Here is a 230,686-nt window from a genome sequence, read left to right as displayed (position 1 = left end):
CATCCAGTGATGCACGTCGACCACCTGCCGCTGCATCTCCGGAAGAATCGTATTGCCGCCGCCGAACGCGAGCAGCGACAGCTGACTGAAAATGGACGCGAGAGAAATGAGCGTGTCGTTCATCGCGCGCTCCATGCAGCAAGATAGATGCTGATCGGCGTGAGCACGAGCATCGTCGGCAGCAGCGGCAATCGCAGCACCGCGATCGCGACGAAGCCGAGCGCGGCGATCAGCGCGGCGAGCGGCTTGTTGCGCAACGGCAGTACGATCTTGACCGCCATCGAGATCAGCAGGCCCGAGGCTGCTGCGGCGAGTCCCGCGAACAGATGTCGCACGTGCGGATCGTTCTGCGTGTGCTCGTACAGCACGCCGAGCCCGATCACCACCAGCGAAGGCCCGGCAATCAAGCCGAGCAAACCGGCAAGTGCGCCGGGCAGGCCGCGAAAGCGCATGCCCATCGCGACTGAAAGATTGATCACATTGCCGCCCGGCAGGAATTGACAAAGGCCGAGCAGGTCGGTGAATTCGTCGCTGGTCAGCCAGCGGCGTTGTTCGACGAGGGCGCGACGTGCGAGCGGCAACGCGCCGCCGAATGAAATGAGGCCGAGGCCGAGAAAGCCGCCGAAGATTTCGCGCAACGTTGGCGCGGGCGCGAGCGCGGATTCGGGAGAGGTGAGTTCGTTGTTCATTTTGCGAGCTTCGAGTCCAGGCTGAGCAGGTTAGCGCCGAACGGCAAGCGTTCGAAACGTTTTTTTGCCAATGCGGTTGACCGTAAGCGCGCTGCAAACTGGCCTGCAAAACGAAAGCGGGCAGCCCGAAGGCTGCCCGCCATATGCGCGATGCCAGGCGCGCAGCGTCAGGCCATCACAGATAGAACATGCGGTCTTCGTCCGACTTGACCGGATGTGCTTCGCCTTCCTCGCGGTCTTCGTAGAACTTGAGCACCGCTTCGAGCACCTGGTCCGGATTGTCGATCACCTGCATCAGGTCGATGTCGGTCGGATTGATCAGACCCATCGGGATCAGCGAGCTCTTGAACCACGCGAGCAGACCCTCCCAGAACTCGGCGCCCACCAGGATGATCGGTACGTGACGCGACTTCTTGGTTTGGATCAGCGTGAGGACCTCGGCGAGTTCGTCGAGTGTGCCGAAGCCTCCGGGCATCACGATCACCGCGTCCGAATTCTTCACGAACGTGACCTTGCGCGTGAAGAAATGGCGGAAGCGCAGCGAGATGTCCTGCCACTGGTTGCCCGATTGCTCGTGCGGCAACTCGATGTTCAGACCGACCGACGGTGCCTTGCCCGCATGCGCGCCCTTGTTGGCCGCTTCCATGATGCCCGGGCCGCCGCCGGAGATCACCGCGAAGCCCGCATCCGACAATTTGCGCGCGATCTGCGTGGCGAGTTTGTAGTACGGCGAGTTCGGTTTCAGGCGCGCCGAACCGTAGATGCTGACCGCCGGGCGAATCTCCGACAGGTACTCGGTCGCCTCGATAAACTCTGCCATAATCGTGAACATCTGCCACGATGCGCGAGCTTTTTTGGCCGTCGCGCGCTCTTGATCTGCGAGTGATCGCAGACTCGGAATCACTTTTCTCTTAGTCATAATGCCTGAAGAACGAAGCCTTGAAGGTAAGACCCTGCTGTTGGTCGACGGTTCGAGTTATCTGTACCGGGCCTACCATGCGATGCCCGATCTGCGCGGTCCCGAGGGTGGCCCGACGGGTGCGCTCTACGGGATGATCAACATGCTGCGACGCATGCGCAAGGAAGTTACAGCAGAGTATAGCGCGTGCGTGTTCGACGCCAAGGGCAAAACATTTCGCGACGACTGGTATCCGGAATACAAGGCGAACCGTCCGTCGATGCCGGAAGATCTTGCCCGTCAGATCGAGCCGATTCACGTCGCGGTGCGTGCGCTCGGCTGGCCCCTGGTAATGATCGAGCGCGTCGAGGCTGATGACGTGATCGGCACGCTGTGCACCGAGGCGGAAAAGCTCGGCATGAACGTGGTCGTGTCGACCGGTGACAAGGACCTCGCGCAACTCGTATCGGACCGCGTGACGCTCGTCAATACGATGACCAACGAAACGCTCGACCGCGACGGCGTAGTCGCGAAGTTCGGCGTGCCGCCGGAGCGCATCATCGATTATCTGTCGCTGATCGGCGATACCGTCGACAACGTGCCGGGCGTCGAGAAATGCGGCCCGAAAACCGCCGTCAAGTGGCTGACGCAATACGATTCGCTTGATGGCATCGTCGCACATGCGGACGAAATCAAAGGTGCGGTAGGAGACAATCTGCGCCGCGCGCTGGACTTTTTGCCGATGGCGCGCAAGCTCGTGACCGTCGAGCGTCATTGCGATCTGAACGGTCATATCGTGTCGATCGAGGAAAGTTTGTCGAGCCGGCCCGAGTCTCGTGAAGAGTTGCGCGATGTGTTCACGCGCCACGGCTTCAAGACGTGGCTGCGCGAAGTCGAAATTGCCGATGTGGTCGAAGGTCCGCAAACCGACGTGCCGCCCGCGTTGTCGGTCGATCACGAACGCCACTACGAGACCGTGCAGACATGGGAGCAGCTCGACGCGTGGCTCGAGCGGATCAACGCGGCCGAGCTGACTTCGTTCGATACCGAGACCACATCGCTCGATCCGATGATCGCGCAGATCGTCGGCTTGTCGCTCTCGGTCGAAGCGGGCCATGCCGCGTATGTGCCGCTCGCGCACCGCGGCCCCGACGCGCCGGTGCAGCTCCCTCGCGACGAAGTGCTCGCGAAGCTCAAGCCCTGGCTTGAAAGCGCGGACCACAAGAAGGTCGGCCAGCATCTGAAGTACGACGAACAGGTGCTCGCGAATTACGGCATCGAAATGCGCGGAGTCGAGCATGACACGCTGCTGGAATCGTATGTGCTCGAATCGCATCGCACCCACGACATGGACAGCCTCGCGCTGCGCCATCTCGGCGTGAAGACGATCAAGTACGAAGAGGTCGCGGGCAAGGGCGCGCAGCAGATCGGTTTCGACGAAGTCGCGCTCGACAAGGCCGCCGAATACGCGGCCGAAGATGCCGATATCACGTTGCAATTGCATCAGGCCTTGTATCCGCAGATCGCCGCGGAGAAGACGCTCGACCACGTCTATCGCGAGATCGAAGTGCCGACTTCGCGCGTGCTGCGCAAGATGGAGCGCACCGGTGTGCTGATCGACGCGGAGAAGCTGCGTCAGCAGAGCAGCGAGATCGCCACGCGTCTGATCGAGCTCGAAGGCAAGGCCTACGAACTGGCCGGCGGCGAATTCAACCTCGGCTCGCCGAAGCAGATCGGTCAGATCTTCTTCGAGAAGCTCGAGCTGCCGGTCATCAAGAAGACGCCGAGCGGCGCGCCGTCCACCGACGAAGAAGTGTTGCAGAAGCTCGCCGAAGACTATCCGCTGCCGAAGATCCTGCTCGAGCATCGCGGCCTGTCGAAGCTGAAGTCCACCTATACCGACAAGCTGCCGCGCATGGTCAATCCGCAAACCGGCCGCGTGCATACCAACTACGCACAGGCCGTCGCCGTGACGGGGCGGCTCGCGTCGAACGATCCGAACCTGCAGAACATTCCGGTGCGTACCGGCGAAGGCCGCCGCATTCGCGAGGCGTTCATCGCGCCGCCGGGTCACAAGCTCGTGTCCGCCGATTATTCGCAGATCGAATTGCGCATCATGGCGCATATCTCCGGCGATGAATCGCTGATGCGCGCGTTCTCGCAGGGCGAGGACATTCACCGCGCGACCGCGTCGGAAATCTTCAACGTGACGCCGCTCGAAGTGTCGAGCGATCAGCGGCGCGTCGCGAAGGTCATCAACTTCGGGCTTATCTACGGCATGAGCGCGTTCGGTCTTGCATCGAACCTCGGCATTACGCGCGATGCGGCGAAGATGTATATCGACCGCTACTTCGCGCGTTATCCGGGTGTCGCGCGCTATATGGACGAGACGCGTTTGAGCGCGAAGGCGAAGGGCTATGTCGAAACCGTGTTCGGCCGCCGTCTGTGGCTGCCCGAGATCAACGGCGGCAACGGACCGCGCCGCCAGGCCGCCGAGCGTGCCGCGATCAACGCGCCGATGCAGGGCACCGCGGCCGACCTGATCAAGATGTCGATGATCGCCGTGCAGAACTGGATCGAAGACTCGAAGATCGGCACGCGCATGATCATGCAGGTGCACGACGAACTGATTCTCGAAGTACCCGACGCTGAGTTGTCCGAAGTCCGCAAGCGCCTGCCCGAACTGATGTGCGGCGTCGCCGCGCTGAAGGTGCCGCTCGTCGCCGAGGTCGGCGCGGGCCTGAACTGGGAGGAGGCGCATTGACATGCCTGTGACATGAGCACGATCGGCGCACGATAACGTCGTGCGCATGTCACACATGAGTTTTGACGACTTGTGACTTCCCGTGCGGGTCGAGGACAATCGGTGCAGGACGGCGCGTTCATGCGCAGCGTCGCGACAGATAATTCATCGGCTACACGGAGAAGTGCAATGCATCGATTTATCGTCGTTGGCGGAGGTGCGGGAGGACTGGAACTGGCGACTCGCCTTGGCGATCGCTACGGCGCCGGCAAGAAGGGGCGCAGCGCGCAGGCTCAGATCACGCTGGTCGACCGCTATCCGACGCATATCTGGAAGCCGCTGCTGCATGAGGTGGCGGCGGGCAGCATGGACCCGTTCACCCAGGAGCTCGCATATGCGGCGCAGGCGCGCTGGCACGGCTTCGAATTCCAGCAGGGCGAGCTGACCGCGCTCGATCGCGCGAACCGGCGCATTACGCTTGGCATCGTGCTCGACGACGACGGCGCCGAACTACTGCCCGAACGCGAGCTTCAGTACGACACGCTGGTCATTGCGATCGGCAGTACCACGGCCTTCTTCGGCGTCAAGGGAGCGGCCGAATTCTCCATTGCACTCGATACCGTCGGCCAGGCCGAGCGTTTCCGCAAGCGCCTGATCGCGGCGTGCATACGTGCCGAGCATCAGGTGCACGAGCCGGTCGAGTCGAGACCGGGACCGGGCACGTGGTCATCCAGCGAGCCACGCATTCAGGTGGCGATTGTCGGCGGCGGCGCGACGGGGGTCGAGTTGTCGGCGGAGTTGCGCAACACTGCGCAAGTGTTGTCCGCGTATGGCTTGCACAAGCTCGATCCGAAGCACGACGTCGGCATTGTGTTGATCGAGGCGGGGCCGCGCATTCTCCCCGCGTTGCAGGAGCGCGTCTCCACGGCCACCGCTGAACTGCTGACCAAGCTCGGAGTGAAGCTGATGATCGGCGAGACCGTGGCCGAGGTCGCGCCCGGCTACATCCGCACCGCGAGCGGTCACACCGTGCGCGCCGATCTGACCGTGTGGGCGGCCGGCATCAAGGCGCCGGCGGTGCTGTCTCAGCTCGACGGACTGCCGGTCAACCGGCTTGGCCAGCTCGTCGTGCGCCGCACGCTGCAAACCGAAATCGACGACAACATCTTCGCGCTCGGCGACTGCGCCGCCTGCGAGTGGCCGGGCAACGAGCGCAACGTGCCGCCGCGCGCGCAGGCCGCGCACCAGCAGGCGAGCTTTCTGTTGAAGGCACTGGCGGCGCGCCTCGACAACAGGCCGCTTCCGGAGTTCACCTATCGCGACTTCGGCTCGCTCGTCTCGCTCGGGCACTTCAGCGCGGTCGGCAATCTGATGGGCGGGGTGATCGGCGGCAATATGTTGATCGAAGGGCTCTTTGCACGCTTCATGTACATGTCGCTGTACAGGCTGCATATCGCGGCGCTGCATGGCTATCCGCGCATGGTGCTTGATACCTTCGCGCATTGGTTGCACCGTACAACCCTGCCGCGCGTCAAGCTCCACTGACGCGCGCCTGCGCGCGTGTCAGTTGAATTCGCAACGGGATTTGCGTATGGCGTATCCTGTTGCCTCTAATAATTCTTCGAGGAGCGCCGCATGCTGAAACCTGAAGTCGACAGCCTGGTCCCACACGTTCCCTTCAATCGGCGCACCTTCATCAAGGCCGCGCTGGGTACCGGCTTCGCGGCGGCAGTGCTGCCCGTCTCGGCGCAAACCATTCATACCGACAGCGACGGCCTCGATGCAGGAGAAGTGGCGTTTCATTCGGAAGGTACGCTGATACCGGCCTATCGTGCGCAGCCGAAGGGCAAGACGCATCTGCCGGTGATCCTCGTCGTGCATGAGGCCTTCGGTGTCCACGAGCATATCGCCGACGTCTGCCGGCGCTTCGCGAAGCTCGGCTATCTGGCTATCGCGCCGAACCTGTACGAGCGCGAGGGCGATCCGACCGTCTATCCGAGCATCCAGCAACTCAGCGAGCAGCTGATCAGCAAGGTGCCCGACGAGCAGGCGCTGGCTGACCTCGACGCGGCCGCCGCGTGGGCCGGCGAAAACGGCGGTGACCTGAACCGGCTCGGCGTGAACGGCTTTTGTTGGGGCGGGCGCATTGCATGGCTGTATGCCGAGCACAATCCGCGCGTGAAGACGGCCGTTGCCTGGTACGGTCGCGTGACTGGCGCGAAGAATGCGATGACACCGGCCAATCCGATCGATCTCGTGGCTGACCTTCATGCGCCGGTGCTCGGCCTGTATGGGCGCCAGGATCAAAGCATTCCGCAGGACACGCTCGAGCAGATGAAGCAGGCGATCGCGCAAGGGCCGCAAGCAGGACGGGGCTCACAGTTCGTCGTGTATGACGACGCTGGTCATGCGTTTTTCGCCGATTACCGTCCGAGCTACAGGAAGGCCGATGCCGAGGATGGTTGGCGTCGCACGCTCGTGTGGTTCAAGCAACACGGTGTGGCTTGAAGCGCGCCCAACGATAAATCCGAAAAAAAAGCCGTTGCCGCTTCGAGGCGGCAACGGCCTTTTTGTCTGGTTAGGACTTGGCGCGACTCGCGCTCAAGGTTTTGCCCCCGTCGCCACTGGCCGTTTCGGATCAGAACTCCATTCGCTCCACGACCCTGCGTACAACGCCGAGCCGTGCAGGCCGGCAACCTCCATCGCGAGCGAATTCACGCAGGCGGTCACGCCCGAACCGCATTGCAGCACCACATGTTCCGGCGGCGTGTCGCCGAGCAGCGCGTGAAATTCCTCGCGTAGTGTGTGCGCCGGCTTGAAGCGGCCGTCGGCTGTCAGGTTGTCCTTGAAGAAGCGGTTCAGCGCGCCCGGGATATGGCCGCCGACGCGATCGAGCGTCTCGTTTTCGCCGCGATAGCGATCGGCCGCGCGTGCGTCGACGACGACCCTCTCCTTCGAGCCGAGGTTGCGCTCGACCGTCTGGACATCGACAGTCACGGCGAGCGGCGCGGCTGCCTTGAAGTCGCCGGTGTTCTGCGCGGGCACGTCCTGCGTGAGCGGTTGGCCGGCCGCTTCCCACGCCTGCAAGCCGCCGTCGAGCAGCGCGACCGCGTCGTGTCCGAGCCAGCGCAACAGCCACCAGACGCGCGCCGCGTACATACCGCCTTGCGCGTCGTACGCGACGACCTGTTGGCCTTGCTTCAGCCCACGCGACTCGAGCGTTTCGACGAGCCGCGCGCGATCGGGCAGCGGATGCCGGCCGTTCGAGCCGTTCTTCGGCCCGGACAGGTCGCGATCGAGATGCAGATAGTGCGCGCCCGGCAGATGGCCGGCCAGCCAGGCTTTTTCACCCGCTTCGGTATCGGCGAGGTCGAACCGGCAGTCGATCACGAACACGCTGCCCGGCGCGGCCGTGAGCCGCTCGGCGAGATTGGTCGCGGAGATCAGGGTGGTGTAATGAGTGTGGGGCATGAGCGTCTCCTCGATACGGGCGATGGCGGCTGCGGGCCGCGCCATTCACGCGGCTGGCGCAAGGCCGGTCTATGTCGGTAGTCTAAACAAAAAAAGACGGGTCGAAGCCCGTCTTTCCTTGAGTCGATCGAGGAGGCGCCAGGCGGCGCGGATCAGATCGTGCCGAGTTCGCGCCGCAGAAACTCGTGGAAGTGCTGCATGCCGTCTTCCATCGGGCTCTGGTACGGACCGACCTGCGATTCGCCGCGCTCCATCAGCGCGAGGCGGCCGGCGTCCATGCGCTCGGCGATCTCGTCGTCTTCGCGTGCCGTCTCCATATAGGCGGCGCGCTCGGCTTCGACGAACTCACGTTCGAACAGCGCGATTTCCTCGGGGTAATAGAACTCCACCACGTTGGTGGTCTTCTGCGGACCGCGCGGAATCAACCACGACACGACCAGCACGTGCGGGTACCACTCGATCATGATGCCCGGGTAGTACACCATCCAGATCGCGCCGAACTCGGGCGGGTTGCCGTCGCGAAAGCGCAGCACTTCGTCGTGCCACTTGCGGTACGTCGGGCTGCCCGGTTGCTCGAGCGCTTTGTGCACGCCGACCGTTTGCACGCTGTACCAGTCGCCGAACTCCCACGTCAGATCGTCGCAATTGACGAAGCTGCCGAGCCCCGGATGGAACGGCGCGACGTGATAGTCCTCCAGATAGACCTCGATGAAGGTCTTCCAGTTGTAGTTGCACTCGTGGACTTCGACGTGATCGAACATAAAGCCCGAGAAGTCGAAGTGGTGCTTGGTGCCTAGGCGTGCGAGATCTTTCGCGACGTTGCGTCCCTGCGCCTCGAACAGCAGCCCTTGCCAGTTCTGCAGCGGCGTGGCGCCGAGATTCAGGCACGGGTTGTCGGCGAAATGGGGCGCGCCGAGCAGCTCGCCCTTCAGGTTGTACGTCCAGCGATGCAGCGGGCAGACGATATTCTGCGTCTGGCCGCGGCCGTTGAGCATGATGGCTTGCCGGTGGCGGCACACGTTCGACAGCAGCTCGACTTGCGACTGCTGGTTACGGACGAGCACCCGCCCCTCGCGTTCGCTGGGCAAGGCAAAATAATCCCCCGCTTCGGGCACCATCAGATCGTGGCCGATGTAGCGAGGACCTTTCTTGAAAAGGGTGTCGATTTCGCGCGTAAGAAGCGCTTCGTCAAAGTAAGCCGTGACTGGCAGCTGGCTGTGGACAGACCGCAACTGCAATGCATTGCTCAGATTGGACATTCCCACTCCCGATGAAGACGTGAAAGCAGTGAACAACCCAACCATCGAAGATTCGATTTAGGGAGCCCGCGATTATACCCGTTTCCCCGTGACAGGGGCAGTTAAGTCCCTGATTTGGGTTAAAAATGTCAAGAAAGTTCGGCATTTTCGCCGCAGACCGCGAGCTTTTTTTCTGCGAGACTTCAGGGTCGAAGCGGGGCAAAGGCGGGCATGAGACAGGCTCGAAGCGAGGCGGCAAGGCAGGGCGCAGGCGGCCGAGCGGATCGAAGATGTCGCTTTTGCCGTAGAATGTCCGACTTGTTTTAATTTTGCGACTATTCATGGCGAAGACCGCATCGAAAGATTCAGCCGCCGCGTCAGCCGAAAGCGGCGATCGAGCGCCGCTGCCGGAGAACTACGAGGCAGCGCAGGCGGAGCTGGAAGAGCTCGTTGCGCGCATGGAAGGCGGTAGCCTGAGCCTCGAGGAATCGCTGGCAGCGTACCGCCGCGGGGCGGCGCTTGTCGCGTTCTGTCAACAGCAGCTCGAAAAGGTCGAGCAACAGGTGCGGGTGCTGGACGGCGAGACACTCAAGCCGCTGCCCGTGAATAGCGCAGGCACAGCCGCGACTGAGAGCGGGGACGACCTATGACCTTCGAACAATGGACGCGCTCGGTGCTCGAACGCGTCGAAATGGCTCTGGAACACTATCTACCGGCCGAGACAACCGAACCCGCCGGACTGCACGAGGCGATGCGCTATGCGGTGCTCGGTGGCGGCAAGCGGGTGCGACCGCTCCTGTGCCACGCGGCTGGCGAGCTGACCGGCGCGCGCGCCGAATGCCTCGATGCGGCGGCGGCGGCGCTGGAAATGATCCACGTGTACTCGCTCGTGCACGACGACATGCCGTGCATGGACGACGACGCGCTGCGCCGCGGCAAGCCGACGGTCCACGTCAAGTATGACGAAGCGACTGCGCTTCTGGTGGGCGACGCGCTGCAGTCGCAGGCATTCGTGGTGCTCACGTCCGACGTGCTGGGCGTGCCGCAGCAGGCCTCGCTAGTGCGTGAACTCGCGCTCGCGAGCGGCTCGATCGGCATGTGCGGGGGCCAGGCCATCGATCTGTCGAGCGTCGGCCACACGCTGACGCGCCCGCAACTCGAGACCATGCATCGCATGAAGACCGGTGCGCTGCTGCGCGCGGCCGTGCGCATGGGTGCACTGGCCGGCGAGGCTCCGGACGCGCAGGCTCTGGCTTCGCTCGACGCCTACGCCGCCGCGGTTGGTCTCGCGTTTCAGGTCGTCGACGACATTCTCGACGTCACGACCGACTCGGCAACGCTCGGCAAGACCGCCGGCAAGGACGCGAAGGACGGCAAGCCGACCTACGTGTCGATTATCGGGCTCGACGCGTCGCGCGCGCTCGCGGCGCAACTGCGCGGCGACGCGCACGCCGCGCTTGCGCCGTTCGGCGCGCGCGCGCAGCGCCTTGCCGAACTGGCCGATCTGGTGGTGAACCGGGTCAGCTGAACGCGAAAGCCCGCCGCCGCGTACCCTCCGTCCTCAGGGTGCATGAATGAAGTGCGGGCGCGTAAGTTTTCCTACAATGGAACGACGATGTACGACTTGCTGAAAACCATCGACGACCCGGCAGCCTTGCGCCGCCTCGATCGCCGCCAATTGCAACCGCTTGCCGACGAGTTGCGCGCCTTTGTGCTCGACAGCGTATCGCAGACGGGCGGCCATCTCTCGTCCAACCTCGGCACGGTCGAGTTGACCATCGCGCTGCATTACGTGTTCGATACGCCGCACGACCGGATCGTCTGGGACGTCGGCCATCAGACCTATCCGCACAAGATCCTGACCGGTCGTCGCGACCAGATGCACACGCTGCGTCAGTTGGGCGGCATCTCCGGCTTCCCGAAACGCGACGAATCGGAATACGACACCTTCGGCACCGCGCACTCGAGCACGTCGATTTCGGCCGCGCTCGGCATGGCGGTCGCGAGCAAGCTACAGGGCGACAACCGCATGGGTATCGCCGTGATCGGCGATGGCGCGATGACGGCCGGCATGGCCTTCGAGGCAATGAACAACGCCGGCGTCGAAGACGACGTGCCGCTGCTCGTGATCCTCAACGACAACGACATGTCGATCTCGCCGCCGGTCGGCGCGCTGAATCGCCATCTCGCGCGTCTGATGTCGGGGCGCTTCTATGCGGCCGCGCGCGCGGGCGTCGAACGCGTGTTGCGCGTTGCGCCGCCGGTGCTCGATCTCGCGCGCAAGCTCGAAGAGCACGCGAAGGGCATGATCGTGCCGGCCACGCTGTTCGAGGAGTTCGGCTTCAACTACATCGGGCCAATCGACGGTCACGATCTCGATTCGCTGATCCCGACGCTGCAAAACATCAAGGAACTGCGTGGTCCGCAATTCCTGCACGTCGTCACGAAGAAAGGCCAGGGCTACAAGCTGGCCGAGGCCGATCCGGTCCTGTACCACGGCCCGGGCAAGTTCAACCCGGCCGAGGGCATCAAGCCGGCCGCGACGCCGTCGAAGAAGACCTACACGCAGGTGTTCGGCGAATGGCTGTGCGATGCGGCCGAACTCGACTCGCGCGTGGTCGGCATTACGCCGGCGATGCGCGAAGGCTCGGGCATGGTCGAGTTCGAAAAGCGCTTCCCGGATCGTTACTTCGACGTCGGCATCGCCGAGCAGCACGCGGTGACGTTCGCGGGCGGTCTCGCCGCGGACGGCATGAAGCCGGTCGTCGCGATCTATTCGACCTTCCTGCAACGCGCGTACGACCAGCTGATTCACGACGTCGCGCTGCAAAACCTGCCGGTGGTGTTCGCAATCGATCGCGCGGGTCTCGTCGGCGCGGACGGTGCGACGCACGCGGGCGCATACGACCTCGCGTTCATGCGTTGTATCCCGAACATGACCGTGATGGCGCCGTCGGATGAAAACGAGTGCCGGCAAATGCTGTACACCGCGTTGCAGCAGTCGCATCCGACCGCGGTGCGCTATCCGCGCGGCGCGGGTACCGGTGTCGCCACCGTCAAGCAGATGAGCGCGTTGCCGCTCGGCAAGGGCGAAGTGCGTCGCGAGACCTCGGCGCCGGCCGGCAAGCGTATCGCGATTCTCGCGTTCGGCACGATGGTCGCGCCGTCGCTCGCAGCGGCCGAGCAACTCGATGCCACCGTCGCGAACATGCGCTTCGTGAAGCCGCTCGACACCGAGCTCGTGCGCAAGCTGGCCGAGACGCACGATGCAATCGTCACCGTCGAGGAAGGCAGCATCATGGGCGGCGCGGGTTCGGCCTGCGTCGAAGCCCTGCTCGCGAGTGGGGTTATGCGCCCCGTACTACAATTGGGCCTCCCCGACCGGTTCATCGATCACGGGGACCCGGCCAAGCTGCTCGCCGCGTGCGGTCTCGACGCCGCAGGCATCGCCCGGTCGATCCGCGAACGCTTCCTCACGAGCGGCGCGGTCGGCGGTCAGTCGTCGGTGAAGCGCGTCGCGTAAGGCGCTGTCGCCTGTCTCGCCGCCGTCATGCGACGGCGGTTTCTGCAATCTCCAGTTTGAACCGACGGGCGTTGCTGCCCGTCACCCAACGCCGGCGGGAGCCGGCGTTCGCCGTTGCGCGTGCTGATCCGCACGGCCGCCGGGCGTTCCGAAGTCGCTGCGCGACAGTCTCCCGACGCAACGAAACCTCGGCGCGGCCCGGCGCTTTCCTGAAAGGACAAAAGAATGAATCAGATGAATCCCGCCTTCGTGATGCCCGACGTGCAAAGCACACCCGACACGCGCCAGATTCCGATCCAGCGGGTCGGCGTGAAGGGCGTGCGTCATCCGTTGACGGTTCGCACGCAGGGTGGCGAGGTGCAGCCGACGGTCGGCACGTGGAATCTCGACGTGCATCTGCCGGCCGAGCAGAAGGGCACGCATATGTCGCGTTTCGTCGCGCTGCTCGAAGAGAACAAGGCGCCGCTCGAGCCGGCCACGTTCCGCACGATGCTCGCGGCGATGCTCGAAAAGCTCGAGGCCGAGGCGGGCCGCATCGAAGTGTCGTTCCCGTACTTCGTGAACAAGACCGCGCCGGTGTCAGGCGTGCAGAGCCTGCTCGACTATGAAGTCACGCTCACGGGCGAGACCCGCAATGGCGCGACGCGGCTGTTCCTGAAGGTGCTGGTGCCGGTCACGAGCCTGTGCCCGTGCTCGAAGAAGATTTCGCAGTACGGCGCGCACAACCAGCGCTCGCACGTGACGATCAACGCCGAGCTGAACGGCGACGTCGCTGTCGAAGAGTTGATCCTTATCGCCGAGGAAGAAGCGTCGTGCGAACTGTGGGGTCTGCTCAAGCGTCCGGACGAGAAGTTCGTCACCGAGCGCGCGTATGAAAATCCGAAGTTCGTCGAAGACCTTGTGCGCGATGTCGCCCAGCGTCTGAATGCCGACGAGCGCATCGTCGCGTATGCGCTCGAAGCCGAGAACTTCGAGTCGATTCACAATCACAGCGCCTATGCGGTGATCGAGCGGGACAAGCGCCTTGCCTGATACGTTCTTCGCCTGTCCGCACGGTTTCGTTGCGGGAGAATCGAAGCAAAAAAGCCGCTCTTAAAGCGGCTTTTTTATCGTTTTGCGAAAGTGGCTCAGTGCGCGAGCGACGTCAGATCCCAGCGTGGCTTCACCGTGAACGCGTAGTCGTTGCCGGCCTGTTCGGGCCAGCGTTGCAGGCGCAGCGCGCCGGCCAGCGCGATCATCGCGCCGTTGTCCGTGCACAGCGACAGGTCCGGGTAGTGCACGTAGAAATTGCGCTTCTGCGCGGCGGCCGATAGCGCTTCGCGCAGCTGCCGGTTCGCGCCGACGCCGCCCGCCACCACCAGCCGGTTCAGCTTGGTGCGCTTGAGCGCCGCAAGCGATTTCGCAGCCAGCACTTCGACGGCCGCATCCACGAAACCGCGCGCGAGGTCGGCCTTCGCCTGCTCGCAGATGTTCGCGCCGCCGAGCCGGTTCGCGTGCGTGAGCACGGCGGTCTTCAGGCCGCTGAAGCTGAAATCGAGGTCGCCGGAATGCAGCATCGGACGCGGCAGTACGACCGCGCCGGGCGTGCCGAACTCCGCGAGGCGCGAGACTTCCGGGCCGCCCGGATAGCCGAGGCCGAGCAGCTTGGCGGTTTTGTCGAAGGCTTCGCCGGCGGCGTCGTCGAGTGTTTCGCCGAGCGTCTCGTAGACGCCGACGTCCGTCACACGCATCAGCTGCGTATGCCCGCCCGAAACCAGCAGCGCGACGAACGGAAACGGCGGCGGCTCATCGACGAGCAGCGGCGACAGCAGATGCCCTTCGAGGTGATGAATGCCGACGGTCGGCTTGTTCCACGCCATCGCCAGCGAATTGGCAACGCTCGCGCCGACCAGCAGCGCACCCGCGAGTCCGGGCCCTTGCGTGTAAGCGATCGCGTCGATGTCGCCGCGCGCGACGCCAGCACGCTCCATCACTTCTTCGAGCAGCGGCAACGCTCGGCGGATATGGTCGCGCGACGCAAGCTCCGGCACGACGCCGCCGTACTCCCGATGCATCGCGATCTGCGAATGCAGCGCGTGCGCGAGCAGGCCGCGCTCCGTGTCGTAGAGCGCGAGACCGGTTTCGTCGCAGGAGCTTTCGATGCCGAGAACGAGCATGATGAATCGCTTGAGACGGACGTACGCGAGGCGCGCCCGAAAGTAAAAGGTAAGCCTGAAAGTATACCAGCGCGCACTGGCAGCCGCAGGCGGCCAGCAGACTGCCCGCGCGGACGCGCCAGTCCGGCAGGTACAATGCGGCCCCATGGAATCCTTCGATATCGCGGTGATCGGCGCAGGCGCGGCCGGCATGATGTGCGCGGCCGTGGCCGGGCAACTCGGCCGGCGCGTGGCGCTAATCGACCACTCGCAGCGCCTCGCGGAGAAAATCCGCATTTCCGGCGGTGGGCGCTGCAACTTCACGAATCTGTATGCGGGGCCCGCCAATTATCTGTCTGCGAATCCGCATTTTTGCCGTTCGGCGCTCGCGCGCTATACGCCGCGCGACTTTATGGCGTTGTTGAAGCAGCATCGCGTGACGTGGCACGAGAAGCACAAGGGCCAGCTGTTCTGCGACCAGTCGAGCGATGCGGTCATCAACGTGCTGAAGAGCGAGTGCGACGCAGGTGCGGTTGCATGGCGCACGCCGCTATCCGTCGAAGAGGTGCGCCAGGACGGCGAGGGACAGTTCCTGCTCGGCACGACGGCGGGCACGATGGCCACCAAGGCGCTCGTGATCGCGACCGGCGGCCTGTCGATCCCGAAGATCGGCGCGACCGATTTTGCATACCGGATCGCCAAGCAGTTCGGCCACAAGTTGATCGACATGCGCCCCGCGTTGGTGCCGCTGACCTTCGCGCCCGCCGACTGGGAGCCGTTCGCCGCGCTGTCGGGCGTCTCGCTCGAAGTGCAACTGTCGACGGGCAATAAAAAGGCCGGTGCCGAGTTCACTGAAGATCTGCTGCTCACGCATCGCGGCCTGTCGGGCCCAGGCGTGCTGCAGATCTCGAGTTACTGGCAACCCGGCGAGCCGATCCACATCAATCTGCTGCCAGAGCGCGACGCCGCGGCCGCGCTCATCGACGCGAAAAACGGTACGAAGCGGCAGATCGCCAATCTGTTGTCGGAATGGGTGCCGCAGCGGCTGGCGCATGTCTGGCTCGACACCCATCAGGTGCCCGCCGAGGCCCGCGTGGCCGATCTGCCGGACAAGGCGCTGCGCCGCATCGGCGAGGCGCTGTCGCGATGGACGATCACCCCGAACGGCACCGAGGGCTATCGCAAGGCCGAAGTGACGCGCGGCGGCGTCGATACGCGCGGCTTGTCGTCGACGACGATGATGAGCTCGCGGGTGCCCGGCCTCTACTTCATTGGCGAGGCGGTCGACGTGACCGGCTGGCTCGGCGGCTACAACTTTCAGTGGGCATGGGCGTCAGGTGTAGCGGCGGGCGAGTCGGCCGCCGAATACGCGCGGGGGCTTGACGGCGCCATGGCTTTGTGAGAAAGCTCTGCTATACTCCTGAACCTTTACAAAGTTCCGTTATTGAAAAATGACGACTATCCGCGTAAAAGACAACGAGCCGTTCGAAGTCGCCATGCGCCGTTTCAAGCGCACCATGGAGAAAAACGGCTTGCTGACGGAACTTCGCGCTCGCGAGTTTTACGAAAAGCCCACGGCCGAACGCAAGCGCAAGAAAGCGGCGGCGGTGAAGCGTCATTTCAAGCGTCTGCGTGGCCAGATGCTGCCGAAGAAGCTCTACTGATTCTGGCGTTGCCGTGCTCCGCTTCGCACAAAGCGCGGCAGCATTCAAGCCGATGGCGACACGACAGGTGTCATCACGGAAAACCCGGCCCATCGGGCCAGCCGGCAGGGTCGCATCCACTACGCATATTGCGCCAACCCGCTTGAGGAAGAAGTCCCAAGCGGGTATTCGTGCTGATGCGGCGGTATTGCCGCCGTCGACCGGCCGGTTTTTCAACTTTTCAACGCAATTCAGGTGAGTGATGAGTCTCAAGGACCGGATCAACGACGATATGAAAGCTGCCATGCGGGCGCGCGAGACTGAGCGTCTCGGCACGATCCGTCTGCTGCTCGCCGCGATCAAGCAGCGGGAAGTCGATGAGCGGGTCACGCTCGACGACACCGGCATAACCGCGGTCATCGACAAGATGATCAAGCAGCGCAAGGATTCGATCAGCCAGTTCGAGGCCGCGGGACGTACGGACCTCGCAGACAAGGAAAAAGCCGAGCTGGCCATCCTTTCCGCCTACATGCCTGAGCAGATGTCCGAAGCGGAAATCGTCGCCGAGGTGCAGGCAGCGGTCGCACAAACCGGCGCGGCCGGCCCTCAGGACATGGGCAAGGTGATGGGCGTACTGAAGCCGAAGCTGGCTGGCCGAGCCGATATGACTGCCGTATCGGCGCAGGTCAAGGCCGCGCTCGCGAAGTAACTCCGTTGGTTTGTCCGGATCCCGCGTGCCTCGTGGAAGGCGAGTCGCGGTGCCCGGTCGCGGTGTCGAGCCCGGACTCCGGGTTTGGATTTTGAAGCTTTCCTGGCAGCGACATTTACTGTGATTCCACCGTCATTCCTGCAGGACCTGCTCAACCGCGTCGATATCGTCGACGTGGTCGGCCGGTATGTGCAGCTGAAAAAGGGCGGCGCGAACTTCATGGGGCTGTGCCCGTTTCACAACGAGAAGAGCCCCTCGTTTACGGTTAGTCCGACTAAACAGTTTTATCACTGCTTCGGCTGCGGTGCGCATGGCACGGCCATCGGTTTTCTGATGGAGCACGTGGGCGCGTCGTTTCCCGAAGCGGTCAACGAGCTCGCGCAATCGGTGGGCCTCACCGTGCCGCACGAACCTTCGCCCGGATATGGTGGTGGGGGTGGGAGCGCCAGCGGCTACGCGCCGGCGGCATCCAGGGCCGTCACCACCGCGCTGTCCGACCTCATGCAGACCGCCTGCGACTACTACCGCAAGCAGCTGCGCGGCGCGCCGGATGCGATTCAGTATCTGAAAAAACGCGGCCTGACCGGTGAAATCGCCGCGCGCTTCGGCCTCGGCTACGCACCGGAGGGCTGGCAGAACCTCGAGGCGGCGTTCCCGAACTATCGCGACGACGGGCTCGTCGAAGCGGGTCTCGTGATCGTCAGCGAAAAGTCCGACGCGCAGGGTCAGAACCGCCGCTACGACCGCTTCCGCGAGCGGATCATGTTCCCGATCCGCAATGTGAAAGGGCAGGTGATCGGCTTCGGCGGCCGCGTGCTCGACGGCGGCGAGCCAAAGTATTTGAATTCGCCCGAAACGCCGTTATTTAACAAGGGCAGCGAGTTATACGGCCTGTTCGAGGCGCGTCTCGCGATTCGGGAGCAGCACTATGTGCTGGTCGTCGAAGGTTATATGGACGTGGTCGCGCTGGCCCAGTTGGGGTTCCAGAACGCCGTCGCCACCCTCGGCACGGCTTGCACGCCGATTCATGTCCAGAAACTGATGCGCCAGACCGATACGGTCATCTTCAGTTTCGACGGCGACGCGGCAGGCCGGCGCGCCGCGCGTCGCGCGCTCGATGCCTGTCTGCCGCATGCAGCCGACAACCGGACGATCCGCTTCCTGTTCCTGCCGTCCGAGCACGACCCCGACAGCTACGTGCGCGAGTTCGGGACCGAGGCGTTCGCCGAGCAGGTCGAACGGGCAATGCCGCTATCGCAATTCATGCTTAACGAGGTGCTGACCGGCAAGGAGCTCGATCAGCCAGAAGGCAAGGCCCGCGCGCTGTTCGACGCGAAACCGCTGCTGCAGGCATTGCCGGCCAATGCGCTGCGCGCGCAGATCATGCATATGTTCGCGGACCGGCTCGATGTGCCGTTCAGCGAAGTTGCGGCGCTTTGCGAGGTCGACGCCCGGATCGCGGCCGCGGCGCGCGAGGCGCCGGCTCGCAAGGACCGCCGCAGCGTGACCGGCATCGAGGAAAAGACGCTGCGTAATCTGGTGATGTACCCGCGCACGGTCGCGATGCTCGACGAAGAGGCCGAAGAGGCGCTGCTCACCGTGACCCGGCACGCGGAACTGTTCGCGGAAGTGGCGACGCACGCGCGCGCGCTCGGCGATTCGGCGGCGTTCCAGTTGTTGTCCGATCTCTTGCGAAATGGTGCGAACGCCCCAACTTTCGAGGAAATCTTTCGCAAAATTCTAGACTATGATGAAAACGTCCGGGATTTGCTGCTGAAAGACCCGCAGGACCCGGCCGTCATTGAGGAACGGCGCGAGCAGGAACGGATTGTGGGCGAGGAGTTGAAGGCCGCGATTCTGAAAATGCGATACGACGCTTATTGCGATCGTCTCGAGCAGCTTTCACGACAGTCCCGGCATACGCCGGAAGAATTCGCGGAGTTCTCGGAGCTCAACCGGAAGCGGGCCGACATGAAGCGTCAACTCGGGCTGTAACGGAGCGGCCGAAACCTCGGGTGGTACAATAAAAAGTTTCTAGCGGTTTGTTTTTTCAAGGGTTTTCCTAGCAAAGGCGAAAGGCGATGCGATGGCAAAGACGACAGGCGGAAATCAGACAACAGGCTCACGCGCTAAAGAGCGCACCGGAAAAGTTGCCGAAGCCAAGCTGACTGCGTCCACCAGAAGAACGTCCTCTGCTGTCAGCCTTGCACCCGCTGCCGGGAAGAAGTCGTCGACCACTGCGGCCGCGCAGGCGGCACAGGTTCGGGCGGCGAAAGCTGTAGCACCGCCGGCTGCCAAGCGGTCGGGTGTCAGTAGCGCAAGGGAAGCGGCTGCCGTTGAGGGCGATGCGGTAGCGCGCGTGACTCCAGTATCCACGGTTCAACCGGCTGTTGTTCAACAGCCGGGGGTCGAGACTACAGCCGGTACGGCGAACTCCATGACGAAAAAGCTGAATGAAGTACCCGTCGAAGACGATGCAACCCAGACCGAAGAAACCGCTGCCGCCGTACCGGGCAAGCCGGAGAAGGTCAAGGCTCGCGACCGTCGTGCAAAGGAAAAAGCGCTGCTGAAAGACGCGTTCGCGTCGTCGCAGCCGGGCACGGTGGAGGAACTCGAAGAGCGTCGCTCCAAGCTGCGCGCGCTGATCAAGCTCGGCAAGGAGCGCGGCTTCCTCACGTACGCCGAAATCAACGATCACCTGCCGGACAACTTCACCGAGACCGAGGCGATCGAAGGCATCATCAGCACGTTCAACGACATGGGCGTCGCGGTCTACGAACAGGCCCCGGACGCCGAAACGCTGCTGCTCAACGACAACGCGCCCGCGGCTTCGTCGGATGACGAAGTCGAAGAGGAAGCCGAAGTCGCGCTGTCCACCGTCGACTCCGAATTCGGCCGCACCACCGATCCCGTGCGCATGTACATGCGCGAAATGGGCACGGTCGAGCTGCTCACGCGCGAAGGCGAAATCGAAATCGCAAAGCGTATCGAAGACGGCCTGAAGCACATGGTGATGGCCATCTCCGCGTGTCCGACCACGATCGCCGACATCCTTGCGATGGCCGAGCGCGTCGCCAATGACGAAGTGCGCATCGACGAACTCGTCGACGGTCTGATCGACGCCGACGCGGAAGACGCCGACGGCTTTTCCGCGCAGGAAGCGGAAGCGATCGAGAACGAAGACGAGGAAGCCGAGGAAGAGGACGAAGAGGACGAGGAAGAAGACGATGGCGCGGCGCAAGCCACGGCCAACGCCGCGCAGCTCGAAGCGCTACGGCGCGCGTCGCTCGAAAAATTCGCGCTGATCAGCGAGTGGTTCGACAAGATGCGCCGCGCGTTCGAGAAGGAAGGCTACAAGTCCAAGTCGTATCTGAAGGCGCAGGAAACGATCCAGAACGAGCTGATGACCATCCGCTTCACCGCGCGTACCGTCGAGCGTCTGTGCGACACGCTGCGTGCGCAGGTGGATGAGGTGCGCCAGGTCGAGCGTCAGATTCTGCATACGGTCGTCGACAAGTGCGGCATGCCGCGCGCGGAATTCATCGCACGTTTCCCCGGCAGCGAGACGGACCTTGAATGGGCCGACAAGATCGTCGCCGAGGGGCATGCGTATAGCGCGATCCTCACGCGCAACATTCCGGCGATCCGCGAACAGCAGCAGCGTCTGCTCGATCTGCAGGCGCGCGTGGTGCTGCCGCTGAAGGACCTGAAGGAAACCAACCGTCAGATGGCGGCGGGTGAGCTGAAGGCGCGCCAGGCGAAACGCGAGATGACCGAGGCGAACCTGCGTCTCGTGATCTCGATTGCGAAGAAGTACACGAACCGCGGTTTGCAGTTCCTCGACCTGATTCAGGAAGGCAACATCGGCCTGATGAAGGCGGTGGACAAGTTCGAATACCGTCGCGGCTACAAGTTCTCCACGTATGCGACGTGGTGGATTCGCCAGGCCATTACGCGTTCGATCGCCGACCAGGCGCGCACCATCCGGATTCCGGTTCACATGATCGAAACGATCAACAAGATGAACCGCATCTCGCGTCAGATCCTGCAGGAAACCGGTCTCGAGCCGGATCCGGCAACGCTGGCCGAGAAGATGGAAATGCCGGAAGACAAGATCCGCAAGATCATGAAGATCGCGAAGGAGCCGATCTCGATGGAAACGCCGATCGGCGACGACGACGATTCTCATCTGGGCGATTTCATTGAAGATACCAACACGGTCGCCCCGGCGGATGCCGCGTTGCACGCGAGCATGCGCGACGTCGTGAAGGACGTGCTCGACTCGCTGACGCCGCGTGAAGCGAAGGTGCTGCGCATGCGTTTCGGTATCGAAATGAGCACGGATCACACGCTTGAAGAGGTCGGCAAGCAGTTCGACGTGACGCGCGAGCGGATTCGTCAGATCGAGGCGAAAGCGCTGCGCAAGCTGCGTCATCCGAGCCGCTCGGACAAGCTGAAGTCGTTCCTCGAAGGGAGTTGATCGCGGCGGCCACGGCTGGCTGCAAATAATGCGACCAAAGGGGCCTCCCGGTCGTTTCGCCGTAGCGAAGCGGTTGCGGAGGCCCCTTTTTCGTGTAGTATGTCGGCCAATCGATGAAATGGGCCCGGCCTTACGACCGGGTCTTTTTTCTTGGGCTGGACGCCGTGTTGGTTGCAGGCAGTGGACTCATAATCCACCTCCGAAAGGACATCGTGGGTTCGAACCCCACCCGGCCCACCAAAGTATCAAGAGAAGGGTTCCGAATTCCGGAACCCTTTTTGTTTTGGCGCGAAGCATAGACTCAAGCCCTGCCGGGAGCGTCGCTCTACGACGCCCAAGGCCGTAGCGGTCCAAACCATAAGCAGTGATCGCGCGTAATCAGGGAAACTCCGTGTGAAAGAGGGCGCGGCTTCGCCACTAATTGAATACGGAAGGCTTGCCGATGCATGCCATCCGCTTTCAGCCCAAGTTTTGTCATGCGGCGGCCGGCGCCGCAATTCACCTCCGGGCAACGCCTGCGCTGAAGGCTTCTTCGAGTCGCGTGCGCATCTTATAAAAATGCGAGTGCGGGTTCTCGCTAAAGCGAAAAATCAGAAGGCCGCCGCAAAGGCGGTCTTTTTAATTGTGATGCTGATTCGACGCGGCGAGCTCTGGCCGGTGTGCCACTAAGGGGCGGCCGCCATTGCAGACGTCGGCCAATAGGAATGACGTGAATAAGCCGTCGTAATTGTTTGGCAGATTAATCGCCGCACAGGAAACCGGTTAATTACCGGTCGCGCCACAAAGACAGCATTAACCTCATTAAGTTCCGGCGATCACAAAATAAAGTTCGGACAAGACGCAGAAAACTGTCACTTCAACCGGGTGGTTACAAATAATCACAACGGCCTTTTCATCAATTTGCTCCGACCCGATTACGTCACGCGTATTAAAGGACTGTTGCAAACGCACAACTCAGGTTATTGAGGTATTGCGTATTCATTTTGGCTGGAGCATCTGATCCGGCACCTTGATATTGCAATAAACGTCGGAAAAACAAGAAGTTATCCCCATCGGCTCCAACATTGTTGCGAATTTCGAAAAATCCTGTTGCGTGAATTGCCGGCGCCGCTACCAGGGTGTCCCCCTACACTCACGCTTCGCTTCAAGGGTGCCCGGTCGATCCCACTGGTTCGGCCAACCGGGCGGCGGCAGATGCGATGCATCGGCTGCTGAGGCAGATTCTGCTCCCCGTATAAATTTTTCGAATTGGAGTTTCCATGAAAAAGAGTCTCATCGTCGTTGCGGCTGCCGCATCGTTCGCTTCGGTCGCTCACGCACAAAGCAGCGTGACCCTGTACGGTCTGCTGGACGCAGGTCTGACGTACACCAGCAACGTTGCTCACAACTCCAAGTGGGCAGCAGGTAGCGGCGGTATCAACCAGAGCATGTTCGGCCTGCGCGGTTCGGAAGATCTGGGCGGCGGTCTGAAGGCAATCTTCACGTTGGAAAGCGGCTTCAACATCAACAACGGCAAGTTTGCCAACAACAACACCAACAACAACGGCATGTTCACCCGTCAGGCCTTCGTCGGTCTGTCGAGCTCGCAATTCGGTACGGTCACGCTGGGTCGCCAGTTCGACGCAGCGCAGGACTACCTCGCACCGCTGACCGCAACGGGCAGCTGGGGCGGCACGTACTTCGCGCACCCGTTCAACAACGACAACCTGAACACCAACGGCGGTCTGGCAGTCAACAACTCGGTCAAGTACTCGAGCGCTAACTACGCTGGCTTCACGTTCGGCGGCACGTACGGCTTCTCGAACCAGGCTGGCGGCTTCGCAAACAACCGTCAGTACAGCTTGGGCGCCGCATACCAGTGGCAAGGCCTGCACCTCGGTGCTGCCTACGCTCAGCAAAACAACCCGGCTGCTAACACGAGCGGCGCATCGGACGGCGTGGTGGCGAACACCGCAGGCGTGCTGACCGGCGACTTCCGTCAGCGTCAGTTCGGCGCAGGCGCTTCGTACGGCTTCGGCCCGGCGCTGGTCGGCGTGGCCTGGACGCAATCGCGCATTGACAACCTCGTTGGCGCAGCAGCTGGTCAGCGTCAAGGCCACTCCAACAACTACGAAATCAACGGCAAGTACAACGTGACCCCGGCTCTGGGCCTCGGCATTGCGTACACGTTCACCGACGCACGCGGCTACGGCATCAACGCCGACGGTAACGACATGAAGACCCGTTACCACCAGATCGGCCTGCAGGCTGACTACTCGCTGTCGCGTCGCACCGACGTCTACGCTCAGGCTGTGTACCAGCACGCAATGGGCGACGGCGGCGTGGCTTCGATCTACAGCGGCGACAACACGGTTCCGACCTCGTCGTCGAAGAACCAGACGGCTGCTACGGTCGGTCTGCGTCACCGCTTCTAAGCTTCAGCAGAAGCTGCCTGTTGTACGAAAAGGTGCCGTTCGCGGCACCTTTTTTTATGCGCGCGGCTGACCGGTGAGTCGGCTGCCGTATGCGAGGCAAAAAAAAACGGCGTCCCAGGGGACGCCGCTTTGCCGTAACGATTCAGCGATTTAGAAGATCGTCCGCAGACCGAGCGCAACGCCGGTCTGGTTGTTGCGGCCCGGCAGTTCGACCGAGGCCGCGCCCGACACCTTGTCGAAATCGACGGTGCCGTACACCTCGGTGCGCTTCGACAACGCGTACTCGGCCAGTGCGACGAACGTGTAGCGATAGCCGCTGCCGAGCTGACCGTCGCCGATGGCCGCATTCGACATGTGGTCGTAGTACGCGGCGCCCGTCAGTGTCAGCGCGCGCGTGGCCTGCCACGTGACGCCGGCGAACGGGCCGTTGTCGATGCGGCCCGAGCCCTTGACGATATCGACGCCCGGCACGAGCGTCTGCTGCGCGAGCGCGCTGTCGACGAAGCCGGTGTCGTCCTTCGAATGCAGATAGCCGACGTACAGCTTCGTCGAGCTGAACGCATAGACCGCGTTCGCGTTGTAGATGGTCTGCTTGTGATTGCTGTTGTCGCTGTTCTGCTGCACACCGGCCGCGACCGACAGCGGACCCGCCACGTACGACAGCGTGAAGCCGTACATGTTGCCTGCGCCGAGATGGCCCGGCACCTGGCCCGAGAAGCCGCCCTCGCCGGTCGATTCCGAGTTCGTGCCGAACGAGTACATCGCGGCCACCGTCAGGCCCTTGAACGTGCCGGTGTACTTGACCGCGTTATCCGCGTACAGCCCCGCGCCGAGCGCGCCCGGCAGCCACGAGTTCTCGAAGTAGTTACCGACCGTGAGCGGGTCGTAGGTGTCGCCGAGCAGGTCGAACAGCGGTGTCTTCTGGCGACCGAGTGTCAGCGTGCCGTACGGGCTGCTGACGCCGACATAGGCGTTGCGGTTGAAGAGGCGCTGCTTGTCCGACGCCGAGCCGTCCTGCAGGTTGATACCGCTTTCCAGATCGAAAATCGCCTTGAGACCGCCGCCGAGGTCTTCCGAGCCGCGCAAACCCCAGCGGCTATTGGTGATCGCGCCGTTCGTCATGTACAGACGGTTGTCGTTTTTTGCGTTCGTGTTCGTCAGGTAGCGCACGCTGACGTCGGCAACGCCATACAGCGTGACCGAGCTTTGCGCCGAAGCTTGTTCGGACGTCACGGCAAGGGCGGCGGCGCCGACGAGCGCGGCGGTCTTGATAGAGCGGATGGGTCTCAATGGATGTCCTGCGTGTGGAGAGAGATTTTCTAGTTCATACGCGGCGCGCGCCAAGGGGGGCGGCGCCGGGCGCGCCGATGATAGACGACGGTCCGCGCCGCGCCATCAGCGCTTTGGCGCAATAACTTATTGCCATTTTTGACTATTGCGCTTTTCCAGGGCGCGACACCAGGTGCGCCACTCTGTCATTTGAATGACAGACATTTCATGACGACAATGGTTAGGCTAGGTTCCGATTCACCCATAAGAACACGATCACAACAATCGGTGGCGCGGCTGGCGCCTTAGGAGACGATGCAATGACACAGCACATGTTTGAAGAAGGTCTCGGGCGGCGCGAGGCCAATTACGTCCCGTTGACGCCGATCGACTTCCTCGTGCGAGCAGCACAAGTGTATGGCGAGCGGCCCGCGATCATTCACGGGGAGATTCGCCGCAACTGGCGCGAGACTTACAAGCGCGCGCGGCGGCTCGCGAGCGCGCTGCAAGAGGCCGGCATCGGCCGCGGCGATACGGTCGCCGCGTTGCTGCCGAACATCCCGCCGATGGTCGAAGCGCACTTCGGCGTGCCGATGGCAGGTGCCGTGCTCAACACGCTGAACACGCGGCTCGACGTCGCGACGGTGCTGTTCATGCTGCGTCACGGCGAGGCGAAGGCGCTGATCGTCGACACCGAATACGGCGAGTTCGCGCACCGCGCGGCGCTCGAATTCCCGGACCTGCGCATCATCAGCGTGGCCGATGTGCAACCCGCCGACGCCGCGCAATTCATCCGTGCGACCGATTACGAAGCGTTCCTGCAAACCGGCGACCCTTCGTTCGAGTGGGTCCCGCCCGCCGACGAATGGGATGCGATCACGCTGAACTACACGTCGGGCACGACCGGTGATCCGAAGGGCGTCGTCTACCATCACCGCGGCGCGTATCTGAACGCGCTGAGCAACATTCTTGAGTGGGACATGCCGAAGCACGCGGTCTATCTATGGACGCTGCCGTTGTTTCACTGCAACGGCTGGTGCTTCCCGTGGACCGTGGCCGCGCGCGCCGGCGTCAACGTCTGCCTGCGCAAGTTCGACGCGAAGACCGTGTTCGAACTGATTCGCCGCGAACGCATCACCCATTATTGCGGCGCGCCGATCGTGCAGAGTTCGCTCGCGAATGCGCCGGCCGAATGGCGTGAGGGCATCACGCATCGCGTGTCGACGATGGTCGCGGGCGCCGCGCCGCCGCCCGCGGTGATCGCGAAGATGAAGCAGATCGGCTTTGACCTGACCCATGTGTACGGGCTCACTGAAACGTACGGACCGGCGGCCGTCTGCGCAAAGCAGGACGAATGGGACGCGCTCGACGATCAAAGCCGTGCCGATCTGACCGCGCGCCAGGGTGTGCGCTATCACCTCCAGGCAGCGGTCGCGGTGCTCGATCCTGACACGCTCGCGCCGGTGCCGGACGATGGCGAAACGATCGGCGAGATCATGTTCCGCGGCAACATCTGCATGAAGGGCTATCTGAAGAACGAACGCGCGACCGAAGCGGCTTTCAACGGCGGCTGGTTCCATACCGGCGATCTCGGCGTGCGCACGGCCGACGGCTATATCCGCATCCGTGACCGCAGCAAGGACATCATCATTTCGGGTGGCGAGAACATTTCGAGCATCGAGGTGGAGGACACGTTGTACCGGCATCCGGCGGTATCGGTGGCGGCGGTGGTCGCGATGGCCGATCCGAAGTGGGGCGAGGTGCCGTGCGCGTTCATCGAGCTGAAGGAAGGCGCGCAGGTGACCGAGGAGGAGATCATCGCGCACTGCCGGCTGTTTCTCGCCGGCTACAAGTTGCCGAAGGCGGTGCGCTTTGGTGAGTTGCCGAAGACGTCGACGGGGAAGATCCAGAAGTTCGAGTTGCGAGCGCGGATCAAGGCGGAAGGAAAGGGGTAACGCGCCGCCTGGCGCTGTCGTCAGATCCCGACCTTGTGCGCGGTCAGAATCAGCCGCAAGCCCAGCGCGGTCACCGCGCCCGCCGCCATGCGATCGATCCACGCCTTCCAGCGCAGATATATTTCGCGCGGCCGTTTGCTCGAAAAGCACAGTGCGACGATCGTATACCAGCCCGCTTCGATCGCGAAGATCGCCGGCGGCAGCGCGAAATAGCACCACACCGGCGGATGCTGCGGCAGCAGCGCAGCGAAGATACTGCCGTAATAGACCGCCGTTTTCGGATTGCTCAGCTGCGTGCTCAAGCCGATCCAGAACGATTTGCGCGGATTGCCGCCGCTGCCGGTTTGCGTCTCGCTGAAAGCGAGCGGCTTCGCGGCGCCGCGCCAGATTTTCGACGCGAGATAGACCAGGTAGACCCCGCCGGCCACTTTCAGCCCGACATAGAGCCATTCGACCGTCGCGAGCAGCGTATAGAGCCCGAGCAGCGCGATGCCGCTAAAGAACACACCGCCGATGCCCATGCCGAGCGCCGTCGCGAGACCGTCGCCACGCGACAGGCCGATCGCGTTGCGCGCGACGATGACGAAGCTCGGCCCTGGGCTCATCGCGCCTAACAGCAGCGCGGCCAGGATCGTGAGGATGGCGGTTGAGGCGGGCATTGTCGTGTCTCCTGGTGGCGGACCGATATCGGACCTTCTGGCGAGAATCGAGTCTCGCATTCTGCGCCAATCGCGCGACGGAAGCCACGAATACCGAAAAGCCGGAAGTCCTGCAATAAACGCAATTGGAAAAACTCCTTTGCTGCGGCCAAAATACATCGAATGCTAGAATGACTTTCCATACGCCGAAGCTCCCCCGCAACAACGAGGCGACCCATCAGGCGAAACACGGGCGCAATTCGAGCCACGCCGATTCTTCGGGTAGCTGATTCGCTTGATCTCAGCGCTTCAACTCAGGCGATTAAATTCAGGATTTGACAGGGCATCAGTTGCGAACGCGGGTTTCCACGCATTTGCAAGGATCGCGTGAATTCGTCGAATTGCTTCCGCTCAAATTGAATTACGCACAGGCTTCGCGTTCTATTGCGAAATGCCTGTTTGTCTAATGCCATCAAGAGCTACGACACCGATAACTTATGAAAGAACTGGAACGACAACAACGACTGTTCCAACGCGATGAGAACCTGCGCGAGCGCATGATCGCGTGGATCCGCCGCCGCATGGATGATTACAACATCACAATGGAAGCGCTGGCCGAATCGCTCGAAGCCGATGCGAATGCGGTGGCCGCGGTGCTGTATCGCGACGCGTTCGGCAACACGTGGGACGGTCATGGCGACAAACCGGCGTGGCTCGCGCGCGCGATTCACGCCGGACAAAGCATCGATCATTTCCGCTGCGAAGCGTAAGCCAGCGCGCCGCGAAGCGTTCGCGCGAAAAAAAGCCCGCGCAAGGCGGGCTCATTTTTTACTGCTCGGAGTTTCGCGACAGATCGCGCATTACAGGTCGAAAAACACGGTTTCCTTGTCGCCCTGCATGTGGATGTCGAAGCGATACACGTTGGCCGCCTTCGGGTCGCGACGTGCGATCAGCGTGCCGCGGCGCTCGGCCGGCACCGACGCGAGCACGGCGTCCTGTTCGTTCGCCTGCGCTTCGTCCTCGAAGTAGATGCGCGTGAACGTGTGCAGCAGCATGCCGCGCATCGTCAGGATTACGTTGATGTGCGGCGCTTCGCCGGAGTTCGCGCGGCCCGGCTTCACCGTTTGGACGATGAAGCGCTTGTGCGGATCCGTACCGGTGCCGACGCGCGCAAAGCCGTGAAAGCCGGTCTTCAGGACTTCCTCGCGCGATTCCGGATAGTGGCCGTTCGAGTCGACTTGCGACATCTCGATCATCGCGTCGCCGACCACCTTGCCGTCGCCGTCGAACACCTGACCGACGATCGTGATGTGCTCGCCAGCCGCTTCCATGTCGGCCAGAACGTGCGTGAACAGGCTCTTGTAGTCGAAGTCGTATTGCTGCGGGCAAAGACCGTAGGCGAAGTACGGACCAACGGTTTGCGAAGGCGTTTGCTTGAGGGTCGTCATGGCTTAGCGCTCCATCGGGGTTTCGTTCGGGCCGCGCAGCACGATGTCGAAATCGTAGCCGAGCGCATAGGCCTCTTGCGTGGTGTCGAGCGAGAACTTCGAGATCATGCGCTCACGGGCTTGCTCCGGCGTGCCCTGGTAGATCGGGTCGAACGCGAGCAGCGGGTCGCCAGGGAAGTACATCTGCGTGATGAGACGCGAGCCGAAGTGGTTGCCGAACAGCGAAAAGTGGATGTGCTGCGGACGCCATGCGTTCGGATGGTTGCCCCACGGATACGCGCCCGGCTTGATGGTCAGGAAGCGGTAACGGCCTTCGTTATCGGTGATGCAGCGGCCCGCGCCGAGGAAGTTCGGGTCGAGCGGCGCGTCGTGCTGGTCGGCCTTATGAACATAGCGGCCGGCGGCGTTGGCTTGCCAGATTTCCACGAGCGTGTTGCGCACCGGGCGGCCGCCTTCGTCGAGCACGCGGCCCGTCACGATGATGCGCTCGCCGAGCGGCTCGCCGTTGCGTACCGCGTTACGGGTCAGGTCGTTGTCGAGCGCGCCGAGGTCGTCGGTGCCGTAGACCGGCACGCGCTGGTCGCGCAGCCGCTCTTTCAGCGGAATCAGCGGACGCGTCGGACCGCGTTTGACCGACGAACCGTATGGCGGATAGATGTACTCGGGATGCGACGCAAAATCGCGCGGGGAGAGAATTGAATCTTCCATGAGGTGTCTCCGTTGGAGGAATCGGGGGATGCGACGTTATGGCACGCACTTTATACAAAGCGAGCGGTTATGAAAAATGACGTTTTTGCCCGTTTCGTATAACCTTCTGTTATGCAACGCAGTCTCGCGGATAGCCGCGTCAAATTTCGTCATCTCCAGTGCTTTCTGGCCGTCGCACAGTTCGGCAGCGTCCAGCGGGCGGCGGACAGTCTTTCCATCACGCAGCCGGCGGTGTCCAAGACGGTGGCCGAGCTGGAGTCCATTCTCGGCGTGAAGCTGTTCGAGCGCGGCCGTCACGGCGCGGTGCCGACGCGCGAGGGACAGCTTTTCATGCCGCACGCGAGCGCTTGCGTGAGCGCGCTGCGTCAGGGCGTCGATCTGCTTGCGCGCGCCGAGGGCGCGGCCGCCGCGACGCTCGAAGTCGGCGTGCTGCCGACCGTCGCCGCGGTACTGGTACCGCCTGTGCTCAGGCAGTTCTCGGCGCAGTGGCCGCGCGTGATCGTGCGTCTCGCGACCGGCGCGAATCCGGAATTGCTCGAACACCTGAAAGCGGGCTCGATCGAAGTTGCGATCGGCCGGCTCGCGGACCCCGAACGGATGGTCGGACTGAGCTTCGAGCAGCTCTTCACTGAGCCGCTGATCGCGGTCGTGCGTGCCGGGCATCCGCTCGCCCAAGGGACGGCCTTGCCGGCCACGTCGCTGGAGGAATTTCCGATCGTGCTGCCGCCGTTCGGCACGCTGATCCGCCAGTCGACCGAGAGCCTGCTCAGCGCGTGGGGCGTGCCGCCGTTGTCGGCGTTCGTCGAGGTGTTGTCGGTATCGACGGGGCGCGCGCTGGCACTCGAAAACGGCGCGGTGTGGTTCACACCGCAAAGCGCGGTCGAATACGAGCTCGCGCACGGCATGCTGGTGCGTTTGCCGCTGCCGTTCGCGGGCACCGGCGAGCCGGTCGGGCTGATTCGTCGCTCGGATACGCAGCCGTCGGCGGTGGGACGCGCGTTCATCGAGGCGGTGCGAGAGGTCGCGCGGGGCAGAATGGCGGCGGTGTCGGGGAAAGAGGCGGGCAAAACCGCAGGTAAATCCGCCGGCAAAACGGCGCACAAAGGCAGCCGAGGCGATACGCCGCTCGAGTGATACGGCGGCCCACCGCGTGCATGCCGCCGGGCACCGGCCGGTGTGCCGTTCGATCGATGAACCAAATAGTACAAAATGACGGTTGCGAATGCCCCGCGACCCGGTGTAAAAACACGGTGCGAACGCCGCGGCAGCCCGTTTTTGCTGCGGCACACCGAAAGACCGTACAAGGAGATTGCCATGCCCAGCGACCTGCCCACTCCAGAGGCCGCGCAGCGCGCCGTGCTGGCGCCTGAGCACAATCCGCTCGGCACGGCCGGCCTCGAGTTCGTCGAGTTCGCCGCGCGTGACCCGAGGGCGCTTGGCGAGACCTTCACGCGGCTCGGCTTCAAGGCGATCGCACGTCATATCAGCAAGGATGTGACGTTGTACCGTCAGGGCGAGATGAATTTCCTGATCAACGCGGAACCTGACTCGTTCGCGTCGCGCTACGCGGAGGAATATGGGGTCGGCATCTGCGCGATCGGGATTCGCGTTGCCGACGCGCAGCGAGCGTTCGAACGCGCGGTGGAGCTCGGTGCGTGGGAGTTCGAGGGCGAGCGCCTCGGCGCGGGCGAGTTGCTGATCCCGGCGATTCAGGGCATCGGCGATTCGCACATTTATTTCGTCGATCGTTGGCGCGGGCGCGGCGGTCAGCGCGGCGGCCTCGGCGATATCTCGATCTTCGACATCGACTTCCGGCCCATCGAAATCGACACGGCCGAAGCCGATCTGAATCACACAGGCAGCGGCCTGATCGCGGTCGACCATCTGACGCAAACCGTTGGCGAAGGCCGCATGCAGGAGTGGATCGACTTCTATCGCGACCTGCTGAATTTCCGCGAGATCCATGAGCTGCACGCGAACTGGCACGTGTCGGCGGAATCGCGCGTGATGGTGTCACCGTGCGGAGCGATCCGCGTGCCGCTCTACGAGGAGGGCACGCGCCGGACCAACCTGATGCACGAGTATTTGCCCGATCATCCGGGTGAAGGCGTGCAGCACATCGCGCTCGCCACTGACGACATCTTCGCGTGCGTCGAGCGTCTGCTCGCGAACGGTGTCGAATTCGTCGAGCCGCCGCCGCGCTACTACGACCAGCTCGATGCGCGTTTGCCGGGCCACGGACTCGATGTCGAGCGACTGCGGCGCACGCATGTGCTCGTGGATGGCGAGATCGGCGCGGACGGCGTGCCGCTGCTGTTTTTCCAGACCTTCGTGCGCCGCCGCGCCGGCGAGATCTTCTTCGAGATCGTGCAACGCCAGGGGCATCATGGCTTCGGCGAAGGCAATCTCGCCGCCTTGGCAAAGGCGCGCGCGGGCAGCTGACTCACGCCCTCTCGGGCTGCTGCGCCAACTCCGGATAAATCGCGCCGTACGAGGCCGCCTCGCGCAGCAGCCACTCGCGGAAACTCGCGAGCGGTTTGCCGTGACTCAACTCGGTCGGATACACGAGGTAGTACGCGGCGTCGGCGACGGCGGGTGTGTCGAACGGAATCACGAGACCGAACTGCTTCAACTGCGTGTCAACGAAAAAACGCGGCACTAGCGCAATGCCGAGTCCGGCCGCAGCCGCGCTGATCAGCATCGTGTGCAGTTCGTAGCGCACGCCCTGCATCGTGCGGTTGTCGTCGACGCCGAGACTCGCGAACCAGGTCGCCCAGCCATCGGGGCGCGTCGTCGAATGCAGCAGCGGATAGTTGAGCAGTTCGGCGGTGTTGCGGATCGGACGCTTGAGCAGACTTGCCGCGCACACCGGCACCACGTCCTCGCAGAACAGAAAATCCGACGATGTACCCGGCCACGTCGGCTTGCCGTAGTGAATCGCCGCTTCGAAATGCGTGTCGGCGAACGGGAACGTCGCGGTGCGCACGCCCATGTTCACGCGCACGTCCGGGTATTGCTCGTTGAATGCAGCCATGCGCGGAATCAGCCATTGCGATGCGAAAGTCGGCAACACCGCCAGCTCCAGATAACCGCCGCCACTGCCGTGCGCGATGATCGACAGCGTGTCGCGATCGAGCTGTTCGAGCGAGCGTCGCACCTGTGCGCTGTAGACCTTGCCCGCGCGCGTCAGCATCACGCGTTGCTTGACCCGCACGAACAGCCGCACGCCGAGATTGCCTTCGAGCGTATTGATCTGTCGCGACACCGCGCTTTCGGTCAGGAACAGCTCGCGCGCCGCATGCGTGAAGCTCTCGTGCCGCGCGGCGGCTTCGAAAGCGAGCAACGCGCCCATGTTGGGAATCTTGAACTTTCGCACGTTAATTCCAAAAACGCATCAAGTGGCAAGTTTATCTCGCTTTACGATGAGCAAGCGCATTTTGAATAATCTCGCCCGTTATGAGGCGCCCGCGCGGGCGCTCAACGGATAGCGTGGAGAGCCGGATGCGAAACCTGAAGAATGCGAACGTCGAACAACTACTGCAAAAGCTGCTGGGCGTGGAGAAGACCGCGCGGCTCTTTGCAACGCTCAATCATCCGCATGTGCTTCACGAGTGGGAGAGCGGCAGCGTCACGCGCGCCGAACTCGCGCAGGCGATGAACATGGCGCTGTTCGACGATCTGATCGCGCGCTCGGAGAACGGCCGCCGCTACACGGAGGAAACGGTCGCGGCCGGCGGCAGCGTTTACTTCGATCACGGCGCGCTGCGCACCGTGCGCTGGACGCACAGCGGCGCGCTGCCGCCCGGCGAGGCGGCGTTCGCACGCATCCTGCGGCCGCTCGGCTTTCGCATCAACGGCCGCTATCCGCTCGATCGTCTCGGCATGACCGGCCGCGCATGGGCGGCGGACTAAACCGCTCGCGCGGTAGGGGCTACGGTCAGACGCCGGTGGTCAGGGAGAGGCCGGCATCGCGGTTCCGTATGTTGGCGAATGAGGCAATCCGCCTCGTTCTCCAGCAGGAGCCGAATCATGACCTCCTCACAGTCAAACGTCAGTCCGCTGCGCCAGCGCATGATCGACGACATGCGCATGCGCCAGCTTGCCCCCAAGACGCAGGACATCTATCTGCACATTGTGCGTGAGTTCGCCCGGTTTCTCGGGCGCTCACCTGACACGGCCACCGTCGAGGACCTGCGGCGCTACCAGCTCTATCTGGTCGACCACGGCACCTCGGCCGTGTCCCTGAACCATGCGATCACCGGCCTGAAGTTCTTCTTCACAGTCACGCTCGACCGGCCCGAGCTGATGGTCAGGATGCAACCCGTGCGCGTGCCCCGCGTATTACCCGTCGTGCTCAGCCCCGATGAAGTGCGGCGGCTCATCGAGGCCGCCGGCAACCTGAAGCACCAGACCGCGCTGTCGGTCGCGTACGGCGCGGGGCTACGTGCCAGCGAAGTGGTCGCGCTGAAGGTCACCGACGTTGACAGCGAACGCATGACACTGCGTATCGAGCAGGGCAAGGGCCGCCGTGACCGCTACGCCATGCTCTCGCCGGTGCTGCTTGAGCGTCTGCGTGTGTGGTGGCGCGTGGCCCGTACGCAGGGCAGGATGCTCGATGGTGGGTGGCTGTTTCCCGGGCTCGACCCGCTCGATCCATTAAGCACGCGACAGCTGAACCGTGCCATTCATGCCGCCGCCGAGGCTGCGAACATCGACAAGCGCGTGTCCATGCACACGCTGCGCCATAGCTTCGCGACACACCTGCTCGAACAGAAGGTGGACATCCGCGTGATCCAGGTGCTGCTCGGCCATGCGAAGCTCGAGAACACCGCGCTCTACGTCCAGGTGGCCACCGACCTGCTGCACGAGGTCACCAGTCCGCTGGACCGTCTGCCCTCCGAGTAGGCCCGCGCGCTGTCACGCCTCATGCTGGAGGTTGCGGACATCTTCCGCAGCCACGGGCCAGCGTGGCGAGCCACGGCACACCTGAGCCTGGGGCAGCTGAAGGTCATGTCGGCCATCGAACGGTGCCGCACGGCGGCACTGGGCGGACATGTGCTGCGCTGTTCAGGCTGCGCAAGGTCAGAGGTGTCCTTCAACTCCTGTCGCAACCGGCATTGCCCGAAGTGCCAGGCCAGCGCCGCACACCGCTGGCTGGAGGCACGCCAGGCCGACCTGCTACCCGTCGAATACTTCCACGTCGTCTTCACGCTGCCCGCGCCCGTCAGTGCGATCGCCTGGTACAACAAACGGATCATCTACGGCCTGCTGCTCGACATCGCCGCCGACACGCTGCGCACGATCGCCGCCGATCCCAGGCATCTCGGCGCCCAGATTGGCGCCACCCTCGTACTGCACACCTGGGGCTCGGCGCTCACGCATCACCCGCATGTGCACGGCATCGTCCCCGGTGGCGGGCTGTCGCCTGACGGTGAGCGCTGGATTGCGTGCCGGCCCGGCTTCTTCCTGCCCGTGCGCGTGCTCTCACGCCTGTTCCGCCGGCGCTTCCTCGAAGCGCTCGAAGTGGCCCACCGGCATGGCCAGCTGCAGTTCTTCGGCGAGTACACCAGGCTCGCTGATCCCGCTTCCTTTGCCCGGTGGCTTGCGCCGCTGCGTAGCTGCGAATGGGTGGTCTACGCCAAGCGCCCGTTCGCCGGACCGAAGGCGGTGCTCGAGTACCTCTCCCGCTACACGCACCGCGTCGCCATCTCCAACCAGCGCCTGATCGCCTTCGATGAGCGTGGCGTGACGTTCCGCTGGAAGGATTACCGTACGAAGGGACGCACCCGCTACAAGACCATGACGCTGGAGGCCGGCGAATTCATGCGCCGCTTCCTGCTCCATGTGCTGCCCGGTGGTTTCCATCGGATCCGTCACTACGGGCTGCTCGCCAACCCGGTGCGCCGCGCCAGTCTCGCGAAGGTGCGCGATCTGCTGCACGTCGCACCCGGGGTCAGCCCGTCACCGCACGACACCGTCATCGCAGTCCGGACCGTGTTCATCTGCCGGCGCTGCGGCGCACCGATGATCGTCGTCGATATCCTCGCGCGCAGCGCCCCGATCCGCGCACCACCGATGTGCCGGGGTCAGACATGAGCGCAACGGTTCCCCGATATCTGAACCGACCGTCGGCTTTGCGGCAACGCGGCCCACGAGCGGACGTTTGCGCCTGGCGCTTCGCAAAGCGCCTCCCTCGTCTGCTTCACCATCGTGATTGCCCGACAGCGCCGCTTCGCTACGGCTTCCGCGCCTGTCCAGCATCCCGCCTGGCCGCACCGCATCCGACATCGCTGAGCATCCTGACCTATCAATCGCCATAGCGGCGAGTTCCGACCACATCGGAGCACTCCGCGGTTTCCTCCATCGGGTTTATTCGACGCCTGCCGGCACGCGCGGAAGCATTCACATTCCTGCGGCCGATGGCAGGCATCGAATAAACCTTAACGCATGACGACGCGCCCGACGAGATCGCGCAGTTCTTCGTCAGCGAACTGCATCCGGAGCGTTTCTCCGCGGCATTCCAGCAGGCGGTGACGAACGTGATCGGTGCGTCGCGCGATCCGTTGACGCCGCGCGCCAATGGCCTCTTGTGGGAACTCGAACGCGACGGCGTGCTGCCGCTCGATGCAGCGCATGAGTTGCTACCGGTGATCGTGGGCGCGTTCGCGCGTCAGCACGAGATGCCACGCGAAGCCGACTACGAAGTATTGTTGAAGGAATCGGCGGAAATGGCGTGGATCGCGACCGAAGGTAACGCGTTCAATCATGCGACCGATCGCGTCGCGGACGTCTTCAAACTGTCGGACGACGAAAAAGCGAAGGGTCGTCCGATGAAGCCCGAAGTCGAGCATTCGCGTTCCGGGCGCGTGTTCCAGACCGCGTATCGCGCGGATATCGTGCGGCGCGAATTTCGCGCGGCCGATGGCAGCGTCGTCACGCGCGATGTGCCCGGCTCGTTCTACGAATTCATCACGCGCAAGCGCAGTTTCGATCAGGACGCGCGCCGCTGGGAAACGGACCTGCGGTTCGACGCGGGCAACGCACAGGGCATCTTCCGTATGACCGCAAGCGAGGCGGCCTGAATGCATACGGCGGCGCGCTGAGCGCGCGCTATTTCTTCGTCGAATCGTTCGCGGCCGACGGCGTGTGCGAAAGGTCCGCATTGGTCGCCATCCACAACACTTCGGCGTCTTCCTCGCTGGTCGACACGGCCGCGTGACCCGTGCGGCTGTCGAAGTAGAGGCTGTCGCCCGCGTTCAGATGTGTCGGCGCGTACAGCTCCGAATAGAGGCAGACGCTGCCGCTGATCACATAGAGAAACTCCTCGCCCTCGTGGCGGCCCCAGTCGTCGAATGCGTCGAGCGTGTGCGCCGAGATGCGGATGCGAAACGGCAGCATCGCCTTGTGCGCGAGGTCGGTGGCGAGCAGCTCCATCTGATAGCCGCGATACGCGTGGCGTTGGCCTTCGTTCTTGCGCGTCAACGCGCGCCGGCCGCTGGCGCTGACCTTCGGCGTCGAGCCGAACAGTTCGCCGATTTCGATCTTCAGGCCCAGCACGATTTTTTGCAGCACGTCGAAAGTGGGGGACATCAGGCCGTTTTCGACTTTCGACAGCGTCGAACGAGAGACACCGCAAAGGCGGCTCGCGGTTTCGAGCGTCAGATCCTGCGCCTGACGGGCGGCGCGCACGCGCCGGCCGAGATCGGTGGAGGACGTGTCGGCGGATTTGGTGAGATGGGTGTCCATGAGGCTTGCCGCTGTTCGGGTGCGCGCTTGATCGGAGCGAATGATGTTTCCGATCATAACATTTGACGCGACGGAAGCCTTTGTGCGCCAGTTCAGACGTTCACGTGCTTTTCTCATCGGAAACGCTGGGCATTCCGGCGATTTCGACTCGGCCTGCGAACGCCTGGGTGCGCAGTCTGCCGGCAGCCTATCTGACGGCCGCGACGCAATCGATCTCGATGTCGAAATGCCCCGGCCATGCGGGCACGTTGACGAAAATGCGCGCCGGCGGATCGACCGGAAAATAGCGCGTGTAGATCGCGTTGACCGCGGCGAATTTCTCGACCGATGTGCAATAGATGTTGCACTTGAGCACGTGATCGAGCGACGAGCCGGCTGTTTCCAGACACAGCTTCATCTGCTCGAGCACGAGTTCGGTCTGCCGTTCGATTGGCGCGTCGACCGGTACTCCGGTCTCGGGATCGAACGGCGGAAGGCCCGACACGTAGACCGTGTCAGCGTGACGCGTGACGGCGCAGGCCGGCGCTTTCAATTTTTCGAGGTACGTGGACAACGGTTCGACGCGAATGATTTCGCGAGCCATGGCGATCTCCTGCTTTAGAGGTGTCCGCTTGCGCAGCGGGGGGAGGGAACCTGCGCGGTTCGGGGCGTTCGGGTGCTTCACGCATCGCGAGTGAAAAGCGCGTTGAGTTGCGTGCCCGCCGCCGCGCCGGAAAAGTCGAAACGGCCATCGTCCAGCGCCTGAGCGGCCTGCATGAAACCACCCCACGCCGCGCGCGCGAGCCCGCCGCCGACGCTGATTCGCCGTACACCGAGCGCGGCCACATCCTGCAAGGTCAGATTCGATGTCGAGCCGATCAGCAGATTGACAGGCTTCGGCGCGACGGCCGCGACCACCGCTTCGATCTGCTCGCGCGTCTGGATGCCGGGCGCGTACAGGCAATCGGCGCCCGCCGCCGCATAGGCCTTCAGACGCGCGATCGCGTCGTCGAGATCGGGCTTGCCGGCGACGAAATTTTCCGCGCGGCCGATCAGCAGCGTGTCGCCGCCGTTCTGATCGATCGCACGGCGCGCCGCGCTGAGCCGCTCAACGGCGACGTCGACCGGAAAGAGCGGCGCGGCGGGGTTGCCGGTCGAGTCCTCGATCGACAGACCCGCGACGCCCGTTGCCACCGCGAGCGTCACGCTTTCGGCGACTTCTTCCGGATCGCGGCCGAAGCCGCTTTCGAAGTCGGCATTGACCGGCAGATCGGTCGCATCGACGATCGTCCGCAGGTGCGCGAGAATCACCTCGCGCGGCAGCGTGTTGTCCGCATGCCCGGTCGACCACGCAAAGCCGGAACTCGTGGTCGCGAGCGCCTTGAAGCCGAGCGTGCGCAAAAAGCGGGCGCTGCCTGCGTCCCACGGATTGGGCAGCACGAAACAGCCAGACGAGTGCAGCGCGCGGAAAGCGGCGCGTTTTTCAGCGGCGGTGCGGGGCATCGCATTTCTCCTTGGTCTGTATCGACTACATGGTTGATGAAATGAGTGGCGACTTTCGCCGGCGTTTCGAATAATTCAAGGGTTGCCTGACCGCAAGGAGACACGAAATGAACATCGCAACGCAGATGCGGTCGATTCTTGCCGCGTTGGTGCTTACGCTCGTTGGCTGTGCCACGGACGGCGGGAACGGAGGCGCCCAAACACATCTCAGCGCAACGCAATGCCGCGACCTGACCGACCTCAGGAACAAGGCACCCGCCACTCACGAGCGAAGCATGAGCGAACTGGCGGCGTTGCAGCAAGCGGGCTACCACCCTGAGCGACGCTTTGATCCTGATTATCCGGCGAGTCTCGAGCGCGCGCAGCGCAAGGTGGAGATCTGGTATCAGTCAGAATGCCCGCAGGCGCGGTCTGGCTGAGTTGGCAGTAGCGGCACGTTCCCGATCGCCGTATAAACGCAAAAAGCGAGCGCATGCTTTGAAAGCATGGCTCGCTTCATCTCAGGTCGAAACGGCGAAAATCACACAGGCAAAAGAGGTTATTAACTCACCGATCTTTCCTCGCCAGCGTCGCTTGCAATACGTTCGCCGGTCTTCACTGACCGTCCGGATTGACCCACAGCGGATGCTGGCCGGGGCCGGATTGCGACGATCCGCCCATCGGCGACCCATATCCCGAAGTGTCGCCCTGGCCCTTCGCGTTCATCGCGGAGACGCGCGCCTCGGCCGCCTGAATGTCCGCGGGATACTGGGCATCGAATGCGGTGGCCGGGTTATAACCCGCCCGTTCGAGTTGCTGCACTTCTGCCTTGACTTCGGCGCGCGTGATCGGCTGTTCCGATTGTGCGAACGCCGCGACTGGAGCGGCGATCACGGCAGCGAGCGCAACTGCCTGGATAAGCGATTTCATGATGTTTCCCTCCGTAGTTGTCTGTCCAGCACCGCGGCATTGCGGGTGCCATGGACGCAGTCTAGGAGCGAGCGCATTCGGGGAAAACCACTAGTCGACTAATTCAGTATTGCGGAGAACAGGCAGTCGGCGAGCTGTAATCTCGTTTTCGCCGTTTTCGTAAAACAGTGGAAAAGCGCGTGTCAATATAGTCACACACCTTTGCGCACATCGACGCGGTAAGTCGTGATTTGCCGGTAAGTATCACCGGGTCGCACGATCACTTCGTCCTGTCCGGTCATATTGACCTCGTTCGGAAAACCGCCCGCCTCGAGGCACAAACCGGCGTACCGTTGATAGCGAACGCCGCCGCGTCCCGGGTTGCCGTTCAGTGCGTTGCCAGAGTAAAACTGCAGGCCCCGTTGATCGGTCGCCACGGTCAACTCGCGTCCGCTGCCCGGATCGTATGCGCAGGCGACTTCGCGCAGTGGCGGCGTAGCGTCGTTGGTGCCAGCATCAGGCGCCGCACGCAGTACGTAGCAATGATCGAAGCCACCGGCTCGCGCGAGTTGCGCATGCGGCCAGTCGAGCCGGCCGCCGATCGGCGCGCTCTGCCGGAAGTCGAATGCGTTGCCCGCGACGTCGGCGAGATTGCATGGAATCAGCGTCGCGTCGACTTCGAAAAAGCGCTCGGCGTCGATCGACAGCACGTGGCCGCGAATGTCGGTGCCCGCGCGCCCGGTCAGATTGAAGTATGGATGGCTCGTCAGATTGAGTGGCGTCGGCGCGTCCGTGATCGCTTCATATCCGATCGTCAGCGTCCCGTCATCGTCGAGCGAATAGCGCACCTGCACGGTCACGTTGCCAGGAAAACCAGCATCGCCTTCAGGCGACTCGAGCCGCATCAGCAACGCGCCGTCGTCCTCGCTGACGTCCCACAACGCGCGATGAAATCCGATCGTGCCGCCATGCAGCAGGTTCGGACCTTCGTTGCGATCGAGCGTGTACTCGATGCCGTCGAGCGAAAAGCGCGCGCCCGCAATGCGATTCGCCCAGCGGCCGATCAGTCCGCCCATGTAGGTCGTGGCCGCCACGTATTCGGCGGGCGTGTCGTGGCCGAGCAGAATATCGCCGAGACGTCCCGCGCGATCCGGCGCATGCCACGAAACCAAGGTCGCGCCGAGGTCGCTGATGGCGACTTTCATGCCGTGCGCGTTGCGTAACGTGTAGAGCCGCACGCGATCGCCGCCCGGTAGCGTGCCCCACGGTTCGGAAGAGAGTTGTGCAATGCTGATCATGTGGTCAGTGCGAAGAAAAAATAGAAAAGCACGCTCAGCCAGTGGTCTTCGTCTTCGGGCCCACGCGCTCCTGGTATTCGCGCGGCGTGCAGCCGAGTTCGCGGCGAAATACCGCGTACATGTATTGCAGTGACGTGAAGCCGCAGCGAATCGCGACTTCCGCGCTCGACGCGTCGCGTTTCGCAAGCAACGTCTTGGCGACGTCGAGCTTGTGGCGCAGGATTTCCTGATGCACCGTGCATTGAAGCTCGCGCCGGAAATACTCTTCGAGCGACGAGCGCGACACGCCCACATAGTCGGCCACCTGCTCGGTGCGGATGCCCTGGCACGCATACTGACGAATGAAATGCCGTGCGCGCATCACGTAGGGACTCGCGAGCGGTTGATGCCGGGTCGATTCGAGCACGTTGATGCCGACCGGCGGCACCAGGATGCGACGCCCCGGAAAGCGCGCGCCGTGCAGCATCTGATGCAGGATGTGCGCGGCCGTGCGGCCCATTTCCTCGGTGCCCTGAATCACCGACGACAGCGGAATGCGCGTCAGCGTACGCGTGAGCGGATCGTTGTCGATGCCGATGATGGCGACTTCCTCGGGCACCGGAATGCCCGCGATCAGACACGCCTGCAACAGGTGCCGCGCCCGCGCGTCGGTCACCGCGATGATGCCGACCGGCTTCGGCAGTTGCCGCAGCCATGCGGTGAGCTGTTCGATCGCCTGGTTCCAGGACGGCGCGCTCGTCGACAGACCGCGATAGATCTCGCTATCGATCTGCGCGGCGCTGCGCCCCTCCGCACTGCGCAGATGCGCGAATGCGAGTTCGCGCTGTTGCGCCCAACGGTTTTCCTGTGCCTGCGGCAGGCTGTACAGCGCGAAGTTTTCGAGACCCGCGCCGATCAGATGCGTGTACGCGAGCGACACGAGCTTGCTGTTGTCGGTCGCGATATAGGGTAAATCCGAAGGGTACTGCGTCGGATCCTCGTACGACGAACCGACGGCGACCACCGGCAGCGGACAGTCGCGCAGGGCTTCGTCGACGGCGGGGTCGTCGAAGTCTGCAATGATGCCGTCGCCGTCGAAGCGCTCGATACCCGCGAGCCGGCAGCGAAAGTCCTCTTCGAGGAAAAGGTCCCACGCGACGCGCGTCGACAGCAGGTAGTTGCCGATGCCGGTGATGATCTCGCGGTCGTAGACCTTGTTCGCGTTGAACAGCAGCGCGATCCGATGGGTTGTCTGAGGTGCTTGTGGACGGGTCATGGCGGTAAGCGGCGTGCGGGTCAATGGACCACGCGCCTTTGTCTCCATCGTGTCGGGGGCTGGGAGCAACACCGTTTTTAAGCGTCCGGTTATTCTAGGCGCCGAATCGCGGGACGGCAGTATACAAACGCGCGGGCGGTAAGAAACATCAAGCGTGCTGCGCAATTTCGCAATTGCCGACACATCATGCAAGCGGCAGCATGGCGTCACTTTGTCGGCCGGCGCGGCATGATCGCGCGGGTTGCAATGCAGCATACATGGGAGACGCCGATGTCCTACTTCGAACACATTCCCGAGATTCGTTATGAAGGCCCGCAATCGGACAACCCGCTTGCATACCGTCACTACGACAAGAGCAGGAAGGTCCTCGGCAAGACGCTCGAGGAACATCTGCGTATCGCCGTGTGCTACTGGCATACGTTCGTGTGGCCCGGCGTGGATATCTTCGGTCAGGGCGCCTTCCGGCGGCCGTGGCAGCAACCCGGCGACGCAATGGAGCGGGCGCTGCAAAAGGCCGACGCCGCGTTCGAATTCTTCTCGAAGCTCGGCACACCCTACTACACGTTCCACGATACCGACGTCTCGCCCGAAGGCGCGAGCGTGAAGGAATACAGCGAGAACTTCCTGCGCGTGTCCGACTACCTCGCGCGCAAGCAGCAGGACACCGGCGTCAAATTGCTGTGGGGCACCGCGAATCTGTTTTCGAATCCGCGTTACGCAGCCGGCGCCGCAACCAATCCGAATCCGGAGGTCTTCGCATTCGCCGCGACCCAGGTGCGCCATGCGCTCGACGCGACGCTGCGCCTCGGCGGCGAAAACTACGTGCTGTGGGGTGGCCGCGAAGGCTACGACACGCTGCTCAACACCGACCTCGTGCGCGAACGCGAGCAGTTTGCGCGCTTCCTGCACATGGTGGTCGACCACAAGCACAAGATCGGTTTCAAGGGTGCGCTGCTGATCGAGCCGAAGCCGCAGGAGCCGACCAAGCATCAATACGACTACGACGTCGCGACCGTGCACGGCTTCCTGCTGCAACACGGCCTCGATAAGGAGATTCGCGTGAACATCGAGGCGAATCACGCGACGCTCGCGGGCCACTCGTTCCATCACGAGATTGCGACCGCGTTTGCGCTCGGCATTTTCGGCAGCGTCGATGCGAATCGCGGCGATCCGCAAAATGGCTGGGATACTGATCAATTTCCCAATAGCGTCGAGGAATTGACGCTGGCCTTCTACGAGATTCTGCGCCACGGCGGCTTCACGACCGGCGGCATGAACTTCGATGCGAAAGTGCGGCGCCAGAGCGTCGATGCGGAAGACCTGTTTTATGGCCACATCGGTGCGATCGACAACCTCGCGCTCGGCCTTGACCGCGCGGCGGTACTGGTCGAAAACGAGCGCCTCGATCAGTTCAAGCGGCAACGCTACGCGGGTTGGGATGGCGAGTTCGGCCGCAAGATCCTGTCCGGCGAGTATTCGCTCTCGACGCTCGCGTCGGACACGCTGGCGCGTGATCTGAATCCGCGGCATGTGAGCGGGCAGCAGGAGCAAATGGAAAACATCGTGAATCAGGCTATTTATAGCGGACGTTGAATAAAGATCGCGCGGCCACGTTGACCGCGCGCACCAGCAAGCAGTGGGTTTTCGCTTGTTCGAGTCTGCGGCTCGCAGCGCAGACCGATACACCCGGCATTCCGGATATCACAAACAAGGAGACAAAAATGAAGTTCGCAATGCGTCGTAACGTACTCGGTTCGCTGCTATGCGGCGCGGTACTCGCCAGCCTGTCGCTCGCCGCACCGCTCGCGCACGCCAGCAAGGATCATCCGGAAATCGGCTTCTGTATTGACGATCTGCGCGTCGAGCGCTGGTCGCGCGACCGCGACTATTTCGTCGCCGCGGCGGAAAAACTCGGCGCGAAAGTGTCGGTGCAATCGGCCGATGCGAGCGAGGAGCGTCAGATCTCGCAGATCGAAAACCTGATCTCGCGCGGCGTCGACGTGATCGTGATCGTGCCGTTCAACTCGAAGACACTCGGCAACGTGGTGGCTGAAGCGAGAAAAGCGGGCATCAAGGTCGTGTCGTATGACCGCCTGATTCTCGACGCCGATGTCGACGCCTATATCTCGTTCGACAATGAGAAGGTCGGCGAAATGCAGGCGCAGGGCGTCTACGACGTACGGCCGAAGGGCAACTACTTCCTGCTCGGCGGCGCGCCCACCGACAACAACGCGAAGATGCTGCGCCAGGGCCAACTGAAGGTGCTGCAGCCCGCGATCGACAAGGGTGACATCAAGGTGGTCGGCCAGCAGTGGGTGCCGGAGTGGAGCGCATCGACCGCGCTGCGCATCATGGAAGACGCGCTGACCGCGAACAACAACAAGATCGACGCCGTCGTCGCGTCGAATGACGGCACCGCTGGCGGCGCGATCCAGGCGCTCGCCGCACAGGGCCTCGCAGGCAAGGTACCGATCTCGGGTCAGGATGCCGACCTCGCTGCTGTGAAGCGCGTCGCGGCCGGTACGCAGACGATGACGGTCTACAAGCCGCTGAAGCTGATCGCGGGCGAAGCGGCGAAGCTGTCGGTTGCGCTTGCCAAGGGTGAGAAGCCGGGGTTCAACGCGCAATACGACAACGGCAAGAAGAAGGTCGATACGGTGCTGCTGCAGCCGACCAAGCTGACGAAGGCCAACCTCGACGTCGTCGTGAAGGACGGCTTCTACACGCAGGAACAGCTCGCAAGCAAATAAAACGAAGACGGGCGCGATGTCAACGCCACGCTCCGGGGTCATCGCACCCAGGAGCGTGGTCGAACATCGGCCCACCTTGCAGCGAGGCATAACGAATGACGCAACCTCTTCTGACGATGCGCGGCATCGTCAAAGCTTTTTCCGGCGTGAAGGCGCTAGACGGCATCGATCTGACCGTGTCGCCGGGCGAATGCGTGGGCCTGTGCGGCGAAAATGGCGCGGGCAAATCGACGCTGATGAAGGTGCTGTCCGGCGTTTATCCGCACGGTACGTGGGATGGCGAAATAACCTGGGAAGGCGAGCCGCTAAAGGCCGCGAGCGTGCGCGACACCGAACGCGCGGGCATCATCATCATTCACCAGGAACTGATGCTCGTGCCCGAGCTGTCGGTCGCGGAGAACATCTTTCTCGGCAACGAGATCACGCTGCCTGGCGGGCGCATGAACTACGCGGCGATGTATCAGCGCGCCGACGAACTGCTGCGCGAACTCGGCATCAGTGGCATCAATGCCGCGCAGCCGGTGATGAACTACGGCGGCGGTCATCAGCAACTGATCGAAATCGCGAAGGCGCTCAACAAGCGCGCGAAGCTGCTGATTCTTGACGAACCCTCGTCGTCGCTGACCGCCTCCGAAATCGCGATTCTGCTCGACATCGTGCGCGATCTGAAGCGGCGCGGTATCGCGTGCGTGTACATCTCGCACAAGCTCGATGAAGTCGCCGCCGTTTGCGACACGATCAGCGTGATTCGCGACGGCCGCCACGTCGCGACCGAGCCGATGCACGCTCTGACCACCGACCGCATCATCTCGCTGATGGTCGGCCGCGAGATCAAGAACCTGTTTCCGCGCGAGCCGCATCCGATCGGCGACGTGATCTTCGAGGCGCGCAACGTTACCTGTTTCGACGTGACCAATCCGCGCCGCAAGCGTGTGGACGACGTGTCGTTCTCGTTGCGACGCGGGGAAATTCTCGGCGTCGCGGGGCTCGTCGGCGCAGGCCGCACCGAGCTGATGCAGGCGATCTTCGGCGCGTATCCTGGCATCAGCGAGGCGAACGTCGTGCTCGACGGCAAGCCGTTGAAGATTCGCGCGCCGATCGACGCGATTCGCGCCGGTATCGCGATGGTGCCCGAGGACCGCAAGCGCCACGGCATCGTGCCGGGCCTGAGCGTCGGCCATAACATCACGCTTGCCGTGTTGCAGCGGTTCGCGTCGGGCGGGCGGATCGATTCCGCGGCGGAGCTCGACACGATTCATACGGAAATGAAGCGGCTTTCCGTGCGCGCCGCGAATCCGATGCTATCGATTGCAAGTCTGTCGGGCGGCAATCAGCAGAAGGCCGTGCTCACGCGCATGCTGCTGACCAACCCGACGGTGCTGATCCTCGACGAACCGACGCGCGGCGTCGACGTCGGCGCGAAATACGAAATCTACAAGCTGATCTTTCAGCTGGCGCAGCGCGGCATGTCGATCGTGATGGTGTCGTCCGAATTGCCGGAAGTGCTCGGCATCAGCGACCGTGTGCTCGTGATCGGCGAGGGCGAATTGCGCGGCGACTTCGTCAACGACGGTCTCACGCAGGAAGACATCCTGGGCGCCGCGATCCGGCCTGTGCATCTATCTTCGAACCCAACCGTAGCGAGTGCCGCATGACTCCCGAAGTAACTTCCCAACGGACCGACAACGCCGTGCCGCGAGACGCATTCGGCGGCACGCAACGGATCCAGCAACTGTTCGCGCGCTACAAGATTCTCGCGCTGCTGATTGCCGTCGCCGTGATCTGGATTTTCTTTTCCGCGCTTACTCATGGCGCGTTCGTCACGCCGCGCAATCTGTCGAATCTGCTGCGGCAGATGTCGATTACCGGCATGCTCGCGTGCGGCATGGTGTTCGTGATCATCGCCGGTGAAATCGATCTGTCGGTCGGTTCGCTGCTCGGACTGCTCGGCGGCGTCGCGGCGATTCTCGACGTGAACCGGCACTGGCCGATCGGCGCGACGATACCAGTCGTGTTGCTGCTCGGCATCGCGGTCGGCATGTTCAACGGCTGGTGGTCGACGTATCGGCGCGTGCCTTCGTTTATCGTCGGGCTCGGCGGCATGCTCGCGTATCGCGGCATTCTGCTCGGCATTACAGGAGGATCGACCATCGCGCCGGTGTCGGACAGCTTCGTGTTCGTCGGCCAGGGTTATCTGCCGCGGCTCGCCGGTGACACGCTCGCAGTCGTGCTGTTCCTGCTGCTGGCATTCCTGACGATCCGCCAGCGCGCGAACCGGCAGCGTTATCAGTTGCGCGTCGTGCCACTCTGGCAGGACGTCGCGAAGGTGATCGGCGCGGGTGCGATTCTCGCCGGCTTCGTCGCGATGCTCGACAACTACGGCGGCATTCCCGTGCCGGTGTTGCTGCTGCTCGCGCTGCTCGGCATCTTCACGTGGATCGCGACCCAGACCGTATTTGGACGCCGCATCTACGCGGTCGGTTCGAACCTCGAAGCGACGCGGTTGTCGGGAGTCAACACCGACCGCGTTAAGCTCGCGATCTTCGCGCTGATGGGGCTGATGTGCGCATTCGCCGGCATTGTCAACACCGCGCGGCTCGCGGCCGGTTCGCCGTCGGCGGGCTCGATGGGCGAACTCGATGCGATCGCCGCGTGCTTTATCGGCGGCACGTCGATGCGTGGCGGCTCGGGCACCGTGTACGGCGCGTTGATCGGCGCGCTCGTGATGGCGAGCCTCGACAACGGCATGTCGATGCTCGACGTCGATGCTTACTGGCAGATGATCGTGAAGGGCGGCATTCTCGTGCTGGCCGTCTGGATCGATGTGGTGTCGGGTTCGAACCGCCGTTGATCTGATCGCCCGATCGATTCAAGCGCAAGGTTCGCGATGTGCCGGCGGTGGCTTCCGCCGGTACATTGCTGCCCATGCGCTTCGCAGTTAATGAAGCGCCCCACGACTTTCCCTCGCCGCTTTCGATCCCCGCCTATCCGCGCCGCGCGGCCACTTGAGCTTCGCGCCCGCATTTAAGTCTCACGCTGGCCGACCCGTCTTATTACTATTCGCAAACAAAGACGGGTGCATCGGCGCTGTCGCCGTTTTCCTACCATCGAGCCAGCCGAGCGAGTCATGCCATGTTGACGCGCAGAACCTTCCTGCTTGGCGGCGCTACCGCGCTGGGCGGGCTGCTGGTTGGCTGGGCCGTGGTGCCGCCGCGGCAGCGCCTCACAACGTCGACGCCGCTGCCGACGCAAGGCTCGCAGGTCGCGCTGAACGGCTGGGTCAAGATCGACGCCGACAATCGCGTAACGATCATGATGCCCAAGGCCGAAATGGGCCAGGGCATCCATACGGGACTCGCGATGCTGCTCGCCGAGGAACTCGACGCCGACTGGTCGCAAGTGCAAGTCGAAGAGTCGCCGATCGACCGGATCTACAACTCGGTGCAGGCCATCGTCGACGATCTGCCGTTTCGCCCCGACGACGACAGCTACGTCAGGCAAGGCACCGTGTGGATCACGAGCAAGGCGGTGCGCGAGTTCGGCACGATGATGACGGGCGGCTCGTCGAGCATGAACGATCTGTGGACGCCGATGCGCGAGGCCGGCGCGTCGGCGCGCGTGATGCTGATCAACGCGGCGGCCGAGCGCTGGGATGTGCCGGTCCGCGAATGCAGCGCGGAAAAGGGCTACGTGCTACATCCGTGGGGGCACAAGGCGACGTTCGGCGAGTTGTCGTCGATGGCGGCACGGCAGCCGTTGCCGCGCAGCGTCGTCCTGAAGAAGGCCGCCGACTTCAAGCTGATCGGCCAGCCCGTGCGGCGTATCGAAGCCGCGTCGAAAATCGACGGCGTGGCGCGCTTCGGGATCGACGTGCTGCCCAACGGTCTGCTGTACGCGAGCGTCGTGATGTGCCCGACCCTCGGCGGCACGGTCGCGCATTTCGACGCGACGCCCGCGCAGAAGATGCCGGGCTTCATCAAGGCGTTGGCCGTGCCGCCGTATGCGGGCGGCACTGGCGGCGTGGCCGTGATCGCGGACAACGCGTTTCACGCGATGAACGCGGTCGAGGCGATCGACGTCACGTGGCACGACGGCGCTGCCGCGAAGCTGTCGAGCGTGGAGGTGGACCGCCGGCTCGCCGATGCGCTCGACGATACCGACGGGCACGTGTATTACCACGTCGGCAACGTCGACAAAGCGATGAGTCTCGCGGCACGCACGATCAATGCCGTGTATCACGTGCCATATCTGGCGCATGGCGCGGTCGAGCCGATGAACTGCACGGTGCAGGTCGCGGACGGCGCGGCGACCGTGTGGGTGTCGACGCAAATGCCGGGGCTTGCCCGGCAGCATGCGGCAAAGGCGCTCGGCATCGACGCCGATCTCGTCGATGTCCAGACGCAGCTTGTGGGCGGGGGGTTCGGGCGACGCCTCGAACTTGATTTCGTCGCACAGGCCGCGGCGATCGCGCGCGAGGCCGACGGCCGTCCGGTGCAAACGATCTGGTCGCGCGCGCAGGACTTCACGCACGATTTCTACCGGCCCGCTTGCGTGGCGTCGATGCAAGCCGGCTTCGACGAGCACGGCAAGCTGGTCGCGTGGCACGCGAAGTCGGCGGGGCAGGCGATCGTGCCCGAGGCGCTCGCGCGTTACTACGGCGTGCCGCACATTCCGATCGACAAGACCACCTGCGAAGGCGCGTACGATCAACCGTACGAGTGGCCGGCCGCGCGCGTGTCGCACAAGATCGTCGAGTTGCCGGTGCCGATCGGCTTCTGGCGCTCGGTCGGCCACTCGCATCAGGCGTTCTTCACCGAGAGCTTCACCGATGAAGCCGCGGCGGCGGCCGGCCAGGACCCGATTGCGTTTCGCGCGATGTTGCTCGCAGAGCATCCGCGTCATCTGGCGGTCCTCAAGCGTGTCGAGGCGATGTCGGATTGGGGCCGTCCGCTCAAGCCCGCCGCCGATGGCGCGCGCTGCGCGCGCGGCGTCGCATTGCACGAGGCGTTCGGCAGCGTCGTCGCGCAGGTCGCGGAGGTGTCGATCGGGGCGGACCGGCAGATTCGCGTGCATCGCGTGGTGTGCGTGATCGATTGCGGTTTGCCGGTGAATCCGAATCTGATCCGTCAGCAGATGGAAAGCGGCATCGTGTTTGGGCTGTCGAGCGCTTTGCAGAACGAGATCACGATCGTCAACGGCCAGGTGCAGCAGAAGAACTTCGTGGATTTTCCGGTCGTGCGGATGAACGTGTGCCCGGCGATCGAAGTCGGCATCATGCCGAGCCAGCTGCATCCGCAAGGTGTCGGCGAACCGGGCGTGCCGCCGGTCGCGCCGGCGGTGGGCAATGCGGTGTTCGCGCTGACGGGGCAGCGATTGCGCACGCTGCCCTTGCGGCTTGCGTGACGGATGGCGCGACGATTCAGGAGGCAAGCATGGCAGTACTGAATATCAACGGAGGCAAGGTGCAGGTCAATGCCGATCCGGACATGCCGCTGCTCTGGGTACTGCGCTGCGAACTCGGCATGACCGGCACGAAATTCGGCTGCGGAGTCGGCATCTGCGGCGCGTGCACGATCAATCTCGATGATGTCGCGGTCTTTGCTTGTCAGACGCCGATGTCGAGCCTGCATACGCAAAAGATCACGACGATCGAGGGTCTGCAGGGACGCGAGGCGCAGGCGCTGAAGGCCGCGTGGATCGAACTCGATGTGGTGCAGTGCGGCTATTGCCAGAGCGCGCAATTGATGGCGGCTTGCGCACTGCTGAAGCGCAAGCCTGATCCGACCGATGCCGACATCGACGAGGCGATGACGCCGGTGATGTGCCGTTGCGGCACGTACCCGCGGGTCCGGGCGGCGATCCATCTGGCGGCGGCGAAGGGGCGCAAGAGCTAGGCGACGCCGCCCTGCCGCCCCTGGCCGAACTCAATTCGCCGACAATCAGTGCGCGGTCACGGCGATCCGGACGTCGCGGCTGTCGGCGCTCCCGCCTTCGCTGAGGTCCTGGCCGCGACAGGCGTGGCCTTCAACTGCGGTGGCGTTTCCCCCGGCGTGCTCTGACCACCCACCTCCCACCCGCCGCCAAGCGACAGGAACAGATTGACCTGATCGACCGCCACCTGGCCCTCCGCCGCCGCAAGCTGCGACTTCGCGGCCGTCAGCGTGCGCGTCGCGTCGAGATCGGAGATGAACGACTCGCGCCCGGCGCGATACAGCCGGTGTGTTTCATCCGCCGATTTCGCTGCTGATTTCAGCGCCGCGCGCAGCGCTTCGGCACGCGCGAAGTCGGACGCGTAGGTCGCGAGACTGGTCTCGGTTTCACGCAGCGCGGTCAGCACCACGCCGTCGAAATGCGCGAGCGCCACCTGGCTCGACGCTTCGGCTTCGTGCACCCGTTGGCGCGCGCCGTTGGTCGGGAAGGTCCAGCTGATCAGCGGACCGAAAGCCCAACGCGCCGTCGGCTGCGTGGGAATGTCTTCGAGAACGCCGGTGAAGCCCGCCGACGCGCCGATGCTGACGCTCGGATAGAGCGCCCCGGTCGCGACGCCGATGCGCGCCGTCGACGCCGCGAGCTGACGCTCGGCTTCGTGCACGTCCGGGCGGCGCCGGAGCAGCGCGGCGCCGTCGCCGACCGGAATCGGCTGGCGGATTTGCGGCAACCGATCGCACGCGAGCACGGCCGGCGGCAGTTGGGACGGCGACTGCGCGAGCAGCATCGCGAGGCGGTATTGCGCGATCTTGCGGCGCGCGGTGTAGCGCGGAACGTCGGCCCTCAAATTCTCGATCTGGGTCTGGCCGCTCGTGACGGCGGTCTGGTTGCCGCGGCCCGCGTCGCGCAGACGGCGCGACAGGTCCACGCGCTCAGTCTGCAACGCGAGCGATTGTTCGGCGATGCGCAGTTCCTCGGCCGCCGAGCATTGCTCGACGTACGAGCGCACCACATCCGCCACGACGGTGATGCGCGCAAGGTCGCCCGCGGCTTCCACGGCCTCGGTGTCCGCCGCCGCCGCTTCGACGCCGCGGCGCAGCTTGCCGAACAGATCGATTTCGTAGGAGATGCTGATGCCCATGTCGCCTTCGTTGGCGACGGGCAGTTTCTCGAACAGCAGGAATTGCTCGGCCGATTCCTGCGCGCGCTCGATCGCCACCGAGGCCTCGCCCGAGAAGCCGCCCTGTGCCCGCGCAATGCTGAGCGCCTCGCGCGAGCGCGCGAGATTCGCGGCCGCGACGCGCAGGTCGGTATTCGATTTCAGCGCCTGCTCGACCAGACCATTCAGCACCGGATCGTCGTACAGCTTCCACCAGACGGTCGGCACATTGAGGGTCGACGTCAGTTTGGGATCGGCGCCCTCGATCGGTCCGTTCGCGAGCGGCGCATTGACGAGCGCCTGTTTCGGCAGCGTGTAGTTCGGGCCGACGTTGATGCAGCCGTTCAGCGCGACAGTGAGCGGCAATAACGGCAGCAGTGGCAGCAGCGGCAAGCGCGGCGCCAGCGAGCATATGGTGCGCACGAGCTTCATTGCGACGCGCCCGACGGTGCGGTAGCCGGAGCCACGGACGAACCCGGCGCCACCGGCGCAGCCGAAGCAGGAACCGAGCCCGGCGCCTCGCCCCTGCCCGACACGGCTCGGGTCCTGACCGGCGACAGACCACGCACCGACACCGTCGCGGTACGCCCCGCGATCAGGCGGAAATCAGCGGGCACTTCATCGAGCGCGACGCGCACCGGAATGCGCTGCGCGAGCCGCACCCAGCTGAACGCCGGGTTCACGTTCGGCAGCAGATTCGCGCTTTGCGTACGGTCGCGGTCTTCGATACCGGCGACGATGCTCTGCACGTGCCCTCGCAGCGGCTTCGGCTCTCCCATCACGACGATGTCGACCGGCTGGCCGATGTCGATGCCGCGCAGCTTGGTTTCCTCGAAGTAGCCGTCCACGCGGAATGAATGCATGTCGACCACCGCGACCACCGCGCGGCCCGCCGCGACGTATTCGCCGGTGCGCGGTGCGCGGTCGTTCAGATAGCCGTCGACCGGACTCTTGATCGTCGAGCGTTCGAGGTTCAGCTTCGCGGTGTCGATCGCGACTATGGCATCGGCGAGCGCGGCTTCGCCCGCGTCGACGCGCGAGCGGCTTTCTTCGAGCACTTCGACAGCGACGAGGTTGCCGAGCTGACGGTTGCGCGCATATTCGCGGCGCGCCTGGTCGAGCGTCGCGCGGCGCTGCTGCGCCGTTGCCTCGGCCTGACGCAATGCGAGCGTGTAGCGCGCCTGATCGATCTTGAACAGCACCTGGCCCTGCTGGACCTGCTGGTTGTCCACGACCTCGACCGACGAAATCAGTCCCGACACGTCGGGCGCGACCTGGATCACGTCGGCTCGCACGTGCCCGTCGCGGGTCCACGGTGCGAACATGTAGTAGTTGACGAGTTGCCACAGCACGTATGCCGCGACCACCACGACGACCAGGGTCAGCAGGATCTGACCGACGGAGAACCAGGTTTTTTTCACGTTATTAGCTTGTGCGAAACGACGACGACAAGGCCCAGCACCAGCACATAGATGCCGAGATCGAAGATGGAGCGATGCCAGACGAAGCGGTAAAAACCGACGTAGGCGAACACGGTGCGAATGCCGAGGTTGATCAGATACGCGACAAACATCAGGACCAGCACGGAGGGCACGAACACGCCGAAAATATCGATTTCACCGATCATCGCGGGAACTGGGAAAGGGGTGGAACGGGTTGCGGAAACGGGCGCACAGACAGGTTCATCACGCGGCGGCCTCCGGTTCGGTCGGCGTTGGTTTCGTGAGGGTCGCCGGAAACAGCGAAAGACGCAAGCCGACCAGCGCGTGCAGCGCGTCGCGCAACTGGCGCGCCGAGGCCGGCGAGCTCTCGGTCGGCGCCGCGGCGTTCGCGAGGCCCTGCGCGGTGACGCGCGCGATTGCCGCGTCGATTGACGGCATCAGGGTGTCCGGCATCGGCTCGCGGCGGCGCCGAGCGACGCAGCTCTCGTAGTATGTACGCACTCCATCTAGAGCATGGTCGATCGCGGCGGGCGCTTCGCCGCCGAGCTTGCGCGTGAGGCGACGCAGATCGAGCGCGTTGAACGCGATGCGCAGATCGCGGAAGCTCTCGATCGACGGATGACGGTTGTCGTCAGTGGCGGCAAGGCGCGGGATCAGCTGCATCAGCCGGTCGAGCATGCGCGCGGCAAGATTGCGCGGATCTTCGATCGGCCGCGTCGACGCGGTCAGCGCGACATCGGCCCAGCTCGATCGCAACAGGCGCGCCACGGCGAGCTCGGCGCCGAACGGGCGCGTCACGCGGGTCCACAGGTACGCGTACAGCAGGCCGGAGAGGCCCGCGAGATTGGCGTTCAGGAACGTCAGGAAGTTCGCGTCGTACGCGTCCTGAATGCTGATGAAGGTGGCCGTGTTCACCGCGACCAGCACCGTGACCATGTTGAATTGCGGGCGCGGAATCAGCGTGCCGACCAGAATGAACGGCACCGAGAACAGGATGACCAGCATTGGGAAGTCGTGCACCTTTGGCAGCACGACGAACAGATAGAGACCCGCGGCCACCACGGCAACGGCAGTCGCAACGAAGAAGCGGAACATGAATGGCGCAGGCTCGTCGAGCGCGGCGAAAAAGCAGCAGGCGACCGCCGCGAGCGTGACCGCGCTCGCGCCGTCGTTCCAGCCCGAGCTGATCCACAGCGCGCACGCGAGCACCACGGCCGCGCCCGCCGACACGGTCGCGAACAGCATCAGGCCGCGATCGTAGAAGCGCTCGGTGCCGCCGAGCCGCCAGTGACGAAAATGCGGCCGCCACGAACCTTCTTCGCGCGTGATGATGATGCGCAGCGAGCGGCAGTCCTGCCAGACGTCGATCGCTTGCCCCAGTCGCCACAGCGCGTTCGACAGCAACGCGCCGTCCCAATGCTGGAGGGCGGCGGCGGGCGGGCGCATCGCGGCAATGCGCTCGCGCAGCGCGTTGGCGGTTTCGTCCGCATGGTAGCGCTCGCTCGGCGCGGGCGGCGGCTGATTGAACCACTTGATCACGTCGTCGATCAGCGTCTGCAGTCCTTCGGGCCAGTGTTGCGGGCCGTTGTAATAGAGCGCGAGCAGCGGATCGGCGAGTGACGACATGATCGGCAGCAGCAACTGCATGCGGCCGCGTAGTTCATGCGCGCGCGCGAGCACGTCGGGCCGGGTGTGATCATAGGCGAGCTGGCTCAGCAAAAGCTCGAGACCGTTGATCGTGCTCGCGAGCCGCTGGCGCGCGCCCGAAATCGCCGAACTCGCGATGCGGCCCGACAGCGTTTCGGTCGCGTAGAACGCGGCGTCGAGAAACCATGCGTCAGTGCGCTCGATGATCGTCGGCGCGAGCCGGCTCGGAAACACCGCGCTGCCGACGATACTCGCGCAGACGATGCCCAGTATGATCTCCTCGGTCCGGCTCACGGCGAGATCGAAAATGCCGGTCGGATTCGTCACCGAGGGCAGCGCGATGATCGGCATCGTATAGGCGGCCAGCATGAACACGTAGCTGCGCGCGGTGCGATCCGACACCGCGAGGTAGAGCATCGTGCCGGTCCACATCGCCACGATCACGCTGAACAGGTAAGGCGATTCGACGAACGGCGGCACCAGCAGCACCGCGCCCGACGCGCCGAGCACGGTGCCCAGCGCACGATAGATCGCCTTTGAGCGGGTCGCGCCGACGAACGGGTTCGACACGATGTAGACGGTGGCCATCGCCCAGTACGGCCGCTGCAGGCTGCCCGCCAGGCCGATGTAGAGCGCGATCATGGCCGCGGTGAAAGTCTTGACCGAGAACAGCCAGTCGCGGAGAGTGGGATAGACCATAAACAGTTACGCTGAATCGGCGTTGTGCGGGGCGGTGCCTCGCGCGCCACGTTTGGTGGACTTGCGCGCCTTGACGGTGCCAAGCGATTTGCTGGCCGTTTTAGCCGCGGTTTTGCCGCTGGTCTGTTTGACTTTGCTTGCAAGCACCGTGCGTTTGGCGGGCTTGCGCTTTGCCGGTTGCGCGTGCACCGGCTGTGTGCGTGCGCTCGGCGTATCGCGTTCGCCGCTGGCTGGTTCGGCGCGTGCGGCGGCATCGGTCGTGAATGCGTCGAGCACCCGCAGCGCGGCTTCGAGATCGTCGCGCGATACGCCTTTGAGCGCTTGCGCGCGTAGCGTGACCAGCTCCTCTTCCATCTTCGCGGTGACGGCGCGGCCTTCGTCGGTCAGTGCGACGGTCTTGGCGCGGCGGTCTTCGGGATCTTCGTCGCGGCGCATCAGACCGGCCGCGCACAACTGGTCGAGCAGCCGCACGAGCGACGGCCCTTCGATGCCGATGTGATCGGCGAGCGTAACCTGGCGCACCGCCGAGCCGAGCCGGCTCGCGGTCAGAAGCGGCGTCGCGCACGCTTCCGATACGTTGAAGGCTGCGAGCACGCCATGACTCGTGCGTCGCCACTTTCTGGCGGCGACGACCAGCGTGCCGCTGACAGTGCGGCGCAGGGCATCGAGATTCGACATGGCTGGTATTGTATTTCCAAAAGATTCGTTAGCAAGCTATCGAATTGGAAATTCTTGTTGAACCAGCGGAGTCTGCGGCGCGAATGCGACAGTGGCGTTAAATCGGTGGCCGAGGAGGCAGGCTTACAGGTTCGTCGGGTGCGAGGTGGGTCGCGTTTTCATGAGTGTTTTGATGCATGTGATGCACTTGATTTATCTCGGCGAGAAGGATGGACGCACCGAGATCACCCTGACACCCGACGGCTCCGACAGGTTGCGGCTCGTGGCGTCGGGCGGGTAAAAGGCGTTTGCGTTCAGATGATGGCGGCCGGCCACCAGCTCCAGCCGCGTCGCGAGTGGCGTAATTCGACGACCGACAGCGGCGCGATCTCGATGCGACAGAACACGGCCGGCGATGCGCCGAGGGCATGCACGATTGCCGCTCGCAGAAGCGGCGCGTGGGTGATTGCGACGATGGTTCGACCGTGCGTCGAGGCTGCGAAGCCCGCTTCGTTGACGGCATTGCATGAACGCACGTCCGCCTGCTGCGCGTCGAGCCATTCTCCAAGCCGCCGCACGAGCTGACTGAACGATTCACCTCCGGGGGGCGGCGCGGCGTCCGGCTCGCGTGTCCAGGCGGCGAGTTCGTGGGGCGCTTCGTCGGCAATATCCGCGAGACGCCGGCCGCGCCATTTGCCGTAGTCGATATCCGCCAAGGCGTCGGCAGGCGTTGCGCTGAGACCGAGCGCCGCGGCGGTATCGCGCGCGCTGGCGGCGGGGCTGGTGAACACGGCGGCTTCGGCGGGAAGCGCGAGGCGTGTGCGGGCCGCTTCGGCTTCGGCACGGCCGCGCGCGTCGAGCGGATCGTCGGCGGGGAAGCGGCCTGCGCGCTGCGCGGCCGTTGCCGCATGGCTTACCAGTAATAGTCGTGTATCCATTCCTTGTCTTTACGCCGCGTTCGCGCTTGCCTGCATGGCTCCATCGGCTTGCGGCAGCTCACGCGGTGCGATGCAGCCCTCGCCGTCACGGAAGCTGCAGTTTAGCGCGTAGAATAGTGGCGCTGCGAAGTACGGAAGCCGGTGAGAGCCCGGCGCGGTCGCGCCACTGTAATCGGCATTGCAATCCAAAAGAGCCGAAAGCCAGACCTGAGCTTCGCACCATTCCTCTGCAATTGACTATCGGGGCGCGTTACCCCAGGAGATGTCCATCATGACCGAAGCTGTCTTCGATCCCGCCGCACAACCGGCGGCCCAGCCCACTCCCATTCCCTTGCGCGAACTGCTGCCGTGGGTCGTGTTCGGCGGTTTGCTGCTGTTGCTCGCGATTTACTTCGTTGGTGCGGAACAGGGCGCGACGTCGCTCGTGCCCGGCATGTTCGTGCATGAGTTCGTGCATGACGGCCGCCATCTGCTCGGCTTTCCCTGCCACTAACGGAGTTCGACATGGTAGGTAAGTTGTTGGTGCGCGGGATGCTCGTGGGCATCGTCGCGGGATTGCTCACGTTCGCGTTCGCGCGAATCGCCGGCGAACCGCAGGTCAATCAGGCCATTTCATTCGAAGAAAAAGCGGCCGCCGCACGCGGCGAGGCGCCCGAGCCCGAAATCGTGAGCCGTGAGACGCAAGCGGGCTTCGGCCTGCTGACCGGCGTGCTTGCCTACGGCGCGGCATTCGGCGGCCTGTTCTCACTGGTGTTTGCCTATGCGTATGGGCGCGCGGGAACGTTGAGCGTGCGCGCATTGTCCGCGTGGCTCGCGCTCGGCGCGTTCATCTCGCTCGTGATCGTCCCGAATATCAAGTATCCGGCCAATCCGCCGTCGGTCGGTGATCCGGAGACGATCGGCATGCGTACGGGCCTGTACTTTTTAATGATCGCGATTTCGCTCGTGACGATGGTGTTTTCGCTGAAAGTGCGTCGTCGCGCGGTGGCGAAGCTGGGCGCTTGGAACGGCTCGATCGTCGCGGCACTCGTGTACGTCGTGATCATCGCGGCAGTGCAACTGTCGATGCCGGTCATCAACGAAGTGCCGGCTGCGTTCCCGGCCGTGCTGCTGTGGAAGTTCCGCGTCGCCGCGATCGGCATGCAAGTGATCATGTGGACGACCATCGGGCTGGGGTTCGGCGCGATGGTCGAGCGCAGCGCTTTTATGCGTACGAATGCGCGTGTGGCGATGAAGTCCGTCTGAATATGAGGGTTATGCGCGGCCGCGAAAGCGGCCGCGTTTCGCGCGCAACGCGCGAGAATGGTTTTGCATCAAACACTTGGCGCGATTGTGGGGCGGTTATCCACAGGCTTGCGAACATTTTCTGTGGAAAAGCTGTCGGGCTCTCGATCGGCTCGTCGAGCGGGCGAATTCAATCGGAGGACTAACTAATCGAAGTTTTCTCCCGTCGCTGCTCAATTTTTAAGCTCTTCAACTTTTTAAAATAAATTGCGAGAAGGGTATTGACGGAGTGCGGGTCGCTCTCCATAATCTCGTTTCTCTGCTGCAGACGCAGCGACGCAAACGAAGCGGTGCCGGGTAGTTCAGGTGCGGCGGGTGGTGCGACCGATCTTTAAAAACTAACAGCCGATAAGTGTGGGCGCTTGATGCGGAGTGCGGCGGCGGATTCTGAGGAATCTGCTGCATGGCAAAAGTATCAGAAGCCTCACACAGTAATGAAAGGAAGGTTTGGTCATCGGAAGATGGCTGGACACTTCGTCAGTACGTTGAGTGAGCGACCGGGTTCGAGAGAGCCCGAAAACAGTAACAGGTTTGAACTGAAGAGTTTGATCCTGGCTCAGATTGAACGCTGGCGGCATGCCTTACACATGCAAGTCGAACGGCAGCACGGACTTCGGTCTGGTGGCGAGTGGCGAACGGGTGAGTAATACATCGGAACGTGTCCTGGAGTGGGGGATAGCCCGGCGAAAGCCGGATTAATACCGCATACGCTCTGAGGAGGAAAGCGGGGGATCGCAAGACCTCGCGCTGCAGGGGCGGCCGATGGCAGATTAGGTAGTTGGTGGGGTAAAGGCCTACCAAGCCGACGATCTGTAGCTGGTCTGAGAGGACGACCAGCCACACTGGGACTGAGACACGGCCCAGACTCCTACGGGAGGCAGCAGTGGGGAATTTTGGACAATGGGCGCAAGCCTGATCCAGCAATGCCGCGTGTGTGAAGAAGGCCTTCGGGTTGTAAAGCACTTTTGTCCGGGAAGAAATCCCTGGTCCTAATATGGCCGGGGGATGACGGTACCGGAAGAATAAGCACCGGCTAACTACGTGCCAGCAGCCGCGGTAATACGTAGGGTGCGAGCGTTAATCGGAATTACTGGGCGTAAAGCGTGCGCAGGCGGTGATGTAAGACCGATGTGAAATCCCCGGGCTTAACCTGGGAACTGCATTGGTGACTGCATCGCTGGAGTATGGCAGAGGGGGGTAGAATTCCACGTGTAGCAGTGAAATGCGTAGAGATGTGGAGGAATACCGATGGCGAAGGCAGCCCCCTGGGTCAATACTGACGCTCATGCACGAAAGCGTGGGGAGCAAACAGGATTAGATACCCTGGTAGTCCACGCCCTAAACGATGTCAACTGGTTGTCGGGCCTTCATTGGCTTGGTAACGTAGCTAACGCGTGAAGTTGACCGCCTGGGGAGTACGGTCGCAAGATTAAAACTCAAAGGAATTGACGGGGACCCGCACAAGCGGTGGATGATGTGGATTAATTCGATGCAACGCGAAAAACCTTACCTACCCTTGACATGTATGGAACCCTGCCGAGAGGTGGGGGTGCCCGAAAGGGAGCCATAACACAGGTGCTGCATGGCTGTCGTCAGCTCGTGTCGTGAGATGTTGGGTTAAGTCCCGCAACGAGCGCAACCCTTGTCCCTAGTTGCTACGCAAGAGCACTCCAGGGAGACTGCCGGTGACAAACCGGAGGAAGGTGGGGATGACGTCAAGTCCTCATGGCCCTTATGGGTAGGGCTTCACACGTCATACAATGGTCGGAACAGAGGGTTGCCAAGCCGCGAGGTGGAGCCAATCCCAGAAAACCGATCGTAGTCCGGATCGCACTCTGCAACTCGAGTGCGTGAAGCTGGAATCGCTAGTAATCGCGGATCAGCATGCCGCGGTGAATACGTTCCCGGGTCTTGTACACACCGCCCGTCACACCATGGGAGTGGGTTTTACCAGAAGTGGCTAGTCTAACCGCAAGGAGGACGGTCACCACGGTAGGATTCATGACTGGGGTGAAGTCGTAACAAGGTAGCCGTATCGGAAGGTGCGGCTGGATCACCTCCTTTCCAGAGCTACGCATTGCTGCGCAAGTGCTCACGCTTATCGGCTGTGGTTAGAAGAAGAAACGCAGACAGACTCAGGGGTCTGTAGCTCAGTCGGTTAGAGCACCGTCTTGATAAGGCGGGGGTCGATGGTTCGAATCCATCCAGACCCACCACTGTCTTGTCTGTGGTGCTGACTGGTCCACCCCGGAGTGACAGGTAACTATCTGTGTATGACTGGGGGATTAGCTCAGCTGGGAGAGCACCTGCTTTGCAAGCAGGGGGTCGTCGGTTCGATCCCGTCATCCTCCACCAATCTTCAATGCCAAGGGTTCAGCAGGAAGTGCTGCTGAGTACTTGGCATTGGCGATTGAGCCAGTCAGAGCGGTACGGGGCAACCCGCTATCGGCTGTCGTTCTTTAACAATCAGGAAGAAGTAGTAAAGAGATTCACGAAAGCGTGCTTAGAGATGGGCGCGTGAGTAGGTGAATCAGGGTTGTGATTGTATCGATGTATTTTTAAGTGATCGAGAGATCGCTTTGGAATACGGCGCAACACGAATACTCAACCTGTAACGCAGTGCGTTTCGAGAGAGACTCACCCGTTATAGGGTCAAGCGAACAAGTGCATGTGGTGGATGCCTTGGCGATCACAGGCGATGAAGGACGCGGTAGCCTGCGAAAAGCGACGGGGAGCTGGCAAACGAGCTTTGATCCGTCGATGTCCGAATGGGGAAACCCACTCCTAATGGAGTATCCGTAGCTGAATCCATAGGCTACGCGAAGCGAACGCGGTGAACTGAAACATCTAAGTAACCGCAGGAAAAGAAATCAACCGAGATTCCCAGAGTAGTGGCGAGCGAAATGGGACCAGCCTGTACTCTTTATTTGTAGTGTTAGCCGAACGCTCTGGAAAGTGCGGCCATAGCGGGTGATAGCCCCGTAGGCGAAAACATTATGAAAGAACTGGGTGTACGACAAGTAGGGCGGGACACGTGAAATCCTGTCTGAAGATGGGGGGACCATCCTCCAAGGCTAAATACTCGTGATCGACCGATAGTGAACCAGTACCGTGAGGGAAAGGCGAAAAGAACCCCGGGAGGGGAGTGAAACAGATCCTGAAACCGCATGCATACAAACAGTCGGAGCCTCGCAAGGGGTGACGGCGTACCTTTTGTATAATGGGTCAGCGACTTACATTCAGTGGCGAGCTTAACCGATTAGGGCAGGCGTAGCGAAAGCGAGTCCGAACAGGGCGTCCAGTCGCTGGGTGTAGACCCGAAACCAGGTGATCTATCCATGGCCAGGTTGAAGGCACGGTAACACGTGCTGGAGGACCGAACCCACTAACGTTGAAAAGTTAGGGGATGAGCTGTGGATAGGGGTGAAAGGCTAAACAAACCTGGAAATAGCTGGTTCTCTCCGAAAACTATTTAGGTAGTGCCTCGTGTATCACCTTCGGGGGTAGAGCACTGTCATGGTTGTGGGGTCCATTGCGGATTACTACGCCATAGCAAACTCCGAATACCGAAGAGTGCAATCACGGGAGACAGACATCGGGTGCTAACGTCCGGTGTCAAGAGGGAAACAACCCAGACCGCCAGCTAAGGTCCCCAAATATGGCTAAGTGGGAAACGAAGTGGGAAGGCTAAAACAGTCAGGAGGTTGGCTTAGAAGCAGCCACCCTTTAAAGAAAGCGTAATAGCTCACTGATCGAGTCGTCCTGCGCGGAAGATGTAACGGGGCTAAGCCATATACCGAAGCTGCGGATGCGTGCTTTGCACGCATGGTAGGAGAGCGTTCCGTAAGCCTGCGAAGGTGCACTGGAAAGTGTGCTGGAGGTATCGGAAGTGCGAATGCTGACATGAGTAGCGATAAAGGGGGTGAAAGGCCCCCTCGCCGTAAGCCCAAGGTTTCCTACGCAACGTTCATCGGCGTAGGGTGAGTCGGCCCCTAAGGCGAGGCAGAAATGCGTAGCTGATGGGAAGCAGATTAATATTTCTGCACCATTGTGAAATGCGATGGGGGGACGGATCGCGGAAGGTTGTCCGGGTGTTGGAAGTCCCGGTCGCTGCATTGAAGAGGGTGCTTTGGCAAATCCGGGCACAGGACTCAAGGGTGTGGCGCGAGCTTCTTCGGAAGCGAAGCAACTGGAAGGGGTTCCAGGAAAAGCCTCTAAGCTTCAGTTTCACAGTGACCGTACCGCAAACCGACACAGGTGGGCGAGATGAGTATTCTAAGGCGCTTGAGAGAACTCGGGAGAAGGAACTCGGCAAATTGGTACCGTAACTTCGGGATAAGGTACGCCCTGGTAGCTTGATGCGCCTGCGCGCAGAGGGTGAAGGGGTTGCAATAAACTGGTGGCTGCGACTGTTTAATAAAAACACAGCACTCTGCAAACACGAAAGTGGACGTATAGGGTGTGACGCCTGCCCGGTGCCGGAAGATTAAATGATGGGGTGCAAGCTCCTGATTGAAGTCCCGGTAAACGGCGGCCGTAACTATAACGGTCCTAAGGTAGCGAAATTCCTTGTCGGGTAAGTTCCGACCTGCACGAATGGCGTAACGATGGCCACACTGTCTCCTCCCGAGACTCAGCGAAGTTGAAGTGTTTGTGATGATGCAATCTCCCCGCGGCTAGACGGAAAGACCCCATGAACCTTTACTGTAGCTTTGCATTGGACTTTGAACCGGTCTGTGTAGGATAGGTGGGAGGCTATGAAGCGTGGACGCCAGTCTGCGTGGAGCCGTCCTTGAAATACCACCCTGATCTGTTTGAGGTTCTAACCTTGGCCCGTGATCCGGGTCGGGGACAGTGCATGGTAGGCAGTTTGACTGGGGCGGTCTCCTCCCAAAGTGTAACGGAGGAGTACGAAGGTACGCTAGGTACGGTCGGAAATCGTGCTGATAGTGCAATGGCATAAGCGTGCTTGACTGTGAGACTGACAAGTCGAACAGGTGCGAAAGCAGGTCATAGTGATCCGGTGGTTCTGTATGGAAGGGCCATCGCTCAACGGATAAAAGGTACTCTGGGGATAACAGGCTGATACCGCCCAAGAGTTCATATCGACGGCGGTGTTTGGCACCTCGATGTCGGCTCATCTCATCCTGGGGCTGTAGCCGGTCCCAAGGGTATGGCTGTTCGCCATTTAAAGAGGTACGTGAGCTGGGTTTAAAACGTCGTGAGACAGTTTGGTCCCTATCTGCCGTGGGCGCTGGATATTTGAAGGGGGCTGCTCCTAGTACGAGAGGACCGGAGTGGACGAACCTCTGGTGTACCGGTTGTCACGCCAGTGGCATCGCCGGGTAGCTATGTTCGGAAGAGATAACCGCTGAAAGCATCTAAGCGGGAAACTCGCCTTAAGATGAGATATCCCCGGGGCTTCGAGCCCCTTGAAGGGTCGTTCAAGACCAGGACGTTGATAGGTCAGGTGTGCACGTACAGTAATGTACTGAGCTAACTGATACTAATTGCCCGTAAGGCTTGATCCTATAACCGGTGGGTTTCACCGGTTGAGATCCATGTTGTGCCAGAAACAGCACAACCCCCACACACGAATCCTTTACGCTTCTTCCCGATTGGCTGTGGCGCTCACCCGTAGCGACGCAGCAACCCGTCATGCCTGATGACCATAGCGAGTCGGTCCCACCCCTTCCCATCCCGAACAGGACCGTGAAACGACTCCACGCCGATGATAGTGCGGATTGCCCGTGTGAAAGTAGGTAATCGTCAGGCTCCTTACCCAGTCAGAAACCCCACCCCTCGCGGTGGGGTTTCTGCGTTTACGCGGCCGTCATCGAAGCAGATGAGTTGGTGGTAGCCGGCTTTACGGGGCTGGTGTGCGTTTCGCCGCAGAAGAGAGCGCTAGAACGCGCAGCGGATCTGGCCTGCTCTTTACGAGGCCAAACGCCACCGGCGTGACTGAAGCATGAACATGCCCGTCTTTGAAGACGCGTTGCTGCGATTCAAAGAGGGCAAGTACTCGTCGTTACTCGACCGCGTTATTCGAGCGCGGCAGCCGGGCCGAAGAACTCATAACGGCTCTGCGATTCCGGCACGCCAATCGCCTTCAGGCCTTTCTTGATCGCCTTCATGAACGCGATCGGCCCGAGGAAATACACGTCGACGTCGCGCGTTTCCGGCAGCCACTTCTTCAGACTCGCTTCATCGACGTAGCCGACTGCGTTCACATCGGCGTCACCCGCACGACGCTGCTCGTAGCAATAGAAACGCTTCAATTGCGGATGACGCGTGGCCAATGCATCAATCGTGTCACGGAATGCATGCACGCCACCGTGACGGGCCGCGTGAATGAAATGCACCGGACGATTGGTCTTCAGCGCGGCTTGAAGCATTGCCATCGTCGGTGTGATACCGACGCCGCCGCTGATCAACACCAACGGCTTGTCGCCAGGTTGCAGCGTAAATTCGCCGGCCGGCGCGAACAATTCGAGCGTGTCGTTTTCCTGGATCTGCTCATGCAGATACTTCGACACGGTGCCATTCGGTTCGCGCTTCACGCTGATGCGATATTCACGCCCATCGCTCATTGCGGACAGCGAATAGTTGCGACGCACTTCTTCGCCGTTGATCACCAGACGCACGCCAATGTACTGCCCCGGCTGAAACGCGAGCAATTCGCCGCCGTCATCCGGACGCAGATAGAACGACGTGATCTCGTCGCTTTCCCGCACTTTGCGCGCGACGCGGAACAGCCGCGCGCCGCGCCAGCCGCCGGGCGCCGCTTCGCTTTCCGCGTAGATCTTCTCTTCGAGGCCGATCAGCAGATCGGCCAGTTGTTGATACGCGGCAGCCCATGCTTCGATCACGGCATCGGTCGCGACGTCCGCGCCGAGTACTTCGCGAATCGCGCGCAGCAGGCATTTGCCGACGATCGGATAGTGCTCGGGCTGCACGTTCAACGCCACGTGCTTGTTGATAATCTGCGCGACGAGCCCGCCCAGTTGCTCGAGCTGATCGATATGACGCGCGTACATCAGAACGCCGTTGGCCAGCGCGCGCGGCTGCATACCGCTCGCCTGATTGGCCTGATTGAACATCGGGCGCACTTCCGGATGCTCGCTGAGCATCAGGTTATAGAAGTGCGTGGTGAGCGCCTCTCCGCCGCTTTCGAGGAGCGGTACGGTTGCTTTGATGATGGCGCGGTGTTCGGCGGATAGCATAATTAGAGTCCTGATGAAAGTCAGTTTGAAAGTCTGTCTATCAGCGAGTAGCACAGCCGGTTTCGGCAGACCGGCTCTACTATCCACGATTCGTGCCAGGTATAAAATGCATTTAGATCAACGGTCTGGCAATTAAGATGGTTAATTCGACCCTAGTCGAAACGACTCACTACGCGGTCAATCTGACTACGGAGGCTGTCCTCGATGTATTGACCCCGCTAATTCTCGACCTGTCGTGCGAGCTGTCCGAGCGCGAGCGTTATCGGCGGCTGCTAAGCGCGCTGCGCACGCTGTTTCCGGGCGACGCGGCCGCGCTGCTGCGCCTTGAGGGCGATACGCTCGTCCCGCTCGCGATCGACGGTTTGAGCAGCGATACGCTCGGGCGGCGTTTTCGCGTCGCCGACCATCCGCGCTTTCAGGAGTTGTTGGCCCAGCCAGGGCCGACACGCTTCGCCGCCGACTCCGATCTGCCGGACCCCTACGATGGCCTCGTGCAAGGCATGGCGGCCGGGCAGCTCGAAGTGCACGACTGTCTGGGCTGCCCGCTGTTTATCCGCGGCGAGCCTTGGGGGTTGCTCACGCTCGACGCACTCGACCCGGCGCGCTTCGATACGATCGACATGGCCTCGCTGCAGGCGTTTCTCGGTCTCGCGGCCGCGACCGTCAGCGTGGTCGAACGCATCGATGCGCTGGCGCGCAATGGCGCGGAGGCCCAGCGCCGCGCCGAAGCCTATCGGCTGGCGAGCAGCGAGAGCCGGCGCGAGCTGATCGGCAGCAGCGACGCGCATCGCCGCATGATCAAGGAGATCGAGGTGGTGGCCGGTAGCGACCTGACTGTGCTCGTCACCGGCGAGACCGGCGTCGGCAAGGAGTTGGTCGCGAATGCGATCCACGCGCTGTCACCGCGCGCGAACAAGCCGCTGATCAGCCTGAACTGCGCGGCGTTGCCCGATACGCTCGTCGAAAGCGAACTGTTCGGGCACGTGCGCGGCGCGTTTTCGGGGGCGTCGGCGGATCGGCGCGGCAAATTCGAACTGGCGGACGGCGGCACCATTTTCCTCGACGAAGTCGGCGAATTGCCGCTCGTGGTGCAGGCGAAGCTGTTGCGCGTGCTGCAGAACGGCCAGTTGCAGCGCATCGGCTCGGACCACGAACACAGAGTCGACGTGCGGCTGATCGCCGCAACCAATCGCGATCTCGCCGAAGAAGTGCGCGCGGGCCGCTTTCGCGCCGACCTCTATCATCGCCTCAGCGTCTACCCGCTGCGCGTACCGCCCTTGCGCGAGCGCGGCCGCGACGTGCTGCTGCTCGCGGGATTTTTCCTCGAAGACAATCGCTCGCGGCTCGGCCTGTTGAGTCTGCGTCTCTCGGCCGATGCACAGGCCGCGTTGCTGCATTACTCATGGCCCGGCAACGTGCGCGAACTCGAACATCTGATCGGACGAAGTGCGCTGAAGGCATTGGCGGCCAATCGTGAGCGCCGCCGTATCTTGACGCTGAGCGCCGCGGACTTCGCGTTGTTCGATGCAGAAGATGCCGAAGCAAATCATGCCGTCACGCAGAGCGACGAAATCGAGACGCAGGACTTCCGCAGCGCGGTCACCGAGTTCGAGCGCAACCTCGTTCTCGAAGCGCTGGTCCGTAACAGGCGGAACTGGGCGGCGGTCGCGCGCGAGCTGGGCCTCGACAGGGCGAATCTGAACCGGCTGGCCAAACGGCTCGGGCTCAAATAAGCGGGCAGATGCGGGAGCACCGTCGCGGCTCGGTAAAACAGGTCAGGCCGCATCGAATTCTCGATCGCGCTGAAAAAGGATTGTCGGCGTCCCGCGCTGGGCCTAACGTCTTAAGCAAAACCGAAGCCCCGCTTCGAAAATGCGAACTTCGCGGAACGGAGCGCCTCGGTCATAGTAGGGCCCAACAAGGACCCACACCTGTATCCGGAGACTCCGCCATGTCCGCTGCCTCAGAGAAACTCGACGATTGGCTCGACAAGCAGGTGGTGGTGGAAGACGACATCACCGCGTTTCCGCTGAGGGCGCTCGCCGCCACGCTCGATCGCGAGGAAAGCGGTAACACCGTGCCGCCCCTGTGGCACTGGCTGTACTTTCTGCCGGTCGCGCCGCTATCGGAAGTTGGTCCTGACGGCCATCCGAAGCGTGGCGGCTTCCTGCCGCCGGTGCCGCTGCCGCGCCGCATGTGGGCAGGCGGCCGGCTCACGTTTCATGCGCCGTTGAAGATCGGCGAGCACGCAGAGCGCACGTCGACGATCGCCAACATCGAAGACAAGACCGGCCGCTCGGGCCGCCTCGTGTTCGTCACTGTGCAACATACGATCGAAGTCGATGGCGAACTGAAGCTCGAAGAGGAGCACGACATCGTCTATCGCGATGCGCCGCAGGAAGGCGCGCGGCCGCAGCAGCCGGCGCCCGCGCCCGAAGGCGAAACATGGCGCCGCACGATTGATCCCGATGCCGTGATGCTGTTCCGCTACTCGGCGCTGACTTTCAACGGTCATCGCATTCACTACGACCATCCGTACGTCACGCAGGTCGAAGGTTATCCGGGCCTCGTCGTGCACGGTCCGTTGATTGCGACGCTGCTCGTCGATCTGGTGCGGCGCGAACTACCGCAAGCGACGCTGCAAAGCTTCGCGTTTCGCGCGCTTCGCCCGACGTTTGCGGACCAGCCGTTCACGGTATGCGGCAAGCCCGCCGCCGACGGCAAAACCATCGACCTGTGGGCCAAGGACCACGAAGGCTATCTGACCATGCGCGCGACCGCCGCGCTCGCCTGAATTGCACGAGACTCGATTATGCAAACCACGCAACACGATTCGTTTCAGGACATTCGAGAGGCCGTGCGCGATCTATGTCAGCAGTTTTCTGGCGAGTACTTTCGCAAGATAGACGAAGCGCGCGGCTATCCGGAAGAGTTCGTCGACGCATTGACGAAGGCCGGCTGGCTCGCCGCGCTGATTCCGCAAGACTTCGGCGGCTCGGGGCTCGGGCTCACGGAAGCGTCGGTGATCATGGAAGAGATCAATCGTGCGGGCGGCAACTCGGGCGCCTGCCACGGGCAGATGTACAACATGGGCACGCTGCTGCGGCATGGTTCGGAAGAACAGAAGCGCAAGTATCTGCCGAAGATCGCGAGCGGCGACCTGCGTCTGCAATCGATGGGCGTAACCGAGCCGAGCACCGGCACCGATACGACGAAGATCAAGACCACCGCCGAGCGACGCGGCGACCGTTACGTGATCAACGGTCAGAAGGTGTGGATTTCGCGCGTGCAGCATTCGGACCTGATGATCCTGCTCGCGCGCACCACGCCGCTCGCGGACGTGAAGAAGAAATCGGAGGGCATGTCGATCTTTATCGTCGATCTGCGCGAAGCGATCGGTCATGGCCTGACCGTTCAACCGATTCTGAACATGGTCAATCACGAGACCAACGAACTCTTTTTCGACAACCTCGAAATTCCCGCCGAGAATCTGATCGGCGAAGAAGGGCAGGGATTCAAATACATTCTCGATGGCCTGAACGCGGAGCGCACGCTGATCGCCGCGGAATGCATCGGCGATGGCTACTGGTTCGTCGATAAAGTCACCGAGTACGCGAAGGAGCGCGTCGTGTTCGGCCGGCCGATCGGACAGAACCAGGGCGTGCAGTTTCCGATCGCGCGCTCGTTCATCAACGTTGAGGCCGCGAGCCTGATGCGCTTCGAGGCGGCACGTCGTTTCGATGCGCATCAACCGTGCGGCGCGCAGGCGAACATGGCCAAACTGCTCGCGGCGGATGCATCGTGGGAAGCAGCCAATGCGTGCCTGCAATTTCACGGCGGTTTCGGCTTCGCGTGCGAATACGACGTCGAGCGCAAGTTTCGCGAAACGCGTCTGTATCAGGTCGCACCGATCTCGACCAATCTGATCCTCTCGTATGTGGCCGAGCATATCCTCGGGCTGCCGCGTTCGTTCTGACTCGCTGGCGGACATCATGAGACCACTCGACGGTATCAAGGTCATCACACTCGAACACGCGATTGCCGCGCCGTTTTGCACGCGTCAGCTTGCCGACCTCGGCGCGCGCGTGATCAAGATCGAACGGCCCGGCGTCGGCGATTTCGCGCGCGGCTATGACGAACGCGTGCATGGACTGTCGTCACATTTCGTCTGGACCAACCGCTCGAAAGAAAGTCTTTCGCTCGATCTGAAGCAGCCCGCTGCCGCGGACATTCTCGACGCGTTGGTTGCCGATGCGGACGTGCTCGTGCAGAACCTCGCGCCAGGCGCGGCCGAACGACTAGGCCTCGGTTACGACGCGTTGAGCGAGAAGTATTCGAGGTTGATCGTCTGCGATATTTCCGGCTACGGCGCGGACGGTCCGTATCGCGACAAGAAAGCATACGATCTGCTGATTCAAAGCGAGTCCGGCTTCCTGTCGATCACCGGTTCGCCCGGCGCACCGGCGAAAGCGGGCTGCTCGATTGCGGACATCGCGGCGGGCATGTACGCGTATTCGAATATCCTGAGCGCGCTGTTGCAGCGTGGACGCACGGGGCGTGGTTGCCGGATCGACGTGTCGATGCTCGAGAGCATGGTCGAGTGGATGGGCTATCCGCTCTACTATGCGATCGACGGCCAGCCGCAGCCCGCGCTCGCGGGCGCCGCCCACGCGACGATCTATCCCTACGGACCGTTTCCCGCCGGCGACGGCAAGACAGTCATGCTCGGCCTGCAGAACGAACGCGAATGGAAGCTGTTCTGCGAGCGCGTGCTCGAACAGCCGGAACTCGCGATTGACGAACGCTTCGCATCGAACTCGAAACGCACTGCGGCGCGCGACGCGCTGCGCGAGGTGATCGTTGCGGCGTTCGCGAAGCTGAGCACAGCACAGGTGATCGAGCGACTCGATGAGGCTGGCATCGCGAACGCGCAGATGAATACGCTCGCCGACGTGTGGGCGCATCCGCAACTGAAGGCGCGCGAGTGCTGGCAGGAAGTCGGCACTGCGGCGGGCGCGATACCGGCATTGCGACCACCGGGCTTGCCTTCCGACATCGAGCCGCGCATGGATCCGGTGCCCGCGCTCGGTCAACATACCGAAGCGATTCTGCTTGAGCTTGGCTACGACGAGGCGCGTATCGACGCGCTGCGTGCAGCCGGCACGATCTGATTCCTGGCCCAACACGGCGTACGTCACTCATGAACGACCATCCCAGTCTCACGCTTGCCACTTTCGCCGCGCAACTCGACTTCGAGCGCATCCCGCACGAGGTCGTCGAGCGTACCGTCAACCTGTACGTCGATTGGCTCGGCTCGGCGCTGGCCGGCAAGGGCGCGCGGCCGGTCGAGACGATCGCGCGTTTCGCCTGCGCGGCAGCCGGTGCGAAGAATGACGGCCCTTGCGAAGTGTTCATCGACCGCAGCCGCACCACGCCGTATTTCGCCGCGATGATCAACGGCGCGGCGTCGCATTTCGCCGAACAGGACGACGTGCACAACGGCTCAGTGTTTCATCCGGCGACCGTGGTGTTTCCGGTCGCGCTCGCATTGGCGCAGGCAAAGCGGGCGTCGGGGCGCGACTTCATCGCGGCGGCGGTGGCTGGCTACGAGGTCGGCATTCGCATCGGCGAGTTTCTTGGGCGTTCGCACTACAAGGTATTTCACACCACGGGCACGGTCGGCACGGTCGCGGCCGCTGCAACTGCGGGTCGGTTGCTGGGTTTGTCGCCGTCTCAGATGCTCGACGCGTTCGGCTCGGCGGGCACGCAGGCGAGCGGCCTGTGGGAGTTCCTGCGCGACGCCGCCGACTCGAAGCAACTGCACACCGCGATCGCCGCCGCGAACGGCCTGATGGCCGCGCAACTCGCCGCCGACGGCTTCAAGGGCGCGACACGCATTCTCGAAGGCGCGCAGGGCATGGCGGCGGGCATGTCGAGCGACGCCGATCCGGCGCGCCTCGTCGACCGGCTTGGCAGCCGCTGGGCGACCGCCGAGACGTCGTTCAAGTATCACGCGGCGTGCCGCCATACGCATCCGGCCGCCGATGCGCTGCTTGCCGTCGTGCGGACGCATCGTCTCGCGCCACGCGACATCGCGAAGGTGGTCGCGCACGTGCATCAAGGCGCGATCGATGTGCTTGGTCCCGTGGTCACGCCGCGCACCGTGCATCAGGCGAAGTTCAACATGGGCACGGTGCTCGGGCTCGTCGCGCATCACGGCTATGCCGGTGTGACCGAATTCGAGCAGGGCTTCGACGCGAGCGAGATCGCCTCATTCCGTGACAAGGTCACGATGGCGCTCGACGCCGAGATCGACGCCGCCTATCCGGCGCGCTGGATCGGCAAGGTCACGGTAACGACGACCGACGGCCGCGTGCTCGATGGGCGAGTCGATGAGCCGAAGGGCGATCCGGGGAATACGTTGTCGCGCGAGGAGATTGCGACGAAGCTGCATCGGCTGGCGGCGTTTTCGGGGGCGGCGAGTGAAGAGGAGGCGGCGCAACTGCTTGGCAACGCGTGGCGTGTTGCCGAAGAGACGCGGATTGGTTCGGTATTCGAAACAACATCGCGCACCACGGTGGCGGTATGAGCGGGTTGCCTCGGTCATATCTGTTCGTGCCTGGGAATCGGCCTGAGCGGTTTGACAAGGCCTATGCGGCCGGCGCGGATGCGGTGATTCTCGATCTGGAAGATGCGGTGCAGCCGGACGCGAAGGTGACGGCGCGTGCGGCGGTATTGGCTGCGGTGTCGGCCCATGCATTGCGGGCCGCGTGGGTGCGCATCAATGGTTCGGATACTTCATGGTTTCACGATGATGTTGCGGCGCTCGCGGGACAGGCCGGCGTTGCGGGAATCGTGCTGCCGAAGGCCGAGACGCGGGAGCAAATTTTCGCGGTGCTGGCGAACGCGCATCCGGCGTTGAGCGTACTGCCGATTGTCGAGACCGCGCGCGGGTTTGCGAATCTCGCGGAGTTATGCGGCTCGCCGCGCGTGCTGCGCATTGTGTTCGGCACGCTGGATTTCCAGGTCGATCTCGGTATCGATGGCGATGGCGAGGAATTGCACATGTTTCGCTCGCAGATCGTGCTTGCATCGCGGCTTGCCGGAATTGGTGCGCCGGTGGATGGCGTGTCGACGACGATTCCTGATGCCGATGTGGTCGAGGCCGAGGCGCGGCGCGGACGGCGGTTTGGTTTCGGCGGCAAGCTTTGCATTCATCCGAAGCAGATCGAGGCGGTGCATCGCGCGTATGCGTGGAGTGACGCCGAAGTGGAGTTGGCGAGGCGGGTGCTTGCGGCTGTCGAGGCGAGTCATGGCGCCGCGGTTGCCGTGGATGGGAAGATGGTCGATATGCCGGTGATCTTGAAGGCGCGGAGAGTTTTGGAGGGGCGATGACACGGGAATCGCGGTCTAGGCGTTAGCGCAGTTTCTTTTCGAACCAATGTCAAATTGCATTCGGCGGACGACGCGCTAGCTGGAGGCGGCAAACAAACGAACTGCGTTATCCGACTTCTACCCTGTTCCGCCCCCTGTCTTTGGCGCGATACAACGCCTGGTCAGCGCGCTTGACGATGGCGCCGACGTCATTCTCACCAGGCAGGCGTTCGGTCACGCCGATACTGACCGTAAACGGAATGGGCTTGCCGAGCCGCCAGGAATGCTCGAAGTTCTGTTGCTCGATCGTCACGCGCAAGTCTTCGGCAACGCTCGTTGCCTGTTCGATATCAAGGCCCGGCAGCGCGGCGACGAACTCTTCGCCTCCCCAGCGGGCAAAGACGCCTATGCGCCAATCGGCGTTCATGACGACCTTGGCCATGACACGGAGCACCTCATCACCAATATCGTGTCCGTAACTGTCGTTGATCTTCTTGAAGTAATCGATATCGAGGATAAAGATCGAAAGCTTGCTGTCTGACCCCAGCAGGGTTTCGACCGTGTCGCCAAATTCCCTGCGGTTTGGCAGGCCGGTCAGTTCGTCCGTCACGGCCTGCTTCTGGAGCAGGTCCATCAATCGAACGCGATCGGCGATGTCGCGAATCACGGCGGTGAATTCGATCAGCCCGCCAACGTTGATCTTCGAAATCGCGATTTCGACGGGCAGCAGGGAGCCGTCGCGATGCAGCCCATAGATGCGGTTGCGCTCGTCCATTTGCCGCGAGCGCACGGGCGAGCGGGCGAACTGATGAACGTATTGGGAGTGATTGGCGCGGTAGCGCTCGGGCAGCAGTTCCGTAATAGGATGCCCCAGCATCTCCTCGGCCGAATAACCAAAAAGATCTTCAGCGGCGCGATTGAAGAGCGTGATGCAGTGCTGCTGATCGATCGTAATGATCGCGTCATAGGCGGCATCCACCACGGAGCGGAAACGCGAGGTGCTGACTTCCAGTTCGTGCGTCAACTCCATCTTCGAGGTGATCTCAAGGCCCGTCACCATGATTTCGAGCACGGAGGTTGCGCCTTCGATGTGGCGCAGCGGCTTCAACGACAGGCGCCACCAGTGGGTGCCGTCCCTCAGGTCATAGGCCTGCTCGAGCTCGCGGGCGACCCCCGATTCAAAGCATTCGCTCAGCTTCTGGCGGAATTCGGGGCGCGCGTAATTGGGAATCAGCGTGTCGAATGACGCCGGGAACGACTTGATGGCGTTGCGCTTGCCGCCCGTCATTTGCATGAAATGGTCGTTGCAGGCGGAAACCTGAAGCTGCCCCTTCTCATCGCGCCCGATGATCGCGACGCTTGCGGCGATTTCGTCGACGATCGTCCGCATCCTGCAGGACCAGTCATCAACCATTCTCCCTCCACGGCTTTACCTGAATGCTCCGTATGCTTTCCTGGACAGCGTAGGTCGCAGTCTGATTTTTGGGAAGAATTTATTCCGGCAACGAAGGGCAAATCTATCTGACCCCAAGGGATAACTGCTCGCAAGCACGACAGTGCTTTTATGCATGCAAATTGCATCACTTGCATCCCCGTTAACGAAACCAGAATACCTTCCTCCAAAAAACCCAATTCCCACCCCACGCCTCCTGTCGCACTCTTGAAGCCAAACGGCGCACGCGACCCATCCACCCGCGCAGCCGATAAAGACAGGAGACAAAACGTGCCAACCCCCATCAACTCCGGCGCCCGCCTGGACCGCCTCCCCATCACCCGCTTTCACTGGAACATCCTCGGCCTGATCGGCGCGGGCGCCTTCCTCGACGCTTTCGACATCTATCTCGCCAACGGCGCGCTCGCGGCGATGGTCAAAACCGGCTTCACGGATCTGCGGCTCGGCTCGTTCTTCATCTCCGCGACCTTCATGGGCATGATGATCGGCGCGGGCCTGTCAGGCTATCTCGGCGACCGCTTCGGCCGACGCTATTCCTATCAGGCCAATCTCGCGATCTTCGGCATCGCGTCGCTCGCCGCCTGCTTCGCGCCAGACATCTACTGGCTGATCCTGCTGCGCTTCATCATGGGCATCGGCCTCGGCGCAGAGCTCGTGGTCGCGGCCGGCACGCTGTGCGAGTTCGTGCCGCCCGCCACGCGCGGCCGCTGGACTTCGCTGCTCGCGCTGATCATCAACTCCGGTCTGCTCGGTGCGACCGCGATCGGCTATTGGGTGATTCCGCATCTCGGCTGGCGCTACATGTTTGCGATCGCGGGCGTCGGTGCGATCGTCGTGTGGTTCCTGCGGCATCGGATGCCGGAGTCGCCGCGCTGGCTCGAAACGGTCGGCCGGCTCGAAGAGGCCGAGGCGACGGTCGCGGCGATCGAGCGACAGGTCGAGGCGCGCGTCGGCAAGCTGCCGCCGGTTGCGCACGTGGTCAGTCACGAGGTGCCGGCCGCGCCGTTCTCGGCGTTATTCGCGCGCGGCATGATCGGCCGCACGCTGGTCGCCGCGCTGACCTGCATGGCGATCAACATGTCGCTGTACGGCTTCGTCGCGTGGCTGCCGACGTTCTTCGTCAAGGAAGGCCTGACCATCGTGCAGTCGCTCGGCTTCGTGCTGCTGATGTCGTTCGGCGCGCCGGCGGGAGCTGTCGTCGGTTATCTCGTGACGGACCGCCTCGGGCGACGCAACGGCATCGTGCTGTTCTCGCTTGCAACGATCGTGCTCGGCTTCGTCTACGTGCAGATGCGCGAGCCGGTGCCGATCGCGGTCGTAGGCTTCGCGCTCGTGACGACGATCTACACGGTCTGCACGCTCGGTCTGTTCGGCTATATCCCTGAGCTGTTTCCGACCGCGTACCGCTTGCGCGGCACCGGCGTGGCCGGCACGTGCGGACGCGCGGCATCGATGTCGACCCCGTATGTCGCGCTGCTGCTCTACACGCAATTCGGCGTGACGGGTGTGCTGACGATGGTCGGCGGCGTGTTGCTGTTGCTGAGCGTCGCGATCCTCGCGCTGCGCATCGAAACGAGTCGGCAGACGCTCGAAGAAATTTCGCCCGATGCCGAGCTGATGCCGCAAGAGGAAATCATGCAAGAGTCGGCTTAGCCCATACACGTTGATTCGGAGCTTTCCCCGGTCAAATTCCCCCGCACCCGGTTAAGATGAAAGTTCGTTTCGCGGATGCTCCGCCAGCAGCTTTCATCATGCACTTCGATTTCGTCGATTTACGCCTGCTCCTGCACATCGCCGATACGCGCAACCTCGCGCGCGCCGCGGAGCGTTCGCACCTGTCGGCACCCGCCGCCAGCAACCGGGTCAAGAATCTCGAGGAGCAGCTCGGCTTCAAGCTGCTCTATCGCACCAGCCAGGGCGTGACGCCGACACCCGCGGGCGAGGCCTTCGTGCATCATGCGCGACTCGTGCTCGAACGCGTCGAGCATCTGGCCGGCGACATGCAGGAGTACGGCGAGGGCATCAAGGGCCACGTGCGCATCTGGGCCAACACGACCGCGATCAGCGAGTTCATGCCGGCCGTGCTGAGCCGTTTCCTGCGCGATCATCCGGACGTGAACATCGATCTGCGCGAAGTGCTGAGTGGCGAGATCGTCAAGGGCGTCGCCGATAGCGCGACCGATATCGGCATCGTCGCGGGCAACGTGCATGCCGAGCATCTGGAGATGCTGCCGTACCGCGACGATCGGCTCGTGCTCGTCACGGCCTGCGATCATCCGTTCGCCAGACAGGCGTCGGTCGATTTCTCGCAGGTGTTGAACGCGAACTTCGTGAGCCTGCCGACATCGAGCGCGATTCATGCGTTCATCATGAGCGCCGCCAATGCGCTCGGCGCGCGTCTCAAACTTCGCATCCAGGTCGGCAACTTCGAGGCCGCGTGCCGGATGATCGAGGCGGGCGTCGGCATCGGCATCGTGCCGGAGTCGGTCGCGCTGCGGCACAGAAAGACGATGCGGATTGCGATCGTCGGCCTGAACGATCCGTGGGCCGAACGCAAGCTGAAGATCTGCGTGCGGAGTCTGAAGGACTTGCCGCCGTTCGCGCGTGTGCTGGTCGACCGGTTGATGGCGGTGGCGGAGGACGAGGGCGCGGTAGAGGCTTGACGCGCGGCCGGCGGATACCCGCCGAAGTGTCGCAAAGTTTCCTTCTGGAAACGCCGTCGCCCTTTGTCAACCGGTATTTCACTCCGCAAGCATCTCCTTGCCGCCGTAAAAACCCGCGTGTATAGTTTCCGAACTTACTCTTGTTTCGTATCGGAAATTGAAGGGGTTCACATGGACGCGTCCACCATCCTCGCCGATCTCGGCATTGCCCACGCCGCGCAGGCCGGCGATATCGCGGTTCATTCGCCGATCACCGGCGAGCTCATCGGCCGTGTGGCCAGCCAGACGACCGCCGAGGTCGACGCGGCGCTCGCTGCGGGCAAAGACGCGTTCGCCGTGTGGCGCAACGTGCCGGCGCCGCGCCGCGGCGAGCTGGTGCGGCTGCTCGGCAATCGGCTGCGCGAACAGAAGCACGCGCTCGGCAGCCTCGTCTCGCTGGAGACCGGCAAGATCCTGCAGGAAGGCATGGGCGAAGTGCAGGAAATGATCGACATCTGCGATTTCGCGGTCGGTCTGTCCCGCCAGCTCTACGGTTTGACGATCGCGTCCGAGCGCCCCGGTCACCGGATGGCGGAGTCGTGGCATCCGCTCGGCACCTGCGTCGTGATCTCGGCGTTCAATTTTCCAGTGGCGGTGTGGTCCTGGAATGCGACGCTCGCGCTCGTGTGCGGCAATGCGGTGATCTGGAAGCCGTCGGAAAAAACGCCGCTCTCGGCGCTTGCCGTCAACAAGATTCTCGAAGACGCGCTGAAGGAGTTCGGTGACGCGCCGGCCGGCCTGAGCGCGTTGATCATCGGCGGCCGCGACGTCGGTGAAAAGCTCGTGGCCGATCCGCGCGCGTCGATCGTCAGCGCGACGGGCAGCACCGAAATGGGCCGCAAGGTCGGCGTCGAAGTGGCGAAGCGCTTCGGCCGCTCGCTGCTCGAACTCGGCGGCAACAACGCTGGCATCGTCACGCAAACCGCTGACCATGAACTCGCGATGCGCGGCATCCTGTTCTCGGCGGTCGGCACGGCTGGTCAGCGCTGCACGTCGCTGCGGCGTCTGTTCGTGCACGACAGCGTGTACGAGAAGACCGTCGAGCGTCTGAAGCAGTTGTATAGCCGCGTGCCGACCGGCAATCCGCTCGAGAAGGGCACGCTGATGGGGCCGCTGATCGACCGTCAAGCGTTCGAACGCATGCAGGAAGCGCTGTACCAGGCGAAGGCCGAGGGCGGCAAGGTGTTCGGCGGCGAGCGCGTCGAAGTGAAGGGTTATGAGGGCGGCTACTACGTGCGTCCGGCGATCGTCGAAATGCCGTCGCAAACGTCGGTCGTGCTGAAGGAAACTTTCGCGCCGATTCTGTACGTGCTGCGCTATGCCGAGTTCGCCGATGCGGTCGAGGCGAACAATGCCGCGCATCACGGTCTGTCGTCGTGTGTGTTCACGAGCGATTTGCGCGAAGCGGAACGCTTCCTGTCCGCGTCGGGCAGCGACTGCGGCATCGCGAACGTCAACATCGGGCCGAGCGGCGCGGAGATCGGCGGCGCGTTCGGCGGCGAAAAGGAAACCGGCGGCGGGCGCGAGTCGGGTTCGGATGCGTGGAAGGCTTATATGCGTCGCGCGACCAATACCGTGAACTACTCGTCGGCGTTGCCGCTTGCGCAAGGTATCGACTTCAATCTCGACTGAGCGCGCGAGCGTAAAACCGTGGCGCGCGCCCACACGCGCGCTTTAGCAATCCGTTTGCGCCGCCCGGCGTTCCGAAGCGGCCACGTTACTCGTGGAGTAAGGCGTGAGTTCCAAAGTCGTGATCGTCGGCGGTGGGGTGATCGGCAGCTCGGTTGCGTATTTCTTGCGGCTGTCGGATCCGACAGTCGGCGTCACGGTGATCGAACGCGATCCGACTTATGCCCGTTCGTCGTCGGCCTTGTCGGCGGCGTCGATCCGGCAGCAGTTCTCCACGCCGCTTTCCATTCAGATGTCGCTGTTCGGCATCGAGTTTCTGCGCTCGATCGGCGAGCGGCTCGAAGTCGACGGCACGCGGCCCTCGATCGATCTGCACGAAGGCGGCTACCTGTTTCTTGCGACGCCGGCGGGTCTTGCGACGCTGCGCGAGAATCACGCGTTGCAAAAAAGTCTCGGCGCGGATATCAGCCTGCTCGACGCGCACGGCTTGCAAGCGCGTTTCCCCTGGCTCTATACCGAAGACCTCGTTGCTGGCGCTTATGGCGAAAGCGGCGAGGGCTGGTTCGACGGCTACGGTCTCGTGCAGGCGCTGCGCAAGAAAGCACAGGCGCTCGGCGCGCGCTATGTCGCCGCCGATGTGACCGCGCTGCATCGCGACGGCAACCGCGTCACGCAGGTACAAACAGCGGACGGCAAGACCTATGCGTGTGACGTCGTCGTCAACGCGGCTGGTGCGTGGTCGCGCAAGGTTGCGCAGATGATCGGGATCGACCTGCCCGTCTACGCGCGGCGCCGCAGTATCTTCAACGTTACGTCGCCGGCAAAGCTCGGACGCTGTCCGCTGCTGATCGATCCGAGCGGCGTGTATTTCCGGCCCGAGGGCAATTCGTATCTCTGCGGCGTCTCGCCATCGGCCGATAACGACCCCGACGATCTGCCGCTCGACGAAGTCGATCACGCGCTATTCGACGACGTGATCTGGCCGACACTCGCCCACCGTGTGCCGCAATTCGAGGCGTTGCGCGTGCAGAACTGCTGGTCCGGCTATTACGAATACAACGTGCTCGATCAGAACGCGATCATTGGCCATCACCCGGATGTCGACAACTGCATCTTCGCGAACGGTTTCAGCGGTCATGGTTTGCAACAAGGACCGGCGACCGGGCGCGGCATCAGCGAATTGATCTTGCATGGCCGCTATACGACGCTCGATCTGAGTTCGCTGAGCTTTACGCGTGTGCTCGAAAACCGGCCGATCGTCGAGAAGAACGTGGTGTAGCCATGGGTGTAGCGCCCTAAGGGCTCATGCGGATAACGCAATAAGTAGTGCGTAGATCTCGTTTGCCGCCGAGCCCGCCGATGGCCACAATCGACGCCGATCGTCTCCGACATCTCAATCGATCTCTCGCGAAAAACAGGCGGCCGTCACCATGTTCTCATTCAATTCCGCATTCGAAGCCCCGAGCGGTTCGCCGATCCGCGAGCTTTTCAAATACCTCGCGCGGCCTGGCATGATCTCGTTCGCCGGCGGCTATCCGGCGAGTGATCTGTTCGACCGTGAAGGGCTCGATGCCGCGGCCGCGCGCGCATCGCAACAGCCGACGCTATGCCTGCAATACAGCCCGACCGATGGTCTCGCGATCCTCAAGGAACAGCTCGCGCAGCTAATGACACGGCGCGGTACACCATGCGCGCCTCAAGACCTATTGGTGACGACCGGCTCGCAACAAGGCTTCGATCTGCTGCTGCGCGTGATGGTCGCGCCTGGCGACGTCGTGCTCGTCGAGCAGCCCGCGTATCCGGCCACGTTGCAGGCGCTCAAGCTGCAACAGGCCGACGTCGTCACGGTGCCCGTCGATCAACACGGCCTCGACGTCTCGAAGCTCGCCGCATTGTTCGAAACGGGCGCGCTGCGCCGCATGCCGAAGCTGTTGTACACGGTGCCGACGTTCGCGAATCCGACCGGCGCGACGTTGTCGCTCGAACGTCGAATCGCATTGTTGAAACTGGCGGCGCGTTATCGGTTCGTGATCGTCGAAGACGACCCGTATGGTGATCTGCGTTTTGATGGCGCGGCCTTGCCTTCGCTTTTCGCGTTGAGCGAGCAGGTGCCCGGTTCGCGCGACTGGGTCGTGCATTTTTCGAGTCTGTCGAAGATCGTCGCGCCGGGATTGCGGGTCGGCTGGATGATCGCGCACGCGGAGATCGTGCGGCGTTGCGTGGTCGCCAAGCAGACCGTCGACCTGTGCAGCGCGCCGTGGACCCAGGCGATTGCCGCCGAGTACCTCGCGAGCGGCGCGCTGGAGCTGCATCTGCCGCGCATTGTCGATGCATATGCCGTGAAATGCCGCGCGCTGTGCGATGCGCTCGACATGCATCTCGCGCGGCACATCGCGTTTCATCGTCCGGCGGGCGGCATGTTCGTGTGGGCGCGTCTGAACGCGGCGCATGATGCGTCCGACTATCTGCGCGTGTGCATCGAACAGAACGTAATGTTCGTGCCGGGCGTCGCGTTTTACAAGGATGCGGTCGATAGGGCTGCGCTGCGTCTGTCGTTTGCCGCGCCGGGTGTCGAGGATATCGAAACGGGCGTGTGCCGAATGAAGCGCGCGCTCGAGCAGAACTTCGAGGGGCAATAAAACCTGAATCGCATCGACACAGTCAGCGGAGTGTGGCGGATTACCCGGCGAGCATCTAAGTGCAGCCGGGTTTTTTTATTTGAATGCCCAAAGCTGTGATGATTCAATAGAAATTACCGCATTCTTTTCTAATTTCGAGATTATGCAATTTGAATAATTTCTCGCGTCGCGAGATCTCGCAATGGAATTGGTCGATTTATATGCGGAGATACCGTTTATAAAGACAAGAAGCCGTGTAATTATCGTGCTTGCCGGCCGGCTTCCGTTTTGCGTGATGCCGTGAGTGTCTGAAAGACAGGTTTCACACGGGCTCGTGCGACACGAGCCGGCCTTCGCACGGGAAAGCGCCGTCGCCCGTTGCGTTCGCGCACGCATGGCGCTGCAAGTGCCGCACGAGTAAGCGTGAGTGGGCCACAAAAACGCTAAATGAGAAAAAGAGGGCAACACAATGAATTTACTCGACGAGAAGCGGCCGTTGCTGATCTACGACGGCAAGCTCGGCGATCTCTATGGGATCTTTTTCAGAAACCTCCTGCTGCAAATCGTGACGCTTGGTATCTACCGCTTCTGGGCGACCACGAATAGCCGCCGCTATATCTGGTCGCACATGCGTTTTCAGGACGAGCGCTTCGAGTACACGGGCACCGGGGGTGAGCTATTCAAGGGCTTCCTGATTGCGATCATGGTCGTGTTCAGCGCGATATTCGCGGCTGGCGTGCTGAGCGTGGTCTTGCGCGTGCAGACGAACAGCGTGGCACTCGGTGCGCTGCCGGTGATCGCGTTGTATCTGCTGATAGTCGCGTTGGCGGCGGGCGCGTTTTTCGGCGCACAACGCTATCGGTTGAGCCGCACACGGTGGTGCGGAATCCGCGGCGGCATGACCGGCTCGGCGCTCGGCTACGGCGTGCGCGCATGGTCGTATGCGCTGTTGTGCGTTCTCACGCTTGGCCAGATGACGCCGTGGGCATCGATGCGTCTCACGGAGTGCCGCATCAACGCGAGCAGCTTCGGTAGCCTGGCGTTTCGCTTCAAGGGGCGCGCGTGGGTCGTCTACGGTCTGTTCTTCGTGACGTTCGTCGGCGTGGTCGTGTTATTTGCCATGTTGTTCATGGTGTTTCTGAAGAGCGCTCTCGCATCGATGCATGTCGGCCACGTGCCGGGAGCGGGTCAGGCGCCGTCGCTGAGCGCGCTCGGATCACTGTTTCTGTTTTGCGCGCTGTTCTTCATCGGCACGATGTTGATCCGCGGCTTTTATGTCGCGGCGCTGGCGCGCCATGTGATGGGTAATACGTCGCTCGGCTCGCAGTTGCGTTTCGGCAGTAACGTCAGCGTGTCACGTCTGCTCGGTTTTCAGTGCGGCAATCTTGCGATCGTCGTGTTTACGCTCGGCTTCGGCGCGCCGATCGTGCTGCATCGGCTGATGCGCCTTGCCGCCGACACGTTGCAGGTTTCCGGCTATCTCGATCGGCACATGCTGGGTCAAAGCGCCGTGCCTGAGCCGCGGACCGGCGAGGGCATGCTGAACCTGCTCGATCATGGTGGTGTCTTCTGAGATTGGCGTCGCGTCGCAGGCACCGCGCGACGCGCGTCCGACGGCGGCGCGGGCAGGAAATGCAATACGCTCAATGGGTTAGCGCGGTCGCTCGCAGGTTGTCCACAAGCTTGTACCCAAAATCTGTGGACAACAGGGGAGAAGCGGAGCGGAGTATTCGCGCGTGTGAAGGCGTGCGGGAAATGGACGGCACAAAGCAAACAGCGGGACTCACCGTCGACCGGTTCATCCCGCTGCTTGTGTATGACGAGGGGGTGGCGACTTGCCGTGCAGCGCGCACGGCAAGCGCGAGAGGCGCTTAGCGGTCGAGGAACGACTTCAGACGATCCGCCCGGCTCGGATGCATGAGCTTGCGCATTGCCTTGCTCTCAATTTGACGGATCCGCTCGCGCGTCACGTCGAACTGCTTGCCCACTTCTTCGAGCGTGTGATCCGACTTCGTGTTGATGCCGTAGCGCATGCGCAGCACCTTCGCTTCGCGCGGCGACAGCGAGTCTAGCGCGTCGTCGATCGCGGCACGCAGGTCGGCCTGCATCGCGGCATCCGCCGGCGACGACACGGCCGCGTCTTCGATCATGTCGCCTAGCGTCGCATCGCCGTCGTCGCCGACCGGCGTTTCCAGCGACACCGGCTGCTTCGCGATCTTCAGAATGCCGCGCACCTTCTCTTCCGACAGTTCCATGCGCTCCGCGAGCACCGCCGGATGGGCTTCCTGGCCGGTCTGCTGAAGGATCTCGCGCGAAATGCGGTTCAGCTTGTTGATCGTTTCGATCATGTGCACCGGCACGCGGATCGTGCGCGCCTGATCTGCGAGCGAACGCGTGACGGCCTGACGCACCCACCACGTCGCGTACGTCGAAAACTTCCAGCCACGGCGGTATTCGAACTTGTCGACGGCCTTCATCAGACCGATGTTGCCTTCCTGGATCAGGTCGAGGAACAGCATGCCGCGGTTCACGTACTTCTTCGCGATCGAGATCACGAGACGCAGGTTCGCCTCGATCATCTCGCTCTTGGCCTTGCGCATCTTCGATTCGGCCGCGACCATCTGGCGGTTGATCTCTTTCAGATGCTTGAGCGGCAGCGACACCGTCGCTTCGATGTCGATCAGCTTTTGCTGCTCGGACTGGATGGCCGGCAGATGACGCTCGAGCGCAGCGCCATAGGTCGAAGCGCCGGTGCGCGCGGCACGCTCGGTCCAGCCGAGGTCGGTCTCGGTACCCGCGAACGTCTCGATGAACTTCTCGCGCGGCATGCCGGCCTTCGAGACGACGATCTGCAGAATGTTGCGCTCGATCGCGCGCACTTGCGCGACCTGGTGTTGCACGTCGCCGCACAAACGGTCGATTGTGCGTGCGGTGAAGCGGATCTTCGCGAGGTGTTGTTGAATGTCTTCGCGTGCGCGCTGATAGGCCTTCGAGGTGACGTCGCCGCGCGTGTGCGCCGCGTTCATCTGGTCGTACAAAATGCCGACCTGGGCGAAGATTTCGAGGCAGTCGCTCGTAAGCTGCTTAAGGCGAGCTTCGTCCGCCGCCGACGAATCGGCCGGGCCGACGTCGTCGTCTTCTTCGTCTTCGCTTTCTTCTTCGGCTCCGGTGTCTTCGTCGGCATCCGCGTCGGCGCTTGCGACTTCTTCCGCGGCGGCCGTCTCTTCATTCAGACCGTCGACGAGTTCGTCGATGCGCAACTCGCCGTCGGCGACCTGCTGCGCGCTCGCGAGGATCGCGGAGATCGCGAGCGGGCACGCGGCGATCGCCTGCACCATTTCGTGCAGGCCGTCTTCGATGCGCTTCGCAATCGCGATTTCGCCTGCGCGTGTGAGCAGCTCGGTCGCGCCCATTTCGCGCATGTACATACGCACGGGGTCGGTGGTGCGGCCGAACTCGGAGTCGACGGTCGACAGCGCGACTTCGGTTTCCTCGTCCGCCTGGTCGTCCGACACGACGGCCGGGGCGTTCGAGTTGAGCAGCAGCGTTTCCGCGTCCGGCGCCTGCTCGTAGACCTGCACGCCCATGTCGCTGAACGCGCTGACGATGCTGTCGATCGCGGCCGTTTGCGTGAAGTTGTCGGGCAGGTGGTCGTTGATCTGCGCGTGGGTCAGGTAGCCTTGCTCTTTACCCAGCTGGATCAGTGCGCGCATGAGGCGCTGGCGCTCTTCGGCTTGTTGCGGGGGCAGATCGGCTGCCACGGGGATCGCTTTGCCGGCGCCCTTGCCCTTGGCCGAGCGGCCGGACGGAACTTTGGCGGTGAAGGCGGCGGTTTCGTGTTGCGAGTCTTCGCGATCAAAAGGGTTCACGTATTTTCCTCTAGAGGCTTCGCTATGAGACGCAAGACGCTACCGTCAGGCGTTTCGAGCAGGGCTCAGCATCACCTGATGTGACTCAACGCGGTTGTTGGGCTGTGCTCTGGGGAGCAAAAAAGATGAGCCCGCTCGAAGCGGGCCGATGGACATGCGAAATTTTGCGCGGCTCGCATTATATACGAGCTTCGGGGTTCGCGCTCATTGACGCACATCAAATCGTCGTGGCTGTTGCTCTCGCGTGAATGTGTGAGGATGCGCGGGTGTGTGGCCCATGTACTTGCGCGCGGCTCATCATTGTAGGTAGGGGCGCGTCGTTGCTTTTGCAAGGGGGCTCGATGTCTTCTTCCTATACATATGTGGAGTCGCATCCTCGACTGCTGTCCCCGAAAGAAATTCGCGGAAGGGGCTTGACGTGTTGTCGATCACTCTCCATAATCTCGTTTCTCTGCTGCAGACGCAGCGACGCAAACGAAGCGGTGCCGGGTGGTTCAGGTGCGGCGGGTGGTGCGGACCGATCTTTAAAAACTAACAGCCGATAAGTGTGGGCGCTTGATGCGCAATGCGACGGCGGATTCTGCGGAATCTGCTGACAGCAAAAGTATCAAGAAGCCTCACACAGTAATGAAAGGAAGGTTTGGTCATCGGAAGATGGCTGGACACTTCGTCAGTACGTTGAGTGAGCGACCGGGTTCGAGAGAGCCCGAAAACAGTAACAGGTTTGAACTGAAGAGTTTGATCCTGGCTCAGATTGAACGCTGGCGGCATGCCTTACACATGCAAGTCGAACGGCAGCACGGACTTCGGTCTGGTGGCGAGTGGCGAACGGGTGAGTAATACATCGGAACGTGTCCTGGAGTGGGGGATAGCCCGGCGAAAGCCGGATTAATACCGCATACGCTCTGAGGAGGAAAGCGGGGGATCGCAAGACCTCGCGCTGCAGGGGCGGCCGATGGCAGATTAGGTAGTTGGTGGGGTAAAGGCCTACCAAGCCGACGATCTGTAGCTGGTCTGAGAGGACGACCAGCCACACTGGGACTGAGACACGGCCCAGACTCCTACGGGAGGCAGCAGTGGGGAATTTTGGACAATGGGCGCAAGCCTGATCCAGCAATGCCGCGTGTGTGAAGAAGGCCTTCGGGTTGTAAAGCACTTTTGTCCGGGAAGAAATCCCTGGTCCTAATATGGCCGGGGGATGACGGTACCGGAAGAATAAGCACCGGCTAACTACGTGCCAGCAGCCGCGGTAATACGTAGGGTGCGAGCGTTAATCGGAATTACTGGGCGTAAAGCGTGCGCAGGCGGTGATGTAAGACCGATGTGAAATCCCCGGGCTTAACCTGGGAACTGCATTGGTGACTGCATCGCTGGAGTATGGCAGAGGGGGGTAGAATTCCACGTGTAGCAGTGAAATGCGTAGAGATGTGGAGGAATACCGATGGCGAAGGCAGCCCCCTGGGTCAATACTGACGCTCATGCACGAAAGCGTGGGGAGCAAACAGGATTAGATACCCTGGTAGTCCACGCCCTAAACGATGTCAACTGGTTGTCGGGCCTTCATTGGCTTGGTAACGTAGCTAACGCGTGAAGTTGACCGCCTGGGGAGTACGGTCGCAAGATTAAAACTCAAAGGAATTGACGGGGACCCGCACAAGCGGTGGATGATGTGGATTAATTCGATGCAACGCGAAAAACCTTACCTACCCTTGACATGTATGGAACCCTGCCGAGAGGTGGGGGTGCCCGAAAGGGAGCCATAACACAGGTGCTGCATGGCTGTCGTCAGCTCGTGTCGTGAGATGTTGGGTTAAGTCCCGCAACGAGCGCAACCCTTGTCCCTAGTTGCTACGCAAGAGCACTCCAGGGAGACTGCCGGTGACAAACCGGAGGAAGGTGGGGATGACGTCAAGTCCTCATGGCCCTTATGGGTAGGGCTTCACACGTCATACAATGGTCGGAACAGAGGGTTGCCAAGCCGCGAGGTGGAGCCAATCCCAGAAAACCGATCGTAGTCCGGATCGCACTCTGCAACTCGAGTGCGTGAAGCTGGAATCGCTAGTAATCGCGGATCAGCATGCCGCGGTGAATACGTTCCCGGGTCTTGTACACACCGCCCGTCACACCATGGGAGTGGGTTTTACCAGAAGTGGCTAGTCTAACCGCAAGGAGGACGGTCACCACGGTAGGATTCATGACTGGGGTGAAGTCGTAACAAGGTAGCCGTATCGGAAGGTGCGGCTGGATCACCTCCTTTCCAGAGCTACGCATTGCTGCGCAAGTGCTCACGCTTATCGGCTGTGGTTAGAAGAAGAAACGCAGACAGACTCAGGGGTCTGTAGCTCAGTCGGTTAGAGCACCGTCTTGATAAGGCGGGGGTCGATGGTTCGAATCCATCCAGACCCACCACTGTCTTGTCTGTGGTGCTGACTGGTCCACCCCGGAGTGACAGGTAACTATCTGTGTATGACTGGGGGATTAGCTCAGCTGGGAGAGCACCTGCTTTGCAAGCAGGGGGTCGTCGGTTCGATCCCGTCATCCTCCACCAATCTTCAATGCCAAGGGTTCAGCAGGAAGTGCTGCTGAGTACTTGGCATTGGCGATTGAGCCAGTCAGAGCGGTACGGGGCAACCCGCTATCGGCTGTCGTTCTTTAACAATCAGGAAGAAGTAGTAAAGAGATTCACGAAAGCGTGCTTAGAGATGGGCGCGTGAGTAGGTGAATCAGGGTTGTGATTGTATCGATGTATTTTTAAGTGATCGAGAGATCGCTTTGGAATACGGCGCAACACGAATACTCAACCTGTAACGCAGTGCGTTTCGAGAGAGACTCACCCGTTATAGGGTCAAGCGAACAAGTGCATGTGGTGGATGCCTTGGCGATCACAGGCGATGAAGGACGCGGTAGCCTGCGAAAAGCGACGGGGAGCTGGCAAACGAGCTTTGATCCGTCGATGTCCGAATGGGGAAACCCACTCCTAATGGAGTATCCGTAGCTGAATCCATAGGCTACGCGAAGCGAACGCGGTGAACTGAAACATCTAAGTAACCGCAGGAAAAGAAATCAACCGAGATTCCCAGAGTAGTGGCGAGCGAAATGGGACCAGCCTGTACTCTTTATTTGTAGTGTTAGCCGAACGCTCTGGAAAGTGCGGCCATAGCGGGTGATAGCCCCGTAGGCGAAAACATTATGAAAGAACTGGGTGTACGACAAGTAGGGCGGGACACGTGAAATCCTGTCTGAAGATGGGGGGACCATCCTCCAAGGCTAAATACTCGTGATCGACCGATAGTGAACCAGTACCGTGAGGGAAAGGCGAAAAGAACCCCGGGAGGGGAGTGAAACAGATCCTGAAACCGCATGCATACAAACAGTCGGAGCCTCGCAAGGGGTGACGGCGTACCTTTTGTATAATGGGTCAGCGACTTACATTCAGTGGCGAGCTTAACCGATTAGGGCAGGCGTAGCGAAAGCGAGTCCGAACAGGGCGTCCAGTCGCTGGGTGTAGACCCGAAACCAGGTGATCTATCCATGGCCAGGTTGAAGGCACGGTAACACGTGCTGGAGGACCGAACCCACTAACGTTGAAAAGTTAGGGGATGAGCTGTGGATAGGGGTGAAAGGCTAAACAAACCTGGAAATAGCTGGTTCTCTCCGAAAACTATTTAGGTAGTGCCTCGTGTATCACCTTCGGGGGTAGAGCACTGTCATGGTTGTGGGGTCCATTGCGGATTACTACGCCATAGCAAACTCCGAATACCGAAGAGTGCAATCACGGGAGACAGACATCGGGTGCTAACGTCCGGTGTCAAGAGGGAAACAACCCAGACCGCCAGCTAAGGTCCCCAAATATGGCTAAGTGGGAAACGAAGTGGGAAGGCTAAAACAGTCAGGAGGTTGGCTTAGAAGCAGCCACCCTTTAAAGAAAGCGTAATAGCTCACTGATCGAGTCGTCCTGCGCGGAAGATGTAACGGGGCTAAGCCATATACCGAAGCTGCGGATGCGTGCTTTGCACGCATGGTAGGAGAGCGTTCCGTAAGCCTGCGAAGGTGCACTGGAAAGTGTGCTGGAGGTATCGGAAGTGCGAATGCTGACATGAGTAGCGATAAAGGGGGTGAAAGGCCCCCTCGCCGTAAGCCCAAGGTTTCCTACGCAACGTTCATCGGCGTAGGGTGAGTCGGCCCCTAAGGCGAGGCAGAAATGCGTAGCTGATGGGAAGCAGATTAATATTTCTGCACCATTGTGAAATGCGATGGGGGGACGGATCGCGGAAGGTTGTCCGGGTGTTGGAAGTCCCGGTCGCTGCATTGAAGAGGGTGCTTTGGCAAATCCGGGCACAGGACTCAAGGGTGTGGCGCGAGCTTCTTCGGAAGCGAAGCAACTGGAAGGGGTTCCAGGAAAAGCCTCTAAGCTTCAGTTTCACAGTGACCGTACCGCAAACCGACACAGGTGGGCGAGATGAGTATTCTAAGGCGCTTGAGAGAACTCGGGAGAAGGAACTCGGCAAATTGGTACCGTAACTTCGGGATAAGGTACGCCCTGGTAGCTTGATGCGCCTGCGCGCAGAGGGTGAAGGGGTTGCAATAAACTGGTGGCTGCGACTGTTTAATAAAAACACAGCACTCTGCAAACACGAAAGTGGACGTATAGGGTGTGACGCCTGCCCGGTGCCGGAAGATTAAATGATGGGGTGCAAGCTCCTGATTGAAGTCCCGGTAAACGGCGGCCGTAACTATAACGGTCCTAAGGTAGCGAAATTCCTTGTCGGGTAAGTTCCGACCTGCACGAATGGCGTAACGATGGCCACACTGTCTCCTCCCGAGACTCAGCGAAGTTGAAGTGTTTGTGATGATGCAATCTCCCCGCGGCTAGACGGAAAGACCCCATGAACCTTTACTGTAGCTTTGCATTGGACTTTGAACCGGTCTGTGTAGGATAGGTGGGAGGCTATGAAGCGTGGACGCCAGTCTGCGTGGAGCCGTCCTTGAAATACCACCCTGATCTGTTTGAGGTTCTAACCTTGGCCCGTGATCCGGGTCGGGGACAGTGCATGGTAGGCAGTTTGACTGGGGCGGTCTCCTCCCAAAGTGTAACGGAGGAGTACGAAGGTACGCTAGGTACGGTCGGAAATCGTGCTGATAGTGCAATGGCATAAGCGTGCTTGACTGTGAGACTGACAAGTCGAACAGGTGCGAAAGCAGGTCATAGTGATCCGGTGGTTCTGTATGGAAGGGCCATCGCTCAACGGATAAAAGGTACTCTGGGGATAACAGGCTGATACCGCCCAAGAGTTCATATCGACGGCGGTGTTTGGCACCTCGATGTCGGCTCATCTCATCCTGGGGCTGTAGCCGGTCCCAAGGGTATGGCTGTTCGCCATTTAAAGAGGTACGTGAGCTGGGTTTAAAACGTCGTGAGACAGTTTGGTCCCTATCTGCCGTGGGCGCTGGATATTTGAAGGGGGCTGCTCCTAGTACGAGAGGACCGGAGTGGACGAACCTCTGGTGTACCGGTTGTCACGCCAGTGGCATCGCCGGGTAGCTATGTTCGGAAGAGATAACCGCTGAAAGCATCTAAGCGGGAAACTCGCCTTAAGATGAGATATCCCCGGGGCTTCGAGCCCCTTGAAGGGTCGTTCAAGACCAGGACGTTGATAGGTCAGGTGTGCACGTACAGTAATGTACTGAGCTAACTGATACTAATTGCCCGTAAGGCTTGATCCTATAACCGGTGGGTTTCACCGGTTGAGATCCATGTTGTGCCAGAAACAGCACAACCCCCACACACGAATCCTTTACGCTTCTTCCCGATTGGCTGTGGCGCTCACCCGTAGCGACGCAGCAACCCGTCATGCCTGATGACCATAGCGAGTCGGTCCCACCCCTTCCCATCCCGAACAGGACCGTGAAACGACTCCACGCCGATGATAGTGCGGATTGCCCGTGTGAAAGTAGGTAATCGTCAGGCTCCTTACCCAGTCAGAAACCCCACCCCTCGCGGTGGGGTTTCTGCGTTTACGCGGTCTTTTACGCGCTTCGTTACTTTCCAATCCGCAGCGCATCCGCGTAGCCCGTCAGTTCCAGATAGGCGCGCCCTACATCCGTGTCCTTTCGGCTCACACGATCAGCGCTGCCTCCTAAAAACGCTAAGCCCGTTTGCGCACTGGCGCCCGATCGGATCCGCCGGCGATAAAGCGGTCGAGCTTTTCACTGGCCTCCGTAATCGCCCAGAGCGGAGCGCGATGCAGTTGCCGATCGTAGCTGGTTGCGATCGATGCAAAGAGCCCGAATCCCGCATCGTCCAGCTTCCATTCGTTGCGTTCCCGACCCGCGTTGAACACCATCGCCGAGATTCGCTCCGCGGCATGGAGTTCTTCACGGCTCATCGAACCAAAGCCGGCATCGGCCAGGTAGCTGGTCAGCAGCATGATCTGCGTCAGCGTCTGTGCGTCGCTCTTTGTGCCGACGCCGCGGCGCAGTGCGTCGAGCGACAGATGAACTCGCAACGCGAGATCATCGGCGATTTGGCGCGCGATGGGCAACAGCATGGCCTTGGCATGCCGCGCGCGGGCAGCGCCAGTGTTGCGGAAAGGAATCGGTTGTGCCATGAAGATCCAAGGGGTTTGCCTGAGCACATGCAATAACGGCGCGCTTCGCAAAAGGTTGAGCCTTGATTGCGTCTTGACCGCTTCGTCCGACGGAAACGTTTGCTGACGGCCTTTTAAGCGCAGATTGCGGGCCCCTCGCGACGCGCGTATTCGGGCGACTTTGCCCCTACGCTTACTCTCTGAAAGGCGCCGCCGCGCTGCCGCCTCGCGCACGACCGGCCATCTGCCGCGACCAAAATCTCTCTATCATGACAAAGAGAACGACGCCGACCAGGAAGCCGAACTGAGCAAGTACCCGCGGGCGCGCGCCGTCCAGCGGTCTTCGACGCGAGGGAGCAACGAGGCTGGCGCATCCACCCGACATTTTCTCGACTCCCGCCGGTTTACGGATCGACGGAGCGCGGCTGTGGGACGGACTCATGCACCTCGCGCTGACCGAACTCGACCGCGAGGCGCGCGATCAGTTCGTCGCGTGGGCGAAGGAGATCGGCTGCACTGTGCGCGTCGACGCGGTCGGCAATATCTTCGCGCGGCGGGCGGGGCTGCGTGGCGATTTGCCGCCAGTCATGGCGGGCACCCACCTCGACACGCAGCCGACCGGCGGCAGATTCGCCGGTAATTGCGGGGTGCTGGCGGGGCTCGAGGTCGCCATGTGGACCAACGAGGAGGGCTCGCGCTTCGTGCCCGTGATGATGTGCTCCGGCGCATTCGCCGGCGTGTTCACCCTCGAGCATGCGCTAGCGCAACGCGATCGCGACTGCGCGTCGGCTCACGATGCGCTAGCAGCGGTAGGCTATGCCGGCGAGCATCGCAAGCCGCACGCGGTCGGTTGCCTCGAGGTGCATCCGAACTCGCGCAACATCATTCCGGGCCGCGCCAAAATCAGCGTCGATTTGCGCGGAGCCGATGACGCGTCGCTTACTGCGATGGATCACGCATTGCGCGCGGTATGCGTGCAGGCGGCCGGCAAGTGGGGCAACACCGCCGCCCACAGCACCAGCAGCGTAGAAAACCCCATCACCAGCGACATCCAACAGCTCGTCTACTTCCCGCCGCAGCCATTCGCCGCGCAGTGGGTCGCCGACGTCAGGCGGTGCGCGCAGCGGCTCGGTGTGTCGTCGAAGGCGGGGAGCGTACGTTCATGAAAATCCTGATCGCACGAATGAACCACGAGACCAACACGTTCTCTCCGGTCGAGACCCCACTGGCCGCATTCGGCCGTAGCGGTCCCAGCTATGCACGTGCCGCGTTCGACGAAAACAAAGGCATGCAAACGGCGATGACGGCGTTCATCGACGCCGCCGAGCGCGCGCACGCCGAAATCGTGACGCCGATCTCCGCATGGGCGAATCCGAGCGGGCCGGTCGATGCGGCCGCTTACGATGCGATCTGCGACGCGATCGTGGCCGCCGCAACGGGCTGCGACGCCGTGCTGCTCGACCTGCACGGCTCGATGGTCGCCGAGAATTCGAACGACGGCGAAGGCGATCTGCTCGCGCGCGTGCGTGCGTTGCTGCCGCACGCGCCGATCGCGGTCGCACTCGATCTGCATGGCAACGTCACACAGAAGATGATCGACAACGCGGACATCATCGTCAGTTTCAAGACCTATCCGCACGTGGACATGTACGAGACCGGCGAGCACGCGGCGCGGCTGCTGTTCGACATGATCGAGGGCCGTGCGAAGCCGGTGATCGCGTGGCGTCAGCCGCCGCTGCTCACGCACACGCTGCGCAGCGCGACCGCCGACGGTGCGATGAAACGCGCGATCGATTCCGCGCGCGCCGCCGAGGCCGGCGGCACGCTCGCGGTGTCGGTGCTGGCGGGTTTCTCGCTCGCCGATATCGCCGCGCCATGCATCAGCGTCGTCGTCGTGGGCAATGGCGAGCGCGCCGATGCGGAGGCGGTCGCCGAGCGCATCGCGCGACAAATCTGGGACCAGCGCGACGATTTCGTTTATCACAGCGCACCGCTTACGGAATCGGTCGCGCACGCGGCGTCGCTGACACGCGGCGCGGACAAGCCGGTGCTGCTGCTCGATCATGGCGACAACTGCATGTCGGGAGGCACGTGCGACACGATGGATCTGCTCGAGGAAGCGTTGAAGCAGGGCCTCGAAGGCATCGTTAGCGGGCCGTTGTGCGACCCGCAGGCGGTCGCGGCGTTGGCCGCCTCGGGAGTCGGCAGCACGGTCACGCTCGCGATCGGCAACAAGCTCACAAACGTTGCTTTGCCGGCGCGTTCGCCGCTCGCCGTGACCGGCGTCGTGCGCGCGCTGACAGACGGCGAGTACGTGATCAGCGGCCCGACCTACACCGGCCAGCGCGCCTACATGGGGCGCGCGGCGGTGCTCGACACCGGCACGGTGAAGCTTGTCGTGACCGAGCGCACGCATGAGCCGTGGGATCTGGGCGTATTCGAAAGCGTCGGCATCGATCCGCGCCGCGCGCGTTTTCTGCTGCTCAAATCGCGCATGTATTGCAGGCCGGTTTTCGCGCCGATCGCGGCGGCGCTCGTCGAATGCGATAGCCGTGGCGTCACGAGTTCGGACTATGGTCTGTTTCGCTTCGAGCACGTGAAGCGGCCGGTTTATCCATTGGACCCACACACCGAATGGACCGCGACGAACTGATCAACACGCGAGCATCGCGATAAATCGCGGCAAGGGCTTGTGCAGTCCGCGATGACTCTCTATAATTCGCGCCTCTAAAGGCTCGTAGCTCAGTTGGTTAGAGCACCACCTTGACATGGTGGGGGTCGTTGGTTCGAATCCAATCGAGCCTACCAACGCATCTGTGACGTAGACGAAAGCGGTTCCGCTTTCGTCTACGGTCCTGTCAAATCCATCCAGTCGTTCCCGCAGTTTCGCCGTTCGGCATCACGTCCCCTTCGTTTCCATTGTCTGCTTGCGGCTTGCGCGCGTTCGTACGTGCTTTCTCGCTATCGCGTCGTCGTTCGTCAATGCGCGGTACAGTTAGACCTTCCGCTTTCGCCGCTGACCCGACTGCCGTTCGTATCGCATCGTGTGGTCACGCGATGCCGGTAGCATCCAACGGAGCTGACGCAATGAAGAAGCTCATCAACGATGTGTCCACCGTGGTCCCCGACATGCTCGACGGCCTCGTCGCGCTCAATCCCCAACTCTCGCTGTTGCAGGGCGGCACTATCGTCGTGCGCGCCGATGCGGAGGCCGTGGCCGCGCGCGGCGAGGTCGCGCTGATCTCGGGCGGCGGCTCGGGCCACGAGCCCGCGCACGGCGGCTACGTGGGTCACGGCATGCTGAGCGCGGCGGTGGCCGGCGAGGTCTTCACGTCGCCCTCCACTGACGCCGTGCTCGACGCGATCCGCGCGGTGGCCGGCCCTGCGGGCGCGTTGCTGATCGTCAAGAACTATACGGGCGACCGCTTCAACTTCGGCCTCGCGGCTGAAATCGCGCGCGCCGAGGGCATCCCAGTCGACATGATGATCGTGGCCGACGACGTCGCGCTGAGCGCGAGCGGCGATCACGCGGGCCGTCGCGGGCTCGCGGGCACGGTGCTGGTTCACAAGATCGCGGGTGCGGCCGCTGCGCGCGGTTTGCCGTTGGCCGAGGTCGCGCGGATCGCACGCGAGGCGGCCGCGTCGCTCGGCACGATGGGCGTCGCGCTGACGCCGTGCACGGTGCCGGCCGCGGGCAAGCCGGGCTTCGAGCTGGCCGATGGCGAAATCGAGTGGGGCCTCGGCATTCATGGCGAACCCGGCGTGGCGCGAGGCGCGCTCGAGCCTGCCGACGCGATCGTCGGCAAGCTGCTCGCGAAGATCGTCGACGATCTCGCGTTGCGAGCGGGCGAGCGCGTCGTCCTGCTCGTGAACAATCTGGGCGGCACGCCGTCGAGCGAGCTCAACGTGGTGGCCAACGCCGCGCTGTGCCAGCTCGACGAGCGCGGCATCGAGGTCGCGCGCGCATGGGCGGGTACGTTCCTGAGCGCGCTCGAAATGGCCGGCGTCTCGCTGACGCTGCTGCGTGTCGACGACGACCGGCTGAGCCTGCTCGACGCCGTGGCCTATACGAGCGCATGGCCTGCGCTGAGCGGGCGCGTCGCGCAGGTCGCGGTGCGTGCCGCGCCACCCGCGCCGCGGGACGCGAGCGGCGCGACGCTTGCTCGCGACGCGACGCTGCGTCGTGCGATCGAAGCAGTCTGCGAGTGCTTGCTGGTAGCCGAGCCGACCCTGACCGAGATGGACCAGCATGTCGGCGATGGCGACCTCGGCATCAGTCTTGCGCGCGGCGCGCGTGCGGTGCAGCTCGAACTCGATTCATACGCGTCGGAGACAACGCCGGGCGCGGTGTTGCGCGGCATGTCGGCGACGCTGCGGCGCGTGGTGGGCGGCACCTCGGGTCCGTTGTACGCGGTGATGCTGCTGCGCGCGGCGGCCGCGCTCGAACAGTCGGGCGAGATCACAGCGCAGCAATGGGCGGCGGCGTTCAGCGCCGGTGTCGATGGATTGATGGAGTTGGGTGGCGCGAGGCCTGGCGACCGCACGATGGTCGATGCGCTGAAGCCTGCCGCCGACGCGTTGCATAACGCGCTCGCTCAGGCGGCGTCGACGGATGCCGCGTTGCAAGCCGCCGTCGATGCGGCAAGCGATGGCGCGTCGCGCACCGCATCCATGTACCCACGTCGCGGGCGTTCGAGCTACGTCGGCGATCGCGCGCTGGGCCATGCGGACCCTGGCGCGCATGCGGTGGCGTTGTGGCTCGCGGCGATTCGCGACGCGCTGGCGTGAAGCGCATCGTTCGGATGACGAATCAAACGAACGCGCACGCTTTCATGCCCGAGAGAAACAATGCGGCACTCAAGGCCGCAGCAGATCGAACCCCGCAAGCGCCACGACGCCGGCCAGGGCGATCAACGCCACCGAGTGCTGTCCAACATACAGCAGCCCGGCGGCGGACCAACACGTTACGGCGAAGAGGGCAATACGTTTCATGCTTCTGTGTTCTACAACGCAAACTCGAAAACTGCTTCAGAAGCCCAGCGCAGCGGCCAACAAACCGCTGACGATACCGCACACCACCACCGCGCAGGCGACCACCGTCAGCACGCGCCGCGGAAACGACCGCGAAAGCATCGCGAACGACGGCACGCTGACGAGCGGCAGCGTCATCAGGAGCGCGCCGGCGGGGCCGGCGGCCATGCCGAACGACAGCATCGCCTGAATGATCGGCACTTCGCCCGCGGTCGGAATCACGAACAGCGTGCCGGCAATTGACAGCGCGATGATCCACAGCAGGCTGTTGTCGATGTCGGGGCCGATGTGCGGAAACAGCCACGCGCGCGCTGCACCCAGAATCAGTACGAGCACGATGTATTCAGGCACAAGCCGTAACGTCATGCGCCCGAGAATCGTGATCCAACGCGAGAACGCGGTGCCCGGATTGTCCGCGCTGACCAGTTGCGCGACGGCCTCTCGCGACGCTTGCGCTTCCTGCGGCGTGACCATGCGGTTCACGATGTAGCCGAGGCCGAACACCATCACGATGCCAAGCGCGAGCCGCAGACCCATCCACTGCCAGCCGAGCACGAAGCCCATGAAGATCAGCGTCGCGGGATTCAGCGCGGTGTTACCGAGCCAGAACGCAATCGCCGCGCCCGGCGCCGCTTCGCGTGCGCGCAGGCCCGCGACGACCGGCGCCGCGCAGCAGGTGCACATCATGCCCGGCAACGACATCAGGCCGCCCTTGACGACGCTGTTGAAGTCGGCGCGGCCGAGCGCGCGTGCGACCCACTGCGGCGGAATCAGCGCTTGCACCGCGGAGCCGAGCAGCAGGCCGAGCACCATCGCCTGCCAGATCGCCTTGCCATAGGCGAGCGCGTAATCGATCGCCGCCTGCCACGAGGCCGCCGGCGCGCTCGCGGACGTGCCCATCAGGATCGATTTGCCGATCGAATGCTGGCTCGCGGCGACGAACGCGCGGTTGTAGTACGGAAACCACTTCACATAGAAGAGGCCGACGACGGCGATCAGCAGGAACACGACCCAGCCAAGCGTGACGCGGGGTTGCCGAAGGGTTGATTGCATGATGGTTCTGAATTGTTCGTAATGGGTCAGCCGACGACGAGCGTGCGACTGTCGAGCTGCGCGAGCAGCGTTTGGGCCTGCTCGACGACGTCGGCGTCGTTCGGGCGGAAATTGAGTTGTAGTGCATTCGGCAACTGCTCGAAATGCTGGCCGCTGCTGCGCGCATACGCGGGATCGTAGTGCCGTTCGAGCAGCTCGCGCGCGAGCTCGGCGCGCCGGTTGTCGTCGACGAGCCGCAGCCAGCTCGTGACCCGTTCACGGCTATGCAGGCCGATCAGCCGTTCCAGCTGGCCCTTCAGGTAGTCGGGATCATCGAACAGATGCGCGTAATCCTGCAGCAGAAACGCCGCGCGATCCTCGCGGTTCGAGCGCACCTCGACGCATGCACCGCGGTGAAACGTTTCGAGCAGCGAGAGCGGCAGCGTGACGGCGCCGATGCGCCGGCTCTCCGCCTCGACGAACACCGGCCGATTCACGTCGAAGCCGCGCAGCTCGGTGACGAGCAGCGTGTCGAAACGCTTTTGCGACGGCTGCGGCACGCCCGTATACGCGCCGAGCAGCGAACCCCGGTGTGACGCGAGCGCCTCGAGGTCGAGCGTTTGCGCGCCGGCCTCATGCAGCGCCGACAGCAGCCGCGTCTTGCCGCTGCCGGTCGGGCCGACGAGCGCGATGTAGCTGAAGCGGCGCGGCAGCGTTTCGAGCCGCTCGAGCGTCGCGCGCCGGTAGCTTTTGTAGCCGCCGTCGAGTTGGCGCGCCTGCCAGCCGATCATGTTGAACAGCGTCGTGACCGAGCCCGAGCGCTTGCCGCCGCGCCAGCAGTAGATCAGCGGACGCCAGTTGCGCGGCCGGTCGGCGAAGGTGGTTTCCAGATGATGCGCGATGTTGCGCGCGACCAACGCCGCGCCGATCCGCGTGCCCTCGAACGGCGACACCTGCTTGTAGGTCGTGCCGACCAGCACACGTTCCTCGTTGCTCAGCACTGGCGCGTTGATCGCGCCCGGAATATGGTCTTCCTCGAACTCGAGCGGTGTGCGAACGTCGACGATTTCATCGAAATCGCCGGCTTTGTCGAGGCTGACTAGAAGGCTTTTCAAGGGAGTAGGGACAAAACGGACGGCGGGAAGACCAAAATTATCGCATGGGCGGCTGGTTCGGGCCGATTGCGCGTCTCTTCCCGCGTTCTTCAGTGGCGCTTCTCAGCCGCCTTCTTCAGACGACTTCGACCCGCGCTTGACCGCTCACCATCTCGCCAATTACGCGCGCGTCGGCGAAGCCATCCGCGCGGAACAGCGCGAGCACTTCGTCGACCGCTTCGGGCGCGCACGACACCAGCAGCCCGCCCGACGTCTGCGGATCGGTCAGCAGCGCGCGGCCGGCGGGCGGCAACGTGGCAGGCAGGACGACGTCGTGGCCGTACGCATCCCAGTTGCGGCCCGATGCGCCGGTGAAAATGCCGGCCTCGGCGAGGCTCGCGACGTTCGGCAGCCACGGCAGGTCCGCATAGCGCACTCGCGCGGTCAGCTTCGAGCCGCGCGCGAGTTCCAGTGTGTGGCCGAGCAGGCCGAAGCCGGTGATGTCGGTCAGCGCATGCACGCCGTCGAGCCGCGCCAGCTCGGCGCCGGGCCGGTTCAGCTTGGTGGTCGCGCCGATCATCGCCGCATAGCCGGCCTCGTCGAGCCGGTCTTTTTTCAGCGCCGCGGACAGAATGCCGACGCCGAGCGGCTTGCCGAGGATCAGCACGTCGCCGGCCTGGCCGCCCGCGTTGCGCTTGACGCGCTTCGGATCGACGACGCCCAGCGCGACGAGGCCGTAAATCGGCTCGACCGAATCGATCGAATGGCCGCCTGCAAGCGGGATGCCCGCGTCCGCGCAGACCGATTCGCCGCCCTTCAGCACGGCCGCGATCACGTCGTGCGGCAGCACGTTGATCGGCATGCCGACGATCGCGAGCGCCATGATCGGCTTGCCGCCCATCGCGTACACGTCGGAGATCGCGTTGGTCGCGGCGATGCGGCCGAAGTCGAACGGGTCATCGACGATCGGCATGAAGAAGTCGGTGGTCGCGACGATCGCCTGGTCTTCGTTGAGCTTGTAGACGGCGGCGTCGTCGGCGGTGTCGTTGCCGACCAGCAGGTCGGGGAAAAACGGCAACGGCGCGCTGCGCTTGAGCAGATCGGCCAGCAGGCCGGGCGCGATCTTGCAGCCGCAGCCACCGCCGTGCGACAGGCTCGTGAGGCGGGGGGGCTTGCTTGCGTGGGCTTGGGTCATGAAGGCGGGAGTTCCGGTTCGTCGAATGACCGCATTATGAGGGTTGTTTTCACAGGGTGCAGCGTCGGCGCGGGCAGAAGCCGGTTTTATCCGGAACCCGTTCATTGCAAAAATAATCGGCCGCGTAAAAGTCGCTAATGGAGCAGGAATAAATCGTGCCGGCGTGTCACCGGCATTCATTCAAGTCACTGTCCCTTCTCATATTTACCCATATGACGAATGCGCTGCGATCTCCCTGCATATCGCGAAATCGGCACCTATAATCATTTTTGTCCCCAAAAGAGCCGAGGCCATTCAATGACGCAAATGACTCGGCGACAATTCCTGAAGATCTCGTCCACCACACTCGCCGGATCGAGCCTGGCCCTGATGGGCTTCTCTCCGACACCCGCGCTGGCCGAGGTCCGTCAGTACAAATTGTCGCGTGCTACCGAAACCCGCAACACCTGCCCGTACTGCTCGGTGGGCTGCGGCATCCTGATGTATGGCCTTGGCGACGAAGCCAAGAACGTCAAGACCAGCATCTTCCACATCGAAGGCGACCCCGACCATCCGGTCAATCGCGGCACGCTGTGTCCGAAGGGCGCGAGCCTGATCGACTTCATCCATAGCGAGAGCCGTCTGCGCTATCCCGAGTACCGCGCGGCCGGGGCGAACGAGTGGACGCGCATTTCGTGGGAAGACGCGCTAGACCGCATCGCGAAGCTGATGAAGGAAGACCGCGACGCGAACTTCGTCGAGACGACCGCCGACGGCAAGAAGGTCAACCGCTGGCTGACCACCGGGATGCTTGCTGCGTCGGCCAGCAGCAACGAGGTGGGTTACCTGACGCACAAGACTGCTCGCAGTCTTGGCATGCTCGGATTCGACAATCAGGCGCGTGTCTGACATGGCCCGACGGTGGCAGGTCTTGCCCCGACGTTTGGCCGTGGAGCGATGACGAACCATTGGGTCGACATCAGAAACGCGGACGTGATTCTCGTGATGGGCGGCAATGCGGCCGAGGCACACCCGTGCGGTTTCAAATGGGTCACCGAAGCCAAGGCGCACCGCAAGGCGCGCCTGATCGTGGTCGACCCGCGCTTCAACCGCACGGCGTCGGTCGCCGATTACTACGTGCCGATCCGCACCGGCACGGACATTGCATTCCTCGGCGGGGTGATCAACTACCTGCTGACGAACGACAAGATCCAGCACGAGTACGTGAAGAACTACACGGACATGTCGTTCATCGTCCGCGAGGATTTCGAGTTCAACGACGGCCTGTTTTCCGGCTACAACGCTGACAAGCGCAGCTACGACAAGACCTCGTGGGACTACGAGCGCGGCGACGACGGCTTCGTCAAAGTCGACCCGACGCTGCAGGATCCGCGCTGCGTCTATCAGCTGATGAAGAAGCACTACTCGCGCTACACGCCCGAGCAGGTCGAGAAAATCTGCGGCTCGCCGAAGGACAAGTTCCTGCACGTGTGCGAGATGCTCGCGGCGACGTCGGTGCCGGGACGTGCGACCACGATCATGTACGCGCTTGGCTGGACGCAGCACTCGACCGGCTCGCAGATCATCCGCACCGCCGCGATGGTACAGCTGCTGCTCGGCAACATCGGCATCGCGGGCGGCGGCATGAACGCGCTGCGCGGTCACTCGAACATCCAGGGCCTGACGGACCTCGGCCTGATGTCGAACCTGTTGCCTGGTTACATGACGCTGCCGACGGAAGCGGAGCAGGACTTCGACGCCTACCTCGCGAAGCGTACGCAGCAGCCGCTGCGGCCGAACCAGCTGAGCTACTGGCGCAACTATCGCGCCTTCCACGTGAGCTTCATGAAATCGTGGTGGGGCGACAAGGCGACCGCCGAGAACAACTTCGCTTTCGACTATCTGCCGAAGCTCGACAAGTCCTACGACCTGCTGCAGGTCTTCGAGCTGATGAGTCAGGGCAAAATGACCGGCTACATCGCGCAGGGCTTCAACCCGCTTGCCGCCGCGCCGTTCAAGTCAAAGAACGGCGCCGCGCTGGCCAAGCTGAAGTGGCTCGTGATCATGGACCCGCTCGCGACCGAAACGTCGGAGTTCTGGAAGAACCACGGCCCGTTCAACGACGTCGACAGCGCATCGATCCAGACCGAGGTTTACCGTCTGCCGACCACCTGCTTCGCCGAGGAACGCGGCTCGCTCGTCAGTTCGAGCCGGGTGCTGCAATGGCACTGGCAGGGCGCGGACGGCCCCGGCGAAGCGAAGAGCGACCTCGAGATCATGGCTGGGCTGTGGCTGCGGATTCGCGAGGCTTACCGCAAGGACGGCGGCAAGTATCCCGATCCGATCCTGAACATGAGCTGGCCGTATGCGAAGCCGGACAGCCCGACGCCCGAAGAACTCGCGATGGAGTTCAACGGCAAGGCGCTCGCGGACGTGACCGATCCGAAGGATCCGACCAAGGTGCTCGCGAAGAAAGGCGAGCAGCTCGCGGGTTTCGCGTTGCTGCGCGACGACGGCTCGACCTCGAGCGGTTGCTGGATTTTCTGCGGCGCGTGGACCCAGGCGGGCAACCAGATGGGCCGCCGCGACAACTCGGACCCGACCGGCATCGGCAACACGCTGAACTGGGCATGGGCATGGCCGGTGAACCGGCGGATTCTGTATAACCGCGCGTCGTGCGATCTCAACGGCAAGCCGTTCGATCCGACGCGTAAGCTGATCGCGTGGAACGGCAGCACGTGGTCGGGTGCCGATGTTCCGGATTTCAAGATCGACGAGCCGCCTGAAAACGGCATGAATCCGTTCATCATGAATCCGGAAGGCGTCGCGCGGTTTTTCGCTCGCGACAATATGGTCGAAGGGCCGTTCCCGGAGCACTACGAGCCGTTCGAAACGCCGCTCGGATACAACCCGCTGCATCCGGACAACAAGCTGGTCGTCAGCAACCCGGCGGCGCGCGTGTTTCCGAACGACAAAGCCACGTTCGGCACGCACGAGAACTTCCCGCATACGGCGACCAGCTATCGTCTGACCGAGCATTTCCACTACTGGACCAAGCACGCGAAGCTGAACGCGATCATCCAGCCCGAGCAGTTCGTCGAGATCGGCGAAGACCTCGCGAAGGAGATCGGCGTGGTGGCCGGCGACCGGGTCAAGGTGAGCTCGAACCGCGGGCACCTGATAGCCGTCGCGGTCGTGACGAAGCGCATCAAACCGCTGACGATCGAAGGCAAGAAGGTGCAGACCGTCGGGCTGCCGATTCATTGGGGCTTCATGGGGCTCGCAAGGCCAGGCTATCTCGTCAATACGCTGACGCCCCCGGTGGGCGACGGGAATTCGCAGACACCGGAAACCAAGTCGTTCCTCGTCAAGGTCGAAAAGGCATAAGGTAAAGAGATGGCACTGCAATCACTAGACATCAGACGCGTCTCGGCCACGACCACGCAGCCGCCGGTGGGTCGCGAGCCGGCCACGGGGTCGGTCGCGAAGCTCATCGACGTATCGAAGTGCATCGGCTGTAAGGCGTGTCAGACGGCCTGCATGGAGTGGAACGATCTGCGCGACGAGATCGGCGTGAACGTAGGCGTCTACGACAATCCGCCCGACCTGACCGAGCATTCGTGGACCGTCATGCGGTTTTCGGAGTACGAGAATTCCGCCGGCGACATCGAATGGCTGATCCGCAAGGACGGCTGCATGCACTGCGAGGACCCGGGCTGTCTGAAGGCCTGTCCGTCGCCGGGCGCGATCGTGCAGTACACGAACGGCATCGTGGATTTCCACCAGGAGAACTGCATTGGCTGCGGCTTTTGCATCGCCGGCTGTCCGTTCGACATACCGCGTATGTCGAAGCGGGATCGCCGCGTGTACAAGTGCACGCTGTGTTCGGACCGCGTGGCGGTCGGCCAGGAGCCGGCTTGCGTGAAGACCTGCCCAACCGGCGCGATCATGTTCGGCACCAAGGAGGACATGAAGCAGCAGGCCGAGGACCGCATCGTCGATCTGAGGGAGCGCGGTTTCCAGAACGCTGGCCTGTATAACCCGGACAAGGTCGGCGGCACGCATGTCATGTACGTGCTGCATCACGCCGACCGGCCGTCGCTCTATCACGGCCTGCCAGACGATCCGCGCATCAGTCCGCTGGTGTCGTTGTGGAAGGGGGTGGCCAAGCCGATCGGGCTGGTCGTGATGGGGCTCGCAGCGCTCGCGGGCTTCTTCCACTACACGCGCGTCGGTCCGAACGAGGTGTCCGAGGCCGACGAGGCCGCGGCACTCAAGGAAGCCGAAGAAGCACGCCGTTCGCGGGAGGGCACGCAATGAATCACTCAGAGCACACTGGCCTCACGGACGTGAAGGGCAACCGCCTGATCGTGCGCTATACGCCGAACGAGCGCACGAATCACTGGATCACCGCGATCTGCTTCATCCTGCTCGCGCTGTCGGGTCTCGCGATGTTTCATCCGTCGATGGCGTTTCTGTACGCGGTCCTCGGCGGTGGGCAGTGGACGCGGATTCTGCATCCGTTCATCGGCTGCGTCATGTTCATCTCGTTTCTGATTCTTGCGCTGCGCTTCTGGCATCACAACTATCTGGACAGCTCCGACATCCAGTGGATGAAGCAGCTCGGCGACGTGCTGAACAATCGCGAGGAACGCCTGCCGGCGATCGGCAGGTACAACGCCGGCCAGAAGCTGCTGTTCTACGTGATGGTGATCTGTTTGCTGCTGTTGCTGCTGAGCGGTATCGTGATCTGGCGACGCTACTTCTCGTACTATTTCCCGATCAGCGTGATCCGGCTCGCGGCGCTCGTGCATGCGTTCACAGCGTTCCTGCTGATGGTGGGCGTCATCGTGCATGTCTATGCGGCGCTGTGGGTCAAGGGCTCCGTACGTGCGATGACGCGCGGCACGGTCACGTACGGCTGGGCACGCAAGCATCATCCGAACTGGTTCAGGGAAATCATCGGCAAGTAAAGTACGCTTCATCTGCGCTGTAGAGGCGCGTGTTTCAATGCGCCAGATGCAGCCCCGCGCACCGGGCCGCCGCGCCTCGTCGATGACGGGCGGCGGCTCTTCAGTTTTCAGAGGTCGATACTTTGGTCCAACGCATTCTCGAAGCCGCCGACATCGAGTCGCTCGATCCCACGGCGATACCCCGCATCCGGATGCCGGAGCGGCTCGCGGTGTTCGCGCCGCGCGCTGCGCGCCTGCGTCAGCTCGCGTCCCGCAGCAATCCGATCGCCGGCTATCTGCGGCTCATGGCGGCGCTCGCCGATGCGCAACAGGCGGTGCTCGCGCACTTCAAGGCACAACAGCCGAGCCCCGAGCTGATCGCGAGCGCGCAACAGTACTCGATGCCGCTGATTCCGGCTCTCTCCGGCGCGCGCGATCCGGCGTGGCGCGACGTGCTGCTGGAACTGCTCGACAGGATCGAAGCCGCGGGGCCGTTGACGCCGCCGCTCACGGCCCTGTTCGCGCGCCTAGGCTCATTCGAAGTCGCCACGCTCGAAGCGCAGGCCGACGCGATCTTCGCGCAGCGCTTTGCCGACGTCGATCCGGCAAGCGCGCCATTCATCATGGCCGCGCTGCAGGTCGTGTGGACCGACCTCGCCGCCGACATCGACAAGCGCGCCGTGCCGTACCTCGACACGCCGGGCCTGTGTCCGGTGTGCGGTTCGCATCCGGTAGCAAGCACGGTGCGCATCGGCGGCGCGTACGACAACTATCGTTATCTGCAATGCGGGCTGTGCGCGACCGAGTGGCATATGGTCCGCAGCAAATGCTCGAACTGCGATTCGACGAAGGGCATCGCGTATCACGTGGTCGGCTCGCCCGACGCCGATGCTGCCACGCGCGAAGCCGAAGCGAAAAACGCCGCGCTGAAGGCGGAGTCGTGCGACGAATGCCATACTTATCGCAAGATCGGCATCCAGGCGAAGGACTACGAGTTCGATCCGTTCGCGGACGACCTTGCGAGCCTCACGCTGGATCTGCTGATGGGCGCGGAAGGGTACCGGCGCGCGTCGCCGCATCCGTGGCTGTGGCCGGAGCAGGCGGCCGGCGGGACGGAAGCGGGGGACGACGACTCCGCATAACGGCGACCCGACCGGACGCAAGTTCGAATCGACATAAGGATTGCTCGTGAGCGACGTGAGCAGCTCGGAATTGCACGCGCTGATGGCGCGCGTACCGTCGGTGGACAAGGTCATGGCGTCGGCCGAATTCTCGCCGCTCGTCAGCGAATACGGCCGCACGCAGGTGCTCAACGCGCTGCGCGACGTGCTCGACGCGTGGCGGATCAGCGCGCAATCGGGCGATGCAATGGCTAAACCGGTGGTGAGCGCGCTCGATACCGCGCAACTGCATGCGAGCGTCACCGCAGCGCTGCTCGCGCGCAACGCGTCACGGCTGCGTAGCGTGTTCAACCTGACCGGCACCGTGCTGCACACCAACCTCGGCCGCGCGCTGTTGCCCGACGAGTCGGTGCGCGGCGTGATGACCGCGCTCACGCAACCGGCCAACCTCGAGTTCGATCTCGCCACCGGCAAGCGTGGCGACCGCGACGACCTGATCGACGAGCTGATCTGCGAGCTGACCGGCGCCGAAGCGGCGACTATCGTCAACAACAACGCGGCCGCGGTGCTGCTCACGCTGTCAGCGCTCGCGGCGAAGAAGGAAGTGGTGGTGTCGCGCGGCGAGCTCGTCGAAATCGGCGGCGCGTTTCGCATTCCCGACATCATGAGCCGCGCGGGCGCGAAGCTGCGCGAAGTCGGCACGACGAACCGCACCCATCTGAAGGACTACGAACAGGCGATCAACGCGCGCACCGCACTGCTGATGAAGGTCCACGCGAGCAACTATGCGATCAGCGGCTTCACGAAGGAAGTCAGCATCGAAGGGATCGCATCGCTCGCGCATGCGCGCGGGCTCGCTGTCGCCGTCGATCTCGGCAGCGGCACGCTCGTCGATCTCGGCGAATGGGGCTTGCCGCGCGAGCCGACCGTGCGCGCGACCGTCGAGGCCGGTGCCGATCTCGTCACCTTTAGCGGCGACAAGCTGCTCGGCGGCCCGCAGGCGGGGCTGATCGTCGGGCGGCGCGACCTGATAGCGAAGGTCAAGAAGCACCCGCTCAAGCGCGCACTGCGCGTCGGCAAGCTGACGCTCGCGGCGTTGGAGCCGGTGCTGCAGCTGTATCGCGCGCCGGAAAAGCTGACGCAGCGGCTGACCACGCTGCGGCTGCTCACGCGGCCCGCTGAAGATATTCAGGGCGCCGCGCAGCGCGTGATGCCGGCGTTGCAGCAGGCGATCGACGCACGCTACAGCGTGGCCGCGGAGCCGATGTTCAGCCAGATCGGCAGCGGCGCATTGCCTGTCGACGTGCTGCCGAGCTACGGGCTCGTCGTCCGGGTGGCCGACGGCAAACGCGGCGGCCGTCATCTGCTTGCGCTTGAAAAGCAGTTGCGCGAGATGGCGCGGCCGGTGATCGGACGGATCGCGGACGACGCGTTGCGGCTCGATCTGCGCTGCCTCGAATCCGCCGACGAAGCGCAATTGATCGCTCAGTTGGTCGCTCAACCGAAAAGCAGCTGAAGGACAGGCACGCATGATCGTCGGTACTGCTGGGCATATCGACCACGGCAAAACGAGCCTCGTGAAGGCACTCACCGGCGTCGACACGGACCGGCTCAAGGAAGAAAAAGCGCGCGGCATTTCGATCGAGCTCGGCTACGCGTACGTGCCGCTCGAGAACGGCGACGTGCTCGGTCTGATCGACGTGCCGGGCCATGAGAAGCTCGTGCACACGATGACCGCGGGCGCGAGCGGTATCGACTTCGCGCTGCTCGTGATCGCCGCCGACGACGGCGTGATGCCGCAAACACGTGAGCATCTGGCGATCGTCGAACTGCTCGGCATCCGGCGCGGCGCGATTGCGTTGACGAAAGTGGATCGCGTCGACGAGCAGCGCCTGCGCGAAGTGCGCGATGAAGTGAGCGCGTTCGTCGGCGAGAGTGTGCTGCGCGACGCGCCGGTGTTCGACACCTGCGCGACGCGCGCGGGTGATGCGGGCGTCGCCGCGCTGAACGCGCATCTGCGCGAGCAAGCCGCCGCATGGCGAATGAAGCGCGACGACGGCCTGTTCCGCCTCGCCGTCGATCGCGTGTTCACGCTCGCGGGGCAGGGCACGATCGTCACCGGGACCGTGGTCGCGGGCAGCGTGAGCGTCGGCGACACGATGCTGCTCGCGCCGAAAAATCAGCCGGTGCGCGTGCGCAGCATCCACGCGCAGAATCGCCCCGCCGAAACCGGTCGCGCGGGCCAGCGCTGCGCGCTGAATCTGGCGGGAATCGAGAAGAGTGCGATCGAGCGCGGCGACTGGATCGTCGATCCTCGACTGTCGCAAGCGAGCGAGCGCGTCGACGTGATGTTGACGCTGCTCGCCGACGCGCCGCATGCGCTCGCCCAATGGACGCCGCTGCACGTGCATCTCGGCACGCAGCATCAGGTTGCGCACGTGGCGCTGCTCGAAGGCGACGCGCTGGCGCCAGGTCAACGCGCGCGTGCGCAATTCGTGTTCGAGCGGCCGCTGTGCGCGGTGCCGGGCGATCGCTTCGTCGTGCGAAATGCACAGGCCAATCGCACGGTGGGCGGCGGCCACGTTCTCGATCCGTTCGCTCCGGCGCGCAAGCGGCGCTCGCCGGAGCGGCTCGCGTGGCTCGACGCGATCCAGACGCTGCTCGACACCGGTTCACTCGACACGCTGTTCGCGCGCGCGCCGCGCGGTTTGTCGCGTGCGTTGCTGGAGCGCTTGACGGGGATGCCTGCGGCCGCACTTGCGTTGCCCGCCAATACACGCACGATCGAACTGCCGGGCCACGACGCGTTACTGGTCACGAGCGCAACATGGAGCGCGCTCGCCGAACGGCTGACGAGCGCGCTCGCGCAGTACCACGAGCGCTCGCCGGATGAACTCGGCCCGGACGCGTCACGCCTGCGGCGCATCGCGACGCCTCTGCTCGACGACGCGCTGTGGCGCGCGCTGGTCGACGATGCGACGGCGCGCGGCGAGCTCGTCAAACGCGGCCCGTGGCTGCATTTGCCCGACCATACCGTGACGCTCGACGCCGCCGATCAGGCGCTTGCGGCGACCCTTCTGGCCGAGATCCAGGCGGGGCGTTTCGATCCGCCGTGGGTGCGCGACCTCGCGACCGCGCACAGTGTGCCCGAGGAGCGCGTGCGCCAGTTGCTGCGCAAGCTCGCGCGCCAGGGCGAGCTGTTCCAAATCGTGCATGATCTGTTCTATCACCAGCAGGTGATTCGCGAGCTTGCGTCGATCGCGGGGGGTGAGGCACAAAAGAACGCCGGCACCGTGGCGGCGGCACCGTTTCGCGACGCGACCGGACTCGGCCGCAAACGCGCGATCCAGCTTTTGGAGTTCTTCGACCGGGTTGGGTATACTCGCTTCCACCGTGGCCTGCACCTCGTGCGCACGGATAGTCGCTGGCTCGATCCGTCTTGATCTGGCTGGCGGTCTGTTTCAACCGGCCACGCGTCATTCAATCACCGAAGGAAGGCATCCGTATCCGGTGGTGCGGCTGGGCTTCAAACCCAGTTGAGGGCGTCAGACGCTTTCAGGTCGGTTCGACTCCGGCTGCCTTCCGCCACAAGGGTTTCAGGGATTTTGTTGCACCGTAAAATTCCCGCCTCGACATCAAGTGTGTGGGTTTTTCTGCCCGAAACCAAATTCCACCGCCTACTTCCTGGTCCCAATCTTGGCGACCGCGTCCGCAAGCCGCTCGGTTATCAGGTGTGCGTAGCGCTTGGTCGAGGCCGGCGTTTTGTGCCCCAATACGCCTCCGACTGTGTACAAGTCGATCCCCGAATTGATCATTTCCGAGGCCGCGCTGTGCCCCAGGTCGTGAAACCGCACGTCCGGGTAGCCAGCCTTCGTGCGAGCCTTGTTCCATTCGTCCTTGAGCTTATGCGGCTTGATCGTGAACCGCACACGACGGGCTATGACCGCGATCTTCGGGTGAATCGGCACAATGCGCGGTCGACCATTTTTTGTTGTAGCCAGGGAGAATCCATCGCGCGTCACCTTGGCGCGCAGGATCTCGCTCAGGCGCATGCCAGAATAGAAGGCTACCCTGATAGCTGCGCGTGTTTCCCGATGTTTGCACGCCTTAGCGATTTCCAGCATCTCGCGTCGGACTTTATAGATGTGGCGTTCATTGTCGACCAAAGCATGTCCAGCTCTGGAGCCCCAACCCAACTAAACAACCGGATACTTATCAAGGAGTTTGTTAGTCATCACGATGTCATGGGCATCACGCAGATACTGAATATGTTGCTGCAAACTCATCTTCGAAATCTTGGCTTGCGCGTCCTGTCGCGCCTTTTGTATTTGCGCGGCAACGTCGGGCTTCTTCTTGGCAGTTTTCTGATCGATCTGCAATAGGATGGCAGCGCCGCTTACCGTTGTGTGATTACGGACGACGAAGTCGATCATTGCTGCGTCGAGGTGCTGTACGTGCGGTTTCAATTCATGAAGGTGAACGCGAAACCGCACTTCTCCATTGAATTCATTCGAGGCTGCCCGAAAGCCTGCCGGCTTCGTTTTCCTTGGTTGGGCTACGAGTTCGATCGGGCTCATGTATCCGTGTTCGATAAGAAAGCTATTGATTTTCTTGTTTGCCTCTGCAAGCAATTGTCGGTAGTGCGTCGTCTTGCCATTTATATACATTGGCTTCAGATCGTTGTCCGTGATCTTCGTCAGATCTTGCGTGCCGTCGAATACCATTTTGTAGACCGACGCTAGCTCGTCCAAAGCTTTTTTGATTTCCTTCCACAGCGTGTCCGCTTGCTCGATCTTGGCCGGCTTATCTATTCGCCTTGCGGCAGCAATTCGGTCGTATGCGGTTGCCGTGCCAAGAACCTGCTCGGTTCGGAAAAACCATAGTAAAAACAGCGTAAGTGCCTCGTATTGCGCATCGCTCAATCGGAGAACGTCTTTACCTGACGATGGATAGCAATGTATTCCGTTCTCCGCGTCCGAGTACACGATGTTTGGAATTTCCGTCGTATCAGTCTCGAACATGACGTCCGGGGACACGTACCTGGTGTTGACTTCACGCGGATCGTAGCCGAATGCAATGTACCGCTGTTTTAATAGGCTAACATGCTGTCTCGCGTGTTCAAGTAGGCTTTTTTCGAACAATGTATCGTCGCTAACAACCGAATTCTTTTGCGGCGCGGAGCGTGGCGTGAACTGGTTATCCGTGAAAGAGGAAACGAGATGGCGCTTCACGCTCGAAAAAACGGGAGCAACTATTTCACCCTTTGCCGTCCCAATGCGAATGTTCACAATCCACTTGGCTTTTCGCTTGTCCACAACAGCATCCGCCAAAACGAACAATATCGGCAAAAAGAATTTTTCGAATCTCGCACTGAATTTGTTTGGGTTCAGGGCAAACAGATCGCCGTATTTATTAGCGAAAACTGCTGCTTCAGAATAGCTGTCGAAATGGAATGAAATGGACGCACTCGCCATGTGACTATAGAGAGCTTTTGCGTTGTGACTGATCACATAGCTTGATGTCGCTGGCCCCTTTGTTTTCCCTTTCAACACGATCATGAAACTTCCCCTTATTCTTTTTGCGCGTGAAACACCTGTATTTGGAACAGGTATTCCGTCGTCTGTATCGCGCATCGTTAAGATCAGGAGCGGTGGTGATGCTACTTAGATCAATAGCGCCCCCCGCCAAGATGAACCGTCGAAATGGTAACCGACAACTTGCATTGTTGGAGAGCAAAAAACGGTCTTATTAAGTTCTCGTCGGCCATCTTGGGACATTTATGTTGGTTGCATTATTTGTCCATCGGAACTCAGCGTAGGGGCACGAGGTTAAAGCGTTGCCTTTAATCGGGGAAATGCGAAATCCTCTACCGCCGTGCACCGCACGACCCGATGTCCGCACGCACTCGAGCAGATGTACGTTTCGACGCCGCGGCGCAACGCGAGTCCGCATCAATAGGTCGCCGGTGGACCAAACTCCAACCCACCCGGTATTAGATGAGCGAAACCCCGCACGAGATGCGGGTACGCAGTCGTTTATCGGTGTGGATTTTTCTGCCTTAAAACCGTAAACACTGTTCGCATGTACAACATTTGGGCAGCCCGCAAACCCTTATAGGACCGTCGATCCCGATAAAAAGGCTGTTTAAACATACAGCCGTTTCGGTCTTCAAACCCAGTTGAGGGCGTCAGACGCTTTCAGGTCGGTTCGACTCCGGCTGCCTTCCGCCACAATAACCCGCGCTTATCACCGCCACCTCTGCGGAACATGACAGCAACCTCGCATGGCTCGATGGCAGGAGCCTTGCGCCTTGCGAATTTTCACGAGCGATCGAGGAACGCAGCGGCAGTCATTGGAGCGAGCGCGCCTGAATCGCGTTGCTGACCGAACCTCGGGCGCAATTTCGCGGGAAGGTGCAAGCACCGATACTGAGATGGCTCGGTCGGATCCTGTGACGTAGCGTACCGCTGCGGCGAGCACACCGCCGGTGTGCGTTGGCACATGCGTGGCCACGGCAACTGAGGACAACGGTGGACACGATCGATCGCCAGCCAGACCGGTACGCGGTACGCTTCACCACGCCGCAAACGCGCTACCGCTGGGGTACGCCGTCGCGCCACTCGCCCCAATGCGTGACGATGTCCTGCACGAGCCGATTGCCCGTGAGAAACAGATTGTCGATCGCGATCGTGAAGCCGCCCTGCGAAGAGTAGTTGAGCAGATTGTCGGCACTCGATTGGCCCGCGTACGGGCGGTCGAAGTCCGAGCCAGCGCGCAGCACCGCAACACGATTCAGGTCGACGCGATGCACGGTCGCCCCTCGCGTCAGCGCCTCGAAGGTGGCGTTGTCTTCCTGCTGCGTCGTGCAATAGGTGCCCTTGCCGTCGGTCAGGATCTTGGTCCATTGCCGCGCGCGCTCGCCAAGGTCGGTGCCCGACCACCAGGTATCGCCCGCCAGGGTGTCGCATTGGATCACGGTCGGCGGACGGTTCGCAGGCGCATAGCTGTATTTGGCGCGGGCGGCCTGCGCCTGGGCATCGTCGGTCAGCGTCACGTTGCGCGATAGCGCGAATGCCACGTTCGAGAGCGCCGGATTGAGCTGGAACACTTCAGTGCGATAGTCGAGCGGCGGCTTCTGCGTCGGGCCCGTCGTGTTGATGCCGAGATAGCCGGTGTTCCAACCCGGCGGAATTTCGCGCCCGTCAATTTCCCACTGAATGCCGAAGTCGACGAGCCAGTTTGCCCAGGCAGCGGAACCGACGGTCCCTTGCTGCGGATCGATACCGGCGATGCCCGCCACCAGGAAGTAGGTATGACGCAAGTCGAAACGTGGTGAGAACGTCAGCGCCATGATCGACGCGGCGGCATTCGCGTGCCCCATGCCCGTCGTCATCACGCAGACGTCCTCGCCATTGCAGTGCACGGCCGGGTAGTCAGGAGACAGACCGGCGACGGTGACGTCCTGCCACGGTCCGAGATGATCGAGCCATACCTGGCCTTCCGGACCGAACATCGAAATGATCATCACCTTGACCGGACGGCCATGCGACGCGCCGTCGTCCTGCGCGAAGCTGTCGTCTGCATGCGCGATGGCCGGTGCAACGGCCGCGCCGGTCACGAGCAATGATGAAATCACTGCGCGAAAAGCACGATTGAGCATAAGAGGCCCCACCTGTAGTGTAAGAACTGCGGTTGCGAAATGTGGATCGCGTGCCGTGTTGTCGACTGGCGTCGTGGGATTTTGTCGGCGTGCAGCGTGGGGCGTGGGCGTTAGCCGCTCAGGCGACATTGAGTATAAGCGGAGAAAAATGGGCGTTGGCAAGCGGTAGCAATTTTCGACACGGACGACTCGACAAGGTGCGGCGGGAATATTGGCAGGTCGCTGACCATCCGATTTCCTTTGCTCGCCGGCTAGCTGAGCGGCCTTTGAGCGAAGCCCTCGCAAGCGCCGGTCCGTGGGACCGCGCCCACACGTTCTTCAACGAAGTCAATGCGCAATAAACCGCGCTTATCGCCGCGACCGGCTTCTGGCGGGAATCGTGGTAGCAGCGGCCCGCTTCTCGGCCATTAAGACTCACGACGCCCGCAACTCGCGGACCCCCTTACCTATCCGCCGCCGTAGCAACGTTCGCAAAGTGACGCCGTCCGAGTAACCAACCTGCTCGGCGATGCGATCCACGCTGAGCTTGCTCGTCTTCAGCAGATGGACGGCGCGCTCGACCCGCAGATCCTGAATGTACTCGACGGGCGTCTTGCCGAGCACTTCATTCAGACGCCGCGACAACGTCCGCGTGCTGGTCGCCAGCGCTTCGGCCACCGAATCGAGTGTGATCGTGCTGTCGAGGTGTTCGCGCACCCAGCGGTCGAAACGCTCGACGAGCGGGTCCGAATGGGACAGATGATCGGAGATCGCAAAGGCGGATTGCGACGGTCGCGAATCGAATACGAGATAGCTGGCCACGAGCGCCGCAAGCTCAGGGCTGTTGTTGCGGATCAGCCAGAGTGCCAGGTCGAGATGGCTCAGGGCGGCCCCCGCCGTCACCGTGGTGCCGCTCGGGACGACGATGCGATGCGCGTCCAGGTGCACTTCGGGGTAACGCTGCCGGAACACGGGCGAGAGCCACCAGGTGGTCGTGGCTTCACGCCCATTGAGCAAGCCGCTTTCGGCCAGCACGAAGGTTCCCGTACAGGCGGCTCCGATATGGGCGCCGGCACTGTGCCACGAGCACAGTGCACCGAGCGCATCGATCACGTCGGCCCGGCCGAGCGAAGGCACGAGCAGGTCCGTCGTCGTCCGGTTGAGCGCCGGTACAACGACCCAGTCCGGGGCAGGGGCGTTTGTCACATCGCGGACGGGAACCTGCAACCCCAGCGCGGTGCGCACCTCGGGCCGCATCCCCGCCACGGTGATTTCGAAGCCCGGTGTGGCTATCCCCGTCGCGCGCGCAAGTTCGTTGGCTGTCGTCAGGGCGTCGAGCACCGTAGTGAGGCCAGTGTCGAACACGCCCTCGAGCGCGAGAACAAAAATCCGCATGGCAGAATCGATATCAAAATTGTCGATTGAGACAGTGTTCTCCAGTGCGCGTCGTTTGTAAAGTGCGTTCATCGCGTGGCCCCTCACGCGGACACTGGAGAACGCAGATGATCAAGCATGCTTTATTTGTCAGACTAGAAGCCAAGCCCGGAAAGGAGCAGCTGGTAGCGGATTTTCTGGCCGCCGGCCTGGAAATGACGAATCAGGAGGCCACTACGCCGATCTGGTTCGCCCTGAAGCTATCGCCGAACACGTTCGCTGTCTTCGACGCCTTTGCGAGTGAAGAGGATCGCCAGGCGCACCTCGCCGGCAACATGGCAAAAAGCCTGATGGCGCGGGTTGACGAGATGCTGGCATGCCCGCCTTCAGTCGAGCCGTTCGACGTTCTGGCCATGAAGAACGCACTGGCCTGAAGCCACCTGTAAATGAGTATTCGGAAACGATTGTGGAGATTGAAATGTTTGCACTGCGAAAGGTTATTTTTAGTGCCGTCCTGGTTGTCATCGGTAGCACGATGGCCCACGCCGAGACTGGAACGGCGGCAAAAGACATCGTCATTGTTCACGGCGCGCTCGTGGACGGTTCTGGCTGGCGCGGCGTCTACGACATCCTGTCGAAAGACGGCTACCACGTGAGCATCGTGCAGGAGCCGCTTACCAGCCTCGACGAGGACGTCGACGCGACCAAACGCGTCATCGATCAGCAGCAGGGCCCTGTCGTGCTGGTCGGTCACAGCTATGGCGGCTCCGTAATCACGGATGCAGGCTCCAACCCGAAGGTGAGCGCACTCGTCTATGTAGCCGCCCTCCAACCCGACAAGGGCGAAGCCAGCGGCCAACTCCTGCAGAAGTTTGCCGCGCCAAACGATGCCATGCGTGCTTCGCCGGACAAATACTTCTACATCCCCCCGGCGAGATTCCGCGAGACCTTTGCGCAGGATCTCCCGCCTTCCGAAGCGCAATTCCTGGCGGACTCGCAACAGCCACTCGCGCAGAAAGCCGTGGCAGCACCGATGCCTGTCGCGGCATGGCGAAGCAAGCCTAGCTACGCGGTGCTGACCACACAGGATCATGTAGTGAGCCCCCAGCTTCAGCGCTGGATGTATCAACGCTCGGGCGCCAAGGTTACCGAAGTGAGCGCAGGCCACGCTGTCTATATCTCGCATCCGGATGCGGTCGCTCGAGTCATCGAGGCTGCCGCAAAGTAGACCAACGTCGACGCCAGGGCGCGCTGCCTCGTGCACACCGGGACGTCATCCGGGCACGAGGCCGTGCGAAACGCGCCACGATCCCACCACGGAAGTCGTTCCCATGTTTTTACTGATCCTTGCTTACCTGGGCGGGGTACTCACCATTCTGAGTCCCTGCATCCTGCCCGTGCTGCCTTTTGTATTCGCGCGCGCGGACCGGCCGTTTGCGCGTAATGGACTGCCCATGCTGGCCGGCATGGCGTTGACCTTCGCCGCAGTTGCCACACTGGCCGCACTCGGCGGCGGCTGGGCCGTCCACGCGAATCAGTATGGCCGCATCGTGGCCCTCGCGGTGCTCGCCGTGCTCGGCCTTACCTTGCTTTCGAATCGCGTTGCCGAATGGATCACCCACCCGTTCGTGACGCTCGGCAATACGCTGACCGAGCGCAGCGGGAGCGAAAGCGATTCCGTGCTCTCGGCGGCGGGCCTGGGGGTGGCCACCGGGCTGCTGTGGGCGCCTTGTGCAGGCCCCATCCTGGGCCTGCTGCTCACGGGTGCGGCCTTGAACGGGGCCAGCCTCAAGACGACCTTCTTGCTGCTCACCTACGCGGCCGGCGCAGCAACGTCGCTCGCGCTGGCCCTGCTGATTGGCGGGCGCGTCTTCGCCGCCATGAAGCGTTCGCTTGGCGCCGGCGAACTGGTGCGCCGCACGTTGGGTGGGCTGGTGCTCGCGGGGGTGGCCGCCATTGCGCTTGGGCTGGATACTCATCTGCTGACACGGGTGTCGCTGGCGAGTACCGGCGGAATCGAACAGAAGCTGATTGACGCAATACATCTCGTTGGCCCCGTGCAGGCCGCCGCCAGAGCAACGGGTGCGCTGCCGGTGGAAGGCGAGCTGCCCTCTCTGGCTGGCGCCACCCGGTGGCTCAACAGCGCGCCGCTCACTGCTCAGTCGCTGCGCGGCAAGGTGGTGCTGGTCGACTTCTGGACCTACTCGTGCATCAATTGCATCCGTGCGCTGCCCTACGTGCGCGGCTGGTCCGACAAATACAAGGATCACGGCCTCGTGGTGATCGGCGTGCACGCGCCCGAATTCGCCTTCGAGAAAGATCCGCAAAATGTGACGCAGGCCGTGAAGGATCTGCGCGTCGACTATCCGGTCGCACTCGACAACGATTACGCCATCTGGAAAGCGTTCGGCAACGAATACTGGCCCGCGCATTACTTCATCGACCCGCAGGGGAAAATCCGTCACCACCATTTCGGCGAAGGCGGCTACAAGGAGAGCGAGGACGTGATCCGCCAGCTGCTTGCCGATGCCGGCCAGAAGGACCTGCCTGGCGGCTACGTCCAGCCAGACGCGCAGGGCGCCCAGGCGGCAGCCTCCGGCGATGCAGCGCGTTCGCCGGAAACTTACGTGGGCTATGCACGCGCAGAGAACTTCGCCGGTGGAGATCTGGCGCATGATGAGCCGAGCACGTATCGAGCGTCCGGCACGCTGATGGCCAACCAATGGGCGCTCGACGGACGCTGGTCGGTGGGCGATGACAATGCGCGGCTGGACGGCCCCGAAGGACGTATCGTCTATCGCTTCCGTGGCCGTGACCTGCATCTGGTGCTGGGGCCAGCTCGCGACGGCAAGCCTGTGCGCTTTCGAGTGCTGATCGACGGCAAGGCACCTGGCGCCGACCGCGGCATGGACGTCGATACTGACGGAAACGGGACGGTGACCGGGCAGCGTCTCTACCAGCTCGTGCGGCTGGCCAATGGCAGCGGTGAACGCACCTTCGAAATCAGGTTCCTCGACCCTGGCGTGCTGGCTTACGCGTTCACGTTCGGCTGAGTCCCGCTGCGTGGCGAATTGCCTGCCTATGAACTGCTGCCGTACATCGCTAAGGGCTGCATGACGGCTTTGGAGGCGAATGCCTTGTGTGGCTTGGGTTGCAGCGGTCGAGGTCGGCTGCGGTCGGGCATGAAGCGGATGACATTGAAAATCATCTAGCGGGCCTCCCACCGCCACCCTGACGGGCGGCGGGGTTAAAGTGAGTTTGCCAAAACCGCTTTAACCGGAAGGAGGCCATGATGAACTATAGCGGCATTGACCTGCATTCGAACAACAGCGTGGTGAGCGTGATCGACGAAACGGACCGCGTGGTCGCCGAGAAGCGGCTGCCGAACGACCTGGCAACGGTTCTGGCGTTCCTTGCCCCGTGGCGAGCGGAGCTGGCAGGCGTCGTGGTCGAATCCACGTATTATGGACGCCCCGGAATTATGCGCGGTCTGGCGGTCATTCCGAGGTGCGACGCCTAACTCCTCCGGATGCCTAGTAGCGCCTCACCATCGGTCGACCTTGCATAACAGCTACTGCTCTTCTCAGATGGCTTCATCACCATCTCTCAGGAGAGCGATCATGATCACGCAAGTCGTTTCTGAAGTCGTCGCGTGCAATCGTGCACGTTACGGCGCACTTGGACCCGTCGTTGGGAATTTCACGGACTGCTTGGGGCGTCACGGATATGCCGGTATTACCGTAGAGAACTATCTGCAATGTGCCTCCCACTTCGGACGGTGGCTGACTGCGCAACGCATCGCTCTCAATCACATCGACGAGACGATACTGCATCGCTTTCTCACGGAGCATCTTCCCGTCTGCAGATGCAGCAAGCCAAGTCCCCGCACCTCCGCAAACCTTCGTCGCGCGCTGCGTCATCTGCTTCGCATGCTGCGCTCGGAGGGCATCATTCCGCCGAGATCAGCACCGGTTTCCAAGTTCGTAAGTGAGGAGCTTCGACTCTTTGATGCGTATCTTCAGGAGGTACAGGGTCTTGCACCGGCGACGCGCCTCTACCGTCTGCGGTACGTGCGTGAATTCCTCCTTGCCCAGTTTGATTGGGGGCCGATTGCGCTTGAGCGCGTAAAGCCCGATGACATCTGCCGATTCGTGACTGATCGCGCCGGAGGCTGTGTACCCCGGACTGCCGGAATCATTGGCGACTGTCTGCGAAGTTATTTGCGTTTCCGTCGAATACACGGAGACCCAACCGAACCCCTGATTGCTGCAGTCCCTAGAGTTGCTTACTGGCGCCTCGCCGCGGTACCGGATTCTCTTACCGATTCGGAATTAGCAGCGCTGGTGAAATCGTTCGATCGTACGTGCCCGACCGGCCGACGCGACTACGCGATCATCCGCTGTCTGGTGGACCTGGGCCTGCGAGCAAGCGAAGTGGCGTCTATCCAGCTCGATGACCTGGACTGGCGAGAAGGCACGCTCCGGATTGCGAAAGCGAAAGCGAAGCGCACAACTCTCCTGCCGCTGCCTGTGGAGACGGGGCGGGCGATCGCGGACTACTTGCGCTTCGGGCGCCCCACGACGGCTAGCCGCGCACTGTTTGTGCGCCACCGCGCTCCGCGCGATGAACCGGTGGGGCCGAGCCTCGTGCGCAACGCCGTACGCTGCGCCTACGCCCGGTGCGGCTTGGCTCAGCGGTGGACCGGAACCCACGTGCTCCGCCATTCTGTCGCTTCGAGGTTACTCAGGGAAGGGGCAAGTCTCAAGGACATCGCCGATCTACTGCGCCACCGCAGCGTCAACACGACGACCATCTACGTCAAGGTCGATTTGCCCCGGCTCAACACCGTTGCATTGCCTTGGCCCGGGAGACGAACATGAAGGCCGCCACGACGATGGTGTCTCTGGTCGAGGACTATCTTGAACGCCGGCGGCGACTTGGCTTTGCTCTGCAAAGTGAGGAGCAGCGTCTGATGTGCTTTGCACGCTTCGCCGATCAAATTGGCCACCGCGGTCCAATCACGGTGGAACTGGCTTTGCGTTGGGCCTGTTCGTCCAGCCGCTCCACAGCCGCCACCAGGGCAGGTCGGTTGAAGATCTTGAGCCCGTTCGCCAAGTACCGCCTGCAGTTCGATCCCGCCACCGAAATTGCATCTTCCGGACTCTGTGGACTAGGGCACCGACGGTTGACACCGCATATCTATTCGGAAGAGGAAATCGAGACGTTATTGGTTACTGCCCGACAACTTCCGCCCACGGGTGGCCTGCGTGCAGTTACCTGTGAAACCGTCTTCGGTCTGCTCGCGGCCACGGGATTGCGTATCTCGGAGGCGTTGGCACTTCGGCGCGAGGACGTCAACCTCAAACGCAGCCTCCTTACGATTCGTCAGAGCAAGTTTCGTAAAGCTCGCCAGGTTCCTCTACATCCAACCACCACCGAAGCCCTCCGTGCCTATGCCTGTATTCGGGATAAAAGGCTGCCTGCGTCGACGACCGACGCGTTCTTCGTGTCCGACTGCGGAAGGCCAGTGAACTATCGGCAGATCGCATATGCCTTCGCTTGTCTTCGAGTACAGCTCGGATGGCAAGCCCGGGGAGGTCACCCGCACCCGCGCATCCACGACTTGAGGCACAGCTTTATCTGCCGCCGTCTTGTCGGCTGGTATCAGGAGGGGATCGATGTCGGTAATGCGATGCTGGTGCTCTCCACCTATGTCGGACATACCCAGGTCACCGACACGTTCTGGTATGTAACGGCAATACCTGAGCTGATGACCATCGTAGGCGATCGCTTCGAGCACTTCGCTCAAGGAGGCAATCATGCTTGACCTGAACTCATCACCGAAGTTTGCGCAATTGCTGCAACAGTTCTTTATGGAGCGCCTGATACAGCAGCGTAACGCGAGCCCGCGAACGGTAGCGGCTTACCGAGACACTATGAGGCTGCTTCTCCAATTTACAGAACAGCGATTGCATCGGAGACCTGATCGCCTGGAACTCAGTGATATTGATGCATCACTGGTTCTCCAGTTCCTCGATCACCTCGAAGTGGCCCGCCATAATAGCATCCGTAGCCGCAACCTTCGGCTTGCCGCCATTCGCTCGTTTCTGCGCTATGCTGCGTCCCGAGTACCAGAGTCGCTGGGCACGATTCAGCAGGTGCTCGCGATCCCGATGAAGCGATATGAGCGCCCGCTGGTCCGCTTCCTCTCCCGAGAAGAAATATGCGCCTTGCTCGATGCACCCAGCCCCAAGACGTGGTGCGGCCAGCGCGATCGCGTGATGTTGGCGACCCTCTATAACACCGGCGCTCGGGTATCCGAACTCATCGGCATACGCGTCGGCGACGTCGATCTGGATCGAAGCCCTTCTGTACGTCTTCACGGCAAGGGCCGCAAAGAACGTGCGGTCCCGCTCTGGCGCAGCACCGCAAACCAGATCCGGCTCTGGCTTCGGCAGATTGGAGCTTCACCCGGACAGTGGCTCTTTCCAAATCGCTCAGGCGGACCGATGACGCGAACCGGAATAACCGACCGTCTTAACCTCGCCTACGAGGCTGCGGCAACTCATTGCGCGGGACTCAAGGGCCGACGCATCTCACCGCACCTGGTTCGGCACGCGACTGCCATGCACCTGCTTCAGGCTGGCGTTGACCTTACGGTCATTGCGCTGTGGCTGGGCCACGAGAACCCAGCGACCACGCACATGTACGTCGAGGCAGACCTGGCAATGAAGGAAAGAGCCCTCAGTACGCTTCAATTACCCCACAGCAGGCAACACCGATACCGGCCCACTGACCGCGTACTGCAGTTTCTCGAAGGCTTGTGATTATGCGCAGCCAAGTGCACTGATCCGATCGGTGAACCCTGCATTGCTCAGGAACTCAATGCGCGCGCGGTACGGTCCACAATTCGATTTATATCGGAACCCACGCCGCGCGCTCCGCCCCCGTCAACGGCAAAGCATGCATAATTCCGGGGCGTCCATAATACGTGCTATGGAAATATTTCCATAGCACGTATAACTGGTACTGGCTGGTCGACGGCCTGCAGGCGGCCGGCTTCGTGGTCCATCTGGCCAACACCGCGGCGAAAAAAAAATATGATGGACTCAAGCACAGTGGTGACGAGACCGACGCGCGCTACCTGGCCCACCTGCTGCGCCTGGGCATCCTTCCCACTGGCACCATCCTGCCGGCGAAGCACCGTGAGGTGCGCGACCTGGCCCGCAAGCGTATGCAACTGGTGCGCAGCCGCACCAGCCACATCCTCGCCGTCGAGAACACAACGGCACGTCAGTCCGGCACGCGAATCACGAGCAATCAGGTCAAGCAACTGGACCGGGCCGCTGTCGACCAGCTGCATCTCCCAGATGACGTGGCGCTGGCGGTCCGCGCGAACGTCGCGGTCATCACGACGCTCTCCGCACAGATTGCCATCGTGGAAAAGCGTCTTCAGGAAAGGGTCGCGCCACGCGCGGACTACGCCCTCCTGACCACGGTGCCCGGCATTGGCCAGACGCTTGCCACCGTGATCGTGCTGGAAACCGGGACCATCGAACGTTTCGCGAGCGCTGGCAACTTCGCCTCCTACGCGCGGTGCGTGGACAGCCAACGCATGAGCAACGGCAGGAAGAAGGGCGAAGGCAATACCAGGAACGGAAATCCATACCTGTGCTGGGCATTCATCGAAGCGGCCAACTTCGCGATGCACTTTAGCGCCGAAGCCAGGCAGTTCTACGAGCGCAAGAAAGCCCGGACGAATTCAGTGATCGCACGCAAGGCACTGGCCCACAAGCTCGCCCGTGCGTGTTTCCACATGCTGAAGGAGCGAAAACCATTTGATGTGACCCGCTGCTTCGCATAAGCGTTACGACGGCGACCGGCAAGCCCCGATCGCTGACTGGCGAGAAGCCACCCAATTGAATGGAATGCCGTGCCGCCGTCCCCGATGTGCAGCAAAGCGGATCGCCTGCAACGCGAGCCAGCTCTGGATTGGTGCCGGACGTTTGGCAACCACGAGTATTGTGCGAACCCGATGGACGCGTTGCGGCACCAACGAATGAAAGGGACTTCCGCATCCCGAGGCGGTGGCGGAAGCCGTAAATTGGCATCAACGTGCCATGATGAAGTTTGAACGTCCAGCGAACGCCAACATAAGGGGAAGTCCATGCCTGTTGTCACCGTCGGAATCGATCTTGCCAAGAACGTGTTTGCGGTTCACGGAGTGGATGAGGCCGGCAAGGCCGCATTGATCAAACCGCGCGTCTCACGCGATCAAATGCTCGCGCTGATTGCCCAGTTGCCGCCCTGTCTCATCGGCATGGAAGCATGCTCGGGTGCACATCACTGGGCGCGGATGTTCCAGCAGTACGGCCACACGGCGAAGCTGATGGCGCCGAAACTCGTGGCGCCGTACCGGATGTCGGGCAAGCGAGGCAAGAACGACGCAGCCGATGCTGCGGCAATCTGTGAGGCAGTGACGCGCCCCAGCATGCGTTTCGTGCCGCTAAAGGACGAACACCAGCAGGCCACGCTCTGCCTGCATCGGACACGTCAGGGTTTCATCGAGGAACGGACGGCGATCTATAACCGCATACGTGGCCTGCTCTCTGAATTCGGCGTGGTGCTACCCCAGAGCCCGGAACGCCTGCGAAGAGAGATCCCGACCTGCCTGGATGCGTTGCCCGGCTGGGCCCGGCGCTGCATCAGTGATCTGCTCGAGCACGCCAGCAACATCGAAGCCCGGCTCATCGAATACGATCGTGCAATCAGCGAAATCGCCCGAGACGATGAGCGCAGCCGACGGCTTATGCATCTCCGCGGCATTGGCCCGACCACCGCAAGCGCTTTGCTTGCGAGTCTGGGCGCCGGACACGACTTCAAAAACGGCCGCCAGGTGGCCGCATGGATAGGCCTTACTCCAAGCCAGTACAGCAGCGGAGGTAAAGAACGGCTGGGCGCCATCACGAAGACGGGGGATTCGTATCTACGCAATTTGCTGATACTCGGAGCTCGCTCGGTGATGGCGAGTCTGGGGGACAAGCAGGACCGTTTCAGCCGCTGGGTGAGAAGTCTCGTCGAGCGTCGCGGCTACTGGCGGACAGCCGTCGCCATCGCCGCGAAGAACGCGCGCATGGCATGGGCGACTCTGAAATACGGCGACGCCTTCAAGTACGTACCGGCGACCGCATGAACGAACACTACGTCCGATAGACAAGCATCCCGAGACATCGGAGCAACCACGAGGGGATTGACGATCACTTTGCACTGCCAGCGGTGATGTGAAGCGGGTTGGACCCGCGCAAGGCATACCTGTCAGAAGAACGGGGATTTCTGTCCCGCCCAAAGAATGAGGTCCTTGCGCGCGTCTTTCATCAGGGTCCGGGCCAACGGCCCAATATGACCGGTTGTAGTACAGCAGTCCTTCACCTTCTCACGCACGCCGAAGCGGCATTGCAGCATGTATGCACATCGAACTTCGATTGAGCTTGTGCTCAATGGGGAAGCCCTTGTAGTTCTTCTGGGGTGGCAGAGCCACCAGGGCGACAGGCAGCCGATGTAAGCCGATCGCTTGATCCTGATGGGTGTCTGGCGCGATCCGTCGCAGCCATGAATCGAAGAAACGGGTGCGCTCGGCTACTGCATTCGGTCAGCGAAATCGGAATCGGCTGCTCAGGCACTCGAAGGTATTGTTTGCTCACTTGACACTGGGCCCGCTAATGGGTGTCAGCGATATGACGAAGCAGGCGAGTCAGATCATCGATGGCAAGCGCAACACCATCGCACAGTCAGCGCAGCAGGCACTGTCGGCAGTGGGCATATTGAAAGAGATTCGTCAAACACGAACGCGGAGATGTTTCTATGATGACGATTTTTTTGAACGTGCATGTCTCTTTCGGGGGAGGTGGTGGCACTTTGGCGGAAAAGAAAACCACCTCCGGAATTTGAATGAACTATGGCCGGGTCAGTATCAGATGCGTCGCCATGGCGAGGATGTGGATACCGCGGGGCATGGCAAATGCGATACCAATATTGGCGGCATTGCCAATACGCAGCGGCGGTCGCTGCAAGCATACTTTGCCCTACCGATCAACCACAACCTGGAGTCAGTCATGATCGAGCATGCACTGTTTGTCCGCCTCGAAGCCAGGCGACGTATGGAAGCAGAAGACTCCTGATTCAGGGTGGTCTCGTCCTTGCGTTGCAGGAACACGCCACGCCGATGTGGTTCGCCCTGCAGCTCGGTCCATCCACGTTCGGCGCCTTCGACGCCTTCGCCAATGAAGCCGGTCGCCAAGCTCATCTCGACGGAAAAATGTCGCAAGCGCTGGGGGCGAACGCCGCCAGACTGCTTGTGAAGGCGCCGTCGATCGAACGCATCGACGTTCTCGCTGCGAAGCTGTCCTGATGTATCCGCTCAAGTAGCAGATCGAGCTGATGGCGAATAAGCGCTACGAACCGATTTCGGCGTGTCGTCGGTCTAAACGGCCAGTTGCCGCCCGCCGGCTCGGAGCGAGCCTAATTTGATTAGCAAGATGCATATCATCCGACAGGTAGCAAAATGAAAGAGCAGAAGAGTGTCACCATGAATCTCGAAGTCCACGTCATTCCCGTGTCCGACGTCGACAAATCCAAGGAGTTCTATCGACGTCTGGGCTGGAGGCTCGACCAGGATGTCGCCCCAACAGAGGAGGTTCGCATTGTCCAGTTCACACCCGCCGGCTCAGGATGCTCCGTCACCTTCGGCAAGGGTATCACCGGGGCGGCGCCTGGCACGGCCACGGCGGCGTTGATTGTCTCGGATATTGCAGCGGCTCATGGCGAGTTCATCCGCCGCGGCATTGGCGTGAGCGATATGTGGCACGGTGCGTCGTTTCCTCTGGAAGCACGAATCCCCGGCCCCGATCCCAAGCGCACCAGCTACGGCTCGTTCTTTGCATTCGCTGATCCTGACGGCAATGCGTGGCTGGTCCAAGAAGTCACGACGCGCCACCCTGCCCGCGACTGATATGACGCCAGCAACCACGGTGCGTGTGTAATTGTGTCGCTATCGCGCAAGCGAGGGTCGATGGGCCGACACGGAATACTCCGTGTGCCGAGCGTACTATGGTGAAAACTTCGACCAATTGCATACGGGTCACTTCTCGATCACGAGCGTGCTAGCGGCCGGCTCTCAGTCCATTTTTGGGGACCGGGGTGTACTGTACGCATCGCGGTTTCAAGAATAGGCAACATGGTCAGCGTACCTCTGAGTCTGAACGTAACGGGTTGCGGCCACTCTGATCATTATTAAACTTAAGGTCGCACGAGGCTATGATTGGCTGCAGCTGGGGCCGATCGCAGCCCGATGAAAGTGTGACCTTGAAAGTCGGATCGGATGTTATGTGCGACCGGGATAAAGCGACCAATTCGCTGCCGTTGGAGTCGTCCCCTCGCAACGGGCCGTTGTCAGAGCCGCACCGACCTTCGCTCACGGGTAGATATGGTGTGCGCTACGTCAGGCTGTCGCTCTAGCCGCTCCACCATCGGTTCATCCACGGTCGCGCAGTTAGCGGAGATCTCGCCAGATCATCGCGCTACCGCCCTGGTCATTCCCCCAATACTCTGTCTGCGTCGTCGAGGACCGTCATGGTCTTGTCCATGACCGGCAACCTGAGCGTCACTTCGAACAGCAACTGATTCCCGACGCTGGCGTCCCTCCTGCCCCGCACTGTCCTTTTGTATTCCAACGTATCTACAGACAGAAAGAGATACACGCGCTTACACACAACCGACTTTCGGACACGAGCGAGATACGCTCATCTGCTCAAATACGCCCATCGCGAGCAGAACAGCGCGCCTTCAAAACTCGGCTTGCCTGGGATATCAGGTTGTTGCCGCACTATTGCTTGGGCGTGTTCTTCGTGCCGGGTCATTTTGTAACGATAGCCGCTCAATGGATCGAATTTGTAATCGGTAGCTGATTGTCGGAGAGCCTGGGAGGTCACATTCGTGCAACTGCCATGACCCGGCCCGGCGATTCCAGGCCAGGTTAATCGAAACTCTTCCGCTTGGGGATCAAATAGTGAGAATGCAAATGAGCATGCTGATCAAGGCGCTTGTCGCAGTCGCGGCTGGTACCGTTCTCGCAACGAACGCGTTCGCCCAGAGCACAGGGGAGGTCGGCGTGGCCTCACCGTACGTCGCCATCGATAACGAGCCCCCACCCAAACTGATTGTGGATCCCACTCCGCTTGCCGCAGGACTGGCCCACGGCATCGTCTGGATCCAATATCGGGTGGAGAACGTGCATATCGTGCCGGTGTTCGGGGCAGCCGCGCTCAACGTGTCTCCACGAATCGGGCATCTGCACGTACACATCGACGATTTGCCTTGGGGTTGGGTAGAAGCGAATGACGTCAATACAATCAGCGTGGCGGGTCTGCCACCCGGTCAGCACAAGATGCTTGTCGAGTTGGTCGACGCTCAACACCACGTATTTGCTGGGTGCACCGAGTGCAGGCAGAAGGTGACGTTCACGGTGCCAGAGGGCACGTCTCACTCACACTGAAGGTGATGACAAGAGCCTCTCCGTTAGTCCGTCGCGAATGACGTCCGACGCATCCTTAATTTTCATTCTGGCTTCGTTGTCGGACACCGGCGTCGATCCGATTTATTGGATGGCGCGCGAGGACAACTGCCAGGTCGCCGTCAGCGTGTCGCAGGCCTGCACGCAGGGCAGCTCGCCGGTCGGCTGAGAGCTTTACCTTCCTCGGGACTGTGCCAAAGACCCTGAGCGTCGGCGCGCGACCCGCGTCCGTCTATGATCGTTCTGCTGCGGATTGTGTTGAAAAAGTCGCCCGGCATGCGGATTGTTGGGTATCCTGGAAGCCATCGATCGACGGGAGTGATTCGTCATGATGGGTCAACTGGGCAGCGGACAGGACAAACTCTTCTACTCGTTCAACCTCGATAGTCACGTCCCTCGCGAGCACCTGTTGAGAGGCATCGATCACTTTCTTGATCTGCGTGATCTACGCCAGCATCTTGCGCCGTTCTACAGTCCCATGGGACGGCCATCGATTGATCCGGAGCTCATGATCCGCATGTTGATTGTGGGCTACTGTTTCGGCATCCGGTCCGAGCGCAGGCTATGCGAAGAAGTGCATCTGAATCTGGCGTATCGATGGTTCTGCCGCCTGGGCCTGGAGGACGCCGTACCCGAACACTCGACATTCTCCAAGAACCGCCACGGTCGCTTCCGCGATAGCGATGTGCTGCGCCATGTGTTCGAGTCGGTACTGGGTCGGTGCATGTCCGAAGGGCTCGTAAAGGGTGAAGGATTCGCGATTGACGCGAGCATCATCAGAGCCGACGCGAGTTCTGTACGCGGTGTTCCGGGTTCTGAACCCATCGACTGGGGTTGTGTCAAGGGCCAAAGCCGTGCCGTGCGGGAGTATCTGGAAGCGTTGGAAGAAGCGAATCCAGCAGGCACCGAAGCGGCGGAGATGACAGAGTCATCGACGCCTCCAAAGAGGATATCCCTGACGGATCCCGCTGCGAGCTGGACAGCCGCCAAGGGTGGCTTGCCGTTCTTCGCCTACTCGACCAATTATCTGATTGACCTGCAAGCAGGGATCATCGTTGACGTCGAGGCGACGCCCGCGAACCGTTCCCACGAAGTGGAATCAACCAGGACGATGATTGATCGCGTTGAGCAGCGGCGCGATCTCAAACCTCGACGTCTTGCAGGCGACACCGCGTATGGCTCAGCAGCGATGCTTGCCTGGATGATCGAAGAGAAGGAAATTGCACCACATGTTCCGGTCTGGGATAAAACGACGCGCAAGGACAATACATTGTCCAGCAGCGAGTTCCGATGGGATGAACTCGCTAATGAATATCGCTGTCCTACCGGGCACGCACTACGCAGTGATCGGCGCAAATTCAGGAATCCGCGCTCGCGCATCACGAAGGCAGACACGATCATCTATCGGGCAAGCCCGCTCGACTGCGGGAGCTGTTCGATGAAGGAGCGCTGCTGCCCGAATACACCATTCCGCAAGATTGCCCGCAGCATCCATGAAGCTGCACGCGACGAGGCCAGGCGTATTGCGAAGACGCCTGAATACAAGCGATCTTGCCGTGAGCGAAAGAAGGTGGAAATGCTCTTTGCGCATCTCAAACGCATCCTGAAACTGGACCGTTTGCGACTGCGAGGTCCAAGCGGTGCTCATGATGAGTTCCTGATGGCAGCGACTGCGCAAAACCTGCGAAGAATGGCCAAGCGGTTCATGCCTGGAAGCAAGCAGATGAACCAGACCGTTGCATGACGAGCAACGGGGGACCGTTGCCTCGTTCAAGGTCGCCGCTTCGCCGATCGCCACAACTCGAAAACGTGCTGCGAACTCCTGCGTCTCCGACCAAAACAAGACTTTTTCAACACAATCCATCCGAAAGCGGCCAGACGATCACAGCGCGATCCGAGGGGAAGGGTTTCGCGAACCAGGTTTTCCATCCCCGGTTTTTCAGCCGTGGCCATGAGGCATCGCCTTGGGGGTATCGCATTCAGCCTATTCCAATGCGTGCAGCAATCGGAAAGCGGGGTTTCATCCTCGGCGCAATGACCTCCCCGGTCCTCATACCCGTCCACATCGCCCACGAGCTTCGACTTGGCTTCGCCGAAATAGGCAGGCTCCGGGGCGTGACGTTCCCTTTCCTCACGGGTCTTCTTCGTGTTATCCCGAATTGATGCTGGGGAACCGAGTGACTAATCTTTCGTTAATTTCATTCTGAATGAAACTAATTCGATGGCGATTCGACACGACGGCATGAGCGATATGAACGAGTACCTGGTACTCGAATATCTGCGTGCGCACAGGCGAACCACACGGCCGCAAATTGCGGATGCCGTGAATCTGTCCCAGGCTTCTGTAAGCCGCATCATCTCGAAGCTGCTCGCGGGCGGCATGGTGCTCGAAACGCCCGGTGCGTCGGAATCGGGCGGCCGGCCGCGCGGCGTGCTCGAAGTGAACGATATCCGTCACTGCGTGATCGGCGTCGATCTCGGCGGCACCAAGTGTCATGGCGTGCTGGCCGACGGCGATGGCGAGGTGCTGGCCGAACGGCATGGGCTGGTGGCCGATGCGGGCAGTGCTTACGAAGCGCTCGTCGATGTGTGGGAAGCGCTGCTGGCCGAGGCGCGCGCCCGCGATTGCGAGGTGCGCGCGCTCGGCGTCGGCGTGCCCGCGGTGATCGATCCGGCGTCGGGTCTCGCGGTGCGCGGTCCGAACGTCCAGTGGGAGGGGTTCAATATCGTCGAGCGACTGCGCGAGTTCGGTGTGCCATTCCGGGTCGACAACGACGTGAATCTGGCCGCCGTCGCTGAAGGCCGCGAGGGTTGGGCGCGCGGTGTGCGCGACTACGCGGTGGTGTCGATCGGCACCGGCCTCGGCGGCGCCGTGGTCTGCGATGGCAAGCTCGTGCTCGGACGCAACAACGCCGGCGGCGAACTGGCCACCTTGCTGCCAAGCGTCGACATGGTCCGCCAGCGCTGCGTCGGCGGGATCGGCGGCATGGAGACCGTGTTGACCGGCCCGGCGATTGCGGCGCGCGCGCAGGCACTCGTCGAACTGAAGCCCATGGCGCAGGCCGAACTCGGTTCGAAACCGACTGCGCGCACGGTGATCGAGCACGCCAGCCGCGGCGGGCGTTACGCGATGCGGATCGTTGCCGACGTAATCGACGCGCTGGCGATGTGCGTCGTGACGCTCGCCGCCGTGGTCGACCCCGAAGTGGTTGTGGTCGACGGCAGCGTCGGCCGCGCGCTGGCGCCGTTCCTGAGCAGAGTCGCCGAACGGGTCGCACTGCATATCCCGACCCCTCCGCGCATCGAGGTCTCGACGCTCGGGCCGAATTCCACGGTGCGCGGCGCGGTCGCGGTGGCGCTGCAATTGCAGCGCAGCATCGACGTGCCCGACATTCTCGCCACCCTGCTTCAAGACAGAGCCGCTCAATCATGACCACGATCCGCTCCACCGGCTCCGCCGCAGCGGCCTCGCCGCGCGGCGCCCTGCGCGATTTCGTCTCGCGTCACGCGCTGCTCCTGATCTTCGGACTCCTCGTGATCGTGTTCGCGGCGGTATCGCCGAGTTTTCGCACGCTCGACAACCTCGTCAACATCGTCGAGCAGCAGTCGATCGTCGGCGTGGTCGCCTGCGGCATGCTGCTCATGATCATGCTGGGTGGCTTCGACCTGTCGGTCGGCGCAGTGGGCGCCGCATCTTCGGTGCTGGCTGCGGCGGCGATGGGCCATTACGGTATTGCCGCCGGGGTGGTTGCAGCTTTGCTGGTCGGCATCGCGGTCGGTGTCGCCAATGGCGTGCTGGTAGCGCGCGTCGGCATCAATCCGTTCGTGGCTACGCTCGGCATGCAGACGCTCGTGACCGGGCTCATGTATGTGGCCACGAATGCCACGCCCGTCTATGGCGTGCCCGATTCCTTCACCGTGGTCGGGCTCGGCCGGCTCGGCATCGTGCCGGTGGCCGCGCTGATCTATTCATGCGTCGCACTCGCCACCTGGGCACTGCTTAAGTTCACCGTGTTCGGCCATCACATCTTCGCGGTCGGCGGAAGCGAGGAAGCGACCCGTCTCGCTGGCATCAAGACGCACCGCGTGACGATCCTCGTCTATATGCTCGGAGGGGCGGCGGCCGCGCTCGGCGGACTAATCCTGCTTGGTCAGACGTCGATCGGCCAACCTTCGGCGGCGACCACCTGGCCGCTCTCGGCGATCGCAGCCGTGGCCGTGGCCGGCGTGCCGCTGACCGGTGGCGCGGGCAGCATCGGCGCGGTCGTGATCGGCACACTCCTACTCGGCACAATTTCGAACGCATTGAACCAGTTCAACGTTTCACCGTACTGGCAGCCGGCGATCACTGGTTTAGTGATCCTCGTCGCGGTCGGTGCCGATACCCTGCAGCGCCGGCGCCGCGCTGCCTGATGCCGTTCGTTGTTGTTGGCGTGCTCATCCATAACGTGAATATTGGAGACATCGAAATGAAAAAAACGTCGTCAACGCGCCGCGCGCTGCTCCGCCTCGCGGCAAGCGCCGCAGTCCTCGGCACCGTCACGGCCATGCCGCTCGCCGCGCAGGCCGCGGGCAAACCGGTAGTGATCGGTTCGATGATCTGGAATGCGTCGGTACCGTTCTATTCGAATTTCATCAAGGGGCAGCAGCAGACCGCCGACAAGCTCGACGCGAAGCTCGTGCTCGTTGACGGCAAGGGCGACCTCGGCACCGAAATCGCTGGCGTCCAGCAATTGATCTCGCAGCATGTCGACGCGATCCTGATCACCGCCAGCGACGCAAAGGGCATCGTGCCGGTCGTCAAGATGGCCGACAAAGCTGGCATTCCGGTGTTCGCGGTCAATAACCGTGTCGATGACGCGGGTCCGACCGTCACCTTCATTGGCGCGGACGATTATGAATTCGGCCGTCAACAGGCTGCCCTGCTCGTGAGCAAGGTCGGTCCCAACGCACGCGTCGCGTACATGCTGGGCGGCCTCGGCACGAGTGCTCAGTTGCAGCGTCAGAAGGGTTTCGACGATTACCTCAAGGCCTATCCGAAGGTCACGATCGTGACCAGCCAGACCGCGAACTGGGATGCGGCGCAGGCGCTTCGTCTCGTGCAGGACTGGCTCAACAAGTATCCGAAGGGCGGCATCGACGCGATCGTCGATCAGGGTCCGGAAGCGGCCAATGCCGCGCGCTACGCCCACGATCACGGCCGCGACGACATTAAGTTCGTGCTCGGCGACTATCCGCGCGAAGTGCGTGAAGGCATCGAGGGCGGCTATGTGACCGGCACCGTTGATCAAGACCCGAAGCCGCAGGGCGAACGCTCGGTCGAAGCGGCCGTGCAGTGGGTGGCGGGCCAGAAGGACAAGGTCAAGCGTCCGAACGAATTCATGCCGCTGCCGATCGTGACGAAGGACAACGTCGCCCAGTTCCCGCCCGCCTGGGGCGGTTGAGATACGGGAGGCCGGTGTGCAGGGCATTGACGTGAACGCGACTCCCGCGCTGTTGCAGATGCGCCAGATCCGCAAGGCGTTCGGCGGCATCGAGGTATTGCATGGTGTCGATTTCGATCTGCACGCCGGTGAGGTGCATGCGCTCGTCGGGCACAACGGCGCAGGCAAGAGCACTCTGATGAAGGTGCTGGCGGGCCTGTACGACGATTACCAGGGACAGGTATCGATCAACGGGCAGATCTGTTCGCTCGCGAGTCCAGACGCGTCGCTCGCCGCCGGCATCGCGGTGATTCACCAGGAGTTCGCGCTGGTGCCCCAGTTCACGGCGGCCGAGAATTTCGCGCTCGGCCACGAGCCGGCACGTGCGCGCGGGTTGATGGTGGACCGCGCGCGCATGTGTGCCGAGGCCGAAGCGCTGCTCGACAAGCTCGGCTTCGATCTGCCATGCGACGTGCCGGTCGGCCGGCTCAGCGTCGCGCACCAGCAACTGACCGAAGTGGCCAAGGCCATGAGTCGCCGCGCGCGCATCCTGATCATGGATGAGCCCACCGCGCGCCTCGCGCCGGCCGAGCGCGAAGCATTGTTCCGTTCGATGCGGCGCCTGCAGGAAAGCGGCGTCGGCATCGTCTATATCTCGCACTTTCTCGAGGAAGTGCTGCAGGTATCCGATCGCGTGACCGTGTTGCGCGATGGCCATCGCATCGAAACCAGCCCGGCCAGCGCGTTCGATCTGAACCGCCTGACGACGCAGATCGTCGGTGCCGCGCTCGCCGAGTCGTCCGCGAAGCACGCTGGGGATCGTTCATCCGCATGGCCTGCGCAGCCACGGCTCGAACTGGAAGATTTCGGCCAGATCGGCCGACAGGGCAGCACGCTCAGCGTGCGCGCCGGGGAAATCGTCGGCCTCGCCGGTTTGACCGGCTCGGGTAGAACTTCGTTATCCGAATCAATGTGTGGGGCGAGGCGCAATCACGGTACTTTGCGCGTGGATGGACAGCCGCTGCGCCTGCGCTCGACCGCCGATGGGCTCGACCACGGCATCGTGCTGCTCCCCGAGGACCGCAAGCGCCGCGGTCTGGTGATGGCGAGCGGCGTCGGCTCGAACATCGTGCTGGCTGCGCTACGCCGCCAGTTTTCCTCCGCGGGCTTCGTGCAACTGGGCGCGCGACGCGCGGCGATCAGCGACGCAATCTCTCGTCTGACGATACGCGGCGCGACCGCCGACAAGCCCGTGCGCGCGTTGTCGGGTGGCAATCAGCAGAAGGTGCTGATCGCGCGCGCGGCGTTGAATCGTCCGCGCGTGCTGGTGCTCGATCAACCGACCGCAGGTGTCGATATCGGTGCGAAGAACGAGATCTATGGGCATATCCGCTCGATGGCGGCGGACGGCGTCGCCTGTGTCGTGGCCAGCGACGAACTCGAAGAACTGTTGCTGCTGTGCGACCGGATTGCAATCATGCGTGGCGGAAAAGTGGTGGACATGCTGGACGCCCGCACATTGACTCAACACGAATTGCTGGCCCAGATGAGCCACGGTGAGGTATCGGCATGACGCGAATCGTCGGCGTTAAGGCGTACGGGTGGGACTGGTCAACGCAGCACGGGCTGTCCATGAAGGAGGCCGCACGACGCATGGTCGCGCAAGGCATCGATTGGGCGCTCGTGCAAAACCTGATCGATCCGCTGCCGGGCAGCGCGGTTGATCAACGCCCACCAGGCGGCGCCTATGGCGATCGCGAGTGGGTTGCCACGCTACAGGACGAGGGACGGCGCGTGTATCAATCGACCGCGGTATTCTTCTCGCCCGAGGCGTTCGAGGCTGATCCGGATCTGCGTCCCGTCGATCAATTTGGTCAGGTATTCGAACCATTTAGCTGGTATGTCGGCGTCTGTCCGACACATCCCGCTTATCTTGAACGCAAGGCCGACCGGCTGGCGCAGGCCGTGCAAGCCACTGCACCGGACGGCGTGTTCCTGTCGTTCATCCGCTTTCCCGGCTTCTGGGAAATGTGGCTACCGGAGGTCAGGCGCAGCCAGATCCGCGAATACTGCTTCTGTGAACGCTGCATGACGACGTTCGCGCGCGACACCAACACCGCGCTGCCAGCGGGTGGTCCAGCGGCCTGGCGTAAAGTGCTGACCGGAGAATTGCGCAGCCGCTGGACAGCCTGGAAATGCGCGCACATCGGCGCGGTGGCGAAACGTCTGCGGCAGGCGGCGCTCGACGCGCGGCCCGGACTCGACGTGATTCTTAACGGCTTCGGTCTGGGCACAGCCGATTTTGGCAACGCGGTCGAAGAGGTGCTCTCACAGCGCTTTGCGGATCTCGACGCTGCGATCGACCACTACGAACTGATGTTCTATTTCCAGATCCTGAAGCGCAATCCGGTCGAATGGATTCCCGAGCGTATCGCCGAGGCGCGCCGGCAGACTTCGCGAACATTGTTCGCCTGCCTGCAGGGCGGACCCGAGTATCTCGAGCCTATCTATGCCAATGGCGGCCGTCGCCGCGAGATCACCGCCGATGAATGGCGCGATGCGCTGCGCGGCGTGGCGCGCTCGGGGGCCGATGGCATCCTGACGTATTCATGGCGCGATCTGCTAGCCGATGAGGCCGCAGGCGGCAGCCGTATTGCGACCATGCTGAGTTACAAGCGTGGTGAACTGGTCTCCTGATAGCGTTTGCTGAGTCGTTGAATTGCGAGATAGAGGGTATGGTTTGGCGGTCAGAGCCCGATTAACAGCAGTGTGTAATTCGATGGTCGCGCGTCACGAAGCTATTCCGGCGAATTGTTGCGGTTTGTACTGCGGAGAAGGATTTGATGAGTATCGAGGGCCACGGATGGCCGCTCATCAATCGATTGTGTTGAAAAAGTCTTGTTTTGGTCGGAGACGCAGGAGTTCGCAGCACGTTTTCGAGTTGTGGCGATCGGCGAAGCGGCGACCTTGAACGAGGCAACGGTCCCCCGTTGCTCGTCATGCAACGGTCTGGTTCATCTGCTTGCTTCCAGGCATGAACCGCTTGGCCATTCTTCGCAGGTTTTGCGCAGTCGCTGCCATCAGGAACTCATCATGAGCACCGCTTGGACCTCGCAGTCGCAAACGGTCCAGTTTCAGGATGCGTTTGAGATGCGCAAAGAGCATTTCCACCTTCTTTCGCTCACGGCAAGATCGCTTGTATTCAGGCGTCTTCGCAATACGCCTGGCCTCGTCGCGTGCAGCTTCATGGATGCTGCGGGCAATCTTGCGGAATGGTGTATTCGGGCAGCAGCGCTCCTTCATCGAACAGCTCCCGCAGTCGAGCGGGCTTGCCCGATAGATGATCGTGTCTGCCTTCGTGATGCGCGAGCGCGGATTCCTGAATTTGCGCCGATCACTGCGTAGTGCGTGCCCGGTAGGACAGCGATATTCATTAGCGAGTTCATCCCATCGGAACTCGCTGCTGGACAATGTATTGTCCTTGCGCGTCGTTTTATCCCAGACCGGAACATGTGGTGCAATTTCCTTCTCTTCGATCATCCAGGCAAGCATCGCTGCTGAGCCATACGCGGTGTCGCCTGCAAGACGTCGAGGTTTGAGATCGCGCCGCTGCTCAACGCGATCAATCATCGTCCTGGTTGATTCCACTTCGTGGGAACGGTTCGCGGGCGTCGCCTCGACGTCAACGATGATCCCTGCTTGCAGGTCAATCAGATAATTGGTCGAGTAGGCGAAGAACGGCAAGCCACCCTTGGCGGCTGTCCAGCTCGCAGCGGGATCCGTCAGGGATATCCTCTTTGGAGGCGTCGATGACTCTGTCATCTCCGCCGCTTCGGTGCCTGCTGGATTCGCTTCTTCCAACGCTTCCAGATACTCCCGCACGGCACGGCTTTGGCCCTTGACACAACCCCAGTCGATGGGTTCAGAACCCGGAACACCGCGTACAGAACTCGCGTCGGCTCTGATGATGCTCGCGTCAATCGCGAATCCTTCACCCTTTACGAGCCCTTCGGACATGCACCGACCCAGTACCGACTCGAACACATGGCGCAGCACATCGCTATCGCGGAAGCGACCGTGGCGGTTCTTGGAGAATGTCGAGTGTTCGGGTACGGCGTCCTCCAGGCCCAGGCGGCAGAACCATCGATACGCCAGATTCAGATGCACTTCTTCGCATAGCCTGCGCTCGGACCGGATGCCGAAACAGTAGCCCACAATCAACATGCGGATCATGAGCTCCGGATCAATCGATGGCCGTCCCATGGGACTGTAGAACGGCGCAAGATGCTGGCGTAGATCACGCAGATCAAGAAAGTGATCGATGCCTCTCAACAGGTGCTCGCGAGGGACGTGACTATCGAGGTTGAACGAGTAGAAGAGTTTGTCCTGTCCGCTGCCCAGTTGACCCATCATGACGAATCACTCCCGTCGATCGATGGCTTCCAGGATACCCAACAATCCGCATGCCGGGCGACTTTTTCAACACAATCCAATCGATAATCGTCGTCCGACCGCACATGCAGCAGCGGGCTGAAACGGGGCGCCTTCGGTCAACCGCATCGGGCAGTGTCCGGCCACAACCTGCCCTTCAGCGAACTGGGAAAGTTGCCGTTTGATTGGCTGCAATGCTCCGGAACCTGACGGACGAGCTACGCGCGCAATTCGGCCATTGCGGTCATTGGGCTGATCGCCCGTCAGGGGTCGCTATAGGTTGCACTGCGGTCATTGGACGACCCTTCTACTTCGCATGCCCCCTTTTGCCCTGCCAGAGGACGGCACCGACCCCGAGCGGACTTTCGGCGCAATCAAGACCGAACGAGCGAAGTCAAGCCGTCATAGCCGTTCGCGAAAGTCCTACCTAGACGCGCGCGCTGGCGCTCAACTATCCTTGCGGCACTGTAGGTCAGGAGGTCATAGCTATGGACCTGCCCGGCATGAACCTGACGACCCCCTTGGTTTCCGCTGACTCGACCCTATTGTTTTCGGTCTACGGCTTCGGTTGGGGATACTGTGCCTTTGCACTGCCTGCTACAACGGTCTGTGAAAAACTCGGCGCTGCGAACGAAATCCCGAAACAATTGAAACTTGCCTTCCAGCCTGGTCAGTGCCGTCTTTTGCAAGTGGTGGAGCAGAAAGCGTTGCCGGGCATGTCAATGCGAATCGCAGACGCATCGTTCGGCGATCTCCGCCATCAACCGGGAGCGCGATGAACCCAACCACCGCCAATTCGCAGGAGATCGTGGCAAGTATCATTGTCCATGAGGTCCAGCCCGACGCCGCCGAGCAGTACGAAGCGTGGCTCGCGAACATCCGAGCCGCATGCTCCAAGTTTTCCGGCTACCTGAGCACCGATGTGATCCGCCCGGTCGGCTTGAGCCGGGAGTATGCGACCATCGTTCGCTTCGCCGACTTCAGAAGCCTCAATGCCTGGATGGAATCCGATGTGCGCCGCCAACATATTGAGAGAATGCGACTGTCGCTGCAGCAGGGCGACCGATACGAGATCACGACTGGCCTCGATTTCTGGTTCACTCCGAAGAACGCGCGGGTCAAGATCCCAACCCCGTGGAAGCAGTGGCTCATCACGTGGAGCGCCATCCTGCCGCTCAGCATCGTCGTACCATGGGGCGCTGTGCCGGTTCTCACGCGTCTCGGCTTCGCGCATGACTCGATCATAGACAAGGCAGCCGTATCGGCGGCAATCGTGTTCCTGATGGTTTACGTGGTGATGCCGCGCTATACACGGCTCGTTGCACACTGGCTGTTCAAGTGACCAGTGCGTACCTTGCGAGCTGCGGCGGCGTTCAGGCCGCGCATGAGTCGAGCCACCGGCATGGCATCGCGATACGGGCCACAAGGGGCAAGCCGCGCATTCTGAGTTAGCCCGTGTCGTCATGCGCGCACCGGGCATGGTACCGAGTTGCGCCCCCATCGCCGGCTAGTCGAGTCCGCGCGAGGACCGGTATCGATGCGCTATCCCATCGAAACGGGTTTGCATCGTAGGCGGCCGGCGCAGGCCTGCAGCTATTTGCTGGTTGTTGCCAACTCGTTCGTATCGCTCAGGTCTTTCGCCCCCGGCTGGTAAGGCCGCCCACATTCGACCAGAGCGGATGGCCGACAACCAGGTACATCGATGGCCCTTTACGACCCGAGCCCAAAAGTACACAGTCAGTTCGAATATCACTAGCTTCGGCCGGATGCCGAACTTCGGCTGCCGACCCACAAGGGACAGTGGTACTTCTCGGAAGCGGCCATTCGCCGCGAAGCGAGATTTCCGGTAACCCGAGCTAGGGCTACTGATTCTCGACGCTTCCCTCATAGGATCCTAACGTCGGGCGGGGCTGATCCGCGGCGTCACCGGCCGGCTAATATCGCTTGCGAGCACTGCATGCCCGCCCTACTTGCGCTTTTTCGTCTTTGATTTGCTGGAAAAATAGAAATGCCAGGCAACTATCGCTCCAGCAGTCCATAGGCAGGTAAAAGTCAAATCTGCGTTCATTAAAACATCGAATCCATACGCGTCAGTGTCTTCACATCTGACGTGCGTGCCGGTCGAGAAACATCCTGAATGCCACCTCCAGAAGTGCATGCCCAGCTTCCAAAGCGCGATCACCGACAAAAATCTCGCAATCAACAGATAATTAATTTTTTCTTTTCCATTATTTGTAAAAAACATAAAATATCCCGTCATATTTTTAATTCTATTATCGAAGGTAGACATCTAATGCGTCACGAACGCGACCCAATCAAGATGGCACCAACGGCGATCACTTCTAGGCAAATATTCGGAGCGCGAGTGTCCGCAGCAATTTACCGCAAGCAAAGTCGACCGTACGAATCCAATCTTGAAACCGCTGCCTAAGGGATCCCGATAGTAACAACAAACTTCGCTCTGGCGATCATATCAACTCTGGCTGTATGTACGGTCCGGATTGTCGACGATTCGCGTGTTGTTGTCGAAGGTCGACTTCTGGCCGACCACTGTCCCACGCGGTCGCCCGAAATCGCCCCTGAAGCGACATTCAGCTTTCTGCATTCAGGTCATCCGAAATGGCATAATTCGACTGGAGCAGCGCCGCCCCCCGCCGCCACTATTTGCAATGGCTCTTGAAGCCGCAACTGATTTTGCATAGCTAATCTTCGCTTTGCGGTTATCCGGAGAGCATAAAAAAGCCACCACATGACATCTACAAAAAGTACGTCGGTCCCGCGCGAAACAAAGATCGCAATCGCGTGTTCTTGGCTCATTGTCGGCCTCGTATTGATTGTCGTCTTCCCTTTGCTGCTCCTGCCGCTCGAAAAATCCAACACTACAGCCTGGGTTATTTTTTCGACAGAAGCGTTCCTTATCGCATTTCAAATGCTATTCCCCTACGGTCTATCAAAAAGGAATCGTCCGATCTTTATTGCTACCTTTATTTTCTATATAAAAGAAATATACGGATTTATAGTTCATTTTGCATCCTGGTCCACCTCATTTCGAGGTGGACTCTACGGCGTCAGGGTCGCTCTTTGCATCGTTGTATTGGGACTTTTAGCCTCACCGAAGAGCCTAGCTTGGTTTTTCAGCCGCCGCCCTGCTCCCTAATCCATCTAAATGATGAGCTCCGGCGGTCGATCGTCAACGATGCGGTCAGTGGCATTGACTGTCTCTTCATGGCCGGTAGTACGCGTTCACCCACTTCGCCGGAAAGCTGCTGATGAAGACTTCAACGTCAGCTTTGTGACACGTCCACGGAACTGGTGCTCCCGGCCGCAAAGCGACATTCGCGTGGGCACAGCCCCCGCCATCCAGATGACGGCTCAGCGCAGGATTGTGTTGAAAAAGTCTTGTTTTGGTCGGAGACGCAGGAGTTCGCAGCACGTTTTCGAGTTGTGGCGATCGGCGAAGCGGCGACCTTGAACGAGGCAACGGTCCCCCGTTGCTCGTCATGCAACGGTCTGGTTCATCTGCTTGCTTCCAGGCATGAACCGCTTGGCCATTCTTCGCAGGTTTTGCGCAGTCGCTGCCATCAGGAACTCATCATGAGCACCGCTTGGACCTCGCAGTCGCAAACGGTCCAGTTTCAGGATGCGTTTGAGATGCGCAAAGAGCATTTCCACCTTCTTTCGCTCACGGCAAGATCGCTTGTATTCAGGCGTCTTCGCAATACGCCTGGCCTCGTCGCGTGCAGCTTCATGGATGCTGCGGGCAATCTTGCGGAATGGTGTATTCGGGCAGCAGCGCTCCTTCATCGAACAGCTCCCGCAGTCGAGCGGGCTTGCCCGATAGATGATCGTGTCTGCCTTCGTGATGCGCGAGCGCGGATTCCTGAATTTGCGCCGATCACTGCGTAGTGCGTGCCCGGTAGGACAGCGATATTCATTAGCGAGTTCATCCCATCGGAACTCGCTGCTGGACAATGTATTGTCCTTGCGCGTCGTTTTATCCCAGACCGGAACATGTGGTGCAATTTCCTTCTCTTCGATCATCCAGGCAAGCATCGCTGCTGAGCCATACGCGGTGTCGCCTGCAAGACGTCGAGGTTTGAGATCGCGCCGCTGCTCAACGCGATCAATCATCGTCCTGGTTGATTCCACTTCGTGGGAACGGTTCGCGGGCGTCGCCTCGACGTCAACGATGATCCCTGCTTGCAGGTCAATCAGATAATTGGTCGAGTAGGCGAAGAACGGCAAGCCACCCTTGGCGGCTGTCCAGCTCGCAGCGGGATCCGTCAGGGATATCCTCTTTGGAGGCGTCGATGACTCTGTCATCTCCGCCGCTTCGGTGCCTGCTGGATTCGCTTCTTCCAACGCTTCCAGATACTCCCGCACGGCACGGCTTTGGCCCTTGACACAACCCCAGTCGATGGGTTCAGAACCCGGAACACCGCGTACAGAACTCGCGTCGGCTCTGATGATGCTCGCGTCAATCGCGAATCCTTCACCCTTTACGAGCCCTTCGGACATGCACCGACCCAGTACCGACTCGAACACATGGCGCAGCACATCGCTATCGCGGAAGCGACCGTGGCGGTTCTTGGAGAATGTCGAGTGTTCGGGTACGGCGTCCTCCAGGCCCAGGCGGCAGAACCATCGATACGCCAGATTCAGATGCACTTCTTCGCATAGCCTGCGCTCGGACCGGATGCCGAAACAGTAGCCCACAATCAACATGCGGATCATGAGCTCCGGATCAATCGATGGCCGTCCCATGGGACTGTAGAACGGCGCAAGATGCTGGCGTAGATCACGCAGATCAAGAAAGTGATCGATGCCTCTCAACAGGTGCTCGCGAGGGACGTGACTATCGAGGTTGAACGAGTAGAAGAGTTTGTCCTGTCCGCTGCCCAGTTGACCCATCATGACGAATCACTCCCGTCGATCGATGGCTTCCAGGATACCCAACAATCCGCATGCCGGGCGACTTTTTCAACACAATCGGATGGTGCACAGACGTTCGGATATCGAGGCAGAACTGTCGTCGAGTGACTCATAATGGCCGACTGTACCCGTTCGGCTTACCGGGCCGTAAGCTGACGGCCGAGAACATTACCTTGCGCCAGTGGCAGCTTTGGGGCGGCATGGCTCAGCGGGTACTACCGGCTAGAAGCCGCTTGTCCCACACGCCAGGAGGTGTCCATTCGAATGCCCGTACCTGGCTTCGAAACGGACGTCAACGAAGTCCCTATGGGAATAGCGGAGAAGGAACAGGCGATGCCCCGGCCAAATAACCGGCCGTCAGTTCGCGGCTGGGCTCCCGGTGTGAGTTGGGAGCTCGTTCAGCCCGGCGAGCTTGACCGACTGAGTCAGTCCAGTCTCCCGCTGTCACTCAAGTGAGTGTCAGGTCGATGTCAACCTCGACCCCCGTAGGGATGGTCCGTTTCCAGACAAGCAGAGGCGCCGGGTCGCGATCATGAGTGTCCGCGCGTCACATCAACGCAAAAATCATGGATCGCGGTCACCATCTGATCGATGCCGGGCTGTTCGAGCGGAGCCGGTCGATAGTCCATGTAGCTTGCTAGAAAGTTCATGGTTACCCACTTCCCTGCCGAAGTACTCATTGCCGCCTATTACCAAAGTGATATGGCCGAAGCCCGGCTCGGAAATCATACTGAATTCAAGCTGCCGCACAACTCAGCCTCCGTGCACATTTTCAGGTGCTTTTTCGGCTTGTGAGCAAGTTCGTCCGGTAGCTTCAGCCACGCGCGGTGCTTGCGCTTACCCCCCAAGCGCTGCCGCGAGGCATTGCGTCCACGTTTCCTGAAGGAGGGTCCCATGAGAACAGCGTTATTCGTTGCTGGTGGGTTGATCTGCGTGTGCACCTCGTACGCTTACGCGCAAAACACCACCGCAAATCCGACAACCGTAGCACAGCCCGTAGCACAGCCGGACGCGATGAGTTCGGAAGGTCCGGACCCTTCTGGAACCTCCATGTCCGGCGCCCGTGAAATGACGTCCGGAAAGACCCGTGCCGAAGTCTATCAAGACCTCGTGCGCTCACAGCAGAACGGCGAAGCAGCGCGGATGCAGGAACTCTACAAAGGTGGCAATTGAGTTTGACCTCGCCAAACGGAGGTAGAAATGAGAACTACGGCAGGTCAGCAGTCTCGCGTGAAAATCAAACACTGGAACGTCGCGCGCCTTCCTGCTTCGAGCGCAGTTTATCGGCCTCCAGTCTGCGCGTGACGAGATGGATCAGGTAAGTCGCGAACTCGGGATCCTGATAGTACATCCGCATTGCATCGGTCGAGGAGACCATCAGCAACTCGCAATCGCTCTTGCAAAAGGCCGTGCAGGTGCGGCGATGATCTGGCGAGAAAAGTCCAATCTCTCCCAGTATCGTGCCGGCGCCCACATCGACGCCGATCTCCTGTAGGGTGATCGTCCCGCGCAATACATAGTAGAGCGCGTCACTCGGGGCATCCTTGTGGAACAGCACCTCGCCGCGCTTGAAGCGGCGCGCAGGCAAATCGGAAAGGAGCCGCTTGATGGCGAGTTGCGCATCGAGCGCCTGATGAAGCTGTGCATCGCCAACCTTGTCGAGTCGCGCGGCCGCGATGCTTGCCTGTTTGCGGCTCTCGACGTTGAGTGCTTTGTACACTGTATAGAGATGTACTTTGACCGTCCCTTCCGCGATATTGAGTTGCCGAGCGATTGACTTGTTCGACTCGCCGCGTGCCACGAGTGCCAGCACTTCGATCTGGCGTGGTGTCAGCGTCCGGCTATAAGTGGCAGGCCCGGTCGTAGCGCGTGTCTGCTCAGTTGTGCCAGACGTGGCGCCAGCCAGCACCACCTGCATCGCGTCGTGCAACGCTTGCGCGGATTGCGACTTGCTCAGGCACCGCGCTACACCGGCAGCCATGAAAGAATCGATAGTCGGCTGATCGATCTCGGTCAGCAATGCGAGCGCCGGCAAATCCACAGAGATGCGACGTAACGCGCCTATCGCATCGAGCGCTTCGCGTTGGTGGTCGCCATCCACTATTAGCAGGTCGGCACTCGTCCCATCTTCGAAGGCGCTCGTCCGATAGTCCGCGCATATCACCTCGATGCCCGGTTCGAAGTCGCGGGCGACGCGTGCAACGCCCTCGCGGAACAAACCTGCCTGTGCGATCAGGATGATAAGCATATGTCTCACTTCTTCCGCAATGGATGACTCGCATGCAACTACGCTTCAATTGTCGGCGGCACCGCGCATTTGCCGATTGACCTACGAGTGGGCCCGGTCGGAAACCGGCTCACATTTTCAGGTTTGCCACATCGATACCGTCGAGCAGTGCCGGGGCCGCAAGGCAAATCGTAAGAAACCGAACGGAAAGAACTGACTTATAACGTAGTCAGAAGAGAGCTGATGCGCAAGTATCTGGCTCATGTAGGGGGCTGCACGCCCAAATGAAGGTCTATCACGCCGTCGGCTTTGACATTTGCACCCCCCCGGATACCTTGGCGGCGCGACAGCACAGCTCGGACGCGATGGCCGAGGCACCGACGCGGGTCCTCCGCTTCTCGACCGCAGTCCTCATCACCTTGCGGTCGTCCGACCTCGCACGAAATGACGGCCGCCGCGTGCTGACTCGGCCTATCCTGTAGAGGGAGCGCTCCTGCCTGTCGAGCAAGGGCGCGCAAGCGGGAGCGAACCCATGAGCAAGCTGCTTCTCCGGCGTAAACATGTACCCGCGTCTTTGGCGCTGGCCAGGATGGCCCTAGGGATAGCGTTTGCAGGTATTGCAGTAGCGGCATACGGCGACATGGTCCGGATCACCGTTTCACACTACAGTGACGCAACGGGCCCGTACTTCAACAGAATGGCTCAAGAGTTCGAGAAAGCGACCCCGGGTACGACAATCAAGATCGAAGAAGCAAACTGGGACGTCCTCGAACAGAAGCTCCAGACTGACATTATGGGCGGCGCGAACTCGGACCTGGCGATCGTCGCTACCCCTTGGTTGCTGGACTTCGTTCACGACGACGTCGCCGAGCCCCTCGATGGCTACATGGACGCCAGCTTCAGAGACCGCTTCATTGGCCAGATCCTGGCGCCGGGCGAAATCAACGGCAAGGTGTATGGCTTGCCGCTCGCTGCGTCAACACGCGCGCTTTACTACAACAAGGACCTGCTTGCGAAAGCGGGTTATTCAAACGGTCCGAAGACCTGGAACGACGTAATCGATGCGTCGAGGAAGTTGAAAACGATGGGAATCGCTGGCTTCGGTCTGCAAGGCAAAGAGATCGAGACAGATGTCTACTTCTACTACGGACTCTGGAGTTACGGCGGAGATGTGATCGGCAAGGACGGCAAGGCTGCTTTCAACTCGCAGGCGGGCGTGAAGGCCGCAACGCTCTACAAAACGATGATAGACGAAGGTCTGACCGAACCGGGGGTCACAGGGTATAGCCGTGAGGGCATACAGAACCTGTTCAAGCAGGGCCGCGTGGCGATGGTGATCGCCTTGCCTTTCCTCTCGAAACAGATCGCGAAGGAGGTGCCGAATCTCAAGTACGGTATTGATCCCATTCCGACGGGAACGACTCAGGCTACCTATGCAGTGACAGATTCAATCATGATGTTCAAAAATTCCAAGGTCAAAAAGAGTGCCTGGAAATTTCTCGACTTTCTCTTCACAAAGGGCCCGCGCGTCGAATTCTCGAAAACCGAAGGCTTTCTGCCGACGACGAAGGCTGAAGCCAGCGATCCGGCATTCAATAACCCGGACACCAGGGCGTTCATTGCATTGTTGCCGAAGGCGCGGTTCGCACCGACTGTCACGGGGTGGGAAGACACTGGGAAGGCGGTGTCGGATGCCATGCAAGCGGTCTACCTGGGAAAGGCTCAACCCGCCGCGGCATTGAACGACGCAGCCGAAAAGGCAAACCGGGCCCTAGGTAAGTAATGCGGTAGTGGTCATCGAAGTCTGATGCAGTCCGGCGCGCAAACCCATTGCGGCAAGGTGCGAAGTGAAATGCTGTTCAGCCAGGTACTGGTTTTATGCCCATTTCCCGGCAAAGCGACGTGGCGTCTGCCGCACTTTTCTTACTCGATGCTTCATCTCCGCCCATCTTTTGCAGCCGGGATAGTCCATATAGGCACTGTGCCTGCAAGGGCCGCATTCCGAGCTCGTGGCCGATCATCGAGGCCAGGCGATAGTGATCGCGAGCTTCCTCAATCCGGGATGCGCTAGCGTTGCCATCCGAGACCAGATCTCCCAACAGGCACCAGGCCCAGGCCTCATTGCCTCGTTCGCCGGAGGCTCGAGCGAGGTCAATGGCGTCACGTGTATGCGTGATGGCTTCATCTCTTCGACCAGCGCGCTGCGATACTCGACCAAAAATTGAGAGCACTAGCGACTGTCCAAACGTTAGATTGCTCGCCGCCGCCTGGCGAACCGCGTCTTCGAGACGAGCCAGTGCCTCATCGGTTCGGCCCAGTGCGGCATACGCCGCTCCGAGGCATGAGGCGATCCGGGGAACGTAGATTGGAAAATCGGCGCTCCGGCACATGGCCAGTGCTGGCTCGAGCGCCTCGACAGCAAGGTTGGGATCGCCATGAATGAGGTGCATCCGCCCGACACCGTGGCCTGCGAAGATCAGTTCCTCCGGCTCATTCATCTCTCGGGCCATATCGGCCGCTTCCTGTCCAAGGACGGCAGCTTCGGCGAATCGGCCGAGTTCGGCGAGACACAGTACCAACCAGATTCGAGCGTTGACGCGCGTGAATTTTGCGTAAGCCTCGTGGGGTCCGAAGCCGTGGCTTTCATCGAGGAGATCGAGCGCCTGTCGAGCATGTCCCATCGCGAGTTCATAGTCTCCCCGGCCATACCGTGTCCTTGCCAGCATCATGGCAGCCCAGGCCTTCGCATCGGGGTCGCTGCGCCGCTCCGCCAACGCCAGGGCACGTTCGCCTGCCTCGACGGCGCCGCCCAGATCGCCTAACGAACCGAGCGTGAAAGCCAACCTCGAGAGAACGCGCGATAGGCGTACCTCGTCGCCAAGTCCTTCGGCCAGATGTTTCGCGTTCTCCAGATTCTGGCGGTCTCGTGCCAGTTCTCCGAGCGGATAAAGCGAGTGGTTGAGCTCCCATCGGATGTCGATGATTTCACCGAGCATTTCGGCTGAAGACGGCAGCGTCTCATAGGCAGTCAGGGCTTTCTCGAACAATACGGACGCCTCTCGATGAGCGGCGCGTTCTGCAGAGTTGTGCCCAGCACGCCGCCACAGTCGGACAGCCTTTTCCGTCAATCCGGCCTGGGCGCAGTGTTCGGCGAGGATTTCCGGTTGTTCCTCCGTTACGTCAGCAAAATGATTCTCGAGCTCCATGGCGATGCGGGCATGCAGTTGCTGTCGCCTGTCTCGCAGCATGGAGCTGTACGCGGCGTCTTGCACCAGGGCGTGCTTGAAGGTGTATTCCGCATCCGGTGGCGCGCCGCGCCGGAAAACCAGTTCGGCACTGACGAGATGATCCAATGCATCGTTCAGACGCTCTTTCGGCATCGACGCGACCGCGCTGATGAGCTCATAAGAAAATCGCCGGCCGATTGCGGCGGCAACCTGTGCGACATCGCGCACGGGGGAGAGGCGATCGAGACGGGCCATCAGCGAAGCGTGCAGCGTCATCGGGATCGCCAGTGGTGGCAGCGCTCCGTCGAGCACGTAGTGCCCATCCTGCTCCCGCAATACGCCGCTCTCCAGCACCATTCTGGTCAGTTCTTCGACAAATAGCGGTATGCCGTCCGTACGCTCAATGATCCGGTCCGTCACCTCTTTCGGCAGCGGCTTGCCACGCGCCACCCGTTCGATCATCTCGGCTCGTTGCCGAGGGGGCAGACGATTGAGAGTCAGAAGCGTCACCTCTGAGCGGCCGATCCAACGAGATGTGAACTCAGGCCGGAAGCTGACAATCAGCAGGGCAGGCAGGGTCGCAATCAGATCGACAAGATGGTCCAGCGCTTCGAGCGAACTCGGGTCGGCCCAGTGCGCGTCTTCGAACAATATCAGCAGCGGCTGGCGCATTGCCAGACCCGTGATCTGCGCAATTATCGTGCTAAGCGTCCTATCCTTATACTGTTGCGGCGTAAGATTAAGTGCTGGGTATCGACCCCCGGTCGGAATCGACAGCAATGCCGCCACCAACGGCGCAGCTTCGCGCTGAGTGTCAGCGGTGAACGCGAGCACCGCCTCCAGTTTATTGAGCCGTTGTTCAGCCGTATCGTCCCTTCTTCGCAGACCTGCGGCACGTTCGAGCTGGGAAATGAACGGGTAGAAGGCACTCTCCTGATGCCGAAGCGAGCAGAAATACCGCAGGCGCTCGTGCGGCTCGAATTGAAGCCGCTCTTCAAGAGAGGTGGTCAGCCGCGACTTTCCGATACCCGGCTCGCCTGACAGGAGCACAACCTGCCCCTCACCATTCTTCGCCCGCTGCCATCGGCGAAGCAACAACTCGATTTCTTCTTCGCGTCCGACAATCGGCGTCAAGGTGCTCGCGTGCAGCGCCTCGGAGCGGCTTTCGACTCCGCTGGGTCCGACCACTTGCCAAACCCGCACTGCTTCGTCAAAACCCTTCACTGTCGCGAGGCCCATGTCGCGGTAGTCAAACTGCCCGGCTGTCAGGCGCTGCGTGCTCGCAGAAATCACCACGGTGCCGGCTTCGGCCAATGTCTGCAGCCGGGCAGCGAGATTGGGCGTCTCACCGACGACGCCAGACTCCCGGCCTTCGCCCTGATCGCTCAGATCACCGACTACCACTACGCCGGTGGCAATTCCGATCCGCACCTGCAAACTTGCGTCGATTCCGGAATCGAGCGTGCCGATGGTTCGCACCAGCATGAGCGCAGCACGTACAGCCCGCTCGGCATCGTCCTCATGCGCCTGAGGATAGCCAAAATAGGCCATCACGCCGTCGCCCATGTACTGGGCAATGAAGCCACCGGCGTTGGCAATGACATCCGCGCACCCGCGGTAATAAGCCGCGAGGATTTTCCGCATGTCTTCCGGATCGAGCCGATTCGAGAGGGCAGTCGAGCCGACGAGATCGCAAAACATGACCGTCAGCTGGCGACGGTCCGCGTCATCGCGTGGCACGGACGTGGTCACGGTTGGAGATATTGCAGCGGCGCCGTCGCCAAGCTGGCTGATTGCACGCAGCATTTTGCGGCGATGCCCAAGCAGGACGCCAAGATCCTTCAGATCCTGGTCCGTCAGATCGCGCAGGACAGAGGGATCGATACCGTTCTCGGCAAAGAGATCGACATACTCGGTCAGGCCGAGTGATGCCAACCACTCTGCAATGCTTCCCACGGTTCATCTCCTGAAGGCAGCTGCCTCCTGCAATAGTAGGAAAAACATCTGTTCCGCGCTCGTCGAAAATCATTGGGGTGGCCGGCTGCCACCAGAAAGTATTGAGTCGGGTTTGGACGCTCAACCGTGTCCCCGACTACCGCGCCAGCAAGGAATCGTGGACTTCGCCGTTTGCTTTCGGCCTTTGACCTGCCCTCTGCCTTGATCCGGAATCGCTTCATTGCCGTTGCTTTCACTGAACGGGTTCCCCACGGTTAGCCGCATGCTGACTGCCATACGCCGAGTCATGACTCCCATTGGGTTAAATCCCCAGACATAAAACGGTGAATCGAAATTGACCCGCAATGAGACACACACCGCGATATGACTCATCACAAAAACCGGCTAAGCCGCAGTGACAACGATGGAGGAGACCAGGATGAGGAAATGGTTGTGGCAGGCGTTGATCGCGATGCTGGTCGCGGTCCTGATCGGGGCATGCGGGGGCGGCACGACCTCTCCCGCCGTCAATGCCACAGCGGTGACGAACGCGTAGTATTTCGAAACGATATACCACGACGTCGTGCAGTTGCCACAGAACGTCCCGCCTTCGGGCCCGACGTAGTCGCCCGACGGCCAGCATATTGCATTCAACAACATTGCTGATGGCACGTACTGGATAGCGAATCAGGACGGTTCGGCAGCGTTTTCCTGACCTGCTCGATGAGCGATGTGCCCACGATTCCCGATTCCTTTTCCTACATCTTTTCGGACAACAAGCGGCTTTTCTTCGCCAATGAGCTCGGCGACAGCGTCTACGTGCTGGAATGCGCGCCGAGTCTTAACAACTGCAGCAGTCGTCAGATTTATCAGGTCGACCTGTCGGCCGATGTGGCCGGTGTGAATCCGGCGCTGCCGAACCTCGGAAGGCCGACCTATCACCTTGCCCCGGACGGCGTGCATCTCGGCTACACGATGGTGCGGCCGGACGCGATGATCATGATGGTGTCGACGCTGCAGAAGGGCTCGACCGGCTACGCTGAGATTCGGGTGGTGGAACAGGTAGCGCGGGAGACTCCGGCAGGTTCCGTATAATCGACTATCAGCCGTTATACGAAGCATCGATATGGCCAGCACGTCATCATTGGTTCCCACGGTTGCCTATCTCAGCGCGCACGCCGAGAAGTCCAGTCCGCGCAAGGTGCGTGCGACGCCGGCCGACGCGTTCGTTGCGGCACGGGCGATGTTTGACCAGGGCGAATCGTTCGATATGGTCGAGCTTGCGAAACGGCTCGGTGTGGCGCGTGCGACGCTCTATCGCTGGATAGGCGATCGGGAACGCTTGCTGGCCGACGTCATCTGGTCGCTCGTGGATGATCTGATCGAGCAGTCGAAGCATGTACCGGGCAACGGTTCGGAGATGCTCGCGAACGCGCTCGTTGGCATCGTAAAAGGACTCGCGGAATCTGGCGGCCTGAGGGCCTTGTTCCGGAACGACGCGGAACTGGCCATGCGGATATTGACGCGTCGCCGCGACACGGGCACACAGGAGCGCGCGGTCGAGGCTCTGACGGTGGTGATCCGCAGGCTGGAGGCGCGCGGACACTATGCGCCGCGTTTGCCCGCAGAGTTGCTGGCCTATTCGATCGTCCGGCTCATCGAAGGGCTGGTCTATCAAGACATGCTCCTCGGACTGGAGCCGAGTCTCGACAACCTCGCGCGTGTTATCCGCGCGCTTCTGTGACGGCGTAGGCGCCGAGAATCTTGTGCATGTCTTCCGGATCGAGCCGCTTCGAGAGGGCAGTCGAGCGGACGAGATCACAAAACATGACCGTGAGCTGGCGTCGTGGTGAAATCATCGACATCCGGTGGGAACTTGATCACTCGCTTTATCCGCCAGGAAAACTGGCCCGCGACCGGGCGAATCTGGAGAACGCGAAACATCTGGCCTAAGGACTTGGCAACGAGGTACGCCTATCACGCGTTCTATCGACTTTAGTGGCCAGCGCTCTGACCGCCGTCAACGTGCAGTATTTCACCTGTCACAAACGGCGCTGAGTCGAGATAGAGCACAGCGCCCGCGATATCGCTTGTCTCGCCCATGCGTCCGACGGGATGTAGGGCACCTAGTGCTTCATGATTTTCCGGCGCGTGCATGGGTGTTTTGATAAGCCCAGGTGATACGGCGTTCACACGGATGCCAGCCTTTGCGTATTCGATCGCGAGCGACCGGGTGGCTGCATTCAGGCCGCCTTTCGTCAGCGATGCGAGCACGGACGGAACACCGGAGATTGCATGGTCTACGAGCGTTGTCGTCACTTGCACGAGGTGGCCGCTCCGGTTCTTCTCCATCTCTGTGATGGCGAGCTGCGAAACGTGGAAGAAGCCATTCAGGTTCACGTTCAGTACGGCGGCATAGTCTTCCATCGAATAGAGCGTGAACGGCTTTGCGATGAAAATGCCGGCATTGTTCACCAGCGTGTCAATGCGGTCGAAACGCCTGATGGCTTCCGACACGACACGCTTTGCGACCTCCCGGTCGCCGATATCACCGGCGACCGTTGCGATGTCGGGATCGTCGGAAGGCTCGATAGACCGCGCGGTTGCTACGATCCGATAGTCGAGCCGACGAAATGCCGTGACGAGCTCCGCACCGATTCCATGCGATGCACCGGTGATGACAATGACTTTCCGCGGGTTGCTCATTTTTCACCTCCAGGAAGTTGAACGACGGTACTCGCCCCTGGGCGTCACAGGCCAAAAGCTCCCGTCCAGATGCTCGAGTTCAGCCGCCATCATGGCAAACGCCATAGGCAGCGTGCATCCGTCAGGATCTGGACGAGCGGAAGTCGTCGACGAGAACCTTTCTTCCTTCGAGGCTCACTTGCACACGTTCCGCGCAGTTCGACGGGCACACAAGCAAGCAAAACTCAATGGCCTTTGTAAGATTCGTGCTGCCGTGCCGCCTCGCCATTCTGCTGGGTTCGCACGAGGTCTTCATGGACTTCGCCGCGGGTCTTGCCATGGACCATGGCAGGTCCGCCGGACATGGAGCTTCCAGTCGCGTCCGGACCTTCCGAATCCAACTGCACGACGCTAGCCTTCGAGGCATCCCTCGGATTGGCAGTGGTGTCCTGGGCGTGGGCGTACAAGGCGCCTGCGCAGACTATTCCACCAGCGATGAATAAAATTGCTTTCATGTGACTCTCCTTTCGACAACGTTGACGCAATGTCCGGTTGGAACTAACGAGGCAAAGCGCGACCCGCGTCCGACAGGAACAACCAGCACGCTTGCCTGCCAACCACGCATCGGAAGATATCGACAAGTTCTGGAACCGGCCAGTCAACCTAGTATTGATCTCGAACCTGACTTCGCCCATATCACTTTGGTAATAGGCGATCGAAAAGCTGAAGGCAGCCGCGTCGACGGATGGCCGTTGCACATGAATGAACAGGCGCTGACACCGCTTCGGCCCGAATGACGGTTCAGGGTCGCTAGTACTCTTTCATTCGCATCGGCACCTGACATTCGAGGCTACGACGGCGCGAACGGCGGCAAAGCGCCTGATGAAACGATCTGATGCCTTGATACGAGTTTGAATGCTTGCGCCCGATTGTTCAGGACGTACCCAATTCGAGCGTACGGCGTTCGATAGACTTGACGACGCTTTCGCAAGCTGGCGCGCCCGTCTTCAGATGGACGACGAGATCGTAGGTGGTTGAAGGGCGTGTCAGCATCAGGCAGGTGGCCTCGCGATCAATGACACGCGTTGCATGCCAGATGTTCGGCCGCATGCACAGACCTTTGCCGACGGGAATCTCGAATGCCCGCAGCGACGCGAGATCAGGTTCACCATCTCCCAGCGACGTCGCGACGATGTGCACGACGGGCGCCGTCAACGGCACGATCGCCTGCTGCGTCAGACGATGCAATTCGAGCGACGCAATCTCAGCGTTGCGATTGCGGTACACGACCCACAGTATCTCTGTTTCTCCATCCGTGCCGGTGTCAAACAGATGCTCGCGCCAGAAGTCCGATGCCGGGCTGACGAACGCGGGCGCGTCGCCATCCGTGCGCACGGGTTTGCCGAGCAGCCAGCCATAGGGTTCACAGCGATGCACTTCGAGCGGTTCGATAGCAATGGAAAGTTCGGTCAGCATGTCGGCGTACTCGTATCGATGAATGGATCGGTCAGGTGTGTGCGATGGCGTCGTCGGATGGCGGGAACAATGCGAATTCGGGCCCATGTTTCAGGCTGAAATCGAGCACGACGTTTAGCGCGAGTCGCGTGATCGACTCGGCAAGCAGGCTGTCGGGCGTGCGTCGATAGGCGGCGACGAGCGGCAACGCGGGCACACGATGCGTGACTTGCAGCAGTTGCAACTGGCTGGCTTCGAGTTCGCGCATCACGAACGCAGGCGGCAACACTGCGATTCCAAATCCGTCGACGACCAGCCGGATGATCGCCGCCACCGACGAAAGACAGTTGATCTGTACCTGCACGTCACCGCTCGCTGCGAACAGGCCAGCGAGAAATTCATGCGGCGGCGAATGACGCGCGAAACTGATGACAGGATATGCGGCGAGTTCGGCTTCGGTCAGCGCCTGCGCGGAGAGATTGAGCGCGGGGCTCGCCATCCAGCGCATCGGCAGGCTGCCGAGCGGCACGTTCGTCATATCCGCGCCGGCGACGCTCGTGGTCTGAAACGAGACGTCGATATGACCGTTTGCGAGTTGCGCGGAAAGATTCGCGGATGTATCGCTGGTCAGTTCAATCACGAGATTCGGATACTCGTCGCGAATGCGTTTGAGCAAATCGGGCAACCAGGTATGCACGATCGATTCGATCGCGCCTAGCCGCAGCAGGCCCGACACCTTCGAGCGATCGCCGACGCTCGCGAGCATCGCCTGATTCAGCTTCAGCATCTGTTCGGCGAACGGCAGCGCCTTGGTGCCGTCCTGTGTGAGCGTCGCTTCCTTCGGGCCGCGCTCGAACAGCCGCACGCCGAGTTCCTGTTCCAGCGCGGAAATGCGGCTCGAAATGGCGGCCTGGGTTGCGTGCAGGCGTTCGGCTGTCAGCCGGAAGCTGCGCAGCCGTGCGAGCCAGACAAACGTCTCCAGAAATCGCAGATTCATTCACAACCCTGACGAGGCAAGCACGAATTGCTCAGTGTAGCGCCCCGTTGCGCCCTATGTGACAAGAAAATTTTCGGCCGCGCGACAACTTTAATTTGTTGGACAAGCCTGCTGCGCGCGCCAAAACTTTGCAGCGAATGCCCGGTGATAAGGGCCAAACATATCGTCAAAACAGAGGGCGCTGCAATGAAGAAAGTGTCATGTGAAATCGAAGGCGGGCGGGCCATTCAGGTGAGCGCGAGCCGTCTCGTGATTGCGGGCTGGGCGGGACGCGATGCCGCCGAGGTCGAGCATCACATTCGCGAGCTGGAAGCGATCGGCGTGCGCAGGCCGTCTGCCGTGCCGTGTTTTTATGAAGTCGCGCCTGCGTTGCTGACGACCTCGGGCAGCATCGAAGTGATCGGCGAGCATTCGTCAGGCGAAGTCGAAGTCGTGCTGTTGCAGACCGAAGCGGACGGCTTGCTGGTCGGTATCGGTTCGGATCATACGGATCGCAAGGTGGAAGGCTACGACGTAGCCGTGTCGAAGCAGATGTGCGCGAAGCCACTCGGCAAGACGCTTTGGCATTATGCGGACGTGGCCGCGCATTGGGACGCGCTGATCGCGCGGAGCTGGCGCATCGATGAGAACGGCGAGCGCATCCGTTATCAGGACGGTACGCTTGCGCGGTTGATGCACCCCGAAGCGTTGATCCGGCGGGCGTTCGGCGCGACGTCGATGATTCCCGAGACCGTGCTGTTCTGCGGCACACAGCCCGTGCTCGGCGCACTGACACCCGCTAACGCTTACGAACTGGAACTGCACGATCCGGTACTCGGACGCAGCTTGCGGCATCGTTATTCCGTCGATGCGCTTGCGCATACGGAGTGATGGCGATGCGCACCATCCGTGAATCCGGCAAGGCGCTCGCGACGAAAGACCTGTCGGCCAGCGAACTGCTCGACGCGAGTCTCGCGGCCATCGACGCCGATCTTGCGTGCGGCGGCGCGACCTACACGCATATCGACCGCTTGGCGGCGCGCGAAGCCGCCGACGCTAGCGACGCGTTTCGCGCGCGTGGCTATGTGCCATCCGCGCTGGCGGGCGTGCCTGTTTCGGTGAAGGATCTGTTCGACATCAAAGGACAGGTGACGACAGCGGGATCACGAATACTGCGCGACGCCGCGCCCGCAGTGCGCGATGCCGCGGCCGTCGCGCGTTTGCGCGAAGCGGGCGCGGTGTTCGTCGGTCGCACCAATATGAGCGAGTTCGCGTTCTCCGGTCTCGGCTTGAATCCTCACTACGGAACGCCGATGAATCCCGCGCACGCAAAGCGTCTTGCTGGCGGTTCGAGTTCGGGCGCAGCGGTGTCCGTTGCGCTGGGACACGTCGCCGCCGCGCTCGGCACCGATACAGGCGGCTCGGTCCGCATTCCTGCCGCGTTCTGCGGCCTGGTCGGGTTCAAGCCGACTGCGCGGCGTGTGCCGCTCGTGGGCACCGTGCCGCTGTCGTCATCGTTCGATTCGGTCGGGCCGATTGCGCGCAGCGTTGATTGTTGTGTGTTGATAGACGGCATTGTGTCCGGGCAAGCGCTCGATACTGCGCCGCGGCCGCTCACAGGACTTCGGCTAGGCGTGACGTCGGACTATGTAGCAGACGATCTCGATGCAACGGTGAGCACCGCATTCAACCGCGCAATCGGCATGTTGCAGCGTGCGGGCGCCACGGTGGAGCGCTTTGCGTTTCCCGAACTGCATGACGTGGCGGGACGCTATCCGCTCGCGGGCGTCACGGCCGCGCAGGCGTGGGCGTGGCACCGCGAGCACGTCGCACGCGATGCCAACGCGTACGACCCGCGCGTGCTGCAGCGTTTGCGCGTCGGCGAAGGGCGCAGCGCCGCCGACTATATCGACCTGCTTGCCGCGCGTGAACGCTTCGTGCGCGACTCGCGCTCACGGCTCGCGCGCTTCGATGCATGGCTGATGCCGACCGTCGCAGTCGTGCCGCCGGCCATTGTGCAGGTCGAAAACGACGACGAAGCCTTCTTCAGGACGAACGCAAAAGTGCTGCGCAATCCCAGCGTCGTCAACTTCATGGACGGTTGCGCGTTGACGCTGCCGTGCCATCGCGAAGGCGAGCTGCCCGTGGGTCTGTCGATCTGCGGACCGGCGCTCGCCGATGCATCGATTCTCGCGATCGGGCGCAGCGTCGAAGCCTTGCTACGGCAAAGCGCGCACGTCGCGACTGCATAACGTTTGTTTATCGGCGGCAAATAGAATTTCTCGTTGGACGCGCAATTACGGCGAACGAATACTGGATTTCAGGCGCGATCCAAACCATAGCGCTCATTCAACTTCATAACCGATGTGAGGCAGCCCGTGAAACAAAACTTCCGCTCTCTGGCCGGCGTCGTCGCGCTGGCCGCCATGCAGGCACCGGCCTACGCCGCCGATGCCACTCCCGCTGTCGTGCTGATCGGTCACGCGGCGCCGCTCACCGGGCAACTCGCGAACATGGGCAAGGACAGCGAAAACGCTGCGCGCCTCGCAATCGATGAGATCAACAGTCAGCATCCCGTGATCGGCGGCAAGCCGGTGCGTTTGCAACTCGATTCGCAGGATGATGCGGCCGACCCGCGCACGGGAACGCAGGTCGCGCAGAAGCTGGTCGACGAAGGCGTGGTGGCCGTGGTCGGCGATATCAATTCGGGCGTATCGATTCCCGCGTCGCGCATCTATAGCGAGGCGCAGGTCGTGCAGATTTCGCAAGGCTCGACGAACCCCGCCTACACGCAGCAGGGCTACAAGACGACGTTCCGCGTCGTAGCGACGGATGCCTTGCAGGGGCCGGCGCTCGCACGCTACGCGCTCAATTCGCTGCACGCGAAACGAATTGCCGTGATCGACGATTCGACGGCATACGGACAAGGGCTCGCCGATGAATTCACGAAGGCGGCGAAGGCCAATGGCGGCACGATCATCACGCGCGAAGCGACCAACGACAAGGCCACCGACTTCCGCGCGATCCTCACGAAGATCAAGGGCTTGCGGCCCGACGTCATTATGTACGGCGGCTCCGACGCAACGGCTGGCCCGCTCGCGAAGCAGGCGGCGAATCTCGGCATGACGGCGAGGGTGCTGGGCGGCGACGGCGCCTGCACGGAGAAGATGGTGAGTCTCGCGGGCGATGCGATCGGCAACGTGGTGTGTTCGGAAGCAGGGCTCGCGCTGTCGAAGATGCCGAAGGGGCAGGAGTTCGACCGCCGCTACACGGCGCGCTACAAGGTGCCGATCGATGCGTACGCGCCGTTCGCCTACGATGCCGTCTACGTGATCTACGACGCGATGAAGCGCGCCAATTCGACGGATCGCGAGAAGATTCTCGCCGCGATGCCCGTCACGCAGTATGACGGCGTGATCGGTAAAATTGCATTCGATCCGCGCGGCGATCTGAAGGATGCGGCGATCACGATTTATCAGTTCAAGGACAAGAAGAAGACGGTGATGGATGTGATTCGCATGTGATGGTGCGACTAAGCGCATCGAATTTACTAGCGCCGGTCGTGCGTTCGAAATGCGATCTCGATCTTACGGGCGGAGCGTCACCGAGTCATCTTTGACCATGCCTCGGCGTCGCTCGCTGTATTTCGACACGTCAAAGGCCGGCATGTCTGGTGTCTGCGGGCGATAGCGGACGCGTTCGACACACAGATGCGAGCGACTCCTCCTGGCCGATTGCGCCAGTTCGACGAACGTCCCCAGACCGGGCGTTGAAATCTTCAGCGACCGCCTACCTGAGGTTTGTGCGAGCGTGTACTCTCGGGCCACAATCCGCCGTTCACATTCGTCGTCGATTGGACACTCAGGCGTCGGCTCGGCCCCGGCAGGTCGAGCACCTGACGTCGCTTCTCGACCGGCAGCTACGGTCGTATCGGGACTTTGCAAAGGCCTGCACGGCAGCGTGTGCGAAAGAGTGAGAAGGGTGTTGCCGGCTACACACTGGGGGCGGGGTGATGTCGTACACCGTTACGCGCGGCGGACGCATCGCGGACCGATTGACCTGGTTTTGGTGCTGAATGGTGCGAATCAATGTGGTGTGACTGATCGTCAGCTGCCTGACGGTGCGTGGACGAATGATTGTGGCTTGGCGTACTGTTGGCATGGAATCGCTGCGGGCGACGGGCATCTTCTCGTTGGCGACCAGAGCCGTGCCCCGCGTATTTTGCTGGCGGACGTTCGGGACGATGGCCGACGACCGAACGCAGATTGTCACGCCGACGAAACACCTCCCGGCGCCTATCGCCGAGACTGTAGAAATGACGATGGCGTCGCCCGTCCGGCCCCTTTGCCCAGATGTACGTGCTTCCCCCAACGAACACGATGTCGGAGTTCGAGGCAGCCGAGATATACACGTCGTTGGTTTCCGGGATTACCTCCTCCACGACTACCGGCCTCGCGGTAACGACAGCGCGGGAGGGCGGTGCTGTGACAACCGCAGCGGACTGTGAAGCGTGAGAAACCGGTCGAGCAGCGATCTGTGTCTGTCCAGTCGTCGTGCATCCGGACAAATAGAGCGCAGTCGTGATCCCAACGATCGATGCAGCAAATCTCATATCTTTCAAACGGTGCTCCGCGTTCCGAAGGGTGTGTGTGTCGAGCTAACGGCCGATTGAAAGAAAACTTTATGGGAGGGCGCCGGCGGTGAGCGCTTCTGGCTGAATAGGCCGCCACTAACCGCTCCGAAAATGCGTTTAAGCCAACCGTCAGATAAAGCGAAGGAACCGGGTGCCAACCCGAAGATGATGAGACCGACGCCGGAGATGGAGCGGCTCGGGCTGGATCCTTCGATAATTCGTTCCGTCAAGGAAATTGATGCAATGCAGGCCGCACCGGATTTTCTGGCCGAACCCTTCCTGTGGAAAGAAACAACGTCAACAAGTCGACATGACGTGGGGTGCGCGCCGGGGCGTAACTGCGACGGGCATCGCTGATCAGTGTGTCCAGCGATAAATGACGACGCTGGTTCCGTTGTAGTTGTCCTTCGTGATCACGTACTCCCCGGTCGACCGACGGTATGATCTAAGGCCGTACATCGAATCTACGTCATTGCCGACGTACACGGTGTTGGGGTTGCTGTTGATCAACGTGGTGTCCAGGCTGCCTGTAGTCAGATTGAAGGCATCGATGTTGGGTACGGTGTGTACGTATCCGACGAAGAGATAGTTGCCGGTCGCCGTGATCGACTTGGGATTGGCGCTGGTGAGGTTGATTATGGGATTGGGAACGGTCGTGTTGCCTGCGAGCCAGCCGTGATACACCTCGATTCGCGTTCCGATCGACGTCCAGTCCGCGCTCCCGACAACTCCCTGGGCCAGGATCATCGTGTCGCTTTCCGGCAGGTAGATGATCCGCGTCAATGGCGTGATCGTGCCCGGAATGGGCGTTGCAATGCCTGCTCCCCAACTCGGCTGACCGTTGGCATCGAAGCCGGTCAGCGGATAGTGCCAGATGGCATTCGTCTTGTCCAAACCAGCCCAGACGTCCCCTTTGCTGTCGAGGCAAAATCCGTCCCTGACCGGTGCGGTCGTATTGAACGCCGTCCCCGGAAGCGTGACGTCCGGTATTGCGATGTAGCCTTGCGCAGCATTGAAGTGGAAGAAGTAGAAGGTATCGGGATTCTGGCTGGAGGCCACGAGGATCCGGTTGGCGCCGACGGTGGCAAGTTGGCCGAAGTGCTCACCCCGTGTGCGATCGTTGATGTTGATGCGTGGATCGGATGGATAGTCGATCGGATCGACAGTGTTCGCTACGAAGGTTCCCCCAGCGGTGCCGGTGTAGATGTTCGTTGCTCCATAGAAGTACGCGCCGTCAGTAGCCGGGTCCGGAGCGGCGACCCCCTCGAAGTTCAGAGATTGAAGCTTCCATTGCAGGTGCCCAGAACTGTCGTAGGAGTGAATGTCGGTGCCGCCGTCGCGGCCGAGGTCCCAGCTTCCGCCCCACGGGTTGTTGAGCACGTACAGGTTGCCGGCGGCGTCTTTGCCGATGCCGGTGACGCGGGTAAAACGCTTGTCGCCGACCTGGCCTTTGATTCCCGTTGTCGTATCGAGATATCCCCCTTGAATGCCAAATGTACTGATCAAGGATGGAATGCCCAAAGTGTTATAGATCTTGATGTTCATGTCGGGACCCGCGTCGCCGATCATGAGAACCCCGGTCGACGAATCGAGATACAGGGAGGACGGTCGAGAAGCGACGGACATCTGGATGGTGTTCACGAGCACGCCGGCCGGATTGAATTCGAGGATCGCGCCCGCGCTCTTCTGCGCAACCCAGATGTCTCCTGCGCTGTCCACCGCGAGCGCGCCTGGGCCTGCGACCGCGATATCCTGCCGCCAGACGCCGTCGGTGGTGTAGACGCGGATGCGATTTCCAGGAAAATCGCTTGCATAAAGGAGCGAGCCCGACGTCGCGAGTCCCGTGATGACATCAGCCCGCGGCTCGGTCGTTGTCGCGCTGACCGAGATGAGAAAGTCACGAGTTTGAGTGGCTCGGTTGTATCGCCCCACCGTGCCGCTGCCGTAAGCGGTATTAAATTGCAGAGCGGCGAAGATCGAAGTTGCATTACCGGTAATGGCGCTGCCCTGAAACTCGCCGTGACCTCCTATGGACCCCAGGCTTTGACCGTTCTGGTATATCGCGACACCACCTTCGTTTTCGTCCCACATGGAAGCCGTGTAGATGACGCCCTCGGGCGCTATCCACATGGAGCGCGCGACGCTACCCACGCGGGTAGCGTTGCTCCCAAAAGTGTTCGCCACCCAGTCGGTGGTGTACTGTCCCTGGCACTCCGGCGCAAGCGTAGCGATCAGCAGTGCGGCGAGGAACGCGGCATAGATTCGTTTCATGATTGTGAAGCGTGCCCTCCAGAGGCATCTGAATCGGGGGATTGCGGTTTGGCCCGGGCTACGCAGCGTAGACAACCTGATGGGCTTTACATGGGGACCGACAGAGGGTTCCTGTGGCTGCCTTCCGTGTCGTGCTGGCATGCGCGCTATGGGCTGGTAGATTCTTCGATCGGGAGGGGGCGTCTTCGGAGCGTGTCCGGCGCCGCTCGCCCGTTCGGCGAGCGGGTTTCGCAGGAAACTGTCCTTGTCCACTCGCCGCTCCGGCAAGTGTCGTCGCGTCTGTCCAACTCAACGCTGCGTTCGAGCGGTATATCGGCGAGCTGCGGAAAAGGTTGAGCTGTTGGCGTTTCCAGTACAGGCAAACGCGTTGGCGTCCAGCCCGAGCAGCGCTTTCAGCCGGTCCGCGAGGAGGATGAGCGTTCACGTGCCGACTGGCGGTTCGGGGTGGCAAGCGTGGCCCGCTAGCGGGTGATTTCTCGCGAGGCGAAGGTGCGGTAAGGGCTGACTACCGAAGTTCGCGGCCGAGGGGCGTGTGAGCGGCCTCGGCCGGCTGCCGAAGCTCTGGGTTCGGCCACGAACGGACCTTCGCTATCAAAGCAGAAATCGTCGACAATCGCGCACCAGCAGTATCGACAATCAACGGACTACAAAATCGAAAGCGCAATGCCTGGAATCGTCAAAGCCACCCAATCGCGGGCTGCAGATTTCAAAGCAGCTGCCGTAAACGTCGGCAATGGGATTCCGGTGCGCACTGTCGCAGCCTGAAAGCAGGCTGCGATTTCCTCAACATCAAGAACAAATGAAACGACTATCTATTGGCTTTTCTGCGTTGCTCGTGTCCGGCTGTCTTACTATCGGTAGCATCCACGGCACTTCAGAAGTACTGCAGCGTCCGACTGGCCCGGTATCGAACCTAGGCGTGGTCTATGTGCAGGCAGCCTTAACAGCAAAACGAGGAGGTTTGCCCGTCAATTCGCCGGTTCCGCTTCTCCAGAGGGATGGGTACTACCGCATTGCGGATGAAATGAAGCGTGTAGTTCCGGACGTGGCGCGCGAGAAAGGCATTGAAGCAACTATCGCCGTTGCGGGCGCGAACTCCATGCCTGGACTGCCGCATGGGCCGGGTCGGTACGACGCAGCACAACGAGGCAGTGCGAAGGAACTTGTCTTGTTCGTTAAAGGCGGCAATCTGGACGTGCGGGGCGGCGAAAGCGACTTCATTTTCCACGCAATATTTCGCGATTCGTCAACTGGCACAGAGTACTGGCATAGCGATTATCGTATTCATGATGGCCGTCTTCCGGACCAAGTTCCATTGAATGAGGTGAAAGTTCGCACGTTGGTTTCACAAATTTTCGACGATTTGCAGAAAGAGGGATTCCTCATTCCGCCAATTCCACAATGACGTCGCTTGAGTCTCCATAAAACAGATAGTAAGGCGACTGCGACGCTCCTTTCCCGCGCTACTGAACGTCCGTTGTCGAGCAATCTAACCGTCCCATCAGGGTCGACAGTACGCGTTCGTTGAAGTCGGTAGCGGTCGTTCGCCTCCCTCCGTTCGCGGACGACCGGTGAGCAGCAATCAGCGGGCATATCGGCCTCGACACACGAACGTCGTCTTTGGCCGAAATTTACCTGTAGGTCGTTGGGCAGCATTCTGTATGCGGAGCAGCCGCCCGGGTGAATGTTCCGTTGGATCGCTGAAAGGCAATACCTGACCGGGCCGGGTGCGAAACTCGCCCAAATCCGCCCAGAGCGGGCGTCGAGGTCGGGCACCAGAATGGAACTCCCATCATCCCTGTGGGAGTTTGCGATGAAGACCGGACAATTCGTTGAGGCATGGAACAAGGGCAAGCTGGTCGGGCAGAAGCCGTCGCTCAAATCGAAAGACGTCTGGGCCATCCGGATCCATCTTCAGAACGCTCATGCAGTCCGCGATCTCGCCCTCTTCAACCTTGCAATCGACAGCAAACTGCGTGGTTGTGATCTTGTCAGTCTGAGAGTCCGCGATGTCACGCATATTCGGATCTCCGTAACCGCGAATGTCGTGCTCGCTGTCCGCGGATGCGCACTTTCGACCAACTGCCGTCGTTGAAAGCTCCGTCACCGCAACGGAGCAGAGGTCATCCGACATCCCGCGCTGAGCGACATGAACTGGCCTTTTCGGCGGGCCGATTATTCAGCTCCAGCGACCTGTGCCATCGGCTCGGAACTGATGAAGACTATCGTGACGGGCCGGTTGTCGAAAAGGAAAAATCGGCTCACGCTATGGTCATACGCCGCGCACTGACACCCGTGCCGATGAGCGAAGCTGACCAAGGGACAAAGACATGAGCCTGGTCGATTATCAACTGATGGAAGTGGCAAGCGGCAAGGCCGTGAAGATGTGGACGCAGGGCGTCGCGATTGAGGAGGCGGCTCGCCAGCAACTGAGAAACACGGCCCGCATGCCGTTCGTGTTCAGGCACCTTGCCGTAATGCCGGACGTGCACGTAGGCAAGGGGTCGACGATCGGCAGCGTGATTCCTACACAAGGCGCGATCATCCCGGCGGCGGTGGGCGTGGATATCGGCTGCGGAATGATGGCGGTTCGCACGACGCTGACGGCCGCAGATCTGCCCGATTCGCTTTCGGGCGTGCGCGGCGCGATCGAGCGTGCAGTGCCGCACGGCAGCGCGCCGGGGCGACGCGACCCGGGTGCATGGTCGCGTCCGCCGCCGGCCGTTGACGAGGCCTGGAAACAGCTGGCGCCCGGTTTTCAGCACATCGTCGACAAGTATCCTTCCCTCGCGCGCACGAACAACCACACGCACGTCGGCACCCTCGGCACCGGCAATCACTTCATCGAGGTATGCCTCGACGAAGATGACGGCGTCTGGTTCATGCTGCACAGCGGATCGCGCGGCGTGGGCAACGCGATCGGGAGCCTTTTCATCGAGCTGGCTCAGGCCGACATGCGTCAACACCTTGCAAATCTTCCGGAGAAAGACCTCGCGTACTTCAAGGAAGGCAGCCGGCACTTCGACGACTATGTGGAGGCCCTCGGCTGGGCGCAGGAGTACGCGCGCCGCAACCGTGAGGTCATGATGAATGCCGTGATCGGCGCGGTGCGCACGGCTATCGGCAAACCCTTCACCATCGACGAGCACGCGGTGAACTGCCACCACAATTACGTACAGAAGGAGCGGCACTTCGGCGCCGACGTGTTCGTGACGCGGAAAGGGGCGGTGTCGGCGCGAGCGGGTGAGCTCGGCATCATTCCCGGTTCGATGGGTGCGAAGAGCTTCATCGTCCGCGGTCTCGGCAACGAAGAGAGCTTCTGCTCATGCAGTCACGGCGCCGGGCGCGCGATGAGCCGGAAGGAGGCCAAACGGCGTTTCACGGTCGACGATCAGATCAGGGCGACGGCGCACGTCGAATGCCGAAAGGATGTGGGGGTCGTCGATGAAATTCCGATGGCCTATAAGGACATCGAGGCCGTGATGGCCGCGCAGCGGAGCTTGGTCGAGGTGGTTCATACGCTGCGGCAGGTGGTTTGCGTGAAGGGTTAGGCTCTGATTGGCTCGCGACGGTCAGTCGATTCGTAGGAGGCGGATATGGCAACGGCAATCATCACCCCGAGGAACAACGGTCCGTATCACATCAAAGGTGATTTCACGATCACGACGCAAGAGGGCAGGCAGATTCAAGTCGAGAAAGATGAGGTCTGGCTCTGCCGGTGCGGGTACTCGAATAACAAGCCGTTTTGCGACGGATCGCATCGGAAGGCAGAGTTTAAGAGTGATCTGGATGAGGGGGCGGATAAGCAATAGATTTGCGCCGTCGCGGGACGAGCGTGAATGACTCTTTTCGGGGCCACCGAAGGACTCATCCCGACCCGTTGGAGTCACTTATACGTCACGCGCGACCGTGCGCTGCTAACCAGATACCTGACTTCACAGCTTGCCCTGAGCAGCGTAAGTCCGACAGGAGATTCACGCGTTGCATCGCGGATGTTCAATGCCAAGGCTGCGGCGTCGGCTAGCGTCTCAACGCGAACCGGCGCCATGTTTTTCTGCCATCACGCGTCGACAATCACTTCGAAACCGCCATAGATTAGCCGCTGGCCGTCAAAAGGCATCGGATCTTTATCTGGTTGCAGCCGCGGGTCGGCCATTACCGCTTTCATTCCTTCGTCTCGCGACTGGCGCGACGGCCAGACAACCCAGGAGAACACCACCGTCTCATCATCCTTGCGCTTGATCGCCATTGGAAACGACGTCACCTTGCCCTCCGGCACGTCATCTCCCCAGCATTCGACCACCTTCAACGCGCCGTGCTCCTTGAAGACGGCCGCCGCTCTTTCTGCGAACTGTCTGTAAACTTCGCGGTTGGCTGTAGGCACGGGGACAACAAATCCATCGACGTAAGTCATTCGCAATCTCCTTTTTCCCATACGGACTATAGGTGCCGATCGGCAGCGCATCGCAACACGACCGCCCATACGCACGACGAGCGGGGAGTCAAGAAATCGACAATAGTCGATTCCCTTGCACCGATAGCCTGCTTTGACCCTAAGCGGCGCTTTGAGGCATGGCGTCGGCCTGCTCACTTAAGCGTTTGCCCAATGCCGAGGAGGTTGCCCTCGCTATCTCGGAACCGAACCTTCCTTTGAATCACGTTGAAGGACATTCGGTACCACGTGGTCCACAATCACGAACATGGTTCCGAACCGAGGCTCAAGTGCTCAAGGACGCGCCACGCCTGGTGGGCCCTGGAGTGGGTCAGCGACGGGTCGTCAGTCGCCGCGCCTCGAAGGTCCGCTCGCCGCGAGCAAGCGGACGCTCGCGACCTGATTGGGAAGGACCGCTCCTGGCCGGCAGTACGCGTTCGCTCACGTCGCCGGAAAGCGGCCATTGAAGACTCCGACGTCTTCTCTGTGGAACGTTCATCGAACTGGTGCGACGGCCACCTTCAGCCGTTCGACAGCGCCCTCAGGCGGCCATATAGGCGACCGCTCCGCCCCGGAAACAGCCGCTGAAATTTTCGAAAAAACTGAGACGCACGGGCAAGGCCTGACGAAACTAGAGCCTAAACTTGCGGCGGACCAATCTGTCGACAATCTGACAAGACGCGGCGACACCCGACCTGGTGTGGGCCCTTACGCCTGACGTCCACATTCGTGGCCTGGCGTTGCTTGCCTCGTGTTCGTATCTTTGCCGAGTTTCTAAAACGACGGACAACCACGCGGCGCATCCTGATGTGCATGGCCGAGTTCCAGGGGACATCGTCAGATTGGCCAGATTTGCGCCCCGATGAGCTCCAAGCTTCCCAAGCGACCTTGGTGCCGCGTGACGATGCAACTAGAAAATGTCGACGCCTCCTTTCTGTCTGAAAGCACAAGTTACTTTCCATACAAGATGAAAAAACGGACAACCACACCGCTGTGTCAGACGGTCATCGCGTCGCTGTGCCTGTTTCTCGCCGCTTGCGGCGGGGACGACCCGGCGCAGACGACCGGCAGCTCCCCCACCAGTAGCTCCCCATCGGTGCCCCACAGCTATACGATCGGCGGCACAGTGACAGGGTTGGTCAGTGGGTCGCAGGTGACGCTGGTGGACAACGGCAGCGATTCCATTACCGTTAGTGCCAACGGTACATTCAGCTTTGCTGGCGCCCTGGTCTCCGGGAGCCAGTATGCAGCCACCATGGACGCCCAGCCCATGGGCCTGACCTGTACCGTTACGAATGGCTCCGGCACGGTGGGCACAGTCAACGTCACCAACATCGCGGTCACCTGCTCGCGTATCGAATACGCGTACGTAGCAAACGCTGGCAATAACACGGTCTCGCAGTACACCATCGGCGCCAGCGGTGCGTTCGCGCCGGTGACTCCGCCCGCTGTGGCTGCGGGGCGCAATCCTATCTCCGTCACTATCGATCCCACCGGCAGGTATGCGTACGCAGCAAACGAGGGTGACGACACGGTTTCCGAGTACACCATCGGCGCGAGCGGTGCGCTCACGCCGATGGCGACGGCCACTGTTACTGCGGGGACTCAGCCTATCTCCGTCACCGTCGATCCCACCGGCAGCTATGCGTACGTAGCAAACTCCAGCGACAACACGGTTTCCGAGTACACCATCGACGCGAGCGGTGCGCTCACGCCGATGGCGACGGCCACTGTACCTACGGGGAGTACTCCTTATTCCATCACCGTCGATCCCGACGGGAGGTACGCGTACGTCGCGAATTACAGCGACGGCACGCTCTCCCAGTACACCATCGGCGCCAGCGGTGCGCTTACGCCGATGGTGCCGGCCACTGTTGCTGCGGGGAATCTTCCTTTCTCCGTCACCGTCGATCCCACCGGCAGCTATGCGTACGTAGCAAACGCTGGCAATAACACCGTCTCGCAATACACCATCGGCGCCAGCGGTGCTCTCACGCCGATGGCGACGGCCACCGTGGCTGCGGGTACTCACCCTATCTCCGTCACCGTCGATCCCTTGGGTAGGTATGCGTACGTAGCAAACTTCATTGACGGCACCGTCTCGCAATACACCATCGGCGCCAGCGGTGCGCTCACACCAATGGTGCCGGCCACTGTGGCCGCGGGGAGTTTGCCTTACTCCGTCACCATCGATCCCACCGGCAGGTATGCGTACGCAGCAAACGAGGGTGACTACACAGTTTCCGAGTACACCATCGGCGCCAGCGGTGCGCTCACGCCGATGGTGACGCCCACTGTACCCACAAATGAACCTGTCTTCGTCACAACGACCTACGCGGCGACACAGTGAGGCATCACACCTCAGGACGCCACGGGCTATCCCTGGAACCCAGCCGGCGATACCCGGAATCAGGCGGCTACTCCGCGAAGTCCCGCGCAGCACTGGCACGCTGTGCGGGTGGATGATCAACGGACATCGGGCGACACACGCGATGTCCGTGCGATTTCTGTAGAACGCCCATTACGAGAAAGTTGTACTTCTGATCCCATCGCGTTTCCGGGGGGGATTAACGATACATATGGCCGTGCCGCCGGTGGTCCCGTCCTGCAGGTGTGGCGTTTGAAACGGAAAAATGCCATTCGCCGGAACAACGTTCTCCACCCAGCAGGACGGGACCACCGGCGGCACGGGTCGAGAGTGTGAGTTCGCTGATGCAGGAAGCTGCCGTCCCGCTGCTCGATGCCGCCACCGTCGGCAATGCCACATTACTGACGTAGAACCCTGTCCGCTCCAGTGTCGGCATTGTCCGATCTTGAGACGCTCGGCTTGGACGCTATTGCGTGGGAACGCTCAAAGGTGCTAACGGGGGCCATCCGCATCGCAGATTGACGACCCTTCACGACGATGGAAGATTTATGGTTGAAACTTGTCGATCTCGGAAGTTATTTGGGTAACAGAACAAGTGCCGAGCCCCCGTTTTGACCCAGAATTCGGGGCGAAGTGGAAGTTATTTGGTTAATTTTTCGGAAGCCAATCAAGTTCTTCTACAGTGATTGACTCCTCGTGAACGTCCAGACCGACATACGCCGTGCTGTCGTGTTCCATGCTGGCTTCCGAGCATAGAAATTGCCGGGTGTGTTGCTGTCCACACTATGCGGCTCCGGCAGCAATGCTAACCCGCGTTTGGCTCTTCACGGCTGGCCAGCCTCTGCCTTACGGAAAGTCATACTGCCTTTGGCACTAATCCCTCGCCGCTTGGCGGGAGTCGGCCATCACACCAGAACCCGCACCCGGGTCTTGCGCGTTCGCTGCGTCCATGATGCAGCGGATGAAATACTCAGACGGCCGCGTAAGGATCGAGCTTTCGCGTTGCATCAGCCGCAGTTTCAAGCTACGCGATGCCTGTATGAAGTCAAGCGTGCGGAACTGTTCGCGCAAATTGACAGATCCAAGCGCGTGCGACGACCACGCGACGACTGCATCGATCGTGGTCGCGAGACTGTAAAAAAGCGCCTGGGATGTGCAGAGGGTCAAGCGGTGCGGTGCCGGCAAGCCATGCTGCTCGAACAGTTCGGCAAGGTAGGCCGGATACATGCTGGTGGTGTCCGAGTATAGCCACTCCGCATCGCACAGATCTTCCAGCGATGTTGCCTTCGCCAGCAGACCGTTTTGCCGTACCGCAAATGCAATTGGGAATGTCGCTATGTCGACGTAATGGATAGCCGAATCGGAGACGACTTCCGAAGATGTTGCTAGCGCAAAGTCGAGCGTACCTTGGCGCAGACTGTCGAGCAATGCCGAGGGCGGCTGTTCGAGAAAGCGCACTCTGACGTGAGGCATGTCCTGACGAAACCGCTCATACGCGCCCGGCAGCAGAGTTAGTGCGCTGATCGGCGTCACGCCAACCGTGACAGTCCCTTCCAGCGAACCGCGCTCCATCGCCATTTGCTCCTCGGCCCGCGCCAGCTCACCGACAATCAGCCGCGCACGACGTAGCAACGAAGCGCCAGTAGGCGTCAGCGTCACGCCGCTCACACTGCGCGCAAGCAGCGCAATGCCAATATCGGATTCGAGTTCGCGAATGGCTTTAGTGATTGCCGGCTGGCTGACAAACAGCACCCTCGATGCGCCGATGATGCTGCCTTGATCTGCGACCGCCACCAGCGCGCGGAGTTGATGGAGTTTCATCGATACCCAGTGCGTCTAAAAATTGGCCTATAACCATCCGTTATAGGCATCACACTTTATCATTATTTTGTTCATACCGTCCGCCTTAGACTGCCCCTCAATCCGCGTTGCGTTTGACTCATCGCGATATTGCAAACCGTCAGAGGAGGTGGTGTTGTCCCAGACCGTAAATATTCATCCAGAGATCCGCGAGCACACGGCGGAATTCGTCAAATTGCGTCAGCAAATCCATTCTCATCCTGAGTTGGGGTTCGAAGAAGTTCAGACGAGCCAGCTGGTTGCACAGAAGCTGCGTGACTGGGGTTATGAAGTAACCGAAGGGGTCGGCGGCACCGGTGTGGTTGGGCAACTCAAGGTCGGCAATGGCTCACGCAAGATGGGCATCCGCGCGGACATGGACGCGTTGCCGATCACTGAGGGCACCGGACTGCCTTATGCGAGCCAGGTGCAGGGCAAGATGCACGCATGCGGTCACGATGGTCATACGGCGATTCTGCTGGCGGCCGCCCACTACCTGGCGCGTACACGCCGGTTCAGCGGCACCTTGAACCTTATTTTTCAACCGGCTGAAGAGGGTTTGGGTGGGGCGCTTCGGATGATGGCGGACGGCCTCTTCAAGCGATTTCCATGTGACGGGATATATGCCCTCCACAATGCGCCGGGATTGCCTGTTGGGAAGTTCGTTGTACAAAGCGGGGCCATGGCGGCCTCGTCAGACGCTGTGACGATCACGTTGAGGGGTAAGGGCAGCCACGGCGCCATGCCTCATTTCTCGCGCGACCCGGTCGTCGCAGCGGCAAGCATAGTCATGGCGCTCCAGACCATCGTATCGCGCAACATCTCGACGGCAGACGCGGCAGTCGTAACCGTGGGTGCAATCCAGGCTGGCACGGCCCATAACGTGGTGCCGTCGACGGCAAAAATTCTGGTTACGGTGCGTACGCTCAACAGAGAGGTTCAGACGCTGATCGAATCACGCCTGCGTGAGATCGTCGAGTTTCAGGCTCGCAGCATGGGCGTCGAAGCAGAGATCGAATACGAGGCGATCTCGCGGGTGCTGATGAATACGCCGAAAGAAACCGCCTTTGCACGCGAGGCAATTGCCGCGATTGTCGGCGCCGAAAATATCTTTCCTTTGCCGCCTGGAAGGATGGGCGGCGAAGACTTCTCGTGGATGCTCGATGAGGTGCCCGGTTGCTATGTCGCGCTCGGCAACGGTGCCGAAGGCCATGGCAGTTGCATGCTTCACAACCCTGGCTATGACTTCAACGATGAAGCGTTGCCGATCGGCGTGAGTTATTGGGCCCGCCTGGTCGAACAATATCTGACCGCATGACGCAAGCGGCCGACACACTACTAGAATAAAGACCCGAGATGAATTACAAAAAAACCGTCTGTGTTGCGGGGATCCTATGGTTCTCTCACGCGGCTTACGCGGACTCATATATCCAATCCACTCTGTCCACGTTACCGCAATACAATACCGCTCTTCTAAACAATGGAATCTCGCTCTATGGTGTAGCCGACGTGGGTATCAACTATCAGAGCGTTGGAGGAAAAACGCTGTGGCAGATGCAGAGTGGTGGTGTGCATACATCGCAGTTTGGATTTTTCGGCCGGGAAGATCTGGGCGGCGGTTTGAAGGCGGAATTCAATCTGGAAAGCGGCTTCGAACTTAACAATGGCAGCCTTCAAACAAGCCAGACGTTATTTGATCGTGAGTCATGGGTTGGCCTTAGTTCGACGACATGGGGCGCTCTGCGCGTTGGACGTCAGACGACTGCAAGCCTGCCGGAGTTCGCCGATCCGTTTGGAGAGGTGGTGACGAACTCCGTCGTTACCTGGCTTGCGGGCGGCGCGGTCCAGACCAGAAAGGGTATCGGCTACAACGCCGATCTGGGCCCGGGGTCGAGCCAGGTGCTCGTCCGCGAGAGCAATGCGGTGAGTTGGACTTCCCCTCGTGTCGATGGTTTCGGAGCTACATTCCTGTACGCGTTCAATGGTACGCAGGGTGTCAGCCCTTATGCCTCCAATCAAGGTGTCGTCGCCTCATGGACGAACGCCTCTCTGTACCTTGCTGCGGCCTATAACCAGGTGTGGAGCGCGCCCGTCGCGACGGCGTCGGGAACGCAAACCGTGCGTAACGACATATACGGCGTCGCGGCCATCTACGATGTCGGCTCGTTTGTGTTGTCGGCTGCGTTCAATCAGGTGGCGCCGCATCTCGCAGGCAACGGTATTGCGCGTTCCTATATGTTGGGCGGGACTGTGCCTTTTGGGCCTCATGCCCTGCGAGCGTCGTTCGTCTATCGCGACACCTCCGGTGTTCGTGATAACGCGGGGCTACCAGCAAAAGATTCGGCGCTGGGGGTGATGCTCGGTTACGACTACAACCTGTCAAAACGTACAGGCCTGTACGCTCGTGGGGGCTTGATCCGGAACTATGGTATTTCATCCGTCATCCTGAACGGAACACCGTTACCCACACAACCGGGCTCCGCAACGCCCGAACAGGGTACGACACCGCTGACGGTATCGCTGGGCATGTATCACAAGTTCTGAACTCGAGCACAACAATCCGATGCTGGAAAAGCGCCGGCGCAGAGCGGCGCTTTTCCAGTGCGATTTCTGGCTTTTATATGAAGACTCCAGGTTCTACCAATGCACTGCCGTACGTACAGGTACCCGTCTGCGCGGCCAATGCAGCCATGCAACGTCGGGTGATCGTGGCAACGGCGCTAGGCAATGCCCTCGAAATATTCGATTTCACGGTATACAGCTTTTTTGCTGCACTCATCGGCAAACTCTTTTTTCCGATCGACGGCCGGTATGGCTCGCTTCTCCTGTCATTCGCAACCTTTGGGGTCGGCTTTGTGATACGGCCGATTGGCGGAATCGTGCTCGGTGCCTACGCCGATCGCCGAGGCCGCAAGGCCGCGATGACGCCAACCATACTATTGATGGCGCTAGGCACGACTATCATTGGCTTGACGCCGACCTATGCGCAGATCGGTCTTGCCGCGCCGCTTCTGATTTTGGGTGCCCGCCTTCTTCAGGGCTTCTCGGCTGGCGGTGAGGTCGGGGTGTCAACTACGTTCCTGATGGAGTCAGCCGCTCCAGGTACGCGCGGCTATCTGGTCAGCTGGCAGATGGCAAGCCAGGGCGCTTCAGCACTTGCTGGCGCGTTGTGTGGCTTCGTGCTGACACACGCTCTATCCGCGGACGCGCTCGAAAGCTGGGGGTGGCGAGTCCCCTTTCTGCTTGGATTGATCATCGGCCCCGTCGGCCTATATATTCGCCGTAACCTCAGCGAGACGCACCACGCCCCACGTACCAGTAATAGCCTCATTTCAGAGAAAGCACGCTACGACTGGCGCCGTCTGGTCCTCGGTACGCTGCTGATGCTGGGCGGCACGTCTTCGATGTACATTTTGGTTCTCTACCTGCCGTCATATCTGATGACCGTTGTGCATCTGTCTGCGGCAACTGCATTCTTGCCCAGCGGAGTTGCCGGCCTGATCCTGATGACGGCGTCACCGCTATGCGGCAAGCTCACCGACAGGCTTAAACGGCGCAAGCCAATTCTCTATGTCACGGGCGTGGCCGGCTTGCTGGTACTTTATCCAGCCTTCGCTCTTATGCTTCGGGCGCCGGCCATGACCACGATCCTGCCGGGCGTGGTGATCATCATCGTTCTCAAGGTACTTTCCAGTCCGGGTGGCTTTCTTCTGTTGATGGAGAGCTTTCCGCGCGAAATCCGCGGCCGCTCTCTGGGCATCATCTATAGCTTGGGCGTAACGCTTTTTGGCGGCTTTGCTCCCTTCACTGTGACATGGCTACTTAGTGTGACGAAGAACCCTTATGCGCCAATCTGGTATATGGGCGCATGCGGACTGATTAGTCTAATCGCTCTCGTGATGTTCGACGAACGTGTCACCGATTGACTGCACCGCTGCCACCGCAGGGTGGTAGTGCGGGTCAACCTCATCGAGGAGAGGAGCGATGCTGCTCACGCTTACTCGCATGAACCATGTATGTTTATTTCAAATTCAGCAAGCGGAGAAAATGCATGAAACCCGTTCAATTGGTCAAACTGACAGGCGGCACGCTCGTCCTATTCGTTTGCCTTAGTGCAAATGCACAGTCGACAAGCGCAAATAGCCCGACATCGGTTGCATCGAGCGCCGTACAAAGCGCAAAGGAAGTCACGGCAGCGAACCGGCAGCTTGCCAAAGATGTTCGCCACGCTTTGAGGAAAGCAAAGAGTCAGGGGCTTAGCTTTAGTAACATCAAAGTTAGTGCTAGTAGCGGTGCCGTTTTGCTGAGTGGTAGCGTCCCCGATGCGCAACAGATTGATCTTGCGATCGTCGTGGCAAAAAGCGTGGCCGGCGTGGAGTCGGTTAGTAGCAGACTCGTGGTGCGCAGGGAAATCAGCGGATACGGCGCCCAGTAGTTTCCCGGTGTCACCCGCGGCGGGCAGCATCCCGACGTGACGCGTTTCCGAGGCAACAGCGATCCGCGCCCCATGTATCTGCAGCGGATCACGCTCCGTCAGGGACTTCGACCAACAGCGAGTGGCTAGACGTCCGTCTGCCCTTGGCGTCGTAGGACGACATGCGTGGCCTTCTCCGACGCTACGAATTCAACGCATTCGTATCCCAGAGCCCGCAAGTCAACCCCTTCGAACAGCGATTCTCCCCGGCCGAGCAGGACCGGCGCGATAGCAATGTGCAGTTCATCAATGAGGCCCTCGCGAAGATACTGCCGGATTGTGTTCGGCCCACCGCCGATCCGCACGTCCATTCCGGCAGCGGCCTCGCGTGCACGGTCGAGCGCCTCGCGAATGCCTCCTGTTATGAAGTGGAACGTCGTGTCGCCCTTCATCTCGATGAGGGGACGAGCATGATGGGTCAAGATGAAGACTGGAACGTGATACGGCGGATTATCTCCCCACCAGCCTTTCCAGTTTGTGTCCGGCCAGTCGCCACGAATGGGTCCGAACATGTTCCGCCCAAGAATCCAGGCCCCAACATTCTGAAAGCCACGGGCGGCGAAATCATCGTCAACCCCGGTCGTACCGCCGTCCTTGTCGAACAGGGCGCGCTGGAACGTGCGTGTTGGGAATAGCCACTGGTGCAGTTCCGTCCCGCCAATGCCGAGAGGATTGTCGATATCTTGATTCGGACCTGCTCCGTATCCGTCAAGTGAGATGGTGAAGCCCCAAACTCGAACTCGTGTCATCGTTTGCCTCCGTTTAGACGCCTGGCGTTCGACATGAGCCGCGGCTAGAAGCCGGCGATGCCGGCTGTAAGACATCCGCTCGATGGAGAGGTTAGGCACCTGCCGCACTACGCGCTCGAATTCATGGTAGTTGGCATTCCACCACACTACCAGCTCAGTGTGCCGCGCGTGAGTGACCCAAGCGAGCAACGACGACCAGACGACATAGCCGCTTGCGTCAAGCGTTACTTTGAGTTCGCAACAATGAGACAGCAAGAACCGGAGTGTCTGCGCGCAGCGGCGGCCGTATCGTGTCCACGCTATCGCACAGTAGGCGAGGTCGTCGGATGAAGAATGGCGCGCTCGAATTGCCTGTATCTTGCCGGGGCCCGGTCGCCAATCCGATTATCGATGTACGGCTCGCCTGTCCTTCATTGACTGGAGTCCGATCATGTTGCCGTTACTATCGCTTCACGCGCTCGCAGCCCAACGCGGCGATGGACTGCGCCCTGAACTTAAAGCCTTGCTCGAACGCCATGCCGGTCTGGCGACGGGCCTCGCTGCTACCATCGAGCCGATCGAACCAGAGTCGTTTTCCCAAGTGAAAGACGCCGTCGCGGACGTTCGCGTGAGTGATTCGGAGGCCGATGGGTCGACGACGAGCGCTGCGGCGTGATCATCTCGCGTGGCCTTAGCCGCCGTTGCGGCCGGATTCGGCTTCCATATTTTCCGCCTTGGCACGCGAGAACCGCATCTGATATTCACTCGGCGACAATCCGGTCTTGCGCTTGAACAATTGCCGAAATGTGCTGATATCGCCATAACCGACACGTTGACTCACCGCCTCGAGCCCAATTGGCCGCGTCTCCAGCAGGCGTTTCGCGACCTCGATGCGCAGGTTTTGTAGATACGTGAGCGGTGCCAGGCCGACGGCTTCCTTAAAACGGCGATTGAGTGTGCGTTCGCTGACGGCAAGCGATGCGGCCAGATCGCTCAACCGGAATCCCTGCTGCAACGTAGCCTCCATCTGCTGCTGGGCGCGTGCGACAAGGGTGTCGGTATGCCCATGTTCGTCGAGTAGCGTTGCATAGGAAGCCTGCGAAGTCCGGTTCATGTCGATCAACAGCGCCTTCGCGGTCATCGTGGCGAGTCCTTCGCCGGCGAATGTTTCCACGAGCCGCACTGCGAGATTCAGATACGACGTTACGGACCCGCCCGAGATGATGCCGTCTTGCTCGATCAGCAGTTCGTGTGCGCGAACTGCGACACGCGGATAGCGGCGCGCGAAGTCCGCGGCTCTCGCCCAGTGCGTCGTTGCGGCGCGGCCATCAAGCAGGCCCGCCTCGGCGAGCAGGTAGTTGGCCGTGCAATAAGCCGCCAGCACAGCGCCTGCCTTGCGTTGGCGCCGCAGCGCGGAAGACAGCTCGTTCAACTGCTCGCGGCGCCCGATGAACTCGTCGATGTTCGAGAAAAACGGCGCCGTCAGCAGAACGGCGTCCGCCCGTTTGCGCGGGTCGATCTTGCCGTCGACGTGAATGGTCTGACCCGACGCAGCCGTGACGGGATGCCCGTCGAGGGATTCCACGTGCCACACGAACACCGGCGCTGGGGTCGTACCCGGTGCGGCCTTGCGCGCATGGAACTGATTGGCCGCGCTGAAGACGTCAACAGGGCCCGCGACGCCGGACGCGAGGATTCCGTCATAGACCCAGATGCGGACGATGGCCATTTGTGTGTCTGAAATTCCCTGAATAATGGCGATGCTGCCACTTCTGGACGCACGAGTAAACCCCGATCATGGCCACATCCGATGACCTGAAAGAAGGAGCAGTACCATGAAATTCAACGACACGGCACCCGTGCTGGCACCCGCTGGTGGTCCGCCGCTCTGGCTGACGAGCCTCGCTGAAAACGCGACGCTCGAAGCCACCGTCCTGAAGCGTCCGATCGAAGGACGCGCCGACATTCTCTCCGTGATCAAACACGCTGTCTCGCTCTACGAATTCCAGCATCACAGCTACAAGGGCGCGATTGGCGACGGTTTGTATATGGAGTCCTATCGCTCGCAGATCCAGGGTGTGCCGATCGAGACCGTGGTCGTCGCGCATATGAACGAACACGGCGAGACGGAATCCGTGGTCATTGATCATCGCCCGCTCAATGCGATGCTGCTGTTTTCGAAACTGATGTGGGAGCGCGTCGATGAGCGCTTCAGCGAGTGCTATCTGACGGGACCGGAAGCAGCGGCGCTGAAGACGGTATCTGAAGATTGCAGTCGCAGCCTGTGTTCGAGGCCGCACGATGAAACGGCTTCTTCTTGATTTGACAGCAGCCTCTGTGCTGGTCGCTTCTGCTGGAGTTTCCATGGCGCACACCACTCCGATGCCAACCACGCCAACCACGAAGATATTGGCCGTTGGCACCTTTCCACCGGGCACGGACATGCAACTAGTCCAACACACTCTCCCAACCGAAATTCGCGAGACGGCGCAGCTCTACCTCGAGGGCAAGATTGATCAATGGTATTCACTGCAAGACCGCGCTGGGGTGGCGTTCATCCTGAACGTTACCGACGTAAATCAAGCGCATGAGATCCTTGAAGCACTTCCCTTGGGGAAAGCGCGCCTGATGACATTTTCGCTCCTCCCAATAGGCCCATTGAAGCCGTTGAGTAAGCTTTTGAATCCGCCTTTCCCCCAGTAGAAAGCGCTGGAGCGTACTGGGCTGGTGCACTGCTTTGGGCGACCCATTGAAATTCTGAAGCAATGAAGCGCAATTTACCTGGCGCAATTGCGCACTAAACGAGAGCCACGATCATGTTCAAACTTGTAACGACGGCGACAATCTTCTCCGCAGTTTTGGGCAATTCCGCATGCAGGATTGTGCCGACGTCATCCTCGTCGACGCTGAAGGTTGAAGTCGGCGAGGTGCAGGTCAATCCTGACATCAAGCTGCGTCATATGGTCTATCGGCCCGCGCATCCAAAGGGTACGGTACTGTTCCTGCACGGCTTCCCGGAGACGATGTATGCGTGGAAGCCGATCGCCGAATCCCTGTCCAGCGATTACGAGGTGCATGCGTTTGACTGGCCGGGCTACGGACAGTCCTCGCGTCCGGGCGCCGATCGCTTCTCCTACGCGCCGAAGGATTGTGCCCGTGTGCTGGAAGACTATATCCGCACGTCTGGCATCGACAGTTCGAAGCTGGTGATTTATGCCACCGATATCGGCGCCTTGCCTGCGCTGCTGGCAGCATTGGAGCAACCGAATATCGCCAGAGAGATCATAGTTGGCGACTTTGCCCCATTCAACCGCCCACAGTACATGTACGAAAGCCTGCAGGGCCTGAAGTCAAAGCCTTCGTCTGATGCCGTGCATGCCGCGATGAACAAGAACCGTGATGAAATCCTGGCAAACACATTCTTCCGCGGCATGTCGGCGGAGGAGCGTTACGCGTTGTCTCAGGAGTTCAGGGACGACATAGCGAAAGGGTGGGGCGGTGACGTCACATCGGCAGATGCCTTCTTCTACTACTACTCCTACTTTACCCGCGACCAGGACTACTTCGAAGCCAATATGGCAAAGCTGAAGGTCCCCGTGAAGGTGGTGTGGGGCGAGCAGGATATCTATATCAGGAAGGAAATGGGCGTTGAGTACGCGAACCGTAACGGTGTGAAGCTTTCGATTCTCCCTAAACTCGGCCACTATCCGCATCTGCAAGCGCCCGAACAGACGGTGAACGAAGTTCGGGCCGCGTTTAGCGCGGGCAGGAATCTTGTGAGTGACTAGCGCGAGTGCGCGGACATGGTCAGGCGTCGAACAAACCTCAAGATCTTGAGACGTCCCGATCAAGATGCCTGATGCCAATCCTGATCGCGAGCACTTGCACCGTAAGAGGAAACCCGGTGCTCGTCCGACGCCATCCTGGTCAACCTAGCCTTCGACGGCCATCTCAACCTCGGGCAACTCCACCTCCACCACCGTTTTCCGCACCGGGAACAACGCGTTGCGCAGCCGAAGGAACGGAAACTCGATCAATCGGGACATCACAGATCCGATTCCGATTGCAATAGCGAACTGCGCAACCAGCACTAAGACCCACGCAACGAGCGGCGGAACACCTAGCGCCGCTGTTTTGCGCATCAGGATTTCGCCCGGCCCGAGTGCGAGCGAATGCCACAGGTAGATACCATACGAGTACACGCCAATCCAGGCGATCGCGCGAAATATCATTGACTCGCGAATCGTCGACGAATACTCCAGAACGAGGACGATCAGCGCGACATAGCCGATCCCCTGAAACGTGTAACCGATGCTTTCATCGAGCGCGCCGTGCTTCGTGCCAAGCACGAGCCACGCGACGAGCGCCAGCACGAGCACAACCAGTAGATCTTTTTTCTGCGCAAAGCGCTTGTAGACCTCGGGCTTCATCCAGTAGAACACGGCGAGCATCACGCCATCAAGAAGGCTGTCGATACGGTACTGCGTGTAGAAGAAAGCCGCCATTAAATCACCGCGCATCACCACCACGCTGCGAGCAATCAGCACCACCACAGAGATCACGCCGAGCACCCAGAGAATCGTGTTCGCACGAGCGCGAAAGGCCGCAAGCAGCAACAACAGCACCGGGAGGAACAGGTAGAAGTGTTCTTCGACCGCAAGGCTCCAGGTCTGTGCGATCGACGTTCCGTAGTAGTTCTGCAGGTGCGTGAGGTTCTGCCACAGAAATGTGTTGCTCGGGTGGCGGCCAGCCAGCACGTGAAAGAGGATCAGCGCGTAGAACGCAGGCCAGATCTTGAAGATACGCCGCACGATGAAGCGCCACGCATCGACGCTCCCGGTCTGCGCATATTGGCGCAACAGCACCCCTCCGACCAGAAAACCGCTTAATACGAAGAACAGATTCACGCCTTCCCGGCCGAAGTGGTTCAGTGGATATTCGATGAACGGTATAAACCAGTAGCCGGTATCGACCCAGTGGAAGTGAAATCCCATCACCGCGATGATTGCAATGCCGCGTATGAAGTCAAGCTCAATTGTGCGGTTGCGCACAATCGCTTTGGTGCTACCCAATAGTTTCATGATTGGTCTTCTCGTGGGGTTTTGTTTTTGATTCAAAACTTACCGGTTTAATTCTCCGTGCGCACTACCAGTTTTTTGACATAAGGAATGACTTGACCTGCTGAGCGACGATCGCGTATCCCGCGTCGTTAAAATGCCCGAGGTCGGAACGCAGGGAAGTTGGCGGGATGTTGTTGTTGTGATCGATGACGTCCTGAGGAAGGCTCGGATTGTACGCATTGAACAGTGGCGTCTCGATATCGACGAAATTGTCCGGATACGTCGCTTTTAAGGTCGCGTTTAGGTCGTCGATTGTCCGCGCGCCCACGGCACCGGGATATTCCACGGGAAGATTGGCCTTGGTGACTGAAAGCACCACGAAGTGCGGACTGGTTGGCTTGAGCCATTGCACGATGGATTTGACGTCCGCGATGACTGTCGTTGGGTTCCAGTAATTGTTTCGACCGACCCAAATGAGCGCGGTCCACGTGTCATATCCCTGCGCGTCGGCGACGAAGCCGGACCACGGTGAACAGGTGACCGCCTGCCCGGTGGTATCGCGGGTGAACATGTACGTTTCACTTGTGGAAGGCGGTCCACCAGCGGCCGTGCGCTTAAGCACACCATGAACGGAGCAGATTGTTCCTGGCAAGTTTCGGGTCACATCGTCTGCTGCCGTCGAAAGCAGGATGATCGATAAGCTGGAGGCATTCACAGGCCCGCTCGACGGTATCGCATTGTTATCGAGCGTCATTGTTACCGACTCTGCTCCAATCCGGGCGGCGATCTGCGTTGAGGTCTGGCCCCCGACGCCGGCGTTAATATAAGTTCGGTCATTGAGCAGAGCGGACAGTTGCGCCGGGTAGCCACCACCGGATGAGCCAGCACCAGCGGTGAGACTGTCTCCCACAGCAAACAGGTTTGACGACGATACGGCCGGGTACTCAGTTCCGCCAGTCACGGGAGCGAAGTATTGTTCCGACGTACCGTTTCTGTCTGTCGTATAGAGAACCTTTGTGCCATCCGCACTGAAACTGGGCGACGTGTTATTCCCGATGCTCGAGATTTGGATCGTAACACCCGTGCTTGTGTCCACGACAAAGACTTGATAGTAGCCGGAGACCGACTGTGAATATGCCCCATAGTGGCCACTTGTAGCGGTTGGAGTGGGAGTGGGAGTGGAAGTGATAGTGCTGGTTGGCGAGCTGCCGGTCGTCGAACTTCCGCCATTCCCGCAACCACTCAGGATTAGAGTAATAGCAAGCGCCATCAAAAGCGATTGTCTTCCGTTCATGGATATTCCTCGGGCTTTCATGACTGTTCTTCTCGCGGTGTATTGTTCTTGATTCAAAACTTAGCACGCGCATCCGACGCTCGACGAGATCTCGGGCGAACATCATCGGCGCGCGTCGGAACCCGTGCTCCCTACCTGCGCTATGGATTCCAACGCGCCAAAGAAACGGCATTCAAAAAGTTGAAGCGACTTCTTCGGATTGCACAAGTGATTAAATTGGCAATCTACGTACGGCGCGGGCACGGAACTCGCCGTTGATGGGGAGCCTGCTCTCGGTACCGTAGCGGAAGAAATAAGACCGGGCCCACTCGATGAAGTGGGGATCCTCCTGGTTGCTCCAGTAGTGCTCCTCCTTGAACCGGTCGCGGAAGTTGGCGAACAACATGGGCATTTCCTCGCAGTTCGGCAGGTCACCGCCGATGCTCTTGGCCCAGTCGAGTTGAGCAGTCCACGATGCAGGCTCTCTATCGCCCGGCAGCAAAATGACGTGATAAAGATAGCCGTCCTTGTTGCCCGTTGCGCCGACATACACTTCGCCCTCAGCAAGAGGAGGAATTTGGAGTTGTGGCATTGTTTTCATGATTTTTCTTCTCGTAGTGGTTTGATCTTGACTCCAGCATTACGAATCTTATTGTTCCATTGCAGATCTTATTGTTTCTTAAGCCACTTATTAATCCGCCAAACTCAAGCAGATACCGACAGTCGTTCGGCTTTCATGAACTGGCTCGGCGGCTGCGTTTCATAGTAGCCACGGCACATCACATCCCTGTCGGCGATGGTGTGCTTGTGGCATTGGAAATAGGTGTCGTTGCGGCGGCAGTCGCGTACGATCTGCGTCATGCGTGTCTTGCTGACGATGCGGTTCTCGCTGAACAAGCACTGATTGCAGCGCTCTTCACAAATTTTTAGTCCCATCACCCATCCTTCTGCGCGATAGCGGCGTCAATAGCGACCTCGAAAGATTCTCCGCGCAGCGCCCAATCAATTTCCTAATTAGGGTTGCCGCTGGCATAGTTCCTAACTGCCACCGCTTGGCGACACAGCCAGCGATACCGCGCCGCGTCTTGCTGGAGTTCCGCGACGCACCTGAAAACAGGCAAATGGTTGACGCGGTCGAGTTCGGCCTTCATCGCCCCGTATATTCGCGTGAATGCTGCCGACGTCGGGCAGTCCTTCGGCGTCGGGTGCAAACTCGCTGGCGTAGGCGATGCGGGCGTTCGCGGCTTCGAGGGCATCCGCGGCGTCGCGTGCACGCTCGATAACCTCGTCGCACACTTCCTCCGATCGGCGCAGTAGTTCCGGCGCGAGTGAGCCGGGATTGAAAATCTCAGCGCGCGACAGGCCATTAAGGCGTGCGGATTCAACCGCTCTACGCAAACGTTTGCTGGAATCGTTCGACTGCGGCAATGTCGCTGTCAGTCAACGCGAAATAGCGCTCCACGTCGAATTCCGAAAGTCGGGCGGGCAGACTATTCTGTCCCACGCAGCGACATTTGCGGCCACGCATGTGATCGCAGATGCCTTTGGGGCATCCTGATACGAGTCAGAGCCGATGAAAACCTTATAAATAAAGGCCCTACGGGAGCCCGTGAGATTTAGCACAAAAAAGGGCGAGTGCCGTATTTCGCGCACCAATCTGAAACATCCGCCGCAATTGCCAATCACCGTTATCGGCATCACCTTCAAACCCCCGCCCCAAAACGGGCAGATTAGACTAAATACTCGGCTCAGTTTTCAGCCGGCACGACCCCTAAACGCGGGTCACTTTTCGGGCGACGTACACGGACTTAGCGGCTTGTGTGCGGCGGCACACCAATGCGGAAATTTGCGTGTAGCAGAATCCATCCTCAAATCGTGCCTGATGACAATCGCGTTTGCTGCAATTCAATGGGGTTTCTACGGAGAGATACATCGCTCTCAAAAATGGAAATCACCCGCGGCAAAGACTTCCAAACGATGGCGCTACTTCCTTCCAATCAACAATTCAGAAGAGAGGAAATAATTGTGGACTACCTCAAAGCGACGTCGTATGGAGTCAGAAATCGGAGCAGTGGTTACAGAGAGCGAGACTAAAAATAATGACCGATTTCGTCGCCCGTTCACGGGCACCCCTGCGACTGGGGCTCGCAGGCGGCGGCACTGACGTGTCGCCTTACTCTGACCGCTTCGGCGGCCTTGCGCTCAACGTCACGATCGATAAATTCGCTTACGCATCCATCGCGCCGCGCGATGACGCGACTATCGAGCTCGTCGCCGCCGATACGGATATACGATGGATAGGCCCCGTCGCGCCGCAGCTCCAAACGCGCGATGGCCTTGCTTTGCATGTGGGTGTCTATAACCGGATCGTCAGGGAATTCAACGGTGGTCATCCGCTTGCCGTGACTATCACAACCTATTCGGAGGCGCCTCCGGGTTCCGGTCTGGGATCGTCATCGACGATTGTGGTTGCACTCGTGCAGGCCTTCTGCGAGCTGCTATCGCTACCGCTCGGAGAATACGACGTCGCATCGCTTGCGCACGATATCGAGCGTGTCGATCTGAGCCTTGCCGGCGGCAAGCAGGACCAGTACGCAGCCACATTCGGCGGCCTGAATTTCATGGAATTCTACGGCGACCGGGTGATTGTGAATCCGCTGCGCATCAAGCAGGAAACGAAGGCCGAAATCGAAGCTTCGCTCGTGCTGTACTTCACGGGCGTCTCGCGCGAATCGGCGAACATCATCAGGGAACAAAGCGCGAACGTCGTAAACGGCGCAGGGGAATCGCTTGCGGCGCTTCATCGCGTCAAGGAAGAAGCGGTGCGCATGAAGGAGGCCGTCCTGAAGGCCGATTTCAACGCATTCGCCGCATCCATGCGCGATGGCTGGGAGTCCAAGAAGCGCATGGCGAAGAGCATTTCCAATCCGGTCATCGACGAGCTTTATCGCATCGCGGTGAACGCGGGCGCGAAGGGCGGCAAGGTGTCGGGTGCAGGCGGCGGCGGCTTCATGATGTTCTTTGTCGATCCGGTTGATCGTGCGGGGCTCATGCGTGCATTGCGCGCGAATACACATCTGAATGGCAGCGTCCTTAACTGCACCTTTACGGATCTTGGCGCACATTCATGGAGAAAGTCCAGATGAGCATGAGCGTACGAGAAGAGATCGCGAAGACCGCAAAGGTCATGCAAGCGATTGGCGCTGATGAAGGTCTGATCGAGCGCATACAGCGCGTTGCGGCGCGCATTACGCAAGCGTTTCGTGACGGCAACAAGGTTCTGCTTGCAGGCAATGGCGGAAGCGCAGCGGATGCGCAACACATTGCAGGCGAATTTGTGAGCCGTTTCATGTTCGACCGCCCAGGCTTGCCGGCTTTTGCCTTGACGGTCGATACGTCAGTGATGACGGCCATCGGCAATGACTATGGCTATGAAAGGCTTTTTGAGCGGCAAATTCAGGCGACGGGTAGAGCCGGCGATGTGTTTTGGGCCTATTCGACTTCGGGCCGCTCGCCGAACATTCTGCGAGCTCTGGAAGCGGCGCGCGCTGCCGGCTTATATACCGTGGGTTTTACGGGCAATGGGCCCGGCGCTGCAATGATGCGCGAACGCTGCGACGTTTTGCTCGACATGCCTTCCGCCGAAACTCCAAAGATCCAGGAAGGGCATCTCGTGTGCGGCCATATCATTTGCGGTCTCGTTGAAGAGGAGATCTTCGGGTGAACTCGCCGCTGCCATGCCTGATACTTGCTGGCGGCTTTGGCACGCGGCTACGCTCCGTGCTCGGCGATGAATGTCCAAAAGCGCTTGCGCCGATTGGCGGTCGGCCATTTCTTGGCTGGTTACTACAGGCGCTTGCGCGACAAGGCGTTCCTGAAGCCGTGCTGTCGCTCGGATTCGGGCGGGACAGCATCAGGGATTTTGTTGCGTCGTCGCGTCCGGATATCGCAGTGTCGTTTGTTGAAGAGCGCGAGCCGCTTGGCACCGGCGGTGCCATCATCCACGCGTTGCGCTCGTACGGTGTCCCCGCGACGCTAGTCATGAACGGCGACACGCTTTGTGAGGTCGATCTGAGCGCTCTAAGCGCGCATTTACAGGAGACGGATGCGGACATCGTGATGGCAGCGACGCACGTTGCCGACGCCTCACGTTACGGTACCATCGATATCGACGCGAAAACCGGCCGTCTTGCCGCATTCAAGGAAAAGCACGAAGGCGCGGGTTTAATCAATGCGGGGGTCTATGCAATAAACGCCACGCGTCTGCTTTCGCGCGATTTCCCCGAAAAATTTTCTTTCGAACGGGATTTTCTCGAAAAGTCCCTCAGTTCGGTTGATGTGCGCGTGTATGCGCAAGTCGGTGAATTCATCGATATTGGTGTGCCGCAAGATTATGCGCGTGCGCAGACGTTCATTCCGCAGCTCTTCCAGGCGAGCGTCGATGAAGCGTAGGGCGCTCTTTCTCGATCGCGATGGGGTTATCAACGAAGACTTCGGCTATGTACATCGTGAGGAAGACTGTGTCTTCATAGGCGGCGTTTTTGAGCTCGTGCGCACAGCAAACCGCGCCGGATATGTCGTCGCCGTCGTCACGAACCAGGCGGGCATCGCGCGCGGCTATTACACGGAAGGCCAATTCCGCGATTTCATGCGCTGGATGCAGAGCGAGTTCTTATCTAGAGGCGCACGGATCGACCGCGTCTACTACTGTCCACATCACCCGGAAGCCGGCGTGGGTGAGTTTCGCAAAACGTGCGCCTGCCGAAAGCCGCGGCCCGGTATGCTCGAAAGCGCACGTGGGGAATTCGACCTCGATATGCAAGATTCCATTCTCGTCGGCGACAAGAAGTCCGATATCGATGCGGCACGGCGTGCGGGGGTTGGGCGTCGGTACTTGCTCGCGCCACGAAGCACGGTTGAGCAAGCACACTGCATAGATTCGCTGGGCGTCGTGGAGCGGATTATTTCCCGGGAATCGGGCCCGTCACCGTATTCTCGATAAACGGCTTACCAACGGTCTTGATGAAATATGCCTGAGCAGAAGCATCGTCCACGCGAATCGAGGTAGTCGTGGCGGGATAGCGTCCGACGAGTTCGAGCGCGTCACCGCGGGCTTGCTTATAGAGTTCGAGATGATCGACCGTTTCGGGGTAGCTCACGCTAACAGACAGTGTTTGACCGGCGCGCCGGGCGTCGGTTTTTGTGCAACTTGCGATGCCCGTTTCGAGCGCGCTGCCTTCTTCGTAGTCGTTCCACGTCACGAGCTGTAGGAAGGGCAACTGATTGTGCGCGCTGTAGTGCTCATTGAGCAGTTTAAAGGTCTGAAGCCAGGTATTACCGCAATCTTGCGGAAGCAGCTGCGGGGACGCCGCGGCCCAAGGCGCCTTCGAATCGTCAAAGCCTTTCCACACGCCGCCCACCGCGATCTTTCTGGGCTGGCTTGTCAACGTGTTGTAGAAGGTATTCAGGCCCCCGAGATCAGCGGGATCGCCCCGGTATTTTGCTTTGGAGCCCGCTTCCACCCAGACGAAAGCGCCTTGACTGTCGGGCAGATTGAGCCCATGTGCATGAATGTGAATCCAGACGACCTCTGGATGCGCTGCCTGGATGCGCTCCCAATCAGCTTTGCCCACTGCTTCCATGCCGAATTCAAATGCGACTGGCCGCCCGTTATAGCGCAGATATTGGCGGGAAGGGAAATATTGCCTGGCGACGTAATCCAGGTGGTGAAGTATGGTCTGCGTGAGATCGCAGCCCTTGCACGCATTGAATTTGAATGCGCCGCTGTCGATCATGATCGAGAACGTCAGCTCGGGGAAATCCGCGAGGATCGGCATCGATGCCTTCCACGCCTTGTCGACGAAGTGACCTTCGCCATACCAGTCCACGATGAGACCGTCGATCCCGCGCGAACGCATATCGGCAAAGGTACGCCGGGCCTGAGCGGGATCGTCGGAGCGATAGCCCGCGTCCAGCCCGCGTGGATCTGGGCCCCACCACGGCAGATAGTGCGCGAGCACTTGCGTCGTGCTTCCGGGATAGAGCAGCGTATGGATATTGACCTTGGAGATGGATGCGGTGCCCGGCAGGTTTCCGTTCGACGAGCCCTCGAAGCGAAGGCTGCCGGATGTATTTGGCGCGCTCAAGGCTGACGGAGCGCCATCGGCGGCGAACGCGGTCCATGCGCTGACTGAAAGCAGCGTTGCAAGCAATTTCCGTTTGAATGTCTTCATGAACCCTGCTTGAAGCAAATGAGGAATGGAGAATGGCGAGAGATTAAAACAGATGAATAAAATCGTTGTGTTGGGTGGACAACAGATTCGGGGGAATAGGCTGTGGTCTCATGCTATGACGTACTTATTTCCTGCCGACGGACCACGGCAGGCCAGCGCGTATTCTGCGTCGATCTGTCAAGAAAACAACGGAGTCAACGAATGGATCTCCATCGAACCCCGCAGTATGAGCGTGACATCTTTGATCTGCGCGGGGGAAGCGCTTACGAGGGCGTAAAGCTGTCGTCTGTCGACATGCTCGAAAATCTCATTGATCGAAAACGGATTTTCTTTGGCATTTTCTTTGGCTGTTTGATGCTGTCGATTGCGTATATCGTGTTTTCCTCGCCGGTATATCTCGCCGACGCATTGATCCAGGTGGAAGAGCGCAAATCGAGTCCGCTCGGCTCACTTTCCGATGTGTCCAGAGCGCTGGATGTGCAGGATTCTCCTGTCGCCGGGGAACTGGACATTCTGCGTTCGCGCGAAGTGATGCTTAAAGCCATGGATACTACGGTGGCGCAAGCGGAAGTCTCAATCAAGAATTCTGTTCCGCTGGTCGGCGGGTTCCTGTCGACCATTCTGCCCAGAGAGCCGAACGGCCTGGTCAATCCGCTTATCGAAAAGCCGAACTGGGCGTGGGGCGGCGAGCATGTCGTCTTCAAAGAATATGAAGTGCCGGACGATCAGATCGGCGAGAAGCTCGAGCTCGATTTCATTGGGGATGGCAAGTGGACGCTCAAGGATAGCGATGGCCGCGAGGCGTTGAGCGGCAGAGTCGGCATACCGGCTCAAGCAAATGGGTACAAGGTCGATATCGAGGAGATTCTCGCGCACCCGGGCACCGAATTCACGGTCAAGCGTGTGCCGACGCAAACGCTCCTCGAGGAGATTCAGAAAGTCTTCATCGCTGCCGAGACCAAGCGTGAGTCGGGCGTGATGCAGTTTTCTTACGAAAACGTCAATCCCTTCGTTGCTGCGCGTTTCGTCAATGCGCTCGCAACCGCTTATCTCGATTCGAACGGCAAGCGCCGTGCTGCCGATGCCGAACGCAGTCTTGCGTTCCTGAATTCGCAGTTGCCGATCGTGAAGGAACGCGTGCAAAAAGCGGAGCAGGCGCTCAACGACTATCGCAACAAGGAAGGCACGATAGACGTTCAGGGCGAGGCCAAGAACCTGCTCGACGAATCGGCGCTCATCGAGAAGGAGCGACTCGATGCCAGGCTGAATTACGAGGACTTCCGGCAGCGTTGGCAAGAAGGCCAACCGCAACTGATAGCGGTGGAAAACAAATTCAAGGCATTGGATCAAAAAGCCGCGGAATTGCAAGGCCGTATCGCGCAGTTGCCCTCAATGCAGCAGCAATACGTGCGCCTTGCACGCGATGTTGAGGTGAACAACCAGCTCTACGTGGGCCTGTTGAACAACGCACAGCAATTGCAGATCGCCGAAGCGGGCGCGGGGGGCAATGCGGCGCTCGTCGACAAGGCGCTGGTTCCCGTCAAGCCTCTCCGTCCCAGGAAGGTAATCGTGCTCCTGCTTGGCGCCGCGTTTGGTGCGGTGCTGGGCTTCGTCGTCACGCAACTGATTTCGGTTTTTTCCGGCCGCATTCGCGATCCGAAGCGGCTCGAATCGATGGTCGGCATCCAGACGCTGGGCGTCTTGCCCATCTCGCCGCATCAACTTCAGGCAAGCAGTGCGAAGACGTCGCGCTTCATGTTGAGCCATGAGCAAGCGGATACGCCGCTCGTCGAGGCGATCGATTCCCTCGCGCATTCCTTGCAGCACAAGCTGGAATCGAAGGAAGGGGCGAAGGTCGTGCTCGTGACGTCGGCCGTGCCGGGGCAGGGCAAGTCAATGCTCTCCGCGAACCTCGCCTATCTTTATGCGGAAAGAGGCCTGAAGACGCTCGTGATCGATGCCGACATGCACCGCTCCGGCTTGCATCGTTATTTGCCGATAGATCGCGAAGACGGCTTGTCGAGCGTACTGCAAGGCAAGCTCGACGCGATAGAGGCGATCAGCCAGCAGTTTGAGACTTTGCACGTATTGCCTGCGGGCAAGCAAGTACGCCGGGTGCGCAATCTGCTTGGTTTCGAGCGCCTTAACGCTTTGATCAAATCGCTGCGTGACCATTACGACATGATCTTGATCGACTCCCCGCCGGTGCTACCGATGGCCGACGCCGCTGCTCTGTCCAAGGTCGCCGACGCCACTATCTTCGTCGCACGTCAAGGGATGGTGAGCTATTCGGAAGTGAGCGAATCGGTGTCGCGCCTAAACAAGGTCGGCGCGGACGTAATTGGCATGGTATTCAACGGCTTCGAGCCATCGCCGCTGCGTTACGCCTACTACTCCGACGCATATAAATACCCGGACGAAGCGACGGCAAAACTCGAATAGAAGGGGCGTCGCTAAACGTTTCGGGTGTGGTTGAACGACGCACTCAGCCATATGGATTCGGTGCCAGGGTCGCCGCGAACACCACCAAGAACTGGCGCATGCAACCTCAGCGAAGGAAAAGCGGGATGAGCCGAATCAGTGAGTCGTTGCTCGATGGGGCGACGCGTGGCGCGGGCTGCGCCACGGCAAGTACATTGAACACAGCGAACACGCACGCGAAAGTCGTATGGTTTCTCGGCCCGAGGCCGGCGAGCTGGAATGGCGTAATGCGTTACAGCCTCGCCTGCCTCGACATGATGAAGCAGTTCGACGATTTTTCGGCGCAGGCAGTGGACATTCCTGCGCCTCCTCGTTCGTTCAAGCGGTACTGGACCCATTTCGTGCTCTATCCGCTTCGCGCGATGCGAGTTGCGCGCAGGGTGGATGTCATCGTGTTGTATCAGGAAGACATGGCGTTCATGATCCCGTTCGTCAAGCTTGCCGGCGGACGCGTATGCATCGTGATGCACCACGTCGTTTCCCGCGACCACACACGGGGTTTCGTGGAAACGCTCAAGGCGCGTTACATGAGGATATTGCAGTATCTGATTCCGCACGCCGATCTCGTTATCTCGACCACGGACGTCACGATTCGGGATGCAATATCCGAACTGCGCGTAAGACCGGAATCCATAGAACTGGTGCCGAACGCGTTCGACGCAAGCATTCCGCCGACCGATAGGGCAGCGCGCCATCGCGCGCGCATCGCATTGCAGGAACGGCTTGGTCTTAGCCTCGGCGATGCGATCGTACTACTCAACGTGGGCACGGACGAGACGCGCAAGAACAATGTCACCGTGTTTCGAGCTTTGGCCGAGCTCGGTAGGAAGGACGTCGTCATGCTGCGCGTGGGAAGAGCGCAGAACGCTGCGAACCGCAAGCAATGCGAGCAGATTGCGCGGGATGCGGGTATCCACGCGCATTTCGTCGAGAGCGTCAGCGAGGTGGATCTGGCCTGCTGCTATCAAGCGGCCGATGCGTATGTATCGCCGACGCTGCATGAAGGCTTTGGACGGACGGTGATCGAAGCACAGCTTACCGGGCTGCCAGTGATTGCTTCCGATCTGCCGGTGTATCGCTTCACGATGAAGGATACGTTTATCGCCGTGCAGGACCCGACGCGAGTTGAGTTATGGCGCGATGCGATCGCGCGGGTCGCAGACGGCTCATGCTTGCGTGATGACTTCGCCATTCGCGGCCGGAAGAATGCGCAGCGTTTCTCCAGCGAATCTGTCAGCCGCGATCTTCATCGCGCGCTCGAACGCATCGCACCTCGTGCAAAGGTCTGACATGCTCGTGCGCTCGTCCATGCCGGCCAATGAGGTATCGCCGAATAATGCATCCGGGTTGATCGTCGCCGCGTTGATGCTGCTCGCGCTTGCTACCAATGCAGCGCTGCCCGCGCTCGGGCTCGCGAGCATCAGCGCGGCCACCACGTTTGCACTCGCATGTGCCGGCGTGCTGGCGCTCGTTTGGTGGCGTCCGGTGTTCTCTGTATCGATGCTCTATCTCCTCTCCATCAGCCTGACGGTCTTTCTCGGCGGAGTCGGTATTGAAGCGGGCGGCTATTTGACGGAAACCGCCGTGCACGGCGAAGCGAATGGCGCATTCAGCCGCCTGGTCTGGTTTTACGTCGCTTTCACGGTATGCGCGCTCGCAGGCTTCCAGCGCGTGTTACCAGAACGTCGTCGCATACGCGGGCGCATCGTACCGCGCGTGACCATCGATAACCCGAGTCTGGTTCTCGGTCTTGCGTTGGCGGCCGCAGTATTGGCGGCGGGAGCCATTGCCGGGGTGACCGGGGGTTTTGCGCTGCTCAAAGGCGTGAACCGGTTTGCGTTGCGCAACGACAGTGAAGGCGCGGGTCCGATCTTCAATCTCTTCCTCAACAATCAATTCTTCGTGGCCGTGCTGCTGGGAACACTTTGGACAGCGCAGAGGCGCTGGGTGCGCTGGGTCGCGATTTCTATGAGTGCGGCCGACGTCGTCCTTGAAGTTCTGCATGGCGAGCAATTCATGTCGGTGCTCGGCTTGAGCCTTTCGATGCTCTCGACCTTTATCGCAATCCTTGCGATCAATGGCAAGCCCGTCAAGCGCTACCTCGGTTTGGGTGCAGTCCTGGCGCTTTTGCTCGGCAGTGTTTCAGTGTTCTATGCCTACAAAGGACAAGGCCTCGACCTGTCCGACACAATGCTGTCGCGCGTATTGTTGCAAGGCCAGGTCTGGTATGTCGTCGATGGCGACGCGACGCTCTTTGGCGCACCTCAGGGCGGTGCCGCTGCGTTCGGGCGGGTGTTGGCTTCGCTTTCATCGTTCAAGGCCCCGACATTTTTCGATGACGGCGTCATAAGTGGATTGCGCGAAGTCATGCTGGCATATGGCACACCCGAGATTTTGCACGCCTACATTCACGATGACGTAACCTTCACGATGGGACAGATGGCCGTTCCAGTCTATTGGTTCGGCTTTGCAGGCGCGACCGTGTTCATCGCGATGACGGGGATCGTCTACGGCGCGCTTGTCGCATTGCAGATGCTGGTTGCGATGCGCGGCGGCATCGTTCTCCTATGGCTGACGACGAAGGTCGTGTCATACGCCGGGTTCGGCTTACAGCAAGGCGAATACTGGAATGTCTTCGGCATTCGTACGCTCGCATACGCGGCACTCGCTTTTGCATGGTGGTACTGTGTCGACGCACGCGGTACGCGCAGCGCCCATCAACAACGCACGTTGGGCTGAAGCGTGAACTCCTTCCTGCAACTCCTGCTTTCTTCGTTCACGGGTGTTGTCACCGAAAAGATCGTCGGCGCGCTTGCGGCTGTGGCGAGCAATCATCTGTTCGCGGGTCTTTATGGGGTGCGCCTCTTTGGCGAACTGCAATTTGCATTGTCGCTTGTCTATGTGGTCGGCAGCATCGCCTTGATCTTTGGCTCGCCCGTTGTCGCGCCGATTCTTGGCAAGCATCGACGCTTGCGGCACCTGATCTTCTATCACACGTTCCGCTTGCGTCTGATCCTCTCGCTCGCGGTCATGATTGTATTCATGGGCATCGTGGCGATTGCCATGCCCGTGTCGAGCGCGACCGCGCTTACGCTGATAGCTGCGCTCGTACTAACGGGTGAGCCACTTGCGCTAGGTTCGCTGATGGCCTATGCGGAGACTAAACCGTGGGTCATTACGCGCGCGAAAGCCTATGCGAGCGGCGTGCGTGTGCTCTGGTTGCTGGGTGCCGCTCATGCGTCGATGGGTGCGATTTTCGCGTCCTTCGCATGGCCGCTCGAAGCATGTGTTGCGGCGGTGGCGCCCTTTAGCCGTTATCGTTCGATGGCCTTCAGCAGTCCACGGTCTAAGCCCCGGGATTCAATCATCACGCGCACGCTTGTGTTGCGCGGCCTGAAGATCTGGCCGGCAATCGCGGCGGGTGTCATCGTGTTGCGCATGGATCGGTTGTTGCTCGGCGTGTTGATGTCAAAGGCTGATCTCGGCATCTATGCGGCGGCTGCATCGCTCGTTGAGCAATGGAATTCCGCGGGCACGACGCTCGCGCTTGCGCTCGCTCCGAGCATGGTCTACGTCGGGCGCAACGAGGAACAACTGCGCTCGCGCGCGGTCAGGCTTGCACTTTATCTCGCCCTGGTCGGCGTGGTCGGGTGGGTTGCCTGCATCTTCGTGGGCGAGCGTGTGTTCGACGTCATCTACGGTCCGAAATTTGAGGCCGGGGTTTCCGTGATGATTTACGCGACGCTGTGCGCGGTCGCCACATTCGCCGACGCCGGGCTGAGCACCTGGCTCGTCGCCGCGCGGCGATATCGGCTCATCATGGTCAAGCAAGGCGTGACTGTCGCCTCGATCGCTGCCGCGCCTTTTTTGATGCCGCACTCATTCATGATGTATTCGCCCGCAACCGGCACGGCAGTATCGGTCGTGCTGTTTTGGGCGGTGACCTTCGGCTTTTCGCTTCATCACAAGGACCGGGCATGAAGATCACCTTTTGCGCGAACCGGTTTCCGCCCAACGTTGTCGGCGGTGCAGAGATAACGGTTCATGGGCTCGCCGTCGAATTGAAGAGGCGCGGATACGACGTATCGGTGTTGACGCTATCGAACACGCGCAAGGGCGAGCGGACCACGCGCGACGGACTCGACGTGCATGTGCTTCCCAACCTCAATGTGTACAACCAGTTTCATCACGGCAAACGCGGCCACTTCGTCAAGATGCTGTTCGGGATCGTCGACGTTTTCAATCCGCTGATGTTCGTGCTCACCTGGCGGCGCCTGAAGACGCTGGCCCCCGACGTGCTCTGCACGCATACGCTCAAAGGGATTGGACCCGCGCTATGGGTCGCCGCACGCTTGCGCGGCTTGTCTGTCGTTCACGTGAATCATGATTACTGGCTGCTATGCCCGCGCTCGACGATGTTCGCCGACGATCAGGCGTGCGTTACGCCCTGCGGGCAGTGTAAAGCGATAGCTCGTCCGAAAGCATGGCTATCGCGCATGGTCGACCGTGCCGTCAGCGTGAGCAGCTTCGTAGATGAGCGGCATCGTGCGGCGGGATTCTTTCAGCGTAGCGAACCGATCGTGATTCATAACGCGCCACCTCTCATGCGTGGCATGGACGTGAAGCCTCACGTTCCAGGCAATCCGTTCAAGGTTGGTTTCATCGGAAGAACCGATACCACCAAAGGCATCGAACAGTTTTTTGCAAGTGTCGCCGCGGCAAATGTGCCGAATCTTGAAGTGCATATTGCGGGCAAAGATAACGAACAACGCATTCCCGCGCTGATTGGGCGTTATCCACAACTGAAGGTCACACATAACGGTTTCATGCGGCGCGAAGCGTTCTACGAGCTAGTTGATCTTGTCGTCGTCACATCGATGTGGGACGAACCGTTTGGCCTCGTCGGCATCGAGTCTTGGGAATTCTTCAAACCATCAGTGGCATTTGCGTCCGGCGGATTGCCGGAAGTCTATGCCCAATTGCCGGAATTGACCGTGCCGCGCGGCGACATTGCGGCGTTGGGCGCACTCATCGCCAGGCTTGCGCACGACGGCGCATTCTACGACGCGGTAGCACGACGCTGTCATGCCGAGCGCGGTCGCTTCATGCCGCGGGAGCAGGTGGACGAATTCGAACGAGTCATCAAATCCGTAGCAAACAAGCGCGGGACGCGAGCCCGGTCGCGGCCAGAAGTACTTTAACCAGAGACCAGACGAGGCACTTTCGCAGAGACGGGGTAAAAGATGAAAAAAAGACGCGTGCTGATGCTGATGACTAGGGACATCCCAGCGACGGCGAGCAACGGACGCGAGCGTACACTCCGCTTCATTCGAGAAGCGATCGGGGGTGACATCGAACTGCGCGAGCTGAAGCTGTGCTCGGTATTGGAGACGCCCGGCGTCCTGCCGAAGCTCGGTGCATTGGCACGGCTCGCGCGCGGCATCCTGTCCGGGTCGCCATGCGCGTTGCAGATCGCGATGTTTTCGCATCGGCCCCATGCGCGTGCGCTTGATCAAGCGATCAGATCCTTTACACCGGATGTCATATATATCGATGGGATTCGCCTCGTCGATCAACTGCCGCACATTAGGCGGCTGATGGGAGCGCGGCCGGTCATCGTGGACTTCGATGATCTGATGTCACGCCGTGCAACGGTATTGCGCCACGCAAGTCTGCCGCTGTCCGCGGGCTATCTGGCGAAATCGGTTCCCACCTCAGTGATGAAGCTCATCAATACGCGGATGCTACGTAATGCCCTTTTGCGATACGAAGCGTTCTGTCTTGCGCGCCAGGAACGTGCAGCCGTCGAGGCTGCGCATGCCATCACGCTGGTGTCGAGGACCGATGCCGCCGCGCTCAGCCGCGCGCTCCACGCGAGCGCACATGGCAAGGTGCACGTGATTGCACCACCGGTATCAACCGTGCGCGATCTGATGCGGCCTGTGTATCCGCTGCGCTTCGTGTTTATCGGCTCAGACAGGCAAATGCAAAACCGGCTCTCGATTGAATATCTGTGCGACGTTTGGCAGCGCGTCACACCTGATGTCGAGCTCGTGATTTATGGTCATATGGTGCGTCAGTACCATCCCGTCCCAAATGTGAGGTTCGCTGGGTTTGCGCCATCGCAAGCGGATGTCTATACGGAAAATTCCGTCGCGCTTTGCCCGGCGTTCCTTGCGGGTGGCATTAAATCGAAGGTAATGGAAGCCATCGCGCATGGATGCGTGCCGGTTGGGAACGAAACCGCATTCGAAGGGCTTGGCTTTCACGAACCGGCACTCGCGATGCATGCGGATGAGTTCGAGCGTTTCGTCGCGAATCCGTGGCCGCACATGGACGCCGCGTTGCAAGCTGCCGAGCGCTTCGCCGCCTGGTGCGAGACCGAGCACAGCGTGACCGCGTTCACAACGCGTTGGCGCAATCTTCTGAGCTTGCCGGAAGCATTGCCGGAGGAGCCTGGCACCGTGAGCATGCCTGAGCACCAGCCGTTCCAACTCTGATCCCTTCCTCGGGTCAGAAAGAGAAGATAAGAACATGACGTCAAGAGCGTGTCTTGAACGTCAAAAGAGAGAAGGAGGGCCAACATGAAACCCATCGTTTTCGGTGACCGCTTCGGCTGGTTGCACACTGGTTCGAGCGCGCGCGGGGTGATTCTTTGCAACACGTACGGCCATGAGTACGTCTGGACGTACAACGGGATGCGCTATCTGGCTGATGAATTGTCGGCGCGGGGCATCTGGGTATTGCGCTTCGATTATGCCGGCACGGGGAATTCAGCAGGGGCCGACGGCAAACCGGATCAATTCGAAAGCGCCGTGAGCGACATACATGCGGCTATCGACGTCCTGAAAGCCGAAACTGGCGTCGAGCATGTGAGCCTATGCGGTTTTCGTGTGGGCGCTGCATTTGCGCTTTGTGCCGCTATGCAAAAGCCGGTCGATGATCTCGTGCTGCTCGAACCGGTGACAAGCGGGCGCATCTACTTGCGCGAGCTTTCGATGGTACGCAAGACCTGGCTGGAGCAGCTTGCGCCGCCATTGCGCGCGGCCCAGCAAGACAGTCCGTTCAGAGTGTTAGGGCAGGTCTATAGCGACGAGTTCAAGCGCTCGCTCGAGTCCGTTGACCTTCCATCGACCTTGAGCAAGGCGAAAGATGCCCCCGCGCGGCGCGCGCTCCTTATGCAGGCACGAACGGGCGCGAATGAGCCGCTCCGCGATGCGCTCGCGGCCCTCGGCGTGCAAGCCGAGACGCGTCCGTTCGAGGGCCTGGCGGGCTTTATCCAGGAGACGGCATTTTCCATCTTGCCAGAAGAGTCTTATGCCGACGCGGTCGAATGGATGTCCGCCGGACGCGAAAGGGCCGTGCCATCACGTATGGAGAAGCACTGGCCTGACGATCTCTGCATTCAAACGCCCGAGGCGATAGAGCGGCCGGTATGCATCGGCGAAGCGGGGCTGTTCGGCATCTTGTGCGAACCGCGCACCGGCACGACGCACGGTCTGGCGTATCTGCTCGCGAACACGTCGGCGAGCGCGCACGTAGGTGATAGTCGCCTGTCGGTGCGCATCGCGCGGGAACTGGCGCGTGGCGGCATCGCTTCATTGCGCTTCGATGCGCACGGGCGTGGCGATAGTCCGCCGGACATCACTGCAAAGCAACCGATCGGACGTTTCTCGCATATCTATGATTCAGTCGCGACGGAAGACACAGCCGCCGCCGCGCGCTGGCTCACGCGCCACGCTTATAAAACAATTTTCTCTTTCGGCATCTGTTCGGGTGCATATCATGCGTTGAGGGCGGGCATCATCGAAACGACGATCAAGGGCGTCGTCGCAGTCAACATCCCGACCTTCAATAAGCCGGAAGAAAAGGCGCCCGGCGCGCCCAGGGAAGCGGCTCACAATTCGATGGCCGGCTACGCGATCTCGATGCTCGATCCTGCCAAGTGGAAGACCGTGCTGAGCGACGAGAAGAAATTGACTCAGATCGTTCACTTCGTGGTCGGCAATCTTGCAGCGCGTGCCCGCTCGCTTGTCGTCAGTGCACTGCGACTCGATGCGCTAAGCAATACGCCACGAGGGCAAGAGACCCAACCGTTGCCGATGATGCGCGCGCTCGATGCAAAAGGCGTAAAGACGGTCCTCGTGCATGGCGCTTACGACGCGAGCATGGATCTGCTTGCCGCGAATTTCGGAAGGCGCGGCGCGCGCCTGTCGCGCTTTCCGTCGATACGCGTAGCCATTTTTGATGACATCGATCACGCGCTCTTCAATGCTACCAATTCGGCGAAAGTGATTTCACTGTGCGATAGCGTGATCAAGGAAACGAGCGGCGCAGCAGAACAAACGAATCATCCTGTGGGCGCGCCTGCCGTTTCTTGACCGGCGAGCCCGAAGGAGAAATGGCCGCTCGATTCGGCTGAAGATGTTCACCTTTTGTGTAACCTGACGCACAGAAAAGGGGACGGTGCCGGTGGTCTACTGATATTCATGGTGGTGTTGATTTCCTGCCTGACTTACCCTCCGACGCCCGGACAATCACTATACCGGAGCACATGTGAATAAAGAACTACGACAAATCATCACGGATTTTGGTCATCTCGACATTTCGGCTGACAACATTTCAGACGATGCTGATCTCTACGAGATCGGTCTATCTTCGTTGAACACAATTCAGCTAATGCTCGCGATCGAGAACCACTTTAATCTGGAAATTCCGGACCGGATGCTCAGCCGAAGCCTTTTTCAGAGTATCAATTCAATGGCCAACGCGATTACGCAATTGCAGCGGGACGCGCAACCAATATGAATAATCTCGACTCTGATATTGGCGAGGAACAACCGTCTGTGACGCCCCCGGTACGGCAACGGGCGACTGCGGATGAGACGGCCAGCCACGCACTAGACAAAGCCGCTCTCGTTGTCGCGCAAACGTGCGCCCGGTTTGCTGAAGCCGTAGATCGCGACGCGAGGTTTCCGGCCGAAGCTGTCAACGCCATGCGTGAACACCGCCTGCTCGCCGCAATGGTTCCAAAGGAGCTTGGCGGCGCGGGCGCCTCGCTCGATGCAGTCGCATCCGCCTGTCGAATTCTCGCCCAGGCCTGTTCGTCGGCGGGAATGGTATATGCCATGCATCAGATTCAGATCGCCTGCATTGCCAGACACGCGTTGTCGGAAGAGTGGCATCGGCAGTTCCTCAGTGAGTTAGCGAAACATGAGTGGCTGCTGGCATCTGCGACATCCGAAGAAGGAGTTGGAGGCAATCTTCGAAACAGCCAATGCGCAATTGAGGAAGAAGGCGATTCATTCGATCTTCACAAGCTTTGCCCCGTCATTTCATACGGTGCGCATGCCGACGTAATTCTTGCGACGGCTAAAAGGAATTTGTCGGCTCCCGCAACAGATCAGGTACTACTCACTCTTTTGCGAGAAGACACGACACTGACTCGCCGTAATGAATGGGACACTCTCGGGATGCGAGGCACTTGCAGTGAAGGTTTCGCCCTTGACGCATGCGGGAAGGTGCAGCAGATATTGCCGTCGCCATTCTCCGAGATCGCCGAACAGACCATGGTGCCGACGTCCCATATCCTTTGGGCATCAGTGTGGACTGGCATTGCGAACGATGCGTTTTTGCGCGCCCATCGCTTTTTCCGCGCTCAGGTGCAAAAGAACAAGAGTGACAATGCCCCATCGGGAAGACGCATTGCCGAGGCGCTCGCGTTACTGCAAGCGATGCAAGGGCGTGTGGACAGCGCATTGCGCTTGCATTCAAAAGAAGGACGCGAGCGTTCGTGGTCAGAGGCCATGTCGGATGCCGCCGAGATCAATACGTTGAAGACGTTCGTATCGACGACCGCATTACAGGTCGTTTTCCATGCGGTGATGATATGTGGAATGGCGGCATACAAGAACGGAACGCCATTCAGCCTGAGCCGCCACCTTCGCGACCTGTATTCGGCACCGTTGATGATCAGTAACGATCGCATCGACCTCAATACAGCCAACCTTTTACTCGCGCAGCGTCCGCTGTCTTCGGGGAGAGAATAATGGATGATTCAGTTGCCGTTAAAGACCGTCCAATCAGCGGGTTCAACACCAGCGATGACCGGCCCGGTGTCAATTCACTGAGAGATGAGCTGGTTGAGGCGGGGTTGTTGATACCGACGGGTGTGCAAGGGCTTTTCGGTCGAGACGAGCGGTTTGAACGAGTGGTCGAGGCGATCGATTCGCTGGTGACCCGCCTCGGTGCCGATCAGAATGCCGAAGTGTTGCGCTTTCCACCGGCCATGAGCCGCTCCGAATTCGAGCGTAGTGAATATTTGAAAAGCTTCCCGCAACTTGCGGGAACCGTTCACAGTTTCTGCGGCGGTGAGCACGAACAGCAACGCGTGTTGCAATGTCTCGACCGCGGCGACGACTGGACTGAGTACCAGAAGCCGACGTACGTCGTCATGACCCCGGCCGCTTGCTACCCCGTATATCCAGTTATTGCGCAACGCGGTTCGTTGCCGGAGCAGGGCCGCACAATCGACGTTATGTCGTATTGCTTCCGCCATGAGCCATCGCTGGATCCGACCCGCATGCAATTGTTCCGGATGCGCGAATATGTGAGGTTTGGCACGCCGGCGCAAATCATGGCGTTCCGAAGCGAGTGGATGGAGCGCGGAACACGTCTGGTGGAATTGCTTGAATTGCCCAACAGCATCGACCTGGCCAATGACCCGTTCTTTGGACGAGGCGGCAAGATAGTCGCGCATAGTCAGCGCGAGCAAAATCTCAAGTTCGAGTTACTGATTCCTATCGAGAATGCGGACAAGCTCACAGCCTGTCTGAGTTTCAACTATCACATGGACCACTTTGGCTTGCTGTGGGGAATCAAGACCCGAGACCTGAGCGTCGCTCATACCGGCTGTGTCGGTTTCGGTCTGGAAAGACTCACGCTGGCTCTCTTCCGACACCACGGCTTTGATATTCGTCGGTGGCCGCAGACCGTTCGCGATGTATTGTGGGCGAAACCATGAGCAGCCTGTTCGCTCAGGCACGGGAACGGGCCGTCGACTATCGCCCTCATCCGTTGCACGGCCCACAGATGATCTGGAGGCAGAGTAATTGCTATGTGGATCTGTGGATCGAGGTGCTTTCGCGGTGGGGTTTGGATCCGCACGCTGCGTTGCCCTTCACTGTCGCACAGGATTTCGAAGGCGATCAGTTCACGTTCTTCAAGTTCCCCCTTGCAGATCTCGAACTGTTGTATGGCGTAGTCGTACAGGAACACGCTATCTTCGAGCCGCTTCATCTGCATGTTGAAAAACAGGTTGAGCGCGGCCATGTGATGCTGGTTGAAGTCGACGCGTGCTATTTGCCGGACACGCAAGGCACAAGCTATCGAGAACAGCACACCAAGACTACGATTTGTATCGACGCAATCGATCCGGGCGGCCGCCAACTGGGTTACTTTCACAACACGGGCTACTATCTCGCGACCGATTCCGACTACGACGCGTTGCTGAACGTCGCATCTGTCGGCGGGTTGCCTCTCCCTCCGTATGTCGAATGCGCGAAACGTCGCTTTGAGCCACTCGATGGAATACGGCTGCGAGACACGTCGCGCTCACTACTTCGACTACACCTGCAGCGCAGACCGGGCGTGAATCCTATTGGTGCGTTTCGGCAGGCTTTCGCCCGCGATGCCAAAGAAATCGCCTCGCGGCCGACATCGTACTTTCACGCGTACTCGTTCAACACGCTCAGACAACTCGGTTCGAATTTCGACTTGCTGGGCCGGTATCTGCGCTGGCTTGACGCGAGCGGCGACAGCGACGCCGGCATGCTCGGCGCGCAAATCGCGGCGTGCGACACCATCGCGTCCGAGTCGATGGTGCTGGAATTCCGGCTCGCACGGGCCAGCGCGCGAGGGAGAGAGGATGGTGGGGAAAGTAGCCTCGACGTACTGGAACATGCCTACGAATTGCTTGTCGACGGTCTCAACAAGGCATTTTCGCCGACCGGCATCGAGACCCAGCTGAAAGGGGACATGCAGATGTCACAGCGCAATCCTTTGGTCATTCCATGACTGATGGAGTCGTTGTATCGACGCCGCACGACGCAATGGCGATAGCAGGCTCGCAACCTGCACGCCGCGTGCAAGGCTGGAAAATGCGCGCTACCCCCGCCGGCGCGGCAGCGCAACCGCGAGACATAGCGGAGACAGGATCGGCCAACTGGATTGATGCGGCAGTGCCAGGTACAGTGGCGCATGAGCTCGCCCTGGCAGGCAGCTTCGACCCGCTCAATCCGACGCCGTTGGGTTCATGCGACTACTGGTATCGATTGAATCTATCTGGCACCGGGCGCCGCCTGATCCGGCTACATGGCCTGGCCACGATCGCCGAAGTGTGGTTCAACGACACGTTGTTATTGCGCTCGACAAGCATGTTCGTCTCACACGAGACGGCGGTCAACCTGAGTCCGGAAGGTAATACGCTATATCTATGCTTCCGTTCCATGGACCGTCATTTGCAAGCCGCGGTGCCGGCGCGAAGGGCCCGCTGGCGGACCCGTCTCGTCGATGCGCCCGGATTGCGGGGGATACGCACGACGTTGCTCGGACACATGCCGGGCTGGTTCCCTTCGATAGAACCCATTGGACCATGGCGCGACGTCGAGGTCGTGGATCCGGAGGGGCCGCCGGTCATCTGGCAGCACTCGCTGCGCTCTTTCGTCCGTGGCCGCGACGGAGGTATCGACGTTACGCTTAGACTGGCTGCCCCAATCAGTGGCACGCTCGATGCCCACCTGAGTTGCGGTGGCCATGAAACCCCCTTCGTCCAGCGCGACGCGTACACATTCCACGCCGATCTCACTGTGGCCAACGTCAAGCTTTGGTGGCCACACACGCATGGCGAACCCACTTTATATGACGTCACAGTACGTATCGGGAGCACGTCGCTGCCGTTGGGACGAACCGGTTTTCGCACGCTCGCCCTAGACCGCGGGCGTGACAACGGGGGCTTCGCGCTGTCGGTCAACGGTCTTCCGATGTTCGCACGTGGGGCGTGCTGGAGCAGCGCGGACCCACTGCGGTTGCACGCCGACGCATCCGTCTACCGGCATTATCTGCAACTGGCCAAAGCGGCTGGATTCAACATGATTCGCGTTGCCGGCATCACGGTGTATGAGGATGATGCCTTCTACGCTTTATGCGACGAAATGGGGCTGTTAGTCTGGCAAGATTTTATGTTTGCCAACTTCGACTATCCATCTGCCGATCCGTCCTTTAGCGTTTCGATCGAGCAGGAGGCGATTCAATTTCTCGAGCGTTGCGGCGCCAATCCGTCGCTCGCGGTGCTTTGCGGCGGCAGCGAAATCGCGCAGCAGGCGGCCATGGTCGGACTCGATGCCACTCAACGGCAAGTCGAGCTGACAGCGCAAAAGCTTGCCGACATTGCTGCGCTTCATCGCCCCGACGCGATCTATGTTTCCGACTCGCCGTGCGGCGATCCGCTACCCTTCTTTCCGCGTGAAGGTGTATCGCACTACTACGGCGTTGGCGCGTATCGCCGACCACTGGACGACGCACGCCGCGCCGACGTGCGGTTTGCCAGTGAGTGCCTCGCATTTGCGAACGTGCCATGCGACGCCACCCTGGACGCGATCGGTTCTCCAATGACTGACGAGCCGCGCTGGAAAACGGCGGTACCGCGCGACCCGGGTGCGTCCTGGGACTTCGACGACGTACGCGATCACTACCTGCGCGAACTGTACGCACAGGATCCGGCTCGTCTGCGAAGTGAGGATCCGGCTCGCTACCTGGAATTGTCACGGGCGGTGATTGCCGATCTGTACCGCGAGACCTTCTCGGAATGGCGGCGCATTGGTTCACGATGTTCGGGCGCGCTCGCCTGGCAGTTTCAGGACGTCATGCCAGGTGCGGGCTGGGGCATCATCGATGCCTATCTGCGTCCCAAATCGCCGTGGTATGCAATGCGTCACTCGCTACAGCCGCAGCAGATCCTCCTGTTGGACGAAGGGCTCAACGGTCTTGACATCCACTTGCTCAATGATCGCCAGCACGCACTCAATGTGCGGGTCGAAGTCGTTGCGCTGCGAGACGGTAGAGTCCCACTCGTTCGCGCGCACCGTGACCTCAGCGTCGAACCCCACGGCGGCCTTCGAATCAACTCGGTTGAATTGCTTGGCCGGTTTTTCGACTTCACTTATGCCTATCAGTTCGGTCCGCGCGAGCATGATACGGTGATCGCCTCGATGTACTCCATCGATAGCGGTGCGCTCCTGTCGCAGGCGTTCTATTTTCCGGATCGGACACACCCGAGCGTCTTTGAACGCGGCGATATTGGCCTTGAAGCGAGCGCGGAGTGTTGTGATGGGCAATGGTGGGTGAACATTCGCACCCTTAGCGTTGCGCGCTTCGTTCAAATCTCCGCGCCAGACATGCTGCCCGAGGATAACTGGTTCCACCTCGCACCCGGCGCGCAGACACGGGTCGGACTAGCACCAGACAGTGCCCGATTGCTGCGGCCGCTTCTCTTCGAATCAAGTCCTCCGAAATCTTGCGTACTTCCAGATCCGATTGTGATCGACGTGCGCGCTGTCAATTCCGCCAAGAGCATCCGTTTGAGGATTGCGAGTTAAAACCCGAACCATCCTCCTCGGAACATCCTGCCCAGGCTAGAACCCAAATCCCCCGCCATCGACGTTCAGCACTTGCCCCGTGACGAAGCTCGCATCGTCCGACGCCAGAAACGCCAGCGCACCCGTCAGATCGTCGGGCACTTCCGTACGCGCAATGAACTGCCGTGCGCGCACCGCTTCGAAAGCTTGCGTCGGCAGGTTCGCCGCACTGCCAGGGTGCCGTGTCAGTCCCGGGGAGATGGCATTGACCGTAATGCCATGGGTGCCGAGTTCGGCCGCGAGCGCCCGCGTCAATCCGATCACGGCCATCTTGCTGCTTGCGTAGGCCGTCATGCCGGGCGGTGGTCCCCAGACCGTGCTCGAAGCGAGGTTGATGATACGCCCCCAGCGCCGCTCGATCATCCCGACGGAAAACGCCTGTGCGAGCAGGAAAGGCGCGTCGACGTTGACGGTCATGATCTGCCGCCACAGTCCGGCAGTGATCGATGCAAGCGGCGCCATCGGCATGAATGCGGCGTTGTTGACGAGCACATCGACGTGGCCGACGCGCTCCAGCACGCGTGCCGCAAATTGCTCCACTTGCGCGGGTTGCGCGAGGTCGCAGGCGAGCGCGGTCGCACGGCCGCCGTGGGCGACGATCCGCGCGGCGAGCGTATCGCAAGGCACGCAGTCGGTCAGCACCAGTTCGTGGCCGTTTGCCGCGAGGCGCAGCGCGAAAGCTTCGCCGAGACCGCCCGCGGCGCCTGTAACGACGGCGACGCGAGCGTTGGAAGGATTGGAAATAGTCATGTCAGTGTTTCCTGCTTTGTCTTGTATGACGCTCGCGCGTACTGCGGTTCAAAGCGGCTGACGCAACGCTTGCTGAGCCGCGACCATCAGCCGTGTATGTTCGTCGCGCGAGCCGCCTTCGCGTTCGATTTCCCCCATGCGCCCGGACGTCGTCACGACGAGGCGCGCGCGATCGTAGTGGCGGCCGGCGTACGCGATCATCGCGCCTTCTAGCGAATGGCGGCGCCCGAGTTCCTCTGCGAGCACGATTGCGCCTTCGACGGCGATCCCCGCACCCGATGCGAGATGCGGCGTGGTCGCGTGCACCGCGTCGCCGAGCAGCACGACGCGGCCCTTGTGCCAGGGAGCGTCGATCATATGGCCGGCAAGCGGGCGATACAGTAGCCGGTGATTCGCCAGCGAACCATCGAGCAGACCCTCGCGGAACTCGCCGACCGCGCCGCCGAATTCGGCCAGCAGATCGGCCAGCATGCGCGGCCATTCGTTCGGCGCAATGAAGTCCATGCCTTCGCGCTTGTCGAGCACGAACAGGTAACACTCCGTCGCACTGATGGGATTCATCCCGGCCTTGGTCGTCTTGCCCATGTAGATCGTTGAGTTCTCGCTGAGGCGCGGCACGATCGCGCGCCACGATCCCTGGCCTGTGAACTTCGGGCCGGCAAAGTCCGGCAACACGTGTTTTCGCACCGCCGAATTGACGCCGTCCGCGCCGATCACGAGATCGTAGCGGCTGCGGCTGCCGTCGGTGAACAGCACATCGACGCCATCGCCGTCCTGCGTGAGCGTCTCGAAGCTCACACCGAGCCGCACTTGAGCACCGGCATCGCGCGTAGCGTTGCCCATGATGCCGGCAAGCGTCGTACGCATGATGCCGGCTGCGCCGGGCAGATCTTCCGCGCCGATCGCGGGCGCGACGGGAACGGTCACGTCGGGGCGCCCATTCGCGTCGCAGATGTCGACGGCATGCCACGAGCCGCCCATGCGCAACACCTCGTCTACTACGCCGACTTCGCGCAGGGCGCGCAGCGTCGGACCGCTAATCGTGATGCCCGCGCCGTCGGCGGCCCATTGCGGGTTGAGTTCGACGAGATCGACGGCGATGCCTTGCCTGCTCAGCAGGATCGCGGCACTCATGCCGCCGATGCCGCCGCCGATGATCAGAACCTTGTTGACCAATGCCATAGTATGTCTCGATGTTGTTGTTCGGGCGGGATGCTCACGCGAGCGTCCCGCCAAGCTGTTCCGCGAGCCAATCCGCAATCCGGTTGCCCGCGTTCAGCGGGTTGTCGAGCGAGCTGTGCTCGACTCCGCCTTCGCGTTCGGTAAAGATGAACAGATCCTTCTTCGGACTGTTGACGAGCTGCTCGAAGGTAGCGTGCGCATACCTGAGCGGGATCTGCCGGTCGTTCTCGCCATGCGTGACCAGGAACGGCACGCGGATGCGATCGAGCACGCCATTCAGATGCATGCGTGAAGCCTTCTCAAAGAAATCGTCCATGTCCTTCGCGCCGAACACCCATTGCACGTGTTTCCAGTAGTGCGGCACCGGATTCTCGCCTTCGCGCTTCAGGCGCGCCTGCTGCACTTCGCGCCAGTCGTGGTTGGCCCCCCATACCGCGCCGCACGCGAAGCGCGGTTCGAACGCGACAGCGCGCGGGCAGTAGTACCCGCCTAGCGACACGCCGAGCGCGCCGATACGCTGCGGGTCCACTTCCGGATGGCGTTCGAGCCAGTCGACGATGGGCGCGGCCCACGTCTCGGTGTCATGGACGGCATGCAGGTCCGAGAGGCGCAGCGCCTCTCCCGTGCCCGGCTGGTCGATGAAGAGCGCTGACAGGCCGCGCCGCGCGAACATCGTGCCCATCACGCTCTTTTGCAGCATTTCCTTGGTCGAGTCGAGGCCGTTCATCACCACGACGATGGGCGCGCGCTGCCCTTGCTGCAATCCTTCAGCACGCACGTAGAGCGCGGAAAGATGCGTGTCACGGTACGGAATCTCGACGCGCACGCAGTTCTCGCGCCCGAGCGTCCGGCCGAGTTCGAACAGTTCCAGCGAGCGCCGGTAGATCGCAAGTCGTGCTTCGAAGCCGTGCGCCTGCATGCGCTCGGCGATGCCGTAGTACAGGCCCGCGCGGCCATATTTCTCGCCGGCGGAGAGCTTGTGGCCCCGCGCGAGGTCTTCGTCCGCGAGCGCGACGAGCTTGTCGGCGCCCGCTTTCCACGCTTCATAGAATGCGAGCGTGCCGGGATCGTCGCCGGCAAGCGCGGCATCGCGCAACGGCGCGCACATCGCATCGACCTCTCCGATGTTGCCGCCGTGCGTGAGGGCGATCATCGTCGAGAGGCTCCAGACGTAGTTGGTTGGGAAATACTGGAACATAGTGGTGTCGTGTCGGTGTGACGTGTCGGTTGTCAGTCGAAGACCGAGGGCAGTTCGGCGGGAATCCACACGGTGCCGTTCTCGACACGGGCCGGCACTTTCGTCAGATGCCGGCCCGTGCATGGCCCGGCGAAGCAGTGACCGGTGCGGATGTCGAAATGCGCGGAATGCGCGTAACAGACGATGTGGTGTCCGTCGCCGGACAGAAAGCGGTCCTGCCGGTATTCCATCGGCCGGTGCTCGTGAGGGCAATCGTTGAGCCAGACGAACACTTCATCACCCTGGCGCACGACGCACAGCCGGTCGTCGAGCCCCTCGCGCAGCATGCCGCGCGAGCCGCCGTCCGGCAGGTCATCGAGTGCGCAGAGCGCGCGTTCGGTGCTCATCGTCGCTCCCTTGCGTCACTCGCCCGGCGCCCATTTGTTGCGGGCGTCGAAGAGAAAGATCTGCGAGTTGTCGGAACCCGGATCGCACGCGCGCGGCACCCAGCTTGCATCGTGCTGGTCCATGTCGGCGTCGAACTCGATGGTCGCGCCGAAAGGGCTGTTGAAGTACCAGAAGAAGTTGCTGCCGAGAAAATGCCGGCCCGGCCCCCAGAAGCTCCTGTAGCCCTTCTTCACGAAGTTCCAGCCGTGCTGCAGCACTTCGGCAGCAGAGCCGAGATGGAACGTGAAGTGATTGCAGCCGATCATGTGATCGTTCTGGCTTTCGATCATGAAGAGCGTATGGTGATCGGACGTGCCGGATGGGCGCATGAACGGGCCGAGGTGGTTGAAGCGATCCGTGACGACGAAGCCCAGCCGCGCATAGAACGCCTCCGCCTTCTTCACGTCCTCGACGAAGTACACGACGTGCGACAGCGTGCGCGGCTTGATCACCTCGTCGAAATTCGCTGCGCAGTCGTTCGGTGCGCGTCCCGCCGGCTGTCCGGGCACGTTGAAGCCGAGGTAGCGCGCTTCGTACGCGTGCCGCTTCGTCACCATGAAGGCGATGCCGAAGCCTGCGTCGTCGATGCAATGCACCGTGCCGTCGGCGTCGATGCGCACATCGCGCTCCGCCTCCAGATGCGCGCGGATCGAGGCGAGCGTATCGGCGTTGTCGACGCCATAGACGGTCTCGCGCAGGCTCGGCGTTGCGGCCTTCGGCGGCAGCGGCGGAAGGCGCGGATCGTCGGCGGCGCGCATGATGAGACCGGTGCCGTCGAGCGCCGTGAACACGCCGCCTTTCACCGGGTCGTATTCGACTTCATCGAGCCCATAGTCGAGCAGGTATTGGCGAGCGCCCGCCATGTCGTCGATGCCGAAGACGAGAAATTCGAGTCCCACGATATTCATGTGTTGGATTCCTTGCGTTGCAATAGCGTCGGCGAGCAATCAGCCGGCCATTGCGCGCGTGATGAGTTGATTGACAGTGCCGTCGGAGTGCAGCCCGAGTTGTTCTGCTGCGGGCGTGAGGAGCGGCGGATAGGCCGCAAAAAGCCGCTCGATGAACGGATCTGGCGCATACGTGACGAGTGCCTTGCGCTCGGCGCCGAAGCGCGTGGCCAATGCGTCGACCACCTCGGCGATGGTGAGGCGCAGCACCGGCATCTGATAGGTACGGCGCGCGTTGAGGCGTTCCGCATCGACCGTCGCGGCATGCAGCAGGTTGTCGACGCATGCGCCGACGGAGATCCACCACGCCACGCCTTCTGGCGAAACGGGCACCGTGAGCGGCTGGCCCGCGGCGAGCTTCCAGAACAGCTGGCTCATGAATGCGGACATCAGTCCCGCGCCGTCGCCCGGACGCGCGACGACACCCGGCAGCCGCAGCGAGCAGCCCTGCACCCAGCCAAGGCGTGTCGCATCGGCAACGAGCGTCTCGCCCATCAGCTTGTGCGCGCCGTAGCTCAGCGCGGGTGCGGGCAGCGTGTGCTCGTCGACTGTCGCGGGCAGCTGTTCGCCGTAGACAGCGACCGTGCTGGCGAACACGAAGCGCGGTGCGCGCGCCTGATCGCGCAGGTCTTCGAGCAGTCCCAGCGTCGCGTCGAGGTTGATCGAGCGGCCCAACGCGTAATTCTTTTCGGCCGCGCCGCCGGGAATGCTCGCGAGGTGGAACACGGCGTCGACGGGACCTGCGTAGGCCCGGGCGCGCAGATCCGCATCGGCGATACTGCCCGCCAGTTGCGTGACGCGCGGATCGTCGTGTGGCGCGTCGAACGCGATGTCCAGCAGCGTGAGCTTCGTGACGCGCCGTCCACCGAGTCCGTCGGCGAGCAGACGTTTGACGAGCGCGCGGCCGACGAAGCCTTGCGCGCCCGTGATGACGACATGACTCATCGCGCACCTCCCTTGCGGAACGGCAGCGAAGCCAGGAACGCGAGGCGCGACGCGCCGAGCATCTTCAGCCCTGCGCGCGCCGATGAGGCGTCGAGCCGCGCCTCCATCGGCATCGTGCCGAAGCTCTTGCCCTTGATGACGAGTTCGTTGCCTACGCGTTCGAGCGACTCGACATGCAACAGCTCTTCATCGGCGGGGCCGCGCAGCACCATGCCTTCCTTCGGCGCTTCCTTTGCAGGTGGCTTCGACGCATTGGCCGTAGCGGGCACGCCGCTGTCCTGGCGCACACCTTTCGCGACGCTGCTGAAATCCATGCCGAGCTGTTCGAACATCCTGATCGCCGTCGCACGGCCCGCGCCGTAGACGCCGCCGCCCGGATGCTGGAACGGTCCCGCCAGATACAGACGCTCGACGCCGGGTACGGTGAACTGACCGAGGTCCGGTGTCGGACGGTGGCCCGCGCTCTGGTAGAAGTAGGGCGCCACGCCGTGCAGATCGCCCCGCATCATGCTGTTCGGGCTCGAGCGTTCAAGATCGACCGGGCTCACGATGCTGCGCGCGACGATGTTCTCGCTCGTCAGGTTCGACACGAACTTGCGGTAATGCGCAAGCGACATGTCGCCGATTTCCTCCTTGAACTCGTCCCAATGGCGGCCGTCCCAGCGCTTGTCCTTCACCGCGTACGGTGCGAACGTGATGCCGTGGAACATGCCCGCGCCCGCCGGCACACGCGTCCTGTCGCCGATGCTTTCGTCGCCGCCGGCGCACAGACGCCGTTCGGTAATGAGACCGCGCTTCAGATCGTCGAAGTCGGCGAGCATCTCGTCGAGACTGTCGGTCGCCATGAACTCGAGCATCGTCGCGTAGCCGACCTCGTCGCCCGCGTAGTAGCGCGCGTTCTCCTTCAGGTCGTAATGGCTGACCATGATCGAGAACGGCGCGAGCGTGGCCCGCTCGGCGCGCTTGAGCACGGGCTCCGGCACGCCTTCCACGAAGCGGCGAATCACATGCGGATGAAGCGCGCCGATCACGCCGTCCTTCGCAAGAATTCGCTCGCCGTCGGTCAGTTCGACGCCCGTCGCGCGGCCTGCGCTGGTCAGAATCTTCGCGACTTCGGCGTTGCAGCGCACTTCGCCGCCGTACGATTCGATGCAGCGCACGAGCGATTCCGTCAGCTTGCCGCTGCCGCCGACCGGCTGCGAGACGCCATAGGTGTGGATGATGCCGGGCATCAGCAGCACGCCCATGCCGGTGCCGAGTTCGTTGGGCGCCTGCAGGTTTTCGCTGACGAGACGCAGCAGGTGAATCTTGATCTTGTCGCTCTCGTACAACTGGTTCACGAGGTCGAGACAATCGCGATTCATATAGTCGAGCATCAGGCGGCCTTCGTCGCTGCGATCGAGCATCGCGACGAGCTCGCCGAGCGGCGGCGGTGGCGAGTACAGCCCCGGCATGAACATCTGCAGGATCTGCTGGCTCATCTTCACGAACTCGCGGTACGTCTCCGCGTCTTTCGGCGAGACCTTCGCGAAGCATTCGCAGGTCTTGTCGATGTCCTTGTACGTGAACAGCACCGACTGGTCAGGGAAGATCGTCGCGTGCGGCACGGGCGAATAGTGATAGTTCAGGCCATGCTGCGACAGCAATCCAAGCTCGTCCTGGCGCAGCATCGGATTGCCCTGAATCATGATGTGCACGCTCGAGTGTTCGTCATGCCAGTAGCCCGGCGTGTTCAGTTCGCGCGTACTGACGCCGCCACCGGGCCACGCCTTGCGCTCGAGCACGAGCACCCGCTTGCCCGCCTTCGCGAGATAGGCCGCGGCGACGAGGCCGTTGTGGCCCGCACCCATCGCGACGATGTCATAGCTCTGGCTCATGCGTGCGCTCCTGTCTGCGCTTGTGCCTGGACAAAGCGGTGATCAATTGCGCCGAATACCGACTGGCCGTCGCGGCCGAACATCTCGAAGCGCAGACGTTCGCCGAAGCGCAGCCACGGCGTCGACGACTCGCCTGTCTCGATCGCTTCGATTGCGCGCTGCTCGGCGAGGCACGCGGAACCCGTCGTGCGGTAATCGACATTGGAGAACGTGCCGGAGCCGAGGATCATGCCCGCACGCAGGTTGCGGTTGTACGCGATGTACGCGAGCAGCTCATGAAAGCCGAAGCTCATTTCGCGGCCGTTCGGATGACCGAACGGCTCGTCGTTGCGGTGCACGTGCAGGTCGAGATGGACGCGCCCGTTCTGCCATGCGTCGCCGAGTTCGTCGGGCGTGACCGCGACGGGCGCAAACGCCGTCGCGGGCTTCGCGAGGATGAAGCCGAAACCCATGCCCAGTTCACGGAACAGATGCCTGCGCATGCTCACGTCGTTGAAGAGCACGAGCAGCCGCACTTGCGAAAGCGCCGCGTCCGCACTCGTTCCCATCGGCACGTCGCCGAGCACCACGCCGACTTCGCCTTCAAAGTCGCAGTTGTCCGCTTCGTCAGGGAACGGGTAGTCGTCGTGCGGGCCGGCGAAGTCGTCGGCCTGACGCTGGATCAGAATCGGCACCGACGCGTCCGATTTCTTCTCCGGGTGATACGCCTGCGTCATGATCCGGCCGTGGTTCAGGAACGCGGATGCATCGACGAACTGATGCGTGCGCGGCAGCGGAGCCGTGCAGGCGTGCGGGTCGAACGCGAATGCGGCGGGCGCGGCATCGCCGTTCAACGCGTCGTAGAGTGCCTGCAGGGCGGGCTGCGCGCGCGCCCAGTCGTCCAGCGCGGCACGCAGGGTCGGTGCGACGGACGTGGCGTCGACGGCGCGGCGCAAGTCGCGCGACACGACGATCAGCGTCCCATCGGAGCCGCCACTTTTGAGCGACGCGAGTTTCATGGTGCCTGTCTCCTTTGTCGACCGTAGTTGGCGCTTTAGCGCTTACTACGGTCCCATGTGTTATCTGAGCGTTACTTGAGCGGACGGCCGCCGTCGACAGGCAGCACGCATCCGGTGGTGAAATGCAGGTCGCGCACCGCGGCCAGCACAGCGCGCGCAATCTCCTCGGGCTGTGCGAGGCGGCCGAGTGGTGTGCGGCCCGCCTGTTCATCGCGCCACGCGCTATCCATCGATTTGACGAACTCGGTATCGACGAGCCCCGGCGATACCGACACCACGCGTATCGCCGGCGCCAGCGCGCGCGCCAGCGAACGCGTGAGATTATCGAGCGCGGCTTTCGACGCGCAATAGATCACGTTGCTGCCCATTGCCGTCTGCGCGGCGATCGACGAGATGTTAACCACCACGCCGCCGCCCGCGAGGCCGCTGTCCGCCAGCAGCGCGCGCAACGCACGCACCATCGCGAATGGACCGCGCACGTTGGTCGCGAGCACGTCATCGATGAGCGCATCGTCGACGCCGTCCAGGTCTTCGTGCGCGACGAAGCGGGTGGTGCCCGCGCAGTTGACGAGAACGTCACAGCGGCCGTAGCGGATCGCGACGGCGTCGGCGAGACGCCCGAGCGCCGCGCTGTCGGTCACGGGCGCGGCGAGCGCGCAGTGACCGTCGCCGTCGAGCTGTTCGACGAGCGCGTGCGCCGCGTCCGCCGAACTGCGAAAGCCGGCGACGATCGCGAAGCCGGCCTGCGCGAGCGTGCGGCAGATCTGCGCGCCGAGCCCGCCTGTTGCACCGGTGACGACGGCGACGGGCCGCGCGCCGTTCGTTGTGGTGAGCGTCGCCATGTCAGTTCTGCTTGCCGAGCCGGCGCACGCGAATATCGGCCTGTTCCTTGTGGCCCGAGAAGTGCTCGAGGGCGCACAGGCGCGAGCAGACTTCGCCGATCTTCACCGACGCCTCGTCGGTCAGGATGCGCTGGTAGCTGTGCGTCTTGATGAACTTGCCGACCCACAGGCCGCCCGTGTAGCGCCCCGCGCCCATCGTCGGCAGCGTGTGGTTGGTGCCGATCACCTTGTCGCCATACGAGACGTTGGTGCGGTGGCCGAGGAACAGTGCGCCATAGTTCGTCATCCGTTGCAGGAACCAGTCCGGGTCGCGCGTCATCACCTGCACGTGTTCGGAACACAGCCGTTCGGCTTCCTGCAGCATTTCCTCGTCGGTGTCGCACAGGATGATCTCACCGTAGTCGCGCCACGCAACGCTCGCGACCGGCGCCGTGTCGAGCCGCGCGAGCACCGTTTCGATCGCGGCGGGCAGTTCGGCGGCAATCTTCCTGCTGGTGGTGATGCAATAGGCGGGCGAGGTCGGGCCGTGTTCGGCCTGGCCGAGCAGATCGACGGCGACGAGTTCCGCGTCGACGGTGTCGTCGCAGATCACCAGTGTTTCGGTCGGGCCGGCAAAGAGGTCGATGCCGACGCGGCCATACAACTGACGCTTGGCTTCGGCGACATACGCGTTGCCCGGGCCGACGATCATGTCGACGGGCGCGATATGCTCGGTGCCGAGCGCCATCGCCGCGACGCCCTGAACCCCGCCCATCACGTAGATTTCGTCGGCGCCGGCCATAGCCATGGCCGCGATGATCTCCGGCGACGGCTTGCCGTCGAACGGCGGCGCGCACGCGATCACGCGCTTCACGCCCGCGACTTTCGCGGTCAGCACGCTCATGTGAGCCGAGGCGAGCAGCGGATACTTGCCGCCCGGAATGTAGCAACCGACCGAATTGACCGGAATGTTCCGGTGGCCAAGCACCACGCCCGGCAACGTTTCGACTTCGACATCGCGCAGCGACATCAGCTGGATCTGCGCGAAGCGGCGGATCTGCGCCTGGGCGAACTTGATGTCTTCAATCGCCTGCGGGCTGAGCGCATCGATGCAGGCCTGAATCTCTTCAGCGGACAGACGGAAAGCCGCCGGATTCCATTTGTCGAAGCGCTCCGAGTAGTCACGCACGGCGGCTTCGCCGCGCGCCTCGATATCGGCGATGATTTTCTCGACTGTCGCGCGGACCTGCGCGTTGTTGTCGGCTTTCACCTGGGCGCTCTGGCCCGCCTTGATGTGTTCGATCATGTCGGTTTTCCAATCAATCAGAAGAAGAATGAGGCAAGGGGAGTTTCGTGCGTCTAGCCTGGCTGGGCGTTCGCGATCACGCGTTCGTAGTGCAGCGCGCTAGGCGCCGTCGCAAAGAACGGCTGCAGCAGCGCGCGCCATTGCACAAAGCGCGGCGATTCGCGAAAGCCCCGCATGTGATCGTCGACCGTGTTCCAGTGCACGAGCAGCCGGTAGTCGGCTGCGTCTTCGATGCAGTGCTGCAACTCGTGGTCGAGATAGCCGGGCGTGGCGGCGAGCAGGGCTTGCGCCGTGGCAAACGCGGCCTCGAAGCCCGCGTTGCCGCCGGGCACGATGCGAAAGTGCGCGAGTTCGAGAATCATTGGGTGCTCCAGTGAGGAAGTGCGAGCCCCGGCACGGGCGAGCGGAAGCTCGCGAGCGCCGTGCCCCCAAGGCTGCCGAGATACACGGTGCGCAGATCGTCGCCACCGAACGTAATGCTCGCCATCATCGGCGCAAGCGTGCCGCGGCAGGCGCCCATCAGTTCCGGCGTCGTGGTGCCTTGCTGGTAGTGTTGCTCGTAGCGCGCGAGTGCCTCGGGGTTGCCGTCGTCGAGCAAGGTCCACACTTCGCCATCCGGCGTCAGCGCGATCAGCTTCTCCGTGAGGATCAGCGTGATCCACAGGTTGCCGTGCGCGTCGAATGCGAAGCCGTCGGGGAACCCGCCCAGATCATGCGGGCCGTAAATTTCGCGCTCGCTGAGCGAGCCGTCTTCGGCCACGCGCAGCCGTGAAATGCGGCGCGCGTTCGTCTCGACCACGTACAGCCATTGCTCGTTCGCATCGAGGCGGATTTCGTTGGTGCCGACAAAGCCGTCCGCGACGATGCGGATGCCGTGTTCGTCGATCAGGCCGACGTAACCGTCCGCCGTCTTTTCGTTGATCGAGCGCGTCCACGGCACCTGGCGTGTCGTCACGGTGAACCAGATGCGGCCTTTCGAATCGGTCAGCACGAAGTTGGTCTTGCCGAGCGGCGCACCGTCGATGCTGTCGTACAGCGTGCGCGACGCGCCGTCGCGCGTCATCAGTTCGATCGCGTCGGTGCCGAAGTTCGCGATCACGATATTGCCGTCACGATCGAATGCAAGGCCATTGGGAAGCGTGCCGCCGAGCACCAGTTGCTGCGCGTCGCCGGAAGCGGGCGCGTGGACGTGCTCAGGCTGCTGCGCGATCAGCGTCTGCGTGCCGTCGGGCGCAATGCGCATCACGCCGCCGCGCGCGTCGGCAGTCCACAGCGTGCCGTCACGCTCGGCGAGAATACATTCGGGGCGCAGCAGATCGTGGCCGACCATGCGGATTTCGTCGCGGCCTACTCGCCAGCCGTGCAACGGGTTGGTGGAGGTGGTCATGCAGGGTGTCCTTCGTGAATGAGCGGTGGTGCGTGAGATTTCGGCGGCCGGCGGCCGCGTCAGCGCGCTGGCCGGTCGGCCGCGAATGGTTCGAGCAGTTCGATCAGGTTGCCGCACACATCACGAATGAACGCGGTCGGATTACCGTCAACCACCAGTTCGAAGGCGATATCGGCGCCCTGTGCGCGCAATGCGGCGGTGGCGGCCCGCACGTCGGGCACTTCGAAGCACATGTGCTTGTTGCCATGCGTGCGCAGATCGAGGTTTGGCACGCGGCGCTCGTCGGGCAGCGGCGCCGCGCCGGGAACTTCAAAAATCTCGATGCGGTAGCTGTCGCGGCGCACGAACGCGATGCGGGCTGGAATCTTGTCAATGGTCATGCACGTCTCGATCTTGAAACCGAGCATGCGCTCATACCAGGCGACGGCGGCGTCGAGGTCGGGAACGCTGATGCCGAAGTGATGCGGGCGCAGCACGGGCAGCAACGGCGCGCCCGCCGGTTGCCGTTCGGCCGCAGCTACAGGAGCCTGTGCGTCTTGCAGGGTGGCCGGTTCGAGTTGCGTCATCTTTGAAGTCTCCTTGACCCTCCGCCGTGCCTTGCGCGGCCGCAGCGGTTTCTATTTCTCACAGTCACACTTTAGAGTGGAGCATCTGTCGAGACCATCAATTCCTAGTGGAACTACGCATTGATCGCATCGGATGATTGCCGGATAGTGCCGATCCATGAGACTGGGACACTTCGACATGAATCTGCTCGTTGCGCTCGACGCATTGCTCGACACGCGCAGCGTCACGCGAGCGAGCGAGCGCCTGCATATCGGCGCATCGGCCACGAGCAGTGCGCTTGGACGGCTGCGCGAGCACTTTGGGGATGATTTGCTGATGCAGGTCGGGCGCCGCATGGAGCTGACGCCGCTTGCCAGAAGCCTTGCGCAACCGGTGCGGGAAATCCTGCTGAGCGTGCAATCCACCGTGGTCACGCGCCTCGAGTTTGACCCTGCTCAAGCGCGCCGCAACTTCCTGATCCGCGCTTCGGACTATCTGACGACGGTGTTGCTGATCAACGTCGTGCAGCGCCTGCAGCGCGAAGCGCCCGGGATCACGCTGCACATCGCGAACATGTCCGACGACGTTCCCGAGCGGCTCGATCGGGGCGAAGTCGATTTCGTCATTTACCCGAGCGCATCGGTCAATCCCTCGCACCCGTCGCAAGCGTTATTCGAGGACAGCTTCAGCTGTGTTGTGTGGTCCGGAAACCAACTCGTCGGCGACACGCTGAGTCTCGAACAATATCTACAGCTCGGCCACGTTGCCGCCCTGTTCGGCGACAGCCGAAGCGTCAGTTTCGAAAGCGCGTTCATCAACAAGCTGGGCCTCAAGCGTTCAATCGAGGTGACGACGACCAATTTCAACACGTTGCCGCAGCTCGTGATCGGCACGATGCGCATCGCCACGGTCCATACGCGTCTTGCGCGCATCTACGCGCATTACCTTCCCTTGCGGCTACTGCCGCTGCCGATGGATATTCCGCCGCTCGTCGAAGTCATGCAGTGGCACGCCATCAACAACAGCGATCCCGCGCACGCGTGGATGCGCAACGTCCTGCGGGAACAGGCACAGTCGCAGGACGCCAAAACCATCGCGAACCTCGTGTAACGAATGTACCCGCGAGTCGTTCGTCGTTCGATGCGATCAAATCTACGTGTCGACGCAAACTGATTGTGTCGAACGTTCGCTGCCGGAATGATTCGTCTCAGACAAACAAAGTCTGTTGTCGCCGGGTCGACAGCGTAATGCGCTGGCTGACCGTACCGACGACGAAAATCAATAACCGGAGACACTTCCCATGCAAGTCCCCCTCGATCAGAGAGGCGTGGCGCCCGCACGCAACGCGAATTTCTTTCATGCCTTTATTCTGCTGAGCACCGTTATCTGCGGCACGCTCGCGCCGACCGTTATCGGCCCCGTGCTGCCGGAAATACAGCGCTACTTCGCGAACGTGCCCGGCATTGAAACGCTGGTACCCGTCATCGTCACGATGCCGATGCTCGTGCTGGGCGTGTTGGCGGTCGTGATCGGCGCGATCAGCGACAGGATCGGGCGCAAGCGCGTGCTGGTCGGCGCATTGGTGCTGTATGCGCTGGCAGGTACTGCGCCGCTCTACCTCGATTCGATCTATACGATCCTCGCGAGCCGCGCGCTTGTCGGTCTGGCCGAAGCGGCGGTGATGACCGTCAGCACCTCGTTGATCGGCGACTACTTCAGCGGAGCCAAACGTGACCGTTACGCCTCGCTGCAGACGACGTTCGCATCGGTCTCGGCGTTCACCTTCAATCTGCTGGGCGGCATGCTCGGCGAACATGGCTGGCGCACACCGTTCGCCGCCTATGCTTTGCCCCTGCTATTGGCGCCGCTCGTGCAGTTCTGCCTGTGGAACCCCACCCGCATGCACGACGGGCAATTGACAGGGAGCAGCTCGAGCGCCGACGAGCCGGATTTCAATGGCTGGCTTCTCGCGCTTGTCTGCGTCATCTCCTTTGGCGTGGGCCTCGTATTCATGATCGTGCCGGTGCACCTGTCATTCATGCTGGTCGATCTCGGTACGCATGCACCGAATGAAATCGGTATGGCCTATGCGATGAACAGTCTCGGCGTCATCGTGGGCACCGCGACGTTCGGCTGGGTTCTGGTGAGCCGGTTCGGCGTCCTGCAGCAACTGCTGATCGGCACCGCGCTGTGCGGTATCGGCTTCATCACGATGGGATCGGCGCATGACTATGCATCGCTCACGCTCGGCGCTGCCATCAACGGGGCGGGCTGCGGCGTGGTTCTGCCGACCGTTATCAGCTGGGGATTGCGCTCGCTGCCGTTCGCCCGCCGCGGCTTCGGCACCGGCGCCTTCACCGCGAGCCAGTTCATCGGCTACTTCTGCAGCCCGTTGCTCGTGATGCCGATGGTCGGCTACTGGGGCTCGCGCTTCGCGGTGGTCGAAGGCTGGGGCTTCGCGCTGATCGCGCTTGCCGCGGTGGCCTTCGTCGCATCGTTGCGCACCCGAAACCGTCTGAAACTCGGCTGATCCGTTAGAGGCCCATCATGAAGTCTGTTTTCAAGCACGCACTGCCCATGCAGGAAGGCGATCGTCTACGCGGCAAGGTCGCTGTGGTAACCGGCATCGGCAGCGGCATCGGTCGAGCCTGTGCCCTGCTGTTTGCGGCCCAGGGCGCCCAGGTGATCGGCTGCGATATCGATGGGGTGGCTGCCGGACAAACCGTCAGCGAGGCGCGCGAGCGCGGCTTTGCACTTGATAGCCTGCATCCGTGTGACCTCACCGACCCCGCTGGGGCCGCTCGCCTGGTCGACTACGCAGTGGCGCGGCATGGCGGCTTCGACATCCTCGTCAACGCAGCGGCGTTCGGGGCGTTCGCCTGGCTGCAGGACATGGATTATGAGAGCCAGTGGCGCCGCACGCTCACGGGCGAACTCGACATTGTGTTCCTGCTCTGCAAGGCCGCGTGGCCCGTGCTGATCGGGCGCGGCGGCGGTTCGGTCATCAACTTCGCCTCGGCCAACGCAGCGGTCGCCCTCGAAGGCTCGCCGGCGATTGCGCACTGTGCGGGGAAGGGCGGTGTGCTTGCCATGACGCGCCAGCTGGCGATGGAGGGCGGTCCGCACGGCATTCGGGTCAACAGCATATCGCCCGCGCTCGTCGAAACGGCGGCGACGCGTGCGCATATGCAGGCGCAACCTGAATTCCTTGAACGCGCGCTCGGCAAGATGATGATCAGGCGCGTCGGCCAGCCCGAGGACGTCGCCTGGTGTGCGCTCTTTCTCGCTTCCGATGAGGCGAGCTGGGTGAGCGCTGCCGACTTCCCGATAGACGGAGGCGCGACGGCCTGGTAGGGCGTCGTTCTCCGGCAATTCCCACTTCATGCATACGACTGCGCCTCGAAAGAGGCGTAGCAGGCGACGTATTGCCTTTGAAAACCATAGATCCACAAAAATCACTGGAGATAACAATGACAACGAGCAGGTGTGGGGTTCTAGTTCATCGTCAACCCGCTGCGCTGCGCATCTCGGGCATAGCGCTGGCGACGATGCTGGTGAGCGGCACGGCCGCGGCGCAGACGAATCCGGTTGCGACAGCGGCGACGGTGCCAACCGTAGTGGCGACGCCGGCGGCGCGTGCCAAGAAGCCCAACGCCGCGGCCGTCGGGAAAGAATCCACGAAGGCCAGGCAGAAGGTCAAAGATGCGGCCGGGGCGCAGAAGATCACGGTTGCTGCCAACACCGGGGATTCCGCTGCGTCTGGTTCGCGCCCGACGGCAAACGACGCCGCGACGATCAAGGAGGCGTCAACCGATCGCCCGACAGTGACTCAGGGCATTCCGTCGACCGATCAGCTTGGCGTTACGCACGCCGCCGACGCACCGCTACCGCCTGAGCCTCGGCAGGGCATCCTGGCCGGCGTTGGCAAGAAGATGAACGACTGGGGCTTCACGCCGGTTTTCAATCTGACGCAGATGTACCTGACCAACCCGAGCGTCGGCCAGCAGACGGGAAACCATGAAGCGCTGACCTTCATTTCCGTCGGCGGCGACTTCGATCTGCAGAAGATCGCAGGTTTCAACGGTGCGACGATTCACTTCCAGCAGGTCTGGGTGCCCTTCACGACGAACCTCGGCTGGGGCAAGCAGGTCGGCGACGTTCTGGTTGGTCAGCCCGGTCCTTACGTGCCGAAGGTGTCTCACCTGGGCATCTTCACCTGGGAGCAGAAAGCGTTTGACAACAGGCTCGACGTGGAAGTCGGCAAGAGCAGTCCTGACTTTTACTTTGCGGCACCCGTCTGCAATACGGGGTTCGCTTGCCAGAGTGCGATCCTCCAGGACAACGCGGGAATGAATCCACCCCTCTATGTGAACTGGGGAGGGCGCGTACGCTACAACCTGACGCCCGCCATCTCGGTGCAAGTTGGTGTGTGGCGCTCGAACCCGGCCTTTCCATTTACGAACGGCTACGAATGGACCGATACCGTGCCGGATAGCAACGTGTGGCTCGCGAACGTCACCTATCGGACCTCGTACGCGACGGACCCGTATCCGAAGAGCTATGAAGCGCTGTTCTACTACAACACGGCGACGCAAACGGATCCGTTGACGGCCGCGACCCGCAAAGGTACGTCAGGTGCATATTTCGGCGGCAGGCAGGTCGTGTACCGGCCGGACGGCGGCAAAAGTGGGGTGAGTGACCCGACCGCGCTCTCCGTGTTCGGCAGCCTGACGACGAGCTTCGACTCGCACGCTAGCACGGGGCTCGCGGTAACCGGGATCACGGGGCTGATTCTGGAAGCGCCGTTCCGCAGCCGGCCGCACGACAGCTACTCGTTGAGTTTCCTGTGGGCGACCCTGACGCCGAACGAGCAGGCGTTCCTGAAACAGCAAAACCTGGCAGCCGGCGGCACCGGATATACGGTCGGACGCACCCAGCTTGCACTTAAGCTCGATGCCAATATCGCAGTGACGCGAAGCATCGTCGTGAGCCCTTATGTGATGCGGTCGTGGAATACGAATACGTGGGGTAACCCGCTGTACGCGGGCACGCCGCGCAACGGCATTGCAGCGGGGGTTCTCGCGACGGTCTTCTTCGACAAGATGCTTGGCTTGACCGATCGCTGACAGCAACCGGCGGGGCCGGCACTTGCCGGCCCTGCTGGTTCTCGTTCCGTGCACTCATAGAACTACAATATCGATAGTGCGCGATCGATCCGATCGCAGTAGGCCGTGAGCGAGGGCAAGCACAGGAGGGACTATGCGGTCGGGACCGAAGTCCGGCGTGCGCCTGAGACGCTACGCAATCACCGCGGTGGCCATCATCGCCGCTCTGATTGTCGTCGGACGCATCACCGGCATCGTGGTCGACTGGCTTTGGTTCGCTTCGATCGGCTATGGTCGCGTTTTCTGGACCATCCTTTCCGCGAGAGCGCTGCTGTTTGCCGCCGTGTTCGCAGTCTCGGCTGGCGCGATAGGGTTGTCCGGGATTTTGGCGCATCGTTACGCGAGGGACGTCAATATCTTGCGAGCGGAAGCAGTCGCGCCGTGGCGCGCGACCGAGGTTGCCGGCGATCTGTCCGAAATGATCGCGCCGCGCGTTCCCTGGCGCACCACGATTGCCTGCGCTGCGCTCGTCATTGGGCTGCTTATCGCCGCTAGCGAAGTCTCGAGCTGGGACACCGCGCTTCGTTTCATTTATCAGGTGCCTGTTGGCGAGCGCGATCCGCTCTTTGAGAGGGATATCGGCTTTTATCTCTTCTCGCTCCCCGCATATGTCGCACTCAAGAACTGGCTGCTGAAGCTGGTCTTCTGCAGCGCGATTGTGGCAATTGCCGTCTACGGGTTGCGCGGTGACATCGCGCTGGAGCGCCCACCACGGACGCTCTCGTCCGCCGCCATCACTCATGGTTCGGCACTGCTCGGTTTGTTCTTTGCGGTGATGGCCTGGTCGTGGTGGCTCGACCGCTTTCTGCTGCTCTATGGCGACAACGGCGTCGTGGTCGGTGCCAGCTATACCGATGTCCACGTCGAGTTGCCGGTCCTGTGGATGCTGGTCGGCCTTGCCGCGGCCTCATCCTTCGCCCTTTGGATCAACATGCGCCGCCGGAGCTATGTGCAGCCTGCCGTTCTCGTGCTGCTCGTCTTCGGCAGTTCGTTTGTGTTCGCTGTGGTCTTTCCATCGCTGTTTCAGCGCTTCTATGTCAAACCGAGCGAGCTGGGACTGGAAACACCTTATATCGAGCACACTATCGCGCTAACGCGGCAGGCTTACGGCCTCGCAAAGATCGAAGTTAAACCGTTTGAGGCCGAGCAGGGACTGACGCTCGACTCGCTGCAGGCCAATCGGGCGACCATCGACAACATCCGGCTATGGGATGTGCCACCATTGATGGATACCTACGCACAGTTGCAGGAGATCAGGACTTACTACAAATTTTTTTCGGTGGACATCGACCGCTATCAGCTTGACACCGGATACCGGCAGGTGATGCTGTCGGCGCGTGAACTGGAATCGGCGATGCTTCCGCCCAACGCCCAGACCTGGGTGAACCTGCACCTTATCTTTACTCACGGCATCGGTGTCGTGATGTCTCCAGTCACCGAGAAATCCGCCGAAGGCTTACCCTTTTTCTATCTGCACGATATTCCGCCCGTCTCCAACGGCGGCCCGGCCATTCAACAACCACGTCTCTATTTCAGTGGAGGCCGGCAGGACTATGTCATCGTGAACGGCAATGTAGCGGAATTCGACTATCCCGCACGGCCGGCCAACGCCTACACGACGTATAGCGGGCGCGACGGCGTCAAAGTCGGCAGTGTGGGGCGCCGCAGTCTCTTTGCCTGGCAGCTCGACGATCCGAACATCCTGCTGAGCGGCTATATCACGGACCAGAGCCGGATCCTGCTTCACCGCAACATTCAGGACCGCGTGCGTACGATCGCACCGTTCCTGACTCTGGACCGTGACCCCTACGTCGTCGCAAGCAACGGGCGCCTGTTCTGGATCCAGGACGCTTACACCGTTAGCCGGTGGTTTCCTTACTCCCGGCCGGGTTTCGGCGACGGCGCCAATTACATCCGAAACGCGGTCAAGGTCGTGGTCGACGCGTACAACGGTACGGTCGATTTCTACGTCAGTGATCCCGCCGATCCGCTCCTGCGCACATACCAGCGCATCTTCCCGGGTTTGTTCAAGCCCTTGGACGTGATGCCGCCGGAGCTGCGGCGTCATATCCGCTACCCCGAAGACCTGTTCCTGATCCAGGCGCAGCTCTACCGCGCCTATCATATGGATACGCCGGAGGTCTTCTACAACCGCGAGGATCTCTGGCAGTTTCCGCGGGAACTGGTCGGAATGGATGACGGGGGCGCTGCCAGCACGATGCCGCCGTATTACACGATCATGCGACTCCCCGGCGATGCACGCGCCGAGTTCATCCTCATGCTGCCGATGGTGCCGAGCCAGCGGGAGAACATGATTGCCTGGCTGGCGGCGCGTTGCGATCCGTCCGGGTACGGCAAGCTCATCGTGTATATCTTTCCCAAGGACAAGCTGGTTTTTGGGCCGTTTCAGATCGAAGCACGTATTCAGCAGAATACCGAGATCTCGCAGCAGATCTCGCTTTGGAACCAGATGGGTTCACGCGTCATTCGCGGTCATCTTGTGGTAGTGCCGATCGAGAACTCGATCCTCTACGTTTCTCCGCTCTATTTGCGCGCGGCGTCCGGTCAGTTGCCGGAGTTGAAGCGGGTGATTGCCGCCTACGGTGACCGTGTAGTGATGGAGGCCACCCTGGGTGAAGCCCTTGCGGCGCTTTTCAAGGAGACCGCGCAAACGGCATCGCCACAACGAGGCACAGTGGACGCTCGCGCGCGAGAGGCGCTTGCCCACTATAACCGCGCCATCGAGCGGCTAAAGGCAGGAGACTGGAGCGGCTTCGGTGCGGAACTGGATGCCCTCCGGCCGTTGCTCGAAGCACTCGGTGCCGGCCGCTCCGGTGATCAGAAATGACCAAGGGGAAACTGGGCAGACACAATGGAGGCAAACATGTTAGAGATCGAAAAGGAAAAGGTTGTTGAAGTCCTCAACCGGATTCTGGAGTCGGAGCTGGCTGGGGTCATTCGTTATACTCATTATTCATTCCTGGTATTTGGCTTTGGCCGTATCCCCATTGTGGCGTGGCTGCGGCAACAGGCCGATGAATCGCTCGCGCACGCTCAGCAGGCCGGCGAATGGATCACCACCTTGGGCGCCTACCCGTCTCTGGGAATCGGTCCGCTTCTCGACTCGCATATCTTCGACATTGCCTCCATCCTGCGTGAGTCGCTCGAAGCCGAAAAAGTCGCGCTTGACCTGTATCGGGACCTCCTCTCGCTGACGGAAGACCGTTCAGTCGCGCTCGAAGAATACGCGCGCCAGATGATCCACGTCGAAGAACTGCACGCCGGCGAGGTGGACAAGATGATGCGGCGCCCCGGAGCGATTGCGACGCCGCCTGATCGCGGCACGGCGCCGGCCTGAATGCTGCCGGCATCGGATTCACCGCCATGCCGGGCGCTTCAGGCCCTTTGCAGAATGTCGATTGCCTGTTCGGCGTCGGCCAACGAGTCGACCGCGAGATACGCAATGAACTGCGAGCCAAGTACAGCGGACGAGACGCCGCGGAGGTTGATCCCCCCATCCGCCAGCATCTGGGTCAATTGCGCGATGATGCCCAGTTGGTCCAGACCCATTACACGGATGGAGTGAAGGCTAGGGGTGACGCTGAACCCCACCTGGGTGGCGGCACGGATCGCACTGTCTCCCTCTAGCGGAGCGACAAACACGACCCCCTTTCCCGCTGCCTCCGGCGCGCGGCGTGCGACGATGAACTGCAGGTCGACACCCGCATCCCGCAAGACGCTTAATACTTTCGCAAGGCCACCCGGTTTGTCGTCGATGGTCGCTGCCCAAACATCGACACGTTCCACACTCAGTTCCATGGCAATCTCTCCCGCCTCGGACTCAATTAGAAAAATCTACTTCACGAACCGCGTGCGGGCAAGGTTTGTCGGACTACGCACTGCATCGTGAAATCCGCACTGAATCTACCCGGCTACCCATTTGGGTGGTGTGCGCCCTCCGTCCTTCTGTCATTGTGAACACGCCGTCGTAACGCTACCTGGACAGGTGAGCAAACGACGACGCAAGGCACAAGCAGGTCGGACGCATCTGGTAGGGGAATTGAAATGGAAACTACATCCTCAAGCGGAAATCCTTTGATGGATCTCTCGGACAATCTGGCAGACGTTGTCGGGCGAGTCGGGCGGAGTGTCGTGGCAGTACACGGCCGGCATCGCATGCCGTCGAGTGGGGTAATCTGGCGACAAGGCGTCGTCGTGACGGCTGCACACACGATCAGGCGTGAGGACGGGATCCGAGTCACATTGACCGACGGCCGTACGGTCGCGGCTGTCCTCGCAGGGGTGGATCTGGGTACCGACCTCGCCGTGCTGAAACTGGACGGCGTGGACCTCGACCCAGTCGCTTCCGGCGATGCCCGCTCACTGAAGCCGGGTCATCTTGCACTCGCCGTCGCCCGTGCGGACGATTCCGGTATCAGCGCTGATTTTGGCGTGATCGGCAGCATAGCGGGTCCTTGGCGCACGTGGAAAGGCGGACAGCTCGATGCGTTCGTACGATTGGACGGCGGTCTGCGCCCAGGCTTCTCCGGCGCGGCGCTCGCGGATATGCGCGGGCAGGTCATGGGCATCTGCACCTCGGCACTGATGCGCGGCACCGGCATCGTGATTCCCGGGATGACCGTGGAGCGCGTCGCCGATGAACTGCTGGCTAAAGGGCACGTCTCACGGGGCTACCTTGGTGTCGGCACGCAGCAGGTGAGCCTGCTGGACGCGTGGGTGAACAAAATGAACCTGTCATCCAGTAGTGGATTGCTGATCAGTTCGCTTGCGCCGGGCGGTCCCGCGGAACAGGCAGGTGTGCTCATAGGAGATGTGCTGATCGAACTGGACGGCAAGCCTTGCCGCGACGTCGACGACTTGCATGCCGCGCTGAGCTCGACAAGCATTGGGCAGCAGTTGCAAATCGCGTTGATCCGGGGTGGCGAGCGTCACGCGTGTTCAGTAACAGTGGGCGAACGTCCCCAACGGAATTGGTGCAGGTGAGGTCCGGGAAGCGGCGAAATGTCGGATGGACACAGGATACGCATGGGGCCGGTGCGGGTCGCGGTGATTGCGGCATCGTCGCAAGAGCGCGCAAGCCTGCAAGCGCTTGTCGAGGCGAACCCGGCACTTGAGTTCCTGGGTAGCGCAGCCGACGCCGAAAAGCTGGTCGATTGCCTCGCCGGATCGGTGCCGGATGTCGTCGTCACCGACATCGCGCCGGAGGCGAGCGACGCGCTCAAGACGCTATTCGAACTCTCGCACGCGTCACCGTCGCTCGTCCTGTTGAGCGACGACCCGGACAGCGACTGGATCCTCGATGCGTTGCCCGCCGATGCGGCGGCTATCCTGCCGCGCAACGCGATGCCAGCCGAAATCGTCTTGTCCATCGAAGCAGTCGCCGCAGGCCTTTGCGTGCTGTCGCCCGACATCCTCGCGAGGCTGCTGGCCGGAACAGGACAGTCGCGTCAGAAGGCATCCGGCGAACCGTTCGAAGCCTTGACGTCACGAGAGATCGAAGTGCTGGCGATGCTCGCCGACGGACTCGGCAACAAGGAGATCGCGCGGCAACTCGACATCTCGGACAACACGGTGAAATTTCACCTCTCCTCGATCTTCGGCAAACTCGGCGCGACCAACCGCACCGAAGCGGTGATGCTCGGCATGCGGCACGGATTCATCATGGTGTAGGCGAACTCGATCAATCCTCCGCACTTGCACCGGTCAGCGCGCGAACACGGCTTTCATCGGCGGCGAGGTCGCGTGAACGGCCGGCATAGACGATGCCGCCATCGTCGAGCACATAGGCATGATCGGCAATCTCGAGCCCCATGTGCGCGTTCTGCTCGACAAGCAGGACGGAAATCCCTTCGTCGCGCATCTGCGACACGACGCGAAACACCTCGCGCACGATCAGAGGAGCCAGGCCCTGAGAGGGTTCATCGAGAATCAGCAGCCGGGGATTGAGCAGCAGCGCGCGGGCAATCGACAGCATCTCCTGTTCGCCGCCGGAAAGCTGACGTCCGCGGCTTTCCTTGCGCTCGGCAAGCCGTGGAAACAGCTCGTAGATTCGCGCGATCGTCCAGGGCCCGCTGCGCACAAGCGGCACACGCAGATTTTCTTCGACACTGAGATTGGCGAAAATTCTTCGTCCTTCGGGGACGTAGCCCACGCCGCTCGCGGCGATCCGGAAGGTCGGCCAGCGTGTCGTATCCGCGCCGAAGATCGTCACGCGCCCCCGGCGTGCGGGTGTCAGACCCATCAGCGTGCGCAGCGTCGTGGTCTTGCCCGCGCCGTTGCGGCCAAGCAATGCCGTGATCCGGCCTTCCTCGACCGCAAGGCTCACACCGTGCAGGATGTGGCTCTTGCCGTAATAGGTATGCAGTTCCTCGGCGGTAAGTGCTGTGTTCATGTCACGTCACCCAGATACGCCGCCTGCACGACCTCGTTCGCCGCGATTTCCGCCGGCGCGCCCTCGGCGAGGAGCGCGCCCCGGTCGAGCACCGTAATCCGGTCGGCAAGATGGAACACCACGCGCATGTCGTGCTCGATCAGCACGATTGTGAATTGGCCGCCGCTGCGCAGACGGCGAATCAGCTGCGTAATCTCGTTGGTCTCCTCGCCGCCCATGCCGGCGGTGGGTTCGTCGAGCAACAGCAGACGGGGCCGCAGCGCCAGCGCCATGGCGATTTCCGCAACGCGCTGGTCGCCGTGCGCGAGTTCACCGGTCAGCCGGTCGCTTTTTGCGGCTAGTCCGGTGAGTTCCAGTGTTTCTTCGACACGCTCGC

The 230,686-nt window shown here is 61.4% G+C and carries 182 protein-coding genes, 7 tRNA genes, 6 rRNA genes, 8 pseudogenes and 1 riboswitch (2 of these 204 only partly in view); of the genes and pseudogenes, 132 read left to right on the top strand and 71 right to left on the bottom strand.

Annotation, left to right across the window (positions count from 1 at the left end):
• The 3 genes from L0U81_RS26350 to L0U81_RS26340 all read right to left on the bottom strand — a co-directional run.
• A protein-coding gene (locus tag L0U81_RS26350; protein ID WP_233807477.1) for a chromate transporter crosses the window boundary here: on the bottom strand, window positions 1-123 show its 5' end (the start). It extends 408 nt beyond the left edge of the window; the window shows 123 of its 531 coding nt (coding positions 1-123); it begins with the start codon at window positions 121-123; the stop codon falls past the left edge of the window.
• On the bottom strand, window positions 120-689 hold the full coding sequence (locus tag L0U81_RS26345; RefSeq protein ID WP_233807475.1) for a chromate transporter: 570 nt from the start codon (window positions 687-689) through the stop codon (window positions 120-122). Before L0U81_RS26345 ends, L0U81_RS26350 begins: the two co-directional genes overlap by 4 nt.
• A 175-nt stretch (window positions 690-864) precedes the next feature.
• Window positions 865-1,608 (bottom strand): TIGR00730 family Rossman fold protein, encoded by a 744-nt coding sequence (locus L0U81_RS26340; protein WP_013092994.1) that lies wholly within the window; start codon window positions 1,606-1,608, stop codon window positions 865-867.
• Window position 1,609: 1 nt separating this feature from the next.
• On the opposite strand from L0U81_RS26340, the gene polA reads away from it, so the two are divergent.
• The 3 genes from polA to L0U81_RS26325 all read left to right on the top strand — a co-directional run bounded on the left by polA (window position 1,610) and on the right by L0U81_RS26325 (window position 6,838).
• Complete coding sequence (gene polA / locus L0U81_RS26335) at window positions 1,610-4,351, top strand: DNA polymerase I (RefSeq protein ID WP_233807473.1); 2,742 nt, start codon at window positions 1,610-1,612, stop codon at window positions 4,349-4,351.
• A 168-nt stretch (window positions 4,352-4,519) separates the two neighbouring features.
• The gene (locus tag L0U81_RS26330; RefSeq protein WP_233807471.1) at window positions 4,520-5,875 is read left to right on the top strand and encodes an NAD(P)/FAD-dependent oxidoreductase; all 1,356 of its coding nucleotides are present in this window, start codon (window positions 4,520-4,522) and stop codon (window positions 5,873-5,875) included.
• Between the two features lie 90 nt (window positions 5,876-5,965).
• The gene (locus tag L0U81_RS26325) at window positions 5,966-6,838 is read left to right on the top strand and encodes a dienelactone hydrolase family protein (RefSeq protein ID WP_233807469.1); all 873 of its coding nucleotides are present in this window, start codon (window positions 5,966-5,968) and stop codon (window positions 6,836-6,838) included.
• 93 nt (window positions 6,839-6,931) lie between these two features.
• Here the strand turns inward: L0U81_RS26325 and L0U81_RS26320 are convergent, their stop codons facing one another.
• Both L0U81_RS26320 and L0U81_RS26315 read right to left on the bottom strand, forming a co-directional pair.
• Window positions 6,932-7,801, bottom strand: a complete 870-nt coding sequence (locus tag L0U81_RS26320) for a sulfurtransferase (protein ID WP_233807467.1) — start codon at window positions 7,799-7,801, stop codon at window positions 6,932-6,934.
• A gap of 152 nt (window positions 7,802-7,953) precedes the next feature.
• Window positions 7,954-9,060, bottom strand: coding sequence for an aromatic ring-hydroxylating oxygenase subunit alpha (locus L0U81_RS26315; protein WP_233807465.1), 1,107 nt, complete (start codon window positions 9,058-9,060; stop codon window positions 7,954-7,956).
• A gap of 320 nt (window positions 9,061-9,380) precedes the next feature.
• Between L0U81_RS26315 and L0U81_RS26310 the strand changes: the two genes are divergently transcribed.
• The 4 genes from L0U81_RS26310 to folE2 all read left to right on the top strand — a co-directional run bounded on the left by L0U81_RS26310 (window position 9,381) and on the right by folE2 (window position 13,594).
• Window positions 9,381-9,689: an exodeoxyribonuclease VII small subunit gene (locus tag L0U81_RS26310; RefSeq protein ID WP_233807463.1), complete on the top strand. Its 309-nt coding sequence runs from the start codon at window positions 9,381-9,383 to the stop codon at window positions 9,687-9,689.
• Complete coding sequence (locus L0U81_RS26305; protein ID WP_233807461.1) at window positions 9,686-10,567, top strand: polyprenyl synthetase family protein; 882 nt, start codon at window positions 9,686-9,688, stop codon at window positions 10,565-10,567. Before L0U81_RS26310 ends, L0U81_RS26305 begins: the two co-directional genes overlap by 4 nt.
• Window positions 10,568-10,654: 87 nt before the next feature.
• A complete protein-coding gene (dxs, locus tag L0U81_RS26300; protein WP_233807459.1) occupies window positions 10,655-12,562 on the top strand; it encodes a 1-deoxy-D-xylulose-5-phosphate synthase in 1,908 nt (635 codons plus the stop codon).
• Between the two features lie 225 nt (window positions 12,563-12,787).
• On the top strand, window positions 12,788-13,594 hold the full coding sequence (folE2, locus tag L0U81_RS26295; protein ID WP_233807457.1) for a GTP cyclohydrolase FolE2: 807 nt from the start codon (window positions 12,788-12,790) through the stop codon (window positions 13,592-13,594).
• 95 nt (window positions 13,595-13,689) lie between these two features.
• Here the strand turns inward: folE2 and tsaD are convergent, their stop codons facing one another.
• A complete protein-coding gene (tsaD, locus tag L0U81_RS26290; RefSeq protein ID WP_233807455.1) occupies window positions 13,690-14,718 on the bottom strand; it encodes a tRNA (adenosine(37)-N6)-threonylcarbamoyltransferase complex transferase subunit TsaD in 1,029 nt (342 codons plus the stop codon).
• A 145-nt stretch (window positions 14,719-14,863) separates the two neighbouring features.
• Between tsaD and L0U81_RS26285 the strand changes: the two genes are divergently transcribed.
• The 8 genes from L0U81_RS26285 to L0U81_RS26250 all read left to right on the top strand — a co-directional run bounded on the left by L0U81_RS26285 (window position 14,864) and on the right by L0U81_RS26250 (window position 23,943).
• On the top strand, window positions 14,864-16,099 hold the full coding sequence (locus tag L0U81_RS26285; RefSeq protein ID WP_233807453.1) for an NAD(P)/FAD-dependent oxidoreductase: 1,236 nt from the start codon (window positions 14,864-14,866) through the stop codon (window positions 16,097-16,099).
• Window positions 16,100-16,148: 49 nt separating this feature from the next.
• The gene (gene rpsU / locus L0U81_RS26280) at window positions 16,149-16,361 is read left to right on the top strand and encodes a 30S ribosomal protein S21 (protein WP_008919901.1); all 213 of its coding nucleotides are present in this window, start codon (window positions 16,149-16,151) and stop codon (window positions 16,359-16,361) included.
• A gap of 241 nt (window positions 16,362-16,602) precedes the next feature.
• Complete coding sequence (locus L0U81_RS26275) at window positions 16,603-17,049, top strand: GatB/YqeY domain-containing protein (RefSeq protein ID WP_233807451.1); 447 nt, start codon at window positions 16,603-16,605, stop codon at window positions 17,047-17,049.
• 120 nt (window positions 17,050-17,169) lie between these two features.
• The gene (dnaG, locus tag L0U81_RS26270; protein ID WP_233807443.1) at window positions 17,170-19,044 is read left to right on the top strand and encodes a DNA primase; all 1,875 of its coding nucleotides are present in this window, start codon (window positions 17,170-17,172) and stop codon (window positions 19,042-19,044) included.
• Window positions 19,045-19,135: 91 nt separating this feature from the next.
• Window positions 19,136-21,529, top strand: coding sequence for an RNA polymerase sigma factor RpoD (gene rpoD / locus L0U81_RS26265; RefSeq protein ID WP_233807441.1), 2,394 nt, complete (start codon window positions 19,136-19,138; stop codon window positions 21,527-21,529).
• Between the two features lie 152 nt (window positions 21,530-21,681).
• A tRNA-Ile gene (locus L0U81_RS26260) sits at window positions 21,682-21,769 on the top strand.
• A gap of 153 nt (window positions 21,770-21,922) precedes the next feature.
• Window positions 21,923-22,198, top strand: coding sequence for a hypothetical protein (locus L0U81_RS26255; RefSeq protein WP_233807439.1), 276 nt, complete (start codon window positions 21,923-21,925; stop codon window positions 22,196-22,198).
• 590 nt (window positions 22,199-22,788) lie between these two features.
• Window positions 22,789-23,943 (top strand): porin, encoded by a 1,155-nt coding sequence (locus L0U81_RS26250; protein WP_233807437.1) that lies wholly within the window; start codon window positions 22,789-22,791, stop codon window positions 23,941-23,943.
• A 150-nt stretch (window positions 23,944-24,093) separates the two neighbouring features.
• Here the strand turns inward: L0U81_RS26250 and L0U81_RS26245 are convergent, their stop codons facing one another.
• Window positions 24,094-25,233: a porin gene (locus L0U81_RS26245; RefSeq protein WP_233807435.1), complete on the bottom strand. Its 1,140-nt coding sequence runs from the start codon at window positions 25,231-25,233 to the stop codon at window positions 24,094-24,096.
• Between the two features lie 299 nt (window positions 25,234-25,532).
• Between L0U81_RS26245 and L0U81_RS26240 the strand changes: the two genes are divergently transcribed.
• A complete protein-coding gene (locus L0U81_RS26240; protein WP_233807433.1) occupies window positions 25,533-27,167 on the top strand; it encodes an acyl-CoA synthetase in 1,635 nt (544 codons plus the stop codon).
• A 20-nt stretch (window positions 27,168-27,187) separates the two neighbouring features.
• Here L0U81_RS26240 and L0U81_RS26235 read toward each other — a convergent pair whose 3' ends face one another.
• A complete protein-coding gene (locus tag L0U81_RS26235) occupies window positions 27,188-27,826 on the bottom strand; it encodes a LysE family translocator (RefSeq protein WP_233807431.1) in 639 nt (212 codons plus the stop codon).
• Between the two features lie 476 nt (window positions 27,827-28,302).
• Between L0U81_RS26235 and L0U81_RS26230 the strand changes: the two genes are divergently transcribed.
• Window positions 28,303-28,575 carry an H-NS family nucleoid-associated regulatory protein gene (locus L0U81_RS26230; protein WP_233807429.1) on the top strand — a complete coding sequence of 91 codons (273 nt, stop codon included), beginning with the start codon at window positions 28,303-28,305 and terminating at the stop codon, window positions 28,573-28,575.
• Between the two features lie 90 nt (window positions 28,576-28,665).
• Here L0U81_RS26230 and pcaG read toward each other — a convergent pair whose 3' ends face one another.
• Both pcaG and pcaH read right to left on the bottom strand, forming a co-directional pair.
• Window positions 28,666-29,253 carry a protocatechuate 3,4-dioxygenase subunit alpha gene (gene pcaG / locus L0U81_RS26225; protein ID WP_233807415.1) on the bottom strand — a complete coding sequence of 196 codons (588 nt, stop codon included), beginning with the start codon at window positions 29,251-29,253 and terminating at the stop codon, window positions 28,666-28,668.
• 3 nt (window positions 29,254-29,256) lie between these two features.
• Complete coding sequence (pcaH, locus tag L0U81_RS26220) at window positions 29,257-29,961, bottom strand: protocatechuate 3,4-dioxygenase subunit beta (protein ID WP_233807413.1); 705 nt, start codon at window positions 29,959-29,961, stop codon at window positions 29,257-29,259.
• Between the two features lie 111 nt (window positions 29,962-30,072).
• Here pcaH and pcaQ point away from each other — a divergent pair, with 111 nt between their 5' ends.
• Together pcaQ and L0U81_RS26210 are read left to right on the top strand one after the other, a co-directional pair.
• Window positions 30,073-31,095 carry a pca operon transcription factor PcaQ gene (pcaQ, locus tag L0U81_RS26215; RefSeq protein WP_233807411.1) on the top strand — a complete coding sequence of 341 codons (1,023 nt, stop codon included), beginning with the start codon at window positions 30,073-30,075 and terminating at the stop codon, window positions 31,093-31,095.
• Window positions 31,096-31,275: 180 nt separating this feature from the next.
• Window positions 31,276-32,403, top strand: coding sequence for a 4-hydroxyphenylpyruvate dioxygenase family protein (locus L0U81_RS26210; RefSeq protein WP_233807409.1), 1,128 nt, complete (start codon window positions 31,276-31,278; stop codon window positions 32,401-32,403).
• Window position 32,404: 1 nt separating this feature from the next.
• On the opposite strand, the gene L0U81_RS26205 is transcribed toward L0U81_RS26210, so the two are convergent.
• Window positions 32,405-33,337, bottom strand: a complete 933-nt coding sequence (locus L0U81_RS26205; protein WP_233807407.1) for a LysR substrate-binding domain-containing protein — start codon at window positions 33,335-33,337, stop codon at window positions 32,405-32,407.
• A 125-nt stretch (window positions 33,338-33,462) separates the two neighbouring features.
• Here L0U81_RS26205 and L0U81_RS26200 point away from each other — a divergent pair.
• From L0U81_RS26200 to L0U81_RS26185, 4 genes and pseudogenes are all read left to right on the top strand, one after another.
• Window positions 33,463-33,864, top strand: a pseudogene (locus L0U81_RS26200) (DUF1338 domain-containing protein); the annotation flags it as partial.
• A gap of 126 nt (window positions 33,865-33,990) precedes the next feature.
• On the top strand, window positions 33,991-34,866 hold the full coding sequence (locus L0U81_RS26195) for a site-specific integrase (protein ID WP_233807405.1): 876 nt from the start codon (window positions 33,991-33,993) through the stop codon (window positions 34,864-34,866).
• A 21-nt stretch (window positions 34,867-34,887) separates the two neighbouring features.
• On the top strand, window positions 34,888-36,057 hold the full coding sequence (locus L0U81_RS26190) for an IS91 family transposase (RefSeq protein WP_442793451.1): 1,170 nt from the start codon (window positions 34,888-34,890) through the stop codon (window positions 36,055-36,057).
• A 350-nt stretch (window positions 36,058-36,407) separates the two neighbouring features.
• Window positions 36,408-37,043: pseudogene (locus L0U81_RS26185) on the top strand (2-oxoadipate dioxygenase/decarboxylase family protein); the annotation flags it as partial.
• A 28-nt stretch (window positions 37,044-37,071) separates the two neighbouring features.
• Here L0U81_RS26185 and L0U81_RS26180 read toward each other — a convergent pair.
• From L0U81_RS26180 to L0U81_RS26170, 3 genes are all read right to left on the bottom strand, one after another.
• Entirely contained in the window at window positions 37,072-37,707 is a 636-nt protein-coding gene (locus L0U81_RS26180; RefSeq protein WP_233807403.1) for a helix-turn-helix domain-containing protein, read from the bottom strand.
• Between the two features lie 187 nt (window positions 37,708-37,894).
• Window positions 37,895-38,290, bottom strand: a complete 396-nt coding sequence (locus L0U81_RS26175; protein WP_233807401.1) for a RidA family protein — start codon at window positions 38,288-38,290, stop codon at window positions 37,895-37,897.
• Window positions 38,291-38,367: 77 nt separating this feature from the next.
• Window positions 38,368-39,189 (bottom strand): isocitrate lyase/PEP mutase family protein, encoded by an 822-nt coding sequence (locus tag L0U81_RS26170; RefSeq protein WP_233807398.1) that lies wholly within the window; start codon window positions 39,187-39,189, stop codon window positions 38,368-38,370.
• 107 nt (window positions 39,190-39,296) lie between these two features.
• Between L0U81_RS26170 and L0U81_RS26165 the strand changes: the two genes are divergently transcribed.
• Window positions 39,297-39,608, top strand: coding sequence for a DUF4148 domain-containing protein (locus L0U81_RS26165; protein ID WP_233807396.1), 312 nt, complete (start codon window positions 39,297-39,299; stop codon window positions 39,606-39,608).
• 175 nt (window positions 39,609-39,783) lie between these two features.
• On the opposite strand, the gene L0U81_RS26160 is transcribed toward L0U81_RS26165, so the two are convergent.
• The 3 genes from L0U81_RS26160 to L0U81_RS26150 form a co-directional block, all read right to left on the bottom strand.
• A complete protein-coding gene (locus L0U81_RS26160) occupies window positions 39,784-40,098 on the bottom strand; it encodes a DUF4148 domain-containing protein (RefSeq protein ID WP_233807394.1) in 315 nt (104 codons plus the stop codon).
• Between the two features lie 191 nt (window positions 40,099-40,289).
• Window positions 40,290-41,375, bottom strand: a complete 1,086-nt coding sequence (locus tag L0U81_RS26155) for an aldose epimerase family protein (protein WP_233807393.1) — start codon at window positions 41,373-41,375, stop codon at window positions 40,290-40,292.
• A 34-nt stretch (window positions 41,376-41,409) separates the two neighbouring features.
• On the bottom strand, window positions 41,410-42,630 hold the full coding sequence (locus L0U81_RS26150; protein WP_233807391.1) for a XylR family transcriptional regulator: 1,221 nt from the start codon (window positions 42,628-42,630) through the stop codon (window positions 41,410-41,412).
• A 270-nt stretch (window positions 42,631-42,900) separates the two neighbouring features.
• Here L0U81_RS26150 and xylA point away from each other — a divergent pair, with 270 nt between their 5' ends.
• From xylA to L0U81_RS26120, 6 genes are all read left to right on the top strand, one after another.
• The gene (gene xylA / locus L0U81_RS26145) at window positions 42,901-44,223 is read left to right on the top strand and encodes a xylose isomerase (protein WP_233807389.1); all 1,323 of its coding nucleotides are present in this window, start codon (window positions 42,901-42,903) and stop codon (window positions 44,221-44,223) included.
• A gap of 128 nt (window positions 44,224-44,351) precedes the next feature.
• On the top strand, window positions 44,352-45,380 hold the full coding sequence (gene xylF, locus L0U81_RS26140; RefSeq protein ID WP_233807387.1) for a D-xylose ABC transporter substrate-binding protein: 1,029 nt from the start codon (window positions 44,352-44,354) through the stop codon (window positions 45,378-45,380).
• Between the two features lie 95 nt (window positions 45,381-45,475).
• On the top strand, window positions 45,476-47,035 hold the full coding sequence (gene xylG / locus L0U81_RS26135; protein ID WP_233807385.1) for a D-xylose ABC transporter ATP-binding protein: 1,560 nt from the start codon (window positions 45,476-45,478) through the stop codon (window positions 47,033-47,035).
• Window positions 47,032-48,231 carry a sugar ABC transporter permease gene (locus L0U81_RS26130; protein ID WP_233807383.1) on the top strand — a complete coding sequence of 400 codons (1,200 nt, stop codon included), beginning with the start codon at window positions 47,032-47,034 and terminating at the stop codon, window positions 48,229-48,231. Before xylG ends, L0U81_RS26130 begins: the two co-directional genes overlap by 4 nt.
• A 281-nt stretch (window positions 48,232-48,512) precedes the next feature.
• Window positions 48,513-50,783 (top strand): xanthine dehydrogenase family protein molybdopterin-binding subunit, encoded by a 2,271-nt coding sequence (locus L0U81_RS26125; RefSeq protein WP_233807381.1) that lies wholly within the window; start codon window positions 48,513-48,515, stop codon window positions 50,781-50,783.
• A gap of 29 nt (window positions 50,784-50,812) precedes the next feature.
• Window positions 50,813-51,274 carry a (2Fe-2S)-binding protein gene (locus L0U81_RS26120; protein WP_233807365.1) on the top strand — a complete coding sequence of 154 codons (462 nt, stop codon included), beginning with the start codon at window positions 50,813-50,815 and terminating at the stop codon, window positions 51,272-51,274.
• A 56-nt stretch (window positions 51,275-51,330) separates the two neighbouring features.
• On the opposite strand, the gene L0U81_RS26115 is transcribed toward L0U81_RS26120, so the two are convergent.
• From L0U81_RS26115 to L0U81_RS26090, 6 genes are all read right to left on the bottom strand, one after another.
• On the bottom strand, window positions 51,331-52,899 hold the full coding sequence (locus L0U81_RS26115; RefSeq protein WP_233807363.1) for an efflux transporter outer membrane subunit: 1,569 nt from the start codon (window positions 52,897-52,899) through the stop codon (window positions 51,331-51,333).
• Window positions 52,896-53,888 (bottom strand): efflux RND transporter periplasmic adaptor subunit, encoded by a 993-nt coding sequence (locus tag L0U81_RS26110; protein ID WP_233807361.1) that lies wholly within the window; start codon window positions 53,886-53,888, stop codon window positions 52,896-52,898. Before L0U81_RS26110 ends, L0U81_RS26115 begins: the two co-directional genes overlap by 4 nt.
• The gene (locus L0U81_RS26105) at window positions 53,885-54,094 is read right to left on the bottom strand and encodes a DUF1656 domain-containing protein (RefSeq protein ID WP_233807359.1); all 210 of its coding nucleotides are present in this window, start codon (window positions 54,092-54,094) and stop codon (window positions 53,885-53,887) included. The genes L0U81_RS26110 and L0U81_RS26105 overlap by 4 nt, the downstream gene beginning before the upstream one ends.
• Window positions 54,095-54,152: 58 nt before the next feature.
• Complete coding sequence (locus L0U81_RS26100; protein WP_233807357.1) at window positions 54,153-56,255, bottom strand: FUSC family protein; 2,103 nt, start codon at window positions 56,253-56,255, stop codon at window positions 54,153-54,155.
• Window positions 56,256-56,261: 6 nt separating this feature from the next.
• Window positions 56,262-56,933, bottom strand: coding sequence for a MarR family winged helix-turn-helix transcriptional regulator (locus L0U81_RS26095; RefSeq protein ID WP_233807355.1), 672 nt, complete (start codon window positions 56,931-56,933; stop codon window positions 56,262-56,264).
• Between the two features lie 293 nt (window positions 56,934-57,226).
• Window positions 57,227-57,850: a histidine phosphatase family protein gene (locus L0U81_RS26090; RefSeq protein WP_233807348.1), complete on the bottom strand. Its 624-nt coding sequence runs from the start codon at window positions 57,848-57,850 to the stop codon at window positions 57,227-57,229.
• An 82-nt stretch (window positions 57,851-57,932) separates the two neighbouring features.
• Window positions 57,933-58,081: riboswitch (cobalamin riboswitch) on the top strand.
• Window positions 58,082-58,121: 40 nt separating this feature from the next.
• On the opposite strand from L0U81_RS26090, the gene L0U81_RS26085 reads away from it, so the two are divergent.
• The 7 genes from L0U81_RS26085 (at window position 58,122) to rrf (L0U81_RS26055) (ending at window position 64,909) form a co-directional block, all read left to right on the top strand.
• Entirely contained in the window at window positions 58,122-58,343 is a 222-nt protein-coding gene (locus tag L0U81_RS26085) for a CbtB domain-containing protein (RefSeq protein ID WP_233807346.1), read from the top strand.
• An 11-nt stretch (window positions 58,344-58,354) separates the two neighbouring features.
• On the top strand, window positions 58,355-59,095 hold the full coding sequence (locus tag L0U81_RS26080) for a CbtA family protein (RefSeq protein WP_233807344.1): 741 nt from the start codon (window positions 58,355-58,357) through the stop codon (window positions 59,093-59,095).
• A gap of 572 nt (window positions 59,096-59,667) precedes the next feature.
• Window positions 59,668-61,198, top strand: a 16S ribosomal RNA gene (locus tag L0U81_RS26075).
• Between the two features lie 75 nt (window positions 61,199-61,273).
• A tRNA-Ile gene (locus tag L0U81_RS26070) sits at window positions 61,274-61,350 on the top strand.
• Window positions 61,351-61,413: 63 nt separating this feature from the next.
• Window positions 61,414-61,489 (top strand) — tRNA-Ala (locus L0U81_RS26065).
• Between the two features lie 295 nt (window positions 61,490-61,784).
• A 23S ribosomal RNA gene (locus L0U81_RS26060) occupies window positions 61,785-64,665 on the top strand.
• Between the two features lie 130 nt (window positions 64,666-64,795).
• Window positions 64,796-64,909, top strand: a 5S ribosomal RNA gene (rrf, locus tag L0U81_RS26055).
• Together the 16S, 23S and 5S rRNA genes with 2 tRNA genes alongside form the textbook arrangement of a ribosomal RNA operon.
• Before the next feature lie 266 nt (window positions 64,910-65,175).
• Here the strand turns inward: rrf (L0U81_RS26055) and hmpA are convergent.
• Entirely contained in the window at window positions 65,176-66,357 is a 1,182-nt protein-coding gene (gene hmpA / locus L0U81_RS26050) for an NO-inducible flavohemoprotein (protein WP_233807342.1), read from the bottom strand.
• A 137-nt stretch (window positions 66,358-66,494) separates the two neighbouring features.
• Here hmpA and norR point away from each other — a divergent pair, with 137 nt between their 5' ends.
• The 6 genes from norR (at window position 66,495) to L0U81_RS26020 (ending at window position 73,752) form a co-directional block, all read left to right on the top strand.
• The gene (gene norR / locus L0U81_RS26045; RefSeq protein ID WP_233807340.1) at window positions 66,495-68,090 is read left to right on the top strand and encodes a nitric oxide reductase transcriptional regulator NorR; all 1,596 of its coding nucleotides are present in this window, start codon (window positions 66,495-66,497) and stop codon (window positions 68,088-68,090) included.
• Between the two features lie 218 nt (window positions 68,091-68,308).
• Entirely contained in the window at window positions 68,309-69,151 is an 843-nt protein-coding gene (locus L0U81_RS26040) for an FAS1-like dehydratase domain-containing protein (RefSeq protein WP_233807338.1), read from the top strand.
• An 18-nt stretch (window positions 69,152-69,169) separates the two neighbouring features.
• Window positions 69,170-70,333: an acyl-CoA dehydrogenase family protein gene (locus L0U81_RS26035; RefSeq protein ID WP_233807336.1), complete on the top strand. Its 1,164-nt coding sequence runs from the start codon at window positions 69,170-69,172 to the stop codon at window positions 70,331-70,333.
• A 16-nt stretch (window positions 70,334-70,349) separates the two neighbouring features.
• Entirely contained in the window at window positions 70,350-71,528 is a 1,179-nt protein-coding gene (locus L0U81_RS26030) for a CaiB/BaiF CoA transferase family protein (RefSeq protein WP_233807334.1), read from the top strand.
• A gap of 29 nt (window positions 71,529-71,557) precedes the next feature.
• Window positions 71,558-72,946 carry an MmgE/PrpD family protein gene (locus L0U81_RS26025; protein ID WP_233807332.1) on the top strand — a complete coding sequence of 463 codons (1,389 nt, stop codon included), beginning with the start codon at window positions 71,558-71,560 and terminating at the stop codon, window positions 72,944-72,946.
• A complete protein-coding gene (locus L0U81_RS26020) occupies window positions 72,943-73,752 on the top strand; it encodes an HpcH/HpaI aldolase/citrate lyase family protein (protein ID WP_233807311.1) in 810 nt (269 codons plus the stop codon). The genes L0U81_RS26025 and L0U81_RS26020 overlap by 4 nt, the downstream gene beginning before the upstream one ends.
• 106 nt (window positions 73,753-73,858) lie before the next feature.
• Here L0U81_RS26020 and L0U81_RS26015 read toward each other — a convergent pair whose 3' ends face one another.
• Window positions 73,859-75,145, bottom strand: a complete 1,287-nt coding sequence (locus tag L0U81_RS26015; protein ID WP_233807309.1) for a sensor domain-containing diguanylate cyclase — start codon at window positions 75,143-75,145, stop codon at window positions 73,859-73,861.
• A 309-nt stretch (window positions 75,146-75,454) separates the two neighbouring features.
• Between L0U81_RS26015 and L0U81_RS26010 the strand changes: the two genes are divergently transcribed.
• From L0U81_RS26010 to L0U81_RS25985, 6 genes are all read left to right on the top strand, one after another.
• Complete coding sequence (locus tag L0U81_RS26010; RefSeq protein WP_233807307.1) at window positions 75,455-76,837, top strand: MFS transporter; 1,383 nt, start codon at window positions 75,455-75,457, stop codon at window positions 76,835-76,837.
• 98 nt (window positions 76,838-76,935) lie between these two features.
• On the top strand, window positions 76,936-77,847 hold the full coding sequence (locus tag L0U81_RS26005; RefSeq protein ID WP_233807305.1) for a LysR family transcriptional regulator: 912 nt from the start codon (window positions 76,936-76,938) through the stop codon (window positions 77,845-77,847).
• Between the two features lie 171 nt (window positions 77,848-78,018).
• A complete protein-coding gene (gene amaB / locus L0U81_RS26000; RefSeq protein ID WP_233807304.1) occupies window positions 78,019-79,518 on the top strand; it encodes an L-piperidine-6-carboxylate dehydrogenase in 1,500 nt (499 codons plus the stop codon).
• A gap of 103 nt (window positions 79,519-79,621) precedes the next feature.
• Window positions 79,622-80,794, top strand: a complete 1,173-nt coding sequence (locus L0U81_RS25995) for an NAD(P)/FAD-dependent oxidoreductase (RefSeq protein WP_233807302.1) — start codon at window positions 79,622-79,624, stop codon at window positions 80,792-80,794.
• 151 nt (window positions 80,795-80,945) lie between these two features.
• The gene (locus L0U81_RS25990; RefSeq protein ID WP_233807300.1) at window positions 80,946-82,154 is read left to right on the top strand and encodes an aminotransferase-like domain-containing protein; all 1,209 of its coding nucleotides are present in this window, start codon (window positions 80,946-80,948) and stop codon (window positions 82,152-82,154) included.
• A gap of 448 nt (window positions 82,155-82,602) precedes the next feature.
• Window positions 82,603-83,706, top strand: coding sequence for a YjgN family protein (locus tag L0U81_RS25985; RefSeq protein WP_233807298.1), 1,104 nt, complete (start codon window positions 82,603-82,605; stop codon window positions 83,704-83,706).
• A 298-nt stretch (window positions 83,707-84,004) separates the two neighbouring features.
• Here the strand turns inward: L0U81_RS25985 and rpoD (L0U81_RS25980) are convergent, their stop codons facing one another.
• Entirely contained in the window at window positions 84,005-86,002 is a 1,998-nt protein-coding gene (gene rpoD / locus L0U81_RS25980) for an RNA polymerase sigma factor RpoD (protein ID WP_233807297.1), read from the bottom strand.
• 726 nt (window positions 86,003-86,728) lie between these two features.
• On the opposite strand from rpoD (L0U81_RS25980), the gene L0U81_RS25975 reads away from it, so the two are divergent.
• The 5 genes from L0U81_RS25975 (at window position 86,729) to rrf (L0U81_RS25955) (ending at window position 91,970) form a co-directional block, all read left to right on the top strand.
• Window positions 86,729-88,259 (top strand): 16S ribosomal RNA (locus tag L0U81_RS25975).
• Between the two features lie 75 nt (window positions 88,260-88,334).
• Window positions 88,335-88,411: transfer RNA gene (locus tag L0U81_RS25970), tRNA-Ile, on the top strand.
• 63 nt (window positions 88,412-88,474) lie between these two features.
• A tRNA-Ala gene (locus L0U81_RS25965) sits at window positions 88,475-88,550 on the top strand.
• Window positions 88,551-88,845: 295 nt separating this feature from the next.
• Window positions 88,846-91,726: ribosomal RNA gene (locus L0U81_RS25960) — 23S ribosomal RNA — on the top strand.
• A gap of 130 nt (window positions 91,727-91,856) precedes the next feature.
• Window positions 91,857-91,970, top strand: a 5S ribosomal RNA gene (gene rrf, locus L0U81_RS25955).
• A gap of 71 nt (window positions 91,971-92,041) precedes the next feature.
• Here rrf (L0U81_RS25955) and L0U81_RS33855 read toward each other — a convergent pair.
• Both L0U81_RS33855 and L0U81_RS25950 read right to left on the bottom strand, forming a co-directional pair.
• Window positions 92,042-92,131 (bottom strand): annotated as a pseudogene (locus L0U81_RS33855) (lipocalin family protein); the annotation flags it as partial.
• Window positions 92,132-92,148: 17 nt separating this feature from the next.
• Complete coding sequence (locus L0U81_RS25950) at window positions 92,149-92,610, bottom strand: hypothetical protein (RefSeq protein ID WP_233807295.1); 462 nt, start codon at window positions 92,608-92,610, stop codon at window positions 92,149-92,151.
• A gap of 344 nt (window positions 92,611-92,954) precedes the next feature.
• Here L0U81_RS25950 and L0U81_RS25945 point away from each other — a divergent pair.
• From L0U81_RS25945 to dhaK, 4 genes and pseudogenes are all read left to right on the top strand, one after another.
• Window positions 92,955-93,731: pseudogene (locus L0U81_RS25945) on the top strand (Zn-dependent hydrolase); the annotation flags it as partial.
• 20 nt (window positions 93,732-93,751) lie between these two features.
• Window positions 93,752-95,242, top strand: coding sequence for a M81 family metallopeptidase (locus L0U81_RS25940; RefSeq protein WP_233807293.1), 1,491 nt, complete (start codon window positions 93,752-93,754; stop codon window positions 95,240-95,242).
• Between the two features lie 78 nt (window positions 95,243-95,320).
• Window positions 95,321-95,397, top strand: a tRNA-Val gene (locus tag L0U81_RS25935).
• A 279-nt stretch (window positions 95,398-95,676) separates the two neighbouring features.
• On the top strand, window positions 95,677-97,377 hold the full coding sequence (dhaK, locus tag L0U81_RS25930) for a dihydroxyacetone kinase subunit DhaK (RefSeq protein WP_233807292.1): 1,701 nt from the start codon (window positions 95,677-95,679) through the stop codon (window positions 97,375-97,377).
• Window positions 97,378-97,446: 69 nt separating this feature from the next.
• Here the strand turns inward: dhaK and L0U81_RS33595 are convergent, their stop codons facing one another.
• From L0U81_RS33595 to selD, 4 genes are all read right to left on the bottom strand, one after another.
• Window positions 97,447-97,581: a hypothetical protein gene (locus L0U81_RS33595; RefSeq protein ID WP_267957225.1), complete on the bottom strand. Its 135-nt coding sequence runs from the start codon at window positions 97,579-97,581 to the stop codon at window positions 97,447-97,449.
• A gap of 36 nt (window positions 97,582-97,617) precedes the next feature.
• Complete coding sequence (locus L0U81_RS25925; RefSeq protein WP_233807289.1) at window positions 97,618-98,673, bottom strand: permease; 1,056 nt, start codon at window positions 98,671-98,673, stop codon at window positions 97,618-97,620.
• Between the two features lie 26 nt (window positions 98,674-98,699).
• A complete protein-coding gene (gene mnmH, locus L0U81_RS25920) occupies window positions 98,700-99,767 on the bottom strand; it encodes a tRNA 2-selenouridine(34) synthase MnmH (protein ID WP_233807287.1) in 1,068 nt (355 codons plus the stop codon).
• 115 nt (window positions 99,768-99,882) lie between these two features.
• Complete coding sequence (gene selD / locus L0U81_RS25915; protein WP_233807285.1) at window positions 99,883-100,941, bottom strand: selenide, water dikinase SelD; 1,059 nt, start codon at window positions 100,939-100,941, stop codon at window positions 99,883-99,885.
• A 297-nt stretch (window positions 100,942-101,238) separates the two neighbouring features.
• On the opposite strand from selD, the gene fdnG reads away from it, so the two are divergent.
• The 7 genes from fdnG (at window position 101,239) to L0U81_RS25880 (ending at window position 110,581) form a co-directional block, all read left to right on the top strand.
• Window positions 101,239-104,307: a formate dehydrogenase-N subunit alpha gene (fdnG, locus tag L0U81_RS25910; protein WP_233807283.1), complete on the top strand. Its 3,069-nt coding sequence runs from the start codon at window positions 101,239-101,241 to the stop codon at window positions 104,305-104,307.
• A 9-nt stretch (window positions 104,308-104,316) separates the two neighbouring features.
• Window positions 104,317-105,240: a formate dehydrogenase subunit beta gene (fdxH, locus tag L0U81_RS25905; protein ID WP_233807281.1), complete on the top strand. Its 924-nt coding sequence runs from the start codon at window positions 104,317-104,319 to the stop codon at window positions 105,238-105,240.
• Complete coding sequence (locus L0U81_RS25900) at window positions 105,237-105,893, top strand: formate dehydrogenase subunit gamma (protein WP_233807278.1); 657 nt, start codon at window positions 105,237-105,239, stop codon at window positions 105,891-105,893. Before fdxH ends, L0U81_RS25900 begins: the two co-directional genes overlap by 4 nt.
• 122 nt (window positions 105,894-106,015) lie before the next feature.
• Window positions 106,016-107,014: a formate dehydrogenase accessory protein FdhE gene (fdhE, locus tag L0U81_RS25895; protein ID WP_233807276.1), complete on the top strand. Its 999-nt coding sequence runs from the start codon at window positions 106,016-106,018 to the stop codon at window positions 107,012-107,014.
• Window positions 107,015-107,060: 46 nt separating this feature from the next.
• The gene (selA, locus tag L0U81_RS25890; protein WP_233807267.1) at window positions 107,061-108,509 is read left to right on the top strand and encodes an L-seryl-tRNA(Sec) selenium transferase; all 1,449 of its coding nucleotides are present in this window, start codon (window positions 107,061-107,063) and stop codon (window positions 108,507-108,509) included.
• Window positions 108,510-108,522: 13 nt separating this feature from the next.
• Window positions 108,523-110,436, top strand: coding sequence for a selenocysteine-specific translation elongation factor (gene selB, locus L0U81_RS25885; RefSeq protein ID WP_233807259.1), 1,914 nt, complete (start codon window positions 108,523-108,525; stop codon window positions 110,434-110,436).
• A gap of 49 nt (window positions 110,437-110,485) precedes the next feature.
• Window positions 110,486-110,581 (top strand) — tRNA-Sec (locus tag L0U81_RS25880).
• An 89-nt stretch (window positions 110,582-110,670) separates the two neighbouring features.
• Here L0U81_RS25880 and L0U81_RS25875 read toward each other — a convergent pair.
• The 4 genes from L0U81_RS25875 to L0U81_RS25860 form a co-directional block, all read right to left on the bottom strand.
• The gene (locus L0U81_RS25875; RefSeq protein WP_233807251.1) at window positions 110,671-111,159 is read right to left on the bottom strand and encodes a site-specific integrase; all 489 of its coding nucleotides are present in this window, start codon (window positions 111,157-111,159) and stop codon (window positions 110,671-110,673) included.
• A 30-nt stretch (window positions 111,160-111,189) separates the two neighbouring features.
• Window positions 111,190-112,551, bottom strand: a complete 1,362-nt coding sequence (locus L0U81_RS25870; protein WP_233807249.1) for a hypothetical protein — start codon at window positions 112,549-112,551, stop codon at window positions 111,190-111,192.
• A 1,034-nt stretch (window positions 112,552-113,585) separates the two neighbouring features.
• A complete protein-coding gene (locus tag L0U81_RS25865; protein WP_233807247.1) occupies window positions 113,586-114,653 on the bottom strand; it encodes a purine-nucleoside phosphorylase in 1,068 nt (355 codons plus the stop codon).
• A gap of 414 nt (window positions 114,654-115,067) precedes the next feature.
• Window positions 115,068-116,027 (bottom strand): GlxA family transcriptional regulator, encoded by a 960-nt coding sequence (locus L0U81_RS25860; protein WP_233807955.1) that lies wholly within the window; start codon window positions 116,025-116,027, stop codon window positions 115,068-115,070.
• Window positions 116,028-116,134: 107 nt separating this feature from the next.
• Between L0U81_RS25860 and L0U81_RS25855 the strand changes: the two genes are divergently transcribed.
• The 19 genes and pseudogenes from L0U81_RS25855 to L0U81_RS25765 all read left to right on the top strand — a co-directional run bounded on the left by L0U81_RS25855 (window position 116,135) and on the right by L0U81_RS25765 (window position 136,694).
• Window positions 116,135-116,440: a putative quinol monooxygenase gene (locus tag L0U81_RS25855; protein ID WP_233807245.1), complete on the top strand. Its 306-nt coding sequence runs from the start codon at window positions 116,135-116,137 to the stop codon at window positions 116,438-116,440.
• A gap of 44 nt (window positions 116,441-116,484) precedes the next feature.
• Window positions 116,485-117,234: an alpha/beta fold hydrolase gene (locus tag L0U81_RS25850; protein WP_233807243.1), complete on the top strand. Its 750-nt coding sequence runs from the start codon at window positions 116,485-116,487 to the stop codon at window positions 117,232-117,234.
• Window positions 117,235-117,337: 103 nt separating this feature from the next.
• The gene (locus L0U81_RS25845; RefSeq protein ID WP_233807241.1) at window positions 117,338-119,059 is read left to right on the top strand and encodes a cytochrome c biogenesis protein DipZ; all 1,722 of its coding nucleotides are present in this window, start codon (window positions 117,338-117,340) and stop codon (window positions 119,057-119,059) included.
• 239 nt (window positions 119,060-119,298) lie between these two features.
• Window positions 119,299-119,469: pseudogene (locus L0U81_RS25840) on the top strand (IS110 family transposase); the annotation flags it as partial.
• A gap of 157 nt (window positions 119,470-119,626) precedes the next feature.
• Window positions 119,627-120,886, top strand: a complete 1,260-nt coding sequence (locus L0U81_RS25835) for a site-specific integrase (RefSeq protein WP_233807232.1) — start codon at window positions 119,627-119,629, stop codon at window positions 120,884-120,886.
• A complete protein-coding gene (locus tag L0U81_RS25830; RefSeq protein ID WP_233807230.1) occupies window positions 120,883-121,833 on the top strand; it encodes a tyrosine-type recombinase/integrase in 951 nt (316 codons plus the stop codon). The genes L0U81_RS25835 and L0U81_RS25830 overlap by 4 nt, the downstream gene beginning before the upstream one ends.
• Window positions 121,826-122,833, top strand: coding sequence for a tyrosine-type recombinase/integrase (locus L0U81_RS25825; RefSeq protein ID WP_233807228.1), 1,008 nt, complete (start codon window positions 121,826-121,828; stop codon window positions 122,831-122,833). Before L0U81_RS25830 ends, L0U81_RS25825 begins: the two co-directional genes overlap by 8 nt.
• 185 nt (window positions 122,834-123,018) lie before the next feature.
• A pseudogene (locus L0U81_RS25820) lies at window positions 123,019-123,870 on the top strand (IS110 family transposase); the annotation flags it as partial.
• Window positions 123,871-124,173: 303 nt separating this feature from the next.
• Window positions 124,174-125,199: an IS110 family transposase gene (locus L0U81_RS25815; protein ID WP_233807224.1), complete on the top strand. Its 1,026-nt coding sequence runs from the start codon at window positions 124,174-124,176 to the stop codon at window positions 125,197-125,199.
• Window positions 125,200-126,118: 919 nt separating this feature from the next.
• A pseudogene (locus tag L0U81_RS25810) lies at window positions 126,119-126,414 on the top strand (antibiotic biosynthesis monooxygenase).
• A gap of 177 nt (window positions 126,415-126,591) precedes the next feature.
• Window positions 126,592-127,014 (top strand): VOC family protein, encoded by a 423-nt coding sequence (locus L0U81_RS25805; protein WP_233807222.1) that lies wholly within the window; start codon window positions 126,592-126,594, stop codon window positions 127,012-127,014.
• A 1,068-nt stretch (window positions 127,015-128,082) separates the two neighbouring features.
• Window positions 128,083-128,556 carry a DUF6130 family protein gene (locus tag L0U81_RS25800; protein ID WP_233807220.1) on the top strand — a complete coding sequence of 158 codons (474 nt, stop codon included), beginning with the start codon at window positions 128,083-128,085 and terminating at the stop codon, window positions 128,554-128,556.
• Between the two features lie 37 nt (window positions 128,557-128,593).
• Entirely contained in the window at window positions 128,594-128,743 is a 150-nt protein-coding gene (locus L0U81_RS25795) for a hypothetical protein (protein ID WP_233807978.1), read from the top strand.
• A gap of 159 nt (window positions 128,744-128,902) precedes the next feature.
• Window positions 128,903-130,318 carry an IS1182 family transposase gene (locus tag L0U81_RS25790; RefSeq protein WP_233805282.1) on the top strand — a complete coding sequence of 472 codons (1,416 nt, stop codon included), beginning with the start codon at window positions 128,903-128,905 and terminating at the stop codon, window positions 130,316-130,318.
• A gap of 477 nt (window positions 130,319-130,795) precedes the next feature.
• A complete protein-coding gene (locus tag L0U81_RS25785) occupies window positions 130,796-132,007 on the top strand; it encodes an ROK family transcriptional regulator (RefSeq protein ID WP_233807218.1) in 1,212 nt (403 codons plus the stop codon).
• A complete protein-coding gene (locus tag L0U81_RS25780; protein ID WP_233807217.1) occupies window positions 132,004-132,987 on the top strand; it encodes an ABC transporter permease in 984 nt (327 codons plus the stop codon). The genes L0U81_RS25785 and L0U81_RS25780 overlap by 4 nt, the downstream gene beginning before the upstream one ends.
• 56 nt (window positions 132,988-133,043) lie before the next feature.
• Window positions 133,044-134,018, top strand: a complete 975-nt coding sequence (locus L0U81_RS25775) for a sugar ABC transporter substrate-binding protein (RefSeq protein ID WP_233807215.1) — start codon at window positions 133,044-133,046, stop codon at window positions 134,016-134,018.
• 31 nt (window positions 134,019-134,049) lie between these two features.
• Window positions 134,050-135,570, top strand: a complete 1,521-nt coding sequence (locus L0U81_RS25770) for a sugar ABC transporter ATP-binding protein (RefSeq protein ID WP_233807213.1) — start codon at window positions 134,050-134,052, stop codon at window positions 135,568-135,570.
• Window positions 135,567-136,694 carry a hypothetical protein gene (locus L0U81_RS25765; protein ID WP_233807211.1) on the top strand — a complete coding sequence of 376 codons (1,128 nt, stop codon included), beginning with the start codon at window positions 135,567-135,569 and terminating at the stop codon, window positions 136,692-136,694. Before L0U81_RS25770 ends, L0U81_RS25765 begins: the two co-directional genes overlap by 4 nt.
• A 300-nt stretch (window positions 136,695-136,994) precedes the next feature.
• Here the strand turns inward: L0U81_RS25765 and L0U81_RS25760 are convergent, their stop codons facing one another.
• On the bottom strand, window positions 136,995-138,410 hold the full coding sequence (locus L0U81_RS25760) for an IS1182 family transposase (protein WP_233805282.1): 1,416 nt from the start codon (window positions 138,408-138,410) through the stop codon (window positions 136,995-136,997).
• A gap of 506 nt (window positions 138,411-138,916) precedes the next feature.
• Between L0U81_RS25760 and L0U81_RS25755 the strand changes: the two genes are divergently transcribed.
• Window positions 138,917-139,207, top strand: a complete 291-nt coding sequence (locus L0U81_RS25755) for a hypothetical protein (protein WP_233807209.1) — start codon at window positions 138,917-138,919, stop codon at window positions 139,205-139,207.
• Window positions 139,204-139,770, top strand: a complete 567-nt coding sequence (locus L0U81_RS25750; protein ID WP_233807206.1) for an antibiotic biosynthesis monooxygenase — start codon at window positions 139,204-139,206, stop codon at window positions 139,768-139,770. Before L0U81_RS25755 ends, L0U81_RS25750 begins: the two co-directional genes overlap by 4 nt.
• Before the next feature lie 2,156 nt (window positions 139,771-141,926).
• Here the strand turns inward: L0U81_RS25750 and L0U81_RS25745 are convergent.
• Entirely contained in the window at window positions 141,927-143,342 is a 1,416-nt protein-coding gene (locus L0U81_RS25745; RefSeq protein ID WP_233805282.1) for an IS1182 family transposase, read from the bottom strand.
• A gap of 912 nt (window positions 143,343-144,254) precedes the next feature.
• Between L0U81_RS25745 and L0U81_RS25740 the strand changes: the two genes are divergently transcribed.
• Entirely contained in the window at window positions 144,255-144,533 is a 279-nt protein-coding gene (locus L0U81_RS25740) for a hypothetical protein (RefSeq protein WP_233807198.1), read from the top strand.
• 64 nt (window positions 144,534-144,597) lie between these two features.
• Here L0U81_RS25740 and L0U81_RS25735 read toward each other — a convergent pair whose 3' ends face one another.
• Window positions 144,598-145,608: a LuxR C-terminal-related transcriptional regulator gene (locus L0U81_RS25735; protein ID WP_233807196.1), complete on the bottom strand. Its 1,011-nt coding sequence runs from the start codon at window positions 145,606-145,608 to the stop codon at window positions 144,598-144,600.
• Between the two features lie 511 nt (window positions 145,609-146,119).
• On the opposite strand from L0U81_RS25735, the gene L0U81_RS25730 reads away from it, so the two are divergent.
• Window positions 146,120-147,370, top strand: coding sequence for an ABC transporter substrate-binding protein (locus L0U81_RS25730; protein WP_233807194.1), 1,251 nt, complete (start codon window positions 146,120-146,122; stop codon window positions 147,368-147,370).
• A gap of 76 nt (window positions 147,371-147,446) precedes the next feature.
• Here L0U81_RS25730 and L0U81_RS25725 read toward each other — a convergent pair whose 3' ends face one another.
• The gene (locus L0U81_RS25725) at window positions 147,447-150,770 is read right to left on the bottom strand and encodes an adenylate/guanylate cyclase domain-containing protein (protein WP_233807192.1); all 3,324 of its coding nucleotides are present in this window, start codon (window positions 150,768-150,770) and stop codon (window positions 147,447-147,449) included.
• 702 nt (window positions 150,771-151,472) lie between these two features.
• Between L0U81_RS25725 and L0U81_RS25720 the strand changes: the two genes are divergently transcribed.
• The 3 genes from L0U81_RS25720 (at window position 151,473) to L0U81_RS33590 (ending at window position 152,702) form a co-directional block, all read left to right on the top strand.
• Window positions 151,473-151,844 carry a hypothetical protein gene (locus tag L0U81_RS25720; RefSeq protein WP_233807190.1) on the top strand — a complete coding sequence of 124 codons (372 nt, stop codon included), beginning with the start codon at window positions 151,473-151,475 and terminating at the stop codon, window positions 151,842-151,844.
• Window positions 151,845-151,875: 31 nt separating this feature from the next.
• Window positions 151,876-152,493 (top strand): QsdR family transcriptional regulator, encoded by a 618-nt coding sequence (locus L0U81_RS25715; protein WP_233807188.1) that lies wholly within the window; start codon window positions 151,876-151,878, stop codon window positions 152,491-152,493.
• Between the two features lie 83 nt (window positions 152,494-152,576).
• On the top strand, window positions 152,577-152,702 hold the full coding sequence (locus L0U81_RS33590) for a hypothetical protein (RefSeq protein WP_267957224.1): 126 nt from the start codon (window positions 152,577-152,579) through the stop codon (window positions 152,700-152,702).
• A 42-nt stretch (window positions 152,703-152,744) separates the two neighbouring features.
• Here L0U81_RS33590 and L0U81_RS25710 read toward each other — a convergent pair whose 3' ends face one another.
• From L0U81_RS25710 to L0U81_RS25695, 4 genes are all read right to left on the bottom strand, one after another.
• Window positions 152,745-153,455 carry an SDR family NAD(P)-dependent oxidoreductase gene (locus L0U81_RS25710; RefSeq protein ID WP_233807186.1) on the bottom strand — a complete coding sequence of 237 codons (711 nt, stop codon included), beginning with the start codon at window positions 153,453-153,455 and terminating at the stop codon, window positions 152,745-152,747.
• A gap of 224 nt (window positions 153,456-153,679) precedes the next feature.
• Window positions 153,680-153,949, bottom strand: a complete 270-nt coding sequence (locus L0U81_RS25705; protein WP_233807184.1) for a hypothetical protein — start codon at window positions 153,947-153,949, stop codon at window positions 153,680-153,682.
• Between the two features lie 418 nt (window positions 153,950-154,367).
• On the bottom strand, window positions 154,368-154,910 hold the full coding sequence (locus L0U81_RS25700) for an ureidoglycolate lyase (protein ID WP_233807182.1): 543 nt from the start codon (window positions 154,908-154,910) through the stop codon (window positions 154,368-154,370).
• A 31-nt stretch (window positions 154,911-154,941) separates the two neighbouring features.
• Window positions 154,942-155,886 (bottom strand): LysR family transcriptional regulator, encoded by a 945-nt coding sequence (locus L0U81_RS25695; protein ID WP_233807180.1) that lies wholly within the window; start codon window positions 155,884-155,886, stop codon window positions 154,942-154,944.
• 186 nt (window positions 155,887-156,072) lie between these two features.
• Between L0U81_RS25695 and L0U81_RS25690 the strand changes: the two genes are divergently transcribed.
• The 4 genes from L0U81_RS25690 (at window position 156,073) to L0U81_RS25675 (ending at window position 160,855) form a co-directional block, all read left to right on the top strand.
• Entirely contained in the window at window positions 156,073-156,756 is a 684-nt protein-coding gene (locus L0U81_RS25690) for a DUF2848 domain-containing protein (RefSeq protein ID WP_233807178.1), read from the top strand.
• Between the two features lie 5 nt (window positions 156,757-156,761).
• The gene (locus L0U81_RS25685; RefSeq protein WP_233807175.1) at window positions 156,762-158,117 is read left to right on the top strand and encodes an amidase; all 1,356 of its coding nucleotides are present in this window, start codon (window positions 156,762-156,764) and stop codon (window positions 158,115-158,117) included.
• A gap of 174 nt (window positions 158,118-158,291) precedes the next feature.
• Entirely contained in the window at window positions 158,292-159,389 is a 1,098-nt protein-coding gene (locus tag L0U81_RS25680) for a branched-chain amino acid ABC transporter substrate-binding protein (protein ID WP_233807953.1), read from the top strand.
• A 1,220-nt stretch (window positions 159,390-160,609) separates the two neighbouring features.
• On the top strand, window positions 160,610-160,855 hold the full coding sequence (locus tag L0U81_RS25675) for a hypothetical protein (protein WP_233807172.1): 246 nt from the start codon (window positions 160,610-160,612) through the stop codon (window positions 160,853-160,855).
• On the opposite strand, the gene L0U81_RS25670 is transcribed toward L0U81_RS25675, so the two are convergent.
• On the bottom strand, window positions 160,856-162,769 hold the full coding sequence (locus L0U81_RS25670; RefSeq protein WP_233807170.1) for an SMP-30/gluconolactonase/LRE family protein: 1,914 nt from the start codon (window positions 162,767-162,769) through the stop codon (window positions 160,856-160,858). It lies immediately after the preceding gene.
• Window positions 162,770-163,568: 799 nt separating this feature from the next.
• Between L0U81_RS25670 and L0U81_RS25665 the strand changes: the two genes are divergently transcribed.
• The 4 genes and pseudogenes from L0U81_RS25665 (at window position 163,569) to L0U81_RS25650 (ending at window position 166,581) form a co-directional block, all read left to right on the top strand.
• A complete protein-coding gene (locus tag L0U81_RS25665) occupies window positions 163,569-164,174 on the top strand; it encodes a hypothetical protein (protein ID WP_233807167.1) in 606 nt (201 codons plus the stop codon).
• 408 nt (window positions 164,175-164,582) lie between these two features.
• Window positions 164,583-164,789: pseudogene (locus L0U81_RS25660) on the top strand (tyrosine-type recombinase/integrase); the annotation flags it as partial.
• 310 nt (window positions 164,790-165,099) lie between these two features.
• Entirely contained in the window at window positions 165,100-166,320 is a 1,221-nt protein-coding gene (locus L0U81_RS25655; RefSeq protein WP_233807165.1) for an RtcB family protein, read from the top strand.
• A gap of 45 nt (window positions 166,321-166,365) precedes the next feature.
• Window positions 166,366-166,581, top strand: a complete 216-nt coding sequence (locus L0U81_RS25650) for a CDGSH iron-sulfur domain-containing protein (RefSeq protein ID WP_233807163.1) — start codon at window positions 166,366-166,368, stop codon at window positions 166,579-166,581.
• Window positions 166,582-166,829: 248 nt separating this feature from the next.
• Here the strand turns inward: L0U81_RS25650 and L0U81_RS25645 are convergent, their stop codons facing one another.
• Window positions 166,830-167,183 (bottom strand): DUF1428 domain-containing protein, encoded by a 354-nt coding sequence (locus tag L0U81_RS25645; protein ID WP_233805612.1) that lies wholly within the window; start codon window positions 167,181-167,183, stop codon window positions 166,830-166,832.
• 880 nt (window positions 167,184-168,063) lie between these two features.
• On the opposite strand from L0U81_RS25645, the gene L0U81_RS25640 reads away from it, so the two are divergent.
• Window positions 168,064-169,551, top strand: a complete 1,488-nt coding sequence (locus L0U81_RS25640; RefSeq protein WP_233807160.1) for a beta-propeller fold lactonase family protein — start codon at window positions 168,064-168,066, stop codon at window positions 169,549-169,551.
• 891 nt (window positions 169,552-170,442) lie between these two features.
• On the opposite strand, the gene L0U81_RS25635 is transcribed toward L0U81_RS25640, so the two are convergent.
• Window positions 170,443-171,390 (bottom strand): LysR substrate-binding domain-containing protein, encoded by a 948-nt coding sequence (locus L0U81_RS25635; RefSeq protein WP_233807157.1) that lies wholly within the window; start codon window positions 171,388-171,390, stop codon window positions 170,443-170,445.
• A 154-nt stretch (window positions 171,391-171,544) separates the two neighbouring features.
• Between L0U81_RS25635 and L0U81_RS25630 the strand changes: the two genes are divergently transcribed.
• The 4 genes from L0U81_RS25630 (at window position 171,545) to L0U81_RS25615 (ending at window position 175,843) form a co-directional block, all read left to right on the top strand.
• On the top strand, window positions 171,545-172,726 hold the full coding sequence (locus L0U81_RS25630) for a M20 aminoacylase family protein (protein ID WP_233807155.1): 1,182 nt from the start codon (window positions 171,545-171,547) through the stop codon (window positions 172,724-172,726).
• A gap of 38 nt (window positions 172,727-172,764) precedes the next feature.
• Window positions 172,765-173,952: a porin gene (locus tag L0U81_RS25625; protein WP_233807153.1), complete on the top strand. Its 1,188-nt coding sequence runs from the start codon at window positions 172,765-172,767 to the stop codon at window positions 173,950-173,952.
• A 77-nt stretch (window positions 173,953-174,029) separates the two neighbouring features.
• Window positions 174,030-175,334, top strand: a complete 1,305-nt coding sequence (locus tag L0U81_RS25620; protein WP_233807151.1) for an MFS transporter — start codon at window positions 174,030-174,032, stop codon at window positions 175,332-175,334.
• A gap of 125 nt (window positions 175,335-175,459) precedes the next feature.
• The gene (locus L0U81_RS25615) at window positions 175,460-175,843 is read left to right on the top strand and encodes a BON domain-containing protein (RefSeq protein ID WP_233807149.1); all 384 of its coding nucleotides are present in this window, start codon (window positions 175,460-175,462) and stop codon (window positions 175,841-175,843) included.
• A gap of 125 nt (window positions 175,844-175,968) precedes the next feature.
• On the opposite strand, the gene L0U81_RS25610 is transcribed toward L0U81_RS25615, so the two are convergent.
• Window positions 175,969-176,631 (bottom strand): dihydrofolate reductase family protein, encoded by a 663-nt coding sequence (locus L0U81_RS25610; RefSeq protein ID WP_233807147.1) that lies wholly within the window; start codon window positions 176,629-176,631, stop codon window positions 175,969-175,971.
• Between the two features lie 430 nt (window positions 176,632-177,061).
• On the opposite strand from L0U81_RS25610, the gene L0U81_RS25605 reads away from it, so the two are divergent.
• Window positions 177,062-177,286 (top strand): hypothetical protein, encoded by a 225-nt coding sequence (locus tag L0U81_RS25605; protein WP_233807145.1) that lies wholly within the window; start codon window positions 177,062-177,064, stop codon window positions 177,284-177,286.
• A 15-nt stretch (window positions 177,287-177,301) separates the two neighbouring features.
• On the opposite strand, the gene L0U81_RS25600 is transcribed toward L0U81_RS25605, so the two are convergent.
• Window positions 177,302-178,339 carry a GlxA family transcriptional regulator gene (locus L0U81_RS25600; RefSeq protein ID WP_233807143.1) on the bottom strand — a complete coding sequence of 346 codons (1,038 nt, stop codon included), beginning with the start codon at window positions 178,337-178,339 and terminating at the stop codon, window positions 177,302-177,304.
• A gap of 106 nt (window positions 178,340-178,445) precedes the next feature.
• Between L0U81_RS25600 and L0U81_RS25595 the strand changes: the two genes are divergently transcribed.
• The 3 genes from L0U81_RS25595 (at window position 178,446) to L0U81_RS25585 (ending at window position 180,398) form a co-directional block, all read left to right on the top strand.
• On the top strand, window positions 178,446-178,931 hold the full coding sequence (locus tag L0U81_RS25595; RefSeq protein ID WP_233807141.1) for a hypothetical protein: 486 nt from the start codon (window positions 178,446-178,448) through the stop codon (window positions 178,929-178,931).
• Complete coding sequence (locus L0U81_RS25590) at window positions 178,912-179,313, top strand: hypothetical protein (RefSeq protein ID WP_233807139.1); 402 nt, start codon at window positions 178,912-178,914, stop codon at window positions 179,311-179,313. Before L0U81_RS25595 ends, L0U81_RS25590 begins: the two co-directional genes overlap by 20 nt.
• 113 nt (window positions 179,314-179,426) lie before the next feature.
• Window positions 179,427-180,398: an alpha/beta fold hydrolase gene (locus tag L0U81_RS25585; protein WP_233807137.1), complete on the top strand. Its 972-nt coding sequence runs from the start codon at window positions 179,427-179,429 to the stop codon at window positions 180,396-180,398.
• A gap of 144 nt (window positions 180,399-180,542) precedes the next feature.
• Here L0U81_RS25585 and L0U81_RS25580 read toward each other — a convergent pair whose 3' ends face one another.
• From L0U81_RS25580 to L0U81_RS25560, 5 genes are all read right to left on the bottom strand, one after another.
• Complete coding sequence (locus tag L0U81_RS25580) at window positions 180,543-181,691, bottom strand: acyltransferase family protein (RefSeq protein ID WP_233807135.1); 1,149 nt, start codon at window positions 181,689-181,691, stop codon at window positions 180,543-180,545.
• Between the two features lie 64 nt (window positions 181,692-181,755).
• Window positions 181,756-182,964: an SGNH/GDSL hydrolase family protein gene (locus tag L0U81_RS25575; protein ID WP_233807128.1), complete on the bottom strand. Its 1,209-nt coding sequence runs from the start codon at window positions 182,962-182,964 to the stop codon at window positions 181,756-181,758.
• A gap of 211 nt (window positions 182,965-183,175) precedes the next feature.
• Complete coding sequence (locus L0U81_RS25570) at window positions 183,176-183,544, bottom strand: DUF1566 domain-containing protein (RefSeq protein WP_233807120.1); 369 nt, start codon at window positions 183,542-183,544, stop codon at window positions 183,176-183,178.
• 104 nt (window positions 183,545-183,648) lie between these two features.
• The gene (locus L0U81_RS25565) at window positions 183,649-183,879 is read right to left on the bottom strand and encodes a hypothetical protein (RefSeq protein WP_233807118.1); all 231 of its coding nucleotides are present in this window, start codon (window positions 183,877-183,879) and stop codon (window positions 183,649-183,651) included.
• A gap of 102 nt (window positions 183,880-183,981) precedes the next feature.
• Window positions 183,982-184,371 carry a hypothetical protein gene (locus tag L0U81_RS25560; protein ID WP_233807116.1) on the bottom strand — a complete coding sequence of 130 codons (390 nt, stop codon included), beginning with the start codon at window positions 184,369-184,371 and terminating at the stop codon, window positions 183,982-183,984.
• Window positions 184,372-185,042: 671 nt separating this feature from the next.
• Here L0U81_RS25560 and L0U81_RS25555 point away from each other — a divergent pair.
• Genes L0U81_RS25555 through gmhB form a run of 4 tightly spaced genes read left to right on the top strand, consistent with a single transcriptional unit; the run spans window position 185,043 to window position 187,945 of the window.
• Complete coding sequence (locus tag L0U81_RS25555) at window positions 185,043-186,089, top strand: GHMP family kinase ATP-binding protein (protein ID WP_326489866.1); 1,047 nt, start codon at window positions 185,043-185,045, stop codon at window positions 186,087-186,089.
• On the top strand, window positions 186,086-186,667 hold the full coding sequence (locus L0U81_RS25550; protein ID WP_442793450.1) for a D-sedoheptulose 7-phosphate isomerase: 582 nt from the start codon (window positions 186,086-186,088) through the stop codon (window positions 186,665-186,667). Before L0U81_RS25555 ends, L0U81_RS25550 begins: the two co-directional genes overlap by 4 nt.
• A complete protein-coding gene (locus L0U81_RS25545) occupies window positions 186,664-187,395 on the top strand; it encodes a nucleotidyltransferase family protein (protein ID WP_233807104.1) in 732 nt (243 codons plus the stop codon). Before L0U81_RS25550 ends, L0U81_RS25545 begins: the two co-directional genes overlap by 4 nt.
• Window positions 187,385-187,945, top strand: coding sequence for a D-glycero-beta-D-manno-heptose 1,7-bisphosphate 7-phosphatase (gene gmhB / locus L0U81_RS25540; protein WP_233807096.1), 561 nt, complete (start codon window positions 187,385-187,387; stop codon window positions 187,943-187,945). Before L0U81_RS25545 ends, gmhB begins: the two co-directional genes overlap by 11 nt.
• Here gmhB and L0U81_RS25535 read toward each other — a convergent pair.
• Entirely contained in the window at window positions 187,905-189,176 is a 1,272-nt protein-coding gene (locus L0U81_RS25535) for a hypothetical protein (protein ID WP_233807093.1), read from the bottom strand. The two genes, gmhB and L0U81_RS25535, sit on opposite strands and share 41 nt — an antisense overlap.
• 102 nt (window positions 189,177-189,278) lie before the next feature.
• On the opposite strand from L0U81_RS25535, the gene L0U81_RS25530 reads away from it, so the two are divergent.
• From L0U81_RS25530 to L0U81_RS25475, 12 genes are all read left to right on the top strand, one after another.
• Entirely contained in the window at window positions 189,279-191,618 is a 2,340-nt protein-coding gene (locus L0U81_RS25530; RefSeq protein ID WP_233807091.1) for a polysaccharide biosynthesis tyrosine autokinase, read from the top strand.
• A 266-nt stretch (window positions 191,619-191,884) separates the two neighbouring features.
• A complete protein-coding gene (locus tag L0U81_RS25525) occupies window positions 191,885-192,946 on the top strand; it encodes a glycosyltransferase (RefSeq protein WP_233807080.1) in 1,062 nt (353 codons plus the stop codon).
• Window position 192,947: 1 nt separating this feature from the next.
• Complete coding sequence (locus L0U81_RS25520) at window positions 192,948-194,396, top strand: DUF6418 domain-containing protein (protein WP_233807078.1); 1,449 nt, start codon at window positions 192,948-192,950, stop codon at window positions 194,394-194,396.
• Window positions 194,397-194,399: 3 nt separating this feature from the next.
• Window positions 194,400-195,638, top strand: coding sequence for a lipopolysaccharide biosynthesis protein (locus L0U81_RS25515; protein WP_233807068.1), 1,239 nt, complete (start codon window positions 194,400-194,402; stop codon window positions 195,636-195,638).
• Window positions 195,635-196,858 (top strand): glycosyltransferase, encoded by a 1,224-nt coding sequence (locus L0U81_RS25510; protein ID WP_233807066.1) that lies wholly within the window; start codon window positions 195,635-195,637, stop codon window positions 196,856-196,858. The genes L0U81_RS25515 and L0U81_RS25510 overlap by 4 nt, the downstream gene beginning before the upstream one ends.
• A 264-nt stretch (window positions 196,859-197,122) precedes the next feature.
• Complete coding sequence (locus L0U81_RS25505; protein WP_233807057.1) at window positions 197,123-198,157, top strand: glycosyltransferase; 1,035 nt, start codon at window positions 197,123-197,125, stop codon at window positions 198,155-198,157.
• A gap of 84 nt (window positions 198,158-198,241) precedes the next feature.
• Window positions 198,242-200,038 (top strand): alpha/beta hydrolase, encoded by a 1,797-nt coding sequence (locus tag L0U81_RS25500; protein ID WP_233807055.1) that lies wholly within the window; start codon window positions 198,242-198,244, stop codon window positions 200,036-200,038.
• Window positions 200,039-200,213: 175 nt separating this feature from the next.
• Complete coding sequence (locus tag L0U81_RS25495; protein ID WP_233807053.1) at window positions 200,214-200,465, top strand: acyl carrier protein; 252 nt, start codon at window positions 200,214-200,216, stop codon at window positions 200,463-200,465.
• Window positions 200,462-201,706 carry an acyl-CoA dehydrogenase family protein gene (locus tag L0U81_RS25490; RefSeq protein WP_233807051.1) on the top strand — a complete coding sequence of 415 codons (1,245 nt, stop codon included), beginning with the start codon at window positions 200,462-200,464 and terminating at the stop codon, window positions 201,704-201,706. The genes L0U81_RS25495 and L0U81_RS25490 overlap by 4 nt, the downstream gene beginning before the upstream one ends.
• On the top strand, window positions 201,706-202,680 hold the full coding sequence (locus L0U81_RS25485) for an amino acid--[acyl-carrier-protein] ligase (RefSeq protein ID WP_233807049.1): 975 nt from the start codon (window positions 201,706-201,708) through the stop codon (window positions 202,678-202,680). The genes L0U81_RS25490 and L0U81_RS25485 overlap by 1 nt, the downstream gene beginning before the upstream one ends.
• Complete coding sequence (locus L0U81_RS25480) at window positions 202,677-203,732, top strand: DUF1839 family protein (RefSeq protein ID WP_233807047.1); 1,056 nt, start codon at window positions 202,677-202,679, stop codon at window positions 203,730-203,732. The genes L0U81_RS25485 and L0U81_RS25480 overlap by 4 nt, the downstream gene beginning before the upstream one ends.
• Window positions 203,733-203,767: 35 nt before the next feature.
• Complete coding sequence (locus tag L0U81_RS25475; protein ID WP_233807951.1) at window positions 203,768-206,311, top strand: glycoside hydrolase family 2 protein; 2,544 nt, start codon at window positions 203,768-203,770, stop codon at window positions 206,309-206,311.
• 36 nt (window positions 206,312-206,347) lie between these two features.
• Here the strand turns inward: L0U81_RS25475 and L0U81_RS25470 are convergent, their stop codons facing one another.
• The 13 genes from L0U81_RS25470 to L0U81_RS25410 all read right to left on the bottom strand — a co-directional run bounded on the left by L0U81_RS25470 (window position 206,348) and on the right by L0U81_RS25410 (window position 218,753).
• The gene (locus L0U81_RS25470) at window positions 206,348-207,100 is read right to left on the bottom strand and encodes an SDR family NAD(P)-dependent oxidoreductase (protein ID WP_233807039.1); all 753 of its coding nucleotides are present in this window, start codon (window positions 207,098-207,100) and stop codon (window positions 206,348-206,350) included.
• A 48-nt stretch (window positions 207,101-207,148) separates the two neighbouring features.
• Window positions 207,149-208,282, bottom strand: coding sequence for an FAD-dependent oxidoreductase (locus L0U81_RS25465; protein ID WP_233807037.1), 1,134 nt, complete (start codon window positions 208,280-208,282; stop codon window positions 207,149-207,151).
• Window positions 208,283-208,316: 34 nt separating this feature from the next.
• The gene (locus L0U81_RS25460) at window positions 208,317-209,480 is read right to left on the bottom strand and encodes an alpha/beta hydrolase family protein (protein ID WP_233807035.1); all 1,164 of its coding nucleotides are present in this window, start codon (window positions 209,478-209,480) and stop codon (window positions 208,317-208,319) included.
• A gap of 32 nt (window positions 209,481-209,512) precedes the next feature.
• Window positions 209,513-209,866 (bottom strand): Rieske (2Fe-2S) protein, encoded by a 354-nt coding sequence (locus L0U81_RS25455; protein WP_233807026.1) that lies wholly within the window; start codon window positions 209,864-209,866, stop codon window positions 209,513-209,515.
• A gap of 15 nt (window positions 209,867-209,881) precedes the next feature.
• On the bottom strand, window positions 209,882-210,814 hold the full coding sequence (locus L0U81_RS25450; RefSeq protein ID WP_233807024.1) for a VOC family protein: 933 nt from the start codon (window positions 210,812-210,814) through the stop codon (window positions 209,882-209,884).
• A 39-nt stretch (window positions 210,815-210,853) separates the two neighbouring features.
• Entirely contained in the window at window positions 210,854-211,798 is a 945-nt protein-coding gene (locus tag L0U81_RS25445; RefSeq protein WP_233807022.1) for an NAD-dependent epimerase/dehydratase family protein, read from the bottom strand.
• Window positions 211,795-213,675 carry a phytoene desaturase family protein gene (locus L0U81_RS25440; RefSeq protein ID WP_233807020.1) on the bottom strand — a complete coding sequence of 627 codons (1,881 nt, stop codon included), beginning with the start codon at window positions 213,673-213,675 and terminating at the stop codon, window positions 211,795-211,797. Before L0U81_RS25440 ends, L0U81_RS25445 begins: the two co-directional genes overlap by 4 nt.
• Complete coding sequence (locus tag L0U81_RS25435; RefSeq protein ID WP_233807018.1) at window positions 213,672-214,673, bottom strand: fumarylacetoacetate hydrolase family protein; 1,002 nt, start codon at window positions 214,671-214,673, stop codon at window positions 213,672-213,674. Before L0U81_RS25435 ends, L0U81_RS25440 begins: the two co-directional genes overlap by 4 nt.
• 71 nt (window positions 214,674-214,744) lie before the next feature.
• A complete protein-coding gene (locus L0U81_RS25430) occupies window positions 214,745-215,515 on the bottom strand; it encodes an SDR family NAD(P)-dependent oxidoreductase (RefSeq protein ID WP_233807004.1) in 771 nt (256 codons plus the stop codon).
• A gap of 1 nt (window position 215,516) precedes the next feature.
• Window positions 215,517-216,800: a histidinol dehydrogenase gene (gene hisD / locus L0U81_RS25425; RefSeq protein ID WP_233807002.1), complete on the bottom strand. Its 1,284-nt coding sequence runs from the start codon at window positions 216,798-216,800 to the stop codon at window positions 215,517-215,519.
• Window positions 216,801-216,853: 53 nt separating this feature from the next.
• On the bottom strand, window positions 216,854-217,162 hold the full coding sequence (locus L0U81_RS25420) for an antibiotic biosynthesis monooxygenase family protein (protein WP_233807000.1): 309 nt from the start codon (window positions 217,160-217,162) through the stop codon (window positions 216,854-216,856).
• Window positions 217,159-218,187, bottom strand: coding sequence for an SMP-30/gluconolactonase/LRE family protein (locus tag L0U81_RS25415; RefSeq protein ID WP_233806998.1), 1,029 nt, complete (start codon window positions 218,185-218,187; stop codon window positions 217,159-217,161). Before L0U81_RS25415 ends, L0U81_RS25420 begins: the two co-directional genes overlap by 4 nt.
• A 59-nt stretch (window positions 218,188-218,246) precedes the next feature.
• The gene (locus L0U81_RS25410) at window positions 218,247-218,753 is read right to left on the bottom strand and encodes a VOC family protein (protein ID WP_233806996.1); all 507 of its coding nucleotides are present in this window, start codon (window positions 218,751-218,753) and stop codon (window positions 218,247-218,249) included.
• Between the two features lie 157 nt (window positions 218,754-218,910).
• Here L0U81_RS25410 and L0U81_RS25405 point away from each other — a divergent pair, with 157 nt between their 5' ends.
• From L0U81_RS25405 to L0U81_RS25380, 6 genes are all read left to right on the top strand, one after another.
• Complete coding sequence (locus L0U81_RS25405; RefSeq protein ID WP_233806994.1) at window positions 218,911-219,843, top strand: LysR family transcriptional regulator; 933 nt, start codon at window positions 218,911-218,913, stop codon at window positions 219,841-219,843.
• 190 nt (window positions 219,844-220,033) lie between these two features.
• Entirely contained in the window at window positions 220,034-221,263 is a 1,230-nt protein-coding gene (locus L0U81_RS25400) for an MFS transporter (protein ID WP_233806992.1), read from the top strand.
• Window positions 221,264-221,310: 47 nt separating this feature from the next.
• Window positions 221,311-222,087, top strand: a complete 777-nt coding sequence (locus L0U81_RS25395) for an SDR family NAD(P)-dependent oxidoreductase (RefSeq protein ID WP_233806990.1) — start codon at window positions 221,311-221,313, stop codon at window positions 222,085-222,087.
• A 116-nt stretch (window positions 222,088-222,203) separates the two neighbouring features.
• Complete coding sequence (locus L0U81_RS25390) at window positions 222,204-223,859, top strand: carbohydrate porin (protein WP_233806981.1); 1,656 nt, start codon at window positions 222,204-222,206, stop codon at window positions 223,857-223,859.
• A 133-nt stretch (window positions 223,860-223,992) separates the two neighbouring features.
• The gene (locus L0U81_RS25385) at window positions 223,993-226,746 is read left to right on the top strand and encodes a UPF0182 family membrane protein (RefSeq protein ID WP_233806979.1); all 2,754 of its coding nucleotides are present in this window, start codon (window positions 223,993-223,995) and stop codon (window positions 226,744-226,746) included.
• Window positions 226,747-226,782: 36 nt separating this feature from the next.
• Window positions 226,783-227,256 carry a ferritin-like domain-containing protein gene (locus tag L0U81_RS25380; RefSeq protein ID WP_233806977.1) on the top strand — a complete coding sequence of 158 codons (474 nt, stop codon included), beginning with the start codon at window positions 226,783-226,785 and terminating at the stop codon, window positions 227,254-227,256.
• A gap of 38 nt (window positions 227,257-227,294) precedes the next feature.
• Here L0U81_RS25380 and L0U81_RS25375 read toward each other — a convergent pair whose 3' ends face one another.
• Window positions 227,295-227,717 (bottom strand): ACT domain-containing protein, encoded by a 423-nt coding sequence (locus tag L0U81_RS25375; RefSeq protein WP_233806976.1) that lies wholly within the window; start codon window positions 227,715-227,717, stop codon window positions 227,295-227,297.
• Window positions 227,718-227,996: 279 nt separating this feature from the next.
• On the opposite strand from L0U81_RS25375, the gene L0U81_RS25370 reads away from it, so the two are divergent.
• Window positions 227,997-228,902, top strand: a complete 906-nt coding sequence (locus L0U81_RS25370) for a S1C family serine protease (protein ID WP_326489865.1) — start codon at window positions 227,997-227,999, stop codon at window positions 228,900-228,902.
• Between the two features lie 18 nt (window positions 228,903-228,920).
• Window positions 228,921-229,589 carry a response regulator transcription factor gene (locus L0U81_RS25365; protein WP_233806972.1) on the top strand — a complete coding sequence of 223 codons (669 nt, stop codon included), beginning with the start codon at window positions 228,921-228,923 and terminating at the stop codon, window positions 229,587-229,589.
• Between the two features lie 10 nt (window positions 229,590-229,599).
• On the opposite strand, the gene L0U81_RS25360 is transcribed toward L0U81_RS25365, so the two are convergent.
• Both L0U81_RS25360 and L0U81_RS25355 read right to left on the bottom strand, forming a co-directional pair.
• Entirely contained in the window at window positions 229,600-230,310 is a 711-nt protein-coding gene (locus L0U81_RS25360) for an ABC transporter ATP-binding protein (RefSeq protein WP_233806970.1), read from the bottom strand.
• Window positions 230,307-230,686, bottom strand: partial view of an ABC transporter ATP-binding protein gene (locus L0U81_RS25355; RefSeq protein WP_233806968.1) — the 3' portion only. Its footprint extends 370 nt past the window's final position; 380 of the gene's 750 nt are visible here — the last part of the coding sequence; the start codon falls outside the window, past its right edge — the gene reads right to left on this strand; it ends in the stop codon at window positions 230,307-230,309. Before L0U81_RS25355 ends, L0U81_RS25360 begins: the two co-directional genes overlap by 4 nt.

The organism is Paraburkholderia sp. HP33-1, from assembly GCF_021390595.1.
Taxonomy (GTDB): Bacteria; Pseudomonadota; Gammaproteobacteria; order Burkholderiales; family Burkholderiaceae; genus Paraburkholderia.
Note: the sequence above shows the minus strand (reverse complement) of the source record. Positions and strands in the feature narration are given on the sequence as shown.

Coding starts and splice junctions, on each gene's coding strand:
- L0U81_RS26345 (WP_233807475.1), bottom strand. CDS start 689: ATGAACAACGAACTCACCTCTCCCGAATCCGCGCTCGCGCCCGCGCCA.
- L0U81_RS26340 (WP_013092994.1), bottom strand. CDS start 1,608: ATGACTAAGAGAAAAGTGATTCCGAGTCTGCGATCACTCGCAGATCAA.
- polA (WP_233807473.1), top strand. CDS start 1,610: ATGCCTGAAGAACGAAGCCTTGAAGGTAAGACCCTGCTGTTGGTCGAC.
- L0U81_RS26330 (WP_233807471.1), top strand. CDS start 4,520: ATGCATCGATTTATCGTCGTTGGCGGAGGTGCGGGAGGACTGGAACTG.
- L0U81_RS26325 (WP_233807469.1), top strand. CDS start 5,966: ATGCTGAAACCTGAAGTCGACAGCCTGGTCCCACACGTTCCCTTCAAT.
- L0U81_RS26320 (WP_233807467.1), bottom strand. CDS start 7,801: ATGCCCCACACTCATTACACCACCCTGATCTCCGCGACCAATCTCGCC.
- L0U81_RS26315 (WP_233807465.1), bottom strand. CDS start 9,060: ATGTCCAATCTGAGCAATGCATTGCAGTTGCGGTCTGTCCACAGCCAG.
- L0U81_RS26310 (WP_233807463.1), top strand. CDS start 9,381: ATGGCGAAGACCGCATCGAAAGATTCAGCCGCCGCGTCAGCCGAAAGC.
- L0U81_RS26305 (WP_233807461.1), top strand. CDS start 9,686: ATGACCTTCGAACAATGGACGCGCTCGGTGCTCGAACGCGTCGAAATG.
- dxs (WP_233807459.1), top strand. CDS start 10,655: ATGTACGACTTGCTGAAAACCATCGACGACCCGGCAGCCTTGCGCCGC.
- folE2 (WP_233807457.1), top strand. CDS start 12,788: ATGAATCAGATGAATCCCGCCTTCGTGATGCCCGACGTGCAAAGCACA.
- tsaD (WP_233807455.1), bottom strand. CDS start 14,718: ATGCTCGTTCTCGGCATCGAAAGCTCCTGCGACGAAACCGGTCTCGCG.
- L0U81_RS26285 (WP_233807453.1), top strand. CDS start 14,864: ATGGAATCCTTCGATATCGCGGTGATCGGCGCAGGCGCGGCCGGCATG.
- rpsU (WP_008919901.1), top strand. CDS start 16,149: ATGACGACTATCCGCGTAAAAGACAACGAGCCGTTCGAAGTCGCCATG.
- L0U81_RS26275 (WP_233807451.1), top strand. CDS start 16,603: ATGAGTCTCAAGGACCGGATCAACGACGATATGAAAGCTGCCATGCGG.
- rpoD (WP_233807441.1), top strand. CDS start 19,136: ATGGCAAAGACGACAGGCGGAAATCAGACAACAGGCTCACGCGCTAAA.
- L0U81_RS26250 (WP_233807437.1), top strand. CDS start 22,789: ATGAAAAAGAGTCTCATCGTCGTTGCGGCTGCCGCATCGTTCGCTTCG.
- L0U81_RS26240 (WP_233807433.1), top strand. CDS start 25,533: ATGACACAGCACATGTTTGAAGAAGGTCTCGGGCGGCGCGAGGCCAAT.
- L0U81_RS26235 (WP_233807431.1), bottom strand. CDS start 27,826: ATGCCCGCCTCAACCGCCATCCTCACGATCCTGGCCGCGCTGCTGTTA.
- L0U81_RS26230 (WP_233807429.1), top strand. CDS start 28,303: ATGAAAGAACTGGAACGACAACAACGACTGTTCCAACGCGATGAGAAC.
- pcaG (WP_233807415.1), bottom strand. CDS start 29,253: ATGACGACCCTCAAGCAAACGCCTTCGCAAACCGTTGGTCCGTACTTC.
- pcaH (WP_233807413.1), bottom strand. CDS start 29,961: ATGGAAGATTCAATTCTCTCCCCGCGCGATTTTGCGTCGCATCCCGAG.
- pcaQ (WP_233807411.1), top strand. CDS start 30,073: ATGCAACGCAGTCTCGCGGATAGCCGCGTCAAATTTCGTCATCTCCAG.
- L0U81_RS26210 (WP_233807409.1), top strand. CDS start 31,276: ATGCCCAGCGACCTGCCCACTCCAGAGGCCGCGCAGCGCGCCGTGCTG.
- L0U81_RS26195 (WP_233807405.1), top strand. CDS start 33,991: ATGACCTCCTCACAGTCAAACGTCAGTCCGCTGCGCCAGCGCATGATC.
- L0U81_RS26190 (WP_442793451.1), top strand. CDS start 34,888: ATGCTGGAGGTTGCGGACATCTTCCGCAGCCACGGGCCAGCGTGGCGA.
- L0U81_RS26180 (WP_233807403.1), bottom strand. CDS start 37,707: ATGGACACCCATCTCACCAAATCCGCCGACACGTCCTCCACCGATCTC.
- L0U81_RS26175 (WP_233807401.1), bottom strand. CDS start 38,290: ATGGCTCGCGAAATCATTCGCGTCGAACCGTTGTCCACGTACCTCGAA.
- L0U81_RS26170 (WP_233807398.1), bottom strand. CDS start 39,189: ATGCCCCGCACCGCCGCTGAAAAACGCGCCGCTTTCCGCGCGCTGCAC.
- L0U81_RS26165 (WP_233807396.1), top strand. CDS start 39,297: ATGAACATCGCAACGCAGATGCGGTCGATTCTTGCCGCGTTGGTGCTT.
- L0U81_RS26160 (WP_233807394.1), bottom strand. CDS start 40,098: ATGAAATCGCTTATCCAGGCAGTTGCGCTCGCTGCCGTGATCGCCGCT.
- L0U81_RS26155 (WP_233807393.1), bottom strand. CDS start 41,375: ATGATCAGCATTGCACAACTCTCTTCCGAACCGTGGGGCACGCTACCG.
- L0U81_RS26150 (WP_233807391.1), bottom strand. CDS start 42,630: ATGACCCGTCCACAAGCACCTCAGACAACCCATCGGATCGCGCTGCTG.
- xylA (WP_233807389.1), top strand. CDS start 42,901: ATGTCCTACTTCGAACACATTCCCGAGATTCGTTATGAAGGCCCGCAA.
- xylF (WP_233807387.1), top strand. CDS start 44,352: ATGAAGTTCGCAATGCGTCGTAACGTACTCGGTTCGCTGCTATGCGGC.
- xylG (WP_233807385.1), top strand. CDS start 45,476: ATGACGCAACCTCTTCTGACGATGCGCGGCATCGTCAAAGCTTTTTCC.
- L0U81_RS26130 (WP_233807383.1), top strand. CDS start 47,032: ATGACTCCCGAAGTAACTTCCCAACGGACCGACAACGCCGTGCCGCGA.
- L0U81_RS26125 (WP_233807381.1), top strand. CDS start 48,513: ATGTTGACGCGCAGAACCTTCCTGCTTGGCGGCGCTACCGCGCTGGGC.
- L0U81_RS26120 (WP_233807365.1), top strand. CDS start 50,813: ATGGCAGTACTGAATATCAACGGAGGCAAGGTGCAGGTCAATGCCGAT.
- L0U81_RS26115 (WP_233807363.1), bottom strand. CDS start 52,899: ATGAAGCTCGTGCGCACCATATGCTCGCTGGCGCCGCGCTTGCCGCTG.
- L0U81_RS26105 (WP_233807359.1), bottom strand. CDS start 54,094: ATGATCGGTGAAATCGATATTTTCGGCGTGTTCGTGCCCTCCGTGCTG.
- L0U81_RS26100 (WP_233807357.1), bottom strand. CDS start 56,255: ATGGTCTATCCCACTCTCCGCGACTGGCTGTTCTCGGTCAAGACTTTC.
- L0U81_RS26095 (WP_233807355.1), bottom strand. CDS start 56,933: ATGTCGAATCTCGATGCCCTGCGCCGCACTGTCAGCGGCACGCTGGTC.
- L0U81_RS26090 (WP_233807348.1), bottom strand. CDS start 57,850: ATGGATACACGACTATTACTGGTAAGCCATGCGGCAACGGCCGCGCAG.
- L0U81_RS26085 (WP_233807346.1), top strand. CDS start 58,122: ATGACCGAAGCTGTCTTCGATCCCGCCGCACAACCGGCGGCCCAGCCC.
- L0U81_RS26080 (WP_233807344.1), top strand. CDS start 58,355: ATGGTAGGTAAGTTGTTGGTGCGCGGGATGCTCGTGGGCATCGTCGCG.
- hmpA (WP_233807342.1), bottom strand. CDS start 66,357: ATGCTATCCGCCGAACACCGCGCCATCATCAAAGCAACCGTACCGCTC.
- norR (WP_233807340.1), top strand. CDS start 66,495: ATGGTTAATTCGACCCTAGTCGAAACGACTCACTACGCGGTCAATCTG.
- L0U81_RS26040 (WP_233807338.1), top strand. CDS start 68,309: ATGTCCGCTGCCTCAGAGAAACTCGACGATTGGCTCGACAAGCAGGTG.
- L0U81_RS26035 (WP_233807336.1), top strand. CDS start 69,170: ATGCAAACCACGCAACACGATTCGTTTCAGGACATTCGAGAGGCCGTG.
- L0U81_RS26030 (WP_233807334.1), top strand. CDS start 70,350: ATGAGACCACTCGACGGTATCAAGGTCATCACACTCGAACACGCGATT.
- L0U81_RS26025 (WP_233807332.1), top strand. CDS start 71,558: ATGAACGACCATCCCAGTCTCACGCTTGCCACTTTCGCCGCGCAACTC.
- L0U81_RS26020 (WP_233807311.1), top strand. CDS start 72,943: ATGAGCGGGTTGCCTCGGTCATATCTGTTCGTGCCTGGGAATCGGCCT.
- L0U81_RS26015 (WP_233807309.1), bottom strand. CDS start 75,145: ATGGTTGATGACTGGTCCTGCAGGATGCGGACGATCGTCGACGAAATC.
- L0U81_RS26005 (WP_233807305.1), top strand. CDS start 76,936: ATGCACTTCGATTTCGTCGATTTACGCCTGCTCCTGCACATCGCCGAT.
- amaB (WP_233807304.1), top strand. CDS start 78,019: ATGGACGCGTCCACCATCCTCGCCGATCTCGGCATTGCCCACGCCGCG.
- L0U81_RS25990 (WP_233807300.1), top strand. CDS start 80,946: ATGTTCTCATTCAATTCCGCATTCGAAGCCCCGAGCGGTTCGCCGATC.
- L0U81_RS25985 (WP_233807298.1), top strand. CDS start 82,603: ATGAATTTACTCGACGAGAAGCGGCCGTTGCTGATCTACGACGGCAAG.
- L0U81_RS25950 (WP_233807295.1), bottom strand. CDS start 92,610: ATGGCACAACCGATTCCTTTCCGCAACACTGGCGCTGCCCGCGCGCGG.
- L0U81_RS25940 (WP_233807293.1), top strand. CDS start 93,752: ATGAAAATCCTGATCGCACGAATGAACCACGAGACCAACACGTTCTCT.
- dhaK (WP_233807292.1), top strand. CDS start 95,677: ATGAAGAAGCTCATCAACGATGTGTCCACCGTGGTCCCCGACATGCTC.
- L0U81_RS33595 (WP_267957225.1), bottom strand. CDS start 97,581: ATGAAACGTATTGCCCTCTTCGCCGTAACGTGTTGGTCCGCCGCCGGG.
- L0U81_RS25925 (WP_233807289.1), bottom strand. CDS start 98,673: ATGCAATCAACCCTTCGGCAACCCCGCGTCACGCTTGGCTGGGTCGTG.
- selD (WP_233807285.1), bottom strand. CDS start 100,941: ATGACCCAAGCCCACGCAAGCAAGCCCCCCCGCCTCACGAGCCTGTCG.
- fdxH (WP_233807281.1), top strand. CDS start 104,317: ATGGCACTGCAATCACTAGACATCAGACGCGTCTCGGCCACGACCACG.
- L0U81_RS25900 (WP_233807278.1), top strand. CDS start 105,237: ATGAATCACTCAGAGCACACTGGCCTCACGGACGTGAAGGGCAACCGC.
- selB (WP_233807259.1), top strand. CDS start 108,523: ATGATCGTCGGTACTGCTGGGCATATCGACCACGGCAAAACGAGCCTC.
- L0U81_RS25870 (WP_233807249.1), bottom strand. CDS start 112,551: ATGATCGTGTTGAAAGGGAAAACAAAGGGGCCAGCGACATCAAGCTAT.
- L0U81_RS25865 (WP_233807247.1), bottom strand. CDS start 114,653: ATGCTCAATCGTGCTTTTCGCGCAGTGATTTCATCATTGCTCGTGACC.
- L0U81_RS25860 (WP_233807955.1), bottom strand. CDS start 116,027: ATGCGGATTTTTGTTCTCGCGCTCGAGGGCGTGTTCGACACTGGCCTC.
- L0U81_RS25855 (WP_233807245.1), top strand. CDS start 116,135: ATGATCAAGCATGCTTTATTTGTCAGACTAGAAGCCAAGCCCGGAAAG.
- L0U81_RS25850 (WP_233807243.1), top strand. CDS start 116,485: ATGTTTGCACTGCGAAAGGTTATTTTTAGTGCCGTCCTGGTTGTCATC.
- L0U81_RS25845 (WP_233807241.1), top strand. CDS start 117,338: ATGTTTTTACTGATCCTTGCTTACCTGGGCGGGGTACTCACCATTCTG.
- L0U81_RS25835 (WP_233807232.1), top strand. CDS start 119,627: ATGATCACGCAAGTCGTTTCTGAAGTCGTCGCGTGCAATCGTGCACGT.
- L0U81_RS25830 (WP_233807230.1), top strand. CDS start 120,883: ATGAAGGCCGCCACGACGATGGTGTCTCTGGTCGAGGACTATCTTGAA.
- L0U81_RS25825 (WP_233807228.1), top strand. CDS start 121,826: ATGCTTGACCTGAACTCATCACCGAAGTTTGCGCAATTGCTGCAACAG.
- L0U81_RS25815 (WP_233807224.1), top strand. CDS start 124,174: ATGCCTGTTGTCACCGTCGGAATCGATCTTGCCAAGAACGTGTTTGCG.
- L0U81_RS25805 (WP_233807222.1), top strand. CDS start 126,592: ATGAATCTCGAAGTCCACGTCATTCCCGTGTCCGACGTCGACAAATCC.
- L0U81_RS25800 (WP_233807220.1), top strand. CDS start 128,083: ATGAGCATGCTGATCAAGGCGCTTGTCGCAGTCGCGGCTGGTACCGTT.
- L0U81_RS25795 (WP_233807978.1), top strand. CDS start 128,594: ATGACGTCCGACGCATCCTTAATTTTCATTCTGGCTTCGTTGTCGGAC.
- L0U81_RS25790 (WP_233805282.1), top strand. CDS start 128,903: ATGATGGGTCAACTGGGCAGCGGACAGGACAAACTCTTCTACTCGTTC.
- L0U81_RS25785 (WP_233807218.1), top strand. CDS start 130,796: ATGGCGATTCGACACGACGGCATGAGCGATATGAACGAGTACCTGGTA.
- L0U81_RS25780 (WP_233807217.1), top strand. CDS start 132,004: ATGACCACGATCCGCTCCACCGGCTCCGCCGCAGCGGCCTCGCCGCGC.
- L0U81_RS25775 (WP_233807215.1), top strand. CDS start 133,044: ATGAAAAAAACGTCGTCAACGCGCCGCGCGCTGCTCCGCCTCGCGGCA.
- L0U81_RS25765 (WP_233807211.1), top strand. CDS start 135,567: ATGACGCGAATCGTCGGCGTTAAGGCGTACGGGTGGGACTGGTCAACG.
- L0U81_RS25760 (WP_233805282.1), bottom strand. CDS start 138,410: ATGATGGGTCAACTGGGCAGCGGACAGGACAAACTCTTCTACTCGTTC.
- L0U81_RS25755 (WP_233807209.1), top strand. CDS start 138,917: ATGGACCTGCCCGGCATGAACCTGACGACCCCCTTGGTTTCCGCTGAC.
- L0U81_RS25750 (WP_233807206.1), top strand. CDS start 139,204: ATGAACCCAACCACCGCCAATTCGCAGGAGATCGTGGCAAGTATCATT.
- L0U81_RS25745 (WP_233805282.1), bottom strand. CDS start 143,342: ATGATGGGTCAACTGGGCAGCGGACAGGACAAACTCTTCTACTCGTTC.
- L0U81_RS25740 (WP_233807198.1), top strand. CDS start 144,255: ATGAGAACAGCGTTATTCGTTGCTGGTGGGTTGATCTGCGTGTGCACC.
- L0U81_RS25735 (WP_233807196.1), bottom strand. CDS start 145,608: ATGCTTATCATCCTGATCGCACAGGCAGGTTTGTTCCGCGAGGGCGTT.
- L0U81_RS25730 (WP_233807194.1), top strand. CDS start 146,120: ATGAGCAAGCTGCTTCTCCGGCGTAAACATGTACCCGCGTCTTTGGCG.
- L0U81_RS25720 (WP_233807190.1), top strand. CDS start 151,473: ATGAGCGATGTGCCCACGATTCCCGATTCCTTTTCCTACATCTTTTCG.
- L0U81_RS25715 (WP_233807188.1), top strand. CDS start 151,876: ATGGCCAGCACGTCATCATTGGTTCCCACGGTTGCCTATCTCAGCGCG.
- L0U81_RS33590 (WP_267957224.1), top strand. CDS start 152,577: ATGACCGTGAGCTGGCGTCGTGGTGAAATCATCGACATCCGGTGGGAA.
- L0U81_RS25710 (WP_233807186.1), bottom strand. CDS start 153,455: ATGAGCAACCCGCGGAAAGTCATTGTCATCACCGGTGCATCGCATGGA.
- L0U81_RS25705 (WP_233807184.1), bottom strand. CDS start 153,949: ATGAAAGCAATTTTATTCATCGCTGGTGGAATAGTCTGCGCAGGCGCC.
- L0U81_RS25700 (WP_233807182.1), bottom strand. CDS start 154,910: ATGCTGACCGAACTTTCCATTGCTATCGAACCGCTCGAAGTGCATCGC.
- L0U81_RS25695 (WP_233807180.1), bottom strand. CDS start 155,886: ATGAATCTGCGATTTCTGGAGACGTTTGTCTGGCTCGCACGGCTGCGC.
- L0U81_RS25690 (WP_233807178.1), top strand. CDS start 156,073: ATGAAGAAAGTGTCATGTGAAATCGAAGGCGGGCGGGCCATTCAGGTG.
- L0U81_RS25685 (WP_233807175.1), top strand. CDS start 156,762: ATGCGCACCATCCGTGAATCCGGCAAGGCGCTCGCGACGAAAGACCTG.
- L0U81_RS25680 (WP_233807953.1), top strand. CDS start 158,292: ATGCAGGCACCGGCCTACGCCGCCGATGCCACTCCCGCTGTCGTGCTG.
- L0U81_RS25675 (WP_233807172.1), top strand. CDS start 160,610: ATGCGTTTAAGCCAACCGTCAGATAAAGCGAAGGAACCGGGTGCCAAC.
- L0U81_RS25670 (WP_233807170.1), bottom strand. CDS start 162,769: ATGAAACGAATCTATGCCGCGTTCCTCGCCGCACTGCTGATCGCTACG.
- L0U81_RS25665 (WP_233807167.1), top strand. CDS start 163,569: ATGAAACGACTATCTATTGGCTTTTCTGCGTTGCTCGTGTCCGGCTGT.
- L0U81_RS25655 (WP_233807165.1), top strand. CDS start 165,100: ATGAGCCTGGTCGATTATCAACTGATGGAAGTGGCAAGCGGCAAGGCC.
- L0U81_RS25650 (WP_233807163.1), top strand. CDS start 166,366: ATGGCAACGGCAATCATCACCCCGAGGAACAACGGTCCGTATCACATC.
- L0U81_RS25645 (WP_233805612.1), bottom strand. CDS start 167,183: ATGACTTACGTCGATGGATTTGTTGTCCCCGTGCCTACAGCCAACCGC.
- L0U81_RS25640 (WP_233807160.1), top strand. CDS start 168,064: ATGAGCTCCAAGCTTCCCAAGCGACCTTGGTGCCGCGTGACGATGCAA.
- L0U81_RS25635 (WP_233807157.1), bottom strand. CDS start 171,390: ATGAAACTCCATCAACTCCGCGCGCTGGTGGCGGTCGCAGATCAAGGC.
- L0U81_RS25625 (WP_233807153.1), top strand. CDS start 172,765: ATGAATTACAAAAAAACCGTCTGTGTTGCGGGGATCCTATGGTTCTCT.
- L0U81_RS25620 (WP_233807151.1), top strand. CDS start 174,030: ATGAAGACTCCAGGTTCTACCAATGCACTGCCGTACGTACAGGTACCC.
- L0U81_RS25615 (WP_233807149.1), top strand. CDS start 175,460: ATGAAACCCGTTCAATTGGTCAAACTGACAGGCGGCACGCTCGTCCTA.
- L0U81_RS25610 (WP_233807147.1), bottom strand. CDS start 176,631: ATGACACGAGTTCGAGTTTGGGGCTTCACCATCTCACTTGACGGATAC.
- L0U81_RS25605 (WP_233807145.1), top strand. CDS start 177,062: ATGTTGCCGTTACTATCGCTTCACGCGCTCGCAGCCCAACGCGGCGAT.
- L0U81_RS25600 (WP_233807143.1), bottom strand. CDS start 178,339: ATGGCCATCGTCCGCATCTGGGTCTATGACGGAATCCTCGCGTCCGGC.
- L0U81_RS25595 (WP_233807141.1), top strand. CDS start 178,446: ATGAAATTCAACGACACGGCACCCGTGCTGGCACCCGCTGGTGGTCCG.
- L0U81_RS25590 (WP_233807139.1), top strand. CDS start 178,912: ATGAAACGGCTTCTTCTTGATTTGACAGCAGCCTCTGTGCTGGTCGCT.
- L0U81_RS25585 (WP_233807137.1), top strand. CDS start 179,427: ATGTTCAAACTTGTAACGACGGCGACAATCTTCTCCGCAGTTTTGGGC.
- L0U81_RS25580 (WP_233807135.1), bottom strand. CDS start 181,691: ATGAAACTATTGGGTAGCACCAAAGCGATTGTGCGCAACCGCACAATT.
- L0U81_RS25575 (WP_233807128.1), bottom strand. CDS start 182,964: ATGAACGGAAGACAATCGCTTTTGATGGCGCTTGCTATTACTCTAATC.
- L0U81_RS25570 (WP_233807120.1), bottom strand. CDS start 183,544: ATGAAAACAATGCCACAACTCCAAATTCCTCCTCTTGCTGAGGGCGAA.
- L0U81_RS25565 (WP_233807118.1), bottom strand. CDS start 183,879: ATGGGACTAAAAATTTGTGAAGAGCGCTGCAATCAGTGCTTGTTCAGC.
- L0U81_RS25555 (WP_326489866.1), top strand. CDS start 185,043: ATGACCGATTTCGTCGCCCGTTCACGGGCACCCCTGCGACTGGGGCTC.
- L0U81_RS25550 (WP_442793450.1), top strand. CDS start 186,086: ATGAGCATGAGCGTACGAGAAGAGATCGCGAAGACCGCAAAGGTCATG.
- gmhB (WP_233807096.1), top strand. CDS start 187,385: ATGAAGCGTAGGGCGCTCTTTCTCGATCGCGATGGGGTTATCAACGAA.
- L0U81_RS25535 (WP_233807093.1), bottom strand. CDS start 189,176: ATGAAGACATTCAAACGGAAATTGCTTGCAACGCTGCTTTCAGTCAGC.
- L0U81_RS25525 (WP_233807080.1), top strand. CDS start 191,885: ATGCGTTACAGCCTCGCCTGCCTCGACATGATGAAGCAGTTCGACGAT.
- L0U81_RS25520 (WP_233807078.1), top strand. CDS start 192,948: ATGCTCGTGCGCTCGTCCATGCCGGCCAATGAGGTATCGCCGAATAAT.
- L0U81_RS25510 (WP_233807066.1), top strand. CDS start 195,635: ATGAAGATCACCTTTTGCGCGAACCGGTTTCCGCCCAACGTTGTCGGC.
- L0U81_RS25500 (WP_233807055.1), top strand. CDS start 198,242: ATGAAACCCATCGTTTTCGGTGACCGCTTCGGCTGGTTGCACACTGGT.
- L0U81_RS25490 (WP_233807051.1), top strand. CDS start 200,462: ATGAATAATCTCGACTCTGATATTGGCGAGGAACAACCGTCTGTGACG.
- L0U81_RS25485 (WP_233807049.1), top strand. CDS start 201,706: ATGGATGATTCAGTTGCCGTTAAAGACCGTCCAATCAGCGGGTTCAAC.
- L0U81_RS25480 (WP_233807047.1), top strand. CDS start 202,677: ATGAGCAGCCTGTTCGCTCAGGCACGGGAACGGGCCGTCGACTATCGC.
- L0U81_RS25475 (WP_233807951.1), top strand. CDS start 203,768: ATGGCGATAGCAGGCTCGCAACCTGCACGCCGCGTGCAAGGCTGGAAA.
- L0U81_RS25470 (WP_233807039.1), bottom strand. CDS start 207,100: ATGACTATTTCCAATCCTTCCAACGCTCGCGTCGCCGTCGTTACAGGC.
- L0U81_RS25465 (WP_233807037.1), bottom strand. CDS start 208,282: ATGGCATTGGTCAACAAGGTTCTGATCATCGGCGGCGGCATCGGCGGC.
- L0U81_RS25460 (WP_233807035.1), bottom strand. CDS start 209,480: ATGTTCCAGTATTTCCCAACCAACTACGTCTGGAGCCTCTCGACGATG.
- L0U81_RS25455 (WP_233807026.1), bottom strand. CDS start 209,866: ATGAGCACCGAACGCGCGCTCTGCGCACTCGATGACCTGCCGGACGGC.
- L0U81_RS25450 (WP_233807024.1), bottom strand. CDS start 210,814: ATGAATATCGTGGGACTCGAATTTCTCGTCTTCGGCATCGACGACATG.
- L0U81_RS25445 (WP_233807022.1), bottom strand. CDS start 211,798: ATGAGTCATGTCGTCATCACGGGCGCGCAAGGCTTCGTCGGCCGCGCG.
- L0U81_RS25440 (WP_233807020.1), bottom strand. CDS start 213,675: ATGAGCCAGAGCTATGACATCGTCGCGATGGGTGCGGGCCACAACGGC.
- L0U81_RS25435 (WP_233807018.1), bottom strand. CDS start 214,673: ATGAAACTCGCGTCGCTCAAAAGTGGCGGCTCCGATGGGACGCTGATC.
- L0U81_RS25430 (WP_233807004.1), bottom strand. CDS start 215,515: ATGGCGACGCTCACCACAACGAACGGCGCGCGGCCCGTCGCCGTCGTC.
- hisD (WP_233807002.1), bottom strand. CDS start 216,800: ATGATCGAACACATCAAGGCGGGCCAGAGCGCCCAGGTGAAAGCCGAC.
- L0U81_RS25420 (WP_233807000.1), bottom strand. CDS start 217,162: ATGATTCTCGAACTCGCGCACTTTCGCATCGTGCCCGGCGGCAACGCG.
- L0U81_RS25415 (WP_233806998.1), bottom strand. CDS start 218,187: ATGACCACCTCCACCAACCCGTTGCACGGCTGGCGAGTAGGCCGCGAC.
- L0U81_RS25410 (WP_233806996.1), bottom strand. CDS start 218,753: ATGACGCAACTCGAACCGGCCACCCTGCAAGACGCACAGGCTCCTGTA.
- L0U81_RS25405 (WP_233806994.1), top strand. CDS start 218,911: ATGAGACTGGGACACTTCGACATGAATCTGCTCGTTGCGCTCGACGCA.
- L0U81_RS25400 (WP_233806992.1), top strand. CDS start 220,034: ATGCAAGTCCCCCTCGATCAGAGAGGCGTGGCGCCCGCACGCAACGCG.
- L0U81_RS25395 (WP_233806990.1), top strand. CDS start 221,311: ATGCAGGAAGGCGATCGTCTACGCGGCAAGGTCGCTGTGGTAACCGGC.
- L0U81_RS25390 (WP_233806981.1), top strand. CDS start 222,204: ATGACAACGAGCAGGTGTGGGGTTCTAGTTCATCGTCAACCCGCTGCG.
- L0U81_RS25385 (WP_233806979.1), top strand. CDS start 223,993: ATGCGGTCGGGACCGAAGTCCGGCGTGCGCCTGAGACGCTACGCAATC.
- L0U81_RS25380 (WP_233806977.1), top strand. CDS start 226,783: ATGTTAGAGATCGAAAAGGAAAAGGTTGTTGAAGTCCTCAACCGGATT.
- L0U81_RS25375 (WP_233806976.1), bottom strand. CDS start 227,717: ATGGAACTGAGTGTGGAACGTGTCGATGTTTGGGCAGCGACCATCGAC.
- L0U81_RS25370 (WP_326489865.1), top strand. CDS start 227,997: ATGGATCTCTCGGACAATCTGGCAGACGTTGTCGGGCGAGTCGGGCGG.
- L0U81_RS25365 (WP_233806972.1), top strand. CDS start 228,921: ATGTCGGATGGACACAGGATACGCATGGGGCCGGTGCGGGTCGCGGTG.
- L0U81_RS25360 (WP_233806970.1), bottom strand. CDS start 230,310: ATGAACACAGCACTTACCGCCGAGGAACTGCATACCTATTACGGCAAG.